The organism is Vibrio sonorensis (assembly GCF_001854765.1).
GTDB lineage: Bacteria > Pseudomonadota > Gammaproteobacteria > Enterobacterales > Vibrionaceae > Vibrio > Vibrio sonorensis.
On sequence record NZ_LJJE01000002.1, the window covers coordinates 1 to 230686 of the forward strand.

Consider the following 230686-nt stretch of genomic DNA (forward strand, 5'->3'; position numbering starts at 1 on the left):
AGAGAACAAACAAAAAGCCCGTGGATTTCTCCACGGGCTTTTCTAAATGTGGTGGCCCCTCGCAGACTTGAACTGCGGACCAATCGATTATGAGTCGACTGCTCTAACCACTGAGCTAAGGGGCCAAGTTAGGTGAACGATTATAGGGGAAGGCCTAAGGCTGTCTAGCCACTAAATGGGGTATTTGCGCTTAGTTTTTATCCACTTAAATCATTGAGCAATAAAAAAGGTGAGCTTGTGCTCACCTTTTAGACTATTGAACCATGTTTACTCGTCTAGGAAGCTGCGCAGTGTTTCTGAGCGGCTAGGGTGACGAAGCTTGCGAAGTGCTTTTGCTTCGATCTGACGAATACGTTCACGAGTTACGTCGAACTGTTTGCCCACTTCTTCTAGAGTGTGGTCAGTGTTCATATCGATACCAAAACGCATGCGCAGTACTTTTGCTTCACGCGGTGTTAGACCTGCAAGTACGTCTCGAGTTGCACCCTTAAGGCTAGTAGACGTCGCTGAGTCTAGCGGTAGCTCAAGAGTGGTATCCTCGATAAAGTCACCTAGATGCGAATCTTCGTCGTCGCCGATTGGCGTCTCCATTGAGATTGGCTCTTTAGCGATTTTTAGTACCTTGCGGATCTTATCTTCTGGCATTTGCATACGCTCTGCCAACTCTTCCGGTAACGGCTCGCGACCCATCTCCTGAAGCATCTGACGAGAGATACGGTTCAGCTTGTTGATGGTTTCGATCATGTGTACTGGAATACGGATAGTACGCGCTTGGTCTGCAATTGAACGTGTGATTGCCTGACGGATCCACCATGTCGCATAAGTCGAGAACTTATAACCACGGCGGTATTCGAACTTGTCTACCGCTTTCATCAGACCGATGTTACCTTCCTGAATCAAATCTAGGAATTGTAGGCCACGGTTGGTGTATTTCTTCGCGATAGAAATAACCAGACGCAAGTTCGCTTCAACCATCTCTTTCTTAGCTCGGCGTGCTTTTGCTTCACCGATAGACATGCGACGGCTGATATCTTTGATATTTTGTACCGTTAGCGAAGTTTCTTCTTCAATGCTATTTAGCTTGATGATAGAACGACGAATATCGTCTTCGTAACGCTTAATCTTTTCCACGTATGGTTTGTCAGAAGCCATAACTTCATCTAACCAAGCTTCACTTGACTCGTTGCCTGTAAATAGCGTGATAAAAGATTTCTTAGGCATTTTGCCGTATTCAACGGTAGAACGCATGATTAGGCGTTCTTGAGTACGTACGCGCTCCATTGAGGTACGCATTTCATCTACTAGGTAGTCGAACTGCTTTGGAGTAAGACGGAACTCTTTGAATACTTCGATAACATTCGCGTGAGCAGCGTCGGCTTTTGTGCTTTCTGAACCGTGCTCGTTAACTGCCAACTGGAAGTTTTGGAAGGTGTTGCGCAGCGCTGTGAACTTCTCTAAAGCGAGTTCAGGATCGATACCTACATCTTCTTCATCGTCGTCATCGTCACTGTCTTCACTCTTCTCTTCTGCATCTTCAGCGTCTTCATCTTCAAGATCAGACTCTGCAAGCTCAGAACCGATGTGAGTGGCGGTTGGCGCCGCTGTTTCATCTGCATCAGGGTCGACAAAACCGGTGATTAAATCAGTCAAACGCAGCTCTTCAGCTTGAACTTTATCAAATTGCTCAAGGATGTACGGGATTGTGCCCGGGTATTCAGCAACTGCATTTTGAACTTGATTGATGCCGTCTTCGATTCGCTTAGCGATATCGATTTCACCCTCACGGGTAAGTAGCTCTACAGTACCCATTTCACGCATGTACATGCGAACTGGGTCGGTAGTACGGCCTATTTCGTTTTCTACACTGGAAAGCGCTGCTGCCGCAGCTTCTGCTGCATCTTCGTCCGTAATGGTATCGTCATCATTCAGAGCAAGATCATCTGCATCGGGTGCTGTTTCAACAACACGGATACCCATGTCATTGATCATCTGAATAATATCTTCAACCTGCTCTGAGTCGACGATTTCTGCCGGCAGGTGGTCGTTTACTTCTGCGTAGGTCAGATAGCCCTGCTCTTTGCCTTTAATAACAAGGAGTTTTAGCTGTGACTGCGGATTTTGATCCATAAGACGGTATCCAACTTAGTATCTGGTGAAGGAATTAGTATGCGAGTCGCAAACCATACATGTTAACAAATTAATTGATTGCTGACTATTCAAACAGGGTTACGCTTTTAAATCTAACATCAAGGCTAGCAGCTCCCTTTTCTCTTCGGTTGATAAACCGACGCTTCTCTCTTTGGCCTGCAGGCTATCAATTTGTTTTTCAACGCACTGGGCAAGTATTTTGTCCAATGAGTCTATAAAAAGTTCTTCTTCATTATCGTCATCAAGAGGGATTTCCCACCCCGCAAGACGAGCTAAAAGGCTTCATTACTGTCGCCACGCCAGTTCTCTAATAACTGACCCGTGTTTATATTGGGGTTGTGTTGGCAATAATCAAGCACCGCTAGTAACAAACTTAGCCCCGGAATTGTTAACTCTCTCACACTAGAAAGATCCGGTACCATTTGAGCATAGCTGGGATTTTGAATTAGCAAAGCGATAACCTCGCGCATTGGTGTGCGCTTTATCTCTTTATGAGGCTGAGGGCGATTCTCGCTTTTGTTTTCTTTTCGCACTAAAGCTTCTAACTGGCTGTCTTCCATCAAGCCGAGTCGCTTACCCAAAATGTCTCTAAGATAGACTCTAAGTGTTCCACCTGGCACTTTATCGATCAGTGGAACAGCCAGTGTTGCTAGCTTGGTCATCCCTTCTTTTGAGCTGATGTCAACCTGTTCCATCAATGAACGGAACATAAACTCAGACAAGGGCATTGCATTTTGTACTTCTTGCTCAAATGCTTCCTTGCCGTGTTGACGAATATAAGAGTCTGGATCTTCGCCGTCGGGTAAAAACATGAATTTGAGCTGACGACCATCTGTAAGATAGGGGAGAGCGTTTTCCATTGCTCTCCATGCGGCTTCTCGTCCTGCGCGGTCGCCGTCGTAACAGCAAACCACATTACTGGTTTGTCGAAATAGCACGTGCAAGTGGTCGCCCGTGGTAGAGGTACCGAGCGAAGCCACCGAGTAGTCGACCCCATATTGCGCAAGGGCAACCACATCCATGTAGCCTTCTACGACCAATACTTGTGGTGGTTCTCGATAGGCTTGTAGAACTTCGTAAAGGCCGTATAGCTCTTTACCTTTGTGGAAAATGGGTGTCTCAGGCGAGTTGAGGTACTTAGGTGTACCATCTCCCAATACGCGGCCACCAAAACCGATCACACGACCTCTGCGATCGTGAATAGGGAACATAACTCGCCCACGGAATCGGTCGTAGCGATTGCCATTGTCGTTTTCGACAAGCATGCCACCAGAGATCAACATTTCTTGATTCTGCTGACTTTGCCCAAAGTTTTTTCGAACGGAGTCCCACTCGTCCGGAACATAACCGATGCCAAATTTCTGGACGATTTCTCCAGATAGGCCGCGATCTTTTAAATAGCTGATTGCAGTTTTTCCCGCAGGCTGCTTAAGCTGATTGCGATAGAATTGGGAAATACTGCCCATCAAATCGTAAAGCGTGCGCTTTTGCTCGCTGTTGGCGGCAGGGCGGGAGGAAGAAAAACCTCCACCTCTTCGTTCTTCTCGCGGGACTTCTAGCCCTAAAGAAGAGGCCAGTTCTTCTATCGCTTCAACAAAATCGAGCCTTTCGTACTCCATCAAAAAGTCGATAGCATTACCGTGAACGCCACATCCAAAACAGTGATAAAACTGTTTTTCTTGGCTAACACTGAATGAAGGAGTTTTTTCGTTGTGGAATGGACAACAAGCGGAGTAGTTCTTGCCTTTTTTCTTAAGTTTTACACGTGCATCAATAATGTCGACAATGTCGAGTCGAGCTAGGAGATCATCAATAAAGCTACGTGGGATATGTCCTGCCATAAAACCTAACAAAGAAAGATGGAACAAAATTTAGATACAAACAAGCCGTGCGTTCCGAAGAATAGCACGGCTTGCTGCAATCAGGTTGAGTAATTTAAGCCAGTTTAGCGCGAACTAAACCACTCACTTTACCCATGTCTGCGCGCCCTTGAATTTGTGGTTTCAGCACACCCATCACTTTACCCATGTCTTGCATGCCCGCTGCGCCAGACTCAGTAATTGCACTCTCGACAAGAGCGGCAATTTCGTCTTCGCTAAGCGGTTGAGGCATAAAGTCCTCAAGTACAGCGATTTCAGCTTTTTCCACATCAGCTAAGTCTTGACGATTTGCTGATTCATATTGAGCTACAGAGTCGCGACGCTGTTTAACCAATTTAGTCAGCACGGCAAGAATGTCGTCGTCGCTCAGAGTTATCTGTTCGTCAACTTCACGTTGTTTAACGGCTGAAAGGGCTAAACGAATAGTGCCAAGGCGTACTTTGTCCTTGGCTTTCATCGCTACAATTTGCTCTTTTTTGAGTTGTTCAATAAGAGCCATAACTATAATCCTTTTTGGATCTAGCTATTAGTACAGGCGAACGCGACGAGCGTTTTCGCGAGCAAGCTTCTTAGCGTGACGCTTTTGAGCTGCTGCTTTAGCGCGTTTGCGAACGGTAGTTGGTTTCTCGTAGTGCTCACGACGACGCACTTCAGAAAGGATACCTGCTTTTTCGCAAGAGCGCTTGAAACGACGTAGAGCTACGTCGAACGGTTCGTTTTCACGTACTTTAACTACTGGCATATGCCTTTCACCTCAGGGGTTAATTCGTTAATGCTGGTAAATCTTGTTCCAAGCGTTAATGCTCGGTACTTAACCAGCTTGATCAAAAATGGTGCGGAATTTTAATCCGATCACAAGTGCTTTGTAAAGTGTTTTTCGGACTATCTCACCAAGTAAAGTTTTAACAACCTGTTCTTTCACAATGTTAGCGGATATTGAGAGTCGCTAGAGGTTCAGTATGACCGACAAAATTTGTTTGCAAAGACAAGGCGAGGTAAGATTGCGCCAAATTTTATTCAATTAGACTTTGTATAGTTATTACTACTATATAAGTTGAACGTAAACAGCGGAAACAAGATGCGCATTATTGGTATTGAAACTTCATGTGATGAGACAGGTATAGCGATTTATGACGATGAGAAAGGATTGCTTTCCCATCAGCTATACAGTCAGGTAAAGCTGCACGCTGATTACGGGGGAGTTGTTCCTGAACTAGCATCTCGCGATCATGTAAAAAAGACAATCCCACTAATTAAAGCCGCACTGGCGGACGCAACTTAACGCCTGCAGATATTGATGCATAGCCTATACGGCAGGCCCTGGTTTAGTTGGAGCGCTTTTGGTCGGTGCAACAATTGGTCGAAGCGTAGCGTATGCGTGGGGCGTACCGGCGATTCCAGTGCACCATATGGAAGGGCACCTTTTAGCACCAATGTTAGAAGATACGCCGCCTCCATTTCCGTTTGTCGCAGTATTGGTATCGGGCGGTCACTCTATGATGGTAGAAGTTCGTGGGATCGGAGAATACAAAATTCTGGGTGAATCTATTGATGACGCAGCTGGTGAAGCGTTTGATAAAACTGCTAAGTTGATGGGATTGGATTACCCCGGTGGTCCGCTTCTTTCTAAGTTGGCGGAAAAAGGTACGCCGGGTCGTTTTAAGTTCCCACGCCCTATGACGGATCGTCCAGGCTTGGACATGAGTTTCTCTGGCTTAAAAACATTCACGGCAAATACCATAGCGGCAAACGACGACGAAGAGCAAACTCGTGCAGATATCGCCTACGCGTTTGAAGAAGCCGTATGTGACACCTTGACGATAAAGTGTCGTCGAGCATTAGAGCAAACAGGCTTTAAGCGTATTGTTATTGCAGGCGGGGTCAGCGCCAATCGTCGATTAAGAGCATATTTAGAAAAGCTGGCGAACAAAATTGGTGGTGAGGTCTATTATCCTCGCACGGAATTTTGCACCGATAACGGCGCTATGATTGCCTATGCGGGGATGCAGCGTTTGAAAAATGGTGAAGTCGCTGATTTAACCGTCGAGGCTCGACCCAGATGGCCAATTGACCAACTCAACCCAGTGAATCAATAAATGATGCAAAGGCCACAACCGTGGCCTCTGTTATTTAAAGTAGCCTCTCACTCTTCTTTTCTCACACTGTTAATAGATTTATTATTGATATAGTGTGCAATCTCGTCCTTTATTTATTGGGTATCAGAATGAATCAATTTGCGGTCGATAGCCATCACATTGCCTATCAAGATATTGGGCAAGGTCCAGTATTGGTTTTGGGGCATAGCTTTTTATGGGACAGCCAAATGTGGGCACCCCAAATCGAAGTATTAAGTCAGCATTATCGCTGTATTGTTCCTGAGTTGTGGTCTCATGGTGCTTCAAGTCACGCGCCACAAGGGAAAAATAGCTTAAAGAATTACGCCCAAGCAATCTTGGAACTGATGGATCATTTGCAGGTTGAGACGTTTTCTATCATTGGCTTGTCAGTGGGCGGTATGTGGGGGGCTGAGCTCACATGCATGGCTCCAGAGAGAGTAAAATCGCTGGTGCTTATGGATACCTTTGTCGGTTTAGAACCAGAAGTGGCACACAACAAATACTTTGCCATGCTAGAAACTATCAGTGCGGCGCAAATGGTACCGATGCCTATTGTAGAAAACGTTGTACCGCTATTTTTTGCGCCAAAGACCATAGAGGCCAACCCTGTGTTTGTACAACGCTTTGCAAAAGAGTTGGCGGCTATCAGTGGTGAGCAAGCTGTAGAAGTAGCGAGAATCGGACGAATGGTATTCGGACGCCGCGACTTGATGGAAGAAGTGGAAAAGCTCGCGTTACCCGTGCTTATCGCGGCCGGACAGCAAGACAAACCGCGTCCAATGTTAGAGTCTTTTTTGATGCACGATGCCATTGCGGGCAGTCAGCTTGTGCAAATACCAGATGCCGGCCATATCGCTAATTTAGAACAGCCCGAGTTTGTGAATAAGATGCTGGTCGAATTTTTGTCTGGTCTTTACCAATAGAGTCGCTGTTGGTCAACGTATTATAGGTATAGGCGGCTATTGTGAGCCGCCTTTATTGAATCTGTATCAGTGCTTAATCTTCATCCCCTTCGCATAGCGAAACGAGCGGATATTTTTGACGTTTCATTTTCTTTGCACCAACCGATGGATCCATGGCTTTAATTTTTACGCCATTGAGTACAACACCGTCAACGGTGACTTCATTACCTTCATCGAGTTCAAACATTTCAAAGGCAGCATCTGATGCAATCACATCAATATCGACAATCTCCAAAGAGCCAGTACAGGTTGCACTGAGTGATATTCCATCATAACTTGGTGTGCCACATTCATAGGTGAGTTCGTTGGTTTGGTCCTCTTCTTCGTTGGCCATACTGACGCTAAATGACAACTCAAGTGGGTAATCGTCCAATTCGATAATGGGCAGTTCTTGGTCGTCAGTCACATCTACCAATACCGTTACGTCGGCATCCCCACCAAATTTAGTGAAAGGCAGATCGGCAAATTCATCTTCCGTATCCCAAACCCATAGCCACTCAACATCTACCGTGCTAACAAACTCTTCAGAGTCGACATCGCAGCTTACGGGTTCTATTTCAGCTAGGGCAGGTTTAGGCGGCTTGGCTTCTACATAGCTTGCGGTCAGGCACAGAGTGCTGATTGCAATAGAGAGAGTTGAAAGTTTCATAAGACCTCCTTATGTCGATGAAACATTCGCAAACCTCCGGTGAGGGAGGTTTGTCGCAAGACTCTTTCAATGTAGGAGTCACTAGTCGCTTTACAAGTAAGGTTGGTAGACGGAATTGAAATAACCCGACTAATCATTGCGATAAAATGATTATTTTGTCATTTACGAAAGGGGAGGTTAGGCCTAACCAGAAACTAGGGTGAAAGCTTGGTATTCAAAGTGATCTAATGGGTTGAATGAGAAACTTATGCAGTATGGTTATATGCGTTTTTCACCGATCTTGGGCTCTTCTCCCCCGACAAGGCGGCGAATGTTTTGGTGATGGCGAAAAATGATCAAACAACACAACATAGCGACGGGCAAAGTGTACTGAGGTTTGATCAGGTAAGTGTATAACGGAGCGAGTAATACTGAAACTAACGCAGCCAGTGATGAATAACGAAAGATAAAGGCAATGACCAACCAAGTGATCACTATCATGGCGGTAAGATCTAAACCGATCGGTGCGATCGCACCCAGAGCGGTAGCGACGCCTTTTCCGCCTTGGAAGTGGAAAAACAGCGGGTACATATGTCCAAGACAAGCGGCAATGGCCACGATACCAAGAATGATGGCATCAATACCCAAGAAGTAGCCGCCCCAAACGGGTATGGTTCCTTTTAACATGTCACACAAGAGCACCGATAGAGCCGCCTTTCGACCGCCGATGCGAAGAACGTTTGTCGCTCCGGGGTTATGGGATCCGGTTTCCCTTGGATCTGGCAGTTTTAGTAAGCGGCAGATAAGCACAGCACTAGATACCGACCCCAAAAGGTAGGCGAAAATAATAGTGGAGAGTGCTAGAGGTGTCATAGTTGCTCAACTCGTTGGAAACAGATGCCTGATCAGCAAGTAATTGGTATCATATCGCGATTGCTGTTTCCAAACTAGCATGAGTCAGGGAACGAAACGCGCATTTAAAAGATGATTTTAAGGCTTTACAGTCTGGTTGGGTATCCGACCTCTATAAGAAGAGAACACGATGGACAAAGTATTTATCGAGCAGCTAGAAGTAATCACCACGATTGGCGTGTACGACTGGGAGCAAGAAATTAAGCAAAAATTGGTGCTAGATATTGAAATGGCACACGATAATAAACCCGCGGGAAAAAGCGATGATGTGAAGGATGCGCTCGATTATTCGCGGGTGAGTTCTGCGGTATTAAACCATATCGAAAACGGTCGATTTTTATTGGTGGAACGAGTAGCAGAAGAGATCGCAGAAATTATCCAACAACAATTTTCAGTGCCTTGGGTTAAGATTCGCCTAGCCAAGCCCGGAGCTGTTCCCCAAGCCCAAAGCGTAGGTGTGGTTATTGAACGAGGTTCAATATGACCCTTGTTTATATTGGAGTCGGTTCCAATATTGAACGTCATAAACACATAGAGGTTGCAGTACAGGAGCTGAAAAAAATAGGCTCTGATATACGTTTGTCGACCATCTATGAATGCGAAGCAGTTGGTTTTGATAGCAAACCCTTTTTTAATCTCGTTATTGAGATGAAAACAAACCTAAATTTGACAGAACTTGCCAAGACACTTCGTAAAATAGAACTTGATTGGGGTAGGGAGCAAAATGCGAAAAAGTTTGCTCCTAGAACCTTAGATTTGGACATTATCCTCTTCGGTGATGAGGTCAATACAGATAAACCTCAGATACCGAGAAGTGACATTTACCAATACGCCTTTGTGATTCAGCCTTTATTAGAGTTGTGTGCAGAGAGGGTGATTCCAAATGATGAGCGCACGGTCGCTGAGATACATCAACAAGTAAACAACCTCGAAACCCTCAGTCCTGTCGGGCTTTGGTTCGACTATTGATGATACGAGTAAATAATGAGTTATATCGAAGCATTCCTTCTGGCATTAATTCAAGGTTTGACCGAATTTTTGCCAATTTCGAGCTCCGCACATTTAATTTTGCCATCCGCTGTATTGGGGTGGGAAGATCAAGGACTGGCCTTTGATGTCGCCGTCCATGTAGGCACCTTAGCCGCTGTCGTGATTTACTTTAGAAAAGAGGTGGTTTCGCTGTTAAACGCTTTTTTCGCTTCAATTTTTAAAGGAGAAAGAAGCAAAGAATCGCGATTGGCGTGGATGATAGTACTGGCGACTATCCCAGCTTGTATCTTTGGCCTATTGATGAAGGATATTATCGAGCTATATCTCCGCAGCGCTTGGGTTATTGCGGCAACCACGATTTTATTTGGTTTACTGCTTTGGTATGTCGATAAAAATGCCAGTTTGATTCACGATGAGTATCAAGCAACGTGGAAGAAATCGCTGTTTATCGGTGTTGCTCAGGCTTTGGCTATGATACCGGGAACATCGCGTTCGGGAGCGACGATTACCGCCGCGCTACATTTGGGATTTACCAGAGAAGCCGCAGCGCGTTTTTCATTTCTGATGTCTATTCCAATTATTATGTTAGCTGGTGGATATTTGGGACTAAAGCTAGTGACTAGTGGTGAACCAGTTCATATTGGCTTCTTGCTAACAGGTATTGTCACCTCCTTTTTCGCCGCTTATTTGTGTATACACTTATTCCTTAAGCTAATCTCGCGCATGGGAATGACGCCATTTGTCATTTATCGATTACTGCTGGGCTTTGGATTGATAGCCTTCTTGAGCTTCTCATAAAAAATAGATTAAACACCGAGCTTCTGGCTCGGTGTTTTGTATTCACAAGAGCCGCTTACTTGGGCATAAGACGTGAATATGGTATATATGTCTTCTTTCAATTTTCTCTCCTACTGATACGGGTTATGCGAATTTTTTCTTTAGCTTTACTGGTGTTATTTGGCTGGCTTCTGTTTACCTTGTGGTTTGGAAAAAACGGTGTACAGGACTATCAGTCCATATCGGCTGAGAACGAAGTTCAGCACCAAGTTAACGCTAGTCTTAAGCACAGAAACGACAAAATGTTTGCAGAGATAGACGACCTTAGACAAGGATTAGACGCAGTAGAAGAAAGAGCCCGCCATGAGTTAGGCATGATCAAACAAGGTGAAACATTTTACCGTTTGATCGGTGAGGAAGAGAATCAATGAGCCAAACACACTCTTTAGTTGCTGTTGTACCAGCTGCTGGAGTCGGCAGCCGTATGCAAGCGGATCGCCCTAAGCAATATTTATCAATTGATAACAAAACCGTATTAGAGCACACGGTCGATAAGTTGCTCAGTCACCCTGAAATAAAAAAAGTGATTGTTGCGGTCTCTGAAGGTGACCCTTTTTTCCCAACACTATCACTGGCCAATCACCCAGACGTCATTCGAGTGGCTGGCGGTCTTGAAAGAGCGGACTCCGTGCTGTCGGCATTAAATTATTTATCAGAAAAACAAGACTTTGAATGGGTACTGGTTCACGACGCTGCTCGTCCATGTGTAAAGTTGGAAAGCATTAACGAGTTGATTGAAACGGCCACGGGACATGAGGTCGGTGCCATTCTAGCAAGCCCTGTTAGAGACACCATGAAACGCTCAACTAAAGATGATCACATTGATCATACGGTCGAACGTTCCAACTTGTGGCATGCGCTCACTCCGCAAATGTTCAAGGTGAATCAATTAAAACGTTTGCTGGAAGAAGCGTTATTCAGCGGTATTAGTATTACAGACGAAGCTTCGGCGTTTGAATGGAAAGGAATGCATCCTGCCATCGTAAATGGTGAAGCAAGCAATATAAAAATTACCCAACCGGAAGACTTAGCATTAGCCGAGTTCTACCTGAAGAGAGAAAAGGAAACAGCATGATAAGAATCGGTCACGGTTTTGATGTCCACAAATTTGGCGGAGAAGGACCAGTCATAATTGGTGGTGTTGCTGTCCCGTATGAGCAAGGTCTGATTGCTCACTCTGATGGCGATGTTGCACTACATGCACTAACGGATGCTTTATTAGGAGCCATTGCGGCCGGAGATATTGGTAAACACTTCCCCGATACCGATGACAAGTGGAAGGGGGCCGATAGTCGAGAGCTTCTCAAAGAAGTGTATCGCCAAGTGAAAAAAGAGGGCTATCTGCTTGGCAATGCGGATGTCACCATTATTGCTCAAGCACCAAAAATGCGTCCATACATCGATGATATGCGAGCGGCGATTGCAGAAGATCTCGAAACTGATATTGGCAATATCAATGTTAAGGCAACCACGTCAGAGAGATTGGGTTTTACCGGACGAAAAGAAGGTATTGCTACAGAAGCCGTCGTATTATTAATGAAACAGGCCTAGTTGTTGGAATTACTATGTCAGATATTTTAGCGGACTTTGCCTATTTAAATGGCAAGCCAACAGAGACCGCACTGTTAAAAGCGCAACCCGATCATTTTCAGGTGACCGAAGATCTCGGTTTCGAATTTTCAGGTGAAGGTGAGCACTTAATGGTGCTGATACGCAAGACCGGTGAAAACACTAGCTTTGTCGCCAATGAGTTAGCCAAAGCATGTGGTGTTAAATCTCAAGCGGTAAGCTGGGCGGGTTTAAAAGATCGTCACGCGGTGACTGAACAGTGGCTCAGCGTTCACTTACCAGGAAATCAGACTCCAGACTTTACCGAGTTTCTAAAGCAGTATCCAAGCATTGAAATAGTAAAGACTCAGCGTCATAACAAAAAACTAAGACCGGGCGATTTGTCGGGTAACTTTTTCAAGCTGGTGCTGACACAAGTGAGTGATGCTAGCGCTCTCGTACCAAGATTTGAATCAATAAAGCAATTTGGCGTGCCCAACTACTTTGGTCAGCAGAGATTTGGACATCAAGGAAACAACCTTGATGAAGCGCGACGCTGGGGTAGAGAAAACGTGCGTACTCGCAATCAAAAAAAGCGCAGCATGTATCTTTCGACGGCTCGATCATGGATATTCAACCAGATCGTTTCTTCTCGCATTGAGTCCGATTTCTACCAACAGTTTGTCGAAGGGGATATCGCACTCGAAAGTGGAAAGACTCACCCAGTTGAGAGCCCAGAGCAGTGGAACGAAAAACTGAACGAGGGGCTGGTACAAATTACGGCGGCGTTAGCGGGAGATAACGCGCTACCTGTTACGGGGAAAGCGTTAGAGTTAGAGCAGCCTTTCCTAGACGCAGAACCGGATCTTATGGCATTGATTCGAGGAAACCGAATGCGTCACGAGAGGCGTCCGATCGCTCTTGTTCCACAACAGTTCGATTGGGAAATTGCAGAGCAGATGGTGACGATGACATTTTGGTTGCCAGCTGGACATTATGCGACTTCAATTGTGAGAGAACTGGTTGTAGCGACCGAAGCTGAGCGGAGTTATGGATAACATGAAAATACTCATCAGTAATGATGATGGTGTGAATGCCAAAGGCATTCGCACTTTGCAAAATACCTTTCACAAAAAGCCGAAGTGATCATTGTCGCACCAGATCGAAACCGCTCTGGTGCTTCTAACTCTTTGACCTTGGAGCAACCACTTCGAGTTGACGAGCTAGAAGCTAAGATTTATTCCGTTCAAGGAACGCCAACGGACTGTGTTCATTTTGCTCTAAATGAACTACTAAAGATGATTTGCCAGATTTGGTTATTACCGGCATCAACCACGGAGCCAATTTGGGCGATGATGTGCTGTATTCAGGAACGGTAGCGGCGGCAATGGAAGGACACTTCCTTGGCGTGCAGTCGGTCGCGTTTTCTCTTGTGGGTCATGAACACTTTGAGACCGCAGCGCAAATCGCGATTGAGCTCATTCAGCAGCATCAAGAAAAACCGATTCCAACAAACAGATTGCTAAATGTGAATGTGCCTGATGTGGCAATGGATGATCTCAAAGGCACTCAAGTTACCCGTTTAGGTGCTCGACATCACGCCGAAGAGATGATTAAGCAGAAAGATCCAAGAGGACATGATATTTATTGGCTTGGCCCTCCGGGTAAGCAGCAAGATGCTGGGCCGGGGACGGACTTCTACGCGGTAGAGCAAGGCTATGTATCTATAACACCTTTACAAGTGGATCTCACCGCACATGAATCGCTACAAAGTATAGATAATTGGTTAAAGGATAAGTAATCCATGTTCAATCCACATGCTGACAAATTGAAACAATTTCTTGTCACCAGTGGGATTAAAGATCCTAAGGTATTAGATGCGATCCATCGATTGCCAAGGGAGTCCTTTGTTTCTCAGGCAATGCAGCATCAAGCCTACGATAATAATGCTCTGCCAATTGGTCAGGGGCAGACGATATCTCAGCCTTACATTGTGGCAAAAATGACGGAGATTCTGGAACTTAGCTATAACAGCAAAGTCCTAGAGATAGGTACAGGGTCGGGATATCAAACCGCGGTACTGGCTCAACTAGTTAATCACGTCTACTCAGTGGAAAGGATCAAATCATTGCAATGGGATGCAAAAAGGCGACTAAAGCAGTTAGATATTTACAACGTATCAACGAAACACGGTGATGGTTGGCAAGGCTGGGCTTCCAAAGGTCCTTTTGACGCTATTATTGTTACCGCCGCCGCAGAATCTATACCTGAAGCCTTGATCAGTCAGCTGTCCGAAGGGGGTAAAATGGTTATTCCCGTCGGAGTCGAAGATCAACATCTGTTCAAGATAACTCGCACATCTAGTGGGTATGAATCGGAACCGATTGAATCGGTAAGATTTGTACCCTTGATCTCAGGTGATCTTGCCTAGTATGAATCGAAGTCTTTATTTAGTCCTAGTGGGGGTGTTTGCCAGTGTATTAGTAGGATGCGCTGCGCCTTTTCCTGCACCCGTAACAGGACTGAATAAAGATTATAGTCAGGTTTCTCGTGGCAGTTATCGAGGAAGTTTTTACCAAGTTAATACAGGCGATACTCTCTATTTTATATCGTATCTCACAGATAAAGATGTAAACGAGATTATTCGTTTCAATAACCTCACTCCCCCATACACCATATACCCAGGCCAAAAACTGAAACTTTGGCAGCCGGCATACAACCCCCCAGCCTATGCCGGAACAGGGTCGGGTAAAGTTGCTGCTGCTCCAGTTGTGGCAGCCGCTTCCGTTCCGAGTAAAAGCTCAGATCAAAGACTTAGTCAGAGTGGTGTAAAAAACAGCCAAAAAACGGTCAAAAAAGATCCTAAATCAAAGGTTGATCAATCGAAATCAAAGGAGTATGTTGGTTCTACTGGTAAACAAAATATTAACAAATCGACCAGTAAAAATAACAATAAAGTTTCGAAATGGTTATGGCCAACGAAAGGGAGAGTCATTAAAAACTTTTCTGCTGGGGACCAAGGGAATAAAGGGATAGACATCGCAGGAAAGCGAGGTCAGCCCGTCGTCTCTACAGCAGGTGGCACCGTTGTTTATTCGGGTAATGCACTGCGCGGTTACGGTAATCTTGTCATAATAAAACACAACGACAATTATCTCAGTGCTTATGCGCATAACGATAGGTTGCTAGTACACGAAGGACAAAGTGTAAAAGCAGGCCAAAAAATCGCAACAATGGGCAGTTCTGGAACGAATAGTGTTCGTTTGCACTTTGAAATTCGCTATCAGGGTAAGTCGGTTAATCCAAAACGCTACTTACCGTAAATTTACTTGCAATGAGTAAAACAGCGACATTAAACAAGTAGTAATGTCTTGCTAGCTCGCCAGGGGGAGGCGCTATGAGTATCAGCAATACAGCAACTAAAGTCGAAGAGTTCGAAGCCGGAAACATGGAAGGTTTTCAGAATGGATCTGGGCTTAACACTTCAACAACTAACGAAGCTTCTACAGAGCGCGACGATTTTGACGCGTCAACTAAAAGCTTAGATGCCACTCAACTCTATCTAGGAGAAATTGGTTTTTCACCACTTCTTACTGCAGAAGAAGAAGTTCTTTATGCTCGACGTGCTCTTCGTGGGGACGAAGCCGCTCGTAAACGCATGATTGAAAGTAACCTTCGTCTGGTAGTAAAAATCTCTCGCCGTTACAGCAATCGCGGTCTTGCGCTTTTAGATCTCATCGAAGAAGGCAACCTAGGATTGATTCGCGCGGTAGAGAAATTCGACCCAGAACGCGGATTCCGCTTTTCTACCTACGCTACGTGGTGGATTCGACAAACGATTGAACGTGCTTTGATGAACCAAACACGAACGATTCGCTTGCCAATTCACGTAGTGAAAGAACTCAATATTTATCTGCGTACTGCCCGTGAACTTTCACAAAAACTCGATCATGAACCAACAGCAGAAGAGATCGCACTTCAGTTGGACAAGCCGGTCGAAGATGTAAGCAAAATGCTCCGCCTCAATGAGCGTATTAGCTCTGTAGATACACCTATTGGTGGTGATGGTGAGAAAGCACTGCTTGATATCATTCCGGACATCAACAACTCAGATCCTGAAGTATCGACTCAAGATGAAGATATTAAATCTTCACTGATCCATTGGTTAGATGAGTTAAACCCAAAACAGAAAGAAGTCTTAGCTCGACGTTTTGGTTTACTGGGTTATGAACCTTCAACTCTAGAAGAAGTTGGGCGTGAGATTAACTTGACTCGTGAACGCGTTCGCCAGATTCAAGTGGAAGGTCTACGTCGTCTGCGCGAAATTCTAGTTAAACAAGGTTTGAATATGGAAAACTTGTTTAGTGTAGAAGACGAAGCATAATCCACTGAAAAGAAAAAAAACCTTGGCATTGCCAAGGTTTTTTGTGTCTGAATACATTCAGATTAGCTCGCTTTTACTGGCGGAAATACTCGAACCAGTTTAATTCTGTTCTCTTCCAACTCGACTATCTCCATTGGGTGCCCCTCAACTTGAACACTTAAGTGACTTTCAGGAATGTCTTCCAAGTGCTCTAGAATTAGACCATTCAACGTTCTTGGGCCGTCTGTTGGCAGACTCCATTTCAGGCCTTTGTTGATGTCGCGAATGTTGGCGCTGCTTCTATCAAGAAGCTGCCATCGTTTTGTGGAGAAATTTCTTCCGACAAACTCGGTGCAATAGAAGTTGTAAACTCACCAACGATCTCTTCGAGAATATCTTCTAATGTAATTAGACCAATAATATCGCCGTACTCGTCAACAATAAGGCCAATTCGTTCTTTATTGCGTTGGAATTTAAGCAGTTGAACGTTAAGAGGAGTGCCTTCCGGAATAAAGTAAACTTCGTCAGCAGCTCGCAAAAGAGTTTCCTTGGTGAACTCGTTCTTCTCCAACATCAGACGATAGGATTCGCGTAGGCGAAGCATGCCGACAACTTCATCGATTTGGTCCCGATAAAGGACGATACGGCCATGCGGAGAGTGAGTTAGCTGTCGAGAAATGGACTTCCAATCGTCATTGATATCGATACCAGTGATCTCATTTCTTGGTACCATAATATCGTTTACCGTGACGTGTTCGAGATCGAGAATAGAGATCAACATATCTTGGTGGCGACGTGGAATAAGCCCGCCAGCTTCATTAACCACGGTTCTAAGCTCATCTGAGCTAAGGTGATCTTCATCCCCGTGCCCCGCTTTGATCCCCAGAATACGAATAAAGCCGTTGGTAATAAAGTTAACAAAAACAACCAGAGGTGACAGCACCTTCATTAATACTGTAAGTACCACACTACTTGCGTAGGAAACGCGTTCAGGGTAGAGGGCTGCCAGAGTTTTAGGAGTCACTTCTGCAAAGACCAGAATAACCATGGTCAGCGCACCTGTTGCAATAGCAACACCTAGGTCACCGTATAGGCGCATACCTAAAATAGTGGCAATAGCCGAGGCTAGTATATTGACCAAATTGTTACCGATAAGGATCAACCCAATAAGGCGATCAGGGCGAGAAAGCAGGTTTTCAACGCGCTTTGCCCCTTTATGACCAGTATTCGCTAGGTGTTTAAGACGATAGCGGTTGAGCGCCATCATTCCGGTTTCCGATCCGGAGAAGTATCCTGAAATGACAATGAGACACGCGAGTAGCGCAAATAAGATACCCGTTGATATGTCGTCCAAAGCTTATCTTTTCCTTATTGAGTTCTGGTTAATTTATGACCTAACTAGCGAGGGAAGTCAATGAAACCCCGTAGAATCATTATGGTTTATGCTGAGTTTTGTTAGGTGAGAATAATTTCTTGCACCAAGCGACTACCGAAGTATGCCAGTGTGAGAAGTGTTGCACCTGCAACGGCGAAGTAAGTCACTTTGCGTCCGCGCCATCCTTTTTGGTAGTGACCCCAAAGTAGAACGGAGTAAATGATCCACGCGACAAATGAGAGTATCGCCTTGTGAGCCTTACCTTGGACAAACATGTCTTGCACAAAGATAAAGCCAGTTAAAAGCGTACCTGTTAGCAGCGTATTCCCGATGAGGATAATCTTAAACAGCTGACGTTCAACCATCATAAGAGGAGGAAGGTTTGGATTAATCACCAAAGCTTTCTTCGCTTTTAACTTGAGGTCGAGCCAAGCAAGCTGTAGCGCATACAAAGCACCAATAGAAAGCGTTGAGTAAGAAAACAGCGCGAGAGAAATATGAACCAAAAGTTTAGGGTCATTCTCTAAATGGGTAATAAAAGTAGTCGGTAGAAACGTCGCAGCAGAAAGGTTTATTGCCGAAAAGCTATAGATGACGGGTAGTAAGAACCAAATTCGCGTTTTTAGCATCGCCAGACTCATGACTAAAGCGATGATAAAGCTAATCAAAGAGGCAACGTTTAGAATACTCATATTCTGACCTGATACTTTCAGGATCAAATCGCTTAGCAGCCACGCATGAAAAACAAGTGCTAAAAGAGCACTCACAAACACGGTTTTGGCTTTGATACCCGTTTGCTGAACTAGCCCCGGGACTATGGTTGCTATCGCTAGAAAGTAAAGAAGCGCTGCTGCAACCGCGATTAAGTTATCCATTTTTTTCTGAAAGCAGGAGAAATAGTGGGCAAATTATACCTTGCATCAATCGCTTGGGCTATACCCAAGTCAGATCACAATGGATCTCTGACCGATTATGAGAGCTCATAGCCACTCTTTTTACTTCTCTTTCTACATAACAAAGTGTTTAGACAGGCACTTTTGCTATCGAGGAGAAATGAAAATTAACAGATTGAGTGTGGCTAAGGTATACTCACCCTAATTTGTCGCCGAATTTTAGCGAAGAGTACAAGATGTTTGAAAATTTAACGGATCGTTTATCCCGCACGCTAAAGAATATAAGCGGGAAAGGTCGTCTGACCGAAGAGAATATCAAAGAGACGCTGCGAGAAGTGCGTATGGCTTTACTGGAAGCCGACGTAGCGCTGCCAGTTGTTCGAGATTTTATCAAACGCGTTAAAGAAAGCGCGGTTGGTGTTGAAGTATCTAAGTCACTGACCCCAGGTCAGGAATTTATCAAGATTGTTCAGACCGAACTTGAAGCGGTTATGGGTGAGTCAAATGAGGCGCTGAACTTGGCGGCTCAACCACCGGCAGTGATCTTGATGGCAGGTTTGCAAGGTGCGGGTAAAACGACCAGTGTCGGTAAACTGTCAAAGCTGTTAAAAGAGCGCGATAAGAAAAAAGTGCTGGTGGTGTCTGCTGACGTATATCGCCCAGCGGCGATCAAACAGCTAGAGACTCTAGCCAGTGATATAGGTGTGGATTTCTTCCCTTCATCGGCGGATCAAAAACCTATCGATATAGCCAATGCAGCGATAGATCATGCCAAGAAGAAGTTCTACGACGTACTAGTCGTGGATACGGCAGGTCGTCTAGCGATTGACGAGCAGATGATGGGAGAAATCCAAGATCTGCACAGTGCGATTAACCCAGTAGAAACTCTGTTTGTTGTTGATGCGATGACAGGTCAAGATGCCGCAAATACTGCAAAAGCCTTTGGTGATGCACTACCGCTGACGGGTGTTATCCTAACTAAGGTGGACGGTGATGCACGTGGTGGTGCTGCGCTTTCTGTACGCCACATTACCGGCAAACCAATCAAATTCCTTGGTGTTGGTGAAAAGACCGACGCGCTAGAACCATTCCACCCAGACCGTGTTGCGTCGCGAATTCTTGGTATGGGCGATGTACTGTCTCTTATCGAAGACTTACAGCGCAACGTCGATCAAGACAAAGCGGAAAAGTTAGCGAAAAAGTTCAAAGAGAAGAAAGGCTTCGACCTTGAAGACTTCAGAGAACAGCTTGGTCAAATGCAGAATATGGGCGGTATGATGGGGATGATGGACAAGCTACCGGGCATGTCTAATCTTCCGGACAATGTGAAAGACAAAGTCGATGACAAGATGTTTAAGCAGATGGAAGCCATCATCAACTCAATGACGATGAAAGAGCGTCAGCGTCCTGAAATTATCAAAGGTTCTCGTAAGAAGCGCATAGCAGCAGGTTCAGGTACTCAGGTACAAGACGTCAACCGCTTGCTCAAGCAGTTCACTCAAATGCAGAAAATGATGAAGAAGATGCAAAAGGGTGGGATGAAAGGCATGATGCGCAATATGCAAGGCATGATGGGCGGCATGGGAGGAATGGGCGGTGGCGGTTTTAATCCGTTTGGCCGATAACTTCCTACCGCGGTAAATGAGGTTGTAAAGGGAGCGCTTGCGCTTCCTTTTTCTCTTTCTGGTTGAGCTAACAGTGTTTTTTGAACTTGTTAACTACTTCACAGAAAAAGGAGAGGGGTTTTAGTGGTGAAAAAATAGCTAAAACCCTTGCAATAGCTCGGAATAAGAGTAAAATTCCGGAGCTTTATTTTGGCACGAGACCCCAGAACTATTTCATAGTAAATGGTTTATGGGGTTAATTTTATTTTTGAAAAGCAAAGAGGACGACATGGTAACCATTCGTTTGGCACGTCACGGCGCTAAGAAGCGTCCATTTTATCAAATCGTAGTTGCGGATAGCCGTAAAGCTGCAACTGGCCGTTTCATCGAAAAAGTAGGTTTCTTCAATCCTACTGCTAAAGGTCAAGAAGAAGGTCTACGTCTAGACCTAGATCGCGTTAACCACTGGGTTGGTCAAGGCGCGACTGTATCTGACCGCGTAGCTAAGCTAGTTAAAGACGCTCAAAAAGCGGCTTAATTCTTTTTAAGAAGTAGTAATTAGCTTATGTCGATGAAAGGTAAAGAAACGTTGGACAGCGAAAAGATTGTTGTAGGCAAGTTTGGTGCTACTTACGGCATTCGAGGCTGGCTCAAAGTTTTTTCCTACACAGACAATGCCGAAAGCTTATTTGATTACAGCCCTTGGTTTGTTAACCAAAAAGGCTCGTGGGTCGAGTACAAAGTAGAAAGCTGGAAGCGCCATAACAAAGGTATGGTGGTAAAGCTGGAAGGATTAGATGTTCGCGAAGACGCGCATTTAATGACTAACTTTGAAATCGCTATTGACCCTGCGGTATTACCAGAGCTGTCAGCAGATGAATTCTACTGGCGTGAATTGTTTGGAATGAAGGTAGTAACCACTAAAGGTTACGATCTGGGTGTCGTTACCGACATGCTGGAAACTGGTTCAAACGATGTTTTGGTAGTGAAAGCAAATCTAAAAGACGCTTTTGGGCAGAAGGAACGATTAATCCCGTTCCTTGAAGAGCAAGTGATCATTAATGTTGATCGCGATGCTCAACGGATCGAAGTTGACTGGGATCCTGGATTCTAACTCCAGCTAACGGAGCGATTGAACAATGTGGGTTGGCGTAATTAGCCTTTTTCCTGAAATGTTCCGCAGCGTTACTGATTATGGAGTAACAGGTCAAGCGGTTAAAAAAGGTCTTTTGTCGGTTGAAACATGGAACCCCCGTGATTTCACCCATGACAAACATCGCACCGTCGATGATAGGCCTTACGGTGGTGGTCCCGGCATGTTAATGATGGTTCAGCCTTTGCGCGATGCCATTCATTCAGCCAAACAAGCCTCACCGGGTAAGACGAAAGTGATTTACCTTTCTCCTCAAGGTCGAAAGCTCGACCAAAAAGGAGTAGAAGAGTTGGCGACCAATGAGAACTTGCTTCTTATTTGTGGCCGCTATGAAGGGGTAGATGAGCGCATCATTCAGTCTGAGGTTGACGAAGAATGGTCAATCGGGGACTTTGTGATGACGGGTGGAGAAATCCCAGCCATGACGCTAATTGACTCAGTGTCTCGGTTTATTCCGGGAGTATTGGGTGATTTTGCTTCGGCAGAAGAAGACTCTTTTGCCAATGGTTTGTTAGATTGTCCTCACTACACGCGTCCAGAAGTGTTAGATGGAGAAGAAGTACCAGCGGTACTGAAATCCGGAAACCATAAGGACATTCGTCGCTGGCGACTAAAGCAGTCGTTAGGCCGCACCTGGATAAGAAGACCAGAGCTCCTGGAAAACCTAGCTCTGACTGACGAACAGGAACAATTACTAGCCGAATTCATCAAAGAATATCGAGCGCAGTAACCTATTTAATTTAGTATCAGTTTATTCTAGGAATTTTAGAAATGAGTAATATCATCAAAGCTCTTGAGCAAGAGCAAATGAAACAAGACCTACCTAACTTTGGCCCTGGTGACACAGTTGTTGTTCAGGTTAAAGTAAAAGAAGGTAACCGTGAGCGTCTACAGGCTTACGAAGGCGTTGTAATCGCAGTTCGTAACCGTGGTCTTCACTCTGCATTCACTGTACGTAAGATCTCGAACGGTGAAGGTGTAGAGCGTACGTTCCAAACACACTCTCCAGTAGTTGATAGCATCGAAGTTAAACGCCGCGGTGCAGTACGTCGTGCCAAACTGTACTACCTACGTGAGCGTTCTGGTAAGTCAGCTCGTATTAAAGAGAAACTTGCTAAAAAGTAATGCTATAACTAGCGTTCTCATTAAACGGGGTCCAACAGGACCCCGTTTTTTTATCTCCACTACTTTTCAGTCAGCTCTGTTTCCCCCTCAGGAAAAACGGTCTTCAAACAATTTTAGATTGAGCAAGTTCTACACCAGATACAAAAAAGGCCGATGTTTGCCATCAGCCCTGTAGTGATAAATGATTGCTGTTATTAGTATTGGTCTTCAGACCAACCATCGCTATCAGACATATCCGGAGCTCCGGGAATCGTGTTTTCTTCATCGGCCCACTCCCCAAAGTCAATCATCTGACACTGCTTGCTGCAAAAAGGCCTAAATGGACTTTGCTCTGTCCATTCAACTTCGCTACCGCATTGAGGGCAGCTAACTTTGGTGATTGGCTTCGACATGAGAAATACCTAAATTGAAGAAGTAATAAAAGTGTAGTGAGTTTGGGGGAAACGGCTAGCAACAAACCGCGAGATCAAACTCGATGGTTTGTGTACAAGCTTGGCCAGAGTCAAACTCAATAAATTTGATGGCAAAACGATTTTTATGTCCAGAAATCATCGGATAAACCCCATAGTGCATTGGAATGTTTAACCTGAGGATATTGGCATCTTCTGCATCGCTTTGATAGAAGCCATTGTTGGCTACTCTTGATTTAAAGTGACCAGTTTCTCTGGTTAGCTTTAACCATAGATCAAGGGCATCGGACAAGGGTTGCAGAGCTTCTAGCCAATGCTGAGAGTCTTTGATCTTTGTTTCGACTGGCAAGTGTAGCCAGTGATGAAGAGAAGGCAGATCGAAGCAACAAGCACCACCGGGTAAATTGAAGCGCTGACGTATGGCACTTAAAAATCGATCCTCTTTTAACGTTTGACCAAAGCGCTCTGCGGCCATTAAGTTGCCGTGTACCGCGTCGACTTCACCCAAGACGTTTTGCAACATCTCTTGGTTTACGCCTTCCACATTAAGCCAACTGCGATAAGTGAGGCGCTGCTTTTCTATGTCTTTGGCGAGTTCGCTTTTAAGTTGGATCTGTTCAAAGATCTCTAACAGATCAAATAGGGAGCGGAAAAACTGAAGATGTTGAAGATCGTCACTGAATTGACCTGAAACTTTGAGTTGATTGAGCAACGCCTCTACACGAAGATAGATGCGCGTTTTCTCATTGAGTGGATGTTCAAAGTAATGAGTGGTCATTCCATAGTGCCTTAAAAATTTCAATCATCATTCTCACCGATTTGCCCTACTTAATGCTAGATACTTTTTGTGTAATTCTGTGATTTGAGGCAAAAGTTTTTGGTTTTTAGTACTATTTTTCACCACATCATCGGCAATCTCTAACCTTTGCTGTCTTGTCGCTTGTGCGGCAAGGATGGATTTGGCTTGATTTTCGTCGACGCCATCGCGGTTTTGAGTCCTCTCAATTTGGGTTTTTTCATCGACATCAACCACTAACACGCGGTCGGCTAGATTTTGTAACCCGTTTTCGACCATCAAAGGGATCACTAAAAGTGCATAGTCAGAGCTCACGTCTTGCAGCTGTTTTTTCATCTCTTGGCGAATTAACGGGTGTAATAAACTGTCTATCCATTTCTTTTCGCTGGGATCAGAAAAAATGATCTCTCTCAGTTGAGACCGGTTTAATGAACCGTCTTCTAAGACGATCTTTTCTCCGTAGCGGTGAACGATCTGAGAGAGGCCCTCACTGCCGACTTCAACCACTTGTCGCGCGATGACGTCAGCATCGACGATGTCTATGGAAAACTCTTTTGAGAACATGTTTGCTACCGTGGTTTTGCCACTGGCAATTCCACCGGTTAGTCCGACAACATAAGGCATACTAAATCCCTAATACTGAAGTAAAATACCATTGCGTGATTTCAGAACCCCACATCAGTGCACACCATCCAGCAATCGCCAAATAAGGGCCGAATGGGAAAGCTTTATCGATTCCTTGCTTTTGCATGCGCAGTTGTACAAGACCAAAGACCAAACCGACAAGTGAAGAGAGTAGCACAACCATTGGAAGTAATTGCCACCCCAGCCATGCACCTAGCGCCGCTAACAGCTTAAAATCACCATAGCCCATCCCTTCTTTACCGGTGATTAGTTTAAACAACCAGTAAACAGACCAAAGCGATAAGTAGCCAGCCATGGCTCCAATGATTGAGCTCTCAAGGGAAACGGGAGAGATGTTTGATAATGAGGCAAAAACACCGAGCCACATTAAAGGTAAAGTGAGTTGATCGGGCAGAAGTAGGGTATCGAAATCGATAAAAACGGCGGCAATTAATATAAGGGTAAAAGCGAGTAAAGCTATGGAGTAAACACTAAAACCAAAGTGAGCGGCAACGGCGGTACACAAAACCGCACTGCACAACTCGACCAAGGGGTAACGCGGAGAAATAGACGCGTCGCAATGACGGCATTTTCCTTTTAGCCACAACCAACTAAAGACAGGAATATTGTCATAAGCAGCAATAGGGTGCTGACACGAAGGGCACTTAGAGCGAGGTACACTCAGGTTAAACGTTTCTTCTGGAACGGCGAGATTACACTCAGCAAATGTATCATTGCACTCGCGACGCCATTCGTTTTCCATCATGATCGGAAGGCGATGTATAACGACATTGAGAAAGCTGCCGACAATTAGTCCAAAAAGACCAGCAAATGTAGGAAATAGCCAAGGATAATTTAAAAAAGCGTCCATATTCATCATTACACAGAAGATATAAAACCAGTATACCTTAGTCGCCTCAAGAAGCTAAATAGAAACGGGCTTACCAATCTCATTAGCCCAATATACTCATTAGGTTAAAAATAGGCAGATACATAGCGATGACCAAGCTTCCTACCGTCAAAGTGAGAGCTATAATCAGACTTGGTTCGATCAACTTAGTCAACACATCAACCTGCGCGGATAGTTGAGACTCTTGGTATTGGTAGAGGTGCTTTAACATCGCCGACAACTGCCCAGATTCTTCGCCAACTTTTATCATCTGTAACGCGTCCGCACTCATCCAAGAGATGGATTGAAAACTCTGGTAAAGGGTCCACCCCTGTTCCACTTTCGCAATTGGCAGTTGCACCTCTCTTTCCAACCGAGAGTTACCAAGCAAAGGCAAGGATAAGTGCAAGCCGACAAGAATGTTGATGCCAGCTTGAGTGGTAATTGACAGTGACCGAGTGAATCGAATAACGGCGGTGTTTTGTATTAAACGGCCAAGTATCGGGATCTTAAGTGCTAGTACATCGCAGTAGTGGCGGGCAGTGTCAAAGTTGGCTGTCATCCACTTAAGCAATAATCCACTGGAGACAATCGATGTAATAAACCATAGCCCTTTGTCGATAAGCCAATGCGAAATCGATAATACGGATTGAGTAAAAATGGGAAGGTCGGCGTCGAAAGTGGCAAAAAGTGCTTCAAACTTAGGGATAACAAAAATCAATAATAGATAGCAACTGACTATCATAGTGATAAAAACGATGGCGGGGTAATAGGTTGCGCGCTTAATGGTTTTACTGAGTTCGTCTTTTCCTTGCCGATAGTGATGAGCGAGAAACAGCGATTGAACAATATTGCCCGTAGACTCTCCAATCTCAACCAAGCACAGCGCGAGAGGTTCCAAGTTTAGCGCAGACTCTTTTAATCCGCAGTGAACGCTATTGCCTTGGTCTAACGTAGCCATCAGGGTTAAAAGCGAGGTTTGTAGTCCGAGGTTGGCAGTTGAATTGTGCTGCGTAATAAGTGCATCTCGTATTGGAACTCCCGCCTGCAACAGTGAAGCCAGTTGAAATAAAAAATGATTAACAGTGGCCGTATCTGTGTTTAATTTGTAACGTTCAAATGGATACAGAGGGCGCTTGTTGATATGGGATACAGATATTTCTCGAACAGACAGGGAAAATGAAAAGAGTGGGTCACTGCTAGCAACAGTTGAGCCTGCTACTTTGACACCCTGTTTGTTCACTCCTTTCCATTTGTATATGTGATAAGGCATAACTCAGTAGATGACCCTCAATAGCTCTTCTTCACTTGTGGTGCCTGCTAGAGCGTACTCTCTTCCTATGTCACCTAGGCTTTTTCCTCCCGAATGTTTTGCCATCTGTTTTAAGGTTTCGATACTTGCGCCGTCGATAATAGCATTGGCAATATCAACGGTGACAAATAGGACTTCAAACACGCCAGTCCTCCCCTTATAGCCGTTGTGACATTTTGAGCACCCCTTGGGGTTGGCTTTATAGGGAGTGGTATCAGTGGCGGGCAGTTTGCAATATTGACAAAGTTTGCGAACTAACCTTTGATTGATAATTAGGTTTAGAGAAGCGGCAAGGTTATGGCGCTCTACTCCTAAGTTTCTCAACCTGATAATGGCTTCCAGCGCCGATTTTGTATGCAGTGTAGACAGAATAAGGTGGCCAGTTTGGGCGGCTCTTACGGCCATGTCAGCCGTCTCTTTATCTCTTATTTCACCAACCATGATTATGTCTGGGTCTTGCCTTAACAATGAACGCAGTACTTTAGAAAAAGTGAGGTTGATACTCATATCGACCTGTACTTGGTTGATGCCCGATACAAAACACTCGATTGGGTCTTCGACCGTGGCGATGTTGCGCTCAATGGCGTTGATGTGATTAAGGGAAGCGTAGAGGGTACGAGTTTTTCCACTACCAGTTGGTCCGGTGATCAATACCATACCGTGAGAGCGCTGCAGTACCGAGGTGTAAGCCTGTTCTTGCTGACGAGAAAAGCCGAGCTCGCTCAGAGTCGCGCGCTCATCAACGGGGTCCACGAGTCGAATTACAACCTTTTCACCATGAGAGGTGGGCAGGCTAGAAATCCTAGCCTCTAGCTCTAAATTCGACAGTGGATTGCGATAGCGAATATGCCCATCTTGGGGCATTCTTTTTTCGGCAACATCGAGATTTGCCATCAACTTAATAGCGGCGACGAGTCGCTGGTGCTCTTCACCTGTCATCGTGGTCAACTCACTCAGGACACCATCGCATCGAAATCGAATCCGATACCTATTTTGGTAAGCCTCGATATGGATATCTGACGATCTGAGTAACTTAGCTTGCCGGAAGATCTTATCTAAGAGAATAGGAATGGAATCGCGGTTATTCTCGATTTGATGTCTGGTCTTGTTGTCAATTTGGTAAAGAGGAAGTAGAGCTTGGATTTGTGGAAGCGGTGCGATAAACACTTGCGTTACCAATCCACCCGCAAAATAGAGCTCTTTTTCGATTTGAACCGTTATTGGATGCGCGGAGGCAATCACACATAGACTTTGCTCAATGGAGAGCGGGATAGCTTGATGGCGTATGAATATCGGAAACAGGTGAGTGGAAATATTGACCGCCGAGTAAGTTTCTTTTGCTAGGTCGATCCAAGACATAGAGTAAATCTGAGCGATCTGTTTACTCAGTTTAACGGCGTCATTTTCACTAAAAAGCTCAGCCATAAAAGATTGAATATCGTCGCTGTAGTTTTTGCGTTGGCGAAGGATGTTGTGGCTGAACAGACGGTTTTTAAACGCCTCTATCATGGCGCACACCCTCGCAAAGTGGTGTTTGTTGCATTGATACAAGTCCAACTACTATCGAGTGCCGTTTTTGAATAAGTGATGGCATGACTTGAGTTGAGGGTTGAGGAATTTTGGTCAAAAGTGAACACCACTGAGTGACCGCTAGAAGCCGAAGTGGGAAATGTAATACTACCCAGCGGATTCATATCCGAACTCGCACCCAATTCCGAAAAACTCGATTGATCGGGGAACTGACCAGTGTCAGAGATAAATATGTCGATATTAGTGGTTAGCGCCTTGAGTGTGGTCAGTGCAGAAGTGGCCTCGGATCTCGCAACGTATTGTTGATACTGAGGAATCGCAATCGAAGAGAGCACACCAATAATCACAACCACTATCATGAGCTCAATGAGTGAAAACGCCGCTTGTTTTGTTATGTAGAAACGCATATTTCCTCCTAGGCTGTTGGTGCACGGAGGATAGGAGCTATAAATCAGTAGCAAAAGAAGATAAGAGTATTGGCGGAAGCAGTTTTATCCACTTTGATACTTTATTTTACAAGCGTTGAAGGAAGGAGTGCGAAGGTGAATCAAAAAAGAGAGGCAAACGGCCTCTCTTTCAAAGTGTTCGGTTGTAAAGGTATGGGTTAATCTTTGATTCTCATAGATAAATCCATTGCTTTAAGGTGTTTTGTTAAGGCGCCTACAGAGATGTAATCTACCCCTGTTAATGCACACTCTCTAATGGTTTCAAGCGTAATATTTCCCGAGTTTTCTAAAGCAGCTCGACCCTGATTGATTTTTACCGCTTCACGCATCATTTCAGTGGTGAAGTTGTCGAGCATGATAATGTCAGCACCTGCATCAATCGCTTGTTGAAGCTCTTGCAAAGACTCAGTTTCGACTTCAACAGGTTTACCGGGGTTGAGTTCTTTGGCCTTAGAAACGGCTTGCTTGATACCACCACAAGCAATGATGTGATTTTCCTTGATCAGGTAAGCGTCAAAAACACCAATACGATGATTAAAGCCACCACCACATGCTACGGCATACTTAAGCGCACTTCTCAGGCCGGGAATGGTTTTACGCGTGTCGAGTAAACGACAACCCGTCCCTTCAAGTTGCTTAGCATACACTGCTGCTGCGGTCGCACAGCCGGAAAGCGTTTGAATAAAGTTCATTGCGTTGCGCTCGCCAGTCAGCAAAATACGCGCTGGGCCAGTGAGGGTACAAAGGGTCTGATTGGGTTCAACCACATCGCCATCTTTGACGTGCCATTCAATAGTAACTTGGCTTCCCAGTTGACGAAAAACTTCGTCAGCCCACGCTTGACCACAAAATACACCGTGTTCACGAGTAATAATGGTAGCGACATTATGGGCATCTTCAGGGATTAGACTTGCGGTGATGTCGGCAGCTGGATCGATAGTACCACCCAGATCTTCTCTGAGGGTATCTTCGACGGCACGTTGGATTTCCAGCGGAAGTTGCTGTTTAAGATATTCAAGGCGCTCTTGGCTATTGTGTGTGTTTTTCATCGCAAATCTAGTAAACCAGTTAGACAGAGGTGGGCATCATACGCTGACTTTGGGCGAAATTCAGCCATTAATCGCTAGCTAAATAAAAAATTACTCGATCTGACTATTTCGCGGACCTAATTTCCTTAGCTGGTGGCCTATTACCGATAATAGGTCTTTGGTAACGAGTTTCGCATTTGCAGATAAATTGGATATTATCGAGGAGTAGAGTGAACGAGGTAAAACATGATCGATAGCAATGGATGGTTACAAGAGTGCAAACACGTACCTTCGCCTTTTTGCGATTCTCGCAACGAACAAACGCCTATTTCCCTGTTGGTGATCCACAATATAAGTTTACCTCCTGGGCAGTTTGGCGGTCCTTATATCGAACAGTTTTTTACTGGTAACCTCAATCCAGATGAACACCCATTTTTTAAGGTCATTCACAATATGGGTGTGTCAGCGCACTGCCTTATTCGGCGAGATGGGGAAGTTGTTCAGTTTGTTTCGTTTCTAGACAGAGCATGGCACGCAGGGGTATCGAGTTTTGATGGCGTCGAGAAGTGCAATGATTACTCAATTGGAATAGAGATGGAAGGCAGTGATTTTGTGGCGTATACCGAAGCACAGTATCAATCTTTGGTCCGTTTAACTAAGCAACTCATGGCCGCTTATCCCGCCATTACCCTACCGAGAATAACAGGCCACCAATTTATCGCGCCATTGAGGAAAAGTGATCCCGGTTTGGTATTCGATTGGAGCAAATACCGCCGAGAGCTTAAGCGAAAAGATAAAAGCAATGGATAAGAAAAACCCAAGCGTTTAGCTTGGGTTTGATGAACTTAAAGTGCTTCTTGATATTCAACGAGGATCTGCTCAACCCAAGTAGCAATGCGTTCATCGCTTTTGTCGTATTGTGAGTCTTCATCCAAGGCAAGACCGACAAAAAATTCGCCGTCTTCGGTCAGTGCTTTTGAAGCTTCAAACTCATAGCCTTGATTTGGCCAGTAGCCGATGACACTCGCACCAGCGGCGACAACTTGGTCGTGAAGCATTCCCATGGCATCGAGATACCACTCACCGTATCCTTCTTGATCGCCTAGACCAAACAAAGCAACGACTTTTCCTTTGACAGGGGCATCGCTTACTTGATCCCAAATCGCTTCCCAGTCCTCTTGAATCTCACCAAAGTCCCAAGTAGAGATACCTAAGATAAGTAAGTCGTAATCTTCCATCAGGTCGAGGGAGGACGTTTTAACGTTGTGAATATCAATCAGGTCTTCACCGATAATGGAACGCATCTTCTCAGCCGCCATTTCGGTGTAGCATGTGGTTGAGCCGTAGAATAGACCAATTTTCATTTTTTATACTGCTTGGACAAGGTAGATAGGCCCGATTCTACCTTTTATTCTTAAGAAATCTCAAGGTATGGATTGGGCAAGGTAAGTGGGTTTAGTAAAGGTGACAATGGATCCGCTCGGTATGTTTGGCATCAAAAATACAACCAGCCTGTGGCTAAAAGGTCGGCAGGTGAGACAATCAGAGGATATTCAATGAGACTTTTTATAGCTTTGTGCTGCTCACTCCCTTACATTGGTCGGGTATCGAATAATTGAGGTGCCATGTGTCTAAAGTGAACTCAGCGGATCAAGGAATAGTAGAGCAGTTTCTCGATTCCATGTGGATGGAAAGAGGGCTTTCGGAGAACACGCTCGCTTCCTATCGGGCAGATTTGGTCAAGCTACTCCAATGGATGGGAGAGCATAATTATAAACTCAGCTTTATCAGTCTAGATGGTTTGCAGGAGTATCAATCTTGGCTTATCAAAAAAAAATTTAAAGAGACCAGTCGCGCTAGAATGCTTTCCGCCATTCGACGCTTGTTTCAGTATCTTCACCGCGAAAAAGTGAGAGCGGATGATCCAACGGCACTGATGGTAAGCCCCAAATTACCAAAGCGTTTACCCAAAGACCTGACGGAAAAACAGGTAGAGGATCTATTAAATGCACCAGACCCTAACGATCCGGTAGAGCTAAGAGACAAAGCCATGTTGGAGTTACTATACGCAACAGGCCTTCGAGTGACAGAATTGGTCAGCCTGACGACGGAAAACATCAGTATTCGTCAGGGCGTCGTGAGAGTGATAGGTAAAGGCGGTAAAGAGCGTTTAGTACCTATGGGCGAAAACGCTATTGAATGGATTGAAACTTTTCTTACCCAAGGCAGGTCAATATTACTTGGGGAACAAACTTCGGATATTGTGTTTCCAAGTAAACGAGCTCGTCAAATGACTCGGCAGACCTTCTGGCATCGTATAAAATATTATGCCTTGCAAGCGGGGATCAGAGCAGAAGATTTGTCTCCTCACGTTTTGCGTCACGCGTTTGCGACGCACTTGCTTAATTACGGTGCAGATCTGAGAGTGGTGCAGATGTTACTAGGACATAGTGATTTATCTACGACTCAGATTTATACTCACGTCGCCACCGAGCGACTAAAACAAATTCACAGCGAACATCATCCAAGAGCTTGATGAAAAAGGTAAAACAATGAGCGTACTACGCCTAATAACTCTTTTTACACTTCCTTTCTTATTGGCAGCTTGCAACGCAGAAAACGCCAATGCTGAATCCAAGGTTAATCCGGAATCCGCCGTATCGAAAACGGTTCAAGCAGACGTAGATCTGATCAAAGAAAAATTTGCCAAAATGGGCATCAATGTACAGGAAGTTACCGCTTCGGATGTTGATGGAATCTATGAAATCACAACCGATGGTGGGATTTTGTTTGCCACACACAATGCCGATTTTTTCTTTGCTGGCACGCTGTACAGCTTGGACAACAAGGGTAAGTATACCGATGTTCTGGCCCAGAGACGACAGCCAGAAAACGCGGCGAAAATTGCCGAGTTAAGCGACAGTGCCATTGAGTACAAAGCGGAAAATGAAAAACACGTGATAACCGTCTTTACCGATATTACCTGCGGTTATTGTGTCGAGCTCCACAAGCATATGAAAGAATACAATGACCTAGGTATTACAGTGCGTTATCTCGCCTTCCCACGTTACGGCTTGGAGCACGATACCGCAGATCAAATGGCAGCGATCTGGTGTTCAGATGATCCAGCTGCGGGCATGCATGACACCAAGATCAAACGCAAGCTTCCAGCCAGTACAGGTGATCTCGCGCAGTGTAAAGCGACGATTACTAAGCACTACAATCTAGCAAAATATTTGGGTGTTAAAGGCACTCCAGCCATCTTCTTAGAAAGTGGAGAAATGGTGGGTGGTTACTTAGATCCACAAGCGATGCAATCGAGACTGACATCAACGAAATAATTTCCGGAAAACCATGATAGAAATTCAACGTCGAGCTGAAGTTGATGTCGATGCTTTGGCCAGTGAACTCCACCCTCTGCTGAAAAGAATTTACTTAAGCCGAGGAATTTGTGAACTAGGACAACTAGAAAAGTCCGCTCGCGCTTTGCACTCCTACCAAATGTTAGGGGGGATTGCTCAAGCGGTAGACTTGTTGTTTAAAGCGATACAAAACCATCAACGAATTATCGTTGTGGGGGACTTTGATGCGGATGGTGCAACGAGCTCGGCTCTATCTGTATTGGCTCTGAGAATGTTGGGTTGCAATAACGTCGACTACTTAGTTCCAAATCGATTTGAAGATGGCTATGGCTTAAGTCCAGATGTTGTTGATCAGGCACTGGCGATTAACGCTGAGTTGATCATGACGGTGGATAATGGCGTGTCATCCATTGAGGGGGTGCGCTATGCCAAAGAGCAAGGACTCACGGTCTTAGTTACCGATCACCACTTACCAGGTAATGAGCTACCTATCGCAGACGCGATAGTGAATCCAAACTTGGACACATGTGCTTTTCCCTCAAAATCACTCGCAGGAGTAGGCGTCGCTTTCTACTTGATGATGGCCCTGTGTGTTCATATGCGCAATACCGGGTGGTTCAAGAATCAAGGCATGAGTGAACCAAAGTTGATGGAGCTCATCGATCTGGTGGCTTTGGGAACCGTGGCCGATGTAGTGCCATTGGACGAGAACAACCGGATATTGGTACATCAAGGCCTACAGCGTATAAGAGCAGGAAAAGCTAGGCCGGGCATACAAGCGTTAATTGAAGTCGCCAAGCGAGATGCAAAGAGACTTGTCGCCTCTGATTTTGGTTTCGCTCTAGGTCCGAGAATTAACGCCGCTGGTCGATTGGACGACATGTCCTTTGGTGTCGAACTGTTGATGAGCAATAACATTCACGCTGCCCGCCGAATGGCGAGTGAGCTGGACGGACTCAATCACACTCGCAAAGAGATCGAAGAAGGCATGAAGCAAGAAGCGATGGCATTTTGTGAACGCTTACAACTCGGAGCTGACAGTGAGCTTCCTTATGGTCTTGCACTTTTCCAAAGAGACTGGCATCAAGGCGTGATAGGCATACTGGCGTCGAGAATCAAAGAGCAGTTTCACCGCCCCGTCATTGCTTTTGCTGACGGCGGAGATGGATTGATAAAAGGATCGTGTCGCTCAATCCCAGGTTTGCATATGCGCGACACCTTAGACTTAATTGATACGCAAAATCCGGGTTTGATTAAGAAGTTTGGCGGTCATGCGATGGCAGCAGGTTTAACGATAGAGGAAGGTGAGTACGAAAACTTCTCCCGCTTATTTGATGAGTCGGTGCGCAAGCAATTGGATGAAGCGGCTCTTAAAGGTGTAATTTTAAGTGATGGCGAGCTTCAGCCTGAAGAGTTTTCAATGCATGTTGCCGAGCTACTCCGCAATGGTGGCCCTTGGGGACAGGCGTTTCCCGAACCCGTTTTTGACGGGGAATTTAAAGTACTGCATCAGAAACTAGTGGGAGAAAAACACCTAAAGTTAATGGTTGAGCCCTTATTCAAAGGTCACCCTACAAATATCATGATCGATGGTATTGCATTTAACGTTGATCTGAGAAGGTGGCCTGATGCTTCGGTGAAAAAAGTACGTCTCGCCTATAAACTCGACATTAATGAATTTCGAGGCAATCAATCCTTACAACTGATGATCGATCACATCGAAGCCAGTTAGTTGTGGATTATAGATAAGTAAAAGCGACTCCATTGAGTCGCTTTTTTGATGATTACTGCATATCAGTTAAGGATTCATGGGAGAGAGGTGCTTTCATCTACTCTCTTACTGAAACTTTATATTCCTTCATAAAATTTAAAGATTAGCCACTTATTGTGGTTTCTAGCGCAACAAATCCCCATCTGTTTATATTTTGTAATTGGTCATACCAATGATATTGCCGTTTTAATGAGCTATTGTTATCAAAGTGTTGAGTTGAGCGTGGTTCTATGATTTAGGTCAATTTTTGACTGGACATTGGTGTTTTAATTATGTTAATTTCTGCCTCAACGTAAAATTGGTATTACCAATTGACAGCAAAGAGTAAAAGAACAATAAATTATGGCTTATCAAAGGATTCGTCAGCCAAAACTTTCTGATGTGATAGAGCAAGAGTTAGAAAGGCTGATTGTGGAAGGTACACTTTCACCGGGGCAACAACTGCCACCGGAGCGCGAGCTGGCAAAACAGTTCGACGTGTCCCGTCCATCTATCCGTGAAGCCATTCAGCGCTTGGAAGCCAAACGTCTGTTGACCCGTCGACAAGGTGGGGGCACTTTCGTCAGCGAAACCATCTGGAACAGCTTCTCTGATCCATTGCTTAATTTATTGTCTAGTCACTCGGAAACTCAGTTGGATTTACTGGAAACGCGTCATGCGATGGAAGGTATCTCTGCTTATTTTTCTGCTGTTCGTGGTACCGATGAGGACTTTGCTCGCATTCAGGATTGCCTGAAAGTGATCAGTGAAGCGCAATCGAACAAAGACGTAGAAGCAGAAGCGACAGCGGTAATGGCGTTTCTTATTGCTCTTACTGAAGCGGCGCACAATGTGGTACTGCTGCATATCGTTCGAAGCCTTGCGCCTTTACTGGAAAAAAACGTCCTAGAAAATTTAAAGCTATTACACCGCCGAGATGAGGTGGTGGAGAAAGTAAGTAAGCACAGAGCTAATATTGTTGATGCGATTGTTTCAGGTCAGCCTGAAAAGGCACGAGAAATGTCTCATTCACATTTAGCTTATATCGAAGAAACATTGTTGGATTTGACTCGTGAAGAGTCGCGCAGAGAACGCTCTTTGCGTCGAATTCAGCAAGGTAACGACTCCTAAGAGCGTTACTTATAACTAGATCCAACCAATAGAAGGATAGATCGCCATGTCTGATATGAAGCATGACGTAGACGCACTGGAAACTCAAGAATGGCTACAAGCACTTGAGTCAGTTGTACGTGAAGAAGGTGTAGAACGTGCTCAATACCTACTAGAAACCGTTCTAGAAAAAGCACGTCTAGATGGCGTTGATATGCCAACAGGTATCAACACAAACTACATCAATACGATTCCTGCAGCACAAGAGCCGGCTTACCCTGGTGACGTAACTCTGGAGCGTCGTATTCGCTCAATCATTCGCTGGAACGCAATCATGATCGTATTGCGTGCATCTAAGAAAGACCTAGACCTAGGTGGTCACATGGCTTCTTACCAGTCAGCGGCAGCATTCTACGAAGTTTGTTTCAACCACTTCTTCCGCGCTCCAAACGAGACGGACGGTGGCGATCTAGTTTACTACCAAGGTCACATCTCTCCGGTATTTACGCTCGTGCATTTGTTGAAGGTCGTTTAACTGAAGAGCAGATCGATAACTTCCGTCAAGAAGTAGACGGCAAAGGTATCCCATCATACCCGCACCCTAAATTGATGCCTGAGTTCTGGCAGTTCCCTACCGTATCTATGGGTCTAGGTCCAATCTCTGCGATTTACCAAGCTCGCTTCCTTAAGTACCTTGACGGCCGCGGCATGAAAGATACTTCAGCTCAGCGCGTATACGCCTTCCTAGGTGATGGTGAGATGGATGAGCCAGAATCACGTGGTTCTCTTTCTTTCGCAGCGCGTGAGAAACTAGACAACCTGTGTTTCCTAATCAACTGTAACCTACAGCGCTTAGACGGCCCTGTAATGGGTAACGGTAGCATCATCCAAGAGCTAGAAGGCCTGTTTAAAGGTGCTGGCTGGAATGTGGTTAAAGTTATCTGGGGTAACAACTGGGATGCACTACTGGCGAAAGACACGTCAGGCAAGCTTCTACAGCTAATGAACGAAACTGTAGACGGCGACTACCAGACATTTAAATCTAAAGATGGCGCGTACGTACGCGAGCACTTCTTTGGCAAATACCCAGAGACAGCGGCACTTGTTGCAGATATGACTGACGATGAGATCTTCGCACTTAAGCGCGGTGGTCACGACTCTTCTAAACTGTACGCAGCATACAAGAATGCGGCAGAGACCAAAGGTCGTCCAACAGTAATCCTAGCTAAGACAGTTAAAGGTTACGGCATGGGTGACGCGGCGGAAGGTAAGAACATCGCACACCAAGTTAAGAAGATGGATATGACTCACGTACTACACCTACGTGACCGTCTAGGCCTTCAAGACATCCTTACGGACGAAGCAGTAAAAGAACTTCCATACCTGAAACTGGAAGAGGGTTCGGCAGAATACGAATACCTACACGCTCGTCGTAAAGAACTGAAAGGTTACACGCCTCAGCGTCTACCTAAGTTCACTCAAGAATTCAAAGTGCCAGAGCTAGAAGAGTTCGCACCGCTACTTAGCGAGCAAAAACGCGATATCTCAACGACTATGGCATACGTTCGTACTCTTAACATCCTGCTTAAGAACAAGAACATCGGTAAAAACGTTGTACCAATCATCTGTGATGAAGCGCGTACCTTTGGTATGGAAGGCCTATTCCGTCAAATCGGTATTTACAACCCGCACGGTCAGGAATACACACCTGAAGATAAGGGCATTGTTTCTTACTATAAAGAAGCGACATCAGGTCAGGTTCTACAGGAAGGTATCAACGAGCTAGGTTCAATGGCGTCATGGGTTGCAGCAGCAACGTCATACAGCACCAACGACCTACCAATGATCCCGTTCTACATCTACTACTCAATGTTTGGTTTCCAACGTGTCGGCGATATGGCTTGGCTAGCGGGTGACCAGCAAGCTCGTGGCTTCCTACTAGGTGCTACAGCAGGTCGTACAACACTAAACGGCGAAGGTCTACAGCACGAAGATGGCCACTCTCACGTAATGGCTAACACAGTTCCAAACTGTATCTCTTACGACCCGACATTTGCCTATGAAGTGGCAGTTATCATGCAAGACGGTATTCGTCGCATGTACGGTGAGAACCAAGAGAACGTGTTCTACTACTTAACTGTAATGAACGAAAACTACGCAATGCCAGCAATGCCAGAAGGCGCTGAAGAAGGCATCCGCAAAGGTATCTACAAGCTAGAATCTCATGCTGGCGACAAGTCTAAAGTTCAGCTAATGGGTTCAGGTACTATCATGAACGAAGTTCGCAAAGCTGCAGTTATTCTAAGCGAAGAGTACGGCGTTGCTTCTGACGTCTTCTCAGTAACTTCATTCAACGAGCTAACTCGTGATGGTCAGGATGCAGAGCGTTACAACATGCTGCACCCAGAAAGTGAAGCGAAAGTACCATACATTGCTACGGTACTTGGCAACGAGCCTGCTATCGCCGCGACTGACTACATGAAGAACTATGCAGAGCAAGTTCGTGGTTTCATGCCTAGTGAATCATACAAAGTACTTGGTACAGATGGCTTCGGTCGTTCTGACAGCCGTGCGAACCTGCGTCGCCACTTTGAAGTTAACGCTGGCTACGTCGTAGTTGCTGCACTAACTGAACTAGCGAAGCGTGGCGATGTTGAGAAATCAGTAGTAGTAGATGCTATTGCGAAGTTCGACATCGACACTGAAAAAACAAACCCACAATACGCTTAATACAGCGCTTTAATAGAAGGTAAATAAGCAATGGCAATCGAAATTAATGTACCTGACATCGGTGCGGATGAGGTTGAAGTTACTGAGATTCTTGTAAGCGTTGGTGACAAGGTCGAAGAAGAGCAGTCTCTGATCACTGTTGAAGGCGACAAAGCTTCTATGGAAGTTCCTGCGTCTCAAGCGGGTATTGTTAAAGAAATCAAAGTAGCGGAAGGTGATTCGGTTACGACGGGTTCTCTAATCATGATTTTCGAAGCAGATGCGGCCGGCACACCGGCTGCAACTGAAGAAGCTCCAGCAGAAGCTCCAGCAGCAGCTCCGGCTCCAGCGGCAGCGGCAGAACTGAAAGAAGTTCACGTACCTGATATCGGTGGCGACGAAGTTGAAGTTACTGAAATCATGGTAGCAATTGGCGACGGCATTGAAGAAGAGCAGTCTTTGATCACGGTAGAAGGCGATAAGGCTTCTATGGAAGTACCAGCGCCTTTTGCTGGTACACTGAAAGAGATCAAAGTCGCAGCGGGCGATAAAGTTTCAACTGGCTCTCTGATCATGGTATTTGAAACAGCAGGTTCAGGTGCTCCAGCGGCACCAGTTGCTGAGCAAGCACCAGCAGCGGCTCCAGCTAAGCCTGAAGCCCCAGTTGAATCAGCTAAATCTGAAGCTCCGGCAGCACCAGCGGCAGGCGATTTCCAAGAAAACAACGAGTACGCACACGCGTCTCCAGTCGTTCGTCGTCTTGCTCGTGAGTTTGGTGTTAACCTTTCTAAGGTTAAAGGAAGTGGTCGTAAGAGCCGCATCCTGAAAGAAGACGTTCAAAACTACGTGAAAGATGCGCTTAAGCGTCTTGAGTCTGGTGCAGCGGGCTCTGGCAAGGGTGACGGAAGTGCACTTGGTCTACTACCGTGGCCGAAAGTGGACTTCAGCAAATTTGGTGAAACAGAAGTTCAGAAGCTTTCTAAGATCAAGAAGATCTCTGGTGCGAACCTTCACCGCAACTGGGTAATGATCCCTCATGTTACTCAGTGGGATAACGCTGATATCACTGAGCTAGAAGCGTTCCGTAAAGAACAGAACGCGATTGAAGCGAAGAAAGATTCTGGTATGAAGATCACTCCTCTTGTGTTCATCATGAAAGCGGCAGCGAAAGCGCTAGAAGCCTTCCCAGCGTTCAACTCTTCACTATCTGAAGATGGCGAAAGCATTATTCTTAAGAAATACGTGAACATCGGTATTGCTGTTGATACGCCAAACGGTCTTGTTGTTCCTGTATTTAAAGATGTGAACAAGAAGGGTATCTACGAGCTGTCAGAAGAACTAATGGCGGTATCTAAGAAAGCGCGCGCTGGTAAGCTAACTGCTGCAGATATGCAGGGTGGCTGTTTCACTATCTCAAGTCTTGGCGGTATTGGTGGTACTTCGTTTACGCCAATCGTAAATGCACCAGAAGTTGGTATTCTAGGTGTATCTAAGTCTGAGATGAAGCCAGTTTGGAATGGTAAAGAGTTTGAACCACGCCTACAGCTTCCACTGTCTCTTTCATACGACCACCGTGTGATCGATGGTGCTGAAGGTGCGCGTTTTGTGACTTACCTAAACGCTTGTCTATCTGACATTCGTCGTCTTGTTCTTTAATTAGAGCGAAGATTTAAAAGAGGCGGCTTAAGCCGCCTCTGTGCCAATAACCACGGTTGTTGCACGGTAATTTGTTTACTGACAATTTGGTTACATTGGCTGTTTTTATAATCGAATTGTTGTCTGGCTCACAGGCTAAATGGATTTACTTTTCACACCATTAACATCTCTGTAAACTGTTGGCGGTCTGAAAATAATTGTTTAAAACAAAACGACTTTGAACAAACCTAATCTATACCCACTCAGCCTGTTAGGGATAATGACTACAAGAGGTCAAAATGAGCAAAGAAATTAAAGCCCAAGTGGTAGTACTTGGTGCAGGTCCTGCTGGTTACTCCGCTGCATTCCGTTGTGCAGACTTAGGTCTGGAAACCGTTCTTATCGAGCGTTACAGCACTCTAGGTGGTGTTTGTCTTAATGTGGGTTGTATCCCATCAAAAGCACTCCTTCACGTTGCAAAAGTAATCGAAGAAGCGAAAGCACTCGCTGATCACGGCATCGTATTCGGTGAGCCTCAAACGGACATCGACAAAATCCGTCTTTGGAAAGAAAAAGTTATCAACCAGTTGACTGGTGGTCTTGGCGGTATGGCTAAGATGCGTAAAGTGAACGTGGTAAACGGTTTTGGTAAGTTCACTGGCCCTAACTCTATCGAAGTTGAAGGCGAAGATGGCAAAACGGTTGTGAACTTTGACAACGCGATTGTTGCTGCGGGTTCTCGTCCTATTAAGCTGCCATTTATCCCACATGAAGATCCACGAATCTGGGATTCAACTGACGCTCTAGAGCTAAAAGAAGTTCCGGGTAAGCTACTTATCATGGGGGGCGGTATCATCGGTCTAGAAATGGGTACGGTATACCACTCTCTAGGTTCTCAGATCGACGTGGTAGAAATGTTCGATCAAGTTATCCCAGCAGCGGATAAAGATATCGTTAAGGTTTACACCAAACGCATTAAGAACAAGTTTAACTTGATGCTTGAAACCAAAGTAACAGCAGTTGAAGCGAAAGAAGATGGTATCTACGTTTCAATGGAAGGTAAAAAAGCACCTGCTGAAGCTGAGCGCTATGATGCTGTGCTGGTTGCTATTGGTCGTGTACCGAACGGTCAACTTCTCGATGCTGAAAAAGCGGGTCTTGAAGTTGATGAGCGCGGCTTTATCAACGTTGATAAGCAGATGCGTACTAACGTCCCTCACATCTTTGCTATCGGCGATATCGTTGGTCAACCAATGCTTGCTCACAAAGGTGTGCATGAAGGTCACGTTGCCGCTGAGGTTATTGCTGGTAAGAAGCACTACTTCGACCCTAAAGTTATTCCTTCAATCGCTTACACTGAGCCAGAAGTGGCATGGGTTGGTAAGACTGAGAAAGAAGCGAAGGAAGAAGGCATCAAGTACGAAACAGCAACCTTCCCTTGGGCAGCATCTGGTCGTGCAATCGCGTCAGATTGTGCAGACGGTATGACTAAGCTGATTTTCGACAAAGAGACAAACCGCGTAATTGGTGGTGCTATCGTTGGTACTAACGGTGGTGAGCTACTTGGCGAAATTGGTTTGGCAATCGAAATGGGTTGTGATGCAGAAGATATCGCTCTTACGATTCACGCGCACCCGACTCTACACGAATCTGTAGGTCTGGCAGCTGAAGTGTTTGAAGGCACGATTACTGATCTTCCAAATCCAAAAGCGAAGAAGAAAAAGTAAGCCCTAAGAAAACAAAAAAACCGCTGTTTGAAAACAGCGGTTTTTTTGTTTCAGCGAAAGCTTAATCGTGCTTGTAGATGCAAAGCATATCAAGATAGCTTTCAGTCAGACGACTAATGGTCGCTGCATCCTTCACACGGTTTGCCTGTACGAACAGTGAGTAGCAAATACCGTGGAACAGAGTGGCGAGATCCGAGGCATCGTGATGGTCACACACTTCTTGGCGCTCGATGGCGCGCACAAACATGTTTTGTACGAGTAACTGGTTATTTTTGTTACTTGTTACAAACAAAGGCCACACTTCATCACGCGTCGATGCACTCCATTCAAACCACACTTTCAACCAGTGACAATCATTGAGGACAAGTTGAGTCATCTCTGTTGTCAGGTTGTGAAGGTTTTCTTTTGCATGTAGGTCAACATCTATGTTGTCTGCTAAGAAATTAGAGAACTGGCGTACCACGTGGTTAAGTACATCATCAACAAGATCTTCTCTGGTTGGGAAGTAGTTAAACACGGTTGCCACTGAGACTTGAGCAATATCGGCGATATCAGCATGACCACCGCGTCCGATACCTCTACGAGCAAACACTTCTAGAGAAATTTCCATCAGTTGCTGCTTACGCTTTTGAGGTGAAAGGCGCGTACGCGGTCTTTTCGCTATAGTATCCATATTATGTATATCCTTGCCATTTGAGTTGTTAGTAGTTTTTCAAGGGCTTTGCCCTAGTTATTATTTTATTATTTGCATATAGCTCTATGAGTGTAATGGTGCATATCAAATAGGTCAACGTTTTCAGAGTAATTTATAATCAGAATTATTAATATGGCTGATAAGTAGAGCTAGACTGGCTTTTGCGTAAACGTTTCACTCAAATGACAAGGAGTGATAAACTACCGCCTCACTAAAATACGGTGTCTATACTTGAGTGATGTACACCGAAATCAATCTAAATAACAAGCAGTTAAATTGAGTTGTCTAACTATATGAATGTTAATTAGTTTATGAGCTCAGTAGTGTTGTAAACAGCAGTACAAAATTTACAGCTTGTGTACATTATTTGAAACGATAGTGATTTGATTGGTCAACGAAGCAAAAACGAGTTTGGTATGAAACATACAGTAGAAGTCATGATTTCTGAGCAGGATGTTCAGGATAGAGTCCGTGAACTGGGTAAACAGATCACCGCTCACTACCAAGGAAGTGAAGACTTAGTAGTAGTAGGGTTGCTGCGCGGCTCCTTTGTTTTTATGGCGGATTTAGCGCGTCAAATTAAACTGACTCACCAAGTCGACTTTATGACCGCATCAAGCTACGGCAATACAATGGAAAGCTCTCGCGATGTCCGAATCCTAAAAGACTTGGATGACGATATCAAAGGCAAAGATGTCCTGATTATCGAAGACATCATTGATACTGGTAATACGCTTAACAAGATCAAAGAGATCCTATCTCTGCGCGAGCCTAAATCCATAGCTATCTGTACGCTGTTGGACAAGCCTTCTCGTCGCGAAGTGAATGTTGACGTAGATTGGATTGGTTTTGAGATTCCGGACGAGTTTGTTGTAGGTGTGGGTATCGACTATGCACAAAAATACCGCCACCTGCCATTTATCGGCAAAGTAATACCACAAGAGTAAGCGAATACGCTGAAATGAAGATAAGAGCAAGTGCCCGTATTAAACCGGGCACTTTTCGTTTGATTTGAGAATATCAGAGCTGAGTATTTTAGACATCGCAGCTTGGTAGTTCACTTCTAGGCTCTCTCTGCTGCGGCAGTTCACTCCTAAATCTTGAAGCTTTCCATCCCCGATACCATACACAACGCCGTGTATTTCCACTTGTTGGCCGCGATCCCAAGCATTTTGCAGAATGGTCGAATTTCCAAGGTTATACACTTGCTCTGCGACGTTGATTTCACAAAGTTTGTCCGCCCATTTTTCTCTTGGAAGGTTACCTAGCCAGTTGCGATGCTTTAAATAGAGATCGCGAATATGGAGCAACCAGTTGTTGATAAGCCCCAACTGAGGGTTATCGATTGCTGCGTTTACGCCACCACACCCATAGTGTCCACACACAATAATATGGTTCACTTCGAGTACATCGACGGCGTATTGAACGACAGAGAGACAGTTGAGATCAGTATGAATAACTTGGTTAGCGACGTTGCGGTGAACAAAAAGTTCGCCGGAGTAGAGACCGGTAAGACGTTCTGCTGGCACGCGACTGTCTGAACACCCTATCCAGAGAAACCCCGGGTTTTGTCCTTCTTCCAGTTTGGAGAAGTATTCCGGTTTTTCAGATTTAATGGATTGCGACCAGTCAGCGTTGTTTTTGAATAACTGCTTGATTTCAGGCATTTTCTTACAACTTTTAAAATTAACTAACCCCACTATACACAATGTTACAAATTAAGACCCACAAAAAGTGTGCGATTTCCCACTCATCTGACTTCTTCGAGCGATAAAAAACATAAACTTACCCTGTTTTATTTCCATGTATTATAGGAATGGAAAAACGTGATCAACTTAATGGTTTTTTAGTCATTAAACATTTGCTAAATTGATGCGGTTTACGCGTTAAAAAAGCAGGGAGCGATAAGTTGTTTGGAAATCGATTTCAAGATATCAACCTAAAGGGTGATCTGTTTGGCGGAGTGACCACGGCGATTATTTCGCTACCGCTAGCACTTGCCTTTGGTGTTGCCTCTGGTGCCGGAGCTGAAGCTGGCTTGTGGGGCGCCATTATGGTTGGCCTATTTGCTGCGCTTTTTGGTGGTTCTTCTACACTCATTTCTGAGCCAACAGGTCCAATGACGGTGATTATGACCGCCGTTTTGACCAGTATGATGGCTAAGTACCCGGAAACGGGAATGGCGATGACCTTTACGGTTGTCATGATGGCTGGCGCGTTTCAGATAGTCTTAGGGACATTAAAGTTGGGTAAATACATCACTTTGATGCCCTATAGCGTTATCTCAGGATTTATGTCAGGTATCGGCGTCATACTGATTATTCTCCAGCTTTCGCCTCTACTAGGGCACGCTGCCCCAGCTGGTGGGGTAACGGGGACACTAGCCGCCTTGCCAGATACCGTTTCAAACATGAAGTTTAGCGAGCTTTTCCTCGGCTTGTTAACCCTTGGTATTCTGTTTTTCTTCCCTAAAGAGTATCGCCGATACGTGCCAGCGCAGTTGGTGGCGCTGGTAGCGGTCACCTTACTGTCGGTCATCGTTTTTGATACCCAAGACATTCGTCGAATTGGCGAAATCCCCGTAGGCTTACCTTCTCTGGTTATTCCACATTTTACCGCTGACCAATTCACGACTATGGTTATTGACGCTATGGTACTGGGTACCTTGGGGTGTATTGATACCTTATTAACCGCGGTTATTGGCGACTCTCTTACTCGTAAAGAGCACGATTCAGATAAAGAACTGCGCGGCCAAGGTCTCGCCAATATGATTTCAGGTCTCTTTGGCGCATTGCCGGGAGCGGGTGCGACTATGGGGACGGTGACCAATATTCAGGTCGGGGCTCGTTCACCTCTTTCAGGTGTGACCCGAGCGCTTGTACTGGCACTGGTGGTTTTGGTCGCTGGTGGATTGACCGAGCCAATTCCAATGGCTGTATTGGCGGGGATCGCAGTATACGTCGGTTTTAATATCTTGGACTGGAGCTTTATCCAGCGAGCGCACCGTGTGAGTGTACAAGGTATGGCCATTATGTACGGTGTAATGCTGCTTACCGTGTTTGTCGACCTAATTGTTGCCGTCGGTCTCGGTGTATTTATATCGAATGTTCTGATTATTGAACGCCTGAGTCGCGAGCAAGCTCGCCAAGTTAAAGCGATCAGTGATGCGGACGAAGACTCTGTTCCACTGACTGACAGCGAACGGGCCTTGCTTGATAGAGCCAAGGGCAAGGTACTTTTCTTCTACTTGTCTGGGCCAATGATTTTCAGTGTTTCCAAAGCCATTTCTCGCCAGCACACGAGTATTGCAGATTACGAAGCCATGGTGTTGGATTTGACTGATGTTCCTATGATCGATGTTACCGTCGGTTTAGCACTTGAGAATGCCATCAAAGATGCACTCGATGCCCAGTGTCAGGTTTATCTGCTCTGTCCAAACGAGCAAACAAGGCAGCAGCTTGAAAAGTTCCAAGTGCTGAACTTAGTACCTGCGGAAAATACCTTCTCATTTAGGTATGAGGCGCTTAAATCTGTTGTAAAACACATGGAAACCGATGAGCACCAAGAAAACGCGGTGTAGCGGTTAATAGAAAGAGAAAACGCAGCGATGACGCTGCGTTTTTTTATGTCTTAAGGGCTTTATTAGGGGTTGAATTTTCTTTATATCAGCATCATCTGATAGAAGAGAACGCATAATATGGCGATGAAAGCGAATGTACGCATTAGAAATAGAACAACTAAGAAAGACCTATGCTGGTGGTTTCGAAGCCTCAAGGGGGTAAGCCTAACTGTGGAAAAAGGCGACTTCTACGCGCTTCTTGGACCCAATGGCGCAGGAAAATCGACGACTATCGGGGTTATTTCTTCTCTGGTTAATAAAACTTCGGGAAAAGTCAGAGTTTTTGGTCATGATATCGATACCGACCTTGAGCTCGCCAAGCAGAGCCTTGGCCTCGTCCCACAAGAATTTAACTTTAACCAGTTTGAGACGGTAGAGCAGATCGTTCTACAACAAGCAGGCTATTACGGAGTTTCAAAGTCTTTAGCCAAAGAGAGAGCGAAAAAGTACCTCACTCAGTTAGATCTGTGGGAAAAACGCACTGAGAGGGCGCGCAACCTTTCTGGAGGTATGAAGCGCCGTTTAATGATTGCCAGAGCCTTGATCCACGAACCACAACTACTCATTCTTGATGAGCCAACGGCGGGGGTCGATATCGAACTGCGTCGCTCTATGTGGGATTTCCTCAAAGAGATCAATGCCAAGCAGGGGATCACGATCATTTTGACCACCCACTACCTCGAAGAAGCAGAAATGTTATGCCGAAACATAGGCATTATTAATCGAGGTGAGTTAATTGAAAATACATCGATGAAAGATCTGCTGTCTAAACTGCACGTGGAAACGTTTATTCTCGATCTTGCTGAAAACTCGCCGCAGCCAAGTTTAAAGGGTGTAAATGCCTACTCATTCGAAAATGGCTCGTTGGAAATCGAGGTAGAAAAATCGCAAGGACTGAACGCGATTTTTAGCCAACTCAGCGAACAGGGGATCAGCGTTATGTCGATGAGAAACAAAGCCAACCGTTTGGAAGAGCTGTTTGTCAGCATAGTGCGGGGTAATGGAGAGTAATATGTATCAAATATACTGGACGGCGTTTAAAAGCTGCTGGCAAAAGAGATCAATCGCTTTACTCGAATTTGGGTACAAACACTCGTACCGCCAGCGATTACCATGACACTCTATTTTGTGATTTTTGGTAGCTTGATCGGTTCAAGAATTGGCGAAATGAACGGTTTTAGCTACATGGAGTATATCGTTCCGGGATTGATTATGATGTCGGTGATCACCAACTCTTACTCCAACGTCGCTTCGTCCTTTTTCAGCGCTAAGTTTCAGCGTAATATCGAAGAACTGCTGGTGGCACCAGTCCCCAACTACGTGATTATATTCGGCTTTGTAATGGGCGGCGTTGTACGCGGTCTGCTGGTAGGACTGATAGTGACGTTAGTGTCTCTGCTGTTTGTGGATCTGCAGGTAGAGCATTGGGGTGTGATAGGTTTTACCGTGTTTTTAACTTCCGTGGTGTTTTCACTTGGCGGACTGATTAACGCTGTGTTTGCGAAAACCTTTGACGATATTTCGATTATTCCCACCTTTGTATTAACGCCACTGACATACTTAGGTGGCGTGTTCTATTCCATTAGCTTACTACCTGAGTTTTGGCAGGGCGTTTCGAAGTTAAATCCTATCGTTTATATGGTGAATGCGTTTAGGTATGGTTTTTTAGGCGTATCAGATGTAGGTATTTTGACGTCGTTTAGTGTACTTGGGCTATTTCTTGTTCTTCTATATGGTGTCGCGCACTACTTAGTGTCGAAGGGAATTGGATTGAGAAGTTAATCGCGGTGATTGAAAAGAGAAAGGTCGGCAATGCCGACCTTTTTTTACTCTGCTGAACTTTCTAATTCGTCTTTACTTTCGGTAGCTAAATCGATCACTTGGTTGTCAATCAATCGCGCTTTGCCGAGAAAGGCCGACATCAAAATCACCGCTTGAGATGACGCTTCAGTGACCGCTTGCAAGGTTCTCGCATCGCGGATAAAAATTTCGTCGGGATGAAGTCCGGCTGCGCGCAGTTGGTCATTGGCGTCTTCAATCACGGAGTCGTAGTCGTGACGTCCACCGCGGATGGCACTGCTTATCCAGCGCATTGTACGCGCAAGCACTGGAGCGCGTTGGCGCTCATCAATGGTTAACAGCCCATTGCGAGAGCTCATGGCCAAACCATCCATTTCGCGGACCGTCGGAACGCCGATGATCTCAATGTCCATGGCGAGATCTTCAACCATTTTGCGGATCACCGCCAGTTGTTGAAAGTCCTTTTCGCCAAAACAGGCCACATCGGGCTGGACCAAATTGAACAGCTTAGTGACAATCGTCGCTACACCACGGAAGTGTCCCGGACGCGAAGCGCCCTCCAAGATGGAAGACAAACCAGGGACTTCTACACTGGTCTGCTTGTCTAGTCCCTCTGGGTAGATAACTTCCGGAGTAGGAGTAAAAACAAGTTCCACGCCTTCACCAGAGAGTTTTTCTAAGTCGGCATCAAGTGTACGAGGGTAGTTAGCTAGATCGTCGGCACGTTCGAACTGCATTGGGTTAACAAAGATACTGACGACAACCACGTCGGCTTGTTCGCGAGCTTTGCGGACTAAGGTTAAGTGGCCTTCGTGTAAATTGCCCATGGTTGGGACAAAGCCACTGTTCGACCTTCGCGTTTATGCTGCTTTATCAGTTCTCGCAGTGAGGAGGTTTCAGCAATAGTCTGCATGCATTTTCCTCTTAGGCGATGGTGTGCGATTCACCTGGAAATTCTCCAGATTCAACGTCAGCTTTATATTTGGCAACGGCTTTGCGCATATCGCCAGTTTCTGCCAAAAAGTTCTTAGAAAACTTAGGCATGTAGTTTGCCGCGATACCAAACATATCGTGCATTACCAAGATCTGACCGTCAGTAGCGTTACCCGCCCCGATACCAATTACTGGCACATCCAGTACTTCGGTAATTCTCGCAGCCAAAGCTGCTGGAACACATTCTAAAAGAACAATTTGAGCACCTGCCTCTTGCAGAGCCAAGGCATCTCTCACCATGCGATCTGCTTTATCTTGTTCGCGGCCTTGAACTTTGAATCCACCAAAGATATTGACGGATTGAGGAGTTAGACCCAAGTGAGCACACACTGGCACGGCGCGTTCGGTTAACATTTTAACCGTATCAACCAGCCAGTCGCCACCTTCTAACTTAACCATATTAGCGCCTGCGCGCATAAGCGTCGCAGCATTTTCACAGGCTTGCTCAGGCGTGGCGTAACTCATAAATGGCATATCGGCCATTAGAAGGCAGTTTGGGCTGCCAGCGCGTACGCTGCGGGTGTGATATGCGATCTCTTCAACCGTTACTGGCAGAGTAGATGTCTCACCTTGTAAAACCATACCAAGAGAGTCACCGACCAGTAAAACAGGCATTTCTTGGCTTTCGAATAGTTGGGCAAAACTTGCGTCGTAAGCAGTGGAAGTGGCGAACTTACGGCCTTCTTGTTTACAGGCCATTAAGTCGTTAATGGTAATTTTTTTCATTTTTTTGTCCTTCATCAGGAATGGCTATGATTGCCAAACGCGGAGCCCGTTTAATGGCACTGCTTCCAGCAGTGCATTGAGCTCAGTCCCATCAGGGAGAGTTAAATTTGGTGCGATTTCTACAAGCGGATAAAGAACAAATTCTCGCTCTTTCATACCGTAATGAGGTACGGTTAATCGCTCGGAATCTATCACCTCATTGCCATAAAGCAGAATGTCGAGATCCAAGGTTCTTGGCCCCCAACGCTCTTCTTTACGGACACGCCCTTGCTCTAACTCGATTTTTTGAGTTTGATCGAGTAGTTCAAGTGGCGTTAATTCTGTTTCAATGGCCGCCACGGCATTAATGTAGTCAGGCTGATCTTGTGGGCCCATCGGCGTACTACTGTAGAGTGAAGACGCTTTCACCAGACGACTGTTGGGAATGGTGTTTAGCGCTTCTATCGCTTGCTTGGCTTGCTTCACTGGCGTCGCCATATTACTGCCGATAGCAATGTAAACCCTTGTCATTAATCTGCCTTTGTTCTCTTCTTACGGCTTGGCCTGCGACGGCGAGACTTTGACTTTGTGTCACCGTCAAGATCAGTAACCATGGTCTGACGAACATTACGGCCAGAGTTTTGGAATTTATCCCACCATTTGGCTAGTTGATCAGTGTCACCGCCTTCAACTTCCCCACGCATTTCCAAGAAGTCATATCCAGCTCTGAACTTATTCAGTTCCATTAAGCGGAAAGCGCGTTTGCCGTTGCGACGTGGCAAGCGAAGCTGTAGCTGCCATATTTCGCGAATTGTTGCGGTATGACGGCGAGGGATAGCAATGGTCTTTACTTGCTGATCTAAAATGATATTGCTCGCTTCCATAACGGCATCATAGTAAGCAAAGTTTCTGCTTTCCATCAGCTCTTCAGCTTTTGCCTGAAGTGGATACCAAAGCATGGCCGCGAACATAAAAGCAGGATTAATTCTGCGTCCATCTTCCACTCGAAGATCGGTGGCATCTAAAACGAGATCCAACATTTGCTCCGTCTTTGAGGCGTAATCTTCGGTAAAGAACTCAGAAACAACAGGGAATAGTTGCTGGAACAAGTTGTATTCACGCATTAAGTGGTAAGTTTCTAAACCGTGACCACTTTGCAGCATCTTCAATGACTCTTCGTAGAGGCGGGCTGCGGGAATATCTCTTAGCAAATGTGAAAAAGGTTCGATTGGTGCCGCGGTCTCTTCTTCAATATCAAAGTCCAGTTTTACAGCAAAACGGATAGCGCGCAGCATGCGAACAGGATCTTCTCGATAACGCACTTCAGGATCGCCAATCAAGCGAATTAGCTTGTCTTCCAGATCCTCGATACCACCAGCGTAGTCGTGAATCGAGTAGTCGCCGATATTGTAGTACATGGCATTGATTGTGAAATCGCGACGTTCGGCATCTTCATCAATCGAGCATAGACATTGTCGCGAAGTAGCATGCCTTCTTTGGACTGCTGAGCCACATTTTTACTTGGCTCTTGGTGGTGGCCGCGAAAAGTGGCCACTTCAATAATATCTCTACCAAACATGATATGAGCCAAGCGGAAACGTCTGCCAATTAAACGGCAGTTTTTAAACAGATGACGAATCTGTTCAGGCGTTGCGTTAGTGGCGATATCAAAATCTTTTGGACTTTCGCCGAGCAGGAGGTCTCGGACACCACCACCGACTAAGAAGGCATCAAAGCCCGCCCCATGAAGTCGGTATAGCACCTTCAGGGCGTTGTCACTGATCTTTTTTCGCGAAACATTGTGCTCTTGTCGAGTAATAATATTTAACGCTAGGTCCGTGTAATGGCTGGACTCGCTGGGTGTATAATCGTTTCTATTCATGTGCTTTTGGCATTAAGTGGCTGACCACTTTGCGTAATATGTTTAGCCATTTAAGGCGAATTTGCGGCTAATGATAGCTTAGAGTGAGCGATTTGAGAATCTTGGTGTGATCTCGATCGAATCCGGTAACTGAGAAAGTTGCCAATTTTGCACTCCCCAGTGGATCAACTCTTCGGTAGTTGCCGCTTCCATTTCTCGTTCCAGATTGAACCCCAAAAAGGTCATCGCATCAAGCAGGGCTGGAACGGTTGTTTGAGTATCGATGCCTTTGGCGTGGTTCTGTTTAGACAGTTTTTGCCCATTGCTACCCATGGCCAGAGGCAAATGCAAATAACTCACGGTTTTTACTTTGAGCATTTTATATAAGCTGATCTGTCGACCAGTTGGTTCGATAAGGTCTGCCCCTCGAACCACTTCGGTAATACCTTGATCTATGTCGTCCAATACTACCGCAAGGTTATACGCAAAAAGTCCATCTCTTCGTTTTATAATAAAATCTTCATCTGCCAGAGCGTGAGGAATAGAGATAGTTCCGTGTTTAATATCATTGAACTGATAAACAGGGCATTCCATGTTTAAGCGCACGGCAGTGTTGTTTACCCCTGTCAGGCCTTTTTCTCGGCAATGACCTAAGTAGAATCCACCTGAAGCTTTGATCTGTTTTCTGGTGCACTGGCAATAGTAGGCTTTGTGCTCTTTTATCCAGTGGTCAATTTGCTCTTGATAGTGATGATGTCTTTGGCTTTGATAGACAACTTCCCCATCCCAATGAAGATGATACGCCTCTAAAGTGCGAAGTATAAGGTCTGCGGCGCCTTCCATCTCTCTGGGGGGTCTAAGTCTTCCATACGTACAAGCCACTTTCCATTATTGGCTTTAGCTTGAAAGTAACTGCCTAAGGCGGCCACTAATGAGCCAAAGTGCAACGGGCCTGAAGGGGAAGGGGCAAATCGACCTACGTATTGATGCATCTCTAATCAATCTCAGCGCTCGTAACAAACCAAAAAGGGAGCTCAGCGCTCCCTTTATCGTGCAAATACAAAGCTTAACCTTGCATTTGTCTCTCTTTCATTTCAGCTAGCGTCTTACAGTCGATGCAGAGATCAGCCGTAGGACGAGCTTCTAGGCGTCGAATACCGATTTCAACACCACAAGATTCACAGTAACCGAAGTCATCGTCTTCGATCTTTTTCAGTGTCTTTTCAATTTTCTTGATCAAGCGACGTTCGCGGTCACGGTTGCGAAGTTCAAGGCTGAACTCCTCTTCCTGAGACGCGCGGTCAACTGGATCAGGGAAGTTTGCCGCTTCGTCCTGCATATGGTGAACCGTACGGTCAACTTCTTCCATAAGCTGGTTGCGCCAAGCTTCCAAAATTTTTCTAAAGTGAGCCAACTGGTCAGGTGACATATACTCTTCACCCGGCTTTTCTTGATATGGCTCTACACCGGCAATGGCTAGGATGCCTAGCGCTTTTTTCTTCGATTCTGGCATGCAGCATCTCCTACTAACACCTAGTCAACTGCTTGCGCAGTTTTTTTTAAGGCGGGTATCTATAGCAAAAAGTACTCACCGAGGCAAACACTGTAGTGTAAAGTTATCGTCAATGTGAAGACGACATCATTTTTCGCAATTCAATTGCTAAACTCTACAGCGTGAACGAGTTTTATCTCTTCTTCATTAAGTTCTGCTTTATAGCACAGAACTTCTACCCCATTTTGTTGAGCCTGTGTTAAAAGTTTCGAATAACTCGCGTCTATATGGAGTGCTGGAGAAACTTTTTCAATCCCTGAGTGTAAAACAACAAACAAAAGTACAGCACGGCTTCCATTATTCGCCATTTCTGTGAGCTCTCTCAGGTGTTTCTGACCCCGTGTCGTAACGGCATCGGGGAAGTAACCTTGTCCGGTATTTTTATCATCTAATAGAGTGACACTTTTTACTTCTATATAGCATTTTGGTTTCAATTCAGATGAGAGAAGAATATCAATTCGGCTATTTTCTTGTCCGTACTTAACCTCAGTCTGCAAATGAGCATAGTCGTTAAGTTCCGAAATAACACCTTTCTCTATTGCCTCTACCGCCAATTGGTTGGCTCTAGCAGTATTAATGCAAATCCGATGCCCAGCGGCGGTTTCAGTTAACTCCCAACTGTTTGGGTACTTTCGCTTTGGATTATCGGAGGTAGAGAACCACACTCGATTCCCTGTATCAGCGCAACCTGTCATCGCGCCAGTGTTAGCACAATGAATGGTGCGTTCGCTGCCATCGTCGAGACTGATATCGGCGAGAAAACGCTTGTAGCGTTTAATTAAAGTGGCACTTTCCAATGCAGGGGAGAACTTCATTTGAGACTATTTACTGTTTTTATGTACACTAGAGACAAGATTACACCACAAGGCTCCCCTTTTGTCACAACTACCCATAGAAGACGTGATGCCAACACTGTTGGAATCCGTTCGCAACTGCGATCAGATTATCCTTAAAGCCGCACCGGGCGCGGGTAAATCTACCTATTTTCCCCTAAAAATCTTGGCGGAGAGATTGGTTTCAGGAAAAATTCTGATGTTGGAGCCAAGGCGTTTGGCTGCAAAAAATATTGCAAGCTATCTGGCCAAACAATTGGGAGAGCGAGTTGGCGAGAGTGTCGGCTATCGAATTCGCGGGGAAAACAAGTCGGGTAAAAATACCCAGCTAGAGATCGTGACTGAAGGGATCTTGACTCGCATGATCCAGCAAGACCCAGAACTCGTTGGGATTGATATGGTGATCTTCGACGAGTTTCATGAACGCAGCTTGCATGCGGATACCGCTTTAGCTTTTTGCTTAGAAATTCAAGAAGCCTTGCGAGAAGATTTAAAGCTGGTGGTCATGTCTGCAACCTTAGATCAAGGGGCATTAAGTGCCTTGATGCCAGATGCTGATTTTGTGGAGTCGGAGGGGCGGGCTTATCCAGTTGAACATCATTACTGCATGCTAAAGCCCAATGACAGAGTCCTAGATGTGATGGCAAAACAAATTAGGAAAGTCGTCAGTGATGAAACGGGTTCTGTATTAGCGTTTCTTCCCGGAGTTTCAGCAATTAAACAGTTGCAAGAGAGGTTATCTGATCTTGCCGATACCTTCCTAATTTGCCCTCTTTACGGTCAATTGAGTTTCGAACAGCAGCAAAGAGCGATTGAACCTGTACCAAATGGAAAGCGCAAGATAGTGTTGGCAACCAATATTGCTGAGACGTCCTTAACCATAGAGGGTATCCGTATTGTTATCGACTCAGGCTTGGAGAGAGTCGCTCGATTTGATCCAAAAAGTGGAGTCACTAAGTTAGAGCAGGTTCGCATTGCCCAATCTTCCGCCGAACAGCGAGCGGGACGAGCAGGGCGGACACAGTCAGGGGTTTGCGTACACCTCTACAGCGAAAGCCAAATTAAACAACAGCCAAAAGTTCCAGTGGCTGAAATCCTGCAATCTGACCTTTCCACACTCGCAGGAGAGCTTTCATTGTGGGGAGCCGCCGAGGCGAGTGAACTAAAGTGGCTAGATGTTCCTCCCGCAGCAGCGCTATCACAAGCAAAAGACTTGCTAACCCAACTTGAAATAATGGACTCCGCTGGACAACTGACATCGATTGGGCGTCAATCGTACCAGTGGGGTTGGAGCCAAGAGTGGGCGCTATGCTCCTTTGGGCCAAGCAGAAAAAAGCATATATTGATACTGCCCTTACCGTTGCGGCTTTAGTCGAAGAGCTAGAGCGAAATACGCTAGATTTTCAGCATTCATTGCATCGTTTCAAGGCTGGCAAGCACACTCAGCAAAAACGCCTTGAACAGAGGATAAAAAATCTAGCCAGTCGGCTAGGTGTCTCGTATAGCATCAAACGACTGGATGAGGGGGCGGTAGGCACTTTGTTGGCTGTCTCTTTCCCAGATAGAGTGGCACAAGGCCGTCACGGACAGAATGGCAGATTTTTAATGGCCAATGGTCATGGTGTGGTGATAGACGATTCGCAGTCTCTTGCTGATGAGCCTTATATTGTCGCGGTTGATTTGATGCGTACTCACGGTGACTCCTCGTCGGTGTTTTGTGCATGTGCGCTCGATGTTTTGCACTTAGAATCCTCTTTTCCACATCGATTTAAGCTTCGAGAAGTGGTGGACTGGGATGAAGATAAAGGGCGTCTGACCGCCGTTGAGAAAGTTGAACTTGGCCAACTGGTGATTAAGCAAAGAGATCTGCCAAGCCCGGACAAAGAAAAAATCACACAAGCCTTACTTAGCTTCGTTTCACGCAAGGCTTTACAACCGTTAAACTGGAGTGATAAAGCGCTCGATACCTTACAGCGCATTCGCTGTGCGATAGAGTGGATGCCAGAAAAGGCGTGGCCGCCTTTTGACCAGCAAAGTCTGATCCAAAATATTGAAGTTTGGTTAGAGCCCTATCTAACCGGTATTCACTCAGTGAAGCAACTACAGAAAGTCGATATCAGTGAAGCGTTACTGGCTTACTTGGGGTGGCCGCTCAATCAGGAGATTGATCAATGGATACCCACGCATTATGCCCTGCCAACTGGGACGAAAAAACGCATTCGCTATCAAGAGGGCAGTGACCCTATTTTGTCCGTGCGTATGCAGGAGATGTTTGGAGAAAGTGAGTCACCGGTCATAGCCGATGGACAAAAGACTGTGGTGTTAGAACTGCTTTCACCTGCTCAGAGACCCTTGCAGCTGACAAAAGATCTCGCTGGTTTTTGGAGTGGGAGTTACCGAGAAGTGCAAAAAGAGATGAAAGGTCGATACCCAAAACACGTATGGCCAGACGACCCTGCCAATCACATTGCGACCACTAAGACAAAAAGACAACTTAAATCATGACCAAAAAAACGTCGCCTAAAGAGAAAAAGCCGCAGGCCAAAAGAGTGACTCGAAGAAAAGTCACTAAAAAAGCACCAGCCAAGAAAAAGAGAGCCTCATGGCTGAGAAAAATATGGGGCTTGAGTTGGAAGCTTGCGATCGCGGGTATCGCAGTATTGGTATTCGCGGGTCTATACCTCGATACCTTAGTTAAACAGAAGTTTGAAGGTCAGATGTTTGAACTGCCAACCGTGGTTTATGCGCGCATACTTCACTTAGCTCCCGGCGATGATATTGGCATTAAAGAAGTGAGAAATGAGCTTGATGTATTGAATTACCGCAAGGTAAAAAATCCGCGTTACCCGGGCGAATACTCGTCCTCATCAAGTAAAATCGAGCTTATTCGTCGACCATTTGAGTTTACCGATGGCGCCGAGCCCGATCGCCATGTCATGCTCCATTTTTCAGAACGGTCTTTACAGCGTATACAGTCTTTAGAGCGCAAAGGAGATTTAGGGTATCTTAGAATCGATCCTAAAATGCTTGGTATGCTGGAAAAGCAGCAAGATGAGCAACGACTGTTTCTCCGCAGGGATCAATTTCCAGAAGTGATGGTAGATGCTCTGCTAGCTACCGAAGATAGACAGTTCTATCAGCATGAAGGGGTATCGCCTATGGCGATAGCGAGAGCCATGGTGGTAAATGTTAAGGCGGGACGAACGGTTCAAGGGGGCAGTACCTTAACTCAGCAATTAGCTAAAAACCTTTTCCTCTCTAGCGATCGCACTCTTTGGCGAAAATTAAGGGAAGCGTATATCGCGTTGATCATCGACTATCGTTATAGCAAAGACGAAATATTAGAAGCGTATCTAAACGAAGTCTATTTGGGGCAGAGTGGCGGCGAAGCTATTCACGGTTTTGGTTTAGCGGCCCGGCTCTACTTTGGTCAGCCAATACAAGAGTTGAGAATAGATCAACTCGCCCTGTTAGTTGGTATGGTAAAGGGGCCTTCTTATTACAATCCTATTCGTTATCCCGAGCGAGCTAAAACTCGAAGGATCTTGTGCTGCGTTTGATGATGCAACAAGACCTACTGACAGCTAGCGAGTTTGATCAAGCTGCGAGTCGAGATCTGGATATTCAAGACAACCCAAAAATCGCCAGTCGCCAGCCCGCCTACTTTCAACAGTTAACACGAGAGTTGGCTAACAAAGTCGGTGACGACTTTCAGTTTGATAGTGGTCTGAAAGTTTTTACGTCGCTAGATCCTGTTTCTCAGCACGAGCTAGAACAAGCTCTGGTAAAAACGATCCCTACTTTGACCAGTACTGCGGGTCCATCTTTAGAGGGTGCGGCAGTGGCGGTTGATCGTCACAGTGGAGAGATCCGAGCTATGGTTGGAGGTAAACGCACCGGCTACGATGGCTTTAACCGAGCTTTAAATGCGAGCCGACAAATAGGTTCTTTAGCCAAGCCTGCGGTCTATCTAACCGCACTGCAGCACCCCGAGCAATATAGCTTAGCCAGTACCCTACAAGATAAACCTATATCGTTAAAAAGCAGTAAAGGAAAAGTCTGGACGCCGAGAAACTACGACCGCCAGTTCCGAGGGGAAGTCCCCTTGTATCAAGCGTTGGCAAAATCCTTAAACGTACCTACCGTTCAGTTGGGTATGTCACTTGGCATTCCAGAAGTGGTGGCGACCTTTGAAAAACTCGGTGTTGATAAAAAGGAGATCCGCCCAGTGCCGTCGATGTTTTTGGGCTCATTTTCGCTAACGCCATTGCAGGTGGCACAGATGTACCAGACCCTGACAAACTCTGGAAAAAAAGCATCGCTATCCGCTTTGCGCTCGGTGATAAACACCGATGGAGAAGTGATTTACCAGTCGATTCCAAAAGTTTCCCAATCCATTAACCAACAAGCGGCATGGCTGACCACTTATGCGATGAAAAAAGGGGTTCAGGAAGGCACGGGACGCTATCTAAATCGACAGTTTGCATGGGCGCCTTGGCGGGGAAAACGGGGACGAGTAATGACACCCGAGACAGTTGGTTTGTCGGTGTGGATGGCCGTGAGGTTACCACCATTTGGCTGGGTAGAGACGACAATAAGCCTACTAAGCTGACCGGCTCCAGTGGTGCTCTTCGAGTTTATGCTCAGTATCTAGATCAAAGAGTTCCGCAGAAACTGACGTTACCATGGCCAAAAGAAGTGACCACCGTAGGATTTATGGCCGAAACGGAAGGCGGCTTAGAACTGAATTGTAAAAACGATTTTAAGTTACCGGTTTGGGACCCTAAAAACGAGTGGCGTACTTTATGTGAGAAGAAAGAAAATCAATGGATTAATCGTATTTTTAACTGGTAATATTGCAACCAGTTGATTATTCAAGGACCTGAGACGTGTTCAAATTAACGAGATTTGGGGTAATACTACTGCTGTTTATAGTAGGGACATTTCCTACATTGGCGCAGCAAGATGAACGTCCTAAAGTTGCTCTTGTTTTAGCGGGTGGTGGTGCTAAAGGCGCTGCCCATATTGGGGTTTTAAAAGCTCTAGAAGAACTCAATATTCCTGTTGATTACATTACCGGTACCAGCATGGGTGCTTACGTTGGCGGTTTGTACGCAACGGGCATGAGCGCGGAAGAAATTGAAAGCTTTATCTACAGCGTCGATTGGAACAGCGGCTATCGAGATCGCGTAAGTCGCAGTCAACGACGAGTGAGAGATAAAGAGTACGAAGACCGCTATCAGTTGACCACCGACCTCGGGCTCAAATGGGGTGAAGTGCACGCCGCCAGAGGTGTGGTGCAAGGGCAGGGGATGTTGAAGATCCTGCGTGAAACTGCGGGTAACCTACCACCATTCCACTCTTTTGATGATCTGGCTATACCCTATCGCTCCGTCGCCACCGATATCCTTCAACTGGAACCCGTGGTGATAAAAGACGGTTATATTGTAGATGCAATGATGGCAAGCATGTCCGTCCCCGGTGCTTTGCCTCCATATAAGCTGAATGACCGCTTACTCGTCGATGGTGGTGTCACCAACAATATGCCGGTAGATGTCGCACGTGCGATGGGAGCCGATGTCATTATTGCGGTGGACATTAGCACAAACTACAAACAAGAAGAGGACTTCACCACATTTCTTACTGTCGCCGACCAGTTGTCTAATTACTTAGTGAGAAGCACAACTCAGCGACAAAAAGAGACGCTCACCGACGATGATATCTACTTAAAGCCCAATGTGGGTGAAATGGAAACCACTGAGTTTGACAAAATGCCGGATGCTTTTGGCAAAGGCTACCTCGCCGCAATGGAAGAAAGTGACAAACTCGAACGCCTAAGTTTGAGCAGTAGCGACTATCAGGCTTACATAGAAGACAAGCAAGTTGCGCGGAGAAAACTCAGGTATGGAGACGGTATTCAAGTCGATGAAGTTGTGATTAACAACAACAGCCACTATACGGATGAGCTGTTGCAAAATCGCCTTCAACTCGAAGCTGGCCAGACATACGGTTCAGAGCGTTTAGAGCAGAGTATCGAAGAGCTGTATGCGCTTGATCGCTTTGAACTTGTGACCTATCGCTACGACAATTTGGACGGGAAGGACCAACTGGTTGTCGATGTTAATGAGAAGTCGTGGGGGCCAAACTACCTTAACTTTCGCTTTTTCTTAGAAGATGACTTTACCACTGACAGTCAATACTCGATTGGCATGTCGGCTAACTTTACCGATATCAGTTCACACGGTGCTGAACTGACGACAAATGTGGAAATGGGAACGGATAAGCTGGTAGAAGCGGAGCTTTTTACACCGTTTTTCTCAAGCCAGAAAGTCTTTACGACATTTGGCATTAAGTATACCGACGTGAAACGAAATGGTCCTGTTGATGGTTTCGATGACGTTGGGCTAGAGTCGTCTCGTGATTTCCTTCCAGTGATCTATTCAGAGTGGATAGGAGAAGCCGCATTAGGTTATCAAGGCAGTTTGTGGCGAGAGTTTAGGTTTGGCGCTCGATATACCGATGGCAAAGCGGAACTCTCTAGCTTACCGTCTTGTGGTGATGTGTCGTTCACAAGAACCGCCGGATTTGCCAGTTATCGAGTCGATACCTTAGACGATTTTAGTTTGCCAACCCAGGGTGTTTATTTTGATTTAGAGTACCTAATATCTCACGACCGCACCGACAACGCCGTCACGTGTTTGGGGGTTATCCAAGATGAAGGGACCGATACGGTTTACGAGTTTAGCGGTAAGTTTGTCGGAGCCATGAGTAAAAATAGGCATACTTTGGTCGCAAATTTAGACTATGGTGTAGTGGAGAGTAAAAGCTCGTCGCTGCCGATCGATCCAAAAGAGTTGGGTGGCTTTTTGAACCTGTCAGGTATTCCGAGAAATAGCATGATAGGTCAAAATAAAGTGTTTAATAGCCTTGTATACCGCTACCGTTGGTTCGATAATGACTTTGGCCTATTCTCGTCACCTTTCTACCTTGGAGCCTCGGTAGAATATGGCGGCGTGTGGTCTAACCCTGATTTAAAGCTAAAGGATGCACCGCTTTATGCAGCAGCTCAGTGTTTGCCGGGGTAAACTCGCCAGTAGGACCGATTATGTTCGGTTATGGGCGAACCGAAAAGAATTTCGATTCGGTATATTTAATTATTGGGACAACGTTTAAATAGAAAATTTAGCGAAAAATCGTAAAACTTTAGTCTTAAGATGCTATGTTGGTCAAAATGATGAGATTTTAATTTATCGTTAAATTTGCTATTCTAGCGCCCACAGTTTGGCCTCTCTGGCGCTGTTTATCAGTCAAAATTGAATGAAAAATATGGCGATGGAGAGCCAAGTTTCCAAGGATGTTCACTCCTTTCTTTTCATAAAAGCTATAAGAAGAGGAGGAACCGCAATGAGAGGAAAAAGTCGTGCTTGAAGCCTACCGTAAACACGTCGAAGAACGTGCTGCTGAAGGAGTCGTTCCTAAACCACTAGACGCAGAACAAGTCGCTGGTCTGGTTGAACTTCTGAAAAATCCCCCACAAGGTGAGGAAGCAGTTCTTATCGATCTGCTGGAAAACCGTATCCCACCAGGCGTGGATGAAGCTGCTTATGTAAAAGCAGGATTCCTGACAGCCGTTGCTAAAGGTGAAGTGGAATCACCTCTAGTAAGTCGTGAAAAAGCAGCTGAGCTGCTTGGTACCATGCAAGGCGGATATAATATCGCGCCGCTCGTCGAGTTTTTAGAAGATGAATTACTCGCCCCTATTTCTGTAAAAGCTCTATCCCACACCCTACTGATGTTTGACGCTTTCTACGACGTAGAAGAGAAGGCGAAATCAGGTAATGCACACGCGCAAAAAGTGATGCAGTCATGGGCTGACGCAGAGTGGTTCCTATCCAAGCCTGAACTGGCTGAAAAAATTACCCTGACCGTTTTCAAAGTGACTGGCGAAACGAACACTGATGACCTTTCTCCAGCACCAGATGCGTGGTCTCGCCCTGACATTCCTGTACACGCTCTTGCTATGTTGAAAAACGAGCGCGAAGGTATCGAACCAGAGCAACCAGGCAGTATCGGTCCTATTAAGCAAATCGATAAGTTAAAAGAGAAAGGCCACCAACTTGTTTACGTTGGTGACGTAGTGGGTACGGGCTCATCACGTAAATCAGCCACTAACTCAGTGCTATGGTTTATGGGTGATGACATCCCTAATGTACCTAACAAGCGTGCTGGTGGTTACGTTCTCGGCGGCAAGATTGCTCCAATCTTTTTTAACACAATGGAAGATGCAGGGGCATTACCGATTGAAGTAGACGTAACTAGTCTGAACATGGGTGATGTTATCGACGTTTACCCTTATCAAGGTAAAGTTTGCAATCACGAAACTGGCGAAACTATCTCAGAATTTAGTCTTAAGACAGACGTTCTGATCGATGAAGTTCGCGCTGGCGGTCGTATCCCACTTATTATTGGTCGCGGCTTAACAGATAAAGCCCGTACTTCTCTAGGTCTAGAGTCATCGGAAGTATTCCGCAAGCCAGGTGAAGTGGCAGACTCTGGTAAGGGTTACACTCTAGCACAGAAAATGGTTGGTAAGGCTTGTGGCGTAACGGGTATTCGTCCGGGCACTTATTGTGAACCTAAAATGACCACTGTTGGCTCTCAAGATACTACGGGTCCAATGACGCGTGACGAGTTAAAAGACTTGGCTTGCTTGGGTTTCTCAGCAGACCTAGTGATGCAGTCATTCTGTCACACGTCGGCATATCCTAAGCCAGTGGATGTGAATACTCACCATACGCTACCTGACTTTATTATGAACCGAGGCGGTGTATCACTGCGTCCGGGTGACGGCGTTATCCACTCATGGCTAAACCGCATGCTACTACCAGATACCGTAGGTACTGGTGGTGACTCGCATACTCGTTTCCCTCTAGGAATTTCTTTCCCTGCGGGTTCAGGTCTTGTTGCATTTGCAGCGGCAACGGGTGTTATGCCACTTGATATGCCAGAATCCATTTTGGTTCGCTTTAAAGGTGAAATGCAGGCCGGTATCACTTTGCGTGATTTGGTTCATGCCATCCCTTACTACGCGATCAAACAAGGTCTACTCACCGTAGAGAAAGCAGGTAAGATCAATGAATTCTCTGGTCGAGTACTAGAAATCGAAGGCGTTGAGCACTTGACTGTTGAGCAGGCGTTTGAGCTTTCTGATGCTTCAGCAGAGCGTTCTGCTGCCGGTTGTACCGTGAAGTTGTCTCAAGAGTCGATTACAGAGTATCTAAACTCAAACATCGTGATGCTCAAGTGGATGCTTTCAGAAGGTTATGGTGAACCACGCACGATTGAACGTCGTATTGTTGCTATGGAAGAGTGGTTAGAAAACCCAGAGCTAATGGAAGCCGATGCGGATGCGGAGTACGCCCACGTTATCGAGATTGATTTGGCTGAAATTAACGAGCCCATTCTATGTGCGCCAAATGATCCAGACGATGCTCGACTTCTATCAGACGTTCAAGGAACGGCAATCGACGAAGTGTTTATCGGCTCATGTATGACTAACATTGGTCACTTCCGAGCAGCGGGTAAGCTACTGGATAAACACAGCGGTCAATTAGATACGCGTTTGTGGATTGCTCCGCCTACTAAGATGGACCGTGACCAACTGACCGAAGAAGGTTATTACGGTATTTACGGCCGCGCAGGCGTTCGTATTGAAACTCCGGGCTGTTCATTGTGTATGGGTAACCAGGCACGAGTAGCAGACAAAGCGACAGTGATGTCTACTTCGACTCGTAACTTCCCGAACCGCTTGGGTACGGGTGCTGATGTTTATCTTGCTTCAGCGGAACTGGCTGCGGTTGGCGCGATACTGGGCAAAATCCCGACTCGCGAAGAGTATCTAGAGTATGCGCAGCAGATAGATGCAACCGCCGCTGATACCTACCGATACTTAAACTTCCACAAGATGTCTGAGTATACGAAAAAAGCCGATACGGTAATTTTCCAAGAACCAGTATAAAGCTAACTGGTTAGCACAAAGCACCTGCAAACGCGGGTGCTTTTTTTATGTCTTCAATAAACGGGGTTGTCGCTATATACTCCCCGCTCTTGATTTTGTGGGGTACAGTGTGGAATTCGAGTTTATTCGCAACACCTTAATGGGTGAGTATTATGTGAAGGCCAGTATGGGACATGAAGTTATTGGCCGTTGGTTACAAGAAGAAGTAGGCAAAGACAGCGCCAAGCTTGAAAGAGTAGAGCGTTTGTTAGAGTCCGCATACTCACTGCCTCATAAAGAGCACATTCTCGTTGGCAAAGAGATTACTCTGTCTATTTGTGGAGACGAAGTGACGGTAGAAGAAAATGTCTTAAAGCAAGAACTGGATTACCAAGGTGAAGAAGCCTTTTCACCTTATAACAGCGAAAGTACCGCAAGTTGTGGTATCGAAGATTTCGATAGCATGATCAAGGGTTGGAGAGAGTTTGTTTTTGGCTGATGCACACCATTGGTGAAATGCGAACAGCGTGCTTTAAATTTGTGAAAAGGGTGCACCAGTATGGTGCGCCCTTTTTTGTTATTGGGAGAAAATTTTATCTAATTTCATATTATTCAATGAGTTAAAAACTTGGCACAAGGTTTGGATTGTTAGTAAGCAAAAGGACGATAGCTTTCAGAGAGGATGCAATGAAACTAATAAACGCCATTATAAAACCATTCAAGTTAGATGATGTCCGCGAAGCGCTGGCCGATGTTGGGATCGAAGGGATGACGGTCTCAGAAGTCAAAGGGTTTGGTCGCCAAAAAGGACATACCGAGCTCTATCGCGGTGCAGAGTATCAAGTGGACTTTTTGCCGAAAGTAAAACTCGAAATCGCAACTCAGGCAGAAAATGTCGATCGCGTGATTGAAGCTGTCACTAAAGCGGCCCACACCGGAAAAATCGGCGATGGAAAGATTTTTGTTTACGACCTGTCTCAAGCAGTGCGTATTCGCACCGGTGAAATGGATGCCGAAGCTCTGTAATAGTCGACAAAGGATTGGAGAATCACTATGGAATTAACAACTACAGTAACTGAACTGCGCTACGCACTAGACACTTTTTTCTTTCTCATTTCGGGTGCGTTAGTCATGTGGATGGCAGCGGGATTTGCCATGTTAGAAGCGGGTTTAGTTCGCTCAAAGAACACGACTGAAATCTTGACCAAAAACGTTTGTCTTTACGCGATTGCCTGTACTACCTATCTCATCGTTGGATACAACATTATGTATGTGGACAATGGCGAAGGTGGCTGGCTACCGTCATTTGGCGCATTAATTGGCACTCAAGGGGAAGGGGCAGATCACTCGCTAGAGTCTGATTTCTTCTTCCAAGTAGTGTTTGTCGCGACAGCGATGTCAGTTGTATCTGGCGCAGTGGCTGAGCGTATGAAATTGTGGTCATTCTTAATCTTCTCAGTAGTATTGACGGCGTTTATTTACCCGATGGAAGGTTACTGGACGTGGGGCGGTGGCTTCCTATCTGAAGCGGGCTTTAGCGACTTTGCAGGTTCAGGTATTGTGCATATGGCTGGTGCCGCTGCGGCTTTGGCGGGGGTTCTACTGCTCGGTGCTCGCAAAGGAAAGTACGGCAAAAACGGCGAGATATTCCCAATCCCGGGTTCTAATATGCCATTGGCAACTTTAGGTACCTTTATCCTTTGGTTCGGTTGGTTTGGCTTTAATGGCGGCTCTCAACTGATGGTGTCAGATTTTGAGAACGCGACAGCAGTTGGTCAAATCTTCCTTAATACTAATGCAGCGGCAGCAGCTGGTGCGATTGCAGCGCTTCTAGTGTGTAAAACGACATGGGGTAAGGCTGATCTTACTATGGTGCTTAACGGTGCTTTAGCAGGTCTTGTAGCGATTACTGCTGACCCACTATCTCCATCGCCACTGTATGCAGTGATCATTGGTGCGGTTTCAGGTGCGATTGTCGTGTTCAGTATCGTCGGTCTTGATAAGCTTAAAATTGATGACCCAGTTGGAGCTATTTCGGTTCACGGCGTATGCGGCTTCTTCGGTCTGATGGTTGTTCCACTGAGCAATGGCGATGCAAGTTTTGGTGCTCAACTGCTTGGCGCAGGGGTTATCTTTGCTTGGGTATTTGGTGCCAGCCTAGTGGTTTGGGGTGTGCTAAAAGCCACTATTGGTATCCGAGTTTCTGAAGAAGAGGAACTGGAAGGTATGGACATGCACGACTGCGGTGTAGGTGCCTATCCAGAGTTCGTAAGTGTGAAGTAGTATCACAACAATTGACAAAACCCGCCATAGGCGGGTTTTGTTGTTTTTGCCACTTTGATGACAAATGTGTAATTAATTATTCGATCTAATGCGAGCTAAGTGGTTATATAGGCTGATAAAAAATGTAACAAATTAAAATGTCAAAAGTTTGTGATGTGTTAATGTTTGGGATTTCAAGACATTGTGTTCTAAAATTTACTGAATATAATAATGCAACTGATAAACGTTATCATTAACTATAAAAGTAAAGGACTCACCCCAATGAAAAAATTGCTCACAGCTTCTGCTCTTGCTTGCGCAACTTTGGCTCCTACCGCTATGGCTGCTGAAGAAGTAAATGTTTACTCTTACCGCCAACCTTTCCTTGTTGAACCAATGTTCAATGAATTTACTAAAGAAACTGGTATCAAAGTAAACGTTAAGTTTGCTAAAAAAGGCCTTGCTGAAAAACTACAGCAAGAAGGCGAATACAGCCCAGCTGACGTTATTCTAACAGTAGATATCAGCCGTCTATCTGAGCTTTCTGACAAGGGTCTTGTACAAGCTGTCGACAGCAAAGTTATCGAGCAAAACATCCCTGCTCAGTACCAAGACAACGAAAACGAGTGGTTTGCACTAACAACTCGTACTCGTAGCGTATACTCTTCACGTGACCGCGTAGGTAAACTAGGTGATGACTTCAACTATGCAGACCTAGCGAAGCCTGAGTTCAAAGGCAAAATCTGTACTCGTTCTGGTAAGCACCCATACAACGTTTCTCTAGTATCCTCTATTATTGCTCACCACGGCGAAGCTGAAGCAAAAGCTTGGCTAGAAGGCGTTAAAGCTAACCTAGCACGCAAACCTCAAGGTAACGACCGCGCTCAAGTTAAAGCGATCAAAGAAGGTCTATGTGACGTTTCTCTAGGTAACAGCTACTACCTAGGTAAAATGGTTAATAACGATGAGCAAAAAGCTTGGGCTGACGCAGTTTACCTAAACTTCCCTAACCAAAAAGCGGAAGGTACTCACGTAAACATCTCTGGTATGGCGATGGCTAAGCACTCTCCAAACAAAGACAACGCTGTTAAGCTTATGGAGTTCCTAGCGGGCGACAAAGCGCAAAGCATGTACGCAGAAGTTAACTACGAGTACCCAGTAAAAGAAGGCGTTAAGCGTTCTGAGCTTGTGGCATCTTGGGGTGACTTCAAAGCCGACACAATTTCTCTAGACGAAATCGCATCTTACTACTCAACAGCTGTTAAGTTGATTGACGAAGTGAAATTTGACCTATAATAAAGTCTAAGGGTATAAATGTAGCCCTTAACTTTAAAAGGATATGAAAGGTAAGCGGTTTTCCGCTTACCTATTTCTATACCCAAGTTATCTCTAATGCATTGCGATGTGTATGGGGTCACTTGGGTATATACATCTTCGTTATGTAGAGCGATGAATAATAAAAACTATTTCTGGAAAACCAGTAGTGCGAGCATTGCTCTGCTACTGGTTTTGCCTATATTGGCAATCTTTTTTACCGCACTAGGTGATGCTGACGAGTTATTCCATCATTTGATGAATACTGTGCTTCCTACCTACACCTTTAACACCATTGCACTGGCAGCAGGCGTAATGGCGCTGTCTCTCGTCTTCGGTATTCCTTCTGCATGGTTTATGGCTATGTGTAAGTTACCCACCGAGCGAGTGTTGCAATGGGCGCTTGTGCTTCCTTTGGCTATGCCTGGTTATATCGTTGGCTATATCTTTACCGATTGGTTTGATTTTGCAGGCCCAGTACAGATCTTTCTGCGCGATATCACTGGTTGGGGGCCCGGAGACTACTGGTTCCCAGATATTCGCACCCTAGGCGGGGCCACCTTGGTATTGGCACTGGTTTTGTATCCTTATGTCTACCTGCTCGGCAGGGCGGCGTTTATGGAGCAAAATGTCTCTTTGTTGCAATCTGCTCGCCTTTTAAAGTGTTCGCCTTGGGAGAGCTTTCGCAGAATATCACTTCCGCTTGTGCGTCCGTCGATTGCCGTCGGCCTCTCTTTGGTCGCTATGGAGACCATAGGGGACTTTGGTACGGTCAGTTATTTTGCTGTGAACACCTTAACAACGGCGGTCTATGATACTTGGCTCGGCTATTCGAGTTTAACCGCTGCGGCGAAAATTTCAGCAGTAATGCTAATTTTTATCGTTTTGCTTATCAGTGCGGAACGCTACAGTCGGCGCAAACAGAAACTGTTTCAGAATCAATTTAATAGTCGTGAAGACTTCCGCTATGAGTTAAAGGGATGGAAGAAATGGGCGGCATTAAGTTGGTGTTGGGGATTAGTATTAGTCGCATTTGTATTTCCATTAGGCCAGTTAGTTATCTATGCTTATATGTACTTTGAGCAAATGTGGACATCGGAATTTAAGCAGTTTGCACTGAACAGTTTGTATGTCTCTCTGACTGCCGCCGTCATCGGTGTCGCTGTTGCCTTAATGGTCAACTTTTGCCAAAGAGTTAACCCTGGGAAAACCAGTCTCGCCTTTATGAGGTTGTCTTCTATGGGGTATGCGGTACCGGGAACGGTTCTTGCCATTGGTATTATGGTTCCTGTTTTAGCTATGGATCATGCGGTCAATGATATTGCGCGTTACTTTGAGTGGGGCAGACCTGGGCTGATTTTTTCTGGGTCTATGTTTGCGATTATCTTTGCTATGGTGGTGAGATTCTCTGCGGTAGCCATAGGGAGCATAGAGAGTAGCTTAAACAAGGTTTCTCCTTCCCTAGATATGGCGTCGAGAACTATGGGTTGTACCTCTAACACTATGTTGGTGAGAGTACATCTGCCATTGATTCGCCGCGGTGCCCTTATCGCTGGCTTACTGGTATTTATTGAGTCGATGAAAGAGCTAAATGCCGCTCTGTTACTTCGACCATTTAATTTTGAGACGTTAGCGACGTACGTCTATAACTACGCGTCTGATGAACTGTTGGAATTGGCCGCTTTACCTGCTGTACTTTTGGTACTTGTTGGTTTAATTCCACTGATTGTTGTTAACCGTTCACTGGAGCAGACCCACTGATGAGTTGTGCGTTAAAAATTAAAGACCTGACCTGTAAGTATGAATCTCAGACGGTTCTAGAGTCTTTGTCTCTGGAAGTTGAACACGGTGAGATCGTCTGTTTGTTAGGAGCCAGTGGCTGCGGTAAAACCACGTTACTCAAGGCGATTGCAGGGCTTTTACCCCTTAGCGCCGGTAACATGAGCCTCAACTGTCAGACCATCGACGACGGTGAAAATTGGCTTCCACCGGAGCAGCGCAATATAGGAATGATTTTTCAAGATTACGCACTCTTCCCGCATTTAACCGTTAAGCAAAACGTGGCTTTTGGGTTGAAAGGGGCATCTGAGGTGGAGAAAAATCACAAAGTCGCCGAGATGCTTGAACTGGTCCACCTAGGTGAGTTCGCCGACCGTTACCCACATCAACTGTCTGGTGGTCAACAGCAACGCGTAGCGATAGCGCGCTCGCTCGCTTATAAACCCGACCTGCTTTTGCTCGATGAGCCCTTTTCTAATATCGACACGCAAGTGCGCCATGAGTTGATTAGCCAGATCCGCAAGATTTTCAAAGAGCAGGGGGTGACGGCTATTTTTGTTACTCACAGTCGCGAGGAAGCCTTTGCTTTTGCCGATAAAATGGCGGTTATGAATAATGGTGTTATCGAACAGTACGGCACCGCGACAGACCTTTATTATCAACCCGCGAGTAAGTTCGTTGCTGATTTTCTCGGCGGTGGTAGTTATCTGGCCGCAAGAAGGGTGTCCGAGTCTCAGTTTTTAACCGAGCTCGGCGTTGTCGAAGCCACTGCTCAACAGGAGATAGAACTGGAATCCGCTTGTGAACTATTACTGCGTCCGCAACACGTTCAGATTAGTGCCGCTGACGACAGTAGTATTCGCGTTCTTGAGCAGCAGTTTATGGGAGACCATTGTCGTTACGTTATTGAAGCGAGTGGCAGTAAGTTGATTGCTAGCTCTGCCGAGCCTTTGTTGATCGGTCAAACCGTATCGGTTACGGTTGAAAATCAAGGCGTATTGGCTTTCTAAACGATTTTCTCTTATCGCCCTACAAAATCTAGCAAAAATTTGTAGGGCGTATTCGCCACTGTCTATTTGCCTATTTTCCTCGATTCAACCTTCTCTATCTTGATCTCTAATTTACCAAAAGAGGTCACTATATGAACAACTCTTCTCCAATTTTAGAGATAAACACTCTGCTGATTAAAAAAGGATTGAATGAGCAGGAAAGAGCATACTTTCTCACTATCGAACTCTACAACCAAACCTACTCTGATCGAATTCATACACGCAAGTTAATGGACTCTAATTTGGTTTCGTCAGAGGCCGCTGCGCTGCAAGTGTTGTTCAACAAATGCAGGGCGCTAAGGCGTCGTATAGAAAATGGAGAATTCGATACTCTGTTTAGTCATTACAGAGTCCATAGCCTGCAAACAAAGGATGACAGATTGTTAGTATGTGGGTCTGGGATATAGATGAAAAAAAGCCCGGCAGAGAAAGCCGGGCAAGTGCTCTTCACCTATAGGGTGGGGTAAAGTTACAGCTGTAGGAACGCCTTTACCTGTTGAAGAACACGTTCCGCAGTTTCTTGGTCTTCCATTTCAGAGAAGATACGCAGCAGAGGTTCTGTACCAGAGAAGCGGGCGATAACCCATCCACCGTTCTTGAAGTAGACTTTGGCACCGTCTTCGTAGCTGACGCGTTCGATGTCGAAGTCAAATTCAGGCAGTTGCTTCTCAACGTAAATCTTGTTGTAAAGCGCCTCTTTTTCTGAGGCTTTAAAGGTGCAATCACCTTCAGCCGTATAAGCATAACCGTAGCGAGAGTAGATCTCGTCCAGTAGCTCGGACAGTTTTTTGCCAGTGACTGAAATCATTTCCACCAACAGACTAGATGCGAACACGCCATCTTTACCTTTAATGTGACCGCGAATAGTTAAACCACCGGAGCTTTCACCACCGATCAAAGAGTCGTCGGCTTCCATTTGCGAACTGATGTGCTTAAAGCCAACAGGTACTTCAAAGCTCTTTTCACCGTGATCGTGAGCTATCTTGTCTAGAAGATGAGTCGTGGCGATATTGCGCACAACAGAACCTTTCCAACCTTTGTACTTAAGCAAGTAGTAATAAAGAAGGATCAGCACTTCGTTTGGATGAATGAAATGACCTTTTTCGTCAATAATACCAAGGCGGTCTGCGTCGCCATCGGTACCGATACCGATGTCATAACCTTCCGCTGCTACAAGGTGTTTCAAGCGATATAGCGTCGCAGCGCTTGGAGAAGGCATTAGTCCGCCAAAGTCTGGGTTTTTGCCATCGTTGATAACGTCAACATCACAGCGACCGTTGATCAAAACTGTTTGTAGTGCGTTCTTTGCTACACCAAACATTGGATCAATCAATACTTTTAGGTTTGCCGCTTTGATCGCTTCAATATCAATAAAGTCGATGATTGAGTCAACAAACTCGTTCATCGGGTTGATAACCTTAATCAATTGGTCCTCAACCGCTTGCTCGAAATCAACACTCTTCACTTTATCTGCAGTCAGAGTAGCAATTTGAGATTCAATCTTTTGTGTGATCACTTCATCTGCATCGCGACCACCTTCGATAAATACCTTGATACCGTTGTAATCAGCAGGGTTGTGAGAAGCAGTAATACAAGCTGAGTAAGCGCAGTTCATCTGTTTAGCTTTAAACATCACGATTGGCGTAGGGACAAACTTGTCGATAAAGCTGACAACGATGCCATTCGCAGCTAAGACCTCTGCAAACCAGCAACCGGCTTTATCTGAAAGAAAACGTCGGTCATAACCAACCACGAAACCGCGATCTGCGACCTGCTCGTCATTAATGATGTTAGCGACAGATTGGGCAACCAGACGTACATTGTCCTTGGTAAATTCTTCCCCAATAAAAGCGCGCCAACCACCAGTACCAAATTTAATCATAACGAAATCCTTAAATAGGCTCTGCCAACCCAATGCAGTTGGCAGAGCAACAGTGGTTTAACCTAGGACAACCACTACGTCGTTTACACTGCCTTCAGCAAGAACAGGTACAGCACCTTCAACGGCTTCACCATTGACAGTAATGCTCTTCACGCCTTTGCTTACTGAGTTCGGGTTTTCTACCTTGATGTTGTAGGTAGCGCCGCGCCACTGACGAGTTACCTCGAAACCAGGCCAGTCTGTTGGGATACATGGATCGATTGTTAGACCGTCGAAGCCAGTGCGCACACCTAGAATGAAGCTAGTTACGGCGAAGTAAGCCCAGCCAGAAGTACCAGTTAACCATGGGTGGTTTGCACGGCCGTGGTCTTGGTGATCGCGACCCATAATAAACTGAACGTATGAATATGGTTCAGCAACACGCTTCTCGATCATATCGTTCTGGTTGAACGGGTTTAGTGCATCGTAGAACTTCATTGCACGGTCACCGCGACCCAGTTTCGCTTCTGCTACCCAAGCCCATGGGTTCGGGTGAGAGAAGATTGCGCCGTTTTCTTTAACGCCTTGGTATACGCGAGTAACAAAACCGATGTCGTCGTTTGGCGTAGCAAATGATGGTGCATTCAGGTGCAAGCCATATTCAGAGAACAGGTGCTCATCTACAGAGTCCATGGCCTTCTCACCACGCTCTTGAGAAACTGCGCCAGAAAGAACCGCTAGAGTATTTGACTCTAGGTGGATACGGCCTTCAGTTTGCTGTGCAGTACCGATCTTCTCACCGTTTTTGGTTAGACCGCGGATGTACCAGCCACCCTCGTCGTCCCAAAGGTGAGTTTCACAAGCTTCACGGACATTAGCTGCCATTTCAGTGTATGTTGCTACGTCTTCGTCACGGCCTAGGTGTTTCGCAAGGTCGATAAACTCTTGTAGAGCCCAGAAGTGTAGGAAAGAAACCATAGACGACTCGCCGCCACCTAGGTTTAGACAGTCATTCCAGTCTGCACGTAGACCTTTACAGATACCCGTTTGACCTACGTACTTAGCAGAAAAATCAAGGGCAGCTTTCATGTGGTCGTAAACGTCAGCTTCGCCGCCGTCCGCGTAAGGAATCACTTCGTCGAAGAAGCTCATCTCACCAGTTTCCATCACGTACTTACAGATAGTTGGTACTAGCCACAAATGGTCGTCAGAACAGGTATCTTTAATACCGTGAATCTTATCTTCATCAGATGGTGTTGGTACCACTGTTGGAGATTTAGACGGCTCAACATCCGCTTTATCTGGATCAAACCAATCTGGATCAAATAGGTGCAGACCGTACCCCGCTTTTACTTGACCACGTAGAAGGTCAACTAGACGCTTACGAGTCATTGCAGGGTTAGAGTGAGGGACAGAAATCGCATCCTGAGCCGTATCGCGGTAACCCAGACCTGTACGTCCACCAACTTCGATAAATGATGCGAAACGAGACCAAACCACACATGTTTCTGCTTGGTAAAGTGTCCAAGCGTTGATCATAGTGTCTAGACCTTCGTTAGGCGACTTCACTTGGAACTTGTCACAACGCTCATCCCAGTGCGCTTTGATTCCAGCAAATGCTTTATCAACTTCTGCTAGGTCTTGGTATTTAGCGCGAACGCGTTCGCCGTTGCCTTTACCAATACCAAGGATGTACGCGAAACGCACTTCTTCACCCGGTTGGATAACAAACTGCTTGTGTAGAGAACCACAGTGGTTGTAACAAGTTTGCGCGCTGTTGAAACAACGGCCTTGCTCTACTGCTAGTGGGTTGGCTTCATCGCGGTATGCGCCTAAGAATGTATCGCGTTGGCCGTCGTATGAATCTGGGTCAAACGTCGATGCTAGGTAATAGAAACCTTCAAAGTCGTCAGTGTTGTAGTACAAGTCGTACTCGATAACGCCTTGGTTGTAAGAAGTACCAGCAGAGTAAAGAGACATCTGGTGGTTTTGGTTGTCAGATGCGATGTGGCTGAATGAGAATTCAACAAACGAGAATGCACTGATAGTACGTGGTTGGTCAGAGGTGTTTTTGATTACAACATCCCAAACTTCTGCGTCTTCGCCTTTAGGTACAAACAGCGTTTTTGTCGCCGTGATACCGTTGTACTCACATTTGAATTTAGAGTAAGACAAGCCGTGACGAACTTCGTATTGTGCTTCGTCTAGGCTCTTTGCAACAGGTTGCCAAGAAATAGACCAGTAATCGCCAGTGACGTCATCGCGTAGGTAAACATAGTGTCCAGGACGGTCAAACGTCGCGTTAGGGCGGAATTTAGTTACGCGATTGTACTCAGGAGAGTTGTAGAACGAGTAACCACCCGCGTTGTGAGAAATAACGGTACAGAATTTCTCTGTGCTAGGTAGTTTGTCCAAGGAGCGGGTACATCCGGACGAGTAATGACATATTCGCGATTTTCGTTGTCGAAATAGCCGTATTTCATCTTAATTTCCTTTTAACCTAGCTGCGTTAGGCAGCTTGAATAATAAAAATGCTAGTGAAAACATCCACTTTTTAGTGGCTGGTTGTTTGTTATTTCCAAGTTTTACGGTAATCAATTCCCTGCCTGTTAAGCAGAGGAAGGTGACCCTTAAGCCTTGAAAGGTAATCTTCCCAGTCTCGCTGGGACTTGTTAGTCCAACACGCTTCTGCCATCGCGGTAATGCGAGGGAAAACCATGTAATCCATTCGTTTTTGATGGGTGATAATTTCACACCACAATCCACACTGAACGCCAAGAATACGCTTGCGCATTGGGTCGTTTTCATCAACTTCTGCAAGAGGCTCGTAGCGATAGGCGTTCTCCAGCGGGATCACCGCGGCCCAGTCAACCCCAGGCTCTTCGGGCGCATAGTCTGAAGCCATATCCAGATAGGTGTATTGAGCGGGTTGCAAAATGACATCAAAGCCTTGTTTTGCGCAGTTCAGTGCAGCATCTTCACTAAGCCATGAGTAAATGACAGTGTCTTTACTGACCTTGTTGCCGTGTTGAGCTTCTTCCCAGCCCACCATGCGCTTGCCAAGTGAACGCAACTTTCTCTCTGCATAGCGCAGCAGGTAGCCCTGAAGTTGCTTTGCATCCGAATAGCCTTTTTCCGCCATTAATTTCTGACAGCTTGGGCTCTTTAACCACACACCTTCAGGTACTTCGTCTGCGCCAATGTGAACCCAAGGTGATGGAAAGAGTTCCGCCACTTCTTCAAGTACCTTATCGATAAACTCGTACGTGCCCGGCAATCCAGGAGAAAGTACGTTATCGGTATAGTGTTGAATACTGCGGTACTCGGATTGATCTTCCGGATCGTGTAGCAAATGCGGCAGTGACTTTACTGCTGCGCGACAATGACCCGGAATATCGATTTCAGGAATAATGGTGATTGCTCGCTCTTGTGCATAGGCGATGACTTCGCGGATCTCATCTTGAGTGTAAAAACCGCCGTAAACTTCAGACAAGTGACTAAATTGCGGATCCAATGTGCAACCTGGTCCGCGCCATGCTCCAATGTCGGTGAGTTCAGGAAACGCTTTGACTTCCATTCTCCAGCCTTCGTCATCGGTAAAATGCCAATGGAAAGTGTTGAACTTGTAATGAGCGATCTGGTTGATCATTCGCTTTACTCGTTCAACAGGGTGGAAGTGTCGAGAGCAATCTAACATTACGCCACGGTAACGATAGCGAGGCGTATCGACGATCTTTACAAAAGGCACGATCAGCTTATTCTGCTCAGCAGAAGGTTGAATCAGCTGCAGTAAAGTCGCTGTAGCGTGGACAAACCCACTGGAAGTGCCGGCCTCTAAACGTATTCCAGTTGAAGAGACAATGACCTGATACTCACCTTCGTCAAGAGTTGGATTATTGCGATATAAAATGTCGCTTTGCCCAATGCTTGGCGTATTAAATTGGTAAATGCGCTGAAGCTCTTCTTGCAGCCATGTAGCCGCCTTCTCAGAGGTAGACGCTTGCAGTGTAATTTGGCTGTTTGCGGTTAGCGTAAACTCACCAGTAAAGCGTTCCATTTTGTTTGGCTTAGGGATCACGGCCAATTCAGCACTGTCGACATCCGGTATCGAGCTGCGCTCTTTAAAAGGCGAAGCGAGAGCAATAGGAGTAATGTCTACTGGAAATAGCGCTTCACCTTGGGTATTACAGATCAAAGCATCTTTAAAACCATCGGTATAGAAGCGCAGTGGTGCAGTGTTAATGCTAAATTCACAGTAGAAGTGCTGATTCGCTGGAAGGATCTCTTGATCAGGGAAAATGGTACAAAAGCTACCTATCTGACGAATTGAACCGTGACTGATTGAATCAGGCAATATAAAGCGGTCCGCAATAAACTGAAATTGCCAACCACTCAGATCCTGATCAGATAGGTTGTGTAGCGTCAGACCAAAGCGACAAAACTTTGGTTGTTCAGAAAGAACGGCTAAGTCGACGCGGTAACTCATAACGTCTCCTTAATACAAATTGTGCTCGGGTTTGCCAGCAAACATCAGCGCGCCTTCAATAGCGTCAAACTGAGGTTCAACAACCCAAGATTGAACAGGTGGCGATAACCAAGCTTTACTGCGCTCGGCAATACTCCCCATAAGACAGATTCGGTTAGCCCCTTTGCGATTTAGCGCTACCAAGAACATCTCGATGTCTGCGGCGGTTTGCTTAAGCATAGAGATCGCCAAGCTGTCGCCTTGCGCCGCGTGTTCAAAGATAGCTGGTGAGAACTGACCGTAATCGCGCGGAAGCGCAGATTTGGACCACTCTACAACTTGGTCCACGTCCTGATCAAAGTGAGCCATAACGTGCTGAGCAAGTGGGGTGTTTTCTACGATGCCATCTTGGGCCAGCAAAACTTGCTGAATAAGGCGAAGCCCCATAACAGCGCCACCGCCTTGATCCGAAATAGGGAACTCTCGACCACCGACAACGTGTTGCTCGCCATTGCTTAAATAGATGCCAACCGATCCAGTACCTGCAATCATAATTGCACCGTCGTCACCATTGTGAGCGCCGATACATGCGCCGTAGCGTCGGTGTTTAGCGTAATAGAAGCGAATGGATGTGGCTGTGCCATAAAAGCTTGCCATGCAGACTTTTGCTCTGCACCGGCTAAAGCTAAGCCTAGGTGCATTTGAGAAAAGTGGCTCTCATCCAAGCCGCCTTGTTTTGCTGCTTGTGTAATGGCGTCTAGGATTGACGTCATGGCAACTTCGATACCCAAAAGAATGTTTGCGCTGCCGCTTTTGGCTTCGCCAATCAAAGTGCCATCTTCAGTTCTAATACGAGCACGGCAAGATGTGCCGCCTCCGTCAATGCCTACGTAATAAAGGGTCATAATGCTCAAGCCTCCTGCTGAGGGGTAAAGTGGCGATGTTGATATGCAACCGCCAATAAGAACCATGCACCATGAGGGATCCATTGCTCACCCCAACGCCAGTTTTGAAGCATGTCGTCCTTTTGACCCGGAGGGTTAAATGCGATGTCTTCTTCGTCTTCAAATCCGGCGGTAATTCCGTTACAGATACCGCCTTTAGCGTTGTAAAAACCCAGTTGAGGAAGGTAGTCAGGGTTGTTGTGGCCATGGCCGTCAAGCATGCACATATTGTATGGTTAACCAACACCCAGTTAATACTGTCTTGAGCGAACCTTGTCAATGATTCAATGCAACCGGTTGCGTTAATGTGTGGTTGAGCAGCGTAGGCCATACAAGCTAATGAGCCAAGACGGGCATTTTCCCCTTGCCACCAGTAGCCTGTTTCATTTTGATGGGCAACGAAAAAGGCATCTCGTTTTTCACCGTCAACGGGCTTGACGTACTGACGAGGATAACCGAATGGATTCGCTACCTTTGAAGATATAGAGAGTTCGAATTCACATGCCTTATTGATAACGGCTTGCGCGGATTCACGAGCTTTTTGATCCGTTTCCACTGCTAGGTACTCACATAGAGCAATCACTGGCAGTCCTGCTTCAGCGGCATGGAAATATGGTCGGCTACCATCGTCGGTGGCAGACCAGAAGTTTTCGATGTGATTATCACTAAGCTGTCTTTGGCTTAGTCTTTGCGCCCATAATCTGGCTTCAACAAGGTATTTTTCATCTTGTGTTGTACGCTGCAGTTCCACTGCAGCAAGTAGGGCGCAATACTCGTCGATAATGTTCTCTTCACCATTATTGACGTAGTGGTTATTCATCTCTTTTAGATGCCAGTATCCAGATTCAGCCGCGTTTAGATACTCTTGCGCTGAATATTCACCTGATACGGTTTGACGCGCCGCTGCAGCTAAAGCAGCGATCGATACGCCACCGCCTTGACGAAATGCGGCTTGGAAGTCTTCAGACTTGTGACCATCTTGAGTGGCATAAGCGCAGATTTCGCGCTGAGCGATATCTTTTGACCACTTATCAAAAACAGTCATGTAGAAAAAGCCCGCTTCGTCTTGCATACGAACAAGGAAGTCGGCACCAAATAGGGCCTCTTCGAGTAAGCGAACTCCGGTAAATTTGGCGAAAGCCTCTTGACCCTCTAATAGCTCATTCGCTTTTAGCATGTTCCAGACCACCATTGGGGTCTGCTGCGGGTTCAAGTAGTTGGCATAAGATAGGTGGCTTAAGTATTTACTTACATCGCCTGACGCGTCGTACCAGCCACCACGCACGTCGACGGTTCTGTTTTGACCTAATAGGGGAACCTCGCTGTCTTGCTTATCAAAAATGCCGCCACAGCGTTGAGATTTGAAGTAATGCAATAGGTCTGAGAAAGTCTCATCGAGTAAAAGCCCGTGCTCGATTGAAAATACTTCTGAGCGCAGGTTATCGAATTTTAGATAGAACTGACCTTGCTGTTCAAAGTCAGAAAAATCGATTTGATAGAAAAAGCCTTGATGCCAGCTTGCTACTTTATTGCCTTTTTGAACGGTAAGAGTGGCAACAGTCTGATGACTTTCAGCTGAAACCAGTAGAGCATTGTAGTCCGACAAGCGAGGTTTACTCGTCATAAGAATGGCTTGTTTAGGACCTTGATGTTCGTAACCGACGTGGTTTGTAAGTAGCAGCATGTAATACTCCGAGCTAATTATTAGTAACTGTTTTGGACTTTATATTTTTTTGTTTAGCGAGTGCCGTCCTTTGCAAAAAGAGCCAAGAGCGTAACTCTTGGCTCTAATTTTGTTAGTCTTCGTACAAGTAACAACGAACGAAGTGGTTTTCTGACAACTGAGTGACACCTGGTAGGCGTTCACGACACTTGTCAGTAGCCTGCTGACAGCGTCCTGCAAATGGACAGCCGGCTGATTCAGGCGTCCAAAGAGGAATTTCACCTTTGTTGCCTTTCAGTTTTTCGTGAATTGACTTACTTGGATCTGGTACCGCAGATACGAGCAACTGAGTATATGGGTGCTGAGGACGGTGGATGATCTCTTCCGTATCACCCCATTCCACCATGTGACCGACATACATAACCGCTAGGTCTTCAGCGATGTAACGCGCTGTTGCGATATCGTGTGTGATGTAAAGCAGAGACATTTGCTTCTCAAACTTCATCTCTTCCATCAAGTTAAGAACGCCCGCACGAATGGATACGTCCAGCATTGAAGTTGGTTCGTCTGCCAGTACGACTTCTGCACCTACGGCGATGTTACGAGCCAAGTTAACGCGTTGACGTTGACCACCAGAAAGCTGGTGAGGGTACTTTTGAGCCGTTTCTTTTGGCGGGATAAGGCCAACTTGCTCTAAAAGATCGTATACGCGCTCTTCCAGTTCCTTTTTATTGCCTGGTTTGATCTTCTTGTGAATAAGAAGAGGACGGGCAATGTGGTGGAAGATGTTGTGCGTCGGGTTTAGTGAACCAAACGGGTCTTGCCACACCATTTGAACGCCTTCGCGGTAGTTCATTAGGTCTGCACGCGATTCGATGTCTTGAACATCACGACCTTTGTACTCAATAGTGCCGGATGTTGGTGCGTACATTTTTGCAATCATTTTAGCCGTGGTCGATTTACCAGAACCGGACTCACCTACTACGGAGAGGCCGCGGCTTTTGTACATCTTAAATGACACGTCGTTGATAGCACGCATCATTGGTTGAGAGAGGGCATTACTGTTGATCGGGAAGTCCTTAACTAGGTTTTTCCCTTCAATCAGTAGTTCGCCGTAATCTTTGCTCATTGTTGTCTCCAGAAATTTTTTATAGCTTTGCTCTATTTATGCTTTGGCGCTTAGTTTTGTTTTATTTTGCGTTAAAGCTTGCTCTGGACAATCGGCTCACCGTAAAGGTGGCAGTTGGAGAATCGTCCGTGCTCAATCTGGCGAAGTTGTGTTGGTACTTTTGTACATGCTTCGTGTACGCGGTCACAACGCGCCTGAAATCGACAACCGTCTGGGACTTCCAGAAGGTTTAGCGGGTTACCAGGAATACCAGTCAACTTGGTTTTAGGGCCAGTTAGCGGAGGGAAAGAACTACCTAAACCGTGTGTGTAAGGGTGGTATGGACTTTCCAGAATTTCTTTTGATGGAGCCACTTCAATAAGCTCACCGGAATACATGATGCCGATGCGATCTGAGAACTCTACCATCAGAGATAAATCGTGTGTGATGAACAGGATAGAGAAACCAAACTCTTCCTTCAGTGCGTAAATCTTTTGTAGGATTTCGCGCTGAACGACCACATCTAGTGCAGTAGTGGGTTCATCCATAATGATCATTTTAGGGTTTAGCGCTAGAGCGATAGCGATAACCAGACGCTGACGCATACCACCAGAGAACTGGTGTGGGTAATCAGTCAGACGGCTAGGGTGGATATCAACAATCTCTAACAGACCCTCAGCGCGCTTGCGAGCTTGTTCACGAGTCATGTTAGTGTGACGCATAATTACGTCACAAAACTGTTCTTCCATCGTAAGCACTGGGTTGAGTGCGTTCATCGCACTCTGGAATACCATGGACATTTCACTCCAGCGGAACGCTTGCATGCGGTCGTCGCTGTATTTGAGGATATCTTCACCGTTGAAGATAACCTCACCACCGGTAATAAACGCAGGCGGCTTGTGAAGGCGCATTAGAGAGAAAGCAACGGTGGATTTACCACAGCCGGACTCACCAGCTAGACCGAATACTTCACCCGGTGCAATGTCAAAGCTGACATTGTTGCAGGCGCGCACGTCGCCTGCTTCAGTAATGTAATCTACGCAAAGGTTGCGGATAGAAATCAATGGTTCAGTCATGTTACTTGTCTCCGCTCCAAAGTGCATTTTGTGGTGCTTGATCTGGTGTACGTTCTTTCTTGTCTTGCTCAGCAAGTTTCTTCCAGCGCTTCATTCCCTTGTGAGAACGCAGCTGTGGGTTGGCAATTTCATCTACTGCAAAGTTCAGTAGAGAAAGACCTGTTACAAGAAGAACGAGTGCGATACAAGGAGCCAGTAGTTCCCACCAAGCGCCAATTAGCATTGATGAAGACGTGTTCACGTTGTAAAGCATGATGCCCCAGCTGATGGTGTTCGGGTCGCCTAGACCTAGGAACGAGATAGTGGATTCCATCATTACCGCGTACATTACCGAACCGATGAAGCTCGCACCGACTATTGGGATAAGGTTAGGTAGAATTTCAACGAAGATGATTCTCCATGAAGATTCGCCCAATACTTCAGCCGCTTTCACAAACTCTTTTTCGCGTAGGGCCATAGTTTGAGAGCGGATAACCCGCGCTCCCCACGCCCAGGCGGTAAAGCCGATTATCAGTGCAATGGTTACTGGACCTGCCTCCCCGATAAATGCCGCGAGTACGAATAGTAGCGGGAACTGTGGGATAACAAGCATGATGTTCATTGCTGCGGTTAGGATGTCATCTACACGACCACCAAAGTAACCCGCAGAGATACCAATAACCGTTGCTAGGAAACATACAGTGATACCTGCACCGAAGCCTACGGATAGAGATACGCGTGCACCGTGTGTAAATTGAGACCAAACATCACGGCCCATACGTGTCGTACCCATTACGTGATCGGCCTTTTTAGACATAATCAGAGTACGGCGGTCGTCGGCTAGGTTTTTAGCAATCCAACCATCTGGGTTCGCTTTTGCTGCTTTAACAACATAAGACGGGTATTCATGTGGGTTACCAGTACGCTTGTCTGGAGCGTGCTTAGACAACATTGGTGCAGCAAGAGCCATAAAGATGAATGCGGCGATAATGATGCTACCAATAAGAGCAATTCGGTTACCGATTACGAGCTTAATAAAACCTTTCATGATTATTTACCTCCCTTGCGTAGGCGAGGATCCAGTACTACATACAGCATGTCAGCCAGTAGGTTAAAGAACAGCATAAATAGGGTCATAATCAAAAGTTGACCTTGTAGAACTTGGTAGTCACGCGCAGTGATTGCGTTAAATAGAACCTGACCAAGACCTGGGTAGTTAAAGATGATTTCGATAATTAGCTGACCACCGATTGCCATACCAAGAGCCATAGACAGGGCAGTGACACTTGGAAGTAGAGCGTTACGTGCTGCGTAGTTGAATACTACTCGGTTTTCACTAAGGCCTTTGCCTTTCGCCATAGTGATATAGTCTTCAGCTAGAAGGTTAATCATGTTGTTACGCATGTTAACTAGGAAGCCACCAATCTGAACAATCGAGGCACAGAATAGGGGTAGGACAGCGTGGTAAGATACGTCTTTGATAAACTCCCAGCTGGTCCAATCTGGCACGGTACCTGGTGTATAAGCGTAGCCACTTGGGAACCACTTAAGGCCGATAGCAAAGGTGTACATGGCGATCATGGCAATTACTACCTGAGGTACTGCTTGAACAATCAGCATACCAGGAGTAACGAACGCGTCGTATTTACTACCGCGTCTCCAAGCAGCGAAGATACCTAGAATAGAGCCTAGAGCGAACGATAGGATAACCGCTGTACCAGCAAGGAACAGAGACCAACCAAATGCACTACCTAGTACTTTAGTCACTGGAAGCGGGAAGAACTGAATAGAGGTTCCAAGCTCCCAAGTTAGAATATTCTTCATGTAGGTAAAGTACTGAACGTAAAGTGGACCATCGACGAAGCCTAGAAGCTGCTTCATTGCGGCGATACGCTCAGGTGTTACCTGGACTGTCACGTTGGCAAACATCATGGTGACCGGATCACCTGGCATTGCCCGTGGTATAATAAAGTTTAATGTCGCAGCCACTAACAAAGCGACTAAATAGAACGACAAACGTCTTAAGAAATAACCCATAACTCACACCTTACTCACCCAGATTTTCCCTGTTTCTGGTTTCAGGTCGCTACTCGCGAAAACATCAAATTTGAAACGTACAATCCCCTGACGACTAGCGCCACAGTGTCAAAGATACTGATTGGGGGTTTAACAGTGGCGCACGGGATGTGCGCCACAAAGGTAGAACTACTACTTATTTAACTGGTTTTAGGTCCAGTACGTGAAGTAGACGCTCTGGGTAGCCAGACCAAATGTTTGGACGGCCTTTTGGATTTTCTTCGTTCCACCAACCAGTGAAGCGTTTCGTATTGTATTGGTACATATCAGCACCAGACATTACAGGAACAGTTACTTGGTTAGATGCAATGATCTTCTGGATACCGTGAGCGATTTCTAGCTGCTCTTCTTTGTCAGCGGTTTTGTAGAAGCTGTTAAGAAGTTTGTCTAGCTCTTCGTTCTTGAAGAAGTGCATTGCGAAACGAGGCATACCTTCACCAGATTGAAGCGCAGAGTTGTAAGCGCTGTTCCAGTAAGTGTATGGATCCGCACCGTGGAAGTAGTTAGTGTAAGCAACGTCGTAGTTAGCTTCTAGCATCGCTTGGTTGTACACAGAGAAATCTGGAGTACGCGCACGTGCTTTAATGCCAACTTCACCTAGTTGCTCAACAGCTAGCTGAACGGTGTTGTTGAAGTCAGTCCAACCGTTTGGAGACTGAATTAGTAGTTCGAAAGACTTGCCTGATGGAGTGTCAACGAAACCGTCGCCATCAACATCTTTAAAGCCAGCTTTCGCTAGAAGTGCTTTAGAACCTTCTACATCGTAAGTGTTAAAGCCTTTGTATTTGTCGTGAGTTGCTTCATCAGACCAAGCTTCAAATGCGTAACCTAGACCTGAACCGAAGTCGTTCACTACACCGCCGCCGTAGAATGCGATATCGATGATAGTTTGACGGTCAAGCGCCATAGAGAATGCACGACGGAAGTCAACGTTTGTTAGTGCTTCTGCTTTAACAGGATCAGAGTGCTTGAAGTTCATTACGAACGAAGCAGTACCTGCTGGAGCGTACCAGTATTTGTGCGTTGGGCTAGCCGCTGCGTAAGTACGGTCGATATCTGGGATGAACGAAGAAGTCCAATCCATTTCACCGCTGATTACTTTACTTAGGAACTGGTCGTTGTTCGCGATTTGAGGAACGCGTAGACAGTCAACGTCTAGGTTGTCGTTATCCCAGTAGTGAGGGTTACGACACTGAACGTATAGTTGTGGAGTAAATGTATCGATTACAGTGAAAGGACCAGAACCTACAGGATTTTCGTTAGTGTAAGTTGTTGGATCTTCGATGTTCTTCCAAACGTGCTCAGGAACTACAGGAACCTGTACGATTTGGTAAGGCGCGTTAGAGTTAGCCGATACTAGGTTAAATTTAACTTGGTAATCGTTTAGTTTCTCTACGCTAGTAACCCAGTTGTTGATACCGTTTTGGTCAAGCTCTGGTTTCTCTTTAACTAGGTTGAAAGAGAACACAACGTCGTCTGCAGTGTAAGCTTCGCCATCAGACCATGTAACACCTTTACGAATGTCAAATACAACACTCTTAAGGTCGTCTGCCATGGTGAAGTTTTCTGCGATACGGAATACAGGCGTGTTACCGTGCATTTCGTTAAATACAACTAGTGGCTCATATAGGAAGTCAATAGTTGTGTGCATGTAAGTAGCACCTAGGTAAGGGTTAAAGTTACGAACAAGAGTCGTAAACTCCCTAGGGTGTACTGTTAGCTCACTACGTTCTGCGGCGGTCGCTACTGACGCGAAACCCGTAGTTGCTGTAGCAATAATTGCTGTTGCTAGAACTGTTTTTTTAATATTGGCAAGCATAGCTGTTCCTTACTATTTGCTTTCATTTCACTAATGGATGAATGTCATCAATTGATTAACACTCACTAAGGCCTACCTCAATTTTTGTGTTTTCCAAACCGGAGGATTTCGAAAACTTGAGTGGCCTGTAGGCCTTAGGCATGGGTAAGAAAACACCCTTACGCGCTTTTAAGCAATTCCCTTTCCCGTTAAAAACGTTAAAAACCAATAAAACGACGTCAATAACGTTAAAAAACGTCATTTTGAGCAAAAAGTGGACAGTTACGTTAATTTGATATGAGTCGCAAAAGGTGATTTGATAATAATTTAATGTAAGTACTTACTAATCTCTGCTTTCTTGTTTTATTGGGTGTGTGATGTTTGGGTTTTGAATTGAGATCTCTATCACCTGGTGGTTTTCTCGTTAATTTATCTGCAAAAAATAAATCTGCCGTTCTGTTGTGATTGGGTTCGCAATATGGATTTTTTTTGGTAAAAATGGAGCTAAAAAGTTCATTTGTAAGTGAAATGCTTACGTTTATAAGGCGAGAAAAAACGGATTTATAGAGTTATTTTTTTTCGAATAACAACTGTTTTACTGGGGATTTATTTACGGAGAGAATCAGTGGTGAACAGGCAAAAAAATAGCCCGCTAAAGCGAGCTATTTCGTGGGTAAATGCTCTTAACTGGTGAGCAAGTGCTGAAGTTTGTCTCGCAAACTCTCAATGTGTGTGCGCTGTGGACTTTGCTCTTGGCAGTGCTCTAAGATGTACTCTAATGAACTCAGAACAGTACGCCAGCGAGGTGTTTTGGGTAGGGTTTCAACTCTTAGGTATTTATCTAAGGTTCGCGTTTGCAAAGTACTTCTGTCTAAATAGACGCGCCACAGGCCACTTTGCTCGGCAAAAGCAAATTTTGTCTGGCCAGTTACGCTTTCCCAGTAGTCTATCGCGCTGGTCATTGCATCAACAAGCACCTCTCTCATGACATCCTGTTTGGAGCGATTGTCTCCGGCGACTTTATCGGCAAGTCGAGTAAACTCACCTCCGAGCTCTTTTAACTGTTGCAATTTGTCTTTATCGCCTTCAAACGCATAGCTTGATAGGGCTTCGATAGCGGTTTCAAGGTTGTTGATACGCACGGCATTGACACCGCCGCCTACGTTAAAAATAAACATGTACTGCAGCCCTGAACCTTCTGGCAATCGAAGAATATCAGCGGAGATGTGTTGGCGAACATCTTCGACGTAGATATCGACGTTTCCGCAGTAATGCTCTTGTTCGACGTTTAGGAATTTAGGAGCAATTAACTCGTCACTACTGGATCGCTTGAGCTGCTCGGTGCTACGTCTAAACAGTTTGGCAGCTGCGTCGTTAGCAAAGCGGACTCGATAGTCATCTCGGACACAAATAATCGCTTCTGGCGCTGATTCTAATTGTTCTAACAGGCGACCTTGTGTTTCTAGCAAGCTGGCTTCCACCACCGCGCGCTGTTTAAGCTCAATCTGCAGCTGTTGGTTCTCCAACCTTCGTTGCTCTGCTTTACTTGCTGTTAGGTGCGCAGTAATTCGAGCAGCGAGCTCGTGCTTGTTAAATGGCTTAGACAGGTAGTCATTGGCGCCCGCTTCAAACCCTCTTATTCTGTCGTCAGACTGATTGAGTGCCGTCAGCATAATGATGGGCAGTTGCGCGTGGTCATAGCTTTCGCGAAGCTGCTCGCAGACTTGATAGCCGCTTAGTCCCGGCATCATGATGTCGAGTAAAAGAAGCTGCGGCTTTTCCGTCTTGACCATGTCTAAAGCTTCATAGCCATCTTTGGCGGTGCGTACGCGATAACCTTCCAGTCTCAAGAAACTATCGAGAACACGTAGGTTAACGGGTTCGTCATCAACCACTAGAAGGAGTGGTCCTTCGGGGTTTTCTGGTAGGCTATTCGCTTCTTCTAGCTGGATTTCTGTGCCTTCTGGGGCAGAGAAGTGACTGCTTTCATGTAAGCCTGCTTCCCTAATTTGCTCATCGCTCGCCAGTGGTAAGGTAAAGCTAAAGGTGGTGCCCACCATCGGTTGACTGCTTACGTAGAGGGTTCCGTGCATAAGTTCAACCAGTTGTCGGCTAATGGACAACCCAAGTCCCGCCCCTTGGCGGTATCGACTGGCATCATTGCCCGCTTGCGTCAACGGTTCAAAAATGTGTTCCAGTTGATCTGCTGGTATCCCTTGACCAGTATCGACGACTTGAACACGGATGTTGTTATCGACCACATTAGCCGAAATGACAATTTTTCCTTCGCTCGTATACTTAATGGCATTGCCGACTAGGTTATACATAACTTGCTCTAGTCGTTGAGGGTCGGCACTGACCCACAAGGCATCTGCCGGCACCTGATTAATGATGCGGATGGGTTTGTTGCCTAGTAGGTGCGACGAGAGCTCCAGAACCAATCGCGTAGCACTAGACAAGTCGACGGCACTGGTTTGAATATCTAGATTGCCGTAGCGCATCTTGTGGTAGTCGAGTAGGTCGTCCACCAGAGTCGCAAGGCGCTGGCCACTACTAATAATGATATCTAATTGGTACTTGTGATCGGAAGTGATTGGCCCATTGGCACCAGAGATCAAGGCTTCCGCAATACCGACCATGCCGTGTAACGGGGTGCGCAGCTCATGAGATGTTGTCGCTAAGAATTCATCCTTTAGCTTGTTGGCTAATTGAAGTTCATCGTTTTGCTTCTGGATAAGTTTAAGATTGTTTTCCAGCTCTTCGTTTTGCTGGCGGATGGTTTTAATTTTGTCGCGTATAGAGCGCTGCATCCGCTCAAAGCTAATAGCCAAACGGCCAATTTCGTCACGTCGCTCTGTATTGGTAATAGAAGCGTCCATATCTCCCGCTGAGACTTTCTCCGCTGCCCATGTCAACCGAAGTAGAGGAGAGGTGATAAAGTTGGAGAGGTAATGAGAGGCTATCACAACCAGCACAATGGCGATCAGCATGGCAAATACAAATAGGGTTTCCAATTGGTGAACCCGCGCAAAGGCCTCTTTTTCTGGGACTTCAACCACTAATGCCCAATTGATGTTGTTGTACTTGATGGGACTATAGGCGGCGATTATTTTGTCACCGACTGAATTGGTGTAGTTGCCAAACGCCATTGACCCACCAAGAGCTTTGTCGATGACCTCTTTACTCTTGTCGATCTCTTCTTGCTCGAATGCTAGCGTTCTACTGGTGTAATCGTCACCGACAAGCAATGTCTTCATTGAAGACTTGCCCGTATCAGCGATTAACTTTGTAATACCGTTGATTGGCAAACGGAAGAGGGCGTAGCTGTGTAAATAGCCTTGTTGGATGATAGGTGCGCCCAACCAAGCGACAGGTCTACCTTTTGACGTATCAAAATCTGATATAACAACCGGGGTAAATTCTTCGTTGTTTTTCCGTTTTTCAGTGACTAACGTTTGAAGCTTTTGAAATGTTTGCCCGAGGTTGGAGTCCTTGTGTTTGCCTGTCAGCAAGTTAGTGCCGAAGTTATCGTGCTTAAATATGGAATAGGCGACATTGCCGAATCGATCAATGAGCAAAATGTCATCAAAATCTGATCGCTTGAGTAGCTCCATATAACCGCGATGGTAGCGTTTGTGAAGCAGTCGATAGCGCTCGATCCCTATATAAGCTTTGGATTCTGGTAAAACGGAGGTTTTTATCTGGTCTCCAGAACCTTCTACATATCGCTTCTGAGCGTACTCTCTCGCTTCGTCCATCGACAAGCCCAAGTGCTGAAAAGCATTGACTAGCCCATAAAAACGTCCACCACTTGCATAGGCAAGTTCAGAACGTACAAAGCCCATTACTTCAGACTCTTTTGCCGTAAAGTAATCCACGATTTGCTGTTGGCGACTATCTCGAACAGAAATGAGGTAAGAGGTACTTTGTTCTTGCAAGTCTTTGCTGTGCGATTGCAGGAAAAACAACGCAATAACGGTAAGCGGAGTAATACTCAGCGCAAGGAACGCGAGCATCAGTGTATTTTGCAGTCGCTTAAAGCGCTGCTTTCGGTGAAAATTGAACATACTTAGGTTAGGTTATCCGTATGAATGCAGGCTCTCTGACCCTGTTATTCAGGGTACTGTGGCCGATTGAATCTGCAACTGTCCTAGTATGCCAATTTACGGAGTTTTTTCACTTTGACAAGCAAGTCTAAAGCAAAGCGTGTGAGTGGACTCAAAAAAATCTAGTAGATTAGTACTATTGCCCAGTAAGCGAGTACTTACTGGGCTTAAAAGTCTATTTTTTAGCGTGGTATATGGCGAACTTGTTGGTCTTGCTTAATGTATTGCTCTGGCCAAAAGCGCATTCGATGATGGGTGGGTATTTGAGAAAACTGTTGGCTACGATAATGAGTTCACCGGTAGCAGTGAGGTGTCTTGGCGCTTGCTCCAAAAGCGTTTCAGTCGCAGAGTAGCTGGTGTCTAAACCAGCGTGAAATGGCGGGTTGCTGATGATGAACTGATAATCATCCGAAGTATCTGAATAGACGTCACTGGCAAACACGGTTCCGTCAAGATTATTTGCGGCGAGGGTAGCTTTGGTCGACGCGACCGCCAGCGCGCTTATGTCACATAAGTTCAGCTCAATTTCTGGATTCAGTTTCGCCATAACTGCGCCCAAGACTCCGGCGCCACATCCGAAATCTAATACCTTGCCACGTAAAGGGGGAAGGGTGTCGAGAAGCAGTTTGCTTCCCAGATCAAATTCGCCATGCTGAACACGCCGGGAAGACTTTGAATAGTGAGGGTCTGATCGCGATAGTTGACTTGATACTGTTTGAACCAAGAAGAAATCTGAAAGGGATCGGGTTGCTCGCTGCACTGTCCCCAATAGAAAGAACAGCGCCTAGCTGAATCGAACTTAGTAATACGCCCGTAGGGAGCAAACATTTTCTCGATGCTTTTAACGCCAGAACGATTCTCGCCAACCACCACGATCTCGGTATTTACACCGAGCTTGTCCATTAGCATAGCCAATAGGTATTGCGCCTCTGCCTTAGCTTTTGGCCAGTAGAGTAACAACATGTCGGCGTTGGTTTGTTCCGTTAGTTGCTCACCAAAATAACAGGTTAATTGGCTATTGGACTTAATAGAACGGTAGTAACCGTAATTGGTGGTAAACACACTGACAGATTCACAGTGCTTAGCTAACTCAACTGGAAACGTGTCTTCAGCTTCACCAGCAACCAGTACGTGTTTACCTGAAAAGTATTCAAGCTGGCGCTGAGCGATTTGACTCGGGGCAATATAAGCGGACATATTCAGACTATATGGACAAAAGAAGAGGGGATTTTCTCATAATCCCCTCTTATGTTGAAGCGGCACAATGTCTATTGAGCCTTTCACTTTGACTTGGCTTTGCTAACTAGCTGTTATCTTGTTGATCGAGAAAGTTTTGAAACTCTTCTTCGTAGATATTAAATAGGACTATGGTTATCGCAAATACCAATGGACCGTAGATCAAACCAATAAGCCCGAACAAATGAAGACCACCAAGGAGCGAGAAAAAGATCATCAAGGTGTTCATTCCCGCATTGCCCTTTCCTTGCATTAGTAAAGGGCGCAACAGATTATCAATTGAGCCAACTACTGCGACACTCCAAACCGTAAGGAAAATAGCCCATGTGGTGTCGCCAGTAATAAACAGGTAAGCCGCCGCTGGAATCCATATCAGTGCGGTGCCGACAACTGGAATAAATGAAGCAAAACCCATCATGTTCCCCAGAACAGACCCGGGAAACCCGCAAGCCACATACCAATACCACCAGCCAAGCCTTGTGCAATCGCTGTTAGGAAGGAACCCATCACCGCGGATTTTGATACTTGTTCTACTTCATCGAGCAGCTTGTCTTCCTGACTGCGAGACAGGGGCAGAATATGACGAATAGCTGTAATAATTTTGTCGTGATCTCTCAATAGGAAAAAGAGCACGAATAACATCAGGAAGAAGTCCATCAAGAAGTTTGTGGCATCACCTAAGATTTTGGCACTGATACCCACTAAGTTTGTACCAAACGTAGTGGCAAACTCTCCGACTTTTTGCGCGATGTCTTGCGGGTTGATTTCATCAAATGGCAAGTAGGTATTCACTAGGGCCAAGCCCTTCAACACGATTGGATGCTCAAAGATGGTTTGAATACCGCCATGGGTAACCCAGTAATAGACATTTTGAGAAAACAGCGAACCCTGTTGCACAATCGCGGCAAACACAAATAGCAGTGGAATAACGATGATAAAGGTCAGTATCACACACGAGAGAAAAGCGACCGTATTCTTGTGTTTTGGCAGTTTATTTTCGAGCCATTCGTGAATGGGAAACATCAACAACGAAATAATAAAGGCCATTACAATAGAGTTGATATAAGGCTGAACTAATAAAAAGCAGGCAAAGCCTGCGGCCAAGAGGGCTATGATTAAAACCCAGTGGCTGGAGTTGATCTTTAGTTTCTGCGACACAATGCGTTCCTTAATCAGAGTGAGTCTGCGGTGAGACTTGTGACTGGCTATATAATGGCTAGAAAACAGAGTGTTATCAATCGAGAACTGAGAAAAGGCCTTTTAAGCGCAGAAAATGCGACAAGTTGAGGGCGTAAAACAAAGGGCTGCGATGCAGCCCTTGTGGAATGTTATGCTTCTTGCGCCAAAATGGCGAAGCATCGATCTGCAGCTTCCAAGGTCGCTTCAATTTCTTTGCTGCCGTGAGCAAGAGAGGTGAAGCTCGCTTCGAATGCGGACGGAGCAAGATAGACTCCGTGCTGAAGCATTAAGTGGAAGAAGCGCTTAAAGCGTTCGATATCGCATTTTGCGACATCTTCATAGCAAGTGACACTTTCTTGATCGGTAAAGAAGAAACCAAACATACCGCCCACTTGATTGACTAGCAGTGGAATACCGTGTTCTTTGGCTAGTTGTTTGAATCCATCGGCAAGCTGTTTCGTTTTCGAAGCAAGGCGCTTTTCATTACCCTCTTCGCGAAGCAGAGTAAGACAAGCATAACCCGCTGCCATCGCTACTGGGTTACCAGATAGGGTACCTGCTTGGTAAACTGGCCCTGTTGGAGCAACGTATTGCATGACTTCTTTGCGGCCACCAAAAGCCCCTACTGGCATGCCGCCACCAATCACTTTACCTAGTGTGGTTAAGTCCGGTTTGATATTGTAATGGGCTTGCGCACCACCTAGTGCAACGCGAAAACCTGTCATCACTTCGTCAAAAATCAGTAATGCGCCTTCTTGGTCACAAATTTCGCGCAGACCTTCGTGAAAACCCTCTACTGGTGGAATACAGTTCATATTCCCTGCGACAGGCTCAACGATGATACAGGCGATTTCTCCTTGGTTCGCTTTGAATAGTTCGCGAACGGAGTCAAGGTTGTTGAACGTTGCTGTTAACGTGTGCTTGGCAAAATCAGCAGGAACGCCCGGAGAGCTAGGTTGACCTAAAGTCAGTGCACCTGACCCCGCTTTAACCAAAAGACTGTCTGCGTGGCCGTGATAACAACCTTCAAACTTAATGATCTTATCGCGACCAGTAAAACCACGAGCCAAGCGAATAGCACTCATGGTTGCTTCGGTACCCGAACTCACCATGCGAATTTGTTCCATAGATGGTACTAGTTCAGTAACCAACTCTGCCATCGCAATTTCCATCTCGGTAGGAGCGCCAAAACTCAGTCCACGGCGAGCGGCATCGACTACCGCATCACGGATCACTGCGTGGTTGTGACCAAGAATCATTGGGCCCCAAGATCCTACGTAGTCGATGTAAGCTTTGCCATCGGCATCAAAGATTAAAGGGCCATCGGCGCGTTCAATGAAAAGTGGTGAGCCACCTACACCGTTAAAAGCGCGAACAGGGGAGTTAACACCACCTGGAATGGTTTGTTGCGCTTTTTCGTAGAGTTCCGCTGATTTGGTCATTGAAGTATCCTCTTTTGCTTGCTCGGACCAATTTGGAGGGCATTGTACCTCTGCTCGTCATCAGGAGAAATGCCTAAACCCACATAATCGGTACAGAAAAGGTTTTTTCACTACTTAATAAGCGCTTACAAAATGTATTAATGCGCCAATAGCAATTTATTTCGCATAACAATCTAAGATAAGGCTGACGTTAAGTGTTTGAGTTATTTCTATTTGCTCTGACAAACAAGCAAAAGGTATAGAGATGATTGAGGTGAATACTTGAACGCTACGGTCAGGTATTAGATAATCGCCAAAACAGACAAGAACTATTAGATCGCAGTTTAAGTACTGTGAATCACTAAGTGAGAGAGGTCGTCGTGAGTGAAGCAACTATTCCTTTAACTTTTTCTGAAGCTGCAGCAAGCAGAGTTAAGCTTCTGATTGAAGAGGAAGAAAATCCAGAGCTAAAGCTGAGAGTCTACATAACGGGTGGTGGTTGTAGTGGTTTCCAATATGGCTTTACCTTTGATGAAAGTGTTAATGAAGGTGATATGACCATTGAAAAATGTGGTGTCACTCTTGTTGTGGACCCTATGAGTTTGCAGTACTTAATTGGTGGCGAAGTCGATTACACCGAGGGGCTAGAGGGCTCGCGTTTCTTTGTTAACAACCCAAATGCAACGACGACATGTGGTTGTGGAGCTTCGTTCAGTGTTTAAATAAATTCATTGATGAGATTTATATAAGGCGCGCCTCCTATAGGTGCGCCTTTTTTATGTTTATTGAGAAAAAAGACAAAAAATCACGCGTAACAGTTTATTTCTGGGAGCTTATTTATTAATCTAGACCCATGAGTCTAAAAGTGTGTAAGGCTTTTTACACCAAGACTTATATTGCCAACATGTGCTAGCCAACTGGCTGCTGGGAAGGAGCAGATGTTGTAAACGTTTAAGCTTTCGCCTGTCTGTACAGTGCGAAAGCTTGTTTGATTACATCAAGGGAATGTTATGTCCAGATCGTCGTTATTAGGCTTTTTTGCCGTTCGCCCTTACTTCATTTCACTTTTTTTGATAATTGCTTTGTCGTTATGGCTTGGTATGGGCATGCTCAGTGCCGAAGAAAATAGTGAGTCTGAAAAGACACTTGAAGAAGTGCCATTGGCAAAAGTTGCTTTTGAAACTTTTAATGCTCAACCCACTTTTAAAAAAATTGATTTGTACGGTAGGACTGCACCAGATAGAAAAGCGAGGCTTGGGGCCGAAATTGCCGGAAAAATTATCGCGCTCAGTGTGAATAAGGGCGATAGTGTGAAGCAGGGTCAAGTGATTGCTCGTATCGATAAAGGTGACCTAGAAATGCAGCTTGAGCGCGCTCAAGCCATGCTTAAAGTAAGAGAAAAAGAGTATAAAGCGGCACAATCTTTGAAGAATAAAGGTCTCCAAGGTGAGGTCGCCTTTAGCAATGCTCAAGCTTCTCTCGTCGAAGCAAAGGCGTCGGTAAGCAAAGCCAAGCTAGCGCTTCGCAACACGAATGTGGTTGCTCCGTTTGACGGCATTGTCGATCATCTTCACATTGAGAAAGGTGACTTTGTTGGAGTCGGCGATCCCGTTGCCAACATCTTAGACCTGAAAAAGATTGTTATCGAAGCGGATGTCAGTGAACGCCATATCCAAAGTTTATCACTAGACCAAAAAGCGAACGTTCGTTTTATCAATGGCGAAACGGTTTCCGGTGTGCTTCGATACATCTCGCGCGTATCGTCAACCACCACAAATACATTCCCTATTGAAGTTGAAATAGACAATCCTGAGCAGCGAATTCCCGCTGGCATTAGTGCTGAAGTAGAGATGAATCTACAAACACAGCTGGCCGTAAAAATTACCCCTGCGATGTTGGCATTAGACGATTCTGGAAATCTAGGCGTTAAGACACTGACCAACGAAATGGTTAAGTTTGTTCCGATTCAACTTGTTAAAGCGGAACAAGACGGTGTTTGGCTGACGGGTTTAGGTGAGCGAGTGGATATCATCACCACCGGGCAAGGTTTTGTCCGCGACGGGGATAAAGTTATCGCCGTACCAGCGTCTGAAAATACGCTAAATTAAGGGGGCGCTATGTATTCAATCATTGACGCGGCGCTTTCGCGAACGCGTACTATGGTCACTTTACTGGTGTTTATTCTTATTGCTGGTGTAGGTACATACATCACCATACCTAAAGAATCTAGCCCAGATATTACCATTCCCATTATCTATGTATCTGTTGGACACCAAGGGATATCTCCAACCGATGCCGAACGCTTATTAGTTCGTCCAATAGAACAAGAACTGCGTTCTATTGAAGGGGTCAAAGAGATGACCTCGACAGCCGCTGAGGGACACGCTTCGGTGATGCTGGAGTTTACCGTTGGCGTCGATTTGAACAAGGCGATGGCAGACGTTCGAGAAGCGGTTGATTTGGCGAAACCCAAATTGCCATCAGACAGTGATGAACCCACCGTTAATGAAGTGACTTTGGCGTCAGAAGAACCGGCGCTATCGGTGGTGTTATACGGCACTGTTCCTGAACGTACCATAGTTCAGATCGCCAGACAGCTAAGAGATAAACTAGAGAGCTATCGTCAAATCCTTGAAGTCGATATCGCGGGTGACCGAGAAGATATCGTCGAGATCATCGTCGATCCACTTTTGATGGAAAGCTACGGCCTTGACCAAGCAGATATCTACAACCTTATTGCTCAAAACAACCGAGTGGTTGCCGCGGGCTTTGTTGATACGGGTTATGGTCGATTCTCGGTTAAAGTACCTTCGGTATTTGACTCGTTAAAAGACGTTCTAGAGCTGCCGATCAAAGTTGACGGAAAACAGGTGATTACCTTTGGTGACGTCGCGACGGTTCGCCGAGCATTCCGCGATCCTGAGAGCTTTGCTCGCTTGGATGGCAAATCTGCAGTCGTGTTAGACGTGAAAAAGCGCGCTGGCGAAAACATCATTGAAACGGTGGATCTGGTCAAAGCGGTTCTAGCAGAGGCTCAGAAGCGTCCAGAGTGGCCGAACAACTTACTGATCAAGTACACCTGGGATCAGTCGAAAGACGTTAAGATGATGCTTAACGATCTGCAAAACAACATTTTATCGGCGATTATTCTAGTCGTTATCGTCATTATTGCGATTTTGGGTATGCGAACCGCGATGCTGGTTGGTATCTCAATTCCCGGCTCCTTCTTGACAGGATTGCTTGTGCTTTCCGTGTTTGGGCTAACCGTTAACATTGTTGTACTGTTCTCGCTCATTATGGCAGTAGGTATGCTGGTGGATGGTGCTATCGTCGTCACCGAGTTCGCAGACCGAAGAATGCAAGAGGGCACTCCACGTAGACAAGCCTACCGAGATGCGGCGAAAAGAATGGCTTGGCCTATTACCGCGTCGACTGCTACTACGCTTGCTGCGTTTGCCCCTTTGCTGTTCTGGCCAGATGTGACTGGCGAGTTTATGAAGTATTTGCCGTTAACATTGATCGCAACACTGACTGCTTCACTAGTAATGGCGCTGCTGTTTGTTCCCGTTCTTGGCGGCATGATCGGCAAACCACAAAATGTAACGGCTAAGAACCGTGAAATGATGGTTGCCTTGCACGATGGGGATTTCGATAAGGCAACGGGTATTACCAAGCTCTATTACAACACCTTATCTGTCGCTATTCAGCATCCACTTAAGATCCTTCTTGGGGCTATTTTATTCGCCGGTGGCGTTGGCTTTACCTACTCTAAAGCAGGGTTGGGGGCTGAGTTCTTCCCAGAGGTGGATCCGCCGTTCTTTACGGTAAAAGTACGATCATACGGTGATCTCTCTATCAATGAGAAAGATGACATTATGCGAGATATTGAGCAGGTGATGCTCACGCAAAATGAGTTCGAAAGCGTTTACACTAAGACGGGTGGGAAAGAACTTATCGGTCAGATCCAAATCACGCCAGTGGATTGGCAGTATCGTCGCAAAGTGAAAGAGATCATCGAAGAGGTGAAACAAGTCACCGATCGATACGCAGGTGTCGAGATCGAGTACAAGTTACCCGATGCGGGGCCTCCAGTAGAGAACGATCTGGTGATAGAGATGTCTTCTAGAGTACCAGATAATCTAGATAGTGCAGCGAAATTGGTTCGCCATTGGGCAGATAACAACCCAGCGTTTATCAACGTCAATGACGATTCAAGCAAAGAAGGCATCGACTGGCAGATCGATATTCGCCGTGATGATGCATCGCGCTTTGCCGCTGATGCCACCTTAGTCGGAAACACGGTTCAGTTTGTCACTAACGGACTTAAAATTGGTGATTACTTACCGGATGATTCGACAGAAGAAGTGGATATTTTGGTTCGCTATCCAGAAGAAAAACGCGATATAGGCCGTTTTGATGAGTTGCGAGTTAAAACTCAGGCAGGTCTAGTGCCAATTACCAACTTTGCGAGTATCGTACCGGATAGAAAACAGGATACGATTCACCGTATTGATGGCCATCGAGTGTTGAACATTAAGGCGGACATGGCAGAAGGGTATAACTTGGCCATTGAACTGCCTAAAATCGAAGCCGCGTTGCAGCAGCTTGATTTGCCAAATGGTGTGGAGTTTAAGATCCGTGGTCAAAACGAAGAGCAAGAAAACTCATCGGCGTTCTTGGCGAATGCATTTGTCGTCGCTTGGTGGTTATGGCGCTTATTTTGATCACTCAGTTCAATAGCTTCTACCAAGCTTTCTTGATCTTAAGTGCGGTGCTTTTCTCTACTGTTGGTGTGTTTGCAGGTTTATTAATTTTCCAAAAACCATTTGGTATCGTCATGTCGGGTATCGGTGTGATCGCTTTGGCGGGTATTGTTGTTAACAATAACATTGTATTGATTGACACCTTTAACCAGCTACTTAGCCGAGGTTTGTCTAAGCGTGACGCTATCTTGCGCACTGGAGTTCAGCGTTTAAGACCAGTAATGCTGACGACGGTAACGACCATACTGGGTCTGTTGCCAATGGTGCTAGAGATGAACATCGATTTGATTAACCAAAAAATAGAGTTTGGTGCGCCAAGTACCCAGTGGTGGTCGCAATTAGCAACCGCAGTAGCAGGTGGGCTTGCCTTTGCGACAGTACTGACACTGGTACTGACTCCGTGCCTACTTATGTTGGGTAAACAGCACAAAGTAGAAGAAATCGATAAGCCGATTGAAGTTGAGCCAGAAGAGGCCTAACCCATTGGCGGAATAATAGAAGCCCTGCTTGTTGAAGTGGGGCTTTTTTATGTCTAATTATCTGGTTTGAAATGCTTTTGCACATTGCTGGTATTGGCGCTAGATAAGGGCATCGGAAACTCAAGTGAGAAGCTCATGGGCTACCAGCGAATAAAAAAAGACCCACCTTAAAATAAGCTGGGTCATTATTATGAACTATTAGCAAAAACTCGCGTTTATTAGCTTTTATTTAGCAACGTATAAAAGCTGACTGTAGCGTTCTAGCTTTGCCAACAAGTTTTCAGAGTTGGCCAGAAAAGTCGTCTTAGCGGCTCCTTTTAATGACTTGGACTGAGGTAACTTAACCGTCCTAGGGTTTTTGTGTACTCCGTTGACCAAAAATTCATAGTGAAGATGAGGTCCCGTTACACGACCTGTTCCACCAAGAGTTCCGATAGTTTGGCCCTGCTTTACTCTCTGTCCCGTTCTGACCGAACGCTTGGTAAGGTGAAGGTACTTAGTTATGTAAGTATTACTGTGTTTAATAAACACATAGTGGCCGTTAAACTTGTTGTAGCTAGATTTGAGAACCGTACCGTCACCAGCGGCCCATATTGGCGTACCAACAGGCGCGACATAATCTGTACCTCGGTGGGGTTTTACACGGCCAGTTACTGGGTGTAGTCGTCGTGGATTAAAGTTAGAACTGACTCGTCTAAAATCGAGAGGGGCACGTAAGAAGGCCTTTTTCATTGCTCGGCCATTTTCGTCGTAATAGTTGTCGCTATGTTCATCGAGAATGGCTTTAAAAGTATCCCCTTGGTTATTGAAAATAGCAGCCATAATACGCCCAGTGCCTATGACTTCACCTTCAACTACCTTTTCTTGATACAGAATTTTAAATGAATCCCCTTTGCGAATATCTAGTGCAAAGTCGATATCCCAACCAAAAATTCCCGCGATTTCCATTATCTGATTGGCAGAGATCCCCGCAGAAATCCCCGCATTCCAAAAACTGGTAGAGATAGAGGCCTCAGCGTAATTGTACTGGTAAAACACTTCTTTTTTGTCTAGTCGCGAAGTGAACCCATTGTCAGACTTTGAGATAACAAAAGTTTCGTAAGCACTGAGCTTGCGTTGCAGTTGAATGAGTTGATCACTTTCATCGAAGCCAAATTCAAGTACGTCTCCCGGTCGCAATCTCGATAATTGCTTTTTGATCTCTTGATCAGCAGAGGTGAGTTGATAAAGCAGACGCGAAGATAGGCCTATACGTTGAAAAAGCAACGCGGCACTTTCACCAGAACCAATGGTGTATTTCTTCCATTTGAGAGCGGAAAGCGGGCTTTCCCTATCCGTCAACGCCAAGGTGGCAGCATCAATATCGATAGGGTACGGCTTACCAATGTCATAGTAACCTGTTTCTTGCCGCAGTGTTTTAGGTTCGGGCAACAAAAACAGAGCAACGACAATTAAGGCGCTAAAAAAAACGATAAGCGCTCGGTGTATCCAAGGCAATCGAGCGAAAAGAGAGACCATCGTTCGTCCGTAAATAAAAAAAACTGAAAAAATAGCTAGCTGTTTAGTCTAACTGGTTTCAAAAATCATCGCTATTCAAGTAAGATGGCAAATCATTAAATTTTTGCCAAATCTGTGGGAGTGAACAAGAATGGCGAGTATTGAAGCTGCACTGGCGGAAATTAAACGCGGTGTCGAGGAGCTGATTCCAGAAGAAGAACTGATTGAAAAACTGAAAGAGGGTCGCCCTCTTCGTATTAAGCTAGGTGCGGACCCTACTGCACCAGATATCCATCTGGGCCATACCGTAATCCTTAACAAGCTTCGTACTTTCCAAGAACTTGGTCATGAAGTCACTTTCTTAATCGGTGATTTTACGGGTATGGTTGGAGATCCAACGGGTAAGAACAAAACTCGCCCGCCACTCACTCGTGAAGATGTGCTACGCAACGCTGAAACCTACAAACAGCAGGTATTCAAAATTCTAGACCCTGCAAAAACTAAGATTCAGTTTAACTCTGAGTGGTTGTCTGAACTTGGTGCAGAAGGAATGATTCGCTTAGCCGCTAACCAGACAGTGGCACGTATGCTTGAGCGCGACGAATTCAAGAAGCGTTACAACAGCGGCCAGCCGATTGCTATCCATGAATTTATGTACCCACTGCTTCAGGGCTATGACTCAGTCGCAATGGAAACAGACGTAGAGCTTGGTGGTACAGACCAGAAGTTCAACTTGCTAATGGGCCGTGAGATGCAAAAAGCACACGGTCAAAAGCCTCAGGCAGTCTTGACCTTGCCTCTTCTCGTAGGTTTAGACGGCGAGAAGAAAATGTCGAAATCTGCGCATAACTACATCGGTATCAGTGAAGCGCCAAGCGAAATGTTTGGTAAGATCATGTCTATCTCTGATGACCTAATGTGGAGCTACTACGAGCTACTCTCTTTCCGCCCACTAGAAGAAATCGCCCAGTTTAAAGCCGATGTACAAGCGGGTAAAAACCCTCGCGATATTAAGATTTTGTTGGCTAAAGAGATCATTGCCCGCTTCCATAGTGAAGATGACGCAAACGCGGCGGAGCAAGAGTTTATCAACCGCTTCCAGAAAGGCGCGATGCCAGACGAGATGCCAGAGTTCACTTTTGATGCAGGTATTCCAGTCTCTAACTTGCTTAAAGAGGCGGGCCTTTGTCCTTCGACATCTGATGCAATGCGCATGGTTAAGCAAGGGGCAGCAAAAATTGATGGAGAGAAAGTAGCAGACGCTAAGTTCACTCCAGAAGCGGGCACATACGTTTTCCAAGTCGGTAAGCGTAAATTTGCTCGACTAACCATTGCTTAATTGTTACTGGTAAAGAAAAAGCGCCTTAAGGCGCTTTTTTGTGCATGTTTTAAAGCGAAGAATGATCCAAGTTTCGAAGGCAAGTAAACTGATGATGCCCATTGCCAATGAGTGCCATAAGCAACAAAAAATAGTACCGCTCCCATAGACAACCAGATAACAATCAAGGATTGGATTTTCTCCTTTTTAGTCAGTCCCTCTTTGTTCTTAAGACGAGTCGCTAGCGGTCCTAGCTTCGGGTGATTTAGAAGCCACTTTTGAAACTCTGGGGAAGAGCATCCAAAGCAATATAGTGCCAATAGAATAAAAGGAACGGTAGGCAGCAGAGGGACGGTTACTCCTATCAGCCCCAATATAACGCAAGTCCAACCGACGCAGTTGTAGCCTTTGAGACGAATGTGCTCTGGAATTTTATTCTTTTTGTAATCAGTCATAAGGTGTTTGATAGCCGTCGCACATTACTTGTGCCCTTTAGAGTATTGGGTTTAGGTATAAAAATCGCAACTAGATAGAGAAATTAACAGGAAATTTGCAGTTTTCGCTGTTGAGGTTTGATAGTATGCACCTCGCTGCGACTGCCGCAGTATTTTGGAGACTTTTATGAACAATACCGACCATCCCCCTAGTAGAAAGGGAGAAAAATAACCCGCTTCGGTATTGGCATTTTTGTTCCTGCCGTTTGGGCAGAGATCCTTATCCCCTCTATTTTTCTCCTTTTTTCTTGGACTTATGACCGCAAGATGCCGAAAGGGCGTGTTGAGGTTTGGTGGTCGTTACCTATTGCCAATCGGGAGATTCGCCATGACGGTAATGAACAATACACTTGTTGAAAACAATACCTATTTTTCTCAAGAAGAGATCGGTGCTGCGCGCAACGCATTTCTTCAATACGAGCGTGATAAACAGGTTCACCTGTTAACAGTGATGCCTATAGAAGAGGCGGCAGCAGTACTACACCATTGCAGCCTTAGCCATGTTCAGCATTTGATTAATGAGCTTGAACTGTTGGGAGAAGATAAACTCGCGCGTCATTACGCACATCGATTAGGACTTATCCACTCAGAGGTGGAAACTGGCGAAAGTTATTTGGCTACACCAGTGTTAGAACACGTAAAGCAGAGAATAGGCTGGATCATTTCGTTAGCTCTGCTGGGAATTGTATCAGGGCTAATCATTGCGCAGTACGAAGATATACTCAGCCAGTTAGTATTGCTGGCAGTGTACATGCCCGTGATTGCAGCAGCAGGCGGTAATACAGGTACTCAAGCCGCTACACTTGTGATCAGAGCCCTTGCCACCGGAGAGTTAAAAAAGCGTCAGTGGTTAAGCGTGTTGTGGAAAGAGAGCAGAGTCGCGCTTTGCTTGGCTACGGCGATCGCAGCGTCATGGTTGGCCGGATCTTGCTGTTTAGCGATGCGGCAAGTGCTGGTAGCTTTAACTTAAATACCATTGCACTGGCCATTTCAATGGCGCTCTTTGTTCAAGTTACTCTATCCACCGCTCTTGGAGGAGTACTGCCTATTCTAGCAAGGGCCTGTAAGCTTGATCCTGCGGTACTTGTTAGTCCAGTACTCGCGTCCGTGGTAGATATTTCAGGGATGTGGATTTACTTTACGGTCGTAAACTCATTTCTAGGAATTGCCTGACTAAACTCTACAACGTCTTGGTAGAAGAGTTTTTCAAACTGAACAATAGGGGCGACAACCGGTTTGTTGTCGTCTCTTTTTTCAGGGTGGTAGTCAGTGACAAATTGAACAAAGAGAGATCGAGGAACGCCATTTTCATCTAGACCGTAACCCGCCATATTGTAGCTGCCATAGAGGGAGCCGCTTTTGGCTTTTATATGGTCTTTGATTGGCGTTTTACGCATGCTTCTTCGGTACTTTAGCGTACCATTCTTGCCAGAGATAGGCAGCAGTGCCATAAGTTGTAGTTGATCTTCGTTATCCCAGATGTATCTCAATATGGCGGCCATGTCGTCCACGGTAAAGCGGTTATTGCGCGATAATCCAGACCCATCCGCTAATTTTGCCTTACTGATATCGATCCCCGTGTGGGCGAAGATGATCTGTTTGATCGCTTCGGTACCGTTGCCAAAACTCCCTGGTTGCACAAAGAAATGAGCACCAAGAGCTTTGGTAAGGTTGTCGGCAATCAGGTTGTCAGATTTCTTTAGCATCTCCTCTAGTAAAGCATCGAGGCGAGGAGAGTAGTGAGTGGCTAAAGTTTGGTAGTTACTGCCAGTAGGACTGCCTACTTTGATGACACCATTAAATTCAAATCCCAACTGGTTTATTAGAGTGCTAATGACTCTAGAGGTGTAAACCGAGGGATTCTGCACGGCAAACTTTAGAGGAAGCGGTTTTTTTCTCTCTAACATACAGCCCTGAAGTTGATAGTGATTGTCCGAGTTGGCAATTAACTCTAGGCTACACTGAGTCCCTTTTTGATACGCTTTATCAACACTTTGCGCTTGTGTCGATACGTAAATAGGGTATTGAGGCGGTACGTAAACACGAGTTTTTCCGCCAGCTTCACTAGAGACTGAAGCGGGTACGCAATTTTCGTCTAATGTAATGGCACTGGCAGGTGCGCTGTAGCAAACCCCTAAAATATCCCAAGGCCATCCCACAGCGCGTTCGTAGCCGCTAAATGCGCTGTTATCTAGCCAGATATCACCGCGGATAGTATTGCCTATTTGCTTCTTGGCTTCTTTAAGCAAATAGGTAATATCATCACTTTTTAGGGTAGGGTCACCAGAGAACCGAATCACTAAGCCTTCAGATCCAGTCTCTATACGAGTCGAAAACTTAAACTGGCTACCAAGTTCGAGCTTAGCGGCAAGTGCGGTGACGGTTTTTAGCGTACTTGCTGGAGGAAAAAATTGATCGCTATAGCCAGCATTTAGCAGGGTTTCGCCACTTTCTAAGGCGCGTATCGTAAGGGCACTTCGGCTTCCAGCGGGAAGGTGGTTGGTAGGGGTGTAAGCGAATGAAAACACGGGAATTATAGCAGCGAAAATACTACTAAAAAAAAGAGTTGTTCTAAGTGCCGCGTTCATAAATCCATGCCAGTTTTAAAGTACGAATAACCAGTATACTCCTGTGACTGATAGATGCCAGTTTGTGTCGCTTGTAGCAATCTTCTTTGTTTCGTAAATAGAAAAGCACCTGCGTGATTGCAGGTGCTTAAAAGAGTCAGTCTTAAGTGCGACTTAGAAGTCGTAGCGTAGACCTAGAGCGATTTCGTCTTCAGCGTCAGCTTTCGATACTTGGCCATTGTTGTCGCCAGCAGAGAGTAAGTTGAAGTTGTAAGATACGTAACCGCGGAAGTTAGGCTTGAAGTAGTAAGTTGCATCTACCGCTAGCTTGTCTTGAAGGTCCTCTTTAGCACCAGCTGTCTTACCTTCTAGGTAGTTGTACGTGGTAGAGAATACCGTTTGACCCATGTTGTAAGCAGCAGCTAGTTCGTAACCTTGCTTATCTGTTTTGGTGTAACCATCTTTGTCTTGACCATCAACATAAGTACCAGCGAAGTACAAATCGTTAATAGAGTAAGAAGCCGCTAGCATAAATTGGTCGCTCGACTTTTTAACACCACCAGTTTCACCAGAATCTTGATCCGCGTAACCAGCACCTAGTTTAAAACCAGTGTCGCCGATAGCGTAGATAGCCGATAGAGAGTAACCATCAGTTTTGTCGTCGGTGTAGCCAGAACCATCGGTCTTTTCTACGCGGTTAGCGAAGCGGTAGCTTGCTTTTAGGCTTAGGTCTGAAAATTGACCCTTGTACGCTAGCGTGTTGTCGATGCGGTCAGCAACGTCAATTTTGTATGCTGCGTTGTTACCGTGGTAAGCCATGATATCGGTAAAGTCGGTGATCACACCTAGTGCGCCATCGTTTTTACCGTAAGTGATTTCACCAAAGTTGCCGCCGATACCCGCATAGGTGTAACGGTGTTCGATGTCGTCATCTTTAGCAGGGTCGTTGTCTGCAGTTGTGAACTCACCCTCGTAGAAACCTACGCCGTATAGGCTGTCAGTAAGCTGAGTGATACCTTTAATGTTTAAACGTACACGAGATTTGTCATCGGCTTTGCCATCTTGAAGAGACATGCGCGCTTCAGCGCGACCGCCGATCTCTAGAGAGTTACCATCTTGGTTGTATACTTCAGCAGCAGTAGCGCCAGTCGCAGTTACCGCACCAGCAATCGCTAGAGCAATCAGAGTTTTGTTCATCTTATTAGTCCTAATTTACTGTCCATAAATAGTCATTTTTGAGTAGACACATTCGTTGTGACTCTCTGTTTCCACTGCTCCGAGCATTTCCATCTGGTTCTAAGTTGGTGTTTTATCGAAATCGAAAAAATGCAGAACCTGACCGCCCATAGCAATCGACGAACAAAGTTTTAACGCTAAAGTTCATCAGGGGTTAGTAAAATGATATAAATCACATTTTTGAACAGTGTTTTATTGTCATTTTGTTGTTTGTAATTAATTGTTTTTCAATGACATTTGTCGCTTGTGTCAGGTTTCTGTTAGTGGTGGATTATTTAGATCTTTTTACCCGACTTTTCTAGAGTGAGTGTGATTTAGGTCGGTGATTTAGGATGAGTATTTTCCGTTATTGATACATATAACCCAGTGCTGACATAGAGTTTCCGATTTTGGATGATCTGATCGCCAAGTTTGTTTACACTAATAAAAATATCGAATTTAACCTACTACCTAATCCTCTCGGGTTGGGTAGTTTTGTTTTGTCCAAAGATAGCTTTGGCTCAGAGGTAAAAGATGGAAAAAGTTCCAATGACTGTCCGCGGCGAAGAAAAGCTGCGCAAAGAATTAGAAAGACTGTTGAAGTTGCGTCCTCAAATTTCAGAGGCGATTGCCGAAGCGAGAGAGCTGGGCGACCTTAAAGAAAACGCTGAGTACCACGCCGCTCGTGAAGAGCAGGGCATTTGTGAAGCTCAAATTCGTGATATCGAATACAAACTGTCGGTCGCTCAGGTTATCGATGTGACTAAGATGGATAACCAAGGCAAGGTTATCTTCGGTTCGACAGTAACACTTGTGGATGTTGATACGGAAGAAGAGAAAACTTACCAAATCGTAGGCGATGACGAAGCCGACATTAAAGCGGGTCGCATCTCGGTAAGTTCGCCAATGGCTCGTGGCTTAATTGGCAAGATGGAAGGCGATGAAGTCTCTATTACCACACCAGGTGGTGCAAAAGATTACGATATCGAAAAAGTAGAGTATCTCTAAAACGAAAAAGGTCGCCATGGCGACCTTTTCTCTTTGAGCTAAATATTACTTGCGTGGCAGCTCAATCTTGCGTTCTTCAGATTGACGATAAAGCACTAGAGTTTTACCGATCACTTGAACTTTTTCTGCCTTAGATTCACGCACGATAGCGTCAACGATCAGGTTTTTGGTTTCGCGATCTTCCGACGACACCTTCACTTTGATCAGTTCGTGGTGGTTTAGAGCGATTTCAATTTCCGCAAGAACAGCTTCAGTTAGTCCATTCGCGCCCAGTAGCACAACGGGTTTAAGGTTGTGTGCCAGACCTTTTAGATGCTGTTTTTGTTTGGTGCTTAGGTTCATTACGCGGCCAATTTTATTTAATATAAGGGTTGAAAAATCTTATTTTAACGCCATCTATCACGGAAGACTATAATTTATTAGGTTACCTCTAATACCTAAGTCATCCATGCTTGATTGGTAAAGCGATTTACTTGGGTAAAAACTGATCCTATTGGGACATTAATGAGTAAACAAAAACATTCGGCAAGTTCTGGCCGTTGGCTCAAAGAGCACTTTGACGATAAATACGTTAATGAAGCCAAGAAAAAAGGTTATCGCAGCCGTGCGATTTTTAAAATTGAAGAGATCCAAGAGAAAGACAAACTTCTAAAGCCGGGCATGACAGTGGTCGATTTGGGTGCTGCGCCTGGTGGCTGGTCTCAATACGCTGCTAAGCTTGTAGGTCAAGAGGGACAAGTGATCGCTTGTGACATTTTGCCAATGGATTCCATTGCTGGTGTGGCTTTCTTGCAGGGTGATTTTAGAGAAGATTCGGTTCTTGAGGCATTACTTGAAAGAATTCAACCAGACATGGTTGATATTGTGATGTCGGACATGGCTCCGAACATGGCTGGAAATTTATCTGTCGATCAACCTCGTGCAATGTATCTTGTTGAACTAGCATTAGATATGTGTCGACAAGTTTTGGCACCCAATGGTAGTTTTGTGGTTAAAGTATTCCAAGGCGAAGGCTTTGACCAATACGTAAAGGATGTACGTGACCTATTTAAGGTTGTGAAAATCCGCAAACCTGATTCTTCAAGGGCTAGATCCCGCGAAGTATACATAGTAGCCACTGGTTACAAAGGTTAACTATTTGCAGAGTTGCGAAAAAGTTAACACTATAGCTACAGGTACCAAACTGTAGTACCCTACCTTTAATTACAATTAGTTATCGCGAGGCTTACACCTTGAGTGACATGGCAAAAAATTTAATTCTGTGGCTTGTGATCGCCGTTGTTCTGATGTCAGTTTTCCAGAGCTTTGGTCCTGGGGAAAACAATGGAAGAGCTGTTGATTACACCACATTCGTACAGGAAGTTGGCCAGGGCCAGATTCAGGAAGCAACCTTCAAAGACGGTGAAATTACCTTCATGCGTCGCGGAGGCGGTGCCAGATATGTTACTTACATGCCTGTTTATGATCAGAAGCTTCTGGACGACCTGATTAATCAAAATGTAAAAGTGATGGGCACACCGCCTGAAGAGCAGAGCTTACTAGGTAATATCTTTATCTCGTGGTTCCCAATGATTCTGCTTATCGGGGTGTGGATCTTCTTTATGCGCCAAATGCAGGGCGGCGGTGGCAAAGGCGCCATGTCGTTCGGTAAGAGCAAAGCGCGCATGATGAGCGAAGAGCAAATTAAAACTACTTTTGCTGATGTTGCTGGTTGTGACGAAGCAAAAGAGGACGTGAAAGAGTTGGTTGATTACTTGCGCGATCCAAGTCGATTCCAGAAGTTGGGCGGTAAGATCCCAACGGGCGTGTTGATGGTGGGTCCACCGGGTACAGGTAAAACGCTACTTGCGAAAGCGATCGCCGGTGAAGCAAAAGTACCATTCTTTACTATCTCAGGTTCAGATTTTGTAGAAATGTTCGTAGGTGTGGGTGCATCCCGTGTACGTGACATGTTCGAGCAAGCGAAGAAAGCGTCTCCTTGTATTATCTTTATCGATGAGATTGATGCAGTAGGTCGTCAACGTGGCGCTGGTGTTGGTGGTGGTCACGATGAGCGTGAGCAAACGCTTAACCAAATGCTAGTAGAGATGGATGGTTTTGAAGGTAACGAAGGAATTATCGTTATCGCTGCCACCAACCGTCCAGACGTACTTGACCCTGCACTACTTCGTCCAGGTCGTTTTGACCGTCAGGTCGTAGTTGGTCTTCCTGACGTACGTGGCCGTGAGCAGATCTTGAAAGTTCACATGCGTAAAGTGCCTCTAGCGGGTGACGTTGAGCCTTCACTAATTGCTCGTGGTACTCCGGGTTTCTCTGGTGCCGATCTGGCTAACCTAGTGAACGAAGCTGCTCTGTTTGCCGCACGTGGTAACAAGCGAAATGTTTCTATGGTGGAGTTTGAATTGGCGAAAGACAAGATCATGATGGGTGCTGAGCGCCGTTCAATGGTGATGTCGGAAGATACAAAAGAGTCAACAGCTTACCATGAAGCAGGCCACGCAATTGTGGGTCGCTTAGTGCCTGAGCACGACCCTGTGTACAAAGTGTCCATTATTCCACGTGGCCGAGCGCTGGGTGTGACTATGTACTTGCCAGAGCAAGATCGAGTAAGTATGTCTCGTCAACACTTAGAATCAATGGTTTCTAGTTTGTACGGCGGACGTCTTGCAGAAGAGCTTATCTACGGTGCAGATAAAGTATCAACGGGCGCTTCTAACGATATCGAACGCGCAACAGACATCGCTCGTAAGATGGTCACTCAATGGGGTTTCTCAGAAAAACTGGGTCCACTTCTTTACGCAGAAGAAGAGGGTGAAGTTTTCCTAGGCCGCAGTGTTACCCAAACCAAGCATATGTCTGACGATACCGCTAAGTTGATTGATGATGAGATACGTCAAATCATCGACCGCAACTACGAGCGTGCTAAGAAAATCCTTGAAGAGAACATGGATATTATGCACGCCATGAAAGACGCCTTGATGAAATACGAAACCATCGATGCGGGTCAAATTGATGACCTGATGGATCGCAAGGAAGAAATTCGTGAGCCAGCGGGTTGGACGGATGACCAAACTCCTCCAAAGGCGAAGGCAGAAGCTAAAGCTGAGCCAGAAGCCACTCCTGAACCAGAGGCGAAAGCTGAGCAGGAGAAGGTGGAAGAGTCCAATGAAGAAGCACCTGTAGAAAAGAGCGAAAAGAAAGACTCTGAATAAGTTGCTGTTTATATTAAAACCTCGGGGGAACTCGGGGTTTTTCTGTTTTAGGGAAGTACAATGATCATTCGAGCCAATGGCAAATCACTGGATCTCAATCAGCCTATTGTGATGGGAATTTTGAACGTGACTCCGGACTCCTTTTCAGATGGAGGAAAGTTCAATGAAATAGATAATGCGCTTGCTCAAGTAGAAAAGATGATAGAGGCGGGGGTATCTATCATTGATATTGGAGGTGAATCAACGCGCCCCGGTGCACCTGACGTCGCGCTCGCGGATGAACTGCAACGAGTGATCCCTGTTATCAAAGCGATTCGAAAAAAGAGCGATGTGTGGATTTCAATAGATACCAGTAAAGCAGAGGTGATGAAACAAGCCATTGCCGCAGGTGCTGATATCATCAATGACGTACGAGCTTTGCAAGAGCCGGGGGCGATAGAAGTCGCGGCAGAGTCAGGTTTGCCAGTGTGTTTAATGCACATGAAGGGGCAGCCTAGAACCATGCAAAACGCTCCTCACTACGATAACGTAATAGAAGAGGTTAAAGAGTTTCTACAACAACGAATCACGCATTGTGAAAAGGCAGGGATCCACAGGGATAACATTATTCTCGATCCCGGTTTTGGTTTTGGTAAAACAGTAGAACACAATTATCATATGCTTGCTAACTTGGAAGCCTTCCACCAATTAGGGCTTCCCGTGCTTGCAGGTATGTCGCGCAAATCAATGTTGTTTAAGTTGTTAGATAAAACACCAGCGGAATGCGTGGCAGCTAGTGTCGCTTGTGCCACTATGGCGGCATTGAAAGGAGCGCAAATCATTCGTGTCCACGACTATGTGGAAACGATCGATGCTCTAAAGGTGGTGAACAAAACAAATCAAAATAAATAAATACTATTAGGAATCCATATGTCGAACAAAAGACGCTATTTTGGTACGGATGGGGTAAGAGGTAAGGTAGGACAATACCCAATTACACCGGACTTTGTACTTAAGCTTGGCTGGGCTGCCGGACGCGTTTTGGCAAAGCAAGGCACTAAAAAGGTCATTATAGGTAAAGATACACGCATTTCAGGCTATATGCTTGAGTCGGCTTTAGAAGCAGGCTTAGCGGCAGCTGGCTTAAAAGCGACCTTTACGGGACCAATGCCAACGCCGGCGGTCGCGTACCTAACCCAAACATTCCGCGCTGAAGCGGGTATCGTAATCTCTGCTTCCCACAACCCATATTACGACAACGGTATAAAGTTCTTCTCGTCTGAAGGAACGAAGCTTCCGGACGATATCGAGTTGGCAATTGAAGCCGAGCTGGACAAAGATATCGAATGTGTAGAATCGGCGTCGTTAGGCAAGGCTTCACGTCTTGATGATGCGGCTGGTCGTTACATCGAGTTTTGTAAAAGTACCTTCCCCAGCCATTTAAGTTTGGCGGGAGTAAAGATCGTAGTCGATTGCGCTCATGGGGCAACTTACCATATCGCGCCTAACGTGTTTAAAGAGTTAGGGGCGGATGTCATCCCAATGGGAACAGAACCAGACGGTTTGAACATCAACGAAGAAGTGGGTGCCACCGATGTACGAGCTTTGCAAAAGCGCGTGGTTGAAGAACAAGCTGTACTGGGCGTGGCTTACGACGGAGATGGTGACCGAATTATTATGGTTGATCATCTTGGTAACAAAGTTGATGGTGACCAAATCGCGTATATTATTGCTCGCGATGCTTTGCGCCGAGGTGAACTGAAAGGTGGTGTGGTTGGAACTTTGATGACCAACCTAGGCATGGAAAACGGTCTTAAGCAGTTAGGCATTCCTTTTGTTCGAGCTTCAGTCGGTGACCGTTATGTGATGGAAAAACTACTCGATAAAGGCTGGAAGATTGGCGCTGAAAACTCAGGCCATGTCATTCTACTTGATAAAGTGACGACGGGTGACGCCATTGTAGCTTCACTACAAGTGATTGCTTCAGTGGTTGATAGCGGTATGTCATTGCACGAGCTATCGCAAGGAATGACGCTTTACCCTCAGGTACTGGAAAACGTTCGATTCTCAGGAGATACCAACCCACTAGAGTCAGAAACGGTTCTTGCCAGTGTCGCCGAAGTGGAAGCAGAACTTGCTGACAAAGGTCGAGTGCTATTGAGAAAGTCAGGTACGGAGCCTTTAATTCGAGTTATGGTTGAAGGTGAGGACGCTGAACTTGTCCAGCGCAGCGCACTTAAGATCGCTGATGTCGTAAAAGCGAGCTGTTAAGTTATAGGCGGCTTTTTATCCCTGTTGGACTAAAAGCCGCTTTTGCCCCTTTTTTAACCGTTTGATTCTTAAGTTGGACTTTTTTGCTAATTTTTCCTTGTCAGGTAAGCAAGCTTTCGCTAGTATTGCTCGGCCTTCAGCAAGGAGGGCGCTGGCCTTGTTCAGAAAATTAATTTCTTGAACGGCGCTGGCTCAACAATTTGGAACATAGGTGGAAATAATGTTTACAGTTCTACTTGTGATTTACCTGTTGGCAGCGGTTGGTGTAATCGGCCTAGTGCTGATTCAACAAGGTAAAGGCGCAGATATGGGAGCCTCATTCGGTGCAGGCGCATCAAACACAGTGTTTGGCGCAGGCGGCTCAGGGAATTTCCTAACTCGAATGACTGCAATTTTTGCAACAGTATTTTTTGTCATTAGCTTAGTGTTAGGCAATATGTCTACACACAAAACTGAATCCCAGTGGATTGACCCAACTCAAGGCCAAGTGATTCAACAAGCTGATGATGCGACGAGTGAAATTCCAGCACCTTTAGGTGAAGAAATTCCTCAATAAGCAAAAGCTTATCGTTGCCGAGATGGTGAAATTGGTAGACACGCTAGCATGAGGTGCTAGTGCCTTTGGTGTGAGGGTTCGAGTCCCTCTCTCGGCACCATTGATTTACAAACTTGTAAAACACCTTGTAGGGCGTATAATTGCTCACAAGTCGGACGCGGGGTGGAGCAGCTTGGTAGCTCGTCGGGCTCATAACCCGAAGGTCGTCGGTTCAAATCCGGCCCCCGCAACCAATCTTTCGAACTGTCGAATAGATGTGGACAAGTTTGCGCAATGCTTGCATTGCGGGTCAGAAGTAAGCCTTCTGATTATCAGGGTCCAGCAACAAAAAACCCCGACTTTCGGGGTTTTTTGTTATTTGAATTTTTGAAATCGAAAATTCAAATCTTGCTTGGAATTGAAAATGGGCTCTGAGCCCTTTTTTTGTTTCTGGAGTGGTTTAAATGACTGGTTTAGAAAGACAACTTACTGAAATGCTTGACGCGCCCGTAGCGGCGTCAGGGTATGAGTTAGTTGGATTAGAATTTATCCGTGCTGGCGAGCACTCAACTTTAAGAATCTACATCGACCATGAAAATGGCATCAATGTAGACGATTGTGCTGAGGTAAGTCATCAAGTAAGTGCTGTATTGGATGTCGAAGATCCGATTTCAGTGGCTTATAACCTTGAAGTGTCTTCACCAGGCTTGGAAAGACCGCTTTTTAAAGCAGCACATTACGAGCAATTTATTGGTCACGAGGTGAGCGTCGTTCTGAAAATGGCCGTGGGCAACCGTCGTAAGTGGAAAGGAGAAATCCACTCAGTTGATGGTGAAACCATATTGCTGACCGTTGATGGTCAACAAGAAGAGTTTGCCCTAAGCAATATTGCGAAAGCGAACCTGATCCCTAAATTTTAAGTCTTAGAGGCTATAAACAATGAGTAAAGAAATTTTAGCGGTAGCAGAAGCGGTATCTAATGAGAAAGGGGTACCTCGTGAGCGTATTTTTGAAGCCCTAGAGATTGCACTGGCTACATCGACTAAGAAAAAACACGAAATTGAGATCGACGTACGCGTTGAAATTGACCGTCGCACTGGTGAGTTTGATACGTACCGCCGTTGGTTGGTGGTTGAAGAAGTTGAGTTCCCAACAAAAGAGATCTCACTTGAAGCGGCGCGCTACGAAGACGACAGCATGGAACTTGGCGATTTCGTAGAAGATGAAATTGAGTCAGTGACCTTTGACCGCATCACTACTCAAACAGCTAAGCAAGTTATCGTACAGAAAGTACGTGAAGCTGAGCGTGCACAAATTGTTGAACAGTTCATCGATAATGAAGGTGAGCTAGTGACGGGTGTGGTTAAGAAAGTTAACCGCGAAACCATCATTCTAGACCTAGGTAACAACGCAGAGTCTGTTATTCTTCGCGATGATCAACTACCTCGTGAAAACTTCCGTCCGGGCGACCGTGTACGTGGTCTTCTATACAAGGTTGCTCCAGAAGCTCGTGGCTTCCAGCTATTTGTTACTCGCTCTAAGCCAGAAATGCTGGCTGAACTATTCCGAGTAGAAGTGCCAGAAATTGCTGAAGAGATCATCGAGCTGAAAGGCGCTGCTCGCGATCCAGGTTCTCGTGCGAAAATCGCAGTGAAAACTAACGACCGTCGCATTGACCCAGTTGGTGCTTGTGTGGGTATGCGTGGCGCACGTGTACAAGCGGTTTCTGGTGAACTGGGCGGCGAGCGTATCGACATCGTACTTTGGGACGATAACCCAGCTCAATTTGTTATCAATGCAATGGCACCAGCCGATGTTGCATCAATCATCGTAGATGAAGATGCTCACGCAATGGACATCGCCGTTGAAGCAGACAACCTAGCACAAGCGATTGGCCGTAACGGTCAAAACATCCGTCTTGCTTCTCAGCTAACTGGCTGGGAACTGAACGTGATGACAGTAGAAGAACTGCAGAAAAAACACGAAGAAGAGTCATTGGCTTCTATCGAGAACTTTATGAAGTACCTCGATATCGAGCAGGACTTCGCTGAGTTATTGGTAGAAGAAGGCTTCTCTACTCTAGAAGAAGTCGCTTATGTACCAGTAAATGAGCTTCTAGAAGTAGAAGGTCTGGATGAAGACCTAGTAGAAGAGTTGCGCAACCGTGCAAAAGAAGCACTGACAACTCTTGCTCTAGCGCAAGAAGAGTCGTTTGAAGGCCTAGAGCCAGCAGAGGATCTGCTAGCACTGGAAGGTCTAGAGCGCGAAATGGCATTCAAACTGGCAGCGAAAGGTGTAGCGACACTGGAAGATCTAGCTGACCAAGGTATTGATGATTTAGAAGGTATCGAAGACCTAACAGAAGAGCGCGCAGGTGAACTTATCATGGCGGCTCGTAATATCTGTTGGTTTGGCGAAGAAGCATAATTTCAGCAAGGGAGAAAGCGGATGACACAAATTACTGTTAAAGCACTGAGTGACGAAATAGGTACACCAGTAGACCGCTTGGTAGAGCAACTTGCTGATGCTGGAATGAGCAAGACAAGCTCAGATATGATTTCTGAAGACGAGAAGCAAAAGCTGCTTACTCACCTTAAGAAAGAACACGGCGACAGCACTGGTGAAGCATCGCCAACACGTCTGACACTCCAGCGTAAAACCCGCAGCACTCTAAGTGTGAGTGCTGGTGGTGGCAAAAGTAAGAATGTTCAGGTTGAAGTGCGTAAAAAGCGTACCTACGTAAAACGCAGCACAATCGAAGATGAAGCGAAGCGCGAAGCTGAAGAAGCGGCACAAAGAGAAGCCGAAGAAGCAGCGAAACGCGAAGCGGAAGAAAAAGCAAAACGCGAAGCTGAAGAAAAAGCGAAACGTGATGCTGAAGCAAAAGCGAAGCGCGAGGCTGAAGCAAAAGCCAAGCGCGAAGCGGAAGAGAAAGCGAAGCGCGAAGCAGAGAAACCTGCCGAGCAAACCGCTGAAGAGAAGTTACAGCAAGAAGCAGCGCGAAAAGAGGCCGAGGAGCTTAAACGTCGTCAGGAAGAGGAAGCGAGACGTAAGGCTGAAGAAGAAAGTCAGCGTCAGTTAGAACAAGCTCGCGAGATGGCCGAAAAAAATAAAGAGCGTTGGTCTGCGGAAGAAGAGAAAAAAGGTGAGATGGAAAATACAGATTACCATGTAACGACTTCACACTATGCACGTGAAGCCGAAGACGAAGCAGATCGTCGTGAAGAAGGTGGTGGCCGTCGTCGTAAGAAGAAAGCTTCTAAAACTAACGACGAAGCACGCAGTCCTCGCAAAGGCAATAGAGGTCGTAAAGGCAAACTAGCTAAACCTGCAAAACCTGCTTCAATGCAGCACGGCTTTGATAAGTCAGCACAGGTTGCTAAGTCTGACGTTGTTATTGGCGAGACGGTTGTTGTTTCTGAGCTAGCACAGAAGATGTCTGTGAAGGCGACTGAAGTAATTAAAGTTATGATGAAGATGGGTGCTATGGCAACCATCAACCAAGTGATTGATCAAGAAACAGCACAGTTAGTGGCTGAAGAAATGGGTCACAAAGTTGTTCTACGCAAAGAGAACGAGTTGGAAGAAGCTGTACTGTCTGATCGCGATAGCGATGCAGAAGCCGTACCGCGCGCGCCAGTTGTTACTATCATGGGTCACGTTGACCACGGTAAAACATCGACGCTTGACTACATCCGCCGTACTCACGTTGCCTCTGGTGAAGCGGGTGGTATTACCCAGCACATCGGTGCATACCACGTAGAAACTGACAACGGTATGATCACTTTCCTAGATACTCCGGGACACGCGGCGTTTACCGCAATGCGTGCACGTGGTGCTCAGGCTACGGATATCGTTGTACTTGTAGTTGCAGCAGACGATGGTGTTATGCCACAGACAATCGAAGCGATTCAGCACGCAAAAGCGGCAGAAGTACCTTTGATTATTGCAGTCAACAAGATCGATAAAGAAGACGCGAACCCAGACAACGTTAAGAACGAGCTGGCACAGTACGACGTTATTCCTGAAGAGTGGGGCGGTGAGAACATCTTCGTTCACATCTCTGCAAAACAGGGAACTAACATCGATGGTCTTCTAGAGTCTATTCTTCTACAAGCCGAAGTACTTGAACTTTCTGCGGTTGCAGAAGGCATGGCATCGGGTGTGGTTGTTGAGTCGTTCCTTGATAAAGGTCGCGGTCCTGTTGCTACTGTACTGGTTCAGTCTGGTACGCTACGCAAAGGTGACATCGTACTATGTGGTCAAGAATACGGCCGTGTACGTGCAATGCGCGATGAAGTAGGTAAAGAGGTGACTGAAGCTGGTCCTTCTATCCCTGTAGAGATCTTGGGTCTTTCAGGTGTACCTTCATCAGGTGACGAAGCGACAGTAGTACGCGATGAGCGTAAAGCTCGTGAAGTGGCTAACTACCGTCAAGGTAAGTTCCGCGAAGTGAAACTGGCTCGTCAGCAGAAAGCGAAGCTAGAGAATATGTTCTCTAACATGGCTGCTGGTGATGTTGCTGAGTTGAACGTAGTACTTAAAGCTGACGTACAAGGTTCTGTAGAAGCAATCTCTGACTCTCTACTGAAACTGTCTACTGACGAAGTGAAAGTAAACATCGTTGGTTCTGGTGTTGGTGGTATTACCGAGACTGATGCAGTACTTGCAGAAGCATCTAACGCTATCATCCTTGGCTTTAACGTTCGTGCTGACGCATCAGCTCGTCGTGCGATTGAAGCTGCAAGCGTTGACTTGCGTTACTACTCAATCATCTACCAGTTGATTGATGAAGTGAAACAGGCGATGGGCGGTATGCTTGCTCCTGAATTCAAGCAAGAGATCATCGGTCTTGCAGAAGTACGTGACGTATTTAAGTCACCAAAACTTGGCGCAATCGCTGGTTGTATGGTGACAGAAGGTCTTATCAAGCGTAACAACCCAATCCGCGTACTGCGCGAGAACGTGGTTATCTACGAAGGTGAGCTAGAGTCACTACGTCGCTTTAAAGACGATGTTCAAGAAGTTAAGAGCGGTTACGAATGTGGTATCGGCGTTAAGAACTACAACGACGTTCGCGTTGGTGACCAAATCGAAGTCTTCGAAACAGTGGAAATCAAACGTACACTGGACTAATTGACTAAAATTACATTTCAGTTTCTAAATTGAGTGTAATTGGTTGTTAAATACGCCATGGGGGGCTGGTTTAAACCATCCCCCCATTCTTTCTATTAAGAGAAAAATTATGTCAAAAGAATTTAGCCGCACGCAGCGAGTGGCGCAGCAGTTGCAAAAAGAACTCGCTATGATCCTACAAAGAGAAGTTCGCGATTCTCGTCTTGGAATGGTCACCATTTCCGATGTGGAAGTATCTCGCGACCTAGCTTATGCAAAAGTATTTGTGACTTTCCTTTGCGTGGGTGAGCAAACACCAGAATCTTGTCTCTCAGCTTTGCGCGAGCACGAGGCGCATATTCGAATGATGTTAGGCAAGCGTATCCGCTTGCGCCTAACTCCTGAAATCCGCTTCCAATACGACAATACGCTGGTCGAAGGTATGCGCATGTCTAACCTTGTGAGCGAAGTGCGCAGTGAAGACAAGCGCAAGCAGAGTGAGGCAGGCCGAGAGGACGAAGAGTAATGGCTCGTCGTCGCAAAGGCCGCGCTGTCCACGGTGTTGTACTGCTGGATAAGCCAACGGGAATTTCATCTAACGATGCTCTGCAAAAAGTAAAGCGTATCTATTTTGCTGATAAAGCGGGTCATACTGGAGCGCTTGATCCACTAGCAACGGGCATGTTGCCTATCTGTCTGGGTGAAGCGACCAAGTTTTCTCAGTTTTTACTAGATTCCGACAAACGCTATCGTGTGATTGCCAAGCTGGGTGAACGCACCGATACCTCGGACTCTGATGCGACGTGGTAGAAACTCGCCCTGTAAATGTTGAACAAGATCAGCTTGAAGCGTGTATTGATAAGTTTCGCGGCACAACAGATCAGATCCCATCGATGTTTTCTGCATTGAAGTATCAAGTCGACCACTTTACGAGTACGCTCGCGAAGGCATTGAAGTGCCGAGAGAGTCTCGAAAGATCACGGTATACGAAATCGTTCTACATCGCTTTGAAGGCGATGAAGTGGAAATGGAAGTGCACTGTTCGAAAGGCACCTACATTCGCACTATTGTTGATGATCTGGGTGAAATGCTGGGCTGTGGTGCCCATGTCACTATGTTGCGTCGTACGGGAGTGGCAAACTACCCTTACGAGCGAATGGTGACTCTAGAGCAACTAGAGGCGCTTCTAGAGCAAGCACATCGCGAAGAGAAGGCGCCAAAGGATCTACTGGATACTTTGTTACTGCCAATGGACACCGCGGTTGAGAACTTACCTGAGGTGAACTTAGTACCAGAGCTTGCAGACTTGGTTCAACATGGCCAACCGGTACAAGTATTTGGTGCACCTGTCGATGGTCAGGTTCGCTTGACCATGGGTGAAGAGAAGATTTTTATCGGCGTTGGTGAAATGAACGACGATGGAAAAATCGCACCCAAGCGATTAGTGGTCTTTCGCTAATACCAATAGGTAACAAAACCGGAGCTTGTTGCTCCGGTTATTCTATTTCAGTAGTCCAGTATCTTTCAGTATTTCTCTTAGCTTTTCCGCACGCTTTCTATTTACGCCAAAATCGGAGTAACCCACTCTAGATTCGGAGCGAACAATTAACTGCTCACCTTCAATTTTCAGCTCAAGGTCATCGACAAATCGCATAATCTTGCTTGTGCATTCGATGTGTAAATACTGATCTTTTTCACTGGCGAGTTTTGCGCCGGATAGCTGGAGTGCAGCCGTTTTAACCTGTTCAATCGTCACCCCTTGTTTTAAAGAGTAAGGGGCGAGGGTGTGCTTATCTCTATTGTCCTGAGTAGAGACGCAGTTGGGCTTATCGCCACATGGCGCATTGCTGCGATCAGACATATCAGTGACTCCTTGACTACATGCAGTAAGCCCTAATATCAGAAGGGCGAGAGTGATTTTTTTCATCGTTGTTGAGCATCTTGGTGTTTGGTAACTTTTATTATATGAAAGGCAAAGAAAAAGGATCCAACTAATGGATCCTTTTTGTGCTAATGCTCTAAATAGTCTAGTGCGATTAGTAAACGTCTCGTACGTAGCGCTTCTGTTTCTTCATTTGGTTAACGTACTCTTTGGCGTCGTCTTCAGACATTTTGCCATGCGTCTCGATGACATCGTGCAAGGCTTTATCTACGTCCTTTGCCATATAGTAAGCGTCGCCACAAACAAAGAAGTATCCACCGCGCTCTAGCCATGCAAACAGCTCTTCGCCGTTTTCACGCATCTTGTCTTGTACGTAGATCTTCTCTTCCTGATCCCTTGAGAAAGCGAGGTCTAGCTTGGTAAGAACCCCTTTTTCTTGCAGTGCTTCTATTTCATCTCGATAGATAAAGTCAGTTGCGCTGTTTCGGTCACCGAAGATAAGCCAGTTGTCACCCGGTGAAGCTTGCACTTCACGCTCTTCAAGGAAGGCTCTAAATGGCGCAATACCCGTACCCGGACCAACCATGATCATAGGTGCTTTATCGTCTTCTGGTACCGCAAAGCTCTTGTTGGGAGCAAAGTAAACAGGAACCTTCTCACCGGTTTCAACGATGTCGGCCAACCAAGTAGAGCAAGTACCGTTGTAGGAGCGCTCACCATTTTTGTATCTCACACTACCAATGGTGAGGTGTACTTCATCGTTGTGCTTGTTCAAGCTAGATGAAATTGAGTAGGCACGTGGTGCGATTGGTTTAAGCAGCGATAGTACCTCTGCGAGAGACAGAGTGACATTTGGGTAACCGCGCAGGAGGTCTAGCGTGTCTTTACCCCATAGATAGTCATTCAGCGCAGAGTTGTCTTCATTGGCGATCATCTCCAGCAGTTTGTGGTCGCTTGCACTTTCCGCCAGTGCTTTAACAAACTCTTTTGACGGTGTACGAATGTCCAAGAAGCGAGTGAAAATCTCTCTTAGGCTGTGGTTTTCACCATTCCACGATGGTTTCTCCTCACCGCTAAACTTGAGGTGTTCAAGAAACGCATCAACTAAGTCTGGCTGGTTTTGAGGAATAACGTTAAGCGCGTCCCCCGCTTTATAGAATTCACCAGAACCCTCTAGTGAGAACTCGTAATGAACAATTTCTTTACTGGAACCTTTTTGGTTAAGTACACGTTTTTCCTTCAACGTCGCTTGCAGCGGGTTCTTACGACCGAACTTAGATTTCTTCTTTGGCGCACTCGCACCATCGGCAACGGCTTCTCCATCATCGCCTTTGTCCGCAATACCCGGAAGTGTTGCTATCATCCACTCTTCCGCTGGCTGTTCAAAGTCAATGTCGCAGTCGACGCGAGAGGTCACACGAGTTGCCCCTAGCTCTTCGAGTCGCTCATCCCAAAGCTTACCCGCCAGACAGAACTCATCGTAGCTCGTGTCGCCTAGTGCAAGGATTGAGTAGAAGGTGCCATCCAATTTCGGAGCGTTATCACTCTTCATGGTTTGCCATAGATTCTCGGCATTGTCTGGCATTTCACCTTCGCCATAAGTACTCGTCACAATGAGAATGCGCGAGGACTTAACAAAGATTTGTGCATCGACATCATCCATATCGTGGACGGTCGCTGTTAAGCCGTACTCTTTGGCTTTTTCGGCGGTTTCGTAAGCAACGCTTTCCGCGTTACCTGTTTGTGTTCCATATAAGATGGTCAGGCCTTTAACCTGAGGCTTAGTTTCCGCGTGTACTACGGACTCTTCTTTTACCAATAAACGCGAGTGCAGACCTGAAAAGAAGCCCGCTAACCAGGTTTTCTGGTCGTCGTTAAACGGTAAGTCTTGTGGCAAATGAGGTACTTTCATAGTTCATCTTGTCCTTAAATCTTCGCCTTTCCCTAGGCAGCTGTTTGGGCTTCTTGTTCGTTGCGCTTCTCTTGTTCGATATCCGCGCGAATCACATCTGCAAATGTGTGGCAGTAAATGGTTGCCATTCTCTGATTCACGGGCTCGATATCAACCAGTTGTTTAGCGATCTCCTGTTCACGGGCAATGATCCAAACTGAGGTGCCACGAGAATGAGTATCCCAAACATCACGTCTTGCTAGAGAAGTTTTGTAATCCTGAACTCGCTTGTGAGCAAGTAGGACTGATAGCTCTTCGTCTTTATAGTTTGAAATAGCTTCTTTGACGTCTTTTAAGATGACATCGAGTAGTTTCTTCTCTCTAAACTCAAACATTTGCTTAACCAAGGCATCCTGACCTTTGGCAAGCTCGTGAGCGCGATGTAACACACCACTTTGCGTGAGTAAGTCGCAAATAAGAGGGGTATCCATTTCGCCGTACTGAGGGCTTAATCCACCGGAAAGTGGTAAGCCATCTCGATACGCGAAATGCACATTTTCTATCAGTCGGTTTGCTTCACCTTGAATCAGCTCCTCAAGCATCTTCTTGCGATTGTGGGTAGCAAGAATACTCTCAGGGTGCTGGCTTTGAGTCAGCGCTAATGGAAGTACCAGTGTGAACAGGGTTCTGTTTGTTGGCCAATCGGCGAGGATCTCAGCGGCTTTGGCAGAGCCAGTAAAGCGCACATGCTGTTCTAAGTGCCACTTAAGTGCCTCTTCATAACCGGGGTTGTGTTCGATAAGTGGCAGAGTCAGTACGGAATCTTTACTACAACTTGCACTAAAACTACCGTCTAAGTCGTACTGGTAAGCCACACCACCGGACATACCATTACCAAAGCCTTTACCGTAACCGCCAAGGTTGATAACTGAACCATTGGTCATGTATTCACAGCAGAAATCACCCACACCTTCTACCACGGCTACAGCGCCGGAGTTTCGAACGGCGAAACGGTCACCGGCTTCACCTTCGACAAAAGTCTGTCCGCCCGTAGCACCGAATAAGGCAAAGTTGCCAATCAGTACATTGGAACCTTCCGACAGTGCTTTGGCATTCGGAGAGCGAACAACAATATGACCTCCACTAGAGCCTTTACCCACACCGTCGTTACAGGTGCCCGTGTGTTCCATTAACAAGCCACTGTTGTTAAAGGCTGCGTAACTTTGACCCGCGCTACCATTAGTTTTTACCACAATAGACTCGCCGTCGAGATAACGTCGGCCATTTGCCGCGGTGTAAACGGACGGGTGCGATTTTGCAACGCCTTTGTAGTTCAAACTGCGTTCGATATCGATAGATAACTGGCCGCCAGTAGATTTATTGCGGTTGTTTAACTTGCCACCATCAAGAACGATGTTCTTCTGTTCAGACTCAAAATAGTCCGCCATAAGCGCTTCGATCAATTTGTCGTCTGGAGTGAAATCCGCTTCCAAGTAGACGGGTTTGGCAATTTTCACTTCTTCAACTTGGGCGAGCAAGCCCGTCACATTTAAGCGACCAACGATACTGTGGTGATTCGCTAGATGAAGTAGCTCTGTTCGGCCGCGAATGTCTTTTAGTGACGGGTACCCAAGCTTTGCTAGGATCTCGCGAACTTCGTGAGCGACGTTAAGGAAATACTGAGATAGCGCTCTAGGATCGCCTTGGTATAGTTCTGGGTTAGTGGTTAGGCCCGCAGGACATTTGACGTTACAGTTCTTCGCCATAACGCATTTCAGCATCATGAGTGCTGTAGTACCAAACTCAAACGAGTCGCCACCCATGATGGCAGATTTGATGACATCGATTCCGGTTTGGTGAGCGTTAGAACAGCGCAGTGTGACTTTTTCACGCAATCCGTTTTCACTTAGTGCTTGATGCACCTCGGCGATACCGATTTCTGCGGCTCGTCCGGTGTTTTTCAAACTGGTTACTGCTGCAGCACCTGTACCACCAGTGTTGCCGGCGACGTTAATCACATCGGCTCCTGCTTTCGCAACACCAACGGCGATAGTACCTATACCTTCTGATGACACCAGCTTTACAATCACTTTTACACGTGCCGCTTTGGCGTCGTGTATCAACTGCCCCAAGTCTTCAATGGAGTAGGTGTCGTGATGAGGAGGGGGGCTCACCAGTTCAACGCCCGGAGTACCACCACGAGCCGCGGCAATTTCAACGGTGACTTTAGGTGATGGCAACTGACCACCTTCACCGGGTTTTGCACCTTGTGCGATCTTTATTTCGATCTCTTGCAACTGCGGATCGGCGAGATAACCAACCCACACGCCAAATCGACCCGATGCAAATTGTTTGATTTTGCTCGACTTAATGGAGTTAAAACGAGTGGAGTGTTCGCCACCCTCACCAGAGTTACTCATGGCGCCTGCGATATTTGTTCCCTGAGCTACCGCCATATGCGCATTTGAGTTAAGAGCACCGTGACTCATGGCACCAGACGCAAATGTTGGCGTGATAAGATGAGCGGGTTCTACCTGCTCTATGTCGATAGGGCGCGCCGCTGCTTTAACTCGGCGCAGGAAGTTCGCCAGTACAGGTTTGGCATCTAGGTTGAGCACATCTCCTTGTTGGGAAACGGCATTCACCTTTTCTTTCCAAGTCGTTTCAATCGCGATACGCAGAGAACTCAACACCTCAGAGTTGTCGAGTTTAAGCTCGAATAAGTCTTGATACTCAGTACTTTCTGTTACCGATAGACCAGCCCAAACATAGTCGACATTACCTTGGAAGTGGAAGCGATCAAGCAGCGCTGAGAATGCATCTGCTGAAGCCGCTGCACCAAAGTCGAGTGGCAGTAACAAGATGTCGCGTAGCGCCGCTGGGCGTGATTCACGCTCTTCGTAAAGGTTTGCGGTAAATGCGCGGTACGAAGGTGTAATACCAAAGCTATCGATCTGCTCGTTGGTAAGCTTCTCATAGCCGCGCTGTTTGTATTCTATGTCTCGCTCAGTAACAACTGCCGCTTCTAATGCTTGTTCCGCTCGATCGTCTTCGATGTACTTCACTGGCTCTTGAGTCATATTGATGTACTCTCGAACCGCAGTGTTACCGAAGCTGTGTCCAGCCCCGTCTTGACGCTCTTTAAATAGACCAAGTAATGGGATCTGGTTTTCTTCGTTGATGGCTAGGGCTTTAAAGTGCCACTTGGCTGAGTTCCACGCCAAATCCTCAAACTGAGCGCCCCCTACGGGAGAGCTGATGTTCGGGAAGTAGTCTTTTAAACACTCCGAATCGGTATCGAGGAAGTTAGATTCAAAGAACTCACCACCGATGTAACTTTCAGCCGTACAAAGACCAAATTTACCCATGGTCTTCATCAAAGATTTTTCACACGCTTTCTGGAAGTTGTTCAATCCAGACTCAACATCTTGGTTATTCGACAGTGTTTTGGCGCGATGGAAGACCGAAAGCGGACACACTGCTGAAGCGCCAAAACCAAGCAGACAAGCGATGTCGTGCGAACTCGCGGCTTGACCCGTTTGGTAGACGATACTGGTGTTAAATCTCAGGCCTTTTTTGATCAGTCTTTGGTTGACTGCGGTGGCGACTAGTACAGCGGGAAGCGCTGCTTTGTCTTTACCAATCTGCTTGTCACTGAGGACGATAATACCGGATGTTTTTCCGCCGCAGCTTCTACTTGATCACACAATGATTGAATGGCATCGGAAACGCGCTTGGCATTATCTTCACGACTGTTCAATGTCGGAGAGTAGAGGGCATCAAAGACTTCTACATGGATTCTGTCTTGGGCAAAAATTTGCTCTAGTTCTTGCGGCTGCAAAATTGGAGAACGCAGTACAAGTTGAACCGTGTCTTGGTCGCTAAAGTTTGGTTTTGCACCTAATGCGACTCGCAGAGTCATACCATCTGATTCACGCATGGAATCGAGAGGCGGGTTCGTCACCTGAGCAAAACGTTGAGAGAAGTACTTAGACATGCCGCCTTCTTCGTCGGTCAGCACGTTTGGCGCTAGGCCAAAGCCCATTGCAGTGATCTTTTCTGCACCGCTCTCTAACATTGGGTCTAGGAAAAATTTAAAACTCTCTTGGTTGAGAGAGTAAGCCACATGGCGGCTGTAAGAACTAAAGGCATCGTTTGCAGTAACTGCATCGATGGAGACAGGTTCTAAATCGTTGAGTGTGATACGTGCCTTATCAAGCAGTGCTTGATAGTTGCGCTCTTTGGCGAGCATTTCCAATACTTCGTTGGTTTCGTAGCTCTTACCTGTTCCATGGTCGAAGTAGATCATACCGCCAGCCTGAATACGGCCTAGGCGAATGACATCTTCTGCTGGAAAATCAATCTGACCAGCTTCACTCATTACTGCTAAGTAGCGTTCTGTTTCTACGCTGCGCAGTGGTCGAAGACCCAAACGGTCGAGTCTTGCACCAACTTTTTGTCCGTCAGAGAAAATCAGAGCGGCAGGGCCGTCGTTTTTCTCTTCTGATAGGCTGAAGTATTCCAGCATAGCGCGAACTTCGGACGAGAGGTTTTTATCGTTTTCCCACGCTGGTGGCATCATTGCCAACACCGCGGTCACGATATCCATATCATCTTCGACTACACGTCTGGCTAACGTTTGGTCTAAACGCGCAGAGTCGGATTGTCCTTTCGGAAAGATCACCTTTTTGTGTTGCTGACGCGCAATCGCATCTTCGCTAAGGCGGTTTTTCTTATCCGTGTTTAACTCACCATTGTGTGCCATACGGCGGAACGGCTGCGCCATCATTGTAGCTGGAGCGGTGTTGGTGGAAAAACGGGTGTGGAAAAACAAGGTAGTGATCTGGTGCTCTTTATGAGTCAAATCGCCAAAGTAAGGCACCACTTCCCAAGAGTTCAGTCGCCCTTTGTACACTTGGGTACGAGAGCTCATCGAAAGTGGATAAAAGCCGTGCAGTTCGTCTTGAGTAAAGCCTACGGACTCTAACTCGCCAAGCGCTAAGTTAATATCTTGTTCAAATCGCTCTTCATTGCGACCCGTTTGCTGATTGATAAATACAACTTGTTGGATGACCTGTTGAACTTTCGCAGAAGCGTCATTGACCGCGTCGGTATGAACCGGTACTTCTCGCCACAGTTTGATAGCGAGACCAAACTGGCCAAGAGTATCTTCAATAAGTTGCTTGGTTCGGTCGAACTGAGTCGTATCGAACGGGAAAAAGAAGTTTGCAACGCCAAAGTTGCCCTTCTCTAATGAAGAGTCTTTAAGTAAATAACGATAGAAGTTAACCGAAAGGTCGATGTTGACACCGGCACCATCACCGATTCCTTCTGCGTTCATTCCCCCGCGGTGAGGGATTGTACATAAAGCTTGATGAGCTATAGAAAGCAGTTCATGAGTTTGCTCGCCTGTTTTATCGGTGACGAAACCCACCCCACAGCTCGAGTGCTCATGCTCGCGATCATACAGCGAGCGATATTCCTGATTCATTCGATCATTCCCTTGATTGCTTGCAGTGTACTACTGCGGCTTCCTTCGGCATTTATGTCTGTACTCTTGGGGTTTCACAGAGAAAATACCCGAGTATCTGTGCCGAAGCCTTCCGTTTTATCTGAACGAGTCCGTTTCGTTCTAAGCAAATAGAACCAATAATTATCACGCTCAGATGCGTATAGCAAGCGTTTGTGTGACTTAGATCTCGCCTGTTCGGCGGTAAATTAGATTCAAATCAATGAATGTTATCTCATTTATGGTAAAGAGAAGTTTTTGTGCTTTTTGGTAATGATAATTATTAGCAGATAGAGAAATGTATTGTTAAATGTGCTTGAGGTCAAGAGTGAAAATTTATTTAGTTTTATGCTTTTGATGGAAATAAGGGGATCGAGCTGCAAAAATCTTAACTATCGGCACAAGGAAAGTGACTTGTGCCGTAGAGAGTTAATCGCCTGTTTTAAGCTCTGAGACTTCGTTTTTGCTTAGGTACCGAGTATTAGCCGCTGGCAAAATAAAACTGAGTTTGGCGGTTTCTTCCAACTCCTCAAAATTGTAAATCGCTTCTTTAAAGCTATTTCCCATTACCGTAACCCCGTGATTGGCCATCAGGATGGCCTTGTGGTTGCCAGCGAGTCGACACAAGTGATCAGCAATGCTTGGGTGACCTGGCCTAAAATAAGGAATACTTGGTAATGCGCCAACGCGCATGACGTAGTAGGGAGTAAAAGCCTGTAGTGCGTTACTCTTATCTAAATTGGTTTGGCATGAAAGCGCAGTGAGATAGGTACTGTGCAAATGAACGATGCCTTGGTAACTGGGTTTGGTCTTATAAATGGCGCGATGAAAATCAACCTCTTTAGAAGGTTTATTGCCGTCTATCCACTCTCCGTCAAGTGTGACAAGAGAAAGTGTGCTCTCGGTAAGCTCCCCTAAGCACGCCCCTGTTGGTGTGGCTAAGATTAGGTTTTCATTTAGTTTTATGGAAAGGTTACCCGCTCCTCCGGTCGCATGTCCCCTTTGATACAAAGAGTATCCATAGTGCACCATCTCTTTGCGTTGCTGTTGATATTTATCCACCTAGCTTATCTCCTGCGCTTGCAGGAAAAAGGTCTCCTGCCCGAAGTTACCTGACTTAAGAGCAAGGTAGTAGTGGTGATCCAGTGTTCTAACCCACGGCACACCGGGTGCTATCTCTGCCCCTATCTCCATTGAATTGATCTCTAGAGCTTGAGTCACCGTGCCAGAGGTTTCTCCTCCCGCCGTGATAAACTGATTAAAACCTAGCTCCTTTAGCTCTTTTACTAAATCAGAAAACACATTCTCTACCGCCTCTGAAGCGACTTTTCCCCATTTTTTCTGAACATCTCGCAGTCGTTTAGAATCGACCGTGGCGTATACCATAGGGAAGTAGGTTTGACTGCTATTGGCCATAACCCATTCAATCACTTCTTTGGCGTAGAATGCATCTTTGATACATCGCTCAACATCTAACGCGTACGACGGGGCAAGTTTGGAGTAGTGGTTCACTTGTTGATTGGTCATCAGCGAACAAGAACCGCTTAATACGATGCCTTTGCCCGACTTAGGAGCAGTAAATATCTCGGTAGAGGCTTCAAGAGAAGCACTGAGGTGTTTGGCTATTGCACCAACAAGTCCGGATCCTCCAGTGGCTAATTTATCAATACTGGCAATTTCGCCCCATAGGTGGAGGTGATGCTCATCAAGTGCATCACATAGGATATATCGGTCAGTCGATTGCTTTACTTGCTCCATCTGTGCAGCTAGGGTCTGTTTGTCTGATAAAAACGGGTAACTCACACTGACCGCTGCTCCCTTGGATTGCGCTTCTGTAAGGCGGACAAGGTTGCAATCACGCATTGGCGTTAATGGGTGATTTTTCATACCGGATTCATTGAGTAGTTGGTCATAAACAAATAGGTGCCCTTGGTAAACTGTCCTGCCATTGATAGGCAAGGCAGGGCATAGCAAGGTGTGTTTGACATTTAGATACTCCATTAGCGCGTCAATAACAGGGCCTATGTTCCCTTGTTTGGTGCTATCGAAAGTGGAGCAGTATTTAAAGTAAATTCGCTGGCAACCGTTATCCAATAACCATCGACAAGCATTGATTGACTGCTCGATTGCAATTGACGTCTCACATGAGCGGGTTTTTAACCCTATGACGACGGCTTGGTGTTTGTCGTTGCCAAGTGGAGTATTAGGTACTTGGTTAAATTGCACGGTAGGCAATCCGTTTTTGACGATAAAACTAGCTGCGTCAGTCGCGCCAGTATAGTCGTCAGCGATGACCCCAATTTTCATGGTGCCCTCCTAATTATGTGGTTAGATACCGCTTTCCATAGGGTTGGGAAGCTTCTCTGTCTTTAGTTTCGATAAGGCCTGTAATCTTGTTGAGTAACTCAATCAGTTCAGAAGAGGAACGCTTTCTGTGGCTTGAGTGGATCTCAATAGCAGTGGGAAAATCTCCCTTTGCCAAAGCTTGGTAGGTCGCCGTATGTTCTTGAGTGGAAGCCTCTGGAATCGGGCGCGCATTAAGCGTCAGTAATCGTATCCGATGTGATTTATCCAAAAGTTTTTGGGTTAACTCTAATAGGGTTTGATTGCCCGACAATCTGAGTAAGGCGTGGTGAAACCCAGTATCGTGTTCCAACCATGCTTGCTTGTTATTGGTGGATAGAGCTTGTTTAGCCCTTTAACATGTCGCGCCATCTGATACCAAACTTCGCCTTGGCAATGTTGGGCCGTCAGTAAACTTAACGATTGAAGCTCTAAACCTGCGATCACTTCATAAATCTCTTGAAGCTCTTTGATCGAAATGGGACGGATGTAGATGCCTTTGCGCGGGATGATATCTACCAAGCCTTCTTCCACTAAGCGTATGCATGCCTCTCGAAGGGGAGTGCGAGAAACCTTAATCTGATCGGCGAGCTTCTGCTCTAAATAGTAGTGCCCGACGAGTAATTGGTTAGAGAGGACTCTGCTTCTTAGTTCCTCGTAAGCATAATTTGTGAGGTTCTTCTTCATACTTGGCCGTATCATTTTAAATTTAAAACCTGCCGTACTTTATGTCGAATAACTCCTTCGCACGGCGGGTTTATCTCTGTTATTTACACTAAGTATTTGGCGACGGCGTCAGTCACTTCGGCCAAGCCTGAATTACCCCCTAACTCATAAGGCAGTAAGCGCTCTTTGGCATAGGCCTGTTCTACAGCGCTTTCGAGTTTTGCCGCCGCAAGACTGAGAGCGTGTAATTGGTGCTTGTCGCCGAGGTAATCCAACATCATGGCTCCAGAGAGGATCATTGCCGTCGGGTTTGCTTTCCCCTGTCCCATAATGTCAGGTGCAGAGCCATGACAAGGTTGAAAGACAGCGTGGTTGTCACCGATTTCTGCAGAGGGCGCCATTCCCATGCCTCCCATTAGTCCAGCGGCGATATCGGAAAGAATATCGCCATACTGATTTTCCGTCGGCATGACATCAAAGACCCAAGGACGACGAACCATATCTAAGGCCGCAAAGTCGACATATTGATGGTTCGAGTTTACTTCACTAAATCGGCTGGCAACCTGATCAAACCACTCCCTCGCTCTATGCTGAGATGAGAGCACGTTGGCCTTGTCGATATGAGTCACCAAGTTGTGGCCACGACCTTGCTGAAACCGCTTCTGGGCAAGCTTGAAGCTGTAATCAAACAATTTCTGGCTGGTGGTTTTGGTTATTTTAAGTAGGTTGTGCGCAGATTCGTCGTCGTCGAGTTCATGACCCCGAGGAAAAGCAAATAATCCTTCAGTGGATTCTCGAACGATAACGAAATCAAGTTTTTTACTGCGCTCATCCACTAGAGGAAGAGGTAGACCGTCGAAGGTTTTACAAGGTCTTACACCAGCATATAAATTTAGGCCTTTGCGCAAATCGTGTTGCGGCCCAATCTCGGTGCCATCTGGGTAACGGATATCGGGACGACCCATGGCTGAGAGGTAAATAGCATCTGCGCTTGCTGCTTGTTGGTAGTGTTCTTTTGGGAAGGCGTCTCCGGTTTTCGCGTAGAACTCTGCACCTGCTGCGATAGTTTCAACATCTAGACGAACCTCAAACTGATGTGCTGCTTGTTTAACAAGTTCAACTGCTGGTGGGGTTACTTCTTTCCCTATACCGTCGCCCGGCATCACTGCAATGGTAAATGTGTTCATAAGCCTTTACTCCTCAGGCTTGATAGCTGTTTTTGAAACAGGTGACTTGCTTGTCCAACACCATGTTTTTGCTATCGGCGTTAAACTGAGCAAAGTGCTCTGTTGTAAGGTGATGGTCAAAGGCTTCTGCGTTTTGATAAATCTCGTAGAGAAAAAAATCATTGCTCTGTTTGCTCCAACTGACATCAAATTGCAGACACTGCGGTTCTTGTATCGATGCATCCGCATTGCGGCATAACAGAGATTTGAATTGCTCAAAAAACGTGGCTTTGACGTTAAACTGCACAATAACCGTATACATGTCCCTATATCCCTTGTGCATAGCTAAATAGAAACCAAAGCATGGTAGAAACCGCTATCGCACCTGCGATTTCAGGCCACCATCCCAATGAATAGTTTTCAGGTTCTTTTTGATTGTCGAGTTTCATAGTGACTCCTTATTTACCTAAATAGGGCAACCAAAGGGCGATCTGCGGAAAGAGCAGCACCAGTGTTAATCCGATAAGTTGAAGACCAATAAAAGGAAGCACAGCTAAAAAGATTTCTTGCAGGGTGACATCCTTAGGAGCCACGCTTTTTAGATAGAAACACGCAGGACCAAAAGGAGGAGAAAGCATGTAGATCTGAATGTTCATAGCGAACAAGATGCCAAACCAAATTGGGTCATAACCTAAGCTGCTAACCACAGGGGTAAACACGGGAACCGTGATAAACACTATGGCTATCCAGTCCATAAAGGTGCCTAAAACCATGACGATTGCCATCATAATCAAAATTACGACCAATGGATGAACGTCTAATCCGGTCAATAGGCCATTGAGAAAAGTGGTGCCACCAATAATGTTGTAGATACCCACTAAACTGACCGCTCCAACGATTAACCAGACGATAGACCCTGTTGTGACGGTTGTTGCCCAAAGCGCATCTCGTATATCTTGAACACTGAGCTCTTTTCTCACTATCGCGACCAAAATCGCACCGACACACCCAATTGCGGCAGATTCAGTGACCGTAGCGATACCGGAATAAATAGCGCCAAGCACACACCCAATTAGTAGGACAGGTAAGATCACCCCTTTTAAATAGACTAAGCGCTTGGCAAATGGCAATGCGGCTTCGGGAACGTCGTAAATCGGCCCTAAAGCAGGTTGAGGCGACAGCGAACAAGTACGTAGCTGACATAGAGAGAAGCCAACAGCAAACCGGGGCCAATACCAGCAGTAAAGAGGTCTTTTACAGAAACGCCTGCTTCTGCACCATAGACGATGAGTACCACACTAGGGGGAATTAAGGTGGCCAATGAACCAGAAGCAGCAATGGTACCAATCGAAAGTTTGCGATCGTAACCAAGGCGAAACATCTGCGGTAAAGCAATTAATCCGAGCAAAACGATTTCACCGCCAACCACACCACTCATCGCGGCAAGAACCACACTGACGGCAACGGTTTGCACCGCAATACCACCGCGCATCTGCCCACCGAGAATGGCCATGCTGTTGAACAAATCTCGCGCCACACCAGAGCGTTCGAGTATATTCGCCATAAAGACAAAGAAGGGGACTGCGATTAGGGTGTGTTTTTCAAAAACATGCACCACATTGCTTGAGATTAGGATGAGTCCATCGGGGCCAAAGTTGAGTAATGCCGTCCCTACTGAAACCATTAGCGTTGATGCACCAAGTGGTACACCGATCGCCATTAATAGAAACAGAGAACCAATTATCAGCAGTGTAATGATTTCGATGCTCATACTGAGTCCTCTTTAATGTCTTGAATCAAGGCGATGAAATTTGCGGCCAACTGCAAAAGGTATATAGCGCAGGCAAATAGCAACAAGACCTTTAGGTAACTTGGCAAAGGTGGATTAAATGCGCTCCCTGAGCGTTCTAGGTAATCAAAGCTATGTAGTGCTGGAGTCCATACGGACCACAAGAGACCGCCTACGGCAACTATACTCAATAGCAGCGCGACGCCTCTGAAAAGAGTCCATATTTTAGGGGGAAGCAAGAGCTCCAAAGCGGTAACGGTAATGTGTCTATGCTGTTGGGTAATGGCACCAACACTGATTAGCCAAGCTGAGCCACATAAAGCCATGATCACTTCTAAGTTCCATGTGGTAGGGGCATGGAAGAGGTAGCGGAGAACGACCTCTAAAACCGCAAGAATGATGGCGACGAAATAGAAAACACCACACATCTTGCCAGTAAACATACTAAGCCTGCCGGCCCAGTGAATAAATCCGGACTGGTTCATCACAAGTTTCCTTTAACCAGATGGGAGAAAGGGGGGCTCGCCCCCTGTGTTGTTTGGCGTTCTTGCCAGAAAGTCGTCGGATTAAAGTAGACCTTTTGACTTCATATATTGGTAGTGAGCGTCGAGAGCGACTCTGGCTTCAGGTGACCTTTCAGCCGTTTGCTCCCAAGCCTGTTTGGCGATGGTACGGAACTTGTCTCTTTCCTCTTGAGCCCAGTCGACAACCGTTATATCACTACCGGATTGGTCGCGTTGCACTAGCTTTTTGTCTTCTTCATCCAAAGCGTTGAGCAAGTCAGCATAGGCGTCGTAATACCAATCGGTGAGGATGGTTTTATCCTCATCGGAGAGCTTGTTCCACGTGCGTTGGCCCACCGTAAACTGGTGTACCGCCATAGAGTGGATACCCGGATAAATTGGGTACTTGGCAATTTGATGGAAGCCATTTCTGTCGTTGTTGACATAGGCTGAGGCATCAGCTGCATCGACGACACCTTTTTCAAGGGAGGTAAATACTTCTGAGAATGGGATGTTTACCGGACTTGCGCCAGCTAGGCTAAATACGGCGGCAGCTAAACCTTCAGGTGAACGGATTTTTACCCCTTTTAGTTCTTCCACCGTGCGAATAGGAACTTTGGCAACCAAGGCTTCTTTTGAAACAGAGCCACAACCGACGACGTGAATCGATTTCGGTTTTACCTTGTCCCAGACAGTTTGTAGGGCCTCGGCTCCTCCGCCATTGCGACAGAAGTCCTGTACCTGTTTTGGCGAGTCATAGCCACCGATCAGATCCCCCAAAATAGCGAAGGCTGGGCTTCGGCCACTAAAGTAAGCAATAGAGGTTAAGTCTCCCCCTAGGATACCAGCAGCAACCCCTTCGGGGGGCTCGTTTCTTGGCATGACTGATTTAATGGGCATTAGTTGAATAGACAAACGACCATTGGAGCGTTTTTCCAACTCGTCGACCCAATGATCTTTTAGATATTGAAAAGAAAAGCCGCCGGACTGAGTTGAGGTTTGAACTACCAACTTAGTGTTGGCACAGGTCGGGGCTGCAACACCCATAGCAGTCGCAAGTACAACTGAGAGTGATAGCAGGGTTTTCACGTTAGGCATGGTGTGGACTCCTTCCACTTTGTTATAGATATGTCATCAGCTTTTTTGTATGCCCGAGATAATGTTCAATGGTTATGGACCAATCAACGTATACGTTAAATTAAGGGTCAGTAATTAGAATCCAATTCCCGTATGTCATACTTAAGTGTGGGTATATCCCGCGAGATTATTGGAAGAAGAGATCAGAAAAAGGGAAGGCGAAAAACAACGTATACGTTGTTTGTGCGTAAACAAAAAAGACCAGCCGAAAGGCTGGTCAATATAAGGAAGGAATTTATTATTCCTATACTCAAGCGACATCTCTGCTACTTGAATATTTTACATATCCCGCAAGCATAGCGAGGCTTGCGGGGATGTCTTTTACACTGACAACATCAAAGAGTCAGCTTTTGCTTCTAGGTTAGTACCACCCATCAGATATTCATCGATAGCACGAGCACTTTCACGGCCTTCGTTGATACAACGAACCACCAAAGATTGGCCTGTACGCATATCACCAGCAGCGAATACGCCCGGTTGATTGGTTGCAAACCCTTCAGTTGCCACGTTTCCACGCTCATCAAGAGCAATATCCAATTGAGCGAGTACACCGGTTGGTTCTGGGTGTAGGAAGCCCATGGCTAGGAATGCTAAATCACAAGGGATAACACGTTCACTGCCTTCTACTTCTTTGAAGCTTGGACGCTGACCGTCTTTGGCATCTTCCCACACGATATCGGCAAGGCGTAAACCGGTTACTTCACCTTTCTCGTTGCCAATAAACTCTTTAGTCAGAATATTCCAGTGGCGGTCAACCCCTTCTTCGTGAGACGTTGAAGTGCGCAGAATCATTGGGTACTGAGGCCAAGGCATATTGGCTGGGCGCTTCTCTGGTGGGATAGGCATGATCTCAACCTGAGTGATACTTTCCGCACCGTGACGGTTTGAAGTACCTACACAGTCAGAGCCTGTATCACCACCACCGATAACGACAACGTGTTTGCCTGCGGCGTGGATTTCTTCACCTTTCAGATCCATATCGTTAGCACGGCGGTTGTTTTGCGCAAGGAACTCCATCGCAAAGTGAACGCCTTTTAGTTCACGACCGGGAACTGGAAGATTACGAGGTACAGTTGAACCACCAGTAAGCAGAACAACATCGTACTCTTGACGCAACTGCTGAGCGTTAATATCGACACCAATGTGTTGGTTCACTTTGAATTCAACGCCCGCTTCAGCCATTAGGTTGATCTTGCGGTCAATGATATCCATGCCCAGTTTAAAGTCTGGGATACCAAAGCGCAGAAGGCCACCCACTTTTTCATCGCGTTCGTAAACCGTCACTGAGTGACCCGCGCTGTTTAGCTGTTCAGCCGCAGCGAGACCAGCAGGGCCAGAGCCTATGATTGCCACCGTTTTACCCGTGCGAGAACGAGGTGTCTTAGGTTTGGCGTACCCTTCGCGATACGCCGTTTCCACTATGGTCTTCTCGATGTTACAGATAGTGATTGGGTCTTGGTTAATACCAAGTACACAAGCACTTTCACATGGAGCAGGACAGACGCGGCCAGTAAACTCAGGGAAGTTGTTGGTAGAACTGAGAATGTTCCACGCTTCTTCCCAACTATCACGGTAAACCGCGTCGTTAAACTCAGGGATAATGTTGCCGATAGGACAACCGTTGTGACAGAAAGGCACACCACAGTCCATACAGCGCGAAGCCTGAGTACCAATCTTTTCACCAAATTCTTCGTTGAGAACGAACTCTTTGTTGTTCTTGATTCGCTCAGCCGGATCTATCTTTTGTGGTAGTTCACGGCCATGCTCTAAAAATCCAGTAGGCTTACCCATTACACTGCCTCCGCTTCTTTCTGTTCTGCATCTGCCTTGCGTTTTTGAAGTACCGCTTTGTAATCGCGCGGCATAACCTTAACCATGGAGGCTAGGCTTGCTTCAAAATTGTCTAAGAAGGCTTTCGCAACGTCACTTCCTGTGAAATCAACATGCTTGGTTAGCATATCGCGTAGCAAGTCTTTGTCTTCTTGCTCGATTGGGTCTAGGTCAACTAGCTCTGGGTTCAGTTTAGATTCGAAATCACCAGATTTATCCCAAACGTAAGCTACACCACCACTCATACCAGCAGCGAAGTTACGGCCAGTAGAGCCTAAGATGATAGCTGCACCGCCAGTCATGTATTCACAACCGTGGTCACCCACACCTTCGACAACAACTTTAGCGCCTGAGTTACGAACACAGAAACGCTCACCAGCCATGCCTCGGATAAATGACTCACCAGAAGTTGCACCGTAGAAACATACGTTGCCCACAACAATGTTGTCTTCTGCGACCAGCGTAGATTTTGCGTCTGGGTAAAGCACTAGCGTACCGCCAGATAGGCCTTTACCCCAGTAGTCGTTAGCATCGCCTTCAACTTCGAACTTGACGCCTTTGGCTAGGAAAGCACCGAAAGATTGACCCGCAGAACCGTTGAACTTCACGTTCATTGGCTTAGGTAGGCCTTGGTCTTTGTATACTTTAGAGATCTCGTTAGACAGCATGGTACCTGCCGAACGGTCAGTGTTGATGATTGGGAATTGCGCATCAACGGCTTCACCACGTTCTAGCGCAGGAGCAGCGGCTTCGATAAGCTGACGGTCCAGTACGGCTTCAAGGTTGTGGTTTTGCTCTGTTTGATTGAATACGCCATCTTCAGCACGAGCTTGCTCAACATGCAGTACTGGTGACAGATCTAGGTTTCTGTATTTCCAGTGGTTGATGTTTTGGCGAAGCTTGAGTTTCTGACCTTGACCAACCATCTCTTCGATAGTGCGGAAGCCAAGTTCAGCCATGATTTCACGCAGGCCTTCAGCCATGTACTGGAAGAAGGTCACTACGTCTTCTACGCGGCCATCGAAACGCTCACGTAGCGTCTTATTCTGAGTCGCGATACCTACAGGACAGGTGTTCTTATGACACTTACGCATCATGATACAGCCTTCAACAACCAATGCCGCTGTGGCTACACCCCATTCCTCTGCACCAAGTAGTGTTGCTACTGCAAGGTCACGCGGCGTCTTCATCTGACCATCAGTTTGAACAACGATACGGTTACGCAGGCCGTTCTTAAGGAGTGTCTGGTGAGTTTCCGCTAGACCTAGTTCCCAAGGTAGACCTGTATGACGGATAGAAGACATTGGTGAAGCACCAGTACCACCGTCAAAACCAGCGATAAGAACCACGTCAGCTTTAGCTTTTGCAACACCTGAAGCGATAGTACCTACACCCGCTTCCGATACTAGCTTAACGTTAACGCGGCCAGCGCGGTTGGCATTTTTCAAATCGTAGATGAGCTGAGCCAAATCTTCGATTGAGTAAATGTCGTGGTGTGGCGGTGGAGAAATAAGACCAACGCCTGGAGTAGAGTGACGTGTTGCACCGATCCAATCATCAACTTTGTCACCTGGTAGCTGACCACCTTCACCTGGTTTTGCACCCTGAGCCATCTTGATTTGGATTTCGTCAGAGTTAGTTAGGTAGTAAGAGGTAACACCGAAACGACCCGAAGCAACCTGTTTGATTGCAGAGCGTTCCCAGTCACCGTTGTCTTTGCGTTCAAAACGAGCTGGGTCTTCACCACCTTCACCAGAGTTAGACTTGGCGCCTAAACGGTTCATCGCAACAGCAAGAGTTGAGTGAGCCTCGTATGAGATAGAGCCGAACGACATTGCACCAGTTGCGAAACGCTTAACAATGCTTTCGATTGGTTCTACTTCTTCCAGAGGAATAGAGCCCGCAGGTTTTTCACAAACTCAAGTTGGCTGCGCAAAGTAACGGCATTGTCACCTTGCTTATCAACTGCGTCAGCGTACTGTTTGAACTGAGCGTAGTTCTTTTCACGCGTAGACTGTTGCAGCAGTGAAATAGTTTCTGGGTTAAACAGGTGTTTTTCACCGCGCTGTTTCCACTGGTAAACACCGCCGACATCTAGCATCTGAACTGGGATTTCACGAGTTGGGTAACCAACGCGATGACGAATCACCACTTCTTTGGCGATGTCGTCTAGAGTCAGACCCTGAATACGTGAAACGGTACCAGTAAAGTATTTGTCTACTACAGACTTGTGGATACCCAAGGCTTCAAAGATCTGTGCACCGTGGTAAGACTGCAGTGTAGAGATACCCATTTTAGAAAAGATCTTCAGCAGGCCGCCGTTGATCGCTTTGCGGTAGTTATCAAATAGAACATCTACCGAAGTCTCTGGGTTGAGCTTCTTGCGACGTTGAAGATCAACAAGAGTCTCAGTAACCAAGTAAGGGTTGATGGCATTAGCACCGTAACCAACAAGTGTGGCGAAGTGGTGTGTCTCACGAGCGTCACCAGTTTCAACCACAATGCCACATTTGGCACGTAGACCTTTGCGGATTAGGTGGTGGTGTACCGCACCTACCGCTAGCATCGCAGGGATAGCAGCGTGGTTAGAGTTTACCGCGCGGTCGGTCAGTAGGATGATTGAGTAGCCGTCATTGACTGCGTCTTCTGCGTATTGGCAAATACGCTTAAGAGCACGCTCAAGTTTGCCTTCGTCTTCACTTGCTTGGAAAACGATATCAAGAGTTTTTGCTTGTAAGTGCTCGTTATCGATAGCGCGTAGCTTTTCTAGCTCGGCATTTGAGATAACTGGTGACTCAAGCTCTACTTTACGACAGTGAACTGGCGATTCGGCAAGAAGGTTCTGATCCTTACCGATGTAAGTGTTCAGAGACATAACCATACGCTCGCGAATCGGGTCGATTGGCGGGTTAGTTACCTGCGCGAACAACTGCTTAAAGTAGTTTGAAAGGTGTTGTGACTGGTGAGATAGCACTGCTAATGGCCAGTCCGCACCCATAGCTGAAAGCGGCTCTTTGCCGTCGTTTGCCATAGGTACAATGATTTCGTTTACTTCTTCTGAGCTAAAGCCAAATGCTTGTTGACGGTGCAGTAGACGCTCAGGAGTCGGTTGACTGTGAACGTTGTCTGCTTCTGGCAGTGCCTTCAGGCTTAAAAGGTTCTCTTCTACCCATTTCTCGTATGGCTGTGCTGTCGCTATGGTGTCTTTCACCTCTTCGTCAGAGATGATTCGACCTTGTTCTAGATCGGCAACAAAGATACGACCGGGCTGTAGACGACCTCGGTATTCTACGTTTTCAGGTTCAATTTCTACTACACCAGACTCAGACGCCATTACGAGGAAATCATCTTTTGTCACTGTGTAGCGAGAAGGGCGAAGGCCGTTTCGGTCTAGTGTCGCACCAACTTGAACACCATCAGTAAAACATACTGACGCAGGGCCATCCCAAGGTTCCATGATGTTTGCATGGTACTGGTAGAATGCGCGGCGCGTAGGATCCATGGTTTTGTTTTCTTGCCATGCTTCTGGGATCATCATCATCAGAGCATGAGGCAAGCTACGGCCTGATAGAACTAATAGTTCTAGGGCCATATCGAAGTTCGATGAGTCAGAGCTTCCTTCCTGACAAATAGGAAGAAGCATATCGATCTCTGCCTGAGTAAACAGATCAGATTCGATGATCGCTTCGCGCGCTTTCATCCAGTTCAGGTTACCGCGAACTGTATTGATTTCGCCGTTATGAGCAATGTAACGGAAAGCTGCGCCAAACGCCATTTAGGGAATGTATTGGTAGAGAAACGCGAGTGAACCAGAGCTAGGGCTGTCACCATCGTTGGGTTTTGCAGATCAAGGAAGTACTGAGGTACTTGCTCGGTGGTTAACTGACCCTTGTACACCAACGTTTTGTATGACATTGAGTTGATGTAAAAGTCATCACCAATGTTAGAAACGCTTTCAAGACACACGCGTACGGTGTAGTTACGCAAAACGTACAGTTTGCGTTCAAGCTCTTCGGGTGTCGTGCTTGGACCACCTGAAATGAAAACGTGCTCAAACTGAGGTTCGGTACTCAGTGGGTCGGCACCAATCATTGAGTTATCAGTAGGAAGTACACGGTAGCCCAGTACTTCTAGCTCTAGGCGCTTTGCATTGCGCTCTAGGATGTCACGACATTGCGCACGTTTGTTTTCGTCTTTAGGGAAGAGTACGACACCAACGCCATACTTTTCAAAAGAAGGTAACTTAATACCAAGTTGAACGGCTTCTTCTAAAAGAAATTCGTGCGGTTTTTGCAACAAGATACCTGCGCCGTCACCACTGCAAGGGTCACAACCCTGTCCGCCACGGTGTTCCATACGCGCTAGCATATCTAGTGCTTGAGTAACCACTTCATGAGATTTACGGTTCTTCAGGTGAGCGACAAAACCGATACCACAAGCATCATGCTCCAGTTCTGGAGTATAAAGACCTTGTGCACTATGTTCGCTATTTACCATAGATACATCCTTCCAGTTAAATTGGGCGCAAGTGTACTAAGTGAACTTAATCACGCGCCTCTTCCTTATAGTTGGTGCCTCGGCCAATCTAGGTTGACTGGCTTTGATTCCTTTCCGTCTCCCACAGGAATAATGTTGTGGGAAAAACTTTCCTTGGTGATATCCGTTTTTTTATTACCACTAAATAGTGATTTGTTTTGAAGGGGTCTGGATAGCACCGAATTTTCCGCTTATTTGTTGTTGTTGAAAATACAAAAAACGCACAAAATCCGTAAGTATCCTACAATTTTGTGACATAGAATTGCAATCAAAACTCACCCCTGTAGGTCATTTTTTTAGTTGTAAAATGAATACTTCGAGTAACAAACCCGCAACATTACGCAAATAACGCTTTTTAATCGCATGTTTATTGATTTTGCTTAGGGGTAAGGCCTATCAATTCACTATTCTTTTGTTTCATTTTTTCTTGAATTTTTGTAATTAACTTTCAGAAATGGTAGTGATAATCATTATCATTAATAAAAGCGGTGTTTTATGCAGTTACACGAACTTGTGAATACGTTGGGGCAGGATCTCCAACGTCGATATGGCGAAAAAGTCCACAAGTTAACTTTGCATGGAGGCTTTAGTTGCCCAAATAGAGACGGCACTATTGGACGAGGCGGATGCACGTTTTGCAATGTCGCTTCCTTTGCTGACGAATCGGCTCAATTGCAAAGCATTGCGCAGCAGTTAACGGATCGGGCAGGGGAAGTAAATCGAGCGAAAAAGTATTTAGCGTATTTTCAGGCCTACACGAGTACTTATGCGGAAGTTCAAGTACTAAAAAATATGTATGAAGAGGCTTTGAAAAGTGCTGATATCGTAGGGCTATGCGTGGGTACTCGACCAGATTGCGTTCCCGATGCGGCGTTGAAGCTATTGGCTGATTATGTTCAGCAAGGCTATGAAATTTGGTTGGAGCTGGGTTTGCAGACCGCCAATAACAAAACTCTGAAACGCATTAATCGCGGACACGATTTTGAGTGCTATGAAAATATGGCCAAAAAAGCGCGCGCTCTAGGTATTAAGGTTTGTACGCATTTGATTGTTGGCTTGCCCGGTGAAGGGCGGGATGAAAACTCGATACTATGAGCAAGGTAATTCAAGCGGGAACAGATGGTATCAAGCTACACGGCCTACATATCGTCGAGGGCAGTACCATGGCTAAAGCGTGGCGAGCGGGGCGATTAAAAGCGCCAGAATTAGACGAGTATGTCTCGATTGCCAGTGAGCTGATTCGCATGACACCGCCAGAGGTGGTCTACCACCGAGTCTCTTCTTCGGCGAGAAAACCCACCCTGTTAGCGCCTGATTGGTGTGAAAATAGGTGGCTAGCAATGACGGAATTAGGCCGAGCCTTGGCCAAGGATGGAGCACAAGGGGCTCTAATTAATCAGGAATTTATATATACAAAACCATCACTAAAACGAGATTTGCACCCCAGTTCCTGATATCTTCTGTATTCTTATTATGAAACGGTTTGGTATTGAGTTGGATATATCACAGGAGTTTTCGCCGTTATCTCCTTTATCCATTATTAAGGGTATGTGTTGCGCGGAGCAACCCGTAGATAGATTAACTGATGAGCGAAGCATTGGTCATTTCATCAAACTTTGTAGGCTACGCAATGGGTGTGCTGGCACTCTTTGTGTTTCTTGTGCTTGTCTATTGCGTTTATCGCGCTTTTCAACACCATTTGACTACCCTTTTAAAAGAGACGCCAACCCCTCTACTTGTTATTGAGCTTTCCTCTGGGAAACTGAGTTATGCCAATCAAAGCGCAAGACAGCTATTAGGTATTAGAAGAGTCGGCAAGGCTTACCTATTGCCTGATTCAGTCGGTGAGGATTTCATTGTTCGCCAATTGAAATATATGGCGGGAAACTCATTTAAATCCCTAACTAGTGATTGGCCGCTCTCCTCTCGTCAGAAAGTCAAAATTGAACTCGCGGGTCGAAAGACGATATTTATGGGCAAACGCAGTTGGCTCATTTATGCCTCTAAGCGTCAATCAAGTCGCCAAGAGTTTTCAGAAGAGATCCACTCCTTGCAAATGATCAAAAGTGCGTTTGATAATTTGTCCGAACTTATTTTCCTCAAAGATCTTCAAGGGAACTTGTTAGTGACCAATCGCGCTTTCGAAAAGTTTTGGCATGAACGAGTGGAAGAGGGGAGCACCGATATTAAAGGTGAAATGAAAGGTCGAATTAGCAAACAGCATTGGACGACAGCGCCAGATGGCAGAAGTTGCTTACTCGAAACCTATCAAAGCACTTTACTGTCAGTGACGGGTGAAAAGCTGGGTACACTCGGAATTAGCCATGATGTTACCGACTGGCACAACATCCAGAAAAGTCTAAGAGACGAAATGGAAAAACGCCGAGATACCGAGGTCGCCCTTGCCCAGCGCGATACCATCTTGCAAAACATTCTCGAATCTAGCCCAGATTCGATCGGCATTTTTAACGAAAATATGGTTTATCAGGCGTGTAACGAACCGTTTGTTCACGCGCTTGGTATTGCTGAGGTTTCAGATTTGATTGGCAAACGCCTTCAAGATGTGGTGCCCAACGAAATGTACGCTCGTATTTCTGCAAGTGATAGTCAGGTGCTACACGAGGGTAAATCTTTGCGTTATATCGATAAAACGCGCAGCTCAACAGGGAGTTACGTTTGGTATGACGTGGTGAAGTCCCCCTTCCGAGATCCTGCGTCGGGCACAAACGGTGTTTTAATCATGGCAAGGGACGTCTCTGAGCGTTACCTCGCGGAGCAAAAGCTAGAAGAAGCGAACCAAGAGTTGGCTAGACTGAGTTTTATTGATGGGTTGACTCAAGTAGGCAACCGCAGGAAGTTTGATGAACAGCTTCAGATCGTGTGGAATCTGCACGTTCGCGAGAAAACGCCCCTGACCATTATGCTTTGTGATATCGACTTCTTTAAAGGTTTCAACGATCACTACGGGCATTTACAGGGAGATGAAGCGCTGATCAAAGTAGCGGCTGCATTTGAGTCAGTGCTCACTCGATCGAGCGATTGTGTTGCTCGTTACGGTGGAGAGGAGTTTGGCTTTATTTTGCCAAACACAACGGCAGAAGGCGCAGCGAAAATCGCACAGCGTCTCCACAATAAGATCCTTTCCCTAGCAATACCTCATCAAGCCTCATCGGTCAGCGAGCAGTTAACCGTGAGCATTGGTGTGATCTCTTCTACCCCTCAAAATGAAGAACTGCCAGAAACCATGGTAGCAATGGCAGATAGCGCTCTTTATCAAGCCAAAGCCGAAGGTCGAAATCGCACTAGCGTTCACCCTGCCTCGGACAGCTAAGCTACAGCGATTTAGACTTGCGGGAGGATTTTTTTGCTGTTGTGAGACGCATCCACCTTGTTGACGGCGAATCTCTTACTACCATAGAACAAAAAAGGTAGACTGCTGTTTAATCTCTTCTTTTCTTTTGCTTGTACGGGTGAATGTTTCTCAAAGGTAGCGAAAGAGCGCGCGACCTTTTCTCACGGAGTGTTTAATGAAGCCAATAAAAAACCTCGCACAATACTACGTAGACCTACTGGTAAAGCTGGGCATTCTGCGTTTTTCGATTCTCCTCGCCTTGGCACTTGTGGCGCTAGCGGTGGTGGTACAGGTCGGTATTACTTTAGTGCTGACGGGATATGTCGATGATATTGATATTGTTCGTTCGGTGTTTTTTGGTCTGATCATTACACCTTGGGCAGTGTATTTTCTCTCCGTAGTGGTCGATCAACTCGAAGAGTCTCGACAGCGTCTCTCCAAACTGGTTGCCAAATTAAAAGATATGCGAGGTCGAGATCAGGAACTCAATATCAAGCTTCAGCAAAATATCTCTAAACTGAATCAAGAAATTGAAGAGCGAATTAAAGCTGAAGAAGCCCGAGAAGAGGCGATGAAAGACCTAGAAAACGAGGTCTATCAGAGAGAGCGAACCCAAATGGAACTGGCTGAGCGAACAGCGCTATTGCGCTCATTTATCGATGCGTCACCAGACTTAATCTATTACCGCAACGCAGAAGGCGTGTTCTCCGGCTGTAACAGGGCGATGGAAGAGCTGACGGGTAAAAAAGAGAGCCAATTGGTAGGGCTTACCCCTTGGGAAGTATATAGCAAAGAAGTGGCTCAGCAGATCGTCGATACGGATGAGAAAGTATTTGCCGATAATCAAACCCTCACTTACGAGCAATGGTTGGAATATCCCGATGGTCGCAAAGCCTATTTTGAACTGAGAAAAGTGCCTTTTTACAGCAAAGAAGGCCGTCACTTAGGTTTGGTCGGCTTTGGTCGTGACATCACTGAACGCAAACGCCATGAAGAGTCATTAGAAAAAGCGAGTAGGGATAAAACGACCTTTATCTCTACCATCAGTCACGAATTGAGAACCCCCCTCAATGGTATTGTTGGTTTGAGTCGTATGCTGCTTGATACTCAGTTGACAGAAGAGCAGCGACATCATATGCAGACGATTAATGTCAGCGCTGTGACATTGGGCAATATCTTTAATGACATTATCGATATGGACAAGTTTGATCGCCGCAAGTTGGAACTCTACCCAGCCCCTTTAAACTTTGAAGACTTTGTAGTGGAGATGGAAAGCGTTTCCGCACTTATGGCTCAACAAAAAGGCTTGCGCTTTGACTTAGAGAGACTGAGCGACTTTCCCGTCGCTATTGAAGCGGATGCGACGCGACTTCGACAGGTGCTTTGGAATTTGATCAGCAATGCGATGAAGTTTACCAAGGAGGGCGGGGTCGTAATGACGGTTAGCGCCGAAACTCATCGAGATAGTGCGACCATTGTTATTGAAGTTGAAGATAGCGGTGTGGGGATCCCAGAAAAAGAGCTCGATAAGATTTTTGCAATGTACTATCAGGTCAAATCTGGCAAAGATAACCTACATGCCGTCGGTACGGGGATTGGCTTAGCGGTGTCTAGGCAACTTATCAAGATGATGAACGGCGACATTACCGTTACTAGTGAAGAAGGCTTTGGTAGCACATTTACTGTCACCATAGAAGTTCCTTTGGCGGAGCTACCAGAAGTCAAAGTTCCGGATACCGATAAGCAGCCAAGTTTGAATATCTTTATGGTTGAAGATATTGAGCTTAACGTTACGGTTGCTAAGTCCTTGCTGGAAAGCTTGGGGCATACGGTAAAAGTGGCCATGAATGGGCAAGATGCATTGCTGCAGTTTAGCCCAGAAGAGTTTGATCTTGTCTTTCTCGATATTCAATTACCAGATATGACAGGGTTTGATATCGCAGAGCACTATCGCAAGACGTATGAAAACTTGCCACCATTAGTTGCACTGACTGCTAATGTTTTGAAAAACAAGCAAGAGTACTTAGATAGAGGTATGGACGATGCCATTAGTAAGCCCCTATCTGTTACCGCAATACAAGACGTGATCTGCAAGTTTGTCGCCAACTCGGTTGAGGAGCTTCCTGTGCAAAAGCCCGAACTCGACGCTGTGGATAGCGACGAGATTTATCAGCGCTTATTAGATCTTAATATGCTCGACTCTTATGTGGGTATAGTAGGTGCTCAACCTGTATTAGATAGCATAGAGATGTTTGAGCAGATGATGCCAGAGTATATTGAAGTACTCGACTCTAACATGACTGCAAAAGACCAAGAAGGTATTGTGTCCGAGGCTCATAAGATAAAAGGCGCGGCGGGCTCTATTGGATTACAGCACATTCAGCAAGTCGCTCAGAAAGCCCAATCTCCGGATCTACCTGCTTGGTGGGAGAACATTGATGACTGGGTAGAAGAAATTAAAAACGAATACCAAAATGATATAGAAATCTTAAAACAATGGTTATCACAAAGGTGAAGAGATGAAGAAAGTAGCAGCAGTAGTTCTAGGTTTAGGCCTGTTAGCAGGTTGCTCTAGTCAACAGGGTGAGTGGGTTGATAATCGTCCAGTAGAATTTGCAGGAACCAGCTTAAGTTTGGAAAGCAACCTTTGGTTTAACAAGATGCCAACCATTGGTGAGGTTCAAGACAAGACGCTCCACGGCGCGGTGTATTTAGAAGCGGAAGAGACCTTACCTGCGGATCTCGAAATCGAAAGTGTTACGTTGCGTCAAGGTGATGAAGTGGTGTTGATTGAAGGTGATTTACTCGAGCTTCGAACTCATAGTGAGCACAAGTGGGAAGTAGCATTTGTGTGGCAACTGGAACTAGAAGAGTCTCAACCAGTGGATGTCGCTTTAACCCTAAATGACGGGCAAAGCTCGCAAATTATCGTTGAGCAGGACGTTAAAATAGACTCGGTTTATTAATCTGAAGCCAAACAAAAAGGGCTTGCCACTGGCAAGCCCTTTGCGATTTCAATCGATGGATTACACCGCTGGTTTTAGGCCGGCGTTGACATCAATAATATCTTGCTCATTCAAGGTGCCCACCGCTTGGCGAAGCTGTAGTACGCTCAAGATGTAGTTGTAGCGAGCGTTAGACAGGTTCTTATTCGCGTCGTATAGACGGCGGGTTGCATCAAGCACGTCAACAATTGTACGCGTACCTACATCAAATCCAGCTTCTGTTGCTTCTAAGGCAGAGCGAGCAGAAACAACGGTTTGCTCGTAAGCGCGAAGTGCACCAATCGAAGCGCTGATATTGTTGTTAAATGCGCGAACGTCTTTGACAACACTGCGGTAAGTGGCTTCAAGATCTTGGCTTGCAGCGACATAGTTGTACTCAGCCTGTTTAGTCAGAGACGTCACTTTACCACCTAGGTAAAGAGGAATTGACAGGTTTAGGCCGACGTTAAACATATCCTGATCATATTCGTCAGTGGCGGTTGCCCCGTTGCTTTGATCAGTAAGAGAGTAGCTGCCATCTAGCGTCAGTGAAGGTAAGTGACCTGAACTTGCTAGAGAAATATTGTCACGAGCAATATCTTGTCCGATGCGAGCGCTTAGCAAACTAAGGTTTTCTTGCTGAGCTTTTTTAACTAGCGCGTCAATGGTCTCTTCCGTTTTGCTAGCAGAGAAACGCTTAGTATCAAGGACGTGCAGGTTGTCGTGCTCTTGACCAGTAATTTCACGAAGGCCTTCGTAGCTGTTGGTTAGGCTGTTTTCTGCCAGTACTTCATCAGCGAGTACGCCGTCGTACTGAGCCTGTGCATCATGCACATCAGTGATAGCAGACAGACCAACTTCAAAACGCTGTTTAGTTTGCTCAAGTTGACGACCGACCGCCGCTTTTTCTGCACGAACAAACTCAAGGTTATCTTGAGCTTTCAGTACATCAAAGTAGGCTTGTGCAACGCGTAAAATAAGCGCTTGCTGCGTTGCCGCATAGGCAGCGTCAGTTTTGCGAGCGGTTTTTTCTGAAGTATCTAAAGTCACCCAGCTAGAGCGGTTAAACAGCTCTTGGCTAAAACCGATAGCACCAGTGAATTGGTTGCTGTCCAGATCGGCTGAACCACCTGCATCAAAATCACGTTCACCGCGGTTAATATCATAACCTGCCGTTAAGCTGATCTGAGGTAGTAAAGTACTGCGGCTAGAGTTGACGGCTTCAAAAGCGGCATCCCTTTGAGCTGCAATGCTAAGAAGTTTTGGATCGTGTTCCTTTGCCTGCTTGTAGATTTCTGCGAGCGTATCGGCCCAAGCGGTACTGCTCACGCTTCCCAGTGCGGCACTAATCAATAATGGAAGCAGTTTTCTCATGGTATATATTCCTGCCATAAATATGAAAGAAGTTGATGGGTCAAGAGTTTAACGTAAAACGAAGCGTTTTCCTCGAAACTTTGCCTTTTTTTACATCATAACTATCCAGTTGTGCAATATATTTAATTAATCAATTAAAAAACGTTGTAACTTTTGTACAAAAAGTTGAGCCACGTCCTTGGAAATACGGGTAATCTCTCAGTAAACTATAAGATTCACTCAGAGAGGTTATAAATGCAACAGTCTGACAAGCAACTAGGTGAATTTACACCCCAAGATGTGGAAGTTTTCTCAAAAGAGACCCTTTTTAAGGGCTTCTTTAAAATGGTGAAGTATCGCTTCCGACATAAGTTGTTTGAAGGAGGTTGGAGTCAACCGATCGAGCGGGAGATGTTTGAGCGCGGTCACGCTGCAGCTATGTTGCCCTATGATCCAGTAAAGGATGAAGTGGTTATCATCGAGCAAATCAGAGTGGGCGCACTTGAACACGAGTCTCCTTGGCAAATGGAAATCGTTGCTGGAATCATAGACAGGGACGAAACTGCTGAGTCGGTAGTTAAACGAGAAGCGCAAGAAGAAGCCGGTCTTGAGGTCGGTAAAGTGGAAAAGGTGACTTCTTATTACCCTTCTTCCGGAGGATGTTCAGAAAAACTCGACGTCTACGTGGGAGAAATCAGCACAGAAGGTGCGGGTGGCGTTCATGGTTTAGACTATGAAGGAGAAGATATTCGCGTCCACGTGCTAAGTCGTCAAGAAGCCTATCATTGGGTAACGAGCGGCAAGTTCGAAAATGGCGCTTCTATTATCGCCTTACAATGGTTGCAGTTGAACTATCAGGAATTACAGGAAAAATGGCAGAAGTAGCACCAAAACGTCCATACCACGTCGACTTAGCGGAGTTGATGCGCACGTATGAGACCAATTATGCCAAATTGAACGCGTTATTACCCAATGCTCCAACGGTTGGGGATGTGCGTTGTTACCAAGCTGCCAGTATGTCTTATCAAATTGAAGTGGGCGAGGTCACAAAGTACACAACTTTGGTCGACATCTGTCAAAGCGATAAAATTCCGGTATTTCCATTGCCTAAGATGTCTGTCAGGCTGTACCACGATGCCCGTGTAGCAGAAGTGCTAACTTGCGCGCATCTTAAGCGCATCAAGCGCGCAACGAGTACCCAAATGATAAGATGGTACAGAAGGATGAAAAAGCACAGCTAAATCGTTTTTTAGGAGATTGGCTGACGTTTTGCTTACGCCACGGTATTAGTCGAAACCCAATACAACATTAGTCAGGTTAAGAATTTTGAAATTGTCTTATAGCTCAAAGAGTTCGAGCAGTATTAAGCTATTACAGATAACGGATACTCACCTGTTTGCTCCTGCAGACGGGCGGCTGCTTAGTATAAATACCAGCGAAAGCTTTACTTCGGTAGTGAATGCGATTGTTGAAGAAAATGTTGAGTTTGATGCCATTCTGGCAACGGGTGATATTTCTCAAGACCATACCGAAGCGTCATACCAACGATTTGAAAAGGGTATTCTACCGTTGGAAAAGCCGTGCTTTTGGTTGCCCGGTAATCACGACTACAAGCCAAGTATGGGGAGCGTTTTACCTTCGCCGCAAATACATCAAACAGAACAAGTGTTGCTGGGGGATCACTGGCAGGTAATCCTATTGGACTCGCAGGTCGTTGGCGTTCCTCATGGCGAATTGAGTGAAGAGCAGCTCACCTTACTGGATTCGGCCTTATCGCAATACCCAGAAAAAAGTGCGTTGGTACTACTGCACCACCATCCGGTTTTAGCGGGGAGCGCTTGGCTGGATCAGCACACCCTTAAAAAGAGTGAAGCTTTTTGGGATGTGGTAGGTCGACACAATACTGTTAAAGCCGTTTTGTGTGGACATATTCACCAAGACTTGGATAAAGATGTGAATGGTGTACGTGTTATCGCAACACCGTCGACTTGTGTGCAGTTTAAACCAAATTCAGATGACTTCGCATTGGACAACCAGTCTCCGGGTTGGCGAGAATTAGAGCTTTGCGATGATGGAAGTTTGAAAACGGTTATCAAACGCTTACCAGCGGGCGCATATCAACCCGATTTTCACTCTACAGGATACTAAGATAAGGCTCATTGATTGAGCCTTATCTCATTATGGCGGTAAACAAAATGAATCAATCCTCGCTGCTTCTCTACATTCACGGATTTAACAGTTCTCCTCAGTCTCATAAAGCCAATGTGATGGCTGAGTATTGTCAAACCCATAGACCAGATATCAAAGTGATTACTCCGCAGATGGCTTGCTTTCCCGAGGAGGCAGCATCTCAGCTTCTAGAGATAGTGGAGCAGCATCGCAGGGATTATCGAATCGCTTTGATTGGCAGTTCGCTAGGCGGCTACCTCTCCGTGTGGTTAAACCACAAATTTGGTTTTAAAGCGGCGGTAATTAACCCAGCCGTTAGGCCCTATGAGTTACTCCAAGACTACTTGGGCGAGCAAGAAAACCCGTATACGGGTCAGAAGTATATGCTGGAAGACAAGCATATTGACCAGCTGCGAACACTAGATGTTGCAGAGATACAAGCACCAACCGATTTTTGGTTGCTGCAACAAGAAGGGGATGAAATTTTAGATTACCGAGATGCGGTAGTGCGCTTTAAGGGAGCGAAGCAAACGGTAGAGCCAAATGGCGATCATAGTTTCGTCAATTTTGAGCGCTACCCTAGCCAAATTATTGAGTTTCTTGAGTTATAGAACGAAAAGTACTCAAGGAACACAAAGGAGCAGTGACTTGGCATATTTATCTGCCTAGTTCACTCATTCATTGAGGGAAGAGTCATAATTTTACGAGTTACTTACCTATCACTCTTGACATAGGAAGGTCTCTCTCTGACTATGTTTCCCCAGTACTTCTGCAGTTGAGAATGCTGATAAATAGGGCGTTTTGAGTCATTTTTCATCTAGATTAGAAAAACAGCTTTATTCTCCTGCAAAGTGAACATTTTAATTTCGAACGATATTCCGTGTTATGACTGAACAATATAATGCTGGAGCCATTGAGGTTCTTAATGGTCTGGAACCAGTACGTCGCCGACCGGGGATGTATACGGATACAGCGCGACCAAACCACTTAGGTCAGGAAGTTATCGACAACAGTGTCGATGAAGCGCTCGCCGGACATGCTAAAAAAGTACAAGTAATACTACATGCCGATCAGTCGCTGGAAGTGATTGACGACGGGCGTGGTATGCCAGTTGATATTCACCCGGAAGAGAAAGTCTCCGGTGTTGAACTGATTTTATGTAAGTTGCATGCTGGTGGTAAGTTTTCTAACAAAAATTATCAGTTTTCCGGTGGTTTACACGGGGTTGGTATCTCAGTAGTTAACGCTCTGTCCAAACGTGTAGAAGTCACGGTAAGACGCGATGGTCAGGTGTATGAAATTGCCTTTGAACACGGCGACAAAGTTTCTGATCTGACGGTGACGGGAACATGTGGCCGTCGCAATCGCGGTACCAGTGTCCACTTCTGGCCGGATGCAAAATATTTTGATTCGGGCAACTTCTCGGTGACTCGCCTTATTAACAACCTAAGAGCGAAAGCGGTGCTTTGCCCCGGGTTGGAAATTACCTTCAGTGACAAAGTGAATGGCAATGAGCATCGCTGGTTCTATGAAGATGGCTTAAAAGATTATCTCGCTGAAGGGGTGAAAGGGTTTACCGTTTTACCTGAAGAGCCTTTTACTGGAGAGTTTTCCGCAGAAACTGAAGCGGCGAATTGGGCCGTGATCTGGCAGCCAGAAGGCGGTGAGATGATCACCGAGAGCTACGTAAACCTGATCCCAACTGCGCAGGGTGGTACTCATGTTAACGGGTTGCGTCAAGGCTTACTCGACGCCATGCGAGAGTTCTGTGAGTTCCGAAACTTACTACCGCGCGGTGTTAAGTTGACGGGCGATGATGTGTTTGACCGCTGCTCTTATGTCCTGTCAGTGAAGATGCAAGATCCTCAGTTTGCGGGACAGACCAAAGAGCGCCTTTCATCACGCCAAACCGCTGCGTTTGTTTCAGGCGTAGTGAAAGACTCCTTTAGTTTGTGGTTGAACGAAAAACCACAACTTGCAGAGCAACTCGCAGAAGTCTGTATTGCTAATGCCCACCGCAGAATGCGTGCAGCTAAGAAAGTGGTTCGCAAAAAGGTGGCATCTGGGCCGGCCTTACCGGGCAAGCTGACTGATTGTTCTCAACAGGATCTCAGCCGAACTGAAATTTTCTTTGTCGAGGGTGACTCGGCAGGTGGTAGTGCCAAGCAGGCGCGCGACCGAGAATTCCAAGCCGTAATGCCACTTCGCGGTAAGATCTTGAATACATGGGAAGTGTCTGCGGATCAGGTATTGGCTTCACAAGAAGTTCACGACATATCGGTGGCTTTGGGTATAGACCCAGATAACGACAACCTAGAGGGCCTCAGATACGGCAAGATCTGTATTCTCGCCGATGCGGACTCGGATGGTCTGCATATCGCCACACTACTTTGTGCTCTGTTTACTCGCCACTTCCGCGCACTTGTCGAAGCGGGACACATATATGTGGCAATGCCTCCACTCTATCGTATCGATTGCGGCAAGGAAGTTTTCTATGCCCTCGATGACGATGAGAAAGAAGGTGTACTAGAGCGACTGTCTAAGAAAAAAGCCAAAATCAATGTTCAGCGATTTAAAGGTCTGGGTGAAATGAACCCACTTCAATTACGCGAAACCACTATGGATCCAAATACGCGTCGTTTAGTGCAGTTAACGATCGACGACGATGAAGCGACCGTTGAAATGATGGATATGCTGTTAGGTAAAAAGCGTGCCGATGACCGACGTTCTTGGCTGCAAAATAACGGCGATATGGCTGAGGTTTAACGAATGTCTACAGAAATTACATACGATGGCGTTGAACAGTTGCCGATGCGCAAGTTCACCGAAGACGCTTATCTCAATTACTCAATGTACGTCATTATGGATCGTGCTTTGCCATACATTGGTGATGGCTTAAAGCCCGTTCAACGACGTATTATCTACGCGATGTCAGAGTTAGGTCTGTCAGCCGCGGCAAAATACAAAAAATCGGCGCGTACAGTAGGTGACGTATTGGGTAAATACCACCCTCATGGTGACTCTGCTTGTTATGAGGCTATGGTACTTATGGCCCAGCCTTTCTCGTATCGTTATCCGCTGGTAGACGGTCAGGGTAACTGGGGTGCGCCAGATGATCCTAAGTCGTTTGCGGCGATGCGTTATACAGAAGCCAAACTGTCTAAGTTTGCTGAAGTGTTACTTGGCGAGTTAGGTCAAGGCACGGTGGAGTGGCAACCTAACTTTGACGGCACGATGAAAGAGCCGCAAATGCTGCCGGCTCGTTTACCTCATATTTTGCTAAACGGTGTGACTGGTATTGCTGTCGGTATGGCGACGGATATTCCGCCGCATAACGTTCGCGAAGTTGCCGAAGCTACGATCCACTTGATTGACAATCCCAAGGCCGAACTGCCGGATGTTATGCAGTTTGTCAAAGGACCAGATTACCCGACTGAAGCGGAGATCATCTCTCCTAGTTCTGACTTAGAGAAGATTTATCGCAACGGCAAAGGCAGCATCAAGATGCGTGCGGTTTGGCACAAAGAGGGGACAGACATCGTAATTACGGCGCTGCCTCACCAAGTATCGGGCGCCAAGCTACTAGAGCAGATCGCCAACCAGATGCGAGCTAAAAAGCTGCCTATGGTGGATGATCTTCGCGACGAATCTGATCATGAAAACCCAACTCGTATCGTTATTGTCCCTCGTTCTAATCGAGTGGATTGTGATCAGTTGATGAACCATCTTTTTGCGTCCACTGATTTAGAAAAGAACTTCCGTGTAAACCTGAATATGATTGGCCTAGACAATCGTCCTCAGGTGAAAGGTTTAGTTCAGATCCTGTCAGAATGGATCCAGTTCCGCCGCGAAACCGTTCGTCGTCGTTTGCAGCATCGTCTCGATAAGGTATTGGCTCGCTTACATATCCTTGAAGGTTTGTTGGTCGCTTATCTAAACCTTGACGAAGTCATTGAAATAATCCGCACTGAGGACGATCCAAAAGCCGTGCTAATGGCGCGATTTGGGATTACCGATATTCAAGCAGACGCGATTTTAGATACCAAACTTCGTCATCTAGCTAAGCTAGAAGAGATGAAGATCCGCGGTGAACAAGAAGAGCTAGAGAAAGAGCGTCAAAAACTTGAGCAACTTCTTGGTTCTGAGCGTCGTTTGAACACACTGCTTAAGAAAGAGATCAAAGCAGATGCGGAAAAATATGGCGATGATCGCCGTTCTCCTCTTGTGGAGCGTGCAGAAGCAAAAGCACTGACAGAAAGAGATTTAGTTCCTAGCGAACCAATCACGGTGGTGTTATCCGAAAAAGGGTGGATTCGCCATGCGAAAGGTCACGATGTCGATGCTGAAAGCCTGAACTACAAATCAGGTGATAAATATCTGGCTCATGCTCGGGGTAAGAGTAGCCAGCAAGCCGTCTTCCTCGGTAGTGATGGCCGTAGTTATTCGCTTGAATCCCACTCTTTGCCTTCGGCGCGCAGTCAAGGTGAACCCATCACTGGTCGCTTGAACATCAATGCTGGTACTTCTATTCGCCATGTTGTTATGGGTGAAGAAGAGCAGCTTTGGCTTGTTAGTTCAGATGCAGGTTATGGCTTTGTCTGTAAAGGTTCTGATCTACTGTCTAAAAACCGCAGCGGTAAAGCCCTAGTCTCATTACCTCAAAACTCTGAGGTGATGGCTCCTGACGCGATTGGTAATATCGATAGCGATGATATCTTGGCTATCACTAACCAAGGTCGAATGCTGTTGTTCCCGATAAAAGATCTACCGCAGCTAGGTAAGGGTAAGGGTAATAAGATCATCAATATTCCAGCGGCAAAAGCGAAAGAGCGCGAGGAGTTGGTTTCACACCTAATTTCTGTACCTCAAGGGGCGACTGTTACGCTCTATGCTGGTAAACGCAAGCTTGGACTTAAGCCTAGTGATCTGGAGAATTTCCGCGGTGAACGAGGCCGCCGAGGCGGACTACTACCAAGGGGACTTCAGCGAGTGACTCGTATTGAAATCGAGGAGCCGGAAGCTTCACTACCCCCACCAGTAGAGAATCAAGAATAAACAAAAAGCCCTTGCTAGCAGTAGCAAGGGCTTTTTTAACAATCAGATTTTATTGCTCGCGTTTGTCTTCAGCAATTGTCACGCTTAAACTTATCTCTTCACCTTTTCGCAGCACTAGTACGTCTACCGTTGTACCCGGGCGGAGCTCGGTGACAATGTCCATAACACTGTCGCGACCGTGAATACGCTGACCGTCTATCTCTATGATGATGTCTTGGGCGACAAAGCCTGCGTCGGCTGCTGGACTATTGGGATCCACGCCCAGTACGATAATACCACCGGTGTGTTTATCTCCCAGTAATCGAGAAGTGACTGTACTGATGTCTTGGCCATCAATACCAATGTATCCACGAATGACTCGACCATCGGCAATGATCTTTTCCATAATGGTGTTGGCGAGCGGATAGGGAATGGCAAAAGAGATGCCATAAGTTTCTAGGTCGGTTGCCTGCTGAAAAGAGGCGGTGTTGATACCGACGAGTTCGCCGCGAGTATTTACCAAAGCTCCGCCAGAGTTTCCTTGGTTAATCGCAGCGTCGGTTTGAATAAACGATTGACGTCCGTTAGCGCTTATCGATGAGCGACCCGTCGCTGAGATAATGCCAAAGGTTGTGGTTTGTCCAAGGTTGTAAGGGTTACCAATCGCCAAAACCACATCCCCCACTTTAGGTTGATACTCTTGATTTAGAGGGATGACCGGAAGATTTGTTCCTTCGATTCGCAAGATGGCGATATCGGTGGGCTTGTCCTTACCAACTAATTGGGCGGCGGAAGCGCGACCATCTTGTAGTGCAACAATGATTTGGTCTGCCTGTGCAACGACGTGATAGTTGGTGATGATATAACCTTTGTCACTGACTATAACGCCTGAACCTAGGCCTTGAATAGAAAGCTTTTCTCGGTTGTTTTCAGTGTATTTTCGGCTGTATATATTTACGACGGCGGGTGCGGCTTTTCTTACCGCATCGTTAAATGATATCTGCTCGGAACTAATATCATTGACGACTTTAGAGATGTTTTGACCAATGTAGTCAGGGCGTAGGGAAGGGACAGTGAGTAGTAACAGAAAGGCGGTGGCCAATCCCAACCCGATAGAACGCAACAAGAACGCCAACATGTACAGCAAGACCCCGACAATCAAAAAAACGATAAGAAAGCATAGCATTAGTTGCTGAAATAACAAAAGGACAGGGCGTTTTGCCACTGTCCTTTATAATAGACGTCTCGTTTCTGTTGATGCCGTTATCGAACAACTAAGTAAATCGTACGCTCTCCGCGTTGGATATTTAAAGCCAGTACACTGGGTTGCCCCTCTAGTACTTTGCGAAAATCGGCTAAGTTCTTAACGCGTTTGCGATTGACACCAATAATAATGTCACCTTCTAGAAGCTGGTAAGCTTGAGCTGCGGAGCCTTCTTCAACTTTGGAAACCTTCACTCCTTTTACTACATCGCTCGCTGTTGTATTGGTCAACTCAGCGCCTTGTAGACCCGGGTGCAACTTATCTGCCGTCGTTTTTATGCTGGTCTGCTCGCCAAGGGTGACGTCGAATGTTTTTTCTTTACCATCTCTTAGCACGCCAAGTTCGATCGTTTTGCCAGCGCCTAGCGTCGCAACTTTTGCTCTCAACTCACTAAAGGTATGAATATTTTTGCCATTGATAGAGACAATGATGTCACCAGCTTTTAGGCCCGCCTTGTCCGCTGCACTGTCGGGGACGACCTGGCCAACAAAAGCTCCCTTGCTGGATTCATAGCCGAGCGCTTCGGCAAGTTCAGAAGTTACTTCGCCACCCTGAACACCCAACATACCGCGTTTTACTTCACCAAACTCTAGGATTTGCTCGGTTAAGTTTTTCATCATATTAGATGGAATGGCAAAACCGATACCGACATTACCGCCGTTAGGTCCCAAAATCGCAGTGTTAATACCGATGAGTTCACCGTTTAGGTTAACGAGTGCACCACCTGAGTTACCGCTATTGATGGCCGCATCGGTTTGAATAAAGTTTTCGAAGTTTTCAATGTTAAGGCCACTGCGGCCAAGTGCTGAAACTATTCCAGAGGTGACGGTTTGCCCCAATCCAAAGGGGTTACCGATAGCGACGGAAAAGTCACCGACGCGCAATGAATCAGAATCTGCCAGTTTGATTTCGGTAAGGTCTTTGGCTTCTTCTAGTTTTAATAGTGCGATATCAGACATTTGATCGCCACCGATCAGTTCCGCTTCGTACTCTCGCCCGTCGTGCAACTGAACGCGAATCTTCTCGGCACCATTAATGACGTGGTAGTTGGTTACGATATGTCCTTTGTCAGCATCTATGATGACACCAGAGCCTAGACCTCTAAAAGGTCGCTCACGAAGCTGTTCGGTTGGAAACTCTGGTCCAAAAAAGAAGCGGAATTGCTCGGGGATCTGTTGTCGTGATACTTGGGTTCCCTCTACGGCGATACTAACAACTGCTGGGGTCACTTTCTCTAGCATGGGAGCCAAGCTTGGCAGTTCTTGACCTGAACCGCAACAGGTAGTGCTGCTGTAGCGGTAGCGGGAATGATGATTGAACTTAAGCTTAGGGAAAGAGCAGTTAGTGCAAGCAAAGGTTTTTTCATCTGATAACTCCTGTGTAAACCAAGGTTATGAATTAAATACATGGGTATGGCTTATTACGTATTCAACTCTATTTGGTGAGGAGTAAGACTCAAAAACCTATGCAAAGTTCACATAAAAGTGTGATCAAGATGCCTTAGCAGTGACCACTTCTTCTGATTTTAAGATCTCTTTGGGCTGTTCGGTTAATAGACCCGTAGCTCCAGCCGCATAGTCTTTAGGTTGCTTATCTTCAGGAGCGTCACTTTCGATAAGAGGGGTACCCTCTTGCTCTTCAGGTTCTGCTACTTGCTTGTTAAACGGGTTGTCCTGAGCCGGTGTTTCAGGAAGTAACTCAGAAGACGTTTTGGCTAGGTGTTGGTACAACTTAGTGTACTCGCGACCAACAGAGTCAATCAGTTCTGCCGACTGCGCAAAGTGATCGGCAAGATCTTGTTTTTGTTGTTCCAGTTCAAATTTTGCGGTTTCTAGCTCTTTTTGAATGCTTTTCTGTTTTTTGTATCCCGGAGTACTTAGTCGAGAAACTGCGAATCCCAATACACCACCAACTAGCAATCCTACTACGGCATAAATCCAAGGCATAAAAACTCCTTATCATTGTTATTTAACACGTTTGTTACACATGTCGAAATCACATGGTACTATGAGAACATCAGCCGATAAAGAGAAAACCCTATACTGAGTCTGGTCACATTGTTAGCAAACGATAACATTGCCTGCTAAAGTATTGATTGGTTTAATAAATAAAGTGCCTTTTCTTCCTAGGCTGCGAATAAAAATAACGCACTGGTATAACAAAAAACAAAGCCCAATCCGGTAAAAGCCCAATGACCCCACTACAGCGATATAAACAAGATATTGATGAGCTTGGATTCCAAGAAGACGAAGCTCAGTACATGGCCGTTCAGGCCCTTGATACTCTCTATCACGAACTGATTGAGTATCAAAATGCCCCCGAGTTGCAACCAACGCGTTGGCAAAAGTGTTCGGCAAGGAGCCTGAAAAGCCTCAGCCACCACAAGGCCTCTATTTCTGGGGAGGAGTCGGCCGAGGTAAGACATACTTGATGGACACCTTTTTTGACGCTTTGCCGTCAGATAAGAAAATGCGAGTTCACTTTCACCGATTTATGTACCGCGTGCACGACGAGCTAAAGGCGTTAGGGGAAGTGGCTGACCCACTAGATAAAATAGCCGATCTCTTTAAAGCTGAAGCCGACATTATTTGCTTTGATGAGTTTTTTGTTTCAGACATTACTGACGCCATGATTTTAGGGACGCTTTTTCAAGCCTTGTTCGAACGCAATGTAGTTTTGGTGGCGACGTCGAACATTCCCCCTAACGATCTCTACCGCAACGGATTACAACGAGCGCGTTTTTTACCAGCGATTAAGTTGATACAAGAAAACTGCCGAGTGCTTAATGTCGACAGCGGTATAGATTATCGCTTGAGAACCTTGGAACAAGCTGAAATCTATCACTACCCGCTAGACAAAGCCGCAAGTGAAAACTTGGTCCACTATTACCACCAACTCGTCAATGAGCATAAGCGAGTTGAAACCCAGATAGAGATCAATCATCGCCAGATTGAGGTGATTGAGGCTTCCGATGGTGTGTTACACGCGAGCTTTGACCAGTTGTGTCAAACTCCGAGAAGCCAAAATGACTTTATCGAAATCTCACGCATATACCACACCGTATTATTGGCGGATGTGGTTCAGATGAATCACGCCATCGACGATGCCGCGAGGAGATTTATCGCCCTGGTCGATGAGTTTTACGAGCGCAACGTAAAGTTAATTATCTCAGCGGAAGTCGCGTTAGAGTCGCTTTATACTACTGGCCAACTTGAGTTTGAGTTCAAGCGTTGTCAGTCGCGATTAGTGGAAATGCAAAGCCATGATTACTTGGCAAAAGAGCATTTAGCGTAACTTTAATGCTCAAAAGGCTTGGTTGGGAAAAAAATCAGTGACAGAGAGCAAAAAAAAGGTGATTTTTTCATCTTACTTCTCTATAATCCTGCGACCCACCGTTACTGCAGACCCAACTCTCTGGAGTTTAGTGGTCGAGAGTGCCAACCACTCGAAGGGGTGATGACTGGGCTCTTAGACAGTGTGGGAACGCTGAAAAGTGTTCCTTAAAGTTTAAATTTTAATTAACGGGTTATTATTAGCATGAAAACTTTCGTTGCTAAACCAGAAACTGTAAAACGCGACTGGTACGTTGTAGACGCTGAAGGTAAAACTCTTGGTCGTCTAGCAAGTGAAATTGCATCTCGCCTACGTGGCAAACACAAAGCTGAATACACTCCTCACGTTGACACTGGTGATTACATCATCGTTGTTAATGCTGAGAAAGTTGCTGTAACAGGCAACAAAGCTAAGAACAAAGTGTACTACCGTCACTCTGAGTTCCCAGGTGGCCTAAAATCAATCACTTTTGAAAAGTTGATCGATCGTAAGCCTGAAATGGCGCTTGAGCTAGCGGTTAAAGGTATGCTACCACGTGGTCCTCTAGGCCGTGCTATGTACCGTAAGCTTAAAGTTTACGCTGGCGCTGAGCACAACCACGGTGCTCAACAACCACAAGTACTAGACATCTAATCGGGGATTTCGAAAATGGCAGAGAATCAATACTACGGCACTGGCCGTCGCAAAAGCTCAGCTGCACGTGTTTTCATTAAACCAGGCAGCGGTAACATCGTAATCAACAAGCGTAGCCTTGATGAGTACTTCGGTCGTCCAACTTCTCGCATGGTTGTTAAACAACCTCTTGAGCTAGTTGAACTAACTGAGAAACTAGACCTATACGTTACTGTTAAAGGTGGCGGTATTTCAGGTCAAGCAGGTGCTATCCGTCACGGTATCACTCGCGCTCTAATGGAATACGATGAGTCTCTACGTCCTGTTCTACGTTCAGCTGGTTACGTTACTCGCGACGCTCGTTGCGTTGAGCGTAAGAAAGTTGGTCTACGTAAAGCACGTCGTCGTCCACAATTCTCTAAGCGTTAATCTTTCTTTACAGCAAGATACGCTCCGGTTTGTTACCGGATTGTGGTCTAAAAAGCCTGACATTTATGTCAGGCTTTTTGTTTTTTAGCGCAAATAAAATGTCCTTCCTACCTTATCTAGAGCCTTGTTGTGTTTAGATTATTCCCTTTTGTGACCTCACAAGCGAAATCCTTACTAATGTTACAAAAAAGTAGCGATTAACTTGTCAAAAAGTAGGGTTTTATTTATGATCTTACAACTAATAAATACAACTATATTCGTATTATGTAAGCCATGCTCTGTAAGCGGAATACTATAATCCACAAAGAGCAAATGGGAGAATGTTTGGATGAGCAATGCGCCTTTGAATAACGGCCGCAGACGATTCCTGACAGCCACAACTGCGGTTGTTGGAGGTCTTGGAGCTGCTGCTGTCGCCGTGCCTTTTATTAAATCTTGGAACCCAAGTGCCAAAGCTAAAGCAGCAGGTGCCCCTGTTGAAGTCGATATTAGCAAACTTGAAGAAGGACAAATGGTTCGCGTCGAATGGCGTGGTAAACCAGTATGGGTCGTTCGTCGAGCTCAATCTGTCGTCGATAAGTTAAAAGATTTGGATGGTCAGTTAAGAGATCCTGCTTCTGGTGAGCCTCAACAACCAGAATACGCTCAAAACGCCTATCGTTCTATTAAACCTGAATATTTTGTTGCAGTCGGTATCTGTACACATCTTGGTTGTTCTCCAACCTATTTACCTGACACTTTCGGTGAGCAAGTTCAAGGTGTGAAATCGGGCTTCTTCTGTCCTTGCCACGGCTCTAAGTTCGATATGGCTGGACGTGTATTCCAAGGTGTTCCTGCTCCGACAAACCTGATGGTTCCTAAACACATGTATGTGACGGACAGTAGAATTATTGTCGGTGTTGACGAAGGAGGGGAAGCCTAATGCAAGCTCTACTGGACTGGGTGGAAAAACGCATACCAGCGATGAATGCGTATAAAAAGCACCTTTCTGAATACCCGATGCCAAAAAACTTCAACTTCTGGTATCTGTTTGGCTCTCTAGCCATGTTGGTTCTTGTTAACCAAATCCTAACCGGTATTTGGTTAACAATGAACTACGTACCTTCTGGTGAAGGTGCATTTGCGTCTATCGAATACATCATGCGCGATGTCGAGTATGGCTGGTTGCTAAGATATATGCACTCTACCGGCGCTTCGGCATTCTTCGTTGTGGTTTACCTGCACATGTTCCGCGGTTTGATCTACGGTTCATACCAAAAACCTCGTGAACTGCTTTGGATCTTCGGTATGTTGATCTTCTTGGTATTGATGGCCGAAGCTTTTATGGGTTACCTACTACCATGGGGGCAAATGTCCTACTGGGGTGCACAGGTAATCATCTCGCTATTTGGTGCGATTCCAGTTATCGGTGATGACCTAACACTATGGATCCGCGGTGACTACGTAATCTCCGGAGCGACGCTCAACCGTTTCTTCGCACTACACGTAATCGCTTTGCCAATCGTATTGCTACTTCTGATCGTCCTTCACGTATTGGCGCTGCACGAAGTGGGCTCTAACAACCCCGATGGTATCGAAACTAAACTGCCAAAAGGCTCAATGGGCGACGATTACGAAACCCAGTTTAAGTTCCACGACTACTACACGAAGAAATACGACATTATCGATTCTATTCCTTTCCACCCCTATGGAACGGTGAAGGATTTAGTCGGTGTTGCCGGTTTCTTATTCTTCTTCTGTTATGTGCTGTTTTTCAACCCAGAAATGGGCGGATTCTTCCTTGAGCCACCTAACTTTGAAGCAGCTAACCCTCTGAAGACTCCAGAGCATATCGCCCCTGTTTGGTACTTCACACCGTTCTACGCGATTTTGCGTGCGGTACCTGACAAACTGCTGGGTGTTATCGCTATGGGCGCTTCGATTGCAGTGTTGTTTGTTCTGCCTTGGCTAGATCGCTGTCGAGTACGTTCTTACCGCTACCGCAGTAAGTTCCACTTGTTCAACATCATTCAGTTTACGATTTGCTTTATCGCTTTGGGTGTTCTTGGTGCTTTGCCAGCCACTCCAGTTGCGACGCTTTTAGCGCAAATCTTTAGCTTAGGTTACTTCATGTTCTTCGTGCTGCTGTATTTCTACAGTAAGAACGAAGCGACCAAACCACTACCAGAGAGGGTGACATTCAAATGAAAAAATGGATAGTAATTTTGTTTGCAATGCTGCCTTCGTTGGCGATGGCAGCGGCAGTGAACGTACCGCTAGACAAAGCGAATAACGACTTATCAGACCAAGCGTCGTTGCAAAATGGTGCCAAGCTATTTATGAACTACTGCTTTGGCTGTCACGCGACTCAATATCAGCGTTACGAGCGAGTAGCGACGGACTTAGGTATTCCTCTGGACCTGATGAAAGAGAGCTTAGTTTTTGACCCTGAAGCAAAGATCGGTGATCTTATGGTCAATGCGATCCCTCAAGAGTCAGCAGCTCAGTGGTTTGGTGCTCCGCCACCAGATCTGACTTTGGTCGCTCGTGTTCGAGGTACTGACTGGTTGTACACTTACATGCGTTCTTTCTACGCTGATCCTTCACGTCCATTTGGCGTAAATAACATTGTTTTCCCACTTGTGGGTATGCCTCATGTACTGGAAGAGCTGCAAGGTATTCCTCAGCCAGTCTACGGTACTAAGATCGTTGATGGTGAAGAGGTTCAAGTCGTAGTCGGTGTTGAGTCTGACGGTAGCGGTGAGTTAAACAGCGAAGAGTACGACCAAGCGGTACGCGATTTAGTGAATTTCCTTGAGTACTCAGGGGACCCAGTGAAGCTAGAGCGTCACGCGTTAGGTTGGTGGGTAATGGCATTTTTGGTGTTGCTTACAATCGTATTTGTTCTGCTGAAGAAAGAATATTGGCGCGATGTGCACTAATTGTGCTATTATGCCGTGCTAATTTCCCAATTTTGAATTGACAATGGAGGCTTAGCTCCATTGTTTTTTATATCTATAAGTGTGCTGGAGGGCTCCATGGCTGTAGCTGCCAATAAACGTTCTGTGATGACTCTATTTTCAAGTGCATCCGATATGTATAGCCATCAGGTTCGTATTGTTCTGGCTGAGAAAGGGGTAAGTGTAGAAGTAGAGTTGGTAGATGAAGCAAACCTACCTGCCGAGCTTATTGAACTAAACCCATACAAATCGGTTCCAACTTTGGTTGACCGCGAATTGGCTCTGTATGATTCAAAAATCATTATGGAGTACCTAGATGAGCGTTTTCCACACCCGCCTTTAATGCCTGTATACCCAGTTGCTCGTGGTAACAGCCGTTTAATGATTTACCGTATCGAAAGAAACTGGTATTCACTGGCTGAAAAAGTGGCGACTGCACCAGCGGAAGAAGCTGAAGCAGCTCGTAACAAGCTTCGCAATGACCTTCTGACTCTTGCTCCAGTATTTGCTGAATACGAGTACTTTATGAGCGAAGAGTTTAGCTTGATTGATTGCTACCTTGCTCCATTGTTGTGGCGTCTACCTACTCTAGGTATTGAACTTGTCGGCCCTGGTTCAAAAGAGCTAAAAGTTTACATGAATCGTGTATTTGAGCGTGATTCGTTCCTAGCTTCTCTAACAGAAGCAGAACGTGAAATGCGTCTGGTACGATAACGGCGAGTTAATGGATATTTCGAACATGACACCACGTCGACCGTATATGCTTCGAGCTTTTTACGATTGGCTGGTGGACAATGATTTGACCCCTCATCTTGTTGTGGCGGCAACCTTACCGGGTGTAAGAGTGCCGATGGAGTTTGTACAAGATGGTCAAATCATTCTCAACATTGCTCCGCGTGCGGTTGGCAATCTTGAGTTAGGTAATGATGCGATTACGTTCAGTGCTCGTTTTAGCGGGCGTCCACATACAGTGATTGTTCCTATGTATGCGGTTCAAGCTATCTACGCTAGAGAAAATGGCGCGGGTACTATGTTTGAACCAGAAGACGCTTACGCGGACTCTATCGACGAGATAGAGGACGAGAATGACGTGGAAATCGAGTTTGAGACTTCACTAGGCGTGGCTGAAGAGCCGGAACTTGCTGGTAATGAAGCTCAACCCGATGATGAACCACCTAGACCGAAAGGCAGACCAAGCCTTAGAGTCGTCAAATAGTAAAATAGCAGCCAATGGCTGCTATTTTTTTGTGATTTAAAGTGCACTAGTCGCCGTACTGAAAGGCTTTAACGACCTTCTTCACACCTGATATATTTCTTGCGACGTCAGTAGCAAGTTCACCGTGCTCTCTAGAAACGTAACCTAGTAGAAACACCTCTTTATCTTCGGTGATGACTTTAACCTTAACGGTTGCCAGCTCTGAGTTAGTTAGCAGCGCGGATTTGACCTTAGTAGTGATCCAGCTGTCTTTACTCACTTCACCTAAACTTATTGGCGCTTTGATCCTCACTTGGTTGTGGATCTTGTTAACGCCATCGATTTTCCTTGCTTGTGTTTCTAGCTGGTTAAGGAGCTCTTGGGTTTGGGATTGACCCATTAATACGACCGTTCCGTTGTAAGAGCTAGCGGTCACGCGAACTTTACCTCGATAGGGAGCTTTGTTGGTGAGTCCAGCAACTTCAAACTCGATGTTGTTGTCGTTCCAAATTTCTTTCGTGGTTCTTGGGTCAGTGACTACGTTTACTGTTGTAGCTGCCCCTGCAACAATGGCGCCAGCACAACCTGTCATGACCAGCATTGTGGTAAAGGCAAACAGGTATTTAAACAACTTCATCGATTACTCCTCGTGAGCGGGAAACAATACTTGGTCTATTAAGTCGCACAAACAGTGCATAGTGACCATATGTACTTCATGAATACGTGCCGTACGATGAGATGGAATTCGAATTTCCACGTCATTTTCCCCGAGCAACCCCGCCATTTCTCCCCCGTCTTTACCAGTTAGGGCAATAATGGTCATGTCGCGCGTTACCGCTGCTTCCATTGCTTTAATGATGTTTTTGCTGTTGCCACTGGTTGAGATTGCCAGCAAAATATCGCCAGGTTGACCAAAGGCTCTCACTTGCTTGGAAAAAATCTCTTCGTAGTGGTAGTCATTCGCCACTGCGGTCAGTGTTGTGTTGTCGGCGGTTAATGCCATAGCGGGTAGCTAGGTCTTTCTGTTTCAAAACGGTTTAGCAAACAAGATACAAATTGCTGAGCATTTGAGGACGACCCGCCGTTGCCACAGCAGAGAATTTTGTTGCCGTTGAGCAAACTAGACACCATTGCTTGTGCAGCATAAGTGATGACTTCTGGCAGTGCTTCTGCCGAAGCGATTTGAATTTGAATGCTTTCAGTAAAACTGTCTTTAATGCTATCTAGCATCGATTATCCTTGCGTTAGTGCGTTTTTAAACCACTCTATTTGCTCACCATGCTGATGGATGGCGACCAAATCAAACCGAAGATCGCAATTATAAGCGGAAAGGCCCTGTTTCATTAACCAAAAATTCGCAGTTGCGAAGATTTTGTTCGCTTTTGCTTGAGTTACGGTACTCGCGGCATGTCCATATTGCTTTGATGCGCGATAGCGCACCTCGATAAAAACGATGGTTTTATTGTCCTGCATAATCAGGTCAATTTCTCCACCTTTGATGGTAAAGTTTTTTTCAATGGTTACAAGGCCGTGGCGGTGCAGGTGTTGCTCTGCCATAGCCTCGTAATATTGTCCTTTACTCCGGCTGCTTAGCGCCATATTCAGACCAACTGACTTCTCGTTGCACGACGCACTGATCGTCAATACTGAGCGTACCGGTTTGCCCTTGAGTCTGATAGCCTTCAATCACTTTCATTTGCGGTAAGTGCTCCATGAGTAGATAAGCATCCATACCGAGGGCTTGCAGACGTTTTTCAGCATTCGACTTTTTAGGCCACAAATTATCCATCTGAGCTTTCAGGGCAGTATCAGTTTGAATCAAAAGCGGAATGTCGCTATAGGTAACGCCGGATAAATCCTCGTACTGTTTTCTGCCATTATTACTGCGTGAGTTAGAGAACAGCTTAGGTGGATTGGTATCCGGATTCACCGCAACTTCAATAAAGGGCTTAATCAGTGTTAACTCGGCACTGTTGGCGACGATATAAACCGCATCGACGTCGCGGCGGCTTCTAGGCTGACTTTCTAGATCAATACCGAGAAGCGACTCCATTTGCGCGATGTGTTGTTGGCTATCTTGTAGACCAAACACGTTGTTAATGTTCTTTTGAAGTTCGCGTTTGTTGCCAAACAAATTGACCGCAACTGCGTTGTCGCTGTACTTTTTCCACTCGACTTCGAAGGCTTCAACCACTCTTTGTCCCAGTCTACCTTGCGGTGCTAGAATAAGAGGGAACTGGTAACCTTGACTAAACAGATGTTTAGCGGCTTGCGCTACTTCTTGTTCTGGTGACAGGGCTAAATAACACGTTTGCGTACCAAGGTGTATTTGATCTGGAATGTTAAGCGCTAACATGGGCACTGGAGAGCTAAACTCGCTCTGCTTTACCTGTAGAGACTCGATGTTTTCCTTAAGTAAGGGGCCAACAACAAAGTCAACATTGCGTTCAATCAGCGTGCTTTCCAGAGTATTAATATCGAGTTGATTACTATCTATGATGGAAAGCGTGGCATTTTCATCACGCAAATCATCGCTCATCATTGCCAGTACAAAGCCGTCACGGATCAACTGAGCTTGTTTAGCAAACTTACCGGAAAGCGGCAAAATCAGAGCCGTATTTACCGGTTTGCTGATTTCCAAATTTAAAATATCTTGGATCTCAACAGGGGTGTAAAGTGACGCCGGGTGAGATGGGTTTTCGATCAACCATTGCTCTAGCGTATTTTTGAGCTGAGGAAGAGTCGAAGCGAGTGTTCTAGTATAAACCGCTAGTTGATGCCAACCGTCGAGGACCTCTTCTTGTGGCTCGGCAGAGTATTGCGTAATTTGGAACTGGGAATACTGGCTCAGGTTTTGCCATATTCTTTGCGAGAGCTCTGGGTGTTGATCGAGAGAAGTGTATTTGTACAGCTCAGACAGTGCTCGACTTGATTCGAAGAACTGCTCCAATTGTAAAAAGGCTTCAGCTCTTAGTTCGTAGTATTCCTGCCACTGGCGCTTGTCTAATTTCCAACTGCTTCTGAAATTTAACTGTTCGATGACGGACTGGTAATCGCTTTGCATGACGGCAAGGTCTGCACGGCTCAGTTGCCACTCAGCCTGCTGGGACGTTGACAGCTTTTGACGCGAAAGGCGCTGAATCAAGAGTTCGGCTTGACCAGTATCCTTGGCTTTTAGCGCTGATTTTAACGCCATAATGAGCCAGTCGTTTTGAATGCTACCTTGCTACTATCTGCCAACATCAAATAACTTTGAACCGACTGTGTGGGTTCGGCAGTGATATCTACCGAAGTGGCCGTTTGCTGAGTTGCGGTACATGCCGCTAGAGCCAATGCAAGTGCAACAGGAGAGAGAATGCGTGTTACACTGAGGCGCTTCTGGTTTTTAATTGCCATGAGTTCTTAGATAATTCCGTGTAAAATTGTCTCTATATTAATCGTTGAAGTGATAGTAAACAAATGACAGATAATAAAACTTCTCCATTCGAGATCCCAACTCTCTTTATTGTTCCAACTCCAATCGGAAATTTAGCCGATATCACTCAACGTGCCATCGAGGTTTTGAACCAAGTTGACCTAATCGCAGCGGAAGATACCCGTCATACCGGTAAACTACTATCGCACTTAAATATTCAAACCAGAACATATGCCCTTCACGATCACAATGAGCAGCAAAAAGCTCAGGTACTTGTTGACCGATTAAAGAAAGGTGAGTCCATCGCATTAGTTTCCGACGCTGGCACGCCGCTGATCAGTGACCCAGGATACCACTTAGTGACTCAGTGTCGTCAGGCGGGTGTCAAAGTTGTTCCTTTACCGGGAGCATGTGCCGTTATTACTGCGTTAAGTGCTTCGGGCTTGCCTTCAGATCGCTTTAGCTTTGAAGGCTTCTTTCCTGCGAAAAGCAAGGGACGCAAAGATAGGCTACTAGAAATAGCAAAAGTGGAGCGCACCTGCATTTTTTATGAGTCTCCGCACCGTATTCTCGATACTCTCACTGATATGTTGGACGTACTTGGCCCTGACCGTGAAGTGGTACTGGCGAGAGAACTAACCAAAACTTTTGAGACCATTCAGGGGCTGCCACTTGGAGAGTTAGTCGCTTGGGTTAAAGAGGACGACAATCAGCAAAGAGGGGAAATGGTGTTACTGATCCATGGTTATCGAACCGATAGCCAAGCCACAATCCCAGATGAGGTGTGTCGCGCGCTTGGTATTATGGCAAAAGAGCTCCCCCTCAAAAAAGCCGCGGCTTTATGTGCGGAGATCTACAACTTGAAAAAGAACGCGCTTTACAAGTGGGGACTTGAGAACCTTGAGTAAGGGATTGCTCTATTAGTAATCAATTGAACGTTATTTTATCGCGTATATCGAGAACCTCTAGACACACCCACTTACTCGCTATACAATCCGCCTCCGAGTTGACCGGGTAGTCGCTGCCTTATTGATGTCCTTTTGGAGACTGATAAGGGGGAGGAAAGTCCGGGCTCCACAGAGCAGGGTGCCAGGTAACGCCTGGGGGGCGCAAGCTACGACAAGTGCAGCAGAGAGAAAACCGCCGATGGCCTTAGGGCACAGGTAAGGGTGAAAGGGTGCGGTAAGAGCGCACCGTGCGACTGGCAACAGTTCGTAGCAAGGTAAACTCCACCCGGAGCAAGACCAAATAGGCTTCCGTATAGCGTGGCTCGCGTTGGGGAGCGGGTAGGTTGCTCGAGCCAGTGAGCGATTGCTGGCCTAGACGAATGGCTATCACCGCGCAAGCGGTACAGAACCCGGCTTACAGGTCAACTCACCTATTTTAAACCCATTGTAACTTAAGCAGTTATGATGGGTTTTTTGCTTTTAATTGACGCAAATTATTATTATCGCTCTATACTCGGTTGCCTTATGTTTGCGACACCAAGGTGACTTAAGTATAAACTTAGCGCAATATCACGAGTTGCTTGGTGTCTAGAGGTGGCGATTATGCTGCAAATCAGTACACTGGTGAGTTTGAGTGAATCGCTGCGTATAAAACTGAGAGAATTATGACCGAAGCATTCCAACATATTTCAGTTCTGTTGAATGAGTCTATTGAAGGGCTCGCATTAAAACCGGACGGCATCTACATTGACGGCACATTTGGCCGTGGTGGTCACAGTCGAGAAATCCTATCTCGACTCGGTGAAAACGGTCGCCTCTTCAGTATCGACCGCGATCCTCAAGCCATTGAAGAAGCAAGTAAAATTGATGACCCTCGCTTTACTATTATTCACGGCCCTTTTTCTGGAATGGCGGACTATGCGCAACAGTATGGTCTAGTAGGAAAAGTGGATGGTGTGTTGCTGGATCTTGGTGTTTCTTCTCCACAGCTCGACGACGCCGATCGCGGCTTTAGCTTTATGAAAGACGGCCCGTTAGATATGCGAATGGATCCCACCAGTGGAATGCCGGTCTCTCAGTGGCTTCTTCAAGCGGATCTCGATGATATTACTTGGGTGATCCGTGAGTTTGGTGAAGATAAACACGCGAGACGAATTGCTAAAGCAATTGTTGCCCATCGCGAAGATGAAGAAAAAGAACCGTTGACTCGGACTAAGCAGTTGGCATCACTGATCTCAGATGCGGCGCCAAAGAGTTTTAAAGAGAAGAAGCATCCGGCGACACGTACGTTTCAGGCGTTTCGAATCTACATCAACAGTGAGCTGGATGAGATTGATACGGCGCTGAAAGGGGCGGCGAGCATATTGGCACCTCAGGGGCGTCTATCGGTGATCAGCTTCCACTCTCTAGAAGATCGCATGGTTAAGCGATTTATACGCAAAGAGAGCAAAGGTCCTCAAGTGCCTCACGGCATTCCTATGACGGAAGATCAAATCAAGGCGTTGGGCAGTGCTAACCTCAAGCCGATCGGTAAAGCGCTAAAACCGACAAAACAGGAAGTGGAAGTAAACACTCGCTCGCGTAGTTCGGTATTGCGAGTTGCAGAAAAGCTTTAGATTATGGACAACACCTCGCCCAACTTAGCCAAGTTAATTGCCAAGGACCTTATCACTGTTGGTAGGGTTCCTCTTTTGATTTTGTTGTTGATTTTTATCAGCGCAATGTCTGTTGTTTTTATGACTCATGAAACACGTAAAGAAGTGATGGCAAAGGACAGTGCGCTAAAGGAGCGCGAGAGATTAGACAATGAGTGGCGCAACTTATTGTTGGAAGAAACTGCGTTGGCTGAGCACAGCCGAGTCCAAACACTTGCTAAGCAAGAGCTAGAAATGCAAAGGCCAGAATCAGATAAAGAAGTGGTCGTCGATCTGAGATGAGTGTAGAAGCAAAAGAGCCAGCGAAGGGCAAAAAACAGCAATCCCAGCCGTCCGTTGAACTGATACGCTGGCGATTTTACCTCGTCCTATTTTTTATTCTTGCCGCCTTCTGCACGCTTGTTGCTCGTGTTGCCTACATTCAGATTATCGAACCGGGAAGGCTGATTAAAGAAGGCGACCTTCGCTCTATTCGAGCCAAAACCATTCACTCTGCCAGAGGTATTATTTCAGATAGAAATGGTGAGCCACTGGCGGTAAGTGTTCCCGTAGAAGCAATATGGGCCGATCCAGTCACCATATTCAAACAAGGTGGCTTAGAAGATATTGAGCGATGGTACGCACTTGCAGACGTGCTGGGTCTGAAACGCCAAGGGCTGATCGACAAAATCAACAACAACAAAAAGCGTCGCTTTATCTATCTGCAGCGTCAAGTCAGCCCTGCAATGGCCAACTATGTGCGGGAGCTAAAGTTAGCCGGCATTGGCTTAAAAGCCGAGTCGAGGCGCTATTATCCAGCTGGTGAGGTAAGTGCTCACTTAGTTGGAGTGACAGGTATTGATGGTCATGGATTAGAAGGGGTAGAGCGCAGTTACGATAAGTGGCTGACAGGTGAAGCGGGAAAACGCATCATACGCAAAGACCGTTACGGTCGTGTAGTTGAAAATATTTCCCTAGAAGAACGGGAAGAAGGGAAACCGCTGCAACTGACTATTGATCAGCGATTGCAATCTATCGCCTATCGGGCAATTAAGCAGGCAGTGGCAGATTACAGAGCGACGTCTGGCTCTGCTGTTATCCTCGATGTAAAAACCGGTGCGGTGCTGGCGATGGTCAATGCGCCATCCTATAACCCAAATAACCGTTCAGATTTGCAATCGGCCAAAATGCGAAATCGCTCAATCACCGATGCATTTGAGCCGGGCTCTACAGTGAAGCCATTTGTCGTTCTGGCGGCCTTAGAAAATGGCGTAGCGACAAAGGACACCATTATCGATACCGGTAACGGCATTATGCCTTTAGGTGGAAGCCGTGTACGGGACGTATCTAAAGTTGGTAAAGCCGACCTTACGACCATTTTGAAAAAATCGAGTAATATTGGCGTTGCAAAACTCGCACTAGAAATGCCACTCGAAGCTTTATTGGGTATGTATAGCTCTGTCGGCTTTGGTCAGCTATCAGGTCTTAATCTAGTCGGTGAAACAGAAGGTATTTTTCCAAATCGTCGCCGATGGTCAAAGTTTGAAATTGCTACTTTGTCTTATGGATATGGCTTAACCATTACTCCTCTTCAACTCGCACACGCCTATGCGACTTTGGGCAACCACGGTTTGTATCAGCCCATTCACATAATTGACAGTAATCAACAAGATTTTTCCAAGCAGGTGATAGATGAAGATGATGCGCGCTTAGTTCTATCTATGCTTGAAACTGTAACCCAGCCAGGTGGTACCGCTACCAAAGCGGCGGTTCCCGGTTATCGTGTCGCAGCCAAAACGGGTACTTCCCGAAAAGCGGTTGCTGGTGGATATGGCGATGAGTACTTTGTTTATACCGCAGGGGTAGCTCCAGTGAGTGACCCAAGAATTTCAGTAGTAGTGATCGTGAACGAGCCTCAAGGCGATTCGTATTACGGCGGTTCGGTCGCAGGTCCAGTATTCTCAGAAGTAATGAAAGGTGCCCTCCAGATCTTAAATGTGGCACCGGATGAAAATCAATTTAAGCAGGAACAGTAGTTAGAGTATGAGCACTATGACTTATCTAACTGAGTTGCTTTCTCCTTGGCTTGAGATAGCCGAAGAGAAACTCGCAACCATTAAAGTTCAAACCTTAGAACTAGACAGTCGGAAAATTGTTCAAGGCGATACCTTTGTCGCCATTAAAGGCCATCTAGCGGATGGACGTCAGTATATTGAAAAAGCGATAGCGCTCGGAGCGACGTCGGTACTCGCACAGGCCGATGAGCAATTCCCACATGGACACATCGTTGAGGTGTCCGGTGTTCCTGTTGTTTATATCGAAGATTTAAATACGCAATTATCTTCGATTGCAGTTCGATTCAACCTTTAACGGAAAATAGACTGATTGCTGTCACGGGCACTAATGGTAAAACGACCATTACTCAGTTAATTGCGCAGTGGTTGGAGTTATTGGGCACCCGCACCGCAGTGATGGGCACCACGGGTAATGGTTTTCTCGACCAACTTCAGCCGGCGGTAAACACTACGGGTAACGCGTTGGAAATTCAGAAGTCGCTCGCTGAACTTGAGAAGCAAGGAGCCCAGTATACGGCTCTGGAAGTGTCTTCCCACGGATTAGTACAAGGTCGCGTAAAAGCGCTTTCTTTCGACGTCGGCCTATTTTCTAACTTGAGCCGCGATCACCTTGATTACCACGGCACAATGGAAGAGTACGGAAAAGCTAAGTTTTCTCTTTTTACCGAACACGATTGTAAAAAAGCAGTGGTGAATGCCGACGACAAAGTTGGAGCCACTTGGTTGAGCGGTCATCCCAATGCGCTTGCCGTTTCTCTACAGCCTTTAACAACTATTCACAAAGGCGTTTGGGCGACAGAGGTCGCTTACAGTGAAGCGGGTATTGAACTGACATTTGATGGCTATTTTGGCCAAGGAAACCTCACTAGCCAGCTTATCGGCGAGTTCAATGCCTCAAATCTGATGCTTGCATTTGCAGCTTTGCTTGAACTCGGCTTTGATAAGCAAGCTCTAGTGGACACCTGTAGTCAGCTCAAACCAGTATTGGGGCGTATGGAGCTGTTTAGTTCAAAGGGGCAAGCTAAGGTTGTTGTCGATTATGCTCACACTCCCGATGCACTTGAAAAAGCATTGTCTGCTTTACGAGTGCATTGTCATGGTGAACTATGGTCTATTGTTGGTTGTGGTGGCGAGCGCGACAAAGGCAAACGTCCTATGATGCGGAAATCGCCGAGAGGCTTGGTGATAAAGTGATCCTCAGTGATGACAACCCAAGAAGTGAATTACCACAAGAGATCATTCAAGATATGCTCGCTGGATTGCGAACACCTGAAAACGCATTTGTCGAACACGACAGATATCAGGCCTTAAAGCTGGCCTTAGAGCATTCTTCAGAAAAAGACATAATATTACTTGCTGGCAAAGGCCACGAAGATTATCAAGTACTCAAGGATAAGACTGTCCACTACTCGGACAGAGAGTCGGCAATAGATTTATTAGGATTAGACAAGGCATGATTTCGATCTCTTTAAGCCAAATTGAAACTGCGGTTTCCGGAGAACTTGTTGGCCAAGACAAAGTTATTAACTCTGTTTCCACGGACACAAGGGCAATTGAAAACGATGCGCTGTTTATTGCTCTTGTGGGCGAGCGGTTTGACGCTCATGATTTTGCTCAAAAAGCGGTTGACTCGGGCGCGGGTGCGCTAATTGTCAGCAGAAAGCTAGACATTGACGTACCACAGATCCTCGTAAAAGATACCAAACAAGCCTTGGGTAAGTTGGGGGCGCTTGTGCATCACAGTTGTGATACGCCAACTATTGCCATTACGGGTAGTTGTGGCAAAACGACGGTGAAAGAAATGGTAGCGAGCATACTGGCATATAAAGGCCAAGTGATGTTTACCGCTGGTAACTTTAACAATGATATTGGTGTGCCATTAACACTTTTGCGTTCTACACCAGAAGACGACTTTGCCGTTATTGAACTGGGTGCTAACCACATTGGTGAGATAGCCTATACCACCGAGCTAGTTCAGCCGGATGTTGCTTTGGTAAATAACGTAGCAGCGGCACACTTAGAGGGCTTTGGTTCTATTGATGGTGTAAAACAGGCAAAAGGTGAGATCTATCAGGGACTAAAAGCCGGTTCGACAGCCTTGGTTAACCTCGATAGCCAAGGTGGGGGTTATTGGGATTCTGTTCTGAGAGATAAACAGGTAAGAACCTTGTCCATGACCAATACGGATGCGGACTTTTACCCCACTGATATTGAGCTGACCGCTCAAGGCCACGCACATTTTGTATTGCACACACCACAAGGCTCAGCGAAGGTCAAACTTGGTATTGTAGGTAAGCACAACATTGCCAATGCCTTAGCGGCCGCGGCTCTTGCGTTGGAAATGGGCAGTGACTTAGCTTCAATCGTGACAGGTTTAGCTGATGTTAAACCGGTAAAAGGTCGCGTAGAAGTGATAGAGCTTACGCCGAAACTGACATTGATTGATGACAGCTATAATGCCAGTGTTCCAGCAATGAAAGCCGCAGTAGAACTACTGTCTGGGTTTGAATCAAATCGCTGGTTGGTGTTGGGTAATATGGCTGAGATGGGTGAAGAAAGTCTTGAACTTCACCGTGAAGTCGGTAAACATGCTGCCCCATTCAAGTTCGAGCAGGTTCTAACGTATGGGGATGATACCAAAGCCATCAGCGATGTCTGCGGCGGTAAGCACTTCCTAACACACCAAGAATTGATCGATTTTATCCAAAATGAATTAGATGTTGCTTCAACAACCAATACTATCTTGGTGAAAGGGGCACTGAGTGCTCAAATGAGCCAAGTAGCTGAAGCTGTAAAGGAGATGTATTCATGATTATTTGGCTCGCGGAGCTGCTACAGCCATATTTTTCTTTTTTCAGGTTGTTCGAATACCTGTCATTTAGAGCCATTGTCAGTGTTATTACCGCATTAGGGATCTCCCTCTGGATGGGGCCTAAGTTGATAAAGCGTTTGCAGATGTTGCAAATAGGACAAGTTGTTCGCAACGAAGGGCCAGAGTCGCACTTTAGTAAACGCGGTACGCCTACCATGGGTGGAATCATGATCCTAACGGCGATTGTAATGACGGTATTGCTTTGGACAGATCTTTCAAACCCCTATGTCTGGGCGGTGATCTTTGTCTTGCTCGGCTATGGCGCAGTGGGTTTTGTCGATGATTATCGCAAAGTGGTTCGCAAGAATACTGATGGTCTGATTGCGCGCTGGAAATACTTTTGGCAATCCGCCATAGCACTTGTCGTTGCGTTTGCTCTATATGCTCATGGTAAAGATACCGCAGCTACCCAGCTTGTGGTGCCATTCTTTAAAGATGTCATGCCTCAGTTAGGCTTGTTTTACATCGTATTTACCTATTTTGTCATAGTTGGTACCAGCAACGCGGTTAACCTAACCGATGGTCTAGATGGTTTAGCCATTATGCCTACGGTGCTTGTTTCGGCGGGCTTTGCGGCAATTGCATGGGCAACGGGTAACGTCAACTTTGCCAATTACCTTCATATACCGCATATACCAGAGGCGTCGGAACTCGTCATTGTCTGTACTGCGATTGTTGGCGCCGGATTAGGCTTTTTGTGGTTTAACACATACCCAGCTCAAGTCTTTATGGGTGATGTGGGTTCGTTAGCACTGGGAGGCGCACTTGGTACCATTGCAGTGTTAGTACGCCAAGAATTTGTGCTGGTGATTATGGGTGGTGTATTTGTAATGGAAACCCTGTCGGTTATTTTGCAAGTCGGGTCCTATAAGCTTCGCGGCCAGCGTATTTTCCGTATGGCTCCTATCCATCACCACTATGAACTTAAAGGCTGGCCTGAGCCACGAGTGATCGTTCGCTTTTGGATTATCTCGATTGTTTTGGTCTTGATCGGCTTAGCTACGCTAAAAGTTCGTTAAAGGCAGATTATGTCAAAGTGGCAAAGCATAGATAAAGTCGTTGTTGTAGGGCTCGGGATCACCGGGCTCTCTGTACTGGAACACCTTAAAAGGGTAGACAAGCCTCTTGATGTTAGAGTGATCGACACGCGTGAAACTCCGCCTGGGGCGGACAAAGTTCCCGCTGATGTCGAGACCCATTTTGGAAGCTGGAACCTAGATTGGTTGTTAAATGCCGATCTGGTGGTAGCAAACCCAGGGATCGCCTTGGCAACTGCCGAGATTCAGCAAACGCTCAACAAGGGGATCCCCGTTGTTGGTGATATTGAGCTATTCGCATGGCAGGTGAATAAACCGGTTATCGCTATTACCGGCTCAAATGGCAAGAGCACGGTTACCGACCTTATGGGCGTTGCAGCCAATGCGGCTGGAGTCAATGCGGCTATCGGTGGTAATATTGGTGTACCTGCATTGGATTTGTTAAAAGAAGACCGAGACCTCTACATTTTAGAACTTTCCAGTTTTCAGTTAGAAACCACGTCATCACTTGAACTTGTCTGTGCCGCTTTCCTTAATCTTTCCGAAGACCACATGGACCGTTATATCGGTATGGACGATTATCGTCAGGCTAAATTACGCATTTTTGACCATGCGAAACACTGTGTTGTCAATGCTGATGATAGGGCTACCTATCCCGAATCCTCTCAACATCTTTTAACTGAGTTTAGCCTTTCTGGTGACACTGAGTTCGGGATTGAGCGTGTGGGTGGGAATGACCAATTAATTCACAATGGTGAAACCATAGTAGTGAGCAGTGAACTTGCTTTAGTGGGTCAGCATAATGTGGCAAATGTACTTGTGGTTCTTGCACTGCTTCACAACGCGGGTATTGATTACCACAAAGCGTTGGGTGCGATAAAGTCCTATTCAGGATTGACTCATCGATGTCAGGTCGTCGCCGACCGCAAAGGCGTAAAGTGGGTCAACGACTCAAAAGCGACAAATGTCGCGAGTACATTGGCTGCTTTATCTGGGCTCTCTCTTTCTGGACAGCTATATCTTCTCGTGGGCGGTGTAGGGAAAGGGGCTGATTTCTCTGACTTAGCTCCAGTATTAGAACCGCTAGCCATACAGTTATGCTGTTTTGGAGCCGATGGGAACGAGTTCTTATCTCTACATCCAAGTGCTAAACGTTTTGATACCATGGAGGAGATTGTCGAGTGGCTTTCACCTAAGTTGGTTGAAGGCGATATGGTAATGTTGTCACCAGCGTGTGCCAGTTTTGATCAGTTCAGTAACTTTATGGCTCGCGGAGAGGCCTTTACTCAATTGGCGAAGCAATATGCTTGATACTAGAGAGTGTTGAGATGATGAACCCGTTTACTATCAGCAAAGAATGGCTATCGCGCTCGGCGCCAGAAGCACTTTTTGATCGTCAGCTAGTCTGGATATCGCTCGGCTTGATGTTAACGGGTTTAGTCATGGTTACGTCGGCCTCTTTTCCCATCAGTTCACGGTTAACCGACCAACCCTTTCACTTTATGATTCGCCACGCGATCTTCTTGTGCCTTGCTTTGGGGACAGCAACCGTGGTGGTTCAAGTGCCTTTGCGAAAGTGGTTGGACTACAGCTCTTTGCTCTTGGGTCTGTCAATTTTCTTATTGCTGGTCGTTTTGGTGGCCGGTAAATCTGTTAATGGCGCCGCACGATGGATACCTCTGGGGTTGTTTAACTTACAACCTGCAGAAGTGGCTAAGCTCTCACTGTTTATCTTTATGTCTGGCTACTTGGTACGCAAACACGAAGAGGTTCGAGAAACCTTCTTTGGTGGGTTTATAAAACCAATTATGGTGTTTGGAACTTTAGCGAGTTTATTGCTATTGCAGCCTGACTTAGGCACGGTAGTAGTGATGCTGGTAACCTTGTTTGGGATGCTGTTTATTGCTGGTGCAAAGCTAGTCCAGTTTTTGGGTCTGCTAGTCGTAGGTATTGCCGCCGTTGTCGGGCTCATTCTGATAGAGCCGTATCGCGTTCGACGTGTAACCTCATTTTTAAACCCTTGGGATGACCCGTTTGGAAGTGGATATCAACTTACTCAATCGCTAATGGCCTTTGGTCGAGGAGATTGGTTTGGGCAAGGTTTGGGGAACTCAATCCAAAAGTTGGAATACTTGCCAGAAGCTCATACAGACTTTGTTTTCGCCGTACTTGGTGAAGAACTGGGCTTCGTTGGCGTTGTCTTAGTGCTAATGTTGATCTTTAGTTTGGTGCTAAAAGCTATCTTTATCGGTCGAAGAGCGTTCGAACAAGAGCAGATCTTTGGTGGTTATCTCGCTTTTGGCATTGGCATTTGGTTTGCCTTCCAAACATTGGTTAATGTTGGGGCTGCTTTAGGAATTGTTCCTACCAAAGGACTCACCTTGCCTTTGATCAGTTACGGTGGTTCTAGTTTGATAATAATGGCAGTGGCAGTTTCTATTTTATTGCGTATTGACCACGAAACTCGCTTATATGGCGAAGAAGTAATAGTTGAAAATGACAAAGAATAAAAGACTCATGGTAATGGCTGGAGGCACTGGTGGACACGTATTCCCCGGACTTGCCGTTGCTAAAAAGTTACAAGAAGAAGGGTGGGAAATTCGCTGGCTAGGTACCGAGGATCGCATGGAAGCCGATCTCGTTCCTCAACACGGTATTGAAATTGACTTTATTAAAGTCAAAGGCCTACGTGGACAAGGAGTTACTCGCCTGCTTGCCGCACCTTTTCAGATTTTAAATGCCGTTCTTCAAGCGAAAAAGCACATTAAGCGTTGGCAACCCGATGCCGTGTTAGGCATGGGGGGCTATGTAAGTGGCCCCGGCGGTATCGCCGCTTGGTTGAGCGGAGTTCCCGTTGTCTTACACGAGCAAAATGCTGTTGCAGGATTGACGAATCAATGGCTTGCTAAGATCGCGAAAAAAGTGTTCCAAGCCTTTCCCGGCGCATTTGATAATGCTGAAGTGTGGGAAACCCAGTGCGCCAAGACGTGTGCGAAATTGATCCCCCTTCAAAGCGATTGAATGGCCGTGAAGGTCCGATACGCCTGTTAGTTATGGGTGGAAGTCAGGGGGCGAGGATCCTCAACCAAACACTTCCCGAGACAATGGCACTGCTAGGCGACGGTTATGAAATTCGTCATCAAGCTGGTAAGAACAACGCCGATGAAGTGATTAGCCTTTATCAAAGCGCTGATGTAAAAAACGCGCAAGTGACTGAATTTATCAATGATGTCGCTCAAGCTTATGAGTGGGCCGATTTGGTAGTATGCCGTTCTGGTGCTTTGACAGTCTCGGAAGTATCCGCCGCTGGAGTTGGCGCTATTTTTGTTCCATTTATGCATAAAGACCGTCAACAGGCGCTCAATGCGGATCATTTAGTCGAGTGCGGCGCAGCAAAAATGATTGAACAACCAGAGCTCAGCACCGATAAGTTGGCAAATCAGATACGCGTCCTTGACCGTCAAGCCTTGTGCGTTATGGCACAAAGTGCCAGGGAAGCAGCCATCACAGACGCAGATAAACGAGTTGCTCAGGCGATCAAAGTAATTGCCTAGTATTGAGAGAAATATGACTATTCAACACACACAAGATCTTGCCCAGATTAGGGCTATGGTGCCGGAGATGCGCCGAGTAAAATGCATTCACTTTATCGGTATCGGTGGCGCTGGTATGAGTGGGATTGCGGAAGTACTTCTCAATGAAGGCTACAAAATTACTGGCTCTGATATTGCGCAAAACGCAGTAACGGAAAGACTCGCTTCTAAAGGAGCAACGATCTACATCGGCCATGAAGAACAAAATGTTCAGGACGCGAGCGTAGTAGTGGTCTCTACTGCTATCAATGAAGAAAATCCTGAAATAAAAGCGGCAAGAGCAGCTCGAACTCCCGTTGTTCGACGCGCTGAAATGCTCGCTGAGTTAATGCGCTTTAGACACGGCATAGCAGTTGCGGGTACTCATGGTAAAACCACGACAACCGCTCTAGTCACTCAAATTTATTCAGAAGCTGGACTGGATCCAACTTTTGTTAATGGTGGATTGGTTAAAAGTGCTGGCACCAATGCTCGATTGGGATCTAGCCGAATCCTTATCGCCGAAGCCGATGAAAGTGATGCGTCATTCCTTCACTTGCAGCCAATGGTGAGCATAGTGACTAATATTGAAGCTGACCATATGGACACCTATGGTGGTGACTTTGAGACGCTAAAACAAACCTTTATCGATTTTCTACACAACCTCCCATTTTACGGCCAAGCTATTTTGTGTATTGATGATCCTGTTGTTCGAGAGCTTATTCCTCGTGTCAGCAGGCAAGTGATCACTTATGGGTTCTCGGAAGATGCTGACGTTCGCATCGAAAACTATCGCCAGCAAGGCCAGCAAGGTAAGTTTACTGTTGTTCGTGCAGGGAAAGAAAACCTCGATATTACGCTTAATATCCCCGGTAGACATAACGCGCTGAATGCCGCAGCTGCAATCGCAGTTGCGACGGAAGACGATATCTCCGACAAAGCGATTTTATCGGCGATGGCGGGTACGCAGGGGACTGGTCGTCGATTCGAACATTTAGGTGAGTTTGACACTGGGAATGGCAGTGCGATGCTGGTTGACGATTATGGTCATCACCCAACAGAAGTGGATGTGACCATCAAAGCGGCGAGAAGTGGATGGGAAGAAAAACGTTTAGTGATGGTTTTTCAGCCGCATCGATACAGCAGAACAAGAGATCTTTATGACGATTTTGCCAATGTGTTAGAGCAAGTCGATGTGTTAGTGATGTTAGATGTTTATTCTGCAGGTGAGAAACCTATATCTGGTGCAGATAGTCGCTCTTTGTGCCGAACTATTAGAAGTCGAGGCAAAATTGATCCGATTTTTGTACCAGATGGAGATACCTTACCTTCTGTTTTAGCTAATGTTTTACAAGAAGGTGACTTAGTTCTTACCCAAGGTGCTGGAGATGTAGGCAAAGTGGCTAAACAACTCGCAGCGTTGGAGTTGAACATTGAAAAGATGCAAAATTCTCAGCAATAAACGAACTTTTACCAATCTTTAACGATTTTCTTCTGTTTATGCGAGGATTTCTCACTTTCAGTATTTGATACTTTTAGTGACGCCAGTATAATCCGAAGGTTAAAGTAGCTGCTTTATGGCTACTGAGTATGCGATAGGGATGAGTTTTACCATTTACGGCAAGGGCAACGGACTTTGAATGACTCTGTAATAGACGAAGGCCGTCGTTTTACCCAATCACCACTAGTAAAACGTCATACGTTAGGTATGAGTTTTTTGCTGGTGGTTTTGCTGTTGATTGGTTCTCTTCTTTATTCGACACTCTCTTGGATGTGGGATGACCAGCGTCTGCCATTGTCACGCATTGTGATAGAAGGCGAATTGCAATACGTTCAGCCATTGGATGTTCAACGAGCCTTAGCTCAGTTAGAACACGTGGGCACTTTTATGTCACAGGACATTAAAGATGTTCAGAACGCAGTGGAGCAGATCCCTTGGGTTTCTCATGCCGCTATACGAAAGCAGTGGCCAGAAACCATCAAGATATTCTTAACCGAATATCACGCAGAAGCGATTTGGAATGGTCAGTGGTTGCTCAACGAGCAAGGTGTGGTCTTTAACGGCGATATCGGGCAACTAACGGAAGAGAGAGTTAAGCTATATGGGCCAAAGAACTCTAGCGAAGAGGTTTTGGCTCAGTGGCGTGATTTATCAAAGAAGTTAAAACCGTTGGAGCTTGAGATCAGCTCCTTGGTTTTAAATGAGAGACGCGCCTGGCAGATCATTCTTGCCAATGGTATCCGGCTAGAACTAGGCAAGGGTGCGATTGAAGAAAGAACAAAGCGATTTATTACCCTCTATCAGAAATTGGGTAACAAAACGCAGAAAATTAGCTATATCGACCTTAGGTATGACACGGGAGCCGCTGTTGGCTGGTTTCCTGAAGAAGAACTAGAACAAGAGATTGCAGATGACTAAGACCGCTGATGACAACATTATTGTTGGTCTCGATATCGGTACAGCAAGTGTTTCGGCGTTGGTCGGTGAGCTGTTACCTGATGGTCAAATAAATATTATCGGTGCCGGCACCAGTCCATCTCGTGGGATGGACAAGGGTGGCGTAAACGATCTTGAATCTGTTGTGAAATCCGTTCAGCGTGCCATTGGTCAGGCTGAACTGATGGCAGAGTGCCAAATTAGCAACGTATATCTCTCCCTCTCTGGTAAGCACATTGCCAGCCGTATTGAAAAAGGGATGGGTACGATTTCTGACGAGGAAGTTTCTCAAGAGGACATGGATCGCGTGATCCACACTGCGAAGTCGATCAAAATTGGTGACGAACAACGCATTCTCCACGTCATTCCTCAGGAATTTACGATAGATTATCAAGAAGGGATTAAAAACCCGCTAGGTTTATCAGGTGTGCGCATGGAAGTCAGCGTACATCTAATTTCTTGCCATAATGATATGGCGAGAAACATTATTAAAGCCGTTGAGCGCTGTAACTTAAAAGTAGAACAATTAGTTTACTCTGGTTTAGCAGCGAGCAACGCCGTCATCACTGAAGATGAAAGAGAACTCGGCGTTTGTGTCGTCGATATCGGCGCAGGCACAATGGATGTATCAATTTGGACCGGTGGGGCGCTTCGCCACACTGAAGTATTTTCTTACGCGGGAAATGCTGTGACCAGTGACATCGCATTTGCATTTGGAACGCCAGTCAGTGATGCAGAAGAAATTAAGGTGAAACATGGCTGTGCTCTTAGTGAGCTAGTCAGCAAGGACGACACCGTTAACGTTCCAAGTGTAGGTGGGCGACCATCTAGAAGTTTGCAAAGACAAACTCTATCTGAGGTGATTGAACCTAGATACACTGAATTGATGGGATTAGTTAACAAAACTATCGATACCGTTCAAGAGAAGCTTCGCTCCGAGGGCATCAAACACCACCTTGCAGCTGGTGTAGTGCTGACTGGTGGCGCAGCTCAGATTGAAGGTTTGATAGAATGCGCGGAACGAGTATTCCGCAACCAAGTTAGGGTCGGTAAACCTCTAGAGGTAAGCGGGCTAACTGACTACGTAAAAGAGCCGTATCACTCTACGGCAGTGGGTTTACTTCATTATGCAAGAGACAGTCAAATTAATGACGAGTCCGAGTACCACGAACCAAAGCGTCCACCAGTGACAAATTGGCTAGGTAGCTTGCGTAATTGGATAAGAAAAGAATTTTAACCTGAGCAGCAGGATTGACGGAGATAACACATGTTTGAACCGATGATGGAAATGTCTGACGACGCGGTAATAAAAGTCGTTGGGGTTGGTGGCGGTGGCGGCAATGCCGTTGAGCACATGGTGCGTGAATCCATAGAAGGTGTGGAATTCATCAGCATCAATACGGATGCTCAAGCCTTGAGAAAAACCAGTGTAAATACCGTAATTCAAATTGGTGGCGATATCACCAAAGGTCTAGGTGCTGGTGCAAACCCTCAAGTAGGACGTGACGCTGCTCTCGAAGATCGAGAAAGAATTAAAGAAGTTTTATCTGGTGCCGATATGGTATTTGTCGCAGCCGGTATGGGTGGCGGAACAGGTACAGGTGCAGCGCCAGTGATTGCTGAAGTTGCAAAAGAACTCGGTGTTCTAACTGTAGCTGTCGTGACAAAGCCGTTTAGCTTCGAAGGGAAAAAGCGTTTAGCGTTTGCTGAGCAAGGTATTGAAGAGCTGTCTAAGAACGTTGACTCTTTGATCACTATTCCAAACGAGAAGCTTCTAAAGGTTCTAGGTCGCGGAATTACCCTACTGGAAGCGTTTGCGAGTGCTAACGACGTACTTAAGAATGCAGTTCAAGGTATTGCGGAACTGATTACTCGTCCGGGCATGATCAACGTCGACTTTGCGGATGTTCGCACCGTAATGTCGGAAATGGGTCACGCAATGATGGGTAGCGGTATCGCAAAAGGTGAAGACCGAGCGGAAGAAGCGGCAGAAATGGCAATTTCTAGCCCACTTCTAGAAGATATCGATCTCGCCGGAGCTCGTGGTGTTCTAGTGAACATTACTGCTGGCCTAGATATGCGTTTAGACGAGTTTGAAACTGTAGGTAATACAGTTAAAGCGTTCGCTTCTGACAATGCTACGGTGGTAATTGGTACTTCTTTAGACCCTGATATGGCTGAAGAAATTCGAGTTACAGTTGTCGCAACTGGCATCGGTAATGAGAAAAAACCGGATATCACATTGGTGTCGAACACTGGCGCTAATAAAGTGAAGCCAGCTACGGCTCCAGCACCGGTCACTCCGGCAGTTCCAAAGACTGAAGAGGTGGCAAAGGAAGAAGTGGATCAAACTTTGCAAGGAAATCCAGCAGCGCCAAAAAATTCTACGCCAAATAGTGGAACTACTGGTGCAGCAGCAGGTCATAGTAACGGACCGGCTCAGCAAACCAAGCCTGAAGAAGACGAGGCCGGTTACTTGGATATCCCAGCTTTCTTACGTCGTCAGGCAGATTGAGAAATCAACAAAATTTGACAGCGTTGAATTTTGTGATACGATTCGCGGCCAATGTAGCACATTAACCGTGACTTGTAGTACTAACACAGAGGTAAGCAGATGATTAAACAGCGTACTCTGAAAGAGATGGTGAAAACGACTGGTGTGGGTCTCCACTCCGGAAGAAAAGTAACACTCACTCTTCGACCAGCTGCTGCAAACACAGGTGTTTTATATCGCCGAACTGACGTAAACCCTCCGGTGGATTTTCCAGCGGATCCAGCGTCTGTACGCGATACAATGCTATGTACTGCCTTAGTTAATGATGACGGTGTGCGCATTTCAACGGTTGAGCATTTAAACGCTGCTCTTGCTGGAATGGGTATCGACAACGTGATTGTTGAGGTTGACGCGCCAGAAATTCCAATTATGGATGGTAGTGCAAGTCCTTTTGTTTTCTTACTTCAGCAAGCTGGAGTGGAAGAGCAAAATGCAGCGAAGCGCTTTATTCGAATTAAGAAACCAGTGCGTTTTGAAGACGAAGATAAGTGGGCCGAATTTGTTCCATTTAACGGCTTCCGCATGGATTTCGAAATCGAATTTAACCACCCTGCGATTGAGGCGGATGAACAGCACCTTCTGTTTGATTTCTCATCTCAAGGCTTTGTAAAAGATATTTCACGAGCACGTACCTTCGGGTTTATGCGTGATATTGAGTACTTACAGTCTCAGAATCTATGTCTGGGCGGAAGCTTTGATTGTGCGATAGTACTAGACGATTACCGAATTCTTAATGAAGAAGGTCTACGCTTTGACAACGAGTTTGTTGTGCACAAAGTACTAGATGCGATTGGCGACCTATACATGTGTGGTCACCCAATCATTGGTGAGTTCCGTGCCTTTAAGTCAGGTCATGGTCTCAACAACCAGCTTCTACGCGCAGTACTTGCTGATCAAGAAGCGTGGGAATGGGTAACGTTCGAAGAGGAAGAAGTTTCTCCAGTCGCTTTTGGCGAGCCGAACATGGTACTAGCGTAAGCACCCAAGATTGATTGTAAAAAGCCAGACTCAAGTCTGGCTTTTTTTGATCGTGACGTTGACTACTTTTTGTCAGCGAGGCGAGCTAAGCTCTCTAATCTTGCCTTAACTTTTGGTGGGGCATTTTGTGCCACCATGTTTAAACAAGCAGCCGCATGGTGGGAAAGGGGTTCTCTCGACTTTTCTTGTTTATTGTCTCGATTGATGTAGAGTGCAGGGTTGACTTCGATATCAATGCCAGTCAGTTTGGCGAAGCTTGTGACCTAAGTTGATTAAGAATGTTAAGACGTTCGAAGTTAAGTTTGTGTCTTATAGCGGCACTTGCAACTTCGATAATTAAAAAACCACCGCGGATATTTGCCACACGGCAATGTTTTTCCGTTCCTCTGGGCAACATAGGTGCGAGCGCTTTTTGAATCGCAAGTATGCTTTCAGCGTGCTGCTGAATATTTCCTAAGCGGCTTTTACCAACCAGATCTGAGGTTAGGGTAGGTCGATGGTCTCTCATATTGTCCAACTGCGATGTTCACTAAAGGCATTTTAGCCTATCGAAGCGTTAAACACAGCAGTAAACGGCTTTAATAATCGCCACTAAACCAGCAAAAATAAAGAATGCTTCAAACAAATGACTTTGTTATTGGTTGTTATAAAGAAAATTCCTTACACTAAGCGCCCCTAGCCTTGAATTTATCAGTTCTCATCACAATATCTGTGGTAAATGATTTATCTCAGTGTTCTTAGTTTAAAACTGGTAGAGACTGAAGGCATATGAAGTGGGTCTACGGGACCCGAAGGTAAGAGAGATTCACAGCAAATGATTACTAAGCTACTGACAAAGGTAATTGGCAGTCGCAATGACAGAACACTGCGCCGCTTAAGAAAAATAGTAAAAGAGATTAATAACTACGAGCCGACCTTTGAAGCACTTTCTGATGAAGAGCTAAAAGCAAAAACGGTTGAGTTTCGTCAACGCTTAGAACAAGGTGAAACACTGGAGAAAGTTCTTCCAGAAGCATTTGCGACTGTTCGTGAAGCATCTAAGCGTGTATACGGTATGCGTCACTTCGACGTTCAGCTAATCGGTGGTATGGTTTTGAACAATGGCCAAATCGCTGAGATGCGCACTGGTGAAGGTAAAACCCTAACGGCAACCTTGCCTGCTTATCTAAATGCACTTCCGGGTAAAGGCGTACACATAGTTACAGTGAACGATTACCTAGCCAAGCGAGATGCGGAGACAAACCGTCCACTATTCGAATTTTTAGGTATGACAGTTGGCGTTAACGTGCCAAACATGCCTCCTCAAGAGAAAAAAGAAGCTTATCAAGCGGATATTCTTTACGGAACAAACAACGAGTTTGGTTTCGACTACCTGCGCGACAACATGGCATTTCGCAGTGAAGACCGCGTACAGCGTGAACGCTTCTTTGCTGTTGTCGATGAGGTTGACTCAATCCTTATCGATGAAGCGCGTACTCCACTGATTATTTCTGGGCCTGCAGAAGACAGTTCAGATCTTTATATCCGTATCAATACGCTGATCCCTAATTTGGTTAAGCAAGACCAAGAGGACTCGGAAGAGTACCGCGGAGACGGCCACTACACGGTGGATGAAAAGTCGAAGCAAGTGTATCTAACCGAAAATGGTCAAGAGTTTGTCGAAGAGCTAATGATCAAAAACGGTATGATGGAAGAAGGGGATACCCTTTACTCTCCTGCTAACATCAGTTTGCTACATCACGTTCACGCTGCGCTTCGTGCCCATGTGCTTTTCGAGCGCAATGTAGATTACATTGTTTCCGATGAAGGTGAAGTGGTTATCGTTGACGAACACACTGGTCGTACTATGGCTGGACGTCGATGGTCTGAAGGTCTTCACCAAGCGATTGAAGCGAAAGAAGGCGTTAAGATCCAGAACGAAAACCAAACACTGGCATCTATCACATTCCAGAACTACTTCCGCTTATACGAAAAACTGTCAGGTATGACAGGTACGGCAGATACAGAAGCATTCGAATTCCAGTCAATCTATGGCCTTGAAACGGTTGTCATTCCAACCAATAAACCTATGGTTCGCGATGACATGCCAGATGTGGTTTATCGCACCGAGGGCGAGAAGTTCAATGCCATTATCGAAGATATTAAAGAGCGTGTAGAGAAAGGCCAACCAATCTTGGTTGGTACCGTATCGATCGAAAAATCGGAACTGCTTTCCAACGCACTTAAGAAAGGTAAGATCAAACACAACGTTCTCAACGCTAAGTTCCACGAAAAAGAAGCCGAAATCGTTGCTGAAGCGGGTAAACCGGGCTCAGTTACCATCGCGACAAACATGGCAGGTCGTGGTACCGATATCGTGCTGGGCGGTAGCTGGCAGGCAAAAGTTGACTCAATGAAAGAGCCAACTCAAGAGCAGATCGACGCGATTAAAGCGGATTGGAAAATTGTTCACGACAAAGTACTCGAAGCTGGCGGTTTACATATCATTGGTACAGAGCGTCATGAATCTCGCCGTATCGATAACCAGTTGCGTGGTCGTTCAGGTCGTCAGGGTGATGCTGGTTCTTCCCGTTTCTATCTTTCAATGGAAGACTCACTACTGCGTATCTTTACGTCTGAGCGCATGGCTAGCCTTATTCAAAGTGGCATGGAAGAAGGCGAAGCGATTGAGAGTAAGATGCTATCTCGCTCAATCGAAAAAGCGCAGCGCAAAGTGGAAGGTCGCAACTTCGATATCCGTAAACAGCTTCTAGAGTACGATGACGTTGCTAACGATCAGCGTAAAGTCGTATACGAATTACGTGACGAGTTGATGAGTGTCGATGATATCAGTGACATGATTGAGCAAAACCGCGCAGATGTATTGAGTGATGTGATCGATGGGTACATTCCGCCTCAATCTCTTGAGGATATGTGGGATGTTCCAGGGTTAGAAGAACGCCTGAAGAACGACTTCGACCTTGATGCTCCAATAGCTCAATGGCTTGAAGAAGATGACAAGTTATACGAAGAAGCCCTTCGCGAGAAGATCCTTGAAACTGCCGTTGCGGTTTACAAAGAGAAAGAAGAAGTGGTTGGCGAACAAGTGCTTCGCAACTTCGAAAAATCTGTCATGCTGCAAACTCTTGATACCTTGTGGAAAGAGCACCTAGCGGCGATGGATCACCTTCGTCAAGGTATTCACCTACGTGGCTATGCTCAGAAGAACCCTAAGCAAGAGTACAAGCGTGAGTCATTTGAACTGTTTGAAGGTTTGTTAGATGCGCTTAAGTCTGATGTAATCACTATCTTGTCTAAAGTACGAGTACAGCAGCAAGAAGAAGTTGAGCGTATGGAAGCCCAGCGCAGAGCTCAGGCTGAAGAAGCGGCTCGACGCGCGCGTGCGCAACATGCAAGTGCAGAAAATCCTCTATCTGATGGTAGTGAAGAAGAAGCGAAAGGTCAGCAACCTATGGTACGCGAAGAGCGCAAAATAGGTCGCAACGATCCTTGTCCATGTGGCAGTGGCAAAAAGTACAAACAGTGTCACGGCAAGATTGCCTAATTTAACTATCTGAATAAAAAGAGTCGCTATTAGCGGCTCTTTTTTTAGTAGCCTCATACTTGTTAGGGCTACTTGAATTAATAAGGAACAGCAATGAAACGAATTCACATTGTGGCAGGCGTCATCTTCAACCAGGACAAATCACAAGTTTTTATTACCAAGCGGCCAGATGACAAACACAAAGGCGGTTTTTGGGAGTTTCCCGGCGGCAAAGTTGAATCAGGTGAAAATATTGAAGCAGCGATGGCCAGAGAGTTAGATGAAGAGATCGGTATTCAGGTGACCAAACAAGAACACTTTCAGCATTTGGAGTTCGATTACAGCGACAAATCATTAAAGTTCGATTTTATTCTGATACATGAATTTGAGGGCCAGCCATTTGGCAAAGAGGGACAACAGGCAGAGTGGGTAAACGTAGCAAACCTAGTGAAATATAGCTTTCCAGAAGCGAACGTCCCAATTCTAAACAAAATAGTAGCAGAGTTTTGTTAAGGGAAGAGAAAGGATGCGAAGACGCTACTGGTAAGTCACACTGAATCTTGTTAGTTTTAGCGGATAGACAAAGAAAACCGACATAATGGAGAAACAGCAATGGTAAGAATTGCAGTCGCAGGGGCGGCAGGACGCATGGGAAGAAACCTAGTAAAAGCGACGCTGCAAAATCAAGGCGCTAAGCTCGGTGCAGGCTCAGAAAGACCAGAGTCATCTCTGGTTGGCGTTGATGTCGGTGAACTTTGTGGTGAAGGTAAAATTGAAGTGGCACTTGTTGATGACCTATATAAAGTCATCGAAGAGTTTGATGTCATTATCGATTTTACTGCCCCAGTAAGCACACTTGCCAACTTGGAACTCTGTAAGCAACACGGTAAAAAGATTGTTATCGGTACGACAGGGTTCACTGATGAAGAGCGCGCAGCTATCGATGAAGCGGCTAAAGAGATCCCGGTGATCATGGCACCGAACTATTCTGTGGGGGTAAATCTAGTATTCAAGCTTTTAGAAAAAGCCGCCAAAGTGATGGGTGATTACTGTGATATTGAAGTGATTGAAGCTCACCACAGATACAAGGTAGACGCACCATCGGGTACTGCTATCGGTATGGGTGAAGCGATTGCCGATGCCATGGGGAATAACCTTAGTGATGTTGCCGTATACGCTCGCGAAGGCATTACAGGTGAACGCACTAAAGATGAGATAGGTTTTGCAACCATCCGTGCTGGAGATATTATCGGTGAACACACTGCGATGTTTGCCGATATTGGAGAACGCGTAGAAATTACTCATAAAGCAACCGATCGCATGACTTTTGCAAACGGGGCAGTAAAAGCCGCAGTTTGGCTAAATGAAAAGCCAGCAGGTTTCTACACCATGACTGATGTTTTAGGTTTGAACGACCTATAAACTTAAATTGAGAAAAAGGGCTGCAATTTTGCAGCCTTTTTTGTATCTGGCGATTGAGTACATAAATATTCGTTTTAATTTGCCTTGATTTATCAAGGTTTGAGAATCGGATTATGAAAATTATTCTTTGTAATTAGGCCTTTTTTAATGGTTTAAAGTTGGATTTTTGAGGCTTTCAGGGGTTGTGCGTGTTAATTGGCTTGTTTTTGTAGTTAAAAATCGATGATTATCGTTTGCGCAAATTTTGCTTCAAATTTGGCAATGGATTTTCAATGGATAAAATGAATTTTTTAAAAGATCGGCGATTTTCCGCTTAAAAAAACGATAAAACTTGTTTTTTTAAGCTCTTGTCGCTGGATTTGGTGAAAGTGGGCGGAAAACTAAAATTTATTTTGTCCTCATTGTTGACACACGTCACAGGCATCATTAGAATACCGCCAATTTATCTGGATTCCCTGAATACGCATATCTATGGTATAAAGGAAGGCAGATTTGCAGTTTAATTTATTATTTTTGCATTTTTATTCTGGAGGTTGTCTTGAGTAAATCAGCACTGTTAGTCCTAGAAGATGGGACAGTGTTCCACGGTGTTTCCATTGGAGCAGATGGTTCATCCGTTGGTGAAGTCGTTTTTAATACCTCGATGACGGGGTACCAAGAAATCCTCACTGATCCTTCCTATTCTCAACAAATCGTCACTCTCACATATCCTCACATAGGCAATACCGGAACTACTTCCGAAGATGAAGAATCCTCTTCAATTCACGCACAAGGCCTTGTGATTCGCGATCTTCCTCTTATCGCTTCTAACTTCCGTAATGAACAATCTCTTTCTGATTACCTCAAATCGCAAAATATCGTCGGTATTGCTGACATCGATACGCGTAAGCTGACTCGAATTCTGCGTGAGAAAGGTGCACAGAATGGTTGCATTATGGCAGGCGATAATTTGGACGAAGCGCTAGCTCTAGAGAAGGCGAAAGAGTTCCCTGGCCTAAAAGGCATGGATTTAGCGAAGGTTGTGAGCACAAAAGAAGCTTACCCATGGAAGCAGGGGTCTTGGACCCTAGAAGGCGGTTTGCCAGAAGCGAAAGAAGACGGTGAACTACCATACCACGTTGTAGCGTATGACTTTGGTGCTAAGCGCAACATCCTACGCATGTTAGTGGACCGCGGCTGTCGTTTGACAGTGGTTCCAGCGCAGACTCCTGCAGAAGAAGTGTTGGCACTGAACCCTGACGGCGTTTTCCTATCGAATGGCCCTGGTGACCCAGAACCGTGTGATTACGCTATCGCAGCGACTAAAACCTTCCTTGATAAAGGTCTGCCTATTTTTGGTATCTGTTTAGGTCACCAAATCCTAGCTTTGGCTTCAGGTGCGCAAACCGTAAAAATGAAGTTTGGTCACCACGGTGCTAACCACCCGGTTAAAGACCTAGACCGCAATGTAGTGATGATTACGTCTCAGAACCACGGCTTTGCCGCTGACGAAGCAACACTGCCAGAGAACCTACGTGCAACTCACGTTTCTCTATTTGACGGTTCTTTGCAAGGCATTCACCGCACTGACAAGCCCGCGTTTAGCTTCCAAGGTCACCCTGAAGCAAGCCCAGGTCCACATGATGCGGCACCGCTTTTCGACCACTTTATTGAATTGATTAAACAACACAGCGCTTAATTCGGAGTAGTAGACAATGCCAAAACGTACTGACATTCAAAGTATTCTTATTCTAGGTGCTGGCCCGATTGTTATCGGTCAGGCTTGTGAGTTTGACTACTCTGGCGCACAAGCATGTAAAGCACTGCGTGAAGAGGGATACCGAGTAATTCTGGTTAACTCTAACCCTGCAACCATCATGACTGACCCAGAAATGGCTGATGCAACTTACATCGAGCCAATTCAGTGGGAAGTTGTCCGTAAAATCATCGAAAAAGAGCGCCCAGATGCGGTTCTGCCTACCATGGGTGGTCAAACAGCACTTAACTGTGCACTAGACCTAGAAAAACACGGTGTTCTTGCCGAGTTCGGCGTAGAGATGATCGGCGCAACAGCGGATGCGATTGATAAAGCAGAAGACCGTTCGCGCTTTGATAAAGCAATGAAGTCTATCGGCTTAGAGTGTCCTCGTGCCGATACTGCAAAAAGCATGGAAGAAGCTTACAAAGTCCTCGATATGGTTGGCTTCCCATGCATCATCCGTCCTTCATTCACTATGGGTGGTACGGGCGGTGGTATCGCTTACAACAAAGAAGAATTTGAAGAGATTTGTCGTCGTGGTCTGGATCTGTCTCCGACCAACGAGCTACTTATCGACGAATCTTTGATTGGTTGGAAAGAGTACGAAATGGAAGTGGTTCGCGATAAAGCGGACAACTGTATCATCGTATGTTCAATCGAAAACTTTGACCCAATGGGTATTCACACCGGTGACTCAATCACGGTAGCGCCAGCACAGACGCTAACCGATAAAGAGTACCAGCTAATGCGTAACGCATCGCTAGCTGTACTGCGTGAAATCGGCGTGGAAACAGGTGGTTCAAACGTTCAGTTTGGTATCAACCCGAAAGATGGCCGTATGGTTATCATCGAGATGAACCCACGCGTATCTCGCTCTTCAGCATTGGCTTCAAAAGCGACGGGTTTCCCGATTGCAAAAATCGCGGCCAAGCTAGCGGTAGGCTTTACTCTTGATGAGCTTCAGAACGACATCACTGGCGGTGCAACACCAGCGTCATTCGAACCAACGATTGACTACGTTGTGACTAAGATCCCTCGCTTCAACTTTGAAAAGTTTGCCGGTGCCAATGACCGTTTAACCACTCAGATGAAGTCGGTAGGTGAGGTAATGGCCATTGGTCGTAACCAACAAGAATCACTTCAAAAAGCCCTTCGCGGTCTAGAAGTTGGCGTGAACGGTTTTGATGAAATGGTCGATCTGGATTCGCCAGACGCACTATCAAAAATCCGTCACGAGCTTAAAGAAGCGGGCGCCGAGCGAATTTGGTACGTAGCAGATGCATTCCGTGCTGGCCTATCTGTCGATGGTGTATTTAACCTGACAGCGATTGATCGCTGGTTCCTAGTTCAAATTGAAGAGCTAGTAAAACTAGAAGAGCAGGTAAAAGCGGGTGGTTTTGCTGGCCTGACTCAAGACGTTCTTTACAAGATGAAGCGCAAAGGTTTCTCTGATGCACGTCTATCTACGCTGCTTGGTGTTTCAGAAAGCGAAATTCGCCGTCTGCGCGATCAGTACGATATCCACCCAGTGTATAAGCGCGTGGATACTTGTGCGGCTGAGTTCTCTTCTGATACTGCTTACATGTACTCATCTTACGATGAAGAGTGTGAAGCTCAACCAACAGACAAAGATAAGATCATGGTTCTGGGCGGTGGTCCAAACCGTATCGGTCAAGGTATCGAGTTCGACTACTGTTGTGTTCACGCATCTCTTGCTCTGCGTGAAGATGGTTTTGAAACTATCATGGTTAACTGTAACCCTGAAACAGTATCAACTGACTACGACACATCTGATCGTCTCTACTTCGAACCAGTTACGCTGGAAGATGTATTGTCGATTGTTCGCGTAGAGAAGCCAAAGGGCGTTATCGTTCAGTACGGTGGTCAAACGCCACTAAAACTGGCTCGTGCTCTAGAAGCGGCTGGCGTGCCAATTATCGGTACTAGCCCTGACGCAATTGACCGTGCAGAAGACCGTGAGCGTTTCCAAGTTGCTGTTGACCGTTTGGGACTTCTACAACCAGAAAACGCGACCGTAACTACTATGGACCAAGCGGTTGAAAAGTCGAAAGAGATCGGTTTCCCTCTTGTTGTACGTCCATCATACGTACTGGGCGGTCGTGCGATGGAAATCGTTTATGACGAAGCAGACCTGCGCCGTTACTTCAACGAAGCAGTCAGCGTATCAAACGAATCACCAGTTCTGCTGGATCGTTTCCTAGACGACGCAACCGAAGTGGATATCGATGCGATCTGTGACGGTGAGCGCGTAGTCATTGGCGGTATCATGGAGCACATCGAGCAAGCTGGTGTTCACTCTGGTGACTCTGCCTGTTCACTTCCTGCTTACACGCTAAGCCAAGAAATCCAAGACAAGATGCGCGAGCAAGTTGAAAAACTAGCCTTTGAACTAGGTGTTCGCGGCCTGATGAACACTCAGTTTGCAGTGAAAGACAACGAAGTTTACCTCATCGAAGTAAACCCACGTGCTGCGCGTACAGTACCGTTTGTTTCTAAAGCAACGGGTGCGCCACTGGCAAAAATTGCTGCACGAGTTATGGCTGGTCAATCTCTTGAAGCTCAGGGCTTCACTAAAGAGATCATCCCTCCTTACTACTCAGTGAAAGAAGTGGTGCTGCCATTTAACAAGTTCCCAGGTGTTGATCCACTACTTGGCCCTGAGATGCGCTCAACGGGCGAAGTTATGGGTGTTGGTGCAACGTTTGCAGAAGCTTACGCTAAAGCTGAGCTAGGTTGTGGCAAGGTTTACCCTGAAGGTGGACGTGCGCTTCTTTCTGTTCGCGATGGCGATAAGCAGCGCGTTGTTGACCTAGCATCTAAGCTGACCAAACTGGGTTACCAACTTGATGCGACTCACGGTACAGCGGTTATTCTTGGCGAAGCGGGAATTAACCCTCGCCTAGTGAACAAGGTACACGAAGGTCGTCCTCATATTCTTGACCGTATTAAGAACAATGAGTACACCTACATCATCAACACTGCCGCTGGACGTCAAGCGATTGAAGACTCTAAAGTTCTTCGTCGTGGAGCACTGGGTGAAAAAGTAAACTACACCACTACACTCAATGCCGCTTTCGCTGCTTGTATGGCTCATAGTTCTGATGCTTGTGCGTCGGTAACTTCTGTCCAAGAGCTACACGCTAAAGTGAAAGAAAGCTTGTCTTAATAGATAAAAATTAGTGAGCCGCAGTCGGCTTACAAGACAACCTCATTGCCCGCTATATATAGCGGGCTTTTTTATGGATTTTTACTGATGAAAAATTGGAATAGATTAAAATCCGGCCTTTCGCTAACCTGTTGAAAGTTTGCATGGTATTTTAAATCTATGTAACACGTACAACGACAGGAAAATATGGAAGTCACCATAGAAATATTGATCACTCTTTTTTTCGTAGCCACGGCGGCTGGTTTTATTGATGCAATGGCCGGTGGTGGTGGACTGATCACATTGCCTGCGTTATTAGCGGCAGGGGTATCGCCAACTCAAGCACTCGCTACCAACAAGCTGCAAAGTTCATTTGGTAGCTTTTCAGCCAGTTGGTATTTTATCCGCCGTGGAGTGGTGAGTTTTAAAGAAATGCGCGTCGCCATTTTGTGCACTTTTGTCGGCGCTGCGATAGGGGCGGAAGCGGTTCAATACATCGATGCCAGTATACTAACCAGCTTAATTCCCATACTGTTGATAGCTATCTCACTCTATTTTCTACTGGCGCCAAGCACTAAGCCGCACTCGGGAAAACCTAAGTTATCCGAGGCTATGTTTGCTTTTAGTGTTGGTGGGGGCGTTGGTTTTTATGATGGTTTTTTTGGCCCAGGTACGGGCTCGATATTTACCGTCTGTTTTGTGGCTATTGGTCACTTTAGCTTAGTCGATGCGACGGCAAGGACAAAAGTGCTTAATTTTACCTCCAATATCGCCGCATTACTGTTCTTTATCATAGCGGGGTTACCGGTATGGGAGTTGGGGTTAGTCATGGCGATTGGTGGTTTTATTGGTGCGAGATTAGGGGCAAAAGCTGTGATAGGAAAAGGGCAAAAATATATCCGCCCTCTAGTGATTGTAATGTCTATGCTGATGGCAGCAAAACTGCTTTGGCAACAGCACTCTCAATGGCTTCAATCAGCTTTTTAACTCTGTCAATTTGGTAGCTGTTGGGGCGTAAACAGATATGAATAGGACGATATAAGGGCTCTAACTCTGCAAAGTGAAAACAGTATTTCTCTTCTATAGCCAGTGTTTTTACGATCGATAGTGGTACTAGTGCTGGCGCGACACCGCATAGCGCTAATTGTGCAGTTGCGGTGTAGGAGTCCATTTCCATCATTGGTTCGATGCCAAGTTTAGATAGGATTGCGATTTGATAGGTATTCGCCGAGTTATTGAGATCGTTAGTTAGCACTTTGTCTGGAAGGGCTAGTAATGGTGATTTACTGACCACGTAAAGAGGTTCGTCCGCAAGGTGAAACGTCATTAAACCGTGATGGGGTGGAAGGTGACCTGCGCAAAGACCCAACATGGCTTTACCGGATTGAACATGCTCTACAATACGAGGTGTGTGATTGGTGGTAATCGTAATATGGCGATCGACCGTTAAGTAATCACTGATAAACAGGCTTAAGTAACCAGCAACCAGTGTCTCGGAACAATCCATTCGTATTAAAGAGCAGTCCGCTAGAGATTGCTGTTCAAAGATAAGTCCCCTTAACTCGTTGAACGCAGGACCGACATTATTGATTAAGTCGACGGCTTCTGGCGTTAACTTGATATGGCGACCATCGGGAGCAATCAGTTTTTTTCCCAACTTCTTTTCAAGGTTGGCAATGCGTTTGCTCACTGCTGATTGGCTGATATATAGCAAGCTACCCGTTTTACTCATGGTTTTAGCCTTGCTCAATACCAGTAAGGTTTCGATCCCTTCTAGTAGCATCTTATCTATGAAAGTTAGGAATGGTTTAACTCACTCTAACCCAGCCAAAAAGCAACCACAAGCTAGCTAATTGCGGTCACATGCAAAGCAGTACGACTGACGTACTTGAATTAATAGCTTTAAATTACGCCTTTTTTCGAACTGAGCCTTTTGTTGGCATTGATTCGCAGCGTAGTCGACATCATGTAGATTTAGATCGTGAGCTAATCTCATGGGCAATAGGTGTCGAGCTCGCTTGAGTTCGTCTGCTACATTGTTGCATCTGCGCAAAGCTAAGTAATATTGCAAAGCAATGTTACACCGGATCAGATAGTCTAAAAATTGCTTAGTCATCGTCTTTCTCCTCAGTCATTAAACGAGCGATCCTCTGGCCAAAGTAGGTGGCAGTTTGAAGGTCGTTGGGGTGGATTTGATCGTTTTCAGGGCTGGCGACTAAACCTATACTTGAACCGGTTCTGTTGAGTTTGCGTTGGTCTGTAAATTGTGAAGAGTTAAGGCCAGCCCAAACCATTCCGTGTTGACATGCCAAGGTAAAGAAAGAAAGCAAAGTCTGTTGTTGCTCACCATTAATACTGCCTCCAGTAGTAAAGCCAGCTGCTAACTTTCCATCCCACATTCTTTCCACATAAGCATCGCTGGATTTATCCATAAAGGATTTGAATTGGGCACTGGCACTTCCCATATAAGTTGGACTTCCAAACAGAATGGCGTCGCATTGCGCTAACTGATCAAAGCTCGCTTCGTTAGTGTAACGGCCGCCATGGATGTCTTCTTCTTTAATCGCAACAGCGACAACCTTAGCCCCTTCAGACTGAGCTCCTTCTGCAATATATTGGGCTATGGTTTCCGTGGCGCCATTTTTTGAGTAATAAACAATACCGACTGTTTTCATTGTGTTTTCCTAGTGTTGGTAGTCATTGCGAGATGCCGAATCTTGGCTGGTGTATTGAATAAATTCCCATTCAATGCCGTCGCGGTCATAGAAGTAAACGCGAATACGGGCGAGTTCGTTTGCCGCTGACCCGTTTTGCTGATAGCCAGCTTCTGTAAGACGTCTCTCAACGTCTTTGGCATTTTCTACGACTAAGCCGATATGGTTGATTCCAGTATCAAAGTAAGGTGTGCGCTTTACGTGTTCCAATTGGCGAGGCTCGATCTCCTGCAAAGCTAAATAGGTATCATCGGTACCAATATGGCACCACCTTTTACTGTTTTCGCCTTGGTGTCTGACAAAAAAATCAGGTAGGGCTGTTTGCAAAAAATCGACAGTTCTATCTAGATTGACGACGGTTAAGTTGGCGTGTTCGACATAGGTTTTCATTTTTGCTCCTCCATCAGTCTTATTTTGACTGTTTACTTGTAATGAGGTTGAGGTAATCACCTTTCTTAAATACCAGCGCCCCTATGAGTGTTAGCTTTTGAACGATCAAGATTAACGATCGGCGTGATAACTCAGAAGATCACTGCAATTCGGTGAAAAATTAACTTTTTGGTAAGAGGTCGGTGGTTCAGACTGTCGATAGAACTCATCCTGTCTTACTTGTTTAGTAAAGTTATTTGTTTATTAATATAAAGCTTAATTTGATTAAGTAAACAAAAAAACTTTATTAATGTGCTAGAGCAAGCAGGCGATGGGATCCGGATCTTAGATTTAGGGCGAAAAAAAACGGCGCTAAAATAGCGCCGTTTCTAAAAATTTTTGATGAGTTAGCTTTATAGAGACTCTGTAAAAGTACGAGCGATAACGTCGCGTTGTTGCTCTGGAGTTAGAGAGTTAAAGCGAACAGCGTAGCCAGAAACACGAATCGTTAGCTGTGGGTAGTTCTCAGGGTGAGCGACAGCATCTTCCAGTGTTTCACGCTTAAGTACGTTAACGTTTAGGTGTTGACCACCTTCGATACGTGGAGCGGTTTCAATAGCAACTTCGCGACTTTCGTATTCGCCTAGGTCGTTGATGGCAACAACTTGGTCAGACTCGTAGCCTGAGTTTGCAGCAACACAACGCGCTTCGTTCTTTTCACTGTCTAGTAGCCAGATTGAGTTTAGTAGTTCATCATTGGCTGCTTTAGTAATTTGGATACCTTGGATCATCACTATCTCCTTAGTCCACGTTAAGTGGTGTAATTGGTGTTAATTTCCGAATTTTATTGAGCTGTGTATTATATAGCGCATAACCATGATTATAATATTGATTTAAGTCAAAAAACAACCAAAAACATTAATTGGTGTAGGGTTTATTTTTTGTTCTTAATCAATAAAACCTTTAAAAACAGTACAATTACAATAAATTTTATAAACTAAAAAATAGTTTAATGCTGTTTTTGTTGTAAATTTACTACATAATTTGGTTTTTTGTGGCCTTCGACAAGGTTTTTAAAGGGGATTAAGCGTCAATTTGAAAGAGTAAAGTGATTAAATGACAGAATTAAAAAAGCCCAATATGGAAAAGCTGATAGGTGCTCATGTTTCCGCTGCTGGTGGTGTAGATAAAGCCCCTGAGCGAGCAGCCGAAATCGGTGCCAATGCCTTTGCTTTGTTCACTAAAAACCAGCGACAGTGGAAAGCCAAAGATCTTGAGCCTGCAATGATTGAATCCTTTATCAAACAGTGCAAAAACTATGGATTTGGACCGAAAAGTATTCTTCCGCACGACTCTTACTTAATCAACTTAGGTGCGCCAGATAGTGAAAAGTTAGAAAAATCGCGCTTGGCCTTTGTCGATGAAATGGAACGGTGTAAACAATTGGGACTTCAGCTTTTAAACTTCCATCCCGGTAGCCATTTAAAAGCGCTCTCTGAAAAAGAGTGTTTATCCCGTATTGCAGAATCCATCAACTTTGCAATAAGTGAAGTACCCGATGTGGTTGCCGTTATTGAGAATACCGCAGGGCAGGGGACGAATCTGGGGTGGAAGTTTGAGCATATTGCCGAAATCATTGATCAAGTGGACGACAAGAGTCGCGTTGGCGTATGTATCGATACTTGCCACACTTTTGCCGCCGGTTATGACCTTAGAACTTTTGATGCGTGTGAACACACCTTTGCTGAATTCGACTCTGTGGTGGGGATGCACTATTTAAGAGCAATGCATCTTAATGATTCAAAAATAGAATTGGGTGGCAAGGTGGATCGTCATCATTCATTAGGTGAGGGGGAAATTGGTTGGAACTGCTTCGAGTATATTGCCAAAGATGACAGGTTTAATGGTATCCCTCTGATTTTAGAGACGATTAACCCAGAAATATGGAATGAAGAAATTCAGCAGTTAAGAAAATTTCACCTTAATTCAGGGCGTTAATTCTTGCGAGTGTCGAATTGGCATCTTTCTTTCATATGCTTTGTTGAATAGAAAAGGAGGATGCCATGCCTTATACCCGATATACCCCATCAGTTAAGCCAGCGCGATTACCAGCTCCAAACCGCCATATTACCGGTCGCGGTCATTATCGCATTCCACAGAATAATAGCTAACCCCTTGCCCCTTGAGAGTTTTTTGAGACAATACGCTCTGTAATGACTCTCAAAGGGCTAGTAGGTATGACTCAGTTAACTTGGCACGATGTAATTGGCAAAGAAAAAGAGCAAGATTACTTTCGCCAAACAATGGAATTTGTCGAGAAAGAAAGACAATCAGGCAAAGTGATCTTTCCACCCGCCAATGACGTTTTTAATGCCTTTAGTGCTACCGAGTTTCAGGATGTAAAGGTGGTTATACTGGGGCAAGATCCTTACCACGGCCCCAATCAAGCCCACGGTCTCTGTTTTTCGGTTCTGCCCGGTATCAAAACGCCTCCTTCTTTGGCGAATATGTACAAAGAGTTGGCCGCCGATATAGAGGGCTTTCAAATACCTAGTCACGGTTATCTGCAATCGTGGGCAAAGCAAGGTGTTCTGTTGCTTAATACAGTATTGACGGTAGAGCAAGGTAAAGCGCACTCGCATTCTAAAACCGGATGGGAGGCTTTTACCGATAAAATTATCGCCGCGCTAAATGAAAATAATGAGGGGATTATTTTCTTACTTTGGGGAGCTCATGCTCAAAAGAAAGGAAAAATTGTTAATAGAGAACGCCATTGCGTTTTGACTGCCCCGCACCCTTCACCGCTATCCGCTCATCGCGGTTTTTTTGGTTGCCAGCATTTTTCTAAAGCCAATGAGCTCCTTGAGCAACAAGGAAAAAAACCAATAGACTGGCATCTTCCACATGAGGTAAGTGCCTAGTTGCTCATTTTTCGACCGAAATCAAAGCAGAAAACCCCCCTCTCTAATACACTTAATAAAAGTAGGTGTTAAGGAGAGACACTATGATGGTCGAAAGAATAAGGCGCGAACATGGATACATGGTGCGCCTACTAGCAATACTTCGCGAGAAGTTGAACTGCCTTAAGAACGAGCGGGAAATCAACTACAACTTGATTCGAGAGGTTGTTGACTATTTAGCGAATCACTCTGAAAAAGTACATCACCCTAAAGAAGACATCCTTTATGAGTACTATATAGAGAAATACGGTCACCACGAGCAGATTGAAAACCTCGAAGAGGATCATGTACATCTATCTCAATCTACACATGCGTTTTTGGATACCGTGGACATGATCTTGCAAGATGCCATTGTTCCGCAGCATATCTTTATCGCACAGCTTGAAGAGTTTATTTTGACTCAAAAGCGGCACCTAGATATGGAAGAGCAATCCATACTCCCCCTTATTAATAAAAGCTTTACTACTAATGACTGGCAAGAAGTGGAAAGTCGCTGGTCAGTGAATGAAGATGATCCCGTTTTTGGCGACACGATTGCAGAGCAATACAAACTACTAGCCAAGCGCGTTAATGCCAGCCGTGGAGAGTGTGTATAAACCAAAACATTCTGTTTGGATGTACGAAAGGCGTGGCTCTTGTAGTGCGCCTTTTTCTTTTATCAACTCTGACAATCAGTTGTTTATATAAACCGTTATGTTATAACGTACCAATAATAAATGACTATTGGTGAGAAGATAAATGGCGAATCCGGCTATCCCAACGACTTATGAAGAGTGGAAACACTGTATTGTGACCGATTGTGGCGTTGATTTAACACCGCAATATATTGAGCAGCGACTTAATGCCTTACAAGACAAAAACGACGAGCACACAAAGCAGTTTATTCGAGTATATGGAGAACAGCATTTACTGTCGGTCATTACATGGTTTAAGAAAGCGCAGGCGACATATCAATAAAAAGGCTCCATCAGGAGCCTTTTTATTGATATGTCGTCGAGATCATCAAGTCCTATGCCCATGTCTAGCAGCTCTTTTTGCAAGCGCTGTCTGTCTTTGATCGCTTCTATTTCTCTCCATTTCCTTTTTACAGGTTTTGCACGAGTGCGAATTTTAGGTAGTTCGAAATCCATCAAATCTTCACTGTTTAAGCCTTCCATAAGCCACCTCTTTGTTTATGTCTCTACGATGGAACTTTTTTAATATCATTCTGGCAGGAGCTTAACTTTGATTCGTTTCTCATTTGTTACGTTTCAGTGAAGGTTTTCTTAGAATTTTACTTTCAGCTCACAGAATTTTTGTTAGCTCTGATTAAATAGTGAGCGATCAAACCCCCGAAAACGATTAAATTTGAGGGGGGCTTATGTTAAATAGATGGAAATGGTTCGCGCAGTAGATGCCGTTTTTTGGTAGTGGAGAACTTTTCACCTTCTTTAACATTGCCACTAGAAATCGGTATCGATTCGACTTAACTGCGATCCCTTAGTGTTCAAGGGATAAGAGTAAAAGTGGAACAAAAAAAACAGTAAGTAAATAAAGCTGTCAAAATGTTACGTTATTTTAAAAATATTGTTCTGGCTTTTAAGTTTGATATTTAATGTTTGTGTTAATTTTATGTTCCTTAATAGTGAATAATAACATTTTAGTGCATTTGGGTGCGTATTGATTTTTTGCTGTCTTGACTGCATTATCCGCCCGTCAAAAAAAACGTCGGAAAGTAAAATGGACGCGCTAAGCGGGTTTTACCTGTCCTTACTGCAATAATAAGCTGAGCATTATTGACACTCGGTAGCGCAGTAAGACGGATGGCTAGGATGCACATCCCGACGCTAACTCACTACGAGGATGTTATGACAGATTTAATTAATCTTATGAACGATCTGCTTTGGGGATCGATCTTAGTTTACCTATTGGTAGGTGTCGGAGTTTATTTCACTGTAAGACTGGGTTTCATTCAGTTCCGACACTTTGGCCACATGTTCTCAGTTTTAAAAAACAGCCGTAAGGCAGACAAGGCTGGCATTTCTTCTTTCCAAGCACTTTGTACCAGTCTTGCTGCTCGTGTTGGTACGGGTAACATGGCCGGTGTGGCGGTCGCACTGACTGCTGGTGGCCCTGGTGCGATCTTTTGGATGTGGCTAATCGCTATGTTGGGTATGGCGACCTCCTTTGCCGAAAGTACCCTTGCGCAGTTGTACAAAACCAAAGACGATGATGGCAACTATCGCGGTGGTCCGGCTTACTACATGGAGAAAGGCTTGGGAATGCGCTGGATGGGTGTGTTGTTCTCAATTTTCTTGATTATCGCCTTTGGTTTGGTATTTAACGCCGTTCAAGCCAACTCAATTGCTGGTGCTATGGGTGCCGCATTTGGCTGGGATCCAATGTACGTTGGTATCGGTGTTGTTTTGCTCTCTGCAGTAGTTATTTTTGGTGGTATCAAGCGAATTGCTCGTACCGCAGAACTGATTGTTCCAGTGATGGCGTTAGCTTATCTAGTATTAGCACTGTTTATTATGCTGACTAACCTAGAGAAACTACCAGACGTACTGAGCTTGATCTTTAAGAGTGCGTTCGGTCTGCAAGAAGCGGCTGCCGGTGGTCTTGGTTACGCTATTGCGCAAGCGATGATCAACGGTATCAAACGCGGCCTGTTCTCGAACGAAGCAGGTATGGGTTCCGCACCAAATGCCGCGGCATCAGCGACACCATACCCACCACACCCAGTGTCACAGGGTTACGTTCAAATGTTGGGCGTCTTCACGGATACGATTGTGATCTGTTCAGCAACGGTAGCGATTATTTTAATGTCGGGTGAGTATGTTCCTCACGGCGAAATTACGGGTATTGAGCTAACTCAATCCGCCTTGAGCTCTCAGGTTGGTGAGTGGGGTGGTATCTTTGTAGCGGTAGCGATTTTCTTCTTCGCCTTTACCTCTATTATTGCTAACTACTCTTATGCAGAAACAAACTTAATCTTCCTAGAGCACAACCACAAAGCTGGTTTGGGTCTATTCCGTATTATTGTGTTGGGAATGGTGATGTTTGGTGCAATGGCTTCACTTCCAGTTGTTTGGGCTTTGGCTGACGTGTCTATGGGTATGATGGCGATAGTTAACCTTGTGGCGATTCTGCTTCTGTCGGGCATCGTTATTAAACTGGCGAAAGACTACAACAAGCAGTTGAAACAAGGTAAGGTTCCTACCTTCGATTCAAATGATTTCCCTGAGCTGAAATCTCAGCTAGAAGAGGGTATTTGGGATAATACCAAGAACAAGTAATCATAGATTCTAACGATTGAAGTAATACAGAAAGCCATGCAGACTTTGCATGGCTTTTTTTGTACTCTATATAAAAGTGACGGTTTGACGAGTTATTAAGACATTGCCAACTGAGAGGCTTTTATCGATAGCTCCGTCGCTAACTAATATAAGAATAATTCCTTAGAGAAAGTAGAGTATCGCCATGTTGATTGTCGTATCACCCGCTAAAACACTAGATTATGAGTCGCCACTAGCTACTCATACCTATACTCAACCAGAGTTGGTCGAGCATTCAAAGGTTCTTATCCGAGAGTGTAGAAAACTGACGCCTGCCGATATTGCTTCCCTGATGAAGGTGAGTGACAAAATCGCCAGTTTAAACGTCGCTCGTTTTGAAGAGTGGAGTGAAGTCTTCACCACGGATAATGCTAGACAAGCGATTCTCGCTTTTAAAGGGGATGTTTATACTGGCCTTGATGCCCAAACGCTTTCTGAGCAGGATTTCGAGTATGCTCAGCAGCATCTTCGCATGTTATCCGGCCTATATGGGCTGTTAAAGCCTTTAGATCTGATGCAGCCTTACCGTCTTGAAATGGGCACAAAGTTAAGCAATGAGCGAGGCACTAACCTCTATCAATTCTGGGGTGATATTATTACCGATAAGCTCAACCAAGATATTGCCGTACAAGGGGATAATGTGCTGGTGAATCTAGCATCAAACGAATACTTTAAAGCGGTAAAGCCCAAGTCATTGGATGCGCAGGTGATCACGCCCGTGTTTAAAGACTGTAAGAAAGGGCAGTATAAGGTTATTAGTTTTTATGCCAAAAAAGCGAGAGGAATGATGGCTCGCTACATTATTGAAAACCGAATTGAGAGTGTGGCCGAACTGACCAAGTTTGATACCGCTGGTTATTACTTTGTCGAACAAGAGTCGACTCCAACAGAGTTGGTATTCAAACGGGAAGAACAGGTTTAAATAACTGGATAGCAGGTAAAACATGATTGCATGGTTTAAAAAGTGGATTGCTAAATATGATGCGTGGTGCGCTTCAATGGGGCTAACACCGGAAAACAAACGCAGTTGCGTCCCGTACCGCAAAGATCCAGAAACTAAAAAAGAGGCGCAGTAGATGCGCCTTTTTGATACTCATTGCCACCTTGATTTTGATGTGTTTGGCTCCGATCTTGAGGCGCATCTTCAGTTGGCGAGAGAAAAGCGAGTAGAACGCTTTTTGGTCCCCTCTATTGGCAAGCAAAACTGGCAAAAAGTGTTTGGTTTAGCAAATGCACAACACGGCGTCTATACCGCATTAGGATGTCACCCCTACTTTTTGTCCTCTTCTCACTTAGACGATCTGATCCAATTGGAGCGTTTATTAAACCAAAAAGCCCAACATTGTGTTGCGTAGGTGAGTGCGGTTTGGATTGGATGATAGATGTTGACCAAGCTCGCCAAGAAGCCTTTTTTGAACCTCAGCTATTACTGGCAAAGCAGTTGGGATTGCCTTTGGTTTTACACAGCCGAAAAGCCCACAATCGACTTTTGCAATTGATTAAGCAACACAGCTTCACCAATGGTGGAATACTGCACGGCTATTCGGGGAGTTACCAACAGGCTAAGCAGTTTGTCGATATGGGCTTTTACATAGGCGTTGGTGGTGTGATTACTTATCCTAGAGCGAATAAAACCCGTCAGGCGATCGCGTCGTTGCCAATAGATAGCTTAGTACTGGAAACGGACGCCCCGGACATGCCACTTTATGGACAACAAGGCAAGATAAACAGCCCACACTTCCTTACACAGACCTTGTTAGAACTCACACAACTCAAGAAAATCTCTACGCAAACGATTGCTGAAAACGTTTGGAAAAATGCCTTTTCCGCCCTGAATATTTGTGAATAAAATCGAAATAAAATGTTTGATTCATGATTCTATATTAAAAATATGTTGATCCCGATCACGCTTTTGAGTGAATGAGACATGAATCTTATAAGAAACTGTGAAGGTGGCATTACTTTCTATTAGGAGGGCTGCGTATAATTGCCCTCGCTTTTGAGCTCCATTTTTGTAACACGCCAACAAATAACATATAAGGAAGTCATAAACTATGAGCCTGTTTATGAGCCTAATCGGTATGGCAGTACTGCTTGGAATTGCATTACTACTGTCAGATAACCGCAAAGCTATCAATCTACGAACTGTGGGTGGCGCATTTGCTATCCAATTTTTAATCGGTGGTTTCGTTCTTTACGTACCATGGGGTCGTGACCTTCTAGCTGGTTTTTCAGCTGGTGTACAAAACGTTATCGACTACGGTAAAGACGGTACTGGTTTCCTATTTGGCAGCCTAGTGAACTTCTCTGTTGAAGGGATCGGTTTCATCTTCGCTTTCCAAGTACTACCTACACTAATCTTCTTCTCTGCACTTATCTCTGTACTTTACTACGTAGGTATCATGCAGTGGGTTATCAAGATTCTTGGTGGTGGCCTACAAAAAGCACTAGGTACTTCACGTGCCGAGTCTATGTCTGCAGCAGCTAACATTTTCGTTGGTCAAACAGAAGCACCTCTAGTGGTTCGTCCGTTTGTACCTCGCATGACTCAGTCTGAGCTATTTGCTGTAATGTGTGGTGGTCTAGCTTCTGTTGCTGGTGGTGTACTAGCGGGTTACGCATCTATGGGTGTACCTCTAGAGTACCTTGTAGCTGCGTCATTTATGGCGGCACCTGGTGGTCTACTATTCGCTAAAATCATCAAACCAGAAACTGATGAGCCAAACGAAGAACTTAACGCTGATATCGACGGTGGCGACGACAAGCCAGCGAACGTAATCGATGCAGCAGCAGGCGGCGCGTCTGTTGGTCTACAACTCGCTCTAAACGTTGGTGCAATGCTACTAGCCTTTGTTGGTCTAATCGCATTGATCAACGGTATCCTAGGTGGTGTTGGTGGTTGGTTCGGTATGGAAAACCTAACTCTAGAACTGATTCTAGGTTGGTTGTTCGCACCTCTAGCATTCCTAATTGGTGTGCCATGGGCTGAAGCTACATTCGCGGGTTCTTTCATCGGTCAAAAACTGGTTGTAAACGAATTCGTTGCTTACCTAAACTTCGTACCTTACGTTGGTGACGCTGCACAAGTTGTTCCAGCAACAGGCGAAGTAATGTCTGAGAAGACTCAAGCATCATCGCTTTCGCACTTTGTGGTTTCGCTAACCTTTCTTCTATCGCGATCCTACTTGGTGGTCTAGGTGGCCTAGCGCCAGCGCGTCGCCACGACATCGCGCGTATGGGTATTAAAGCAGTGTGTGCTGGTACGCTATCTAACTTGATGGCTGCAACCATTGCTGGCTTCTTCCTATCTTTCTAATTAAGTAGAGATAGATTATATAGACGCCGTTTAATATCGCCCCGTAGCAAGAAATTGCTGCGGGGCTTTTTTGTTTTTAGCTTCCTAAAAAGCAGTCTCCAATAAAAATGGATTGCGTTAGGGAATGAAATGGACTCTTTTTTGAGATACAAACCGTTTGCGTTTTAAGCACAACTATTGTTTTGCGATAAACATCTATAATCTATTTGTTATAGAAAACTAGGGGAAAACTTATGAATGAAGTTGTCCTTGCAACTCTCGCTGGATTTGCAGTTGGGATCCTGTTTTCCGCCATCAAGCTTCCCGTTCCTGCTCCGCCGGTATTATCCGGTGTTATGGGGGTTGTGGGTGTATATCTTGGTGGCATCACTTATCAATGGATTATTGAAAGGTTTTTCAGCTAACGCTGTGGTTACACGGAGTAACACAGAGTTAGGGGTAACGAGTTTACCCAAACGTTAGACACCGCAATCAACGATTGTTGTGCCATAGACCAGACTGGTACTGTGCGGTGACAGGGATAGCAATTGGTGCGTGAATGTTCGCAACGCGCACCGAGTCTTCAAGGAACCAAGTCCGTTCATAAATCACTGCTGATCTGAGATCAGATAAGCAGTTTAATTTTTGAATATTGATCGGAGATAGAAATGAGCGATTTAAAAGCAGCGGCACTACGTGCACTGAAACTTATGGATCTTACAACGCTGAATGACGATGACACTGATGCAAAAGTGATCTCACTTTGTCACGACGCAAAAACAGCTGTTGGTAACACCGCAGCAATTTGTATTTACCCACGCTTTATTCCTATTGCAAAGAAGACGCTTCGTGAGCAAGGTACACCAGAAGTACGCATCGCAACGGTGACGAACTTCCCTCACGGCAATGATGATATTGAAATTGCAGTAGCAGAAACGAAAGCGGCAGTAGCATACGGTGCCGATGAAGTAGACGTGGTGTTCCCGTATCGCGCGCTGATCGCAGGTGATGAAAAAGTTGGTTTTGAACTGGTTAAACAGTGTAAAGAAGCGTGTGGTGACACTCTTCTTAAAGTGATCATCGAAACTGGTGAACTCAAAGAAGAAGCGTTGATTAAAAAAGCGTCACAGATCTGTATTGAAGCAGGTGCTGACTTTATCAAAACTTCAACGGGCAAAGTGCCAGTTAACGCAACGCCAGAATACGCGCGCATGATGTTAGAAGTGATTCGCGATATGGGTGTAGCAGAGAAAGTCGGTTTTAAACCGGCAGGTGGTGTTCGCACCGCAGAAGATGCGGCGCAATATCTAGCGATGGCTGACGATATTTTAGGTGCGGATTGGGCTGACAACATGCACTACCGTTTTGGTGCATCTAGCCTACTAACTAACCTACTAAATACATTAGAAGTAACAGACCAAGTAGCTGATCCAACAGCTTACTAATCCTTTGTCTGATTGAATGGTGAGCGCTTTTGAGCTCGCCGTTTTTCCTCTTATCCTACACTCTGGCAAATGCCAAGGGGGAGCTAATGTACTTACCTCAAGAAATTATTCGTAAAAAACGCGACGGCCAAGAGCTGAGCGCAGAAGAAATTCAATTCTTTATTCAAGGTGTAGCGAACAACACGGTATCTGAAGGTCAGATTGCTGCGTTTGCTATGACGATCTTTTTTAATGAAATGACCATGGATGAGCGAATCGCACTCACTTGTGCAATGCGTGACTCCGGTATGGTTATCAACTGGGACTACATGAACTTTGGCGGGCCAATTGTCGACAAACACTCAACAGGTGGTGTGGGCGATGTTACGTCATTGATGCTTGGACCAATGGTGGCGGCATGTGGTGGATTTGTTCCTATGATTTCCGGTCGTGGCCTTGGTCATACAGGTGGCACGCTTGATAAGCTGGAATCTATCCCCGGTTACAATATTACGCCGACCAACGAAGTTTTTGGCTTGGTTACGAAAGACGCGGGTGTGGCCATAATTGGTCAAACTGGGGACTTAGCTCCTGCGGATAAACGCGTTTATGCCACTCGCGATATCACCGCAACGGTAGACAACATTTCACTCATCACCGCCTCCATTCTTTCTAAGAAGCTAGCCGCCGGCCTAGAGTCACTTGTGATGGATGTAAAAGTGGGCTCTGGCGCTTTTATGCCTACCTACCAAGCATCGGAAGAGTTGGCTAAATCTATTGTCGCGGTTGCAAACGGTGCAGGGACACAAACCACGGCAATTTTGACCGATATGAACCAAGTACTGGCTTCATCGGCGGGTAATGCTGTCGAAGTACGCGAAGCGGTTCAATTCCTCACGGGTGAGTACCGAAACCCTCGCTTGTATGAAGTGACCATGGCGCTATGTGCAGAAATGTTGGTACTTGGCAAGCTGGCAGATACCACCGAGCAGGCTAGAAAACAGCTTGATGAAGTGCTTGAGAACGGTAAAGCGGCGCACTGTTTTGGCAAAATGGTGGCGGGTTTAGGTGGCCCAGTAGATTTTGTGGCGAATTACGACAATTACCTAGAAAAAGCTGAAATTATCAAACCTGTTTATGCCAAAGAGACCGGTGTAGTTTCAGCTATGGATACACGCGAGATCGGCATGGCTGTCGTAGGTATGGGTGGTGGACGTCGAGTTGCTACCGATGTCATCGATTACGCCGTCGGCTTTGACCAGTTTATTCGCCTTGGTCAAGTAGCAGATGAAAACCGACCACTAGCGGTGATTCACGCCAGAACTGAAGAGCAGTGGCAAGAAGCGGCAGAAGCGCTTCAATCTGCGATCACGGTGGGTGGTGAGTACGTTGAAACCCCAGACGTTTATCGTCAAATCCGAGCAGAAGATATTTAATAATCAGGTTGGTCGGGTGAAAAATCCCCAGACTGGCCGAAGGAAGAAGTAATGAAAAGAGCATTTATTTTAGTTTTAGACTCCTTTGGGATTGGTGCAACCGCTGATGCCGATAAGTTTGGCGATGTGGGTTCGGATACGCTAGGTCATATCGCTGACCGTTGTGATCAAGGTTACGCCGATACCGAAGAGCGAGCAGGAATGTTAACGCTACCAAATTTGTCTAAACTTGGCCTTGCCATGGCTCATAAAGAGTCAACGGGTCGATTTGCACCGGGTCTAGATATCGACGCCGAAATCATTGGTGCCTATGGTCATGCAGCTGAACTCTCGTCCGGTAAAGATACTCCTTCTGGCCACTGGGAAATCGCAGGTGTTCCTGTTCTTTTTGACTGGGGGTATTTCACTGATAAGCAGAACAGCTTTCCACAAGAGCTGCTCGACCGCATCGTTACACGTGCAAAACTGCCGGGTTACTTAGGTAACTGCCACGCGTCTGGTACTCAAGTATTGGACGATTTGGGTGAAGAGCACATGGAAACGGGCAAGCCTATTTTCTACACTTCAGCGGATTCGGTTTTTCAGATTGCATGTCACGAAGAGACCTATGGTTTAGACAATTTACTAGAGCTTTGTCAGATCGTTCGTGAAGAGCTTGAAGATTACAATATCGGTCGAGTGATAGCTCGTCCATTTATCGGCCCTAAAGCGGGTGAATTTGAGCGCACTGGCAACCGTCGCGATTTGTCGGTAGAGCCACCTTCAGCAACGGTATTGCAAAAGCTGGTGGAAGAGAAAAATGGCGAAGTCGTTTCTATTGGTAAAATTGCTGATATTTATGCCAATTGTGGTATTACTCAAAAAGTAAAAGCGACAGGAATTCCAGCCTTGTTTGATGCCACTTTGCAAGAGGTCGAAAAAGCGGGTGACAATACCATAGTGTTCACCAACTTTGTTGATTTTGATTCAGCATACGGCCACCGTCGTGACGTGGCAGGCTATGCTGCGGCATTGGAATACTTTGATAAGCGCCTTCCAGAAGTTCTAGAACTGATGAAAGAAGACGATGTGCTTATCCTAACCGCAGACCACGGTTGCGATCCAACGTGGGAAGGAACGGATCATACCCGCGAGCACATTCCAGTGCTTGTTTACGGCAAAAATGTTCCAGCAGGCTCTTTGGGATTGCGTGACTCATTTGCGGATATTGGTCAGTCACTGGCCAACTACTTTGAGACCTCTCCAATGGGGCACGGAAGTAACTTTCTTTAATTAAGTCGCAAAGGGCATCGCCCTTTGCGTTATTGTTTAATCGTTAATACCTATCTAGTTAATATCGCGCAACTGTCGATATTGGGTAGAGAAGGATCAAAAAAAGGAATTAGATAAGATGGCAACTCCACATATTAATGCCGAAATGGGCGACTTTGCGACGTAGTATTAATGCCGGGTGATCCACTGCGCGCAAAATACATTGCTGAAACGTTTTTAGATGACGTTGTTCAGGTGTGTGATGTTCGTAATATGTTTGGTTATACCGGTACTTACAAAGGCCGCAAAGTGTCAGTGATGGGCCATGGTATGGGTATTCCATCCTGTTCAATTTATGTCACCGAGCTAATCAAAGATTACGGTGTGAAGAAAATTATTCGCGTAGGCAGCTGTGGCGCTGTGAGTGAAGATATCAAAGTACGTGATGTCGTTATCGGTATGGGCGCTTGCACAGACTCAAAAGTAAACCGCATTCGTTTTAAAGGCCATGATTTTGCTGCCATCGCGGATTACAAAATGGTTCGCGCAGCAGAAGAAGCAGCAAAAGCTCGTGGTGTAGACGTAAAAGTAGGTAACCTATTTTCAGCGGAGTTGTTCTACACACCAGACCCAGAAATGTTCGATGTGATGGATAAGTACGGTATTGTTGGCGTAGAAATGGAAGCGGCGGGTATCTACGGCGTTGCAGCAGAGTACGGTGCTAAAGCAGTCAGCATCTGTACGGTTTCTGATCATATTAAAACGGGAGAACAGACGACTTCCGATGAACGTCAAACCACGTTTAACGATATGATGGTTATCGCACTGGACTCAGTGTTACTGGGCGATGAAGCGTGATTTGATTTGCCAATATAATTGGGAATTAAAAACCTCAGCGCTTGCTGAGGTTTTTTTATGCTTCTTTAAGCAGTAGGTTTTCACCTTTTTTCTTGCGCCTGCGTCGAATAATGACTGGCAATAGAAGGCCACCGACAAAACTCATTGCAACCATGGTATACATGTAGCGATCACTTTTGCGGTAGTAGTGATCTGAAAATGCGGTTACTTTTCCTGTTTCAAAGGTAATACGTACAAATCCAATGACGCTTTGATCGTGAGTAATAGGAGCGACTAACTGTTGGCGGCCAATGCGCGCCGTTTCTAGCGGAGTATCTAGCCCCAATATTTCTCTAACAGAACGAGAAGTGTCGCTGGCAGCCAATCGGATACCTTGTGAATCATAAATAGCGGCATCAAATACTAGATCATCAATAGCGAGTTGATTAGTGAGCTTGAGTAGACGCTCTTGATCTTGCTGTATGATCATTTCACTGGCCGATAAAGAGGCTTGGGAAATCAGAATGTTAGTTAGGGTTTCTAACTGGTTAGCCTGAATCTCTTCATTACCTTTGGATATCTTTACGCTGTTTACACCCACCACCAGTACCATGGCGACAAGCAGTAGCACAGCCATCACTTTTATTGCTATCCGAAATGAAAACAAAGAAGAGTCCATAGCTCCTCCAAAATAGTATATTGCGATACCTAAGAGCATAACCTCGCTGGCCCATAAGGTACAGCAGCGAAGCCTTTTTTGAGGAGGTTTGCGCATATTCAGACTTGCACAGGTAATTTGCAATAGGGTAAGTTGTGCAGAGCATAAATGGATTTACACATGGAATAGTAGATGACTCTATCGATTTACCGTCATACCCCAATCTTAAACCGATTTCCTGAGACTCAAGACTCTTGTTGGCATGATAAAGAAAAAGCCAATTGGATTGTTTACGCAAAAGGACTTTACCCAGAGCAATTTGACGATATAGATTTTTTTGTTGGTTATACCAACACCATCGTTGATGCATGGTGCGTAGGCCAATACGAAGTTGCCTTAATGGCTGGCGAGCTCACTCCAGAGCACGAACAAATTCTACAAGCACTTAAGCTTGATTACGCTCGCCTAACGGATGTACCAGACGTATCCAAACCGGGTGTTATTGTGCTCGACATGGACTCTACCGCGATCGAAATTGAGTGCATTGATGAAATCGCCAAACTGGCGGGTGTCGGTGATGAAGTTTCTGAAGTGACCGAACGAGCTATGCAAGGTGAACTCGATTTTGAAGAGAGCCTTCGCGCTCGTGTTGGCAAACTTGCTCAAGCCGACGAAGGGATTCTTGACAAAGTGCGCTCAGAGCTACCTTTAATGCCTGATTTAGAAAACATGATTGCGACGCTACAAGCCTTTGGGTGGAAAACTGCGATTGCTTCAGGTGGCTTTACTTACTTTTCAGACCATCTAAAAGGTTTGTTGAACTTAGATCATGCCCAATCAAATCAGCTAGAAATTATTGATGGGAAGTTGACCGGGAAAGTAATAGGAGATGTAGTCTCTGCACAGACCAAGGCTGATATTCTAGCGCAACTCGTCGAGAGCTATGATTTAGAACCGCACAACACTATTGCTGTGGGCGATGGTGCCAACGACTTAATTATGATGGGAGCCGCTGGTTTGGGTGTGGCATATCACGCTAAACCAAAGGTAGAACAACAGGCGCAAGTCGCTATTCGATATGCTGGTCTAGGCGGAATTGTCTGCATACTTTCTGCTATTTTGGTGAAGCAGAAAAAAGTGAGCTGGCAGCCTAAACCATAGTGGATGGTAAAAAGCGAGGCATCGACCTCGCTTTTTATTTTACGGTTGTCTAATCTGCGCCTAGAGACTATTTCGTCAGTTCGAGTCGAATTAACACTTCCTCAGTAATGTCGATGATTTCACCGTATCCCAAAATGGCGCTGATGTCTTTTTCTAGCGTTCTGGCCTGATGCATACTGATGTGGGTTAACTCTTCGATATCTTTTCTCAACAAAGCCGTAATAGGGTCAAAAACAGGGGCGCCGCAAATTCGCAGCGCGTAGAACTCTCCCATAGACTGAGCGTCTTTGATAAAGCGAATTCTCTCTTTTAGGTTTTCAAAATCCGTTGTTAAGTGGGTTTCTAGCGACTGAATACGAGTGCCAAACTTAGACGCCGAAATATAGATGTCGTGATACTGGGGCTCAGCGCCTTCTACACGCTTCATCGGATCGGCGAGCAGAGTACTGGTTCGGCCCTTATAGATAGGCTCCAACGAGAATCTCGCTTCGTGGCCTAATTTGGCAAGCAGTGCGATGTGCGGCAAAAGAGGGTAGTTAACCCCAATAACGGTTGGTTTTAAGTTCGGTCCGCGTTTTTCGACAAACACAGGTGTACTGACCATTTTGTCGAGCAAGATATTGTGCAGAGCTTCCAAGAGTTCGTTTGTCGGCAGTAGCTCCCTTTTGGCAACCAGTTTGTCTAAGTTGTGGTCGATCAGCTTGCCAAAAAAGGCAATGGTCTTCATGGTGTGCTTGTCTTCTTGCATGACCAATTGCAGACTGCGGCCATTGTTGTTCACTCGAATCACTTTATAAGGGACGTTTTCGAGTGGCAGGGATTTATCGTAAAGCTTGAGCTCTTCAAAGCTTAAGTGGCATAAATCATCGGCTTTAAGTCGACACGGGGTTTTCAGGGCTAAACTTATCCCTCGTTTCGATATGTCTAACGTGGTACCGACAATCGCTCCTGCTTCGTTCTTAAGCAGAATTGGAGAGCGAAACTGGAAACGCGGCTCTTTGCGGCGAGATTTGGCATCAAAATAGAGACACGAAGGCAGCGTGGGGATATTTCTTGATTGAATAAACGGATTGAGTTTATTACTCGGCAGACGCGGCTTTTCCGTCAGCAAGTAATCTTTGGCCACTCTGTCATCTGCGATCTCCTGCAAAATGCCGCAGTGGGTCAGTTCTTTATTTTTTAGTGCTAACTCATTTGAAAAAGAGGAGAGCTGCAGTTTATCGTCTTCAGATAACTCGAAGACAGAGATCCGAAATACGCGCCAACTCTCTTTTTTTGCCCCTATATGCCAAAAGAGCTGCCGAATTTCGCGACTGGCCTCTGGCATCATCATGGAAAAGAACAAGGTCTTTTCCTGATGCTCGTGGGTAAAGGAGTAGAGTACATTGTTGCTGCCGCGCATACCTGGCTTAGTCAGCACTTCCATTCTTTCAGGGTTAAACAAGCTCGACAGAGTTTGCTGATTGCGTTCATCGTGCCAGTACTGCCAAATAGATTGGTTGTTCTCTGTCATTAGCGCCAGAGTTAGCTCGTTGCCGCTAAAAAATACCGGCAGGTTACAGGTATGTTTGAGATAAGTGTGTTCGTATCCGCGAGTTCTAGCGCGAATCACTTTGTCTTGGTTGTCGTGTTTGGTGCGCTGCGAGTCGTTGAGCAAGCTCTCTTGAATGACTTCTTCTATCACCGAGGAGTCTTCTAAGCGCAGAAGACGCAAGAACTTAACTGCATCATTTTCATAGGATTCATCAATACCTACGATTCGATAGCGAATAGGACTGCGTATACCAGTAACGTCAGAGGTCTTGCGCAGCTCGACATAGTTTACGGTGACAACTTCACCTAGTTTGTAGTCAAAAGCGGTAGGAACTTTAAAGCGAGCGCCTGAGGGTGAAATGTCCACCGTCACCGCGTGAACGATTTGGTCGTTTGGCAGCTCAATTTCAATTTGCGATGAGAGCTTTAGTCGATTTTCTTTGCGTTTAAGATCGTAGCCCAAGGTCACCGGTTCAACCTCAAACGGACTATCAGCACTAGTGATTTCTTGGCCCTGAGGCTTGCCGCGTTGTTGCATCACGCGGAAATTGTTTTTCGTATTGCACAGAGCTTCCCACACTCCTTCGGTGTAACTTCCGAACTTGCGTGTATTTTTGTGATAGGCATTAAACGCCACATCATCTAGCCAATGCTTTCTTCCATCTAGCTCGTATTCGCGGCATTCACCTTTTACCCGTCCGCGCAAATCTATGCTCTTGGTACAAGGGGCCATAACACGATTAAGTTCCATTTTGACCAGAATTTTAACCGACGGAGCCTCGCCTTCTGTCATCTGCGAAAGAAGGTGTTCAAAATCGCCTGAATTGTAGGCGGGTATTAGCCGTTCAGCCAAAGAGAGAATTTCTGATTGCTGCATACTTTTCTGTTAGAGTGCCTTATGCCTCTTTAAATCGGCCTTGATATTAAGATCTTTAGTGATATGTTACTGCTGATCAACCCCGAAGATGACGAAATCAAAAGGTACGTCACATAGAATATGAATTTGAGGTGACATGGCGAAAGCAAAACGAGCATATGTGTGTAATGACTGTGGCGCAGACTTCCCGCGTTGGCAAGGGCAGTGCAATGCATGTGGAGCATGGAATACGATTAGTGAAGTTCGACTAGCGGCTTCTCCGGCAGCGGCTCGCAACGAACGATTATCTGGCTATGCGGGAACTGGCAGCGAAAGTACGGTTCAAACTTTGTCAGAAATTGATCTACAAGAGGTCCCGCGCTTCACTAGCGGTTTTAAAGAACTCGACCGAGTTTTAGGCGGTGGTGTGGTTCCCGGTGCCGCAATACTCATCGGTGGTAACCCGGGGGCAGGTAAATCGACCTTACTCCTCCAGACCATGTGTATACTTTCATCGCAAATGCCGACGTTATACGTCACCGGCGAAGAGTCTTTACAGCAAGTTGCCATGCGAGCTTCGCGATTGGGGTTGCCTAAAGAGCATTTGAAAATGTTGTCAGAAACCAATGTTGATCGCATTTGCCAAATTGCAGAGAAAGAGCAGCCCAAGATAATGGTGATCGACTCGATTCAAGTCATGCACGTCGCTGACGTTCAGTCTTCTCCGGGGAGCGTGGCACAAGTGCGCGAATCCGCCACTGCATTAACGCGTTACGCCAAGCAAAATAATGTGGCTGTCTTTATAGTAGGTCACGTTACCAAAGACGGAACACTTGCCGGACCAAAAGTACTGGAACACATTATTGACTGCTCCGTTTTACTCGACGGAGGAACAGACAGCCGTTTTAGAACTTTGCGCAGTCACAAGAACCGATTTGGCGCGGTGAATGAGTTAGGTGTATTTGCCATGACAGGGCAGGGGCTTCGCGAAGTTAGCAATCCTTCGGCTATTTTCCTGTCTCGTGGCGAAGAGCAAACATCGGGCAGTTCAGTCATGGTAGTATGGGAAGGAACACGCCCCTTACTGGTAGAGATACAGGCGCTAGTGGACTATTCACAGCTTGCCAACCCTCGCCGCGTTGCCGTGGGTCTCGAGCAAAACCGATTGTCGTTGCTATTGGCCGTACTGCACAAACACGGCGGTCTGCAAATGGCGGATCAAGACGTATTTGTAAATGTCGTCGGTGGGGTAAAAGTGACAGAAACCAGTGCAGACTTAGCTCTTCTGATGGCACTGCTTTCTAGCTTTAGAGACCGAGCTTTGCCAAAAGATGTGGTCATTTTTGGTGAGGTGGGCTTAGCGGGAGAGATTCGACCCGTACCAAGTGGTCAAGAACGCTTAAATGAAGCCTTTAAACACGGCTTTAAAAAAGCCATAGTTCCCGCTGCGAATATGCCTAAAGGCGGTATCGCGGGGATGGAAATTCATGCAGTGCAGAAACTTTCCGATGCAATAGAAGCATTTGATGCGGTTTGCTAGTCACTTTAGCCAATGCGATATGGCTCGGGGTAGCACTAGGGGCAGCAATACTATTTTTGACTATAGTTAAGATTACGCTTACCAAGCCATTTCACTTAAACTGTGGAAAATGAGTAAGAAACTAGGTCACAAAAGGGATTTCTCTATCGTTGCGTGATGGTAGAGAACTTTTTTTTATCCAACAGTACGCAAGGGTATCAGTCTTGACAGATTGTGGTATACTCTGCGCGCACTTTATACCTTATTAACAGAGTAAGACAATGACTGATTTATCAAAATACAGAAACATTGGTATTTTTGCTCACGTAGACGCGGGTAAAACTACCTCTACAGAGCGTATCCTTAAGCTAACTGGTAAAATCCACAAGATCGGTGACACTCACGACGGTTCTACAACAACCGACTTCATGGAACAGGAAGCTGAGCGTGGTATTACTATCCAGTCTGCAGCAACAACTTGTTTCTGGGACGACCACCGTCTAAACATCATCGATACTCCTGGACACGTTGACTTCACTATCGAAGTTTACCGTTCTCTAAAAGTACTTGATGGTGGTATCGGTGTATTCTGTGGTTCTGGTGGTGTTGAACCTCAGTCAGAAACAAACTGGCGTTACGCTGACGAATCACACGTATCACGTCTGATCTTCGTTAACAAACTAGACCGTATGGGCGCAGACTTCTACCGCGTTGTTGACCAAGTTGAAAACGTTCTTGGTGCAACTCCTCTAGTAATGACTCTACCTATCGGTATCGAAGAAGATTTCGTTGGTGTTGTTGACGTACTAAGCCAAAAAGCATACGTATGGGATGAGTCTGGCCAACCAGAGAACTACGAAGTTCAAGACATCCCAGCTGACCTAGTTGACAAGGCAGCAGAATACCGTGAAATGCTAATCGAAACTGCTCTAGAGCAGGACGAAGAGCTAATGATGGCTTACCTAGAAGAGGGCGAAGAGCCATCTCTAGAAGACATCAAGCGTTGTATCCGTAAAGGTACTCGCGACCTAGCATTCTTCCCAACTTACTGTGGTTCTGCATACAAGAACAAAGGTATCCAACTTATCCTTGACGCTGTAGTAGATTACCTACCAGCTCCAACAGAAGTTGACCCTCAGCCTCTAACAGACAAAGAAACTGGTGAGCCTACTGGTGAAGTAGCAACAGTTTCTGCTGAAGAGCCACTAAGAGCACTTGCGTTCAAAATCATGGACGACCGCTTTGGTGCACTAACGTTTATCCGCGTTTACTCTGGTACGTTGAAGAAGGGTGACACTATCCTTAACTCCGCAACGGGTAAAACAGAGCGTATCGGCCGTATGGTTGAGATGCACGCAGACGAGCGTAACGAAATCGATTCAGCACAAGCTGGTGACATCATCGCTGTAGTTGGTATGAAGAACGTTCAAACAGGTCACACTCTATGTGATCCTAAGAACGAATGTACTCTAGAGCCAATGATCTTCCCAGATCCAGTAATCTCTATCGCTGTTAAGCCAAAAGACAAAGGCGGCAGTGAGAAGATGGGTATCGCGATCGGTAAGATGGTTGCAGAAGACCCATCATTCCAGGTTGAGACTGATGAAGAAACTGGTGAAACTGTACTGAAAGGTATGGGCGAACTTCACCTAGACATCAAGGTTGATATCCTTAAGCGTACTTACGGCGTTGAGCTAGAAGTAGGTGCTCCACAGGTAGCTTACCGTGAAACTATCACTCAAGCAGTTGAAGATAGCTACACGCACAAGAAGCAGTCTGGTGGTTCTGGTCAGTTCGCGAAAATCGACTACCGTATCAAACCAGGTGAGCCAAACTCAGGCTTCACGTTCTCTTCAACAGTTGTTGGTGGTAACGTACCTAAAGAATTCTGGCCTGCAGTAGAGAAAGGCTTTGGCGGCATGATGGAAACTGGTGTTCTAGCTGGCTTCCCAACTCTAGACGTAGAAGTTGAACTATTCGACGGTGGTTTCCACGCAGTTGACTCTTCAGCTATCGCTTACGAAATCGCTGCTAAAGGCGCATTCCGTCAGTCTATGCCAAAAGCTGGTGCACAGCTTCTAGAGCCAATCATGCACGTTGACGTGTTCACTCCAGAAGATCACGTTGGTGACGTAATCGGTGACCTTAACCGTCGTCGTGGTATGATCAAAGACCAGCAAGCTGGTACTACTGGCGTACGTATCAAAGCAGACGTTCCTCTATCAGAAATGTTCGGCTACATCGGTACTCTACGTACAATGACATCTGGTCGTGGTCAGTTCTCTATGGAGTTCTCACACTACACTGCATGTCCTGCAAACGTTGCTGAAGAAGTTATCGCTGCAGTTAAAGAACGCAACGAGAAGAAGTAATTCTCCGTTAGCTTGATTGCGAAAAGCCCCGTTTTTACGGGGCTTTTTTTATGCGCGATTACAGCCCCAAGGCAGGGAGAAGTCAGTGTCGATAATCTCAGTGTTAACAAGGGGGTAAGTGGCTTGAAACTGGGCCACCTCTTTGATTAGCCACTGTTGGAACTGTTGTACCTTTGGCCTTTTAAAGTAGCCCGCGGGCGCACACAAGAAGTACTTGAACTTGGGCCTTAGTGCTTGGTTACCAATGCGAACCAGTTTGCCCTCGTCAATATAACGGGCAGCGATAGAGTGTTTGACCAATGCCACCCCTTGTACCGCAAGCGCTCCCTCTAGAACAAAGTGAGACCCATCGTATCGAAGCGTCGAGCGACCGCCGCTATACCCCAGATTCTCTAAATAGAGAGACCAGTCCATATCCGGCCACATATCTTCGATAAGGTCAGCTCGGGTCAGGTCTTTGACCGACATGATATTGTGCTTTTCTCTATAGAGAGGATGACAAACGGGATAGACCACATCATCCATCAACCAGCGGCTTTCTATCTTAGGGTAGGTGCCTTCCCCATAGCGGATACACAAGTCGACACTGGAATCTTCAAAGGTGACTAATCGATTGGTCGGCTCCAACAAAAATGAAAGCTCTGGATGTTGAGAGCGAAAGTCACCAATTCTCGAAACTAGCCAGTGCTGAGCAAAGGAGGGAGGCGTTGAAATAGATAACTGATACGGATTCGGATCAGTATTGATTAGGCGTACCCCCTCTTGAATATGAGAAAATCCTCTACCGGCTTGTTCATAGAGCAAGCGTCCCTCTTCGGTTAAGACCACTTTACGGTGCTGGCGAACAAACAGTTCGGTACCCAGCCAATCTTCAAGAGCACGGATCTGCTGACTGATTGCCGCTGAGGTGACAAATAGCTGTTCGGCGGCCTTTTTAAAACTGCCTTGCTGAGCGGCAATGTAAAAGTAGTAGAGTCCTTGCAAGGGGGGCATTTTCTCTTTCACTTAAGCTCTCCTTAACTCAATGTCGATTTTAATCGTTTGTGAACAACAGGTATATGATGAATTATTAACCTGTAGAAGGTCAGATTTCAAGGGGAATGCTATGCAGTTATCTATTCAATATCGCTTTAAAATTGAAATGGTTAGCCCAAAGAGACTACTTAAGAAATTTTATCTTCTACTGATGTTGTGGCGTCGTAATTACCGAACTCGCCGTCAGTTGGCGGATTTACCAGAGCACCTTTACCAAGATATTGGCGTAAGTACACCTCAAGTGAACCGCGAAGTAAAACGATGTTTTTGGGATTAATGACGCAACGTTTTCCGGTTTCCTTCCTGTCACAGCTCATCTCGGTGAAAGAGTTACTAGCAGACCGGGCTCAGCATACCGCTTGTATGCTGAGCGCTTTTCTTAGACGACCTGATCGGCTTTTAGGCCTACTTCTTCTTTCAGCCAAGAGGTAAAAGCTCGTATGCGTTCGCGGCGAGGAGAGTCCTGAGCGGTAAATAGGTTAAAGCGGATACCCGGCGTCATTCCAATGTCAAAAGGCTTGGTAAGCATGCCTCTTTCAATAAAGTCGCTGGCCAAGCAATCACTGGCTAGACAAGCGCCATGGCCCGCCATAACTGCACTTATCGCCATATCGAAAGTACCTACTTCCATCCACTGAACTTTACTCCTTTCCATATTAACGCCAGCGATTTCAAACCAAGACTGCCAAGGGTAGCAACCTGAGTCGTAATCGATTAGCCAGCACTTTAGCAGCTGTTCTGGCGAGGTAAACTGAACAGATTTGGCCAATTCTGGAGAGCAGAAAGGGTAAATTTTTTCTTCTAGTAACAGCTCTTTATCCAGATTGTTTTCACACTCCATTTTCTCCCCTTGCCATATGGCAACATCTACCGCACCGTGGCGAATATCTGGATTCTCACAGCTGGTGACGATGCGAATGGGGATATTGGGATACTGGAGGGTAAACTTCCAAAGGCGAGGTACCAGCCAGCGCGAAGCAAATGATGGCGGGACGCTGACTTTTAAAAGCCCTTCGAGTGGCTCTGATTGGATCTGGTTTAATCCCGTTAAAATGTGCTCAAAGCCGCGAGAAACTTGCTCGTATAAGGTGTGCCCTTTTTGTGTTGCAGTCATCTCTCTGCCTTTGCGCACAAAGAGTTTGCAATCGAGCTCTTCTTCTAGTTGTCGGATTTTTTGGCTGACTGCTGCCTGACTCACAAACAGTTCTTCTGCTGCTTTGCTGTAACTTTTAAGCCGAGCTGCCGCTTCAAAATAGCGCAATCCCGAAAGGTGTCTCAATCTTTTATCCATAAGCTCAACTTATACATCCTGTAAGGAGTGATCGTTCGATTATTCATCAGTTGAATTACATAATACAAACATAAAGGAGATTAAAACAAGAGGAGATTCACTATGAGATTAGCTTTGCAGTGGGGGTTGGATATTGAATTCAACTTCAAAAATAGTAGCAAAAACTGGTCGTTTGGTACTTTTACCAAGAAAGAAGAGAACGATTCGCTTCCTCCATTAAGTGAGCACCTTAAAAAAGATCTGGGGATAAAAACGGAAATGCCTATCCGCAGCGACCACCAAAAATTCTTATAAGTGAGGTTTATGGAACGACTTCATGTAAACGGATAAAAAAAGGAGCGCTTAGCGCCCCTTTTGAGTATTTTACTCTTCCCAGACAACCAGTTTGTCTTTGGGCCAGTTTTGTCCCACGTCGTGATATTTTTGTTCTAGAACGTGGCGTTTAATCTTGAGTGTTGGTGTAAGGATACCATTTTCGATACTCCACGGATCTTTGATCATCAACACCCCTTTAATCTGTTCGTGAGATTCTAACTCAGCGTTGATTTTTGCGATTACGCGCTTAGTCGTTCTCTCATAGCGCTCGGGATCAAAGTTGGGGAAGTCGTGGGGAACGACCAATAATATCGGCGCTGGCAGGCCAAGACCAATCAGGCACATCATCTCTACTCGACTGTACTCAAAGAGCTTTTTCTCTATGGGTACAGGGCAGACAAACTTGCCTTTGGCCGTTTTAAAGTTATCTTTCTTACGTCCCTGAATAGTCAGGTAGCCGTCACTATCGAGAAAACCGATATCACCTGTGTGAAGCCAGCCTTCTGTATCAAACGCTTCCTGAGTGGCAATGTCGTTTTTGTAGTAACCGGAAAAAAGGCCTCGGCTACGAACCATTATTTCGTCGTCATTAGCAATCTTAAGTTCAATACCTGGGCCCGCATTGCCAACCGTACCAATTTTGTCAGCTCGGAAGGGATGATTGAGCGTGGTGTAGGCAAAGCCTTCTGTCATTCCCCAAGCTTCAGTGATGTTGAGGCCAACACTGTGATACCAATCCAGCAAAGCAGGTGATACAGGGGCCGAGCCGCATCCTAATACACGCGCCTTGTTTAGGCCCAAGCCGTCGGCGAGTTTCTTTTTAATCAGTGAGTTAACAAACGGAATTTTAAGAAGAATATTGAGCTTTTTCTGCGGCAGTTTGTCCTGAATCCTCTGTTGGAAAAGTGTCCATAAACGAGGAACCGATATAAATAGAGTAGGGCGCTGCATTTTGACGTCTTCGATAAAAGTATCGAGGGATTCAGGGAACGCGGTTTGAACCCCGCCCATTATTGAAGAGCCAAAGATATAGACGCGTTCGGTAATATGTGCCAAGGGCAGATAAGAAAAAAGTCTGTCTTGCGCTTCAATGCCAATGTGGTCAATTAACTGTTTTACCGACCAACAAAATGCGCCGTAAGTGAGCATTGCACCTTTTGGTAAACCTGAAGTGCCCGAGGTGTATACCAGTGACATAAGCTTGTCGTCGTAATGCTGGGGGCGTTCACTGCTGGGTTCTGATTGGGCGATCAAGGTTGTGAACTCGTGCTGACAGCTTGGCGCCGAGTGATAGGGCAGTGAAACCGTAATTAAATCTTCAAGTTTCTCAATCACTTGTTGGGTGGCAGCGGCATCATCTAACTTGCCGCCTATCAATACTTTACTGCCACTGTGAGTCAGACAATACTCAATGGTATCAGCACCAGCGGTGGGGAAGATAGGGACACTGACATAGTCACCGAGCATCATTGCCAAATCGCAGATAAACCATTCGGCACAGTTTTTGGAAATAAGCGCCACCTTATCACCGGGTTCGATCCCAAGCTTTCTTAAAGCCGATACCAACTTTAATGCGGTATCGGCAACTTCGTCATAGGTGTATTCGACAAACTGTCTGTTAATAATTTGTTTCAGGTAGACGTCGTCGGGCCGTTCTTCGGCCCATTTTAAGATCATTTCGTTTGGTGTAGGGAGAGCACAGTTAGGTTTGCTTAACTCATGAGGCTGAATCATTCTCTAACTCCGTGTTATTGGTAATATAATTATTGTTAAATTCTTGTTAACTCTAGCAGCTATAAGGTAAGCGGGAAAGGGAAAAATATCAGTTAATGTAACTGTCGGTAGACCGCAGGAGTGAGCCCTGTTTTCTTTTTAAAGATACGCGAAAAGTAAGAAACGTCTTTATAGCCACAGCTAAATGCAATAACTGCGATTTTGGCTTTTCTATCGTCGAGCAGCATCTGTTTGGCCATGCCGATTCTTTTGCTGGTTAGGTAGTCGCGAAAACTCATACCGACCGAGCGGTGGAAGAGCTTAGAAAAGTAGGTAACGGAATAGTGGCAATAATCGGCGATATCCTCCTCGCGGATGGTTTTTGACAAGTTGTTTTCTATGTATTTAAGGATCTCCAATAAATCCTTACTGATGTTCTGATCATCCAAGATCGTTTTGTTTTTATGGATATCAACAATCTCTTTGTGATCAACAAGGTGAAAGTGGATGCTGTTACTCAACTTCGCAGCCCAATCTGAGATATCGCCCTCTTCAAGATCGAAGTGGTCGAAAACTACACTTAACTGTTCGAGATCCTCGGCCAATTCACCTTTGTGAATAATGACCAGTTTTCTGTTTAAGTTTTGGCAAAGCTTTATCGCGGTTAATAAAAGAGGAGGGTGACTTTGGCGATCAATAAAGAAGAAGCAAAACCGAATGTCGGGTTCACTTAATACCGAAACGTCATGACCGTTCTCGATAATATGGAAGTATTTCTCTAATTGAAACAAGGTGTCTCTAGGGATAAAGGATATTGACTGCCCTATCCAGTACCCCTTGTGTAAAACATCCATATTGCTAGATCCCTTTAGCTAGGAAAGTTGTACTAATAAAAGCCTAGAACAGGCGACAAGCAGTGTAAAACGTCAATAGCGAATGGATTTAATAATTCTATTTGATAATTTTCTTTTTATATGGATTTTTTTATGGGATCGAGATCAAACAAATTCATCCATTTCACGCTGTCAAGTTTCAAAATTGAGACTTGAGATAAATGGTGATTATAGAAAATATTTCGACAGAATTTATTTGTCTAATTGTTTAAATAAAAAGAAATAACTGTTTTTGCACTGAAATTGTATGCTTAGTTAATATTAAGGTTTTGTGACAATTATTCTGTAATTTTTATTGTTTATTAAAGTAAATATTCAAGTTTTTTAGAGCAAAAAAGTACAAAAGATGGACAAAACAATCCTAACCATACTGTCAATAAATCTCTAGATTAATAGTTAAGCAATGACATTGAGATTGCGAATCTGGAAGGAGACCAAGGTATGAACAAATTTATGCAAAACATGAAAGCTTTTATGGCTGACGAAGAAGGTTTGACTGTAGTTGAGTACGTTGTAGGCGCAGGTCTACTAGTTATTGCACTAGGTACAGTATTTAGCCAATGGGGAACAACAATTTCAACAGAACTATCTAGCGTATTTGGTTCGTCAAGCTAAGCCCCCATCAAAGCGGCGAGATGCCCACAAGAACACAAAACCCATGTACAAGGTCTATACTTGCATGGGTTTCGTTTTTTGGGGTAGACAGGTATGTGGAAAGCACTTGTTACTTTTATAAAAGATGAGCAAGGCCTAACAGTGGTGGAGTACGTGATTAGCTCTGCGCTGCTGGTGGTTGTGCTGTCTGGCGTATTTGCTGTCCTACAAGACGAGTTGGTCGCTACATTTACCTCTGCCTTTAATTGAATATCTTGACTACGCTTTATTTATGCATGCGTTTTTGGAGCCTTGGTCATGGTGTTTCTCGTCTGGTTTGTACTATTACTAATAGCCGTTTCAGATGCCAGAGAGCATCGCATCCCTAACGTACTAGTACTTCTCTTAATTCTTTCAGGCCTAGCTTATCAATGGAGTCTCACCTCCAGTTGGTACGATTTATCTATCGCGTTAGCCAGTGGTTTAGCTCTATTTTGCATTGGTTTGCTATTCCATTTGGCAAAAGTGATGGCTCCAGGGGATGTAAAGCTTTTTGCCGGAGTTGGCGTTTTTATCGGTTGGCAACAATTCTTGGGCTTTGCGTATTGGTTGGCAGTGGCCAGCGTGTTAATTGGCGTGTTTGTTTTGCTCTATCACGTCTCTCAGCGACCAGAGATAGTGAGAAGTACCATAAATCGCTATCGAGGCGTGGTAGAAGTTGAAAGAAAAGAGAATGATTTTGCACCGAAAGTGGGATCTTCTTCTAAACTTAGAATGCCGTTTGCACCAATAGTCGTAATTGCTCTCGCGATGAATAACTACTTTGGATGACAAGGAGTCACCATGGCAACAGAGGCAAGTGAAGGAAAATTTCGCGATGTTCTGACACCACAAGCTGACGCACCTAAAGTTCCTACTTCTTTTGAAGATCTTAAGGTGCCAAAGGTTGTAGTGGAAAACCTTTTGATTAAGCAAATAGCGGCCTATCCCAAATCTGATATCGTGCAGTTAACGCGTTCCATGTGTATTAACAGCCACTTGATTGAAGATTTGATCATGGGGCTGCGTAAAAAGTCCTTGGTGGAAGTCTTTCAAGCGGAGCCCTCAACTTATGGAGGGGGAAAAAATAGTGGGCATGTACGTTACGCTCTTTCTGAGCAAGGTATGCAGGAGGCAGATGTCGCTTTTGCTAAAGACGCTTACCTCGGTCCGACGCCCGTTTCTCTCGATGACTACGACGCTATGGTCAAAGCACAAGACGTTCGAGCAAAAGTCGTCACCAAAGAAGATGTTACTCACGCGCTTCGCGAGGTGTACGGCGCACAACGTATGATTGGTGTGCTCGGGCCCGCCATTAACTCTGGCCGAGCGCTGCTTTTATACGGTGATGCAGGCACAGGTAAAACCTTTGTCGCCACTCGTATCCTCAACTCCCTCAATACGTCGGTCTACATCCCATACTCCGTTTATGCCGCAGGTAACATTGTCAAAGTCTATACCCAACAGCACCATAAAAAGGTGGCTGGGCAAGAAAATCGCAGCATCGCTTTCAAAGAGCAGTTTGACCCCCGCTGGGTGTTGTGTGAGCGCCCAAATATTCAAGTGGGCGGTGAATTGACTATGGATATGTTGGAAGTCAACCACACGGAACACAATCGAGTGTGGATGGCACCTCTGCAAATGATGGCCAACAACGGTATTTTTATTATCGACGATTTGGGCCGTCAACCTATGCCAGTGGCGACCTTACTCAATCGTTGGATCGTTCCTATGGAATACTTTTTTGACCATTTAGCCCTGCCAAACGGTCAGCAAATCACTATTCCCTTTATTCTCACCCTAGCCTTTTCTACGAACTTAGATCCGGAAAAGATCAGTGATCCGGCGTTTTTAAGAAGGCTGGGGTACAAAATACAGTTTTACCCACTTCAAGATCACGAATACCAAGCCTTGTGGGAAAAACTGGCCGCAGGTCGCAACTTGGCGATTGACGGCGAAACATTTGAATCACTTTACGGATTACATCGTCAGCACAACGTGGGTTTTTACCCTTGCTTACCCAAAGATATTGTAGGGATCAGTCGCGACATTATTGCTTTTGAAGACGTTGCCCCAGTTATTACTCCACAAATCTTAAGCCGTGCATGGGAAGTGTACTTTACCGCTGACGG

At 45.8% G+C, this 230686-nt stretch carries 170 protein-coding genes, 3 tRNA genes, 1 other RNA gene and 33 pseudogenes (1 of these 207 cut by a window edge); 122 read left to right on the forward strand and 85 right to left on the reverse strand.

The annotated features are described in order from the left end of the window. Positions 1-49: 49 nt before the first annotated feature. The 6 genes from BLO31_RS00080 to rpsU form a co-directional block, all read right to left on the reverse strand. Positions 50-125, reverse strand: a tRNA-Ile gene (locus BLO31_RS00080). A gap of 142 nt (positions 126-267) precedes the next feature. Then, on the reverse strand, positions 268-2127 hold the full coding sequence (gene rpoD, locus BLO31_RS00085) for an RNA polymerase sigma factor RpoD (protein WP_070962218.1): 1860 nt from the start codon (positions 2125-2127) through the stop codon (positions 268-270). A gap of 99 nt (positions 2128-2226) precedes the next feature. Beyond that, complete coding sequence (locus BLO31_RS25070) at positions 2227-2400, reverse strand: hypothetical protein (protein WP_425425255.1); 174 nt, start codon at positions 2398-2400, stop codon at positions 2227-2229. A 20-nt stretch (positions 2401-2420) separates the two neighbouring features. Further along, entirely contained in the window at positions 2421-3989 is a 1569-nt protein-coding gene (gene dnaG, locus BLO31_RS00090; RefSeq protein ID WP_425425248.1) for a DNA primase, read from the reverse strand. A 94-nt stretch (positions 3990-4083) separates the two neighbouring features. Beyond that, the gene (locus tag BLO31_RS00095; RefSeq protein ID WP_070962220.1) at positions 4084-4527 is read right to left on the reverse strand and encodes a GatB/YqeY domain-containing protein; all 444 of its coding nucleotides are present in this window, start codon (positions 4525-4527) and stop codon (positions 4084-4086) included. Between the two features lie 27 nt (positions 4528-4554). Then, a complete protein-coding gene (rpsU, locus tag BLO31_RS00100; RefSeq protein WP_001145625.1) occupies positions 4555-4770 on the reverse strand; it encodes a 30S ribosomal protein S21 in 216 nt (71 codons plus the stop codon). A gap of 336 nt (positions 4771-5106) precedes the next feature. On the opposite strand from rpsU, the pseudogene tsaD reads away from it, so the two are divergent. Beyond that, positions 5107-6124: pseudogene (gene tsaD / locus BLO31_RS00105) on the forward strand (tRNA (adenosine(37)-N6)-threonylcarbamoyltransferase complex transferase subunit TsaD). Positions 6125-6252: 128 nt separating this feature from the next. Beyond that, positions 6253-7068, forward strand: coding sequence for an alpha/beta fold hydrolase (locus BLO31_RS00110; protein WP_070962222.1), 816 nt, complete (start codon positions 6253-6255; stop codon positions 7066-7068). Positions 7069-7141: 73 nt separating this feature from the next. Here BLO31_RS00110 and BLO31_RS00115 read toward each other — a convergent pair whose 3' ends face one another. After that, entirely contained in the window at positions 7142-7756 is a 615-nt protein-coding gene (locus BLO31_RS00115; protein WP_070962223.1) for a hypothetical protein, read from the reverse strand. 258 nt (positions 7757-8014) lie between these two features. Then, a complete protein-coding gene (gene plsY / locus BLO31_RS00120; protein ID WP_070962225.1) occupies positions 8015-8608 on the reverse strand; it encodes a glycerol-3-phosphate 1-O-acyltransferase PlsY in 594 nt (197 codons plus the stop codon). A 169-nt stretch (positions 8609-8777) separates the two neighbouring features. Here plsY and folB point away from each other — a divergent pair, with 169 nt between their 5' ends. The 11 genes and pseudogenes from folB to rpoS all read left to right on the forward strand — a co-directional run bounded on the left by folB (position 8778) and on the right by rpoS (position 16406). Continuing rightward, complete coding sequence (folB, locus tag BLO31_RS00125) at positions 8778-9131, forward strand: dihydroneopterin aldolase (protein ID WP_070962227.1); 354 nt, start codon at positions 8778-8780, stop codon at positions 9129-9131. Further along, complete coding sequence (folK, locus tag BLO31_RS00130; RefSeq protein WP_070962229.1) at positions 9128-9616, forward strand: 2-amino-4-hydroxy-6-hydroxymethyldihydropteridine diphosphokinase; 489 nt, start codon at positions 9128-9130, stop codon at positions 9614-9616. Before folB ends, folK (BLO31_RS00130) begins: the two co-directional genes overlap by 4 nt. A 15-nt stretch (positions 9617-9631) precedes the next feature. Then, on the forward strand, positions 9632-10435 hold the full coding sequence (locus BLO31_RS00135) for an undecaprenyl-diphosphate phosphatase (protein WP_070962231.1): 804 nt from the start codon (positions 9632-9634) through the stop codon (positions 10433-10435). Positions 10436-10560: 125 nt separating this feature from the next. Continuing rightward, on the forward strand, positions 10561-10845 hold the full coding sequence (gene ftsB / locus BLO31_RS00140; protein ID WP_070962233.1) for a cell division protein FtsB: 285 nt from the start codon (positions 10561-10563) through the stop codon (positions 10843-10845). Then, complete coding sequence (ispD, locus tag BLO31_RS00145; RefSeq protein WP_070962235.1) at positions 10842-11549, forward strand: 2-C-methyl-D-erythritol 4-phosphate cytidylyltransferase; 708 nt, start codon at positions 10842-10844, stop codon at positions 11547-11549. The genes ftsB and ispD overlap by 4 nt, the downstream gene beginning before the upstream one ends. Then, positions 11546-12025 (forward strand): 2-C-methyl-D-erythritol 2,4-cyclodiphosphate synthase, encoded by a 480-nt coding sequence (gene ispF / locus BLO31_RS00150; RefSeq protein ID WP_070962236.1) that lies wholly within the window; start codon positions 11546-11548, stop codon positions 12023-12025. The genes ispD and ispF overlap by 4 nt, the downstream gene beginning before the upstream one ends. A gap of 14 nt (positions 12026-12039) precedes the next feature. Next, positions 12040-13080 carry a tRNA pseudouridine(13) synthase TruD gene (gene truD / locus BLO31_RS00155; protein WP_070962238.1) on the forward strand — a complete coding sequence of 347 codons (1041 nt, stop codon included), beginning with the start codon at positions 12040-12042 and terminating at the stop codon, positions 13078-13080. A 1-nt stretch (position 13081) separates the two neighbouring features. After that, positions 13082-13823: pseudogene (gene surE / locus BLO31_RS00160) on the forward strand (5'/3'-nucleotidase SurE). Positions 13824-13826: 3 nt separating this feature from the next. Further along, positions 13827-14453, forward strand: a complete 627-nt coding sequence (locus BLO31_RS00165; protein WP_070962240.1) for a protein-L-isoaspartate(D-aspartate) O-methyltransferase — start codon at positions 13827-13829, stop codon at positions 14451-14453. Position 14454: 1 nt separating this feature from the next. After that, positions 14455-15345, forward strand: a complete 891-nt coding sequence (locus tag BLO31_RS00170; RefSeq protein ID WP_070962241.1) for a peptidoglycan DD-metalloendopeptidase family protein — start codon at positions 14455-14457, stop codon at positions 15343-15345. A gap of 74 nt (positions 15346-15419) precedes the next feature. After that, entirely contained in the window at positions 15420-16406 is a 987-nt protein-coding gene (gene rpoS / locus BLO31_RS00175; RefSeq protein WP_070962242.1) for an RNA polymerase sigma factor RpoS, read from the forward strand. Between the two features lie 62 nt (positions 16407-16468). On the opposite strand, the pseudogene BLO31_RS00180 reads toward rpoS, so the two are convergent. Both BLO31_RS00180 and BLO31_RS00185 read right to left on the reverse strand, forming a co-directional pair. After that, positions 16469-17739: pseudogene (locus BLO31_RS00180) on the reverse strand (HlyC/CorC family transporter). 101 nt (positions 17740-17840) lie between these two features. Further along, positions 17841-18635: a cytochrome C assembly family protein gene (locus BLO31_RS00185; RefSeq protein ID WP_070962244.1), complete on the reverse strand. Its 795-nt coding sequence runs from the start codon at positions 18633-18635 to the stop codon at positions 17841-17843. Positions 18636-18889: 254 nt separating this feature from the next. On the opposite strand from BLO31_RS00185, the gene ffh reads away from it, so the two are divergent. The 5 genes from ffh (at position 18890) to rplS (ending at position 22535) form a co-directional block, all read left to right on the forward strand. Next, positions 18890-20278: a signal recognition particle protein gene (ffh, locus tag BLO31_RS00190; RefSeq protein WP_070962247.1), complete on the forward strand. Its 1389-nt coding sequence runs from the start codon at positions 18890-18892 to the stop codon at positions 20276-20278. Positions 20279-20546: 268 nt separating this feature from the next. Next, positions 20547-20795 (forward strand): 30S ribosomal protein S16, encoded by a 249-nt coding sequence (rpsP, locus tag BLO31_RS00195; RefSeq protein WP_070962249.1) that lies wholly within the window; start codon positions 20547-20549, stop codon positions 20793-20795. A gap of 27 nt (positions 20796-20822) precedes the next feature. Further along, complete coding sequence (gene rimM / locus BLO31_RS00200; protein ID WP_070962251.1) at positions 20823-21371, forward strand: ribosome maturation factor RimM; 549 nt, start codon at positions 20823-20825, stop codon at positions 21369-21371. A gap of 25 nt (positions 21372-21396) precedes the next feature. Beyond that, positions 21397-22140: a tRNA (guanosine(37)-N1)-methyltransferase TrmD gene (trmD, locus tag BLO31_RS00205; RefSeq protein WP_070962253.1), complete on the forward strand. Its 744-nt coding sequence runs from the start codon at positions 21397-21399 to the stop codon at positions 22138-22140. Positions 22141-22181: 41 nt separating this feature from the next. After that, complete coding sequence (gene rplS, locus BLO31_RS00210; protein ID WP_070962254.1) at positions 22182-22535, forward strand: 50S ribosomal protein L19; 354 nt, start codon at positions 22182-22184, stop codon at positions 22533-22535. A gap of 194 nt (positions 22536-22729) precedes the next feature. Here the strand turns inward: rplS and yacG are convergent, their stop codons facing one another. The 8 genes from yacG to nadC form a co-directional block, all read right to left on the reverse strand. Further along, positions 22730-22927, reverse strand: a complete 198-nt coding sequence (gene yacG, locus BLO31_RS00215) for a DNA gyrase inhibitor YacG (protein WP_070962256.1) — start codon at positions 22925-22927, stop codon at positions 22730-22732. Between the two features lie 55 nt (positions 22928-22982). Further along, complete coding sequence (gene zapD, locus BLO31_RS00220; protein ID WP_070962258.1) at positions 22983-23723, reverse strand: cell division protein ZapD; 741 nt, start codon at positions 23721-23723, stop codon at positions 22983-22985. 33 nt (positions 23724-23756) lie between these two features. Next, positions 23757-24365 carry a dephospho-CoA kinase gene (gene coaE / locus BLO31_RS00225; RefSeq protein WP_070962260.1) on the reverse strand — a complete coding sequence of 203 codons (609 nt, stop codon included), beginning with the start codon at positions 24363-24365 and terminating at the stop codon, positions 23757-23759. Between the two features lies 1 nt (position 24366). After that, the gene (locus BLO31_RS00230; protein WP_070962262.1) at positions 24367-25236 is read right to left on the reverse strand and encodes a prepilin peptidase; all 870 of its coding nucleotides are present in this window, start codon (positions 25234-25236) and stop codon (positions 24367-24369) included. A gap of 82 nt (positions 25237-25318) precedes the next feature. After that, on the reverse strand, positions 25319-26497 hold the full coding sequence (locus BLO31_RS00235; protein ID WP_070962264.1) for a type II secretion system F family protein: 1179 nt from the start codon (positions 26495-26497) through the stop codon (positions 25319-25321). A 33-nt stretch (positions 26498-26530) separates the two neighbouring features. Then, positions 26531-28075, reverse strand: a complete 1545-nt coding sequence (locus BLO31_RS00240) for a GspE/PulE family protein (protein WP_070962266.1) — start codon at positions 28073-28075, stop codon at positions 26531-26533. After that, positions 28072-28503 (reverse strand): type IV pilin protein, encoded by a 432-nt coding sequence (locus tag BLO31_RS00245; RefSeq protein ID WP_070962268.1) that lies wholly within the window; start codon positions 28501-28503, stop codon positions 28072-28074. Before BLO31_RS00245 ends, BLO31_RS00240 begins: the two co-directional genes overlap by 4 nt. 197 nt (positions 28504-28700) lie before the next feature. After that, on the reverse strand, positions 28701-29591 hold the full coding sequence (nadC, locus tag BLO31_RS00250; protein WP_070962270.1) for a carboxylating nicotinate-nucleotide diphosphorylase: 891 nt from the start codon (positions 29589-29591) through the stop codon (positions 28701-28703). A 225-nt stretch (positions 29592-29816) separates the two neighbouring features. Here nadC and ampD point away from each other — a divergent pair, with 225 nt between their 5' ends. Further along, entirely contained in the window at positions 29817-30380 is a 564-nt protein-coding gene (gene ampD, locus BLO31_RS00255; RefSeq protein WP_070962273.1) for a 1,6-anhydro-N-acetylmuramyl-L-alanine amidase AmpD, read from the forward strand. 35 nt (positions 30381-30415) lie between these two features. Here the strand turns inward: ampD and fldB are convergent, their stop codons facing one another. Further along, entirely contained in the window at positions 30416-30934 is a 519-nt protein-coding gene (gene fldB / locus BLO31_RS00260; RefSeq protein ID WP_070962275.1) for a flavodoxin FldB, read from the reverse strand. Between the two features lie 263 nt (positions 30935-31197). On the opposite strand from fldB, the gene xerD reads away from it, so the two are divergent. The 7 genes and pseudogenes from xerD (at position 31198) to lpdA (ending at position 41863) form a co-directional block, all read left to right on the forward strand. Further along, positions 31198-32106, forward strand: coding sequence for a site-specific tyrosine recombinase XerD (xerD, locus tag BLO31_RS00265; RefSeq protein ID WP_070962277.1), 909 nt, complete (start codon positions 31198-31200; stop codon positions 32104-32106). A gap of 16 nt (positions 32107-32122) precedes the next feature. Next, positions 32123-32911, forward strand: a complete 789-nt coding sequence (locus BLO31_RS00270) for a thioredoxin fold domain-containing protein (RefSeq protein WP_070962279.1) — start codon at positions 32123-32125, stop codon at positions 32909-32911. A gap of 13 nt (positions 32912-32924) precedes the next feature. After that, positions 32925-34664, forward strand: coding sequence for a single-stranded-DNA-specific exonuclease RecJ (recJ, locus tag BLO31_RS00275; protein WP_070962281.1), 1740 nt, complete (start codon positions 32925-32927; stop codon positions 34662-34664). Positions 34665-35045: 381 nt separating this feature from the next. Then, a complete protein-coding gene (gene pdhR, locus BLO31_RS00280; protein ID WP_070962283.1) occupies positions 35046-35813 on the forward strand; it encodes a pyruvate dehydrogenase complex transcriptional repressor PdhR in 768 nt (255 codons plus the stop codon). Positions 35814-35859: 46 nt separating this feature from the next. Beyond that, a pseudogene (gene aceE / locus BLO31_RS00285) lies at positions 35860-38522 on the forward strand (pyruvate dehydrogenase (acetyl-transferring), homodimeric type). Positions 38523-38552: 30 nt separating this feature from the next. Next, complete coding sequence (aceF, locus tag BLO31_RS00290; RefSeq protein WP_070962285.1) at positions 38553-40157, forward strand: pyruvate dehydrogenase complex dihydrolipoyllysine-residue acetyltransferase; 1605 nt, start codon at positions 38553-38555, stop codon at positions 40155-40157. Positions 40158-40435: 278 nt separating this feature from the next. Beyond that, positions 40436-41863, forward strand: coding sequence for a dihydrolipoyl dehydrogenase (gene lpdA / locus BLO31_RS00295; protein WP_070962288.1), 1428 nt, complete (start codon positions 40436-40438; stop codon positions 41861-41863). Between the two features lie 61 nt (positions 41864-41924). On the opposite strand, the gene BLO31_RS00300 is transcribed toward lpdA, so the two are convergent. Then, positions 41925-42536 (reverse strand): LuxR/HapR/OpaR family quorum-sensing transcriptional regulator, encoded by a 612-nt coding sequence (locus BLO31_RS00300; protein WP_070962290.1) that lies wholly within the window; start codon positions 42534-42536, stop codon positions 41925-41927. Positions 42537-42973: 437 nt separating this feature from the next. On the opposite strand from BLO31_RS00300, the gene hpt reads away from it, so the two are divergent. Next, a complete protein-coding gene (gene hpt, locus BLO31_RS00305) occupies positions 42974-43504 on the forward strand; it encodes a hypoxanthine phosphoribosyltransferase (protein WP_070962292.1) in 531 nt (176 codons plus the stop codon). A 39-nt stretch (positions 43505-43543) separates the two neighbouring features. Here the strand turns inward: hpt and can are convergent, their stop codons facing one another. Further along, the gene (can, locus tag BLO31_RS00310; RefSeq protein ID WP_070962294.1) at positions 43544-44224 is read right to left on the reverse strand and encodes a carbonate dehydratase; all 681 of its coding nucleotides are present in this window, start codon (positions 44222-44224) and stop codon (positions 43544-43546) included. Between the two features lie 242 nt (positions 44225-44466). Between can and BLO31_RS00315 the strand changes: the two genes are divergently transcribed. The 3 genes and pseudogenes from BLO31_RS00315 (at position 44467) to BLO31_RS00325 (ending at position 47958) form a co-directional block, all read left to right on the forward strand. Continuing rightward, positions 44467-46137 (forward strand): SulP family inorganic anion transporter, encoded by a 1671-nt coding sequence (locus BLO31_RS00315; RefSeq protein WP_070962296.1) that lies wholly within the window; start codon positions 44467-44469, stop codon positions 46135-46137. A gap of 133 nt (positions 46138-46270) precedes the next feature. Beyond that, positions 46271-47187, forward strand: a pseudogene (locus tag BLO31_RS00320) (ABC transporter ATP-binding protein). 1 nt (position 47188) lies between these two features. Continuing rightward, positions 47189-47958, forward strand: a pseudogene (locus BLO31_RS00325) (ABC transporter permease). Positions 47959-48002: 44 nt separating this feature from the next. Here the strand turns inward: BLO31_RS00325 and panC are convergent. The 7 genes and pseudogenes from panC to sfsA all read right to left on the reverse strand — a co-directional run bounded on the left by panC (position 48003) and on the right by sfsA (position 53902). Beyond that, positions 48003-48889 (reverse strand): annotated as a pseudogene (panC, locus tag BLO31_RS00330) (pantoate--beta-alanine ligase). An 11-nt stretch (positions 48890-48900) separates the two neighbouring features. Beyond that, complete coding sequence (gene panB / locus BLO31_RS00335) at positions 48901-49695, reverse strand: 3-methyl-2-oxobutanoate hydroxymethyltransferase (protein ID WP_070962300.1); 795 nt, start codon at positions 49693-49695, stop codon at positions 48901-48903. Between the two features lie 24 nt (positions 49696-49719). Then, positions 49720-50205 carry a 2-amino-4-hydroxy-6-hydroxymethyldihydropteridine diphosphokinase gene (gene folK, locus BLO31_RS00340; RefSeq protein WP_070962302.1) on the reverse strand — a complete coding sequence of 162 codons (486 nt, stop codon included), beginning with the start codon at positions 50203-50205 and terminating at the stop codon, positions 49720-49722. Next, positions 50205-51556 (reverse strand): annotated as a pseudogene (pcnB, locus tag BLO31_RS00345) (polynucleotide adenylyltransferase PcnB). The gene folK (BLO31_RS00340) and the pseudogene pcnB overlap by 1 nt, the downstream one beginning before the upstream one ends. A gap of 78 nt (positions 51557-51634) precedes the next feature. Continuing rightward, positions 51635-52527, reverse strand: a pseudogene (gene gluQRS, locus BLO31_RS00350) (tRNA glutamyl-Q(34) synthetase GluQRS). Positions 52528-52601: 74 nt separating this feature from the next. Further along, the gene (gene dksA, locus BLO31_RS00355; protein ID WP_070962304.1) at positions 52602-53048 is read right to left on the reverse strand and encodes an RNA polymerase-binding protein DksA; all 447 of its coding nucleotides are present in this window, start codon (positions 53046-53048) and stop codon (positions 52602-52604) included. 140 nt (positions 53049-53188) lie between these two features. After that, positions 53189-53902, reverse strand: coding sequence for a DNA/RNA nuclease SfsA (gene sfsA, locus BLO31_RS00360; RefSeq protein ID WP_070962306.1), 714 nt, complete (start codon positions 53900-53902; stop codon positions 53189-53191). Between the two features lie 61 nt (positions 53903-53963). Between sfsA and hrpB the strand changes: the two are divergent. The 11 genes and pseudogenes from hrpB to BLO31_RS00415 all read left to right on the forward strand — a co-directional run bounded on the left by hrpB (position 53964) and on the right by BLO31_RS00415 (position 70728). Then, positions 53964-56425 (forward strand): annotated as a pseudogene (gene hrpB / locus BLO31_RS00365) (ATP-dependent helicase HrpB). Next, positions 56422-58774, forward strand: a pseudogene (gene mrcB / locus BLO31_RS00370) (penicillin-binding protein 1B). Before hrpB ends, mrcB begins: the two co-directional pseudogenes overlap by 4 nt. A gap of 62 nt (positions 58775-58836) precedes the next feature. Continuing rightward, positions 58837-61097: pseudogene (locus BLO31_RS00375) on the forward strand (patatin-like phospholipase family protein). Between the two features lie 243 nt (positions 61098-61340). Further along, the gene (gene acnB, locus BLO31_RS00380; protein WP_070962308.1) at positions 61341-63938 is read left to right on the forward strand and encodes a bifunctional aconitate hydratase 2/2-methylisocitrate dehydratase; all 2598 of its coding nucleotides are present in this window, start codon (positions 61341-61343) and stop codon (positions 63936-63938) included. 109 nt (positions 63939-64047) lie between these two features. Continuing rightward, on the forward strand, positions 64048-64416 hold the full coding sequence (locus BLO31_RS00385) for a YacL family protein (RefSeq protein WP_070962310.1): 369 nt from the start codon (positions 64048-64050) through the stop codon (positions 64414-64416). 188 nt (positions 64417-64604) lie between these two features. Beyond that, on the forward strand, positions 64605-64943 hold the full coding sequence (locus BLO31_RS00390) for a P-II family nitrogen regulator (RefSeq protein ID WP_070962313.1): 339 nt from the start codon (positions 64605-64607) through the stop codon (positions 64941-64943). Between the two features lie 27 nt (positions 64944-64970). Further along, positions 64971-66200, forward strand: a complete 1230-nt coding sequence (locus BLO31_RS00395) for an ammonium transporter (protein ID WP_070962315.1) — start codon at positions 64971-64973, stop codon at positions 66198-66200. Between the two features lie 261 nt (positions 66201-66461). Further along, positions 66462-67475 (forward strand): Fe(3+) ABC transporter substrate-binding protein, encoded by a 1014-nt coding sequence (locus BLO31_RS00400; protein WP_070962615.1) that lies wholly within the window; start codon positions 66462-66464, stop codon positions 67473-67475. Between the two features lie 153 nt (positions 67476-67628). Next, positions 67629-69254 (forward strand): ABC transporter permease, encoded by a 1626-nt coding sequence (locus BLO31_RS00405; protein WP_070962317.1) that lies wholly within the window; start codon positions 67629-67631, stop codon positions 69252-69254. After that, positions 69254-70282, forward strand: a complete 1029-nt coding sequence (locus BLO31_RS00410; RefSeq protein WP_070962318.1) for an ABC transporter ATP-binding protein — start codon at positions 69254-69256, stop codon at positions 70280-70282. The genes BLO31_RS00405 and BLO31_RS00410 overlap by 1 nt, the downstream gene beginning before the upstream one ends. Before the next feature lie 131 nt (positions 70283-70413). Next, positions 70414-70728, forward strand: a complete 315-nt coding sequence (locus BLO31_RS00415) for a hypothetical protein (RefSeq protein WP_070962319.1) — start codon at positions 70414-70416, stop codon at positions 70726-70728. A 62-nt stretch (positions 70729-70790) separates the two neighbouring features. Here BLO31_RS00415 and BLO31_RS00420 read toward each other — a convergent pair whose 3' ends face one another. From BLO31_RS00420 to hemL, 14 genes and pseudogenes are all read right to left on the reverse strand, one after another. Continuing rightward, positions 70791-72203: a phosphoglucomutase/phosphomannomutase family protein gene (locus tag BLO31_RS00420; RefSeq protein WP_070962320.1), complete on the reverse strand. Its 1413-nt coding sequence runs from the start codon at positions 72201-72203 to the stop codon at positions 70791-70793. A gap of 57 nt (positions 72204-72260) precedes the next feature. Further along, positions 72261-74665 (reverse strand): annotated as a pseudogene (locus tag BLO31_RS00425) (glycoside hydrolase family 94 protein). 89 nt (positions 74666-74754) lie between these two features. After that, the gene (locus tag BLO31_RS00430) at positions 74755-76668 is read right to left on the reverse strand and encodes a beta-N-acetylhexosaminidase (RefSeq protein ID WP_070962321.1); all 1914 of its coding nucleotides are present in this window, start codon (positions 76666-76668) and stop codon (positions 74755-74757) included. 9 nt (positions 76669-76677) lie between these two features. Beyond that, positions 76678-77552 (reverse strand): annotated as a pseudogene (locus BLO31_RS00435) (glucosamine kinase nucleotide-binding domain-containing protein). Positions 77553-77557: 5 nt separating this feature from the next. Beyond that, positions 77558-79275: pseudogene (locus BLO31_RS00440) on the reverse strand (glycoside hydrolase family 9 protein). 112 nt (positions 79276-79387) lie between these two features. After that, entirely contained in the window at positions 79388-80383 is a 996-nt protein-coding gene (locus BLO31_RS00445) for an ABC transporter ATP-binding protein (RefSeq protein WP_070962322.1), read from the reverse strand. 71 nt (positions 80384-80454) lie between these two features. Then, on the reverse strand, positions 80455-81438 hold the full coding sequence (locus tag BLO31_RS00450; RefSeq protein WP_070962323.1) for an ABC transporter ATP-binding protein: 984 nt from the start codon (positions 81436-81438) through the stop codon (positions 80455-80457). 1 nt (position 81439) lies between these two features. Continuing rightward, the gene (locus BLO31_RS00455) at positions 81440-82465 is read right to left on the reverse strand and encodes an ABC transporter permease (protein WP_070962324.1); all 1026 of its coding nucleotides are present in this window, start codon (positions 82463-82465) and stop codon (positions 81440-81442) included. 2 nt (positions 82466-82467) lie between these two features. Further along, positions 82468-83454, reverse strand: coding sequence for an ABC transporter permease (locus tag BLO31_RS00460; RefSeq protein ID WP_070962325.1), 987 nt, complete (start codon positions 83452-83454; stop codon positions 82468-82470). A 175-nt stretch (positions 83455-83629) separates the two neighbouring features. Then, positions 83630-85312: an ABC transporter substrate-binding protein gene (locus BLO31_RS00465; RefSeq protein ID WP_070962326.1), complete on the reverse strand. Its 1683-nt coding sequence runs from the start codon at positions 85310-85312 to the stop codon at positions 83630-83632. Between the two features lie 662 nt (positions 85313-85974). Beyond that, positions 85975-89358 (reverse strand): response regulator, encoded by a 3384-nt coding sequence (locus BLO31_RS00470; protein ID WP_070962327.1) that lies wholly within the window; start codon positions 89356-89358, stop codon positions 85975-85977. A 214-nt stretch (positions 89359-89572) separates the two neighbouring features. Beyond that, a pseudogene (gene rsmC / locus BLO31_RS00475) lies at positions 89573-90594 on the reverse strand (16S rRNA (guanine(1207)-N(2))-methyltransferase RsmC). Positions 90595-90700: 106 nt separating this feature from the next. Continuing rightward, positions 90701-91791, reverse strand: a pseudogene (locus BLO31_RS00480) (AI-2E family transporter). Positions 91792-91961: 170 nt separating this feature from the next. Beyond that, positions 91962-93254, reverse strand: a complete 1293-nt coding sequence (gene hemL / locus BLO31_RS00485; protein ID WP_070962328.1) for a glutamate-1-semialdehyde 2,1-aminomutase — start codon at positions 93252-93254, stop codon at positions 91962-91964. A gap of 359 nt (positions 93255-93613) precedes the next feature. Here hemL and erpA point away from each other — a divergent pair, with 359 nt between their 5' ends. From erpA to BLO31_RS00500, 3 genes and pseudogenes are all read left to right on the forward strand, one after another. Continuing rightward, entirely contained in the window at positions 93614-93955 is a 342-nt protein-coding gene (gene erpA / locus BLO31_RS00490; RefSeq protein ID WP_070962330.1) for an iron-sulfur cluster insertion protein ErpA, read from the forward strand. Positions 93956-94243: 288 nt separating this feature from the next. Next, a complete protein-coding gene (locus BLO31_RS00495; RefSeq protein WP_070962332.1) occupies positions 94244-95341 on the forward strand; it encodes an efflux RND transporter periplasmic adaptor subunit in 1098 nt (365 codons plus the stop codon). 9 nt (positions 95342-95350) lie between these two features. Continuing rightward, a pseudogene (locus tag BLO31_RS00500) lies at positions 95351-98475 on the forward strand (efflux RND transporter permease subunit). A 225-nt stretch (positions 98476-98700) separates the two neighbouring features. Here the strand turns inward: BLO31_RS00500 and shyC are convergent. Next, the gene (gene shyC / locus BLO31_RS00505) at positions 98701-99993 is read right to left on the reverse strand and encodes a peptidoglycan DD-endopeptidase ShyC (RefSeq protein ID WP_070962334.1); all 1293 of its coding nucleotides are present in this window, start codon (positions 99991-99993) and stop codon (positions 98701-98703) included. A 130-nt stretch (positions 99994-100123) separates the two neighbouring features. On the opposite strand from shyC, the gene tyrS reads away from it, so the two are divergent. Then, positions 100124-101311 (forward strand): tyrosine--tRNA ligase, encoded by a 1188-nt coding sequence (gene tyrS, locus BLO31_RS00510; protein ID WP_070962336.1) that lies wholly within the window; start codon positions 100124-100126, stop codon positions 101309-101311. Here tyrS and BLO31_RS00515 read toward each other — a convergent pair. Next, positions 101308-101745 carry a YbaN family protein gene (locus tag BLO31_RS00515; protein WP_245688334.1) on the reverse strand — a complete coding sequence of 146 codons (438 nt, stop codon included), beginning with the start codon at positions 101743-101745 and terminating at the stop codon, positions 101308-101310. The genes tyrS and BLO31_RS00515 overlap by 4 nt on opposite strands. A gap of 367 nt (positions 101746-102112) precedes the next feature. On the opposite strand from BLO31_RS00515, the pseudogene BLO31_RS00520 reads away from it, so the two are divergent. Then, positions 102113-102957: pseudogene (locus BLO31_RS00520) on the forward strand (magnesium transporter). Here BLO31_RS00520 and dacB read toward each other — a convergent pair. Together dacB and BLO31_RS00530 are read right to left on the reverse strand one after the other, a co-directional pair. Then, a complete protein-coding gene (dacB, locus tag BLO31_RS00525) occupies positions 102918-104372 on the reverse strand; it encodes a serine-type D-Ala-D-Ala carboxypeptidase (RefSeq protein WP_070962338.1) in 1455 nt (484 codons plus the stop codon). The pseudogene BLO31_RS00520 and the gene dacB overlap by 40 nt on opposite strands. 153 nt (positions 104373-104525) lie before the next feature. Next, the gene (locus BLO31_RS00530) at positions 104526-105548 is read right to left on the reverse strand and encodes a porin (protein WP_070962340.1); all 1023 of its coding nucleotides are present in this window, start codon (positions 105546-105548) and stop codon (positions 104526-104528) included. A 552-nt stretch (positions 105549-106100) separates the two neighbouring features. Between BLO31_RS00530 and greA the strand changes: the two genes are divergently transcribed. Beyond that, positions 106101-106574, forward strand: coding sequence for a transcription elongation factor GreA (gene greA, locus BLO31_RS00535; RefSeq protein WP_070962342.1), 474 nt, complete (start codon positions 106101-106103; stop codon positions 106572-106574). Positions 106575-106619: 45 nt separating this feature from the next. On the opposite strand, the gene yhbY is transcribed toward greA, so the two are convergent. Further along, entirely contained in the window at positions 106620-106916 is a 297-nt protein-coding gene (gene yhbY, locus BLO31_RS00540; RefSeq protein WP_070962343.1) for a ribosome assembly RNA-binding protein YhbY, read from the reverse strand. A 162-nt stretch (positions 106917-107078) separates the two neighbouring features. On the opposite strand from yhbY, the gene rlmE reads away from it, so the two are divergent. The 12 genes and pseudogenes from rlmE (at position 107079) to truB (ending at position 119145) form a co-directional block, all read left to right on the forward strand. Further along, on the forward strand, positions 107079-107708 hold the full coding sequence (rlmE, locus tag BLO31_RS00545) for a 23S rRNA (uridine(2552)-2'-O)-methyltransferase RlmE (protein ID WP_070962345.1): 630 nt from the start codon (positions 107079-107081) through the stop codon (positions 107706-107708). Positions 107709-107815: 107 nt separating this feature from the next. Continuing rightward, complete coding sequence (gene ftsH, locus BLO31_RS00550) at positions 107816-109786, forward strand: ATP-dependent zinc metalloprotease FtsH (protein WP_070962347.1); 1971 nt, start codon at positions 107816-107818, stop codon at positions 109784-109786. Positions 109787-109846: 60 nt separating this feature from the next. After that, positions 109847-110677, forward strand: coding sequence for a dihydropteroate synthase (gene folP, locus BLO31_RS00555; RefSeq protein ID WP_070962349.1), 831 nt, complete (start codon positions 109847-109849; stop codon positions 110675-110677). Between the two features lie 18 nt (positions 110678-110695). Next, a complete protein-coding gene (glmM, locus tag BLO31_RS00560) occupies positions 110696-112036 on the forward strand; it encodes a phosphoglucosamine mutase (RefSeq protein ID WP_070962351.1) in 1341 nt (446 codons plus the stop codon). A 220-nt stretch (positions 112037-112256) separates the two neighbouring features. Next, on the forward strand, positions 112257-112592 hold the full coding sequence (secG, locus tag BLO31_RS00565) for a preprotein translocase subunit SecG (RefSeq protein WP_070962352.1): 336 nt from the start codon (positions 112257-112259) through the stop codon (positions 112590-112592). Positions 112593-112608: 16 nt separating this feature from the next. Further along, positions 112609-112692 (forward strand) — tRNA-Leu (locus tag BLO31_RS00570). Positions 112693-112748: 56 nt separating this feature from the next. After that, a tRNA-Met gene (locus tag BLO31_RS00575) sits at positions 112749-112825 on the forward strand. Between the two features lie 210 nt (positions 112826-113035). Next, the gene (rimP, locus tag BLO31_RS00580) at positions 113036-113491 is read left to right on the forward strand and encodes a ribosome maturation factor RimP (protein ID WP_070962354.1); all 456 of its coding nucleotides are present in this window, start codon (positions 113036-113038) and stop codon (positions 113489-113491) included. A gap of 19 nt (positions 113492-113510) precedes the next feature. Beyond that, positions 113511-114998 carry a transcription termination factor NusA gene (nusA, locus tag BLO31_RS00585; protein WP_070962356.1) on the forward strand — a complete coding sequence of 496 codons (1488 nt, stop codon included), beginning with the start codon at positions 113511-113513 and terminating at the stop codon, positions 114996-114998. 21 nt (positions 114999-115019) lie between these two features. Beyond that, complete coding sequence (infB, locus tag BLO31_RS00590; protein ID WP_070962358.1) at positions 115020-117707, forward strand: translation initiation factor IF-2; 2688 nt, start codon at positions 115020-115022, stop codon at positions 117705-117707. A 109-nt stretch (positions 117708-117816) separates the two neighbouring features. Beyond that, on the forward strand, positions 117817-118212 hold the full coding sequence (rbfA, locus tag BLO31_RS00595; RefSeq protein ID WP_070962360.1) for a 30S ribosome-binding factor RbfA: 396 nt from the start codon (positions 117817-117819) through the stop codon (positions 118210-118212). Beyond that, a pseudogene (gene truB / locus BLO31_RS00600) lies at positions 118212-119145 on the forward strand (tRNA pseudouridine(55) synthase TruB). Before rbfA ends, truB begins: the two are co-directional and overlap by 1 nt. A gap of 42 nt (positions 119146-119187) precedes the next feature. On the opposite strand, the gene BLO31_RS00605 reads toward truB, so the two are convergent. The 17 genes and pseudogenes from BLO31_RS00605 to gltB form a co-directional block, all read right to left on the reverse strand. Next, complete coding sequence (locus BLO31_RS00605) at positions 119188-119613, reverse strand: DUF1499 domain-containing protein (protein WP_070962362.1); 426 nt, start codon at positions 119611-119613, stop codon at positions 119188-119190. 109 nt (positions 119614-119722) lie between these two features. Then, positions 119723-121480, reverse strand: coding sequence for a diflavin oxidoreductase (locus BLO31_RS00610; protein ID WP_070962364.1), 1758 nt, complete (start codon positions 121478-121480; stop codon positions 119723-119725). Positions 121481-121512: 32 nt separating this feature from the next. Further along, entirely contained in the window at positions 121513-125127 is a 3615-nt protein-coding gene (locus BLO31_RS24755) for a glutamate synthase-related protein (protein ID WP_342668952.1), read from the reverse strand. Then, positions 125067-126950: a glutamate synthase central domain-containing protein gene (locus BLO31_RS24760; RefSeq protein WP_217495089.1), complete on the reverse strand. Its 1884-nt coding sequence runs from the start codon at positions 126948-126950 to the stop codon at positions 125067-125069. Before BLO31_RS24760 ends, BLO31_RS24755 begins: the two co-directional genes overlap by 61 nt. Positions 126951-127397: 447 nt before the next feature. Beyond that, complete coding sequence (otnC, locus tag BLO31_RS00620) at positions 127398-128030, reverse strand: 3-oxo-tetronate 4-phosphate decarboxylase (protein ID WP_281182194.1); 633 nt, start codon at positions 128028-128030, stop codon at positions 127398-127400. Continuing rightward, entirely contained in the window at positions 128031-129275 is a 1245-nt protein-coding gene (otnK, locus tag BLO31_RS00625) for a 3-oxo-tetronate kinase (RefSeq protein ID WP_070962366.1), read from the reverse strand. A gap of 13 nt (positions 129276-129288) precedes the next feature. Next, positions 129289-129624 (reverse strand): FCD domain-containing protein, encoded by a 336-nt coding sequence (locus BLO31_RS22915; protein WP_084659569.1) that lies wholly within the window; start codon positions 129622-129624, stop codon positions 129289-129291. Further along, positions 129561-129998, reverse strand: a complete 438-nt coding sequence (locus BLO31_RS22920) for a GntR family transcriptional regulator (RefSeq protein ID WP_175443149.1) — start codon at positions 129996-129998, stop codon at positions 129561-129563. Before BLO31_RS22920 ends, BLO31_RS22915 begins: the two co-directional genes overlap by 64 nt. 83 nt (positions 129999-130081) lie before the next feature. Then, positions 130082-131164: an isocitrate/isopropylmalate dehydrogenase family protein gene (locus BLO31_RS00635; protein ID WP_070962368.1), complete on the reverse strand. Its 1083-nt coding sequence runs from the start codon at positions 131162-131164 to the stop codon at positions 130082-130084. A 13-nt stretch (positions 131165-131177) separates the two neighbouring features. After that, positions 131178-131465 (reverse strand): putative quinol monooxygenase, encoded by a 288-nt coding sequence (locus BLO31_RS00640; protein ID WP_070962369.1) that lies wholly within the window; start codon positions 131463-131465, stop codon positions 131178-131180. Between the two features lie 4 nt (positions 131466-131469). Continuing rightward, entirely contained in the window at positions 131470-131592 is a 123-nt protein-coding gene (locus BLO31_RS24765; protein ID WP_281182195.1) for a hypothetical protein, read from the reverse strand. Between the two features lie 9 nt (positions 131593-131601). Continuing rightward, complete coding sequence (locus BLO31_RS24770) at positions 131602-132273, reverse strand: TRAP transporter large permease subunit (RefSeq protein WP_217495090.1); 672 nt, start codon at positions 132271-132273, stop codon at positions 131602-131604. A 29-nt stretch (positions 132274-132302) separates the two neighbouring features. Next, entirely contained in the window at positions 132303-132914 is a 612-nt protein-coding gene (locus BLO31_RS24775; RefSeq protein ID WP_217495091.1) for a TRAP transporter large permease subunit, read from the reverse strand. Beyond that, positions 132911-133417, reverse strand: coding sequence for a TRAP transporter small permease subunit (locus BLO31_RS00650; protein ID WP_070962371.1), 507 nt, complete (start codon positions 133415-133417; stop codon positions 132911-132913). Before BLO31_RS00650 ends, BLO31_RS24775 begins: the two co-directional genes overlap by 4 nt. Positions 133418-133498: 81 nt before the next feature. Continuing rightward, on the reverse strand, positions 133499-134533 hold the full coding sequence (dctP, locus tag BLO31_RS00655; protein WP_070962373.1) for a TRAP transporter substrate-binding protein DctP: 1035 nt from the start codon (positions 134531-134533) through the stop codon (positions 133499-133501). Positions 134534-134893: 360 nt separating this feature from the next. Continuing rightward, complete coding sequence (locus BLO31_RS00660; protein WP_070962375.1) at positions 134894-136363, reverse strand: glutamate synthase subunit beta; 1470 nt, start codon at positions 136361-136363, stop codon at positions 134894-134896. Further along, positions 136363-140899, reverse strand: a pseudogene (gene gltB, locus BLO31_RS00665) (glutamate synthase large subunit). Before gltB ends, BLO31_RS00660 begins: the two are co-directional and overlap by 1 nt. Positions 140900-141433: 534 nt before the next feature. Between gltB and mnmL the strand changes: the two are divergent. From mnmL to BLO31_RS00685, 4 genes and pseudogenes are all read left to right on the forward strand, one after another. Next, a pseudogene (mnmL, locus tag BLO31_RS00670) lies at positions 141434-142392 on the forward strand (tRNA modification radical SAM protein MnmL/YtqA). 131 nt (positions 142393-142523) lie between these two features. Further along, positions 142524-144269 carry a diguanylate cyclase domain-containing protein gene (locus BLO31_RS00675; RefSeq protein ID WP_070962377.1) on the forward strand — a complete coding sequence of 582 codons (1746 nt, stop codon included), beginning with the start codon at positions 142524-142526 and terminating at the stop codon, positions 144267-144269. Between the two features lie 196 nt (positions 144270-144465). Then, the gene (gene arcB, locus BLO31_RS00680; protein ID WP_070962379.1) at positions 144466-146805 is read left to right on the forward strand and encodes an aerobic respiration two-component sensor histidine kinase ArcB; all 2340 of its coding nucleotides are present in this window, start codon (positions 144466-144468) and stop codon (positions 146803-146805) included. A 4-nt stretch (positions 146806-146809) separates the two neighbouring features. Continuing rightward, positions 146810-147256 carry a hypothetical protein gene (locus BLO31_RS00685; RefSeq protein WP_070962381.1) on the forward strand — a complete coding sequence of 149 codons (447 nt, stop codon included), beginning with the start codon at positions 146810-146812 and terminating at the stop codon, positions 147254-147256. Between the two features lie 60 nt (positions 147257-147316). Here BLO31_RS00685 and tolC read toward each other — a convergent pair whose 3' ends face one another. Continuing rightward, positions 147317-148648, reverse strand: a complete 1332-nt coding sequence (gene tolC / locus BLO31_RS00690; RefSeq protein ID WP_070962383.1) for an outer membrane channel protein TolC — start codon at positions 148646-148648, stop codon at positions 147317-147319. 234 nt (positions 148649-148882) lie between these two features. Between tolC and nudF the strand changes: the two genes are divergently transcribed. The 6 genes and pseudogenes from nudF (at position 148883) to parC (ending at position 155851) form a co-directional block, all read left to right on the forward strand. Beyond that, a complete protein-coding gene (nudF, locus tag BLO31_RS00695; protein WP_070962385.1) occupies positions 148883-149512 on the forward strand; it encodes an ADP-ribose diphosphatase in 630 nt (209 codons plus the stop codon). Continuing rightward, positions 149500-149939: pseudogene (locus tag BLO31_RS00700) on the forward strand (DUF1249 family protein). Before nudF ends, BLO31_RS00700 begins: the two are co-directional and overlap by 13 nt. A gap of 14 nt (positions 149940-149953) precedes the next feature. Further along, complete coding sequence (cpdA, locus tag BLO31_RS00705; protein WP_070962387.1) at positions 149954-150775, forward strand: 3',5'-cyclic-AMP phosphodiesterase; 822 nt, start codon at positions 149954-149956, stop codon at positions 150773-150775. 47 nt (positions 150776-150822) lie between these two features. Next, complete coding sequence (gene yqiA, locus BLO31_RS00710) at positions 150823-151407, forward strand: esterase YqiA (protein ID WP_070962617.1); 585 nt, start codon at positions 150823-150825, stop codon at positions 151405-151407. Positions 151408-151681: 274 nt separating this feature from the next. Further along, positions 151682-153562, forward strand: a complete 1881-nt coding sequence (parE, locus tag BLO31_RS00715; protein WP_070962389.1) for a DNA topoisomerase IV subunit B — start codon at positions 151682-151684, stop codon at positions 153560-153562. Positions 153563-153565: 3 nt separating this feature from the next. Next, positions 153566-155851, forward strand: a complete 2286-nt coding sequence (gene parC, locus BLO31_RS00720; protein WP_070962392.1) for a DNA topoisomerase IV subunit A — start codon at positions 153566-153568, stop codon at positions 155849-155851. Positions 155852-155900: 49 nt separating this feature from the next. Here parC and degS read toward each other — a convergent pair whose 3' ends face one another. From degS to zapG, 3 genes and pseudogenes are all read right to left on the reverse strand, one after another. Then, positions 155901-156968 carry an outer membrane-stress sensor serine endopeptidase DegS gene (degS, locus tag BLO31_RS00725; protein ID WP_070962618.1) on the reverse strand — a complete coding sequence of 356 codons (1068 nt, stop codon included), beginning with the start codon at positions 156966-156968 and terminating at the stop codon, positions 155901-155903. A gap of 125 nt (positions 156969-157093) precedes the next feature. Continuing rightward, positions 157094-158460 (reverse strand): annotated as a pseudogene (locus tag BLO31_RS00730) (DegQ family serine endoprotease). Between the two features lie 124 nt (positions 158461-158584). Next, positions 158585-159040 (reverse strand): Z-ring associated protein ZapG, encoded by a 456-nt coding sequence (gene zapG / locus BLO31_RS00735; RefSeq protein WP_070962394.1) that lies wholly within the window; start codon positions 159038-159040, stop codon positions 158585-158587. A 245-nt stretch (positions 159041-159285) separates the two neighbouring features. Here zapG and zapE point away from each other — a divergent pair. The 8 genes and pseudogenes from zapE to sspB all read left to right on the forward strand — a co-directional run bounded on the left by zapE (position 159286) and on the right by sspB (position 165623). Beyond that, positions 159286-160388 (forward strand): annotated as a pseudogene (gene zapE / locus BLO31_RS00740) (cell division protein ZapE). Between the two features lie 243 nt (positions 160389-160631). Beyond that, entirely contained in the window at positions 160632-161060 is a 429-nt protein-coding gene (gene rplM, locus BLO31_RS00750; RefSeq protein WP_070962398.1) for a 50S ribosomal protein L13, read from the forward strand. A gap of 15 nt (positions 161061-161075) precedes the next feature. Beyond that, on the forward strand, positions 161076-161468 hold the full coding sequence (rpsI, locus tag BLO31_RS00755; protein WP_070962400.1) for a 30S ribosomal protein S9: 393 nt from the start codon (positions 161076-161078) through the stop codon (positions 161466-161468). 328 nt (positions 161469-161796) lie between these two features. Next, on the forward strand, positions 161797-162390 hold the full coding sequence (gene petA / locus BLO31_RS00760; protein ID WP_070962402.1) for a ubiquinol-cytochrome c reductase iron-sulfur subunit: 594 nt from the start codon (positions 161797-161799) through the stop codon (positions 162388-162390). Next, entirely contained in the window at positions 162390-163655 is a 1266-nt protein-coding gene (locus BLO31_RS00765; RefSeq protein WP_070962404.1) for a cytochrome b, read from the forward strand. Before petA ends, BLO31_RS00765 begins: the two co-directional genes overlap by 1 nt. Next, positions 163652-164389, forward strand: coding sequence for a cytochrome c1 (locus BLO31_RS00770; protein ID WP_070962406.1), 738 nt, complete (start codon positions 163652-163654; stop codon positions 164387-164389). Before BLO31_RS00765 ends, BLO31_RS00770 begins: the two co-directional genes overlap by 4 nt. A gap of 96 nt (positions 164390-164485) precedes the next feature. After that, the gene (gene sspA, locus BLO31_RS00775) at positions 164486-165121 is read left to right on the forward strand and encodes a stringent starvation protein SspA (protein ID WP_070962408.1); all 636 of its coding nucleotides are present in this window, start codon (positions 164486-164488) and stop codon (positions 165119-165121) included. Between the two features lie 10 nt (positions 165122-165131). Further along, positions 165132-165623 (forward strand): ClpXP protease specificity-enhancing factor, encoded by a 492-nt coding sequence (gene sspB, locus BLO31_RS00780; protein WP_070962410.1) that lies wholly within the window; start codon positions 165132-165134, stop codon positions 165621-165623. Between the two features lie 46 nt (positions 165624-165669). Here the strand turns inward: sspB and BLO31_RS00785 are convergent, their stop codons facing one another. The 4 genes and pseudogenes from BLO31_RS00785 to BLO31_RS00800 form a co-directional block, all read right to left on the reverse strand. Next, on the reverse strand, positions 165670-166239 hold the full coding sequence (locus BLO31_RS00785) for a BON domain-containing protein (RefSeq protein WP_070962412.1): 570 nt from the start codon (positions 166237-166239) through the stop codon (positions 165670-165672). A 3-nt stretch (positions 166240-166242) separates the two neighbouring features. Next, a pseudogene (locus BLO31_RS00790) lies at positions 166243-166832 on the reverse strand (phosphoheptose isomerase). A gap of 3 nt (positions 166833-166835) precedes the next feature. Next, positions 166836-167201 carry a YraN family protein gene (locus tag BLO31_RS00795; RefSeq protein ID WP_070962414.1) on the reverse strand — a complete coding sequence of 122 codons (366 nt, stop codon included), beginning with the start codon at positions 167199-167201 and terminating at the stop codon, positions 166836-166838. Next, positions 167179-168998: pseudogene (locus BLO31_RS00800) on the reverse strand (penicillin-binding protein activator). The gene BLO31_RS00795 and the pseudogene BLO31_RS00800 overlap by 23 nt, the downstream one beginning before the upstream one ends. A gap of 63 nt (positions 168999-169061) precedes the next feature. Here BLO31_RS00800 and rsmI point away from each other — a divergent pair. The 16 genes and pseudogenes from rsmI to lpxC all read left to right on the forward strand — a co-directional run bounded on the left by rsmI (position 169062) and on the right by lpxC (position 187123). After that, positions 169062-169925, forward strand: coding sequence for a 16S rRNA (cytidine(1402)-2'-O)-methyltransferase (rsmI, locus tag BLO31_RS00805; protein WP_070962416.1), 864 nt, complete (start codon positions 169062-169064; stop codon positions 169923-169925). A 94-nt stretch (positions 169926-170019) separates the two neighbouring features. Further along, positions 170020-170398: RNase P RNA component class A (gene rnpB / locus BLO31_RS00810), an RNA gene on the forward strand. A 231-nt stretch (positions 170399-170629) separates the two neighbouring features. Then, the gene (gene rsmH, locus BLO31_RS00815; protein WP_070962418.1) at positions 170630-171580 is read left to right on the forward strand and encodes a 16S rRNA (cytosine(1402)-N(4))-methyltransferase RsmH; all 951 of its coding nucleotides are present in this window, start codon (positions 170630-170632) and stop codon (positions 171578-171580) included. Between the two features lie 3 nt (positions 171581-171583). Then, the gene (ftsL, locus tag BLO31_RS00820) at positions 171584-171901 is read left to right on the forward strand and encodes a cell division protein FtsL (RefSeq protein ID WP_070962420.1); all 318 of its coding nucleotides are present in this window, start codon (positions 171584-171586) and stop codon (positions 171899-171901) included. After that, positions 171898-173634, forward strand: a complete 1737-nt coding sequence (locus BLO31_RS00825; RefSeq protein WP_070962422.1) for a penicillin-binding transpeptidase domain-containing protein — start codon at positions 171898-171900, stop codon at positions 173632-173634. Before ftsL ends, BLO31_RS00825 begins: the two co-directional genes overlap by 4 nt. A gap of 7 nt (positions 173635-173641) precedes the next feature. Then, positions 173642-175130 (forward strand): annotated as a pseudogene (murE, locus tag BLO31_RS00830) (UDP-N-acetylmuramoyl-L-alanyl-D-glutamate--2,6-diaminopimelate ligase). Further along, the gene (locus tag BLO31_RS00835) at positions 175127-176485 is read left to right on the forward strand and encodes a UDP-N-acetylmuramoyl-tripeptide--D-alanyl-D-alanine ligase (protein ID WP_070962423.1); all 1359 of its coding nucleotides are present in this window, start codon (positions 175127-175129) and stop codon (positions 176483-176485) included. The pseudogene murE and the gene BLO31_RS00835 overlap by 4 nt, the downstream one beginning before the upstream one ends. Continuing rightward, positions 176482-177564 carry a phospho-N-acetylmuramoyl-pentapeptide-transferase gene (mraY, locus tag BLO31_RS00840; protein WP_070962425.1) on the forward strand — a complete coding sequence of 361 codons (1083 nt, stop codon included), beginning with the start codon at positions 176482-176484 and terminating at the stop codon, positions 177562-177564. Before BLO31_RS00835 ends, mraY begins: the two co-directional genes overlap by 4 nt. Before the next feature lie 9 nt (positions 177565-177573). Further along, positions 177574-178893 (forward strand): UDP-N-acetylmuramoyl-L-alanine--D-glutamate ligase, encoded by a 1320-nt coding sequence (murD, locus tag BLO31_RS00845; RefSeq protein WP_070962427.1) that lies wholly within the window; start codon positions 177574-177576, stop codon positions 178891-178893. A gap of 17 nt (positions 178894-178910) precedes the next feature. Then, on the forward strand, positions 178911-180092 hold the full coding sequence (gene ftsW, locus BLO31_RS00850; RefSeq protein ID WP_070962619.1) for a cell division protein FtsW: 1182 nt from the start codon (positions 178911-178913) through the stop codon (positions 180090-180092). Beyond that, a pseudogene (murG, locus tag BLO31_RS00855) lies at positions 180079-181136 on the forward strand (undecaprenyldiphospho-muramoylpentapeptide beta-N-acetylglucosaminyltransferase). The gene ftsW and the pseudogene murG overlap by 14 nt, the downstream one beginning before the upstream one ends. A gap of 13 nt (positions 181137-181149) precedes the next feature. Then, positions 181150-182616 (forward strand): UDP-N-acetylmuramate--L-alanine ligase, encoded by a 1467-nt coding sequence (murC, locus tag BLO31_RS00860; RefSeq protein ID WP_070962429.1) that lies wholly within the window; start codon positions 181150-181152, stop codon positions 182614-182616. 174 nt (positions 182617-182790) lie between these two features. Then, positions 182791-183573, forward strand: coding sequence for a cell division protein FtsQ/DivIB (locus tag BLO31_RS00865; RefSeq protein WP_070962431.1), 783 nt, complete (start codon positions 182791-182793; stop codon positions 183571-183573). Further along, positions 183566-184828 carry a cell division protein FtsA gene (gene ftsA, locus BLO31_RS00870; protein ID WP_070962433.1) on the forward strand — a complete coding sequence of 421 codons (1263 nt, stop codon included), beginning with the start codon at positions 183566-183568 and terminating at the stop codon, positions 184826-184828. Before BLO31_RS00865 ends, ftsA begins: the two co-directional genes overlap by 8 nt. Before the next feature lie 30 nt (positions 184829-184858). Beyond that, positions 184859-186106 (forward strand): cell division protein FtsZ, encoded by a 1248-nt coding sequence (gene ftsZ, locus BLO31_RS00875; RefSeq protein ID WP_070962435.1) that lies wholly within the window; start codon positions 184859-184861, stop codon positions 186104-186106. 99 nt (positions 186107-186205) lie between these two features. Beyond that, positions 186206-187123, forward strand: a complete 918-nt coding sequence (gene lpxC / locus BLO31_RS00880) for a UDP-3-O-acyl-N-acetylglucosamine deacetylase (RefSeq protein ID WP_070962437.1) — start codon at positions 186206-186208, stop codon at positions 187121-187123. A 62-nt stretch (positions 187124-187185) separates the two neighbouring features. Here the strand turns inward: lpxC and BLO31_RS00885 are convergent. Continuing rightward, positions 187186-187631: pseudogene (locus tag BLO31_RS00885) on the reverse strand (DUF721 domain-containing protein). A 306-nt stretch (positions 187632-187937) separates the two neighbouring features. Between BLO31_RS00885 and secA the strand changes: the two are divergent. From secA to BLO31_RS00915, 6 genes are all read left to right on the forward strand, one after another. Next, positions 187938-190667, forward strand: a complete 2730-nt coding sequence (secA, locus tag BLO31_RS00890) for a preprotein translocase subunit SecA (protein ID WP_070962439.1) — start codon at positions 187938-187940, stop codon at positions 190665-190667. Between the two features lie 93 nt (positions 190668-190760). Then, positions 190761-191159 (forward strand): 8-oxo-dGTP diphosphatase MutT, encoded by a 399-nt coding sequence (gene mutT, locus BLO31_RS00895; RefSeq protein ID WP_070962441.1) that lies wholly within the window; start codon positions 190761-190763, stop codon positions 191157-191159. 99 nt (positions 191160-191258) lie between these two features. Beyond that, a complete protein-coding gene (dapB, locus tag BLO31_RS00900; RefSeq protein WP_070962443.1) occupies positions 191259-192068 on the forward strand; it encodes a 4-hydroxy-tetrahydrodipicolinate reductase in 810 nt (269 codons plus the stop codon). 538 nt (positions 192069-192606) lie between these two features. Continuing rightward, positions 192607-193746 carry a glutamine-hydrolyzing carbamoyl-phosphate synthase small subunit gene (gene carA, locus BLO31_RS00905; RefSeq protein ID WP_070962446.1) on the forward strand — a complete coding sequence of 380 codons (1140 nt, stop codon included), beginning with the start codon at positions 192607-192609 and terminating at the stop codon, positions 193744-193746. 16 nt (positions 193747-193762) lie between these two features. Then, on the forward strand, positions 193763-196993 hold the full coding sequence (carB, locus tag BLO31_RS00910; protein ID WP_070962448.1) for a carbamoyl-phosphate synthase large subunit: 3231 nt from the start codon (positions 193763-193765) through the stop codon (positions 196991-196993). A gap of 186 nt (positions 196994-197179) precedes the next feature. Beyond that, complete coding sequence (locus BLO31_RS00915; protein WP_070962450.1) at positions 197180-197959, forward strand: TSUP family transporter; 780 nt, start codon at positions 197180-197182, stop codon at positions 197957-197959. On the opposite strand, the gene BLO31_RS00920 is transcribed toward BLO31_RS00915, so the two are convergent. The 5 genes from BLO31_RS00920 to grcA all read right to left on the reverse strand — a co-directional run bounded on the left by BLO31_RS00920 (position 197895) and on the right by grcA (position 200846). Continuing rightward, positions 197895-198755, reverse strand: coding sequence for a LysR family transcriptional regulator (locus BLO31_RS00920; protein WP_070962452.1), 861 nt, complete (start codon positions 198753-198755; stop codon positions 197895-197897). The genes BLO31_RS00915 and BLO31_RS00920 overlap by 65 nt on opposite strands. Positions 198756-198821: 66 nt before the next feature. Further along, the gene (locus BLO31_RS00925) at positions 198822-199088 is read right to left on the reverse strand and encodes a hypothetical protein (RefSeq protein WP_070962454.1); all 267 of its coding nucleotides are present in this window, start codon (positions 199086-199088) and stop codon (positions 198822-198824) included. Next, positions 199081-199647 (reverse strand): flavodoxin family protein, encoded by a 567-nt coding sequence (locus tag BLO31_RS00930; protein WP_070962456.1) that lies wholly within the window; start codon positions 199645-199647, stop codon positions 199081-199083. Before BLO31_RS00930 ends, BLO31_RS00925 begins: the two co-directional genes overlap by 8 nt. Before the next feature lie 9 nt (positions 199648-199656). Then, a complete protein-coding gene (locus tag BLO31_RS00935; protein ID WP_070962458.1) occupies positions 199657-200076 on the reverse strand; it encodes a VOC family protein in 420 nt (139 codons plus the stop codon). Positions 200077-200468: 392 nt separating this feature from the next. Next, entirely contained in the window at positions 200469-200846 is a 378-nt protein-coding gene (grcA, locus tag BLO31_RS00940) for an autonomous glycyl radical cofactor GrcA (RefSeq protein ID WP_070962460.1), read from the reverse strand. 325 nt (positions 200847-201171) lie between these two features. Between grcA and nfo the strand changes: the two genes are divergently transcribed. The 4 genes from nfo (at position 201172) to BLO31_RS00960 (ending at position 203972) form a co-directional block, all read left to right on the forward strand. After that, positions 201172-202053 (forward strand): deoxyribonuclease IV, encoded by an 882-nt coding sequence (gene nfo / locus BLO31_RS00945; RefSeq protein ID WP_070962462.1) that lies wholly within the window; start codon positions 201172-201174, stop codon positions 202051-202053. Between the two features lie 239 nt (positions 202054-202292). Beyond that, positions 202293-202976, forward strand: a complete 684-nt coding sequence (gene ung, locus BLO31_RS00950; RefSeq protein WP_070962620.1) for a uracil-DNA glycosylase — start codon at positions 202293-202295, stop codon at positions 202974-202976. A gap of 83 nt (positions 202977-203059) precedes the next feature. After that, positions 203060-203611 (forward strand): hemerythrin domain-containing protein, encoded by a 552-nt coding sequence (locus BLO31_RS00955; protein ID WP_070962464.1) that lies wholly within the window; start codon positions 203060-203062, stop codon positions 203609-203611. A gap of 142 nt (positions 203612-203753) precedes the next feature. Beyond that, a complete protein-coding gene (locus BLO31_RS00960; protein ID WP_070962466.1) occupies positions 203754-203972 on the forward strand; it encodes a hypothetical protein in 219 nt (72 codons plus the stop codon). On the opposite strand, the gene BLO31_RS00965 is transcribed toward BLO31_RS00960, so the two are convergent. Next, positions 203966-204172 (reverse strand): DUF3545 family protein, encoded by a 207-nt coding sequence (locus BLO31_RS00965; protein ID WP_070962468.1) that lies wholly within the window; start codon positions 204170-204172, stop codon positions 203966-203968. The two genes, BLO31_RS00960 and BLO31_RS00965, sit on opposite strands and share 7 nt — an antisense overlap. 690 nt (positions 204173-204862) lie before the next feature. On the opposite strand from BLO31_RS00965, the gene BLO31_RS00970 reads away from it, so the two are divergent. From BLO31_RS00970 to deoD, 10 genes and pseudogenes are all read left to right on the forward strand, one after another. Beyond that, positions 204863-206293, forward strand: coding sequence for an alanine/glycine:cation symporter family protein (locus tag BLO31_RS00970; RefSeq protein WP_070962621.1), 1431 nt, complete (start codon positions 204863-204865; stop codon positions 206291-206293). 184 nt (positions 206294-206477) lie between these two features. Continuing rightward, positions 206478-207254 (forward strand): peroxide stress protein YaaA, encoded by a 777-nt coding sequence (gene yaaA, locus BLO31_RS00975; RefSeq protein ID WP_070962470.1) that lies wholly within the window; start codon positions 206478-206480, stop codon positions 207252-207254. Positions 207255-207276: 22 nt separating this feature from the next. Continuing rightward, positions 207277-207408: a DUF5363 family protein gene (locus BLO31_RS23680; protein WP_175443150.1), complete on the forward strand. Its 132-nt coding sequence runs from the start codon at positions 207277-207279 to the stop codon at positions 207406-207408. Next, a pseudogene (locus BLO31_RS00980) lies at positions 207409-208181 on the forward strand (TatD family hydrolase). A gap of 205 nt (positions 208182-208386) precedes the next feature. Continuing rightward, positions 208387-209648: pseudogene (locus BLO31_RS00985) on the forward strand (NupC/NupG family nucleoside CNT transporter). A 233-nt stretch (positions 209649-209881) separates the two neighbouring features. After that, positions 209882-210052 (forward strand): XapX domain-containing protein, encoded by a 171-nt coding sequence (locus BLO31_RS00990; RefSeq protein ID WP_070962472.1) that lies wholly within the window; start codon positions 209882-209884, stop codon positions 210050-210052. Positions 210053-210295: 243 nt separating this feature from the next. Then, positions 210296-211072: a deoxyribose-phosphate aldolase gene (gene deoC / locus BLO31_RS00995; protein ID WP_070962474.1), complete on the forward strand. Its 777-nt coding sequence runs from the start codon at positions 210296-210298 to the stop codon at positions 211070-211072. Between the two features lie 86 nt (positions 211073-211158). Next, complete coding sequence (deoA, locus tag BLO31_RS01000; RefSeq protein WP_070962475.1) at positions 211159-212487, forward strand: thymidine phosphorylase; 1329 nt, start codon at positions 211159-211161, stop codon at positions 212485-212487. A gap of 51 nt (positions 212488-212538) precedes the next feature. Beyond that, the gene (locus BLO31_RS01005; RefSeq protein WP_070962476.1) at positions 212539-213759 is read left to right on the forward strand and encodes a phosphopentomutase; all 1221 of its coding nucleotides are present in this window, start codon (positions 212539-212541) and stop codon (positions 213757-213759) included. A gap of 118 nt (positions 213760-213877) precedes the next feature. Beyond that, positions 213878-214596: pseudogene (gene deoD / locus BLO31_RS01010) on the forward strand (purine-nucleoside phosphorylase). A 55-nt stretch (positions 214597-214651) separates the two neighbouring features. Here the strand turns inward: deoD and BLO31_RS01015 are convergent. Further along, positions 214652-215254: a YtjB family periplasmic protein gene (locus tag BLO31_RS01015; RefSeq protein WP_070962477.1), complete on the reverse strand. Its 603-nt coding sequence runs from the start codon at positions 215252-215254 to the stop codon at positions 214652-214654. A 171-nt stretch (positions 215255-215425) separates the two neighbouring features. Here BLO31_RS01015 and serB point away from each other — a divergent pair, with 171 nt between their 5' ends. Continuing rightward, positions 215426-216394: a phosphoserine phosphatase gene (serB, locus tag BLO31_RS01020; protein ID WP_070962478.1), complete on the forward strand. Its 969-nt coding sequence runs from the start codon at positions 215426-215428 to the stop codon at positions 216392-216394. Between the two features lie 67 nt (positions 216395-216461). Here the strand turns inward: serB and BLO31_RS01025 are convergent, their stop codons facing one another. Further along, on the reverse strand, positions 216462-218804 hold the full coding sequence (locus tag BLO31_RS01025) for a PilZ domain-containing protein (RefSeq protein ID WP_070962479.1): 2343 nt from the start codon (positions 218802-218804) through the stop codon (positions 216462-216464). 136 nt (positions 218805-218940) lie between these two features. Between BLO31_RS01025 and radA the strand changes: the two genes are divergently transcribed. Then, positions 218941-220323: a DNA repair protein RadA gene (gene radA / locus BLO31_RS01030; protein ID WP_070962480.1), complete on the forward strand. Its 1383-nt coding sequence runs from the start codon at positions 218941-218943 to the stop codon at positions 220321-220323. Between the two features lie 260 nt (positions 220324-220583). Next, the gene (gene fusA, locus BLO31_RS01035) at positions 220584-222674 is read left to right on the forward strand and encodes an elongation factor G (RefSeq protein ID WP_070962481.1); all 2091 of its coding nucleotides are present in this window, start codon (positions 220584-220586) and stop codon (positions 222672-222674) included. Positions 222675-222722: 48 nt separating this feature from the next. On the opposite strand, the gene BLO31_RS01040 is transcribed toward fusA, so the two are convergent. Continuing rightward, complete coding sequence (locus tag BLO31_RS01040) at positions 222723-223679, reverse strand: LysR substrate-binding domain-containing protein (RefSeq protein WP_070962482.1); 957 nt, start codon at positions 223677-223679, stop codon at positions 222723-222725. Positions 223680-223779: 100 nt separating this feature from the next. Between BLO31_RS01040 and BLO31_RS24185 the strand changes: the two genes are divergently transcribed. Then, positions 223780-223986: a DUF1127 domain-containing protein gene (locus BLO31_RS24185; protein ID WP_070962483.1), complete on the forward strand. Its 207-nt coding sequence runs from the start codon at positions 223780-223782 to the stop codon at positions 223984-223986. A gap of 102 nt (positions 223987-224088) precedes the next feature. On the opposite strand, the gene BLO31_RS01050 is transcribed toward BLO31_RS24185, so the two are convergent. Further along, the gene (locus BLO31_RS01050) at positions 224089-225000 is read right to left on the reverse strand and encodes a LysR substrate-binding domain-containing protein (protein WP_070962484.1); all 912 of its coding nucleotides are present in this window, start codon (positions 224998-225000) and stop codon (positions 224089-224091) included. Positions 225001-225102: 102 nt separating this feature from the next. Between BLO31_RS01050 and BLO31_RS01055 the strand changes: the two genes are divergently transcribed. Beyond that, positions 225103-225294, forward strand: coding sequence for a hypothetical protein (locus BLO31_RS01055; RefSeq protein ID WP_070962485.1), 192 nt, complete (start codon positions 225103-225105; stop codon positions 225292-225294). 69 nt (positions 225295-225363) lie between these two features. Here the strand turns inward: BLO31_RS01055 and BLO31_RS01060 are convergent, their stop codons facing one another. Both BLO31_RS01060 and BLO31_RS01065 read right to left on the reverse strand, forming a co-directional pair. Continuing rightward, positions 225364-227049 (reverse strand): AMP-binding protein, encoded by a 1686-nt coding sequence (locus tag BLO31_RS01060; protein WP_070962486.1) that lies wholly within the window; start codon positions 227047-227049, stop codon positions 225364-225366. Between the two features lie 92 nt (positions 227050-227141). After that, a complete protein-coding gene (locus tag BLO31_RS01065; RefSeq protein ID WP_070962487.1) occupies positions 227142-227882 on the reverse strand; it encodes a helix-turn-helix domain-containing protein in 741 nt (246 codons plus the stop codon). Positions 227883-228362: 480 nt separating this feature from the next. On the opposite strand from BLO31_RS01065, the gene BLO31_RS01070 reads away from it, so the two are divergent. The 4 genes from BLO31_RS01070 to BLO31_RS01080 all read left to right on the forward strand — a co-directional run. Beyond that, positions 228363-228536, forward strand: coding sequence for a Flp family type IVb pilin (locus BLO31_RS01070; RefSeq protein ID WP_070962488.1), 174 nt, complete (start codon positions 228363-228365; stop codon positions 228534-228536). A 93-nt stretch (positions 228537-228629) separates the two neighbouring features. After that, a complete protein-coding gene (locus BLO31_RS23685) occupies positions 228630-228785 on the forward strand; it encodes a Flp family type IVb pilin (protein WP_175443151.1) in 156 nt (51 codons plus the stop codon). A 48-nt stretch (positions 228786-228833) separates the two neighbouring features. Further along, complete coding sequence (locus BLO31_RS01075) at positions 228834-229346, forward strand: A24 family peptidase (RefSeq protein WP_070962489.1); 513 nt, start codon at positions 228834-228836, stop codon at positions 229344-229346. Between the two features lie 12 nt (positions 229347-229358). Continuing rightward, positions 229359-230686 carry the 5' portion of an AAA family ATPase gene (locus BLO31_RS01080; protein WP_070962490.1) on the forward strand. 22 nt of this gene lie beyond the right edge of the window, so the window shows 1328 of its 1350 coding nt (coding positions 1-1328); its start codon is at positions 229359-229361; its stop codon lies beyond the right edge, outside the window.

Excerpts from the sequence above, each read along its gene's own strand:
- aceF (WP_070962285.1), top strand. The coding sequence starts at position 38,553 with ATGGCAATCGAAATTAATGTACCTGACATCGGTGCGGATGAGGTTGAA.
- ispD (WP_070962235.1), top strand. The coding sequence starts at position 10,842 with ATGAGCCAAACACACTCTTTAGTTGCTGTTGTACCAGCTGCTGGAGTC.
- yhbY (WP_070962343.1), bottom strand. The coding sequence starts at position 106,916 with ATGAACCTAAGCACCAAACAAAAACAGCATCTAAAAGGTCTGGCACAC.
- plsY (WP_070962225.1), bottom strand. The coding sequence starts at position 8,608 with ATGACACCTCTAGCACTCTCCACTATTATTTTCGCCTACCTTTTGGGG.
- folP (WP_070962349.1), top strand. The coding sequence starts at position 109,847 with ATGATCATTCGAGCCAATGGCAAATCACTGGATCTCAATCAGCCTATT.
- BLO31_RS00605 (WP_070962362.1), bottom strand. The coding sequence starts at position 119,613 with ATGAAAAAAATCACTCTCGCCCTTCTGATATTAGGGCTTACTGCATGT.
- BLO31_RS00660 (WP_070962375.1), bottom strand. The coding sequence starts at position 136,363 with ATGGGTAAGCCTACTGGATTTTTAGAGCATGGCCGTGAACTACCACAA.
- rpsP (WP_070962249.1), top strand. The coding sequence starts at position 20,547 with ATGGTAACCATTCGTTTGGCACGTCACGGCGCTAAGAAGCGTCCATTT.
- BLO31_RS00925 (WP_070962454.1), bottom strand. The coding sequence starts at position 199,088 with ATGACTAAGCAATTTTTAGACTATCTGATCCGGTGTAACATTGCTTTG.
- BLO31_RS00270 (WP_070962279.1), top strand. The coding sequence starts at position 32,123 with ATGAGCGTACTACGCCTAATAACTCTTTTTACACTTCCTTTCTTATTG.
- rsmI (WP_070962416.1), top strand. The coding sequence starts at position 169,062 with ATGACAGATAATAAAACTTCTCCATTCGAGATCCCAACTCTCTTTATT.
- dapB (WP_070962443.1), top strand. The coding sequence starts at position 191,259 with ATGGTAAGAATTGCAGTCGCAGGGGCGGCAGGACGCATGGGAAGAAAC.
- rbfA (WP_070962360.1), top strand. The coding sequence starts at position 117,817 with ATGTCAAAAGAATTTAGCCGCACGCAGCGAGTGGCGCAGCAGTTGCAA.
- sspA (WP_070962408.1), top strand. The coding sequence starts at position 164,486 with ATGGCTGTAGCTGCCAATAAACGTTCTGTGATGACTCTATTTTCAAGT.
- lpxC (WP_070962437.1), top strand. The coding sequence starts at position 186,206 with ATGATTAAACAGCGTACTCTGAAAGAGATGGTGAAAACGACTGGTGTG.
- radA (WP_070962480.1), top strand. The coding sequence starts at position 218,941 with ATGGCGAAAGCAAAACGAGCATATGTGTGTAATGACTGTGGCGCAGAC.
- rsmH (WP_070962418.1), top strand. The coding sequence starts at position 170,630 with ATGACCGAAGCATTCCAACATATTTCAGTTCTGTTGAATGAGTCTATT.
- BLO31_RS00635 (WP_070962368.1), bottom strand. The coding sequence starts at position 131,164 with ATGAACACATTTACCATTGCAGTGATGCCGGGCGACGGTATAGGGAAA.
- BLO31_RS01065 (WP_070962487.1), bottom strand. The coding sequence starts at position 227,882 with ATGGATGTTTTACACAAGGGGTACTGGATAGGGCAGTCAATATCCTTT.
- BLO31_RS01005 (WP_070962476.1), top strand. The coding sequence starts at position 212,539 with ATGAAAAGAGCATTTATTTTAGTTTTAGACTCCTTTGGGATTGGTGCA.
- BLO31_RS01070 (WP_070962488.1), top strand. The coding sequence starts at position 228,363 with ATGAACAAATTTATGCAAAACATGAAAGCTTTTATGGCTGACGAAGAA.
- BLO31_RS00430 (WP_070962321.1), bottom strand. The coding sequence starts at position 76,668 with ATGAGTTACCGCGTCGACTTAGCCGTTCTTTCTGAACAACCAAAGTTT.
- yaaA (WP_070962470.1), top strand. The coding sequence starts at position 206,478 with ATGTTGATTGTCGTATCACCCGCTAAAACACTAGATTATGAGTCGCCA.
- sfsA (WP_070962306.1), bottom strand. The coding sequence starts at position 53,902 with ATGAAGTTCTCCCCTGCATTGGAAAGTGCCACTTTAATTAAACGCTAC.
- BLO31_RS00935 (WP_070962458.1), bottom strand. The coding sequence starts at position 200,076 with ATGAAAACCTATGTCGAACACGCCAACTTAACCGTCGTCAATCTAGAT.
- trmD (WP_070962253.1), top strand. The coding sequence starts at position 21,397 with ATGTGGGTTGGCGTAATTAGCCTTTTTCCTGAAATGTTCCGCAGCGTT.
- lpdA (WP_070962288.1), top strand. The coding sequence starts at position 40,436 with ATGAGCAAAGAAATTAAAGCCCAAGTGGTAGTACTTGGTGCAGGTCCT.
- BLO31_RS00970 (WP_070962621.1), top strand. The coding sequence starts at position 204,863 with ATGACAGATTTAATTAATCTTATGAACGATCTGCTTTGGGGATCGATC.
- rlmE (WP_070962345.1), top strand. The coding sequence starts at position 107,079 with ATGAGTAAACAAAAACATTCGGCAAGTTCTGGCCGTTGGCTCAAAGAG.
- BLO31_RS00415 (WP_070962319.1), top strand. The coding sequence starts at position 70,414 with ATGAACAACTCTTCTCCAATTTTAGAGATAAACACTCTGCTGATTAAA.
- hemL (WP_070962328.1), bottom strand. The coding sequence starts at position 93,254 with ATGACCAAATCAGCGGAACTCTACGAAAAAGCGCAACAAACCATTCCA.
- BLO31_RS00960 (WP_070962466.1), top strand. The coding sequence starts at position 203,754 with ATGGCGAATCCGGCTATCCCAACGACTTATGAAGAGTGGAAACACTGT.
- nfo (WP_070962462.1), top strand. The coding sequence starts at position 201,172 with ATGACAGAATTAAAAAAGCCCAATATGGAAAAGCTGATAGGTGCTCAT.
- ftsH (WP_070962347.1), top strand. The coding sequence starts at position 107,816 with ATGGCAAAAAATTTAATTCTGTGGCTTGTGATCGCCGTTGTTCTGATG.
- hpt (WP_070962292.1), top strand. The coding sequence starts at position 42,974 with ATGAAACATACAGTAGAAGTCATGATTTCTGAGCAGGATGTTCAGGAT.
- BLO31_RS24760 (WP_217495089.1), bottom strand. The coding sequence starts at position 126,950 with ATGAATCAGGAATATCGCTCGCTGTATGATCGCGAGCATGAGCACTCG.
- BLO31_RS01015 (WP_070962477.1), bottom strand. The coding sequence starts at position 215,254 with ATGGACTCTTCTTTGTTTTCATTTCGGATAGCAATAAAAGTGATGGCT.
- folB (WP_070962227.1), top strand. The coding sequence starts at position 8,778 with ATGGACAAAGTATTTATCGAGCAGCTAGAAGTAATCACCACGATTGGC.
- BLO31_RS01055 (WP_070962485.1), top strand. The coding sequence starts at position 225,103 with ATGAGATTAGCTTTGCAGTGGGGGTTGGATATTGAATTCAACTTCAAA.
- BLO31_RS00515 (WP_245688334.1), bottom strand. The coding sequence starts at position 101,745 with ATGACTGATTACAAAAAGAATAAAATTCCAGAGCACATTCGTCTCAAA.
- BLO31_RS00170 (WP_070962241.1), top strand. The coding sequence starts at position 14,455 with ATGAATCGAAGTCTTTATTTAGTCCTAGTGGGGGTGTTTGCCAGTGTA.
- BLO31_RS00240 (WP_070962266.1), bottom strand. The coding sequence starts at position 28,075 with ATGATAGAGGCGTTTAAAAACCGTCTGTTCAGCCACAACATCCTTCGC.
- degS (WP_070962618.1), bottom strand. The coding sequence starts at position 156,968 with ATGTTGGCGTTCTTGTTGCGTTCTATCGGGTTGGGATTGGCCACCGCC.
- truD (WP_070962238.1), top strand. The coding sequence starts at position 12,040 with ATGTCAGATATTTTAGCGGACTTTGCCTATTTAAATGGCAAGCCAACA.
- BLO31_RS00530 (WP_070962340.1), bottom strand. The coding sequence starts at position 105,548 with ATGAACAAAACTCTGATTGCTCTAGCGATTGCTGGTGCGGTAACTGCG.
- BLO31_RS22920 (WP_175443149.1), bottom strand. The coding sequence starts at position 129,998 with ATGAAGAAGAACCTCACAAATTATGCTTACGAGGAACTAAGAAGCAGA.
- rimM (WP_070962251.1), top strand. The coding sequence starts at position 20,823 with ATGTCGATGAAAGGTAAAGAAACGTTGGACAGCGAAAAGATTGTTGTA.
- BLO31_RS00230 (WP_070962262.1), bottom strand. The coding sequence starts at position 25,236 with ATGGACGCTTTTTTAAATTATCCTTGGCTATTTCCTACATTTGCTGGT.
- BLO31_RS00835 (WP_070962423.1), top strand. The coding sequence starts at position 175,127 with ATGATTTCGATCTCTTTAAGCCAAATTGAAACTGCGGTTTCCGGAGAA.
- glmM (WP_070962351.1), top strand. The coding sequence starts at position 110,696 with ATGTCGAACAAAAGACGCTATTTTGGTACGGATGGGGTAAGAGGTAAG.
- BLO31_RS01025 (WP_070962479.1), bottom strand. The coding sequence starts at position 218,804 with ATGCAGCAATCAGAAATTCTCTCTTTGGCTGAACGGCTAATACCCGCC.
- BLO31_RS00770 (WP_070962406.1), top strand. The coding sequence starts at position 163,652 with ATGAAAAAATGGATAGTAATTTTGTTTGCAATGCTGCCTTCGTTGGCG.
- infB (WP_070962358.1), top strand. The coding sequence starts at position 115,020 with ATGACACAAATTACTGTTAAAGCACTGAGTGACGAAATAGGTACACCA.
- ftsW (WP_070962619.1), top strand. The coding sequence starts at position 178,911 with ATGATGAACCCGTTTACTATCAGCAAAGAATGGCTATCGCGCTCGGCG.
- zapD (WP_070962258.1), bottom strand. The coding sequence starts at position 23,723 with ATGACCACTCATTACTTTGAACATCCACTCAATGAGAAAACGCGCATC.
- BLO31_RS00245 (WP_070962268.1), bottom strand. The coding sequence starts at position 28,503 with ATGCGTTTCTACATAACAAAACAAGCGGCGTTTTCACTCATTGAGCTC.
- rpsI (WP_070962400.1), top strand. The coding sequence starts at position 161,076 with ATGGCAGAGAATCAATACTACGGCACTGGCCGTCGCAAAAGCTCAGCT.
- BLO31_RS00965 (WP_070962468.1), bottom strand. The coding sequence starts at position 204,172 with ATGGAAGGCTTAAACAGTGAAGATTTGATGGATTTCGAACTACCTAAA.
- tyrS (WP_070962336.1), top strand. The coding sequence starts at position 100,124 with ATGGCGAGTATTGAAGCTGCACTGGCGGAAATTAAACGCGGTGTCGAG.
- fusA (WP_070962481.1), top strand. The coding sequence starts at position 220,584 with ATGACTGATTTATCAAAATACAGAAACATTGGTATTTTTGCTCACGTA.
- carB (WP_070962448.1), top strand. The coding sequence starts at position 193,763 with ATGCCAAAACGTACTGACATTCAAAGTATTCTTATTCTAGGTGCTGGC.
- tolC (WP_070962383.1), bottom strand. The coding sequence starts at position 148,648 with ATGAGAAAACTGCTTCCATTATTGATTAGTGCCGCACTGGGAAGCGTG.
- serB (WP_070962478.1), top strand. The coding sequence starts at position 215,426 with ATGACTCTATCGATTTACCGTCATACCCCAATCTTAAACCGATTTCCT.
- BLO31_RS00420 (WP_070962320.1), bottom strand. The coding sequence starts at position 72,203 with ATGATTAAATTTGGTACTGGTGGTTGGCGCGCTTTTATTGGGGAAGAA.
- rplS (WP_070962254.1), top strand. The coding sequence starts at position 22,182 with ATGAGTAATATCATCAAAGCTCTTGAGCAAGAGCAAATGAAACAAGAC.
- secG (WP_070962352.1), top strand. The coding sequence starts at position 112,257 with ATGTTTACAGTTCTACTTGTGATTTACCTGTTGGCAGCGGTTGGTGTA.
- BLO31_RS24765 (WP_281182195.1), bottom strand. The coding sequence starts at position 131,592 with ATGAAACTCGACAATCAAAAAGAACCTGAAAACTATTCATTGGGATGG.
- BLO31_RS00455 (WP_070962324.1), bottom strand. The coding sequence starts at position 82,465 with ATGAAAGGTTTTATTAAGCTCGTAATCGGTAACCGAATTGCTCTTATT.
- BLO31_RS24185 (WP_070962483.1), top strand. The coding sequence starts at position 223,780 with ATGCAGTTATCTATTCAATATCGCTTTAAAATTGAAATGGTTAGCCCA.
- BLO31_RS01050 (WP_070962484.1), bottom strand. The coding sequence starts at position 225,000 with ATGGATAAAAGATTGAGACACCTTTCGGGATTGCGCTATTTTGAAGCG.
- petA (WP_070962402.1), top strand. The coding sequence starts at position 161,797 with ATGAGCAATGCGCCTTTGAATAACGGCCGCAGACGATTCCTGACAGCC.
- BLO31_RS00135 (WP_070962231.1), top strand. The coding sequence starts at position 9,632 with ATGAGTTATATCGAAGCATTCCTTCTGGCATTAATTCAAGGTTTGACC.
- BLO31_RS00825 (WP_070962422.1), top strand. The coding sequence starts at position 171,898 with ATGAGTGTAGAAGCAAAAGAGCCAGCGAAGGGCAAAAAACAGCAATCC.
- BLO31_RS00990 (WP_070962472.1), top strand. The coding sequence starts at position 209,882 with ATGAATGAAGTTGTCCTTGCAACTCTCGCTGGATTTGCAGTTGGGATC.
- BLO31_RS00930 (WP_070962456.1), bottom strand. The coding sequence starts at position 199,647 with ATGAAAACAGTCGGTATTGTTTATTACTCAAAAAATGGCGCCACGGAA.
- BLO31_RS00495 (WP_070962332.1), top strand. The coding sequence starts at position 94,244 with ATGTCCAGATCGTCGTTATTAGGCTTTTTTGCCGTTCGCCCTTACTTC.
- nusA (WP_070962356.1), top strand. The coding sequence starts at position 113,511 with ATGAGTAAAGAAATTTTAGCGGTAGCAGAAGCGGTATCTAATGAGAAA.
- shyC (WP_070962334.1), bottom strand. The coding sequence starts at position 99,993 with ATGGTCTCTCTTTTCGCTCGATTGCCTTGGATACACCGAGCGCTTATC.
- ftsB (WP_070962233.1), top strand. The coding sequence starts at position 10,561 with ATGCGAATTTTTTCTTTAGCTTTACTGGTGTTATTTGGCTGGCTTCTG.
- can (WP_070962294.1), bottom strand. The coding sequence starts at position 44,224 with ATGCCTGAAATCAAGCAGTTATTCAAAAACAACGCTGACTGGTCGCAA.
- dacB (WP_070962338.1), bottom strand. The coding sequence starts at position 104,372 with ATGAACGCGGCACTTAGAACAACTCTTTTTTTTAGTAGTATTTTCGCT.
- BLO31_RS00115 (WP_070962223.1), bottom strand. The coding sequence starts at position 7,756 with ATGAAACTTTCAACTCTCTCTATTGCAATCAGCACTCTGTGCCTGACC.
- folK (WP_070962229.1), top strand. The coding sequence starts at position 9,128 with ATGACCCTTGTTTATATTGGAGTCGGTTCCAATATTGAACGTCATAAA.
- BLO31_RS00445 (WP_070962322.1), bottom strand. The coding sequence starts at position 80,383 with ATGAGCAAAGATTACGGCGAACTACTGATTGAAGGGAAAAACCTAGTT.
- grcA (WP_070962460.1), bottom strand. The coding sequence starts at position 200,846 with ATGATCCAAGGTATCCAAATTACTAAAGCAGCCAATGATGAACTACTA.
- pdhR (WP_070962283.1), top strand. The coding sequence starts at position 35,046 with ATGGCTTATCAAAGGATTCGTCAGCCAAAACTTTCTGATGTGATAGAG.
- BLO31_RS00405 (WP_070962317.1), top strand. The coding sequence starts at position 67,629 with ATGAATAATAAAAACTATTTCTGGAAAACCAGTAGTGCGAGCATTGCT.
- ftsA (WP_070962433.1), top strand. The coding sequence starts at position 183,566 with ATGACTAAGACCGCTGATGACAACATTATTGTTGGTCTCGATATCGGT.
- BLO31_RS00685 (WP_070962381.1), top strand. The coding sequence starts at position 146,810 with ATGAAGAAAGTAGCAGCAGTAGTTCTAGGTTTAGGCCTGTTAGCAGGT.
- BLO31_RS00675 (WP_070962377.1), top strand. The coding sequence starts at position 142,524 with ATGAGCGAAGCATTGGTCATTTCATCAAACTTTGTAGGCTACGCAATG.
- BLO31_RS24775 (WP_217495091.1), bottom strand. The coding sequence starts at position 132,914 with ATGAGCATCGAAATCATTACACTGCTGATAATTGGTTCTCTGTTTCTA.
- BLO31_RS00095 (WP_070962220.1), bottom strand. The coding sequence starts at position 4,527 with ATGGCTCTTATTGAACAACTCAAAAAAGAGCAAATTGTAGCGATGAAA.
- BLO31_RS01060 (WP_070962486.1), bottom strand. The coding sequence starts at position 227,049 with ATGATTCAGCCTCATGAGTTAAGCAAACCTAACTGTGCTCTCCCTACA.
- nadC (WP_070962270.1), bottom strand. The coding sequence starts at position 29,591 with ATGAAAAACACACACAATAGCCAAGAGCGCCTTGAATATCTTAAACAG.
- BLO31_RS00765 (WP_070962404.1), top strand. The coding sequence starts at position 162,390 with ATGCAAGCTCTACTGGACTGGGTGGAAAAACGCATACCAGCGATGAAT.
- dctP (WP_070962373.1), bottom strand. The coding sequence starts at position 134,533 with ATGCCTAACGTGAAAACCCTGCTATCACTCTCAGTTGTACTTGCGACT.
- BLO31_RS00185 (WP_070962244.1), bottom strand. The coding sequence starts at position 18,635 with ATGGATAACTTAATCGCGGTTGCAGCAGCGCTTCTTTACTTTCTAGCG.
- BLO31_RS23680 (WP_175443150.1), top strand. The coding sequence starts at position 207,277 with ATGATTGCATGGTTTAAAAAGTGGATTGCTAAATATGATGCGTGGTGC.
- BLO31_RS00300 (WP_070962290.1), bottom strand. The coding sequence starts at position 42,536 with ATGGATACTATAGCGAAAAGACCGCGTACGCGCCTTTCACCTCAAAAG.
- rpsU (WP_001145625.1), bottom strand. The coding sequence starts at position 4,770 with ATGCCAGTAGTTAAAGTACGTGAAAACGAACCGTTCGACGTAGCTCTA.
- BLO31_RS00450 (WP_070962323.1), bottom strand. The coding sequence starts at position 81,438 with ATGACTGAACCATTGATTTCTATCCGCAACCTTTGCGTAGATTACATT.
- folK (WP_070962302.1), bottom strand. The coding sequence starts at position 50,205 with ATGACAAGGGTTTACATTGCTATCGGCAGTAATATGGCGACGCCAGTG.
- coaE (WP_070962260.1), bottom strand. The coding sequence starts at position 24,365 with ATGCCTTATGTTGTCGGACTAACCGGTGGAATTGCCAGTGGCAAAACC.
- BLO31_RS00410 (WP_070962318.1), top strand. The coding sequence starts at position 69,254 with ATGAGTTGTGCGTTAAAAATTAAAGACCTGACCTGTAAGTATGAATCT.
- otnK (WP_070962366.1), bottom strand. The coding sequence starts at position 129,275 with ATGAAAATTGGGGTCATCGCTGACGACTATACTGGCGCGACTGACGCA.
- ung (WP_070962620.1), top strand. The coding sequence starts at position 202,293 with ATGACTCAGTTAACTTGGCACGATGTAATTGGCAAAGAAAAAGAGCAA.
- panB (WP_070962300.1), bottom strand. The coding sequence starts at position 49,695 with ATGAAAAAAATTACCATTAACGACTTAATGGCCTGTAAACAAGAAGGC.
- deoC (WP_070962474.1), top strand. The coding sequence starts at position 210,296 with ATGAGCGATTTAAAAGCAGCGGCACTACGTGCACTGAAACTTATGGAT.
- deoA (WP_070962475.1), top strand. The coding sequence starts at position 211,159 with ATGTACTTACCTCAAGAAATTATTCGTAAAAAACGCGACGGCCAAGAG.
- BLO31_RS01075 (WP_070962489.1), top strand. The coding sequence starts at position 228,834 with ATGGTGTTTCTCGTCTGGTTTGTACTATTACTAATAGCCGTTTCAGAT.
- BLO31_RS23685 (WP_175443151.1), top strand. The coding sequence starts at position 228,630 with ATGTGGAAAGCACTTGTTACTTTTATAAAAGATGAGCAAGGCCTAACA.
- dnaG (WP_425425248.1), bottom strand. The coding sequence starts at position 3,989 with ATGGCAGGACATATCCCACGTAGCTTTATTGATGATCTCCTAGCTCGA.
- ampD (WP_070962273.1), top strand. The coding sequence starts at position 29,817 with ATGATCGATAGCAATGGATGGTTACAAGAGTGCAAACACGTACCTTCG.
- recJ (WP_070962281.1), top strand. The coding sequence starts at position 32,925 with ATGATAGAAATTCAACGTCGAGCTGAAGTTGATGTCGATGCTTTGGCC.
- ftsZ (WP_070962435.1), top strand. The coding sequence starts at position 184,859 with ATGTTTGAACCGATGATGGAAATGTCTGACGACGCGGTAATAAAAGTC.
- BLO31_RS00915 (WP_070962450.1), top strand. The coding sequence starts at position 197,180 with ATGGAAGTCACCATAGAAATATTGATCACTCTTTTTTTCGTAGCCACG.
- BLO31_RS00955 (WP_070962464.1), top strand. The coding sequence starts at position 203,060 with ATGATGGTCGAAAGAATAAGGCGCGAACATGGATACATGGTGCGCCTA.
- rplM (WP_070962398.1), top strand. The coding sequence starts at position 160,632 with ATGAAAACTTTCGTTGCTAAACCAGAAACTGTAAAACGCGACTGGTAC.
- ftsL (WP_070962420.1), top strand. The coding sequence starts at position 171,584 with ATGGACAACACCTCGCCCAACTTAGCCAAGTTAATTGCCAAGGACCTT.
- BLO31_RS00390 (WP_070962313.1), top strand. The coding sequence starts at position 64,605 with ATGAAACTAATAAACGCCATTATAAAACCATTCAAGTTAGATGATGTC.
- ffh (WP_070962247.1), top strand. The coding sequence starts at position 18,890 with ATGTTTGAAAATTTAACGGATCGTTTATCCCGCACGCTAAAGAATATA.
- yacG (WP_070962256.1), bottom strand. The coding sequence starts at position 22,927 with ATGTCGAAGCCAATCACCAAAGTTAGCTGCCCTCAATGCGGTAGCGAA.
- arcB (WP_070962379.1), top strand. The coding sequence starts at position 144,466 with ATGAAGCCAATAAAAAACCTCGCACAATACTACGTAGACCTACTGGTA.
- BLO31_RS00470 (WP_070962327.1), bottom strand. The coding sequence starts at position 89,358 with ATGTTCAATTTTCACCGAAAGCAGCGCTTTAAGCGACTGCAAAATACA.
- BLO31_RS00400 (WP_070962615.1), top strand. The coding sequence starts at position 66,462 with ATGAAAAAATTGCTCACAGCTTCTGCTCTTGCTTGCGCAACTTTGGCT.
- sspB (WP_070962410.1), top strand. The coding sequence starts at position 165,132 with ATGGATATTTCGAACATGACACCACGTCGACCGTATATGCTTCGAGCT.
- rimP (WP_070962354.1), top strand. The coding sequence starts at position 113,036 with ATGACTGGTTTAGAAAGACAACTTACTGAAATGCTTGACGCGCCCGTA.
- BLO31_RS00465 (WP_070962326.1), bottom strand. The coding sequence starts at position 85,312 with ATGCTTGCCAATATTAAAAAAACAGTTCTAGCAACAGCAATTATTGCT.
- BLO31_RS00650 (WP_070962371.1), bottom strand. The coding sequence starts at position 133,417 with ATGAACCAGTCCGGATTTATTCACTGGGCCGGCAGGCTTAGTATGTTT.
- nudF (WP_070962385.1), top strand. The coding sequence starts at position 148,883 with ATGCAACAGTCTGACAAGCAACTAGGTGAATTTACACCCCAAGATGTG.
- BLO31_RS00795 (WP_070962414.1), bottom strand. The coding sequence starts at position 167,201 with ATGGCGCTAAGCAGCCGGAGTAAAGGACAATATTACGAGGCTATGGCA.
- secA (WP_070962439.1), top strand. The coding sequence starts at position 187,938 with ATGATTACTAAGCTACTGACAAAGGTAATTGGCAGTCGCAATGACAGA.
- BLO31_RS00165 (WP_070962240.1), top strand. The coding sequence starts at position 13,827 with ATGTTCAATCCACATGCTGACAAATTGAAACAATTTCTTGTCACCAGT.
- zapG (WP_070962394.1), bottom strand. The coding sequence starts at position 159,040 with ATGCCTTGGATTTATGCCGTAGTAGGATTGCTAGTTGGTGGTGTATTG.
- BLO31_RS00610 (WP_070962364.1), bottom strand. The coding sequence starts at position 121,480 with ATGAAAGTACCTCATTTGCCACAAGACTTACCGTTTAACGACGACCAG.
- rpoD (WP_070962218.1), bottom strand. The coding sequence starts at position 2,127 with ATGGATCAAAATCCGCAGTCACAGCTAAAACTCCTTGTTATTAAAGGC.
- mraY (WP_070962425.1), top strand. The coding sequence starts at position 176,482 with ATGATTATTTGGCTCGCGGAGCTGCTACAGCCATATTTTTCTTTTTTC.
- murD (WP_070962427.1), top strand. The coding sequence starts at position 177,574 with ATGTCAAAGTGGCAAAGCATAGATAAAGTCGTTGTTGTAGGGCTCGGG.
- yqiA (WP_070962617.1), top strand. The coding sequence starts at position 150,823 with ATGAATCAATCCTCGCTGCTTCTCTACATTCACGGATTTAACAGTTCT.
- ispF (WP_070962236.1), top strand. The coding sequence starts at position 11,546 with ATGATAAGAATCGGTCACGGTTTTGATGTCCACAAATTTGGCGGAGAA.
- murC (WP_070962429.1), top strand. The coding sequence starts at position 181,150 with ATGACTATTCAACACACACAAGATCTTGCCCAGATTAGGGCTATGGTG.
- BLO31_RS00640 (WP_070962369.1), bottom strand. The coding sequence starts at position 131,465 with ATGTATACGGTTATTGTGCAGTTTAACGTCAAAGCCACGTTTTTTGAG.
- BLO31_RS00920 (WP_070962452.1), bottom strand. The coding sequence starts at position 198,755 with ATGCTACTAGAAGGGATCGAAACCTTACTGGTATTGAGCAAGGCTAAA.
- rpoS (WP_070962242.1), top strand. The coding sequence starts at position 15,420 with ATGAGTATCAGCAATACAGCAACTAAAGTCGAAGAGTTCGAAGCCGGA.
- greA (WP_070962342.1), top strand. The coding sequence starts at position 106,101 with ATGGAAAAAGTTCCAATGACTGTCCGCGGCGAAGAAAAGCTGCGCAAA.
- parE (WP_070962389.1), top strand. The coding sequence starts at position 151,682 with ATGACTGAACAATATAATGCTGGAGCCATTGAGGTTCTTAATGGTCTG.
- BLO31_RS00785 (WP_070962412.1), bottom strand. The coding sequence starts at position 166,239 with ATGAAGTTGTTTAAATACCTGTTTGCCTTTACCACAATGCTGGTCATG.
- BLO31_RS00110 (WP_070962222.1), top strand. The coding sequence starts at position 6,253 with ATGAATCAATTTGCGGTCGATAGCCATCACATTGCCTATCAAGATATT.
- fldB (WP_070962275.1), bottom strand. The coding sequence starts at position 30,934 with ATGAAAATTGGTCTATTCTACGGCTCAACCACATGCTACACCGAAATG.
- BLO31_RS00395 (WP_070962315.1), top strand. The coding sequence starts at position 64,971 with ATGGAATTAACAACTACAGTAACTGAACTGCGCTACGCACTAGACACT.
- mutT (WP_070962441.1), top strand. The coding sequence starts at position 190,761 with ATGAAACGAATTCACATTGTGGCAGGCGTCATCTTCAACCAGGACAAA.
- dksA (WP_070962304.1), bottom strand. The coding sequence starts at position 53,048 with ATGCCAGAATCGAAGAAAAAAGCGCTAGGCATCCTAGCCATTGCCGGT.
- parC (WP_070962392.1), top strand. The coding sequence starts at position 153,566 with ATGTCTACAGAAATTACATACGATGGCGTTGAACAGTTGCCGATGCGC.
- BLO31_RS00460 (WP_070962325.1), bottom strand. The coding sequence starts at position 83,454 with ATGGGTTATTTCTTAAGACGTTTGTCGTTCTATTTAGTCGCTTTGTTA.